At 70.2% G+C, this 222762-nt stretch carries 230 protein-coding genes and 4 tRNA genes (1 of these 234 running past the window's edge); 130 read left to right on the top strand and 104 right to left on the bottom strand.

From position 1 onward, the window contains the following. Positions 1-37 precede the first annotated feature (37 nt). The gene (locus JOF40_RS10840; RefSeq protein WP_129185236.1) at positions 38-343 is read right to left on the bottom strand and encodes an EthD family reductase; all 306 of its coding nucleotides are present in this window, start codon (positions 341-343) and stop codon (positions 38-40) included. 45 nt (positions 344-388) lie between these two features. Then, positions 389-2425 (bottom strand): phenylacetic acid degradation bifunctional protein PaaZ, encoded by a 2037-nt coding sequence (paaZ, locus tag JOF40_RS10845; protein WP_129185235.1) that lies wholly within the window; start codon positions 2423-2425, stop codon positions 389-391. A gap of 97 nt (positions 2426-2522) precedes the next feature. Between paaZ and paaA the strand changes: the two genes are divergently transcribed. From paaA to paaI, 9 genes are read left to right on the top strand one after another with little or no spacing between them, the layout of a single operon-like run. Beyond that, the gene (gene paaA, locus JOF40_RS10850) at positions 2523-3527 is read left to right on the top strand and encodes a 1,2-phenylacetyl-CoA epoxidase subunit PaaA (protein WP_129185234.1); all 1005 of its coding nucleotides are present in this window, start codon (positions 2523-2525) and stop codon (positions 3525-3527) included. Continuing rightward, positions 3521-3820, top strand: coding sequence for a 1,2-phenylacetyl-CoA epoxidase subunit PaaB (gene paaB / locus JOF40_RS10855; protein WP_129185233.1), 300 nt, complete (start codon positions 3521-3523; stop codon positions 3818-3820). Before paaA ends, paaB begins: the two co-directional genes overlap by 7 nt. A 24-nt stretch (positions 3821-3844) precedes the next feature. Then, a complete protein-coding gene (paaC, locus tag JOF40_RS10860) occupies positions 3845-4756 on the top strand; it encodes a 1,2-phenylacetyl-CoA epoxidase subunit PaaC (RefSeq protein ID WP_209674535.1) in 912 nt (303 codons plus the stop codon). Beyond that, positions 4753-5271 (top strand): 1,2-phenylacetyl-CoA epoxidase subunit PaaD, encoded by a 519-nt coding sequence (paaD, locus tag JOF40_RS10865; protein ID WP_246153026.1) that lies wholly within the window; start codon positions 4753-4755, stop codon positions 5269-5271. Before paaC ends, paaD begins: the two co-directional genes overlap by 4 nt. A 1-nt stretch (position 5272) precedes the next feature. Beyond that, the gene (gene paaE, locus JOF40_RS10870; RefSeq protein WP_129185231.1) at positions 5273-6388 is read left to right on the top strand and encodes a 1,2-phenylacetyl-CoA epoxidase subunit PaaE; all 1116 of its coding nucleotides are present in this window, start codon (positions 5273-5275) and stop codon (positions 6386-6388) included. A gap of 28 nt (positions 6389-6416) precedes the next feature. Then, positions 6417-7595, top strand: a complete 1179-nt coding sequence (locus JOF40_RS10875) for a thiolase family protein (protein WP_129185230.1) — start codon at positions 6417-6419, stop codon at positions 7593-7595. Beyond that, positions 7592-8344 carry an enoyl-CoA hydratase/isomerase family protein gene (locus JOF40_RS10880; RefSeq protein ID WP_129185229.1) on the top strand — a complete coding sequence of 251 codons (753 nt, stop codon included), beginning with the start codon at positions 7592-7594 and terminating at the stop codon, positions 8342-8344. The genes JOF40_RS10875 and JOF40_RS10880 overlap by 4 nt, the downstream gene beginning before the upstream one ends. A 2-nt stretch (positions 8345-8346) precedes the next feature. Continuing rightward, positions 8347-9189 carry a 3-hydroxyacyl-CoA dehydrogenase family protein gene (locus JOF40_RS10885; protein ID WP_129185228.1) on the top strand — a complete coding sequence of 281 codons (843 nt, stop codon included), beginning with the start codon at positions 8347-8349 and terminating at the stop codon, positions 9187-9189. An 11-nt stretch (positions 9190-9200) separates the two neighbouring features. Continuing rightward, complete coding sequence (paaI, locus tag JOF40_RS10890; protein ID WP_246153027.1) at positions 9201-9617, top strand: hydroxyphenylacetyl-CoA thioesterase PaaI; 417 nt, start codon at positions 9201-9203, stop codon at positions 9615-9617. A 1-nt stretch (position 9618) separates the two neighbouring features. On the opposite strand, the gene JOF40_RS10895 is transcribed toward paaI, so the two are convergent. The 5 genes from JOF40_RS10895 to hppD are packed head-to-tail and all read right to left on the bottom strand — an operon-like array spanning position 9619 to position 14520. Beyond that, the gene (locus tag JOF40_RS10895) at positions 9619-10242 is read right to left on the bottom strand and encodes a TetR/AcrR family transcriptional regulator (RefSeq protein WP_129185227.1); all 624 of its coding nucleotides are present in this window, start codon (positions 10240-10242) and stop codon (positions 9619-9621) included. 39 nt (positions 10243-10281) lie between these two features. Continuing rightward, positions 10282-11460, bottom strand: a complete 1179-nt coding sequence (fahA, locus tag JOF40_RS10900) for a fumarylacetoacetase (RefSeq protein ID WP_129185226.1) — start codon at positions 11458-11460, stop codon at positions 10282-10284. After that, the gene (locus JOF40_RS10905) at positions 11457-12143 is read right to left on the bottom strand and encodes a hypothetical protein (RefSeq protein ID WP_129185225.1); all 687 of its coding nucleotides are present in this window, start codon (positions 12141-12143) and stop codon (positions 11457-11459) included. The genes fahA and JOF40_RS10905 overlap by 4 nt, the downstream gene beginning before the upstream one ends. Further along, the gene (locus tag JOF40_RS10910; protein WP_129185224.1) at positions 12140-13318 is read right to left on the bottom strand and encodes a homogentisate 1,2-dioxygenase; all 1179 of its coding nucleotides are present in this window, start codon (positions 13316-13318) and stop codon (positions 12140-12142) included. Before JOF40_RS10910 ends, JOF40_RS10905 begins: the two co-directional genes overlap by 4 nt. 2 nt (positions 13319-13320) lie before the next feature. Then, positions 13321-14520, bottom strand: coding sequence for a 4-hydroxyphenylpyruvate dioxygenase (hppD, locus tag JOF40_RS10915; protein ID WP_129185223.1), 1200 nt, complete (start codon positions 14518-14520; stop codon positions 13321-13323). Between the two features lie 158 nt (positions 14521-14678). Between hppD and JOF40_RS10920 the strand changes: the two genes are divergently transcribed. Then, positions 14679-15179 carry an Lrp/AsnC family transcriptional regulator gene (locus JOF40_RS10920; protein ID WP_246153032.1) on the top strand — a complete coding sequence of 167 codons (501 nt, stop codon included), beginning with the start codon at positions 14679-14681 and terminating at the stop codon, positions 15177-15179. Positions 15180-15222: 43 nt separating this feature from the next. Here JOF40_RS10920 and JOF40_RS10925 read toward each other — a convergent pair whose 3' ends face one another. From JOF40_RS10925 to JOF40_RS10935, 3 genes are read right to left on the bottom strand one after another with little or no spacing between them, the layout of a single operon-like run. Continuing rightward, complete coding sequence (locus JOF40_RS10925) at positions 15223-16134, bottom strand: alpha/beta hydrolase (protein WP_129185221.1); 912 nt, start codon at positions 16132-16134, stop codon at positions 15223-15225. A gap of 15 nt (positions 16135-16149) precedes the next feature. Then, entirely contained in the window at positions 16150-17112 is a 963-nt protein-coding gene (locus JOF40_RS19735; RefSeq protein WP_246153034.1) for a PDR/VanB family oxidoreductase, read from the bottom strand. Positions 17113-17120: 8 nt separating this feature from the next. Beyond that, positions 17121-18281, bottom strand: a complete 1161-nt coding sequence (locus tag JOF40_RS10935) for an aromatic ring-hydroxylating oxygenase subunit alpha (RefSeq protein WP_129185219.1) — start codon at positions 18279-18281, stop codon at positions 17121-17123. A 257-nt stretch (positions 18282-18538) separates the two neighbouring features. On the opposite strand from JOF40_RS10935, the gene JOF40_RS10940 reads away from it, so the two are divergent. The 3 genes from JOF40_RS10940 to JOF40_RS10950 all read left to right on the top strand — a co-directional run bounded on the left by JOF40_RS10940 (position 18539) and on the right by JOF40_RS10950 (position 22203). Continuing rightward, on the top strand, positions 18539-19765 hold the full coding sequence (locus JOF40_RS10940) for a PucR family transcriptional regulator (RefSeq protein ID WP_129185218.1): 1227 nt from the start codon (positions 18539-18541) through the stop codon (positions 19763-19765). A gap of 141 nt (positions 19766-19906) precedes the next feature. Further along, positions 19907-20266: an alpha/beta fold hydrolase gene (locus tag JOF40_RS10945; protein ID WP_129185217.1), complete on the top strand. Its 360-nt coding sequence runs from the start codon at positions 19907-19909 to the stop codon at positions 20264-20266. Beyond that, the gene (locus tag JOF40_RS10950; RefSeq protein WP_129185216.1) at positions 20266-22203 is read left to right on the top strand and encodes a S9 family peptidase; all 1938 of its coding nucleotides are present in this window, start codon (positions 20266-20268) and stop codon (positions 22201-22203) included. The genes JOF40_RS10945 and JOF40_RS10950 overlap by 1 nt, the downstream gene beginning before the upstream one ends. 78 nt (positions 22204-22281) lie before the next feature. Here the strand turns inward: JOF40_RS10950 and JOF40_RS10955 are convergent, their stop codons facing one another. Next, positions 22282-23586, bottom strand: coding sequence for an NAD(P)/FAD-dependent oxidoreductase (locus JOF40_RS10955; RefSeq protein ID WP_129185215.1), 1305 nt, complete (start codon positions 23584-23586; stop codon positions 22282-22284). A 256-nt stretch (positions 23587-23842) separates the two neighbouring features. Here JOF40_RS10955 and JOF40_RS10960 point away from each other — a divergent pair, with 256 nt between their 5' ends. The 7 genes from JOF40_RS10960 (at position 23843) to JOF40_RS10990 (ending at position 32465) form a co-directional block, all read left to right on the top strand. Beyond that, positions 23843-24799, top strand: coding sequence for an ABC transporter permease (locus tag JOF40_RS10960; RefSeq protein WP_209674539.1), 957 nt, complete (start codon positions 23843-23845; stop codon positions 24797-24799). 7 nt (positions 24800-24806) lie between these two features. Beyond that, positions 24807-25685, top strand: a complete 879-nt coding sequence (locus tag JOF40_RS10965) for an ABC transporter permease (RefSeq protein ID WP_209674541.1) — start codon at positions 24807-24809, stop codon at positions 25683-25685. Then, on the top strand, positions 25682-27565 hold the full coding sequence (locus JOF40_RS10970) for a dipeptide ABC transporter ATP-binding protein (RefSeq protein WP_129185213.1): 1884 nt from the start codon (positions 25682-25684) through the stop codon (positions 27563-27565). Before JOF40_RS10965 ends, JOF40_RS10970 begins: the two co-directional genes overlap by 4 nt. Positions 27566-27728: 163 nt before the next feature. Continuing rightward, positions 27729-29318, top strand: a complete 1590-nt coding sequence (locus JOF40_RS10975) for an ABC transporter substrate-binding protein (protein WP_129185212.1) — start codon at positions 27729-27731, stop codon at positions 29316-29318. 20 nt (positions 29319-29338) lie between these two features. Further along, positions 29339-30607: an NAD(P)/FAD-dependent oxidoreductase gene (locus JOF40_RS10980; protein WP_129185211.1), complete on the top strand. Its 1269-nt coding sequence runs from the start codon at positions 29339-29341 to the stop codon at positions 30605-30607. A gap of 131 nt (positions 30608-30738) precedes the next feature. After that, entirely contained in the window at positions 30739-31839 is a 1101-nt protein-coding gene (locus tag JOF40_RS10985; protein WP_129185210.1) for an S-(hydroxymethyl)mycothiol dehydrogenase, read from the top strand. After that, the gene (locus JOF40_RS10990; protein ID WP_129185209.1) at positions 31839-32465 is read left to right on the top strand and encodes an MBL fold metallo-hydrolase; all 627 of its coding nucleotides are present in this window, start codon (positions 31839-31841) and stop codon (positions 32463-32465) included. Before JOF40_RS10985 ends, JOF40_RS10990 begins: the two co-directional genes overlap by 1 nt. 430 nt (positions 32466-32895) lie before the next feature. Here the strand turns inward: JOF40_RS10990 and JOF40_RS10995 are convergent, their stop codons facing one another. Both JOF40_RS10995 and JOF40_RS11000 read right to left on the bottom strand, forming a co-directional pair. Next, positions 32896-33258 carry a cupin domain-containing protein gene (locus JOF40_RS10995; protein WP_129185208.1) on the bottom strand — a complete coding sequence of 121 codons (363 nt, stop codon included), beginning with the start codon at positions 33256-33258 and terminating at the stop codon, positions 32896-32898. Between the two features lie 120 nt (positions 33259-33378). After that, the gene (locus tag JOF40_RS11000; protein WP_129185207.1) at positions 33379-33882 is read right to left on the bottom strand and encodes an Lrp/AsnC family transcriptional regulator; all 504 of its coding nucleotides are present in this window, start codon (positions 33880-33882) and stop codon (positions 33379-33381) included. A gap of 157 nt (positions 33883-34039) precedes the next feature. Here JOF40_RS11000 and JOF40_RS11005 point away from each other — a divergent pair, with 157 nt between their 5' ends. From JOF40_RS11005 to JOF40_RS11020, 4 genes are read left to right on the top strand one after another with little or no spacing between them, the layout of a single operon-like run. Then, positions 34040-35128: a Glu/Leu/Phe/Val family dehydrogenase gene (locus JOF40_RS11005; protein WP_129185206.1), complete on the top strand. Its 1089-nt coding sequence runs from the start codon at positions 34040-34042 to the stop codon at positions 35126-35128. Next, positions 35128-36204: a thiamine pyrophosphate-dependent enzyme gene (locus tag JOF40_RS11010; RefSeq protein ID WP_129185205.1), complete on the top strand. Its 1077-nt coding sequence runs from the start codon at positions 35128-35130 to the stop codon at positions 36202-36204. Before JOF40_RS11005 ends, JOF40_RS11010 begins: the two co-directional genes overlap by 1 nt. After that, positions 36201-37172, top strand: coding sequence for an alpha-ketoacid dehydrogenase subunit beta (locus tag JOF40_RS11015; protein WP_129185204.1), 972 nt, complete (start codon positions 36201-36203; stop codon positions 37170-37172). Before JOF40_RS11010 ends, JOF40_RS11015 begins: the two co-directional genes overlap by 4 nt. Positions 37173-37209: 37 nt before the next feature. Continuing rightward, the gene (locus JOF40_RS11020; protein WP_245343591.1) at positions 37210-38529 is read left to right on the top strand and encodes a dihydrolipoamide acetyltransferase family protein; all 1320 of its coding nucleotides are present in this window, start codon (positions 37210-37212) and stop codon (positions 38527-38529) included. Positions 38530-38584: 55 nt separating this feature from the next. Here the strand turns inward: JOF40_RS11020 and JOF40_RS11025 are convergent, their stop codons facing one another. Genes JOF40_RS11025 through JOF40_RS11035 form a run of 3 tightly spaced genes read right to left on the bottom strand, consistent with a single transcriptional unit; the run spans position 38585 to position 41325 of the window. Next, positions 38585-39349, bottom strand: coding sequence for an enoyl-CoA hydratase-related protein (locus JOF40_RS11025; protein WP_129185202.1), 765 nt, complete (start codon positions 39347-39349; stop codon positions 38585-38587). Continuing rightward, positions 39346-40311: a quinone oxidoreductase family protein gene (locus JOF40_RS11030; RefSeq protein WP_129185201.1), complete on the bottom strand. Its 966-nt coding sequence runs from the start codon at positions 40309-40311 to the stop codon at positions 39346-39348. The genes JOF40_RS11025 and JOF40_RS11030 overlap by 4 nt, the downstream gene beginning before the upstream one ends. Positions 40312-40347: 36 nt before the next feature. Beyond that, entirely contained in the window at positions 40348-41325 is a 978-nt protein-coding gene (locus JOF40_RS11035; RefSeq protein ID WP_129185374.1) for an NADPH:quinone oxidoreductase family protein, read from the bottom strand. Between the two features lie 113 nt (positions 41326-41438). Between JOF40_RS11035 and JOF40_RS20255 the strand changes: the two genes are divergently transcribed. Together JOF40_RS20255 and JOF40_RS11045 are read left to right on the top strand one after the other, a co-directional pair. After that, on the top strand, positions 41439-42086 hold the full coding sequence (locus JOF40_RS20255; RefSeq protein ID WP_129185200.1) for a TetR/AcrR family transcriptional regulator: 648 nt from the start codon (positions 41439-41441) through the stop codon (positions 42084-42086). A 254-nt stretch (positions 42087-42340) separates the two neighbouring features. Beyond that, on the top strand, positions 42341-43297 hold the full coding sequence (locus tag JOF40_RS11045) for an aromatic alcohol reductase (protein WP_129185199.1): 957 nt from the start codon (positions 42341-42343) through the stop codon (positions 43295-43297). Positions 43298-43802: 505 nt separating this feature from the next. Here JOF40_RS11045 and JOF40_RS11050 read toward each other — a convergent pair. Beyond that, on the bottom strand, positions 43803-44480 hold the full coding sequence (locus tag JOF40_RS11050; protein WP_129185198.1) for a GntR family transcriptional regulator: 678 nt from the start codon (positions 44478-44480) through the stop codon (positions 43803-43805). 62 nt (positions 44481-44542) lie between these two features. On the opposite strand from JOF40_RS11050, the gene JOF40_RS11055 reads away from it, so the two are divergent. From JOF40_RS11055 to JOF40_RS11075, 5 genes are all read left to right on the top strand, one after another. Beyond that, a complete protein-coding gene (locus tag JOF40_RS11055) occupies positions 44543-45784 on the top strand; it encodes an aminotransferase family protein (RefSeq protein WP_129185197.1) in 1242 nt (413 codons plus the stop codon). A 30-nt stretch (positions 45785-45814) separates the two neighbouring features. Further along, positions 45815-46540, top strand: a complete 726-nt coding sequence (locus JOF40_RS11060; protein ID WP_209674545.1) for a haloacid dehalogenase type II — start codon at positions 45815-45817, stop codon at positions 46538-46540. 88 nt (positions 46541-46628) lie between these two features. After that, the gene (locus JOF40_RS11065; protein WP_223148494.1) at positions 46629-49433 is read left to right on the top strand and encodes an FAD-binding and (Fe-S)-binding domain-containing protein; all 2805 of its coding nucleotides are present in this window, start codon (positions 46629-46631) and stop codon (positions 49431-49433) included. After that, on the top strand, positions 49430-50923 hold the full coding sequence (locus tag JOF40_RS11070) for an NAD-dependent succinate-semialdehyde dehydrogenase (RefSeq protein WP_129185195.1): 1494 nt from the start codon (positions 49430-49432) through the stop codon (positions 50921-50923). Before JOF40_RS11065 ends, JOF40_RS11070 begins: the two co-directional genes overlap by 4 nt. Then, entirely contained in the window at positions 50920-52176 is a 1257-nt protein-coding gene (locus JOF40_RS11075; RefSeq protein ID WP_129185194.1) for an aspartate aminotransferase family protein, read from the top strand. The genes JOF40_RS11070 and JOF40_RS11075 overlap by 4 nt, the downstream gene beginning before the upstream one ends. A gap of 154 nt (positions 52177-52330) precedes the next feature. On the opposite strand, the gene JOF40_RS11080 is transcribed toward JOF40_RS11075, so the two are convergent. Then, the gene (locus JOF40_RS11080; protein WP_188111939.1) at positions 52331-54355 is read right to left on the bottom strand and encodes an oxidoreductase; all 2025 of its coding nucleotides are present in this window, start codon (positions 54353-54355) and stop codon (positions 52331-52333) included. Positions 54356-54665: 310 nt separating this feature from the next. On the opposite strand from JOF40_RS11080, the gene JOF40_RS11085 reads away from it, so the two are divergent. The 6 genes from JOF40_RS11085 to JOF40_RS11110 all read left to right on the top strand — a co-directional run bounded on the left by JOF40_RS11085 (position 54666) and on the right by JOF40_RS11110 (position 60396). After that, the gene (locus tag JOF40_RS11085) at positions 54666-55631 is read left to right on the top strand and encodes a transporter substrate-binding domain-containing protein (RefSeq protein WP_129185192.1); all 966 of its coding nucleotides are present in this window, start codon (positions 54666-54668) and stop codon (positions 55629-55631) included. 2 nt (positions 55632-55633) lie between these two features. Beyond that, positions 55634-56590 (top strand): amino acid ABC transporter permease, encoded by a 957-nt coding sequence (locus JOF40_RS11090; RefSeq protein ID WP_129185191.1) that lies wholly within the window; start codon positions 55634-55636, stop codon positions 56588-56590. A 41-nt stretch (positions 56591-56631) separates the two neighbouring features. Then, the gene (locus tag JOF40_RS11095; protein WP_129185372.1) at positions 56632-57417 is read left to right on the top strand and encodes an amino acid ABC transporter ATP-binding protein; all 786 of its coding nucleotides are present in this window, start codon (positions 56632-56634) and stop codon (positions 57415-57417) included. Positions 57418-57560: 143 nt separating this feature from the next. Further along, on the top strand, positions 57561-58343 hold the full coding sequence (locus JOF40_RS11100; protein WP_129185190.1) for an electron transfer flavoprotein subunit beta/FixA family protein: 783 nt from the start codon (positions 57561-57563) through the stop codon (positions 58341-58343). A gap of 20 nt (positions 58344-58363) precedes the next feature. Next, positions 58364-59326, top strand: a complete 963-nt coding sequence (locus JOF40_RS11105; RefSeq protein WP_129185189.1) for an electron transfer flavoprotein subunit alpha/FixB family protein — start codon at positions 58364-58366, stop codon at positions 59324-59326. Positions 59327-59328: 2 nt separating this feature from the next. After that, entirely contained in the window at positions 59329-60396 is a 1068-nt protein-coding gene (locus JOF40_RS11110) for a zinc-binding dehydrogenase (RefSeq protein WP_129185188.1), read from the top strand. 5 nt (positions 60397-60401) lie between these two features. On the opposite strand, the gene JOF40_RS11115 is transcribed toward JOF40_RS11110, so the two are convergent. Continuing rightward, on the bottom strand, positions 60402-61133 hold the full coding sequence (locus JOF40_RS11115) for a GntR family transcriptional regulator (protein WP_209674547.1): 732 nt from the start codon (positions 61131-61133) through the stop codon (positions 60402-60404). Positions 61134-61274: 141 nt separating this feature from the next. Here JOF40_RS11115 and JOF40_RS11120 point away from each other — a divergent pair, with 141 nt between their 5' ends. The 7 genes from JOF40_RS11120 to JOF40_RS11150 are packed head-to-tail and all read left to right on the top strand — an operon-like array spanning position 61275 to position 66888. After that, positions 61275-62156, top strand: a complete 882-nt coding sequence (locus tag JOF40_RS11120; RefSeq protein ID WP_129185186.1) for a class II fructose-bisphosphate aldolase — start codon at positions 61275-61277, stop codon at positions 62154-62156. Continuing rightward, positions 62153-62959, top strand: coding sequence for an HAD-IA family hydrolase (locus JOF40_RS11125; RefSeq protein ID WP_129185185.1), 807 nt, complete (start codon positions 62153-62155; stop codon positions 62957-62959). Before JOF40_RS11120 ends, JOF40_RS11125 begins: the two co-directional genes overlap by 4 nt. A gap of 2 nt (positions 62960-62961) precedes the next feature. Continuing rightward, the gene (gene dhaL / locus JOF40_RS11130) at positions 62962-63606 is read left to right on the top strand and encodes a dihydroxyacetone kinase subunit DhaL (protein WP_129185371.1); all 645 of its coding nucleotides are present in this window, start codon (positions 62962-62964) and stop codon (positions 63604-63606) included. A 39-nt stretch (positions 63607-63645) separates the two neighbouring features. Then, entirely contained in the window at positions 63646-64641 is a 996-nt protein-coding gene (gene dhaK, locus JOF40_RS11135) for a dihydroxyacetone kinase subunit DhaK (RefSeq protein ID WP_129185184.1), read from the top strand. After that, complete coding sequence (locus JOF40_RS11140) at positions 64641-65078, top strand: RpiB/LacA/LacB family sugar-phosphate isomerase (protein ID WP_129185183.1); 438 nt, start codon at positions 64641-64643, stop codon at positions 65076-65078. Before dhaK ends, JOF40_RS11140 begins: the two co-directional genes overlap by 1 nt. Next, entirely contained in the window at positions 65075-65932 is an 858-nt protein-coding gene (locus tag JOF40_RS11145; protein WP_209674549.1) for a transketolase, read from the top strand. The genes JOF40_RS11140 and JOF40_RS11145 overlap by 4 nt, the downstream gene beginning before the upstream one ends. After that, on the top strand, positions 65929-66888 hold the full coding sequence (locus tag JOF40_RS11150; protein ID WP_129185182.1) for a transketolase family protein: 960 nt from the start codon (positions 65929-65931) through the stop codon (positions 66886-66888). Before JOF40_RS11145 ends, JOF40_RS11150 begins: the two co-directional genes overlap by 4 nt. A 116-nt stretch (positions 66889-67004) precedes the next feature. Here the strand turns inward: JOF40_RS11150 and JOF40_RS11155 are convergent, their stop codons facing one another. Continuing rightward, positions 67005-67934 carry a LysR family transcriptional regulator gene (locus JOF40_RS11155; protein ID WP_129185181.1) on the bottom strand — a complete coding sequence of 310 codons (930 nt, stop codon included), beginning with the start codon at positions 67932-67934 and terminating at the stop codon, positions 67005-67007. Between the two features lie 93 nt (positions 67935-68027). On the opposite strand from JOF40_RS11155, the gene JOF40_RS20445 reads away from it, so the two are divergent. The 5 genes from JOF40_RS20445 (at position 68028) to JOF40_RS11175 (ending at position 71881) form a co-directional block, all read left to right on the top strand. Further along, positions 68028-68333 carry a CBU_0592 family membrane protein gene (locus JOF40_RS20445; RefSeq protein ID WP_425458204.1) on the top strand — a complete coding sequence of 102 codons (306 nt, stop codon included), beginning with the start codon at positions 68028-68030 and terminating at the stop codon, positions 68331-68333. A 299-nt stretch (positions 68334-68632) separates the two neighbouring features. Continuing rightward, on the top strand, positions 68633-69481 hold the full coding sequence (locus JOF40_RS11160) for an ABC transporter ATP-binding protein (RefSeq protein WP_129185180.1): 849 nt from the start codon (positions 68633-68635) through the stop codon (positions 69479-69481). Beyond that, positions 69478-70167 (top strand): ABC transporter permease, encoded by a 690-nt coding sequence (locus JOF40_RS11165; protein WP_129185179.1) that lies wholly within the window; start codon positions 69478-69480, stop codon positions 70165-70167. Before JOF40_RS11160 ends, JOF40_RS11165 begins: the two co-directional genes overlap by 4 nt. Then, positions 70167-70928, top strand: a complete 762-nt coding sequence (locus tag JOF40_RS11170) for an ABC transporter permease (protein WP_129185178.1) — start codon at positions 70167-70169, stop codon at positions 70926-70928. The genes JOF40_RS11165 and JOF40_RS11170 overlap by 1 nt, the downstream gene beginning before the upstream one ends. 17 nt (positions 70929-70945) lie before the next feature. Next, entirely contained in the window at positions 70946-71881 is a 936-nt protein-coding gene (locus tag JOF40_RS11175) for an ABC transporter substrate-binding protein (protein WP_129185177.1), read from the top strand. A 75-nt stretch (positions 71882-71956) separates the two neighbouring features. Here the strand turns inward: JOF40_RS11175 and JOF40_RS11180 are convergent, their stop codons facing one another. Further along, complete coding sequence (locus JOF40_RS11180) at positions 71957-73258, bottom strand: carboxypeptidase regulatory-like domain-containing protein (protein ID WP_188111906.1); 1302 nt, start codon at positions 73256-73258, stop codon at positions 71957-71959. 128 nt (positions 73259-73386) lie between these two features. Here JOF40_RS11180 and JOF40_RS11185 point away from each other — a divergent pair, with 128 nt between their 5' ends. Then, positions 73387-73674 carry a DUF1330 domain-containing protein gene (locus JOF40_RS11185; protein ID WP_129185175.1) on the top strand — a complete coding sequence of 96 codons (288 nt, stop codon included), beginning with the start codon at positions 73387-73389 and terminating at the stop codon, positions 73672-73674. Positions 73675-73683: 9 nt separating this feature from the next. On the opposite strand, the gene bcp is transcribed toward JOF40_RS11185, so the two are convergent. Further along, entirely contained in the window at positions 73684-74148 is a 465-nt protein-coding gene (gene bcp / locus JOF40_RS11190; protein WP_129185174.1) for a thioredoxin-dependent thiol peroxidase, read from the bottom strand. 75 nt (positions 74149-74223) lie between these two features. Between bcp and JOF40_RS11195 the strand changes: the two genes are divergently transcribed. The 3 genes from JOF40_RS11195 (at position 74224) to JOF40_RS11205 (ending at position 76197) form a co-directional block, all read left to right on the top strand. Continuing rightward, positions 74224-74472, top strand: a complete 249-nt coding sequence (locus JOF40_RS11195; protein WP_129185173.1) for a DUF3618 domain-containing protein — start codon at positions 74224-74226, stop codon at positions 74470-74472. Between the two features lie 31 nt (positions 74473-74503). Beyond that, a complete protein-coding gene (locus tag JOF40_RS11200) occupies positions 74504-75622 on the top strand; it encodes an FUSC family protein (RefSeq protein ID WP_129185172.1) in 1119 nt (372 codons plus the stop codon). A gap of 308 nt (positions 75623-75930) precedes the next feature. Beyond that, on the top strand, positions 75931-76197 hold the full coding sequence (locus JOF40_RS11205; protein WP_129185171.1) for a hypothetical protein: 267 nt from the start codon (positions 75931-75933) through the stop codon (positions 76195-76197). Between the two features lie 140 nt (positions 76198-76337). On the opposite strand, the gene JOF40_RS11210 is transcribed toward JOF40_RS11205, so the two are convergent. Next, positions 76338-77213 (bottom strand): HpcH/HpaI aldolase/citrate lyase family protein, encoded by an 876-nt coding sequence (locus tag JOF40_RS11210; RefSeq protein WP_129185170.1) that lies wholly within the window; start codon positions 77211-77213, stop codon positions 76338-76340. A 23-nt stretch (positions 77214-77236) separates the two neighbouring features. Then, entirely contained in the window at positions 77237-78286 is a 1050-nt protein-coding gene (locus JOF40_RS11215) for an HpcH/HpaI aldolase/citrate lyase family protein (protein ID WP_129185169.1), read from the bottom strand. Positions 78287-78455: 169 nt separating this feature from the next. Here JOF40_RS11215 and kdpF point away from each other — a divergent pair, with 169 nt between their 5' ends. From kdpF to JOF40_RS11245, 6 genes are read left to right on the top strand one after another with little or no spacing between them, the layout of a single operon-like run. Continuing rightward, entirely contained in the window at positions 78456-78545 is a 90-nt protein-coding gene (gene kdpF / locus JOF40_RS11220) for a K(+)-transporting ATPase subunit F (protein WP_129185168.1), read from the top strand. Between the two features lie 6 nt (positions 78546-78551). After that, on the top strand, positions 78552-80228 hold the full coding sequence (gene kdpA / locus JOF40_RS11225; RefSeq protein WP_245343126.1) for a potassium-transporting ATPase subunit KdpA: 1677 nt from the start codon (positions 78552-78554) through the stop codon (positions 80226-80228). Beyond that, positions 80225-82231, top strand: coding sequence for a potassium-transporting ATPase subunit KdpB (gene kdpB / locus JOF40_RS11230; RefSeq protein WP_129185167.1), 2007 nt, complete (start codon positions 80225-80227; stop codon positions 82229-82231). The genes kdpA and kdpB overlap by 4 nt, the downstream gene beginning before the upstream one ends. Before the next feature lie 2 nt (positions 82232-82233). Then, positions 82234-82827 carry a potassium-transporting ATPase subunit KdpC gene (gene kdpC, locus JOF40_RS11235; protein WP_129185166.1) on the top strand — a complete coding sequence of 198 codons (594 nt, stop codon included), beginning with the start codon at positions 82234-82236 and terminating at the stop codon, positions 82825-82827. Positions 82828-82838: 11 nt separating this feature from the next. Beyond that, positions 82839-85361: an ATP-binding protein gene (locus JOF40_RS11240; RefSeq protein WP_246152948.1), complete on the top strand. Its 2523-nt coding sequence runs from the start codon at positions 82839-82841 to the stop codon at positions 85359-85361. Beyond that, the gene (locus JOF40_RS11245; protein ID WP_129185165.1) at positions 85358-86041 is read left to right on the top strand and encodes a response regulator; all 684 of its coding nucleotides are present in this window, start codon (positions 85358-85360) and stop codon (positions 86039-86041) included. Before JOF40_RS11240 ends, JOF40_RS11245 begins: the two co-directional genes overlap by 4 nt. Before the next feature lie 45 nt (positions 86042-86086). On the opposite strand, the gene JOF40_RS11250 is transcribed toward JOF40_RS11245, so the two are convergent. The 10 genes from JOF40_RS11250 to JOF40_RS11295 all read right to left on the bottom strand — a co-directional run bounded on the left by JOF40_RS11250 (position 86087) and on the right by JOF40_RS11295 (position 92978). Beyond that, the gene (locus JOF40_RS11250) at positions 86087-86404 is read right to left on the bottom strand and encodes a DUF503 domain-containing protein (RefSeq protein ID WP_245343128.1); all 318 of its coding nucleotides are present in this window, start codon (positions 86402-86404) and stop codon (positions 86087-86089) included. Next, entirely contained in the window at positions 86401-87255 is an 855-nt protein-coding gene (locus JOF40_RS11255; RefSeq protein ID WP_129185164.1) for an NAD-dependent epimerase/dehydratase family protein, read from the bottom strand. Before JOF40_RS11255 ends, JOF40_RS11250 begins: the two co-directional genes overlap by 4 nt. Positions 87256-87312: 57 nt before the next feature. After that, positions 87313-87639, bottom strand: coding sequence for a TFIIB-type zinc ribbon-containing protein (locus JOF40_RS11260; RefSeq protein WP_129185163.1), 327 nt, complete (start codon positions 87637-87639; stop codon positions 87313-87315). Between the two features lie 53 nt (positions 87640-87692). Next, positions 87693-87926, bottom strand: coding sequence for a hypothetical protein (locus JOF40_RS11265; RefSeq protein WP_129185162.1), 234 nt, complete (start codon positions 87924-87926; stop codon positions 87693-87695). Between the two features lie 57 nt (positions 87927-87983). Further along, positions 87984-88325, bottom strand: a complete 342-nt coding sequence (locus JOF40_RS20360) for a TraR/DksA family transcriptional regulator (RefSeq protein WP_129185161.1) — start codon at positions 88323-88325, stop codon at positions 87984-87986. Beyond that, positions 88322-89581, bottom strand: a complete 1260-nt coding sequence (locus tag JOF40_RS11275; protein WP_129185160.1) for a DUF222 domain-containing protein — start codon at positions 89579-89581, stop codon at positions 88322-88324. The genes JOF40_RS20360 and JOF40_RS11275 overlap by 4 nt, the downstream gene beginning before the upstream one ends. Before the next feature lie 60 nt (positions 89582-89641). Then, the gene (locus tag JOF40_RS11280) at positions 89642-90601 is read right to left on the bottom strand and encodes a CU044_5270 family protein (protein WP_129185159.1); all 960 of its coding nucleotides are present in this window, start codon (positions 90599-90601) and stop codon (positions 89642-89644) included. Beyond that, the gene (locus JOF40_RS11285) at positions 90598-91134 is read right to left on the bottom strand and encodes an RNA polymerase sigma factor (RefSeq protein ID WP_129185158.1); all 537 of its coding nucleotides are present in this window, start codon (positions 91132-91134) and stop codon (positions 90598-90600) included. The genes JOF40_RS11280 and JOF40_RS11285 overlap by 4 nt, the downstream gene beginning before the upstream one ends. 182 nt (positions 91135-91316) lie before the next feature. Then, a tRNA-Lys gene (locus tag JOF40_RS11290) sits at positions 91317-91389 on the bottom strand. Positions 91390-91442: 53 nt separating this feature from the next. Next, the gene (locus JOF40_RS11295; RefSeq protein ID WP_129185157.1) at positions 91443-92978 is read right to left on the bottom strand and encodes a phytoene desaturase family protein; all 1536 of its coding nucleotides are present in this window, start codon (positions 92976-92978) and stop codon (positions 91443-91445) included. A gap of 109 nt (positions 92979-93087) precedes the next feature. Between JOF40_RS11295 and JOF40_RS11300 the strand changes: the two genes are divergently transcribed. Then, positions 93088-94074, top strand: coding sequence for a pirin family protein (locus JOF40_RS11300; protein ID WP_129185156.1), 987 nt, complete (start codon positions 93088-93090; stop codon positions 94072-94074). A gap of 30 nt (positions 94075-94104) precedes the next feature. Here JOF40_RS11300 and JOF40_RS11305 read toward each other — a convergent pair whose 3' ends face one another. Together JOF40_RS11305 and JOF40_RS11310 are read right to left on the bottom strand one after the other, a co-directional pair. Continuing rightward, positions 94105-94698 (bottom strand): hypothetical protein, encoded by a 594-nt coding sequence (locus JOF40_RS11305; RefSeq protein WP_129185155.1) that lies wholly within the window; start codon positions 94696-94698, stop codon positions 94105-94107. A gap of 122 nt (positions 94699-94820) precedes the next feature. Next, positions 94821-95486, bottom strand: a complete 666-nt coding sequence (locus JOF40_RS11310; protein ID WP_129185154.1) for a histidine phosphatase family protein — start codon at positions 95484-95486, stop codon at positions 94821-94823. 48 nt (positions 95487-95534) lie between these two features. On the opposite strand from JOF40_RS11310, the gene glpK reads away from it, so the two are divergent. The 3 genes from glpK (at position 95535) to JOF40_RS11325 (ending at position 99663) form a co-directional block, all read left to right on the top strand. Further along, entirely contained in the window at positions 95535-97046 is a 1512-nt protein-coding gene (gene glpK, locus JOF40_RS11315; protein ID WP_129185153.1) for a glycerol kinase GlpK, read from the top strand. An 83-nt stretch (positions 97047-97129) separates the two neighbouring features. Continuing rightward, positions 97130-98875 carry a glycerol-3-phosphate dehydrogenase/oxidase gene (locus tag JOF40_RS11320; protein ID WP_129185152.1) on the top strand — a complete coding sequence of 582 codons (1746 nt, stop codon included), beginning with the start codon at positions 97130-97132 and terminating at the stop codon, positions 98873-98875. Next, complete coding sequence (locus tag JOF40_RS11325; RefSeq protein ID WP_129185151.1) at positions 98872-99663, top strand: DUF4097 family beta strand repeat-containing protein; 792 nt, start codon at positions 98872-98874, stop codon at positions 99661-99663. The genes JOF40_RS11320 and JOF40_RS11325 overlap by 4 nt, the downstream gene beginning before the upstream one ends. Before the next feature lie 60 nt (positions 99664-99723). Here JOF40_RS11325 and JOF40_RS11330 read toward each other — a convergent pair. Both JOF40_RS11330 and orn read right to left on the bottom strand, forming a co-directional pair. Next, positions 99724-99796 (bottom strand) — tRNA-His (locus tag JOF40_RS11330). Positions 99797-99868: 72 nt separating this feature from the next. Then, positions 99869-100480: an oligoribonuclease gene (gene orn / locus JOF40_RS11335; protein WP_129185150.1), complete on the bottom strand. Its 612-nt coding sequence runs from the start codon at positions 100478-100480 to the stop codon at positions 99869-99871. 144 nt (positions 100481-100624) lie between these two features. Here orn and JOF40_RS11340 point away from each other — a divergent pair, with 144 nt between their 5' ends. Further along, positions 100625-101413: a DsbA family protein gene (locus JOF40_RS11340; protein WP_129185149.1), complete on the top strand. Its 789-nt coding sequence runs from the start codon at positions 100625-100627 to the stop codon at positions 101411-101413. Here JOF40_RS11340 and JOF40_RS11345 read toward each other — a convergent pair. The 3 genes from JOF40_RS11345 to JOF40_RS11355 all read right to left on the bottom strand — a co-directional run bounded on the left by JOF40_RS11345 (position 101410) and on the right by JOF40_RS11355 (position 102852). Continuing rightward, complete coding sequence (locus JOF40_RS11345) at positions 101410-101763, bottom strand: fluoride efflux transporter FluC (RefSeq protein ID WP_129185148.1); 354 nt, start codon at positions 101761-101763, stop codon at positions 101410-101412. The two genes, JOF40_RS11340 and JOF40_RS11345, sit on opposite strands and share 4 nt — an antisense overlap. Then, complete coding sequence (locus tag JOF40_RS11350) at positions 101760-102143, bottom strand: fluoride efflux transporter FluC (protein WP_129185147.1); 384 nt, start codon at positions 102141-102143, stop codon at positions 101760-101762. The genes JOF40_RS11345 and JOF40_RS11350 overlap by 4 nt, the downstream gene beginning before the upstream one ends. An 85-nt stretch (positions 102144-102228) precedes the next feature. Further along, on the bottom strand, positions 102229-102852 hold the full coding sequence (locus JOF40_RS11355; protein WP_129185146.1) for a LysE/ArgO family amino acid transporter: 624 nt from the start codon (positions 102850-102852) through the stop codon (positions 102229-102231). Between the two features lie 72 nt (positions 102853-102924). Here JOF40_RS11355 and JOF40_RS11360 point away from each other — a divergent pair, with 72 nt between their 5' ends. Then, on the top strand, positions 102925-103803 hold the full coding sequence (locus JOF40_RS11360; RefSeq protein WP_129185145.1) for a LysR family transcriptional regulator ArgP: 879 nt from the start codon (positions 102925-102927) through the stop codon (positions 103801-103803). A gap of 6 nt (positions 103804-103809) precedes the next feature. Here JOF40_RS11360 and ykgO read toward each other — a convergent pair whose 3' ends face one another. From ykgO to JOF40_RS11380, 4 genes are read right to left on the bottom strand one after another with little or no spacing between them, the layout of a single operon-like run. Further along, on the bottom strand, positions 103810-103932 hold the full coding sequence (gene ykgO, locus JOF40_RS11365; protein WP_129185144.1) for a type B 50S ribosomal protein L36: 123 nt from the start codon (positions 103930-103932) through the stop codon (positions 103810-103812). After that, positions 103929-104117 (bottom strand): 50S ribosomal protein L32, encoded by a 189-nt coding sequence (gene rpmF / locus JOF40_RS11370; RefSeq protein WP_129185143.1) that lies wholly within the window; start codon positions 104115-104117, stop codon positions 103929-103931. Before rpmF ends, ykgO begins: the two co-directional genes overlap by 4 nt. A gap of 36 nt (positions 104118-104153) precedes the next feature. After that, complete coding sequence (locus JOF40_RS11375; protein ID WP_246152954.1) at positions 104154-105230, bottom strand: GTP-binding protein; 1077 nt, start codon at positions 105228-105230, stop codon at positions 104154-104156. Continuing rightward, the gene (locus tag JOF40_RS11380) at positions 105227-105484 is read right to left on the bottom strand and encodes a type B 50S ribosomal protein L31 (protein WP_129185142.1); all 258 of its coding nucleotides are present in this window, start codon (positions 105482-105484) and stop codon (positions 105227-105229) included. The genes JOF40_RS11375 and JOF40_RS11380 overlap by 4 nt, the downstream gene beginning before the upstream one ends. Positions 105485-105558: 74 nt before the next feature. Here JOF40_RS11380 and rpmB point away from each other — a divergent pair, with 74 nt between their 5' ends. Genes rpmB through rpsN form a run of 3 tightly spaced genes read left to right on the top strand, consistent with a single transcriptional unit; the run spans position 105559 to position 106270 of the window. Further along, positions 105559-105795 carry a 50S ribosomal protein L28 gene (rpmB, locus tag JOF40_RS11385; protein WP_129185366.1) on the top strand — a complete coding sequence of 79 codons (237 nt, stop codon included), beginning with the start codon at positions 105559-105561 and terminating at the stop codon, positions 105793-105795. Then, positions 105795-105965: a 50S ribosomal protein L33 gene (gene rpmG / locus JOF40_RS11390; RefSeq protein ID WP_129185141.1), complete on the top strand. Its 171-nt coding sequence runs from the start codon at positions 105795-105797 to the stop codon at positions 105963-105965. Before rpmB ends, rpmG begins: the two co-directional genes overlap by 1 nt. Continuing rightward, positions 105965-106270, top strand: a complete 306-nt coding sequence (gene rpsN / locus JOF40_RS11395; protein WP_129185140.1) for a 30S ribosomal protein S14 — start codon at positions 105965-105967, stop codon at positions 106268-106270. Before rpmG ends, rpsN begins: the two co-directional genes overlap by 1 nt. 79 nt (positions 106271-106349) lie before the next feature. Here rpsN and JOF40_RS11400 read toward each other — a convergent pair. Then, positions 106350-106423: transfer RNA gene (locus tag JOF40_RS11400), tRNA-Arg, on the bottom strand. A 70-nt stretch (positions 106424-106493) separates the two neighbouring features. Here JOF40_RS11400 and JOF40_RS11405 point away from each other — a divergent pair. The 5 genes from JOF40_RS11405 (at position 106494) to ettA (ending at position 113471) form a co-directional block, all read left to right on the top strand. Further along, positions 106494-107675: a PrsW family intramembrane metalloprotease gene (locus JOF40_RS11405; RefSeq protein ID WP_188111907.1), complete on the top strand. Its 1182-nt coding sequence runs from the start codon at positions 106494-106496 to the stop codon at positions 107673-107675. 102 nt (positions 107676-107777) lie between these two features. Then, complete coding sequence (locus tag JOF40_RS11410) at positions 107778-109493, top strand: GTPase family protein (protein WP_188111908.1); 1716 nt, start codon at positions 107778-107780, stop codon at positions 109491-109493. Continuing rightward, positions 109490-111139, top strand: coding sequence for a GTPase (locus tag JOF40_RS11415; protein ID WP_129185137.1), 1650 nt, complete (start codon positions 109490-109492; stop codon positions 111137-111139). The genes JOF40_RS11410 and JOF40_RS11415 overlap by 4 nt, the downstream gene beginning before the upstream one ends. 121 nt (positions 111140-111260) lie before the next feature. Then, positions 111261-111710 (top strand): single-stranded DNA-binding protein, encoded by a 450-nt coding sequence (locus JOF40_RS11420; RefSeq protein ID WP_129185136.1) that lies wholly within the window; start codon positions 111261-111263, stop codon positions 111708-111710. A gap of 78 nt (positions 111711-111788) precedes the next feature. After that, on the top strand, positions 111789-113471 hold the full coding sequence (gene ettA / locus JOF40_RS11425) for an energy-dependent translational throttle protein EttA (RefSeq protein WP_129185135.1): 1683 nt from the start codon (positions 111789-111791) through the stop codon (positions 113469-113471). 22 nt (positions 113472-113493) lie between these two features. Here ettA and JOF40_RS11430 read toward each other — a convergent pair whose 3' ends face one another. Next, a complete protein-coding gene (locus tag JOF40_RS11430) occupies positions 113494-113967 on the bottom strand; it encodes a MarR family winged helix-turn-helix transcriptional regulator (RefSeq protein WP_188111909.1) in 474 nt (157 codons plus the stop codon). Between the two features lie 101 nt (positions 113968-114068). Here JOF40_RS11430 and JOF40_RS11435 point away from each other — a divergent pair, with 101 nt between their 5' ends. Beyond that, entirely contained in the window at positions 114069-114617 is a 549-nt protein-coding gene (locus JOF40_RS11435; RefSeq protein ID WP_129185133.1) for a YceI family protein, read from the top strand. Between the two features lie 115 nt (positions 114618-114732). Here JOF40_RS11435 and JOF40_RS11440 read toward each other — a convergent pair whose 3' ends face one another. Beyond that, the gene (locus JOF40_RS11440) at positions 114733-115311 is read right to left on the bottom strand and encodes a TetR/AcrR family transcriptional regulator (RefSeq protein WP_129185132.1); all 579 of its coding nucleotides are present in this window, start codon (positions 115309-115311) and stop codon (positions 114733-114735) included. Between the two features lie 103 nt (positions 115312-115414). Between JOF40_RS11440 and JOF40_RS11445 the strand changes: the two genes are divergently transcribed. From JOF40_RS11445 to JOF40_RS11455, 3 genes are read left to right on the top strand one after another with little or no spacing between them, the layout of a single operon-like run. Then, the gene (locus JOF40_RS11445) at positions 115415-116560 is read left to right on the top strand and encodes an acyl-CoA dehydrogenase family protein (RefSeq protein ID WP_129185131.1); all 1146 of its coding nucleotides are present in this window, start codon (positions 115415-115417) and stop codon (positions 116558-116560) included. A 45-nt stretch (positions 116561-116605) separates the two neighbouring features. Next, on the top strand, positions 116606-117823 hold the full coding sequence (locus JOF40_RS11450; RefSeq protein ID WP_129185130.1) for an acetyl-CoA C-acetyltransferase: 1218 nt from the start codon (positions 116606-116608) through the stop codon (positions 117821-117823). Continuing rightward, positions 117823-118605, top strand: a complete 783-nt coding sequence (locus JOF40_RS11455; RefSeq protein WP_245343130.1) for an SDR family oxidoreductase — start codon at positions 117823-117825, stop codon at positions 118603-118605. The genes JOF40_RS11450 and JOF40_RS11455 overlap by 1 nt, the downstream gene beginning before the upstream one ends. A gap of 88 nt (positions 118606-118693) precedes the next feature. On the opposite strand, the gene JOF40_RS11460 is transcribed toward JOF40_RS11455, so the two are convergent. Then, the gene (locus JOF40_RS11460; protein ID WP_129185129.1) at positions 118694-120301 is read right to left on the bottom strand and encodes a M4 family metallopeptidase; all 1608 of its coding nucleotides are present in this window, start codon (positions 120299-120301) and stop codon (positions 118694-118696) included. 96 nt (positions 120302-120397) lie between these two features. Next, the gene (locus JOF40_RS11465; protein WP_129185128.1) at positions 120398-121396 is read right to left on the bottom strand and encodes a LysR family transcriptional regulator; all 999 of its coding nucleotides are present in this window, start codon (positions 121394-121396) and stop codon (positions 120398-120400) included. A gap of 194 nt (positions 121397-121590) precedes the next feature. On the opposite strand from JOF40_RS11465, the gene JOF40_RS11470 reads away from it, so the two are divergent. The 3 genes from JOF40_RS11470 to JOF40_RS11480 all read left to right on the top strand — a co-directional run bounded on the left by JOF40_RS11470 (position 121591) and on the right by JOF40_RS11480 (position 131358). Continuing rightward, the gene (locus tag JOF40_RS11470) at positions 121591-130623 is read left to right on the top strand and encodes a type I polyketide synthase (RefSeq protein ID WP_246152956.1); all 9033 of its coding nucleotides are present in this window, start codon (positions 121591-121593) and stop codon (positions 130621-130623) included. After that, positions 130620-131009 carry a holo-ACP synthase AcpS gene (acpS, locus tag JOF40_RS11475; protein WP_129185126.1) on the top strand — a complete coding sequence of 130 codons (390 nt, stop codon included), beginning with the start codon at positions 130620-130622 and terminating at the stop codon, positions 131007-131009. Before JOF40_RS11470 ends, acpS begins: the two co-directional genes overlap by 4 nt. A 61-nt stretch (positions 131010-131070) precedes the next feature. Beyond that, positions 131071-131358, top strand: a complete 288-nt coding sequence (locus JOF40_RS11480) for a 4a-hydroxytetrahydrobiopterin dehydratase (protein ID WP_129185125.1) — start codon at positions 131071-131073, stop codon at positions 131356-131358. Between the two features lie 15 nt (positions 131359-131373). Here JOF40_RS11480 and JOF40_RS11485 read toward each other — a convergent pair whose 3' ends face one another. Continuing rightward, the gene (locus JOF40_RS11485; RefSeq protein ID WP_209674551.1) at positions 131374-131997 is read right to left on the bottom strand and encodes a vitamin K epoxide reductase family protein; all 624 of its coding nucleotides are present in this window, start codon (positions 131995-131997) and stop codon (positions 131374-131376) included. Between the two features lie 120 nt (positions 131998-132117). Between JOF40_RS11485 and JOF40_RS11490 the strand changes: the two genes are divergently transcribed. Beyond that, on the top strand, positions 132118-133587 hold the full coding sequence (locus JOF40_RS11490) for a flavin-containing monooxygenase (protein WP_129185124.1): 1470 nt from the start codon (positions 132118-132120) through the stop codon (positions 133585-133587). Between the two features lie 12 nt (positions 133588-133599). Here the strand turns inward: JOF40_RS11490 and JOF40_RS11495 are convergent, their stop codons facing one another. Next, positions 133600-134379, bottom strand: coding sequence for a DNA-formamidopyrimidine glycosylase family protein (locus JOF40_RS11495; protein WP_129185123.1), 780 nt, complete (start codon positions 134377-134379; stop codon positions 133600-133602). Then, positions 134372-139030 (bottom strand): ATP-dependent helicase, encoded by a 4659-nt coding sequence (locus tag JOF40_RS11500; protein WP_129185122.1) that lies wholly within the window; start codon positions 139028-139030, stop codon positions 134372-134374. The genes JOF40_RS11495 and JOF40_RS11500 overlap by 8 nt, the downstream gene beginning before the upstream one ends. A 115-nt stretch (positions 139031-139145) precedes the next feature. Here JOF40_RS11500 and JOF40_RS11505 point away from each other — a divergent pair, with 115 nt between their 5' ends. The 3 genes from JOF40_RS11505 to JOF40_RS11515 are packed head-to-tail and all read left to right on the top strand — an operon-like array spanning position 139146 to position 141350. Beyond that, entirely contained in the window at positions 139146-139817 is a 672-nt protein-coding gene (locus tag JOF40_RS11505) for a BON domain-containing protein (RefSeq protein ID WP_129185121.1), read from the top strand. Positions 139818-139819: 2 nt separating this feature from the next. Next, the gene (locus JOF40_RS20365) at positions 139820-140284 is read left to right on the top strand and encodes a sunset domain-containing protein (protein WP_188111910.1); all 465 of its coding nucleotides are present in this window, start codon (positions 139820-139822) and stop codon (positions 140282-140284) included. A gap of 55 nt (positions 140285-140339) precedes the next feature. Beyond that, positions 140340-141350 carry a DUF3048 domain-containing protein gene (locus JOF40_RS11515; protein ID WP_188111911.1) on the top strand — a complete coding sequence of 337 codons (1011 nt, stop codon included), beginning with the start codon at positions 140340-140342 and terminating at the stop codon, positions 141348-141350. A gap of 28 nt (positions 141351-141378) precedes the next feature. On the opposite strand, the gene JOF40_RS11520 is transcribed toward JOF40_RS11515, so the two are convergent. Next, positions 141379-142041: a TetR/AcrR family transcriptional regulator gene (locus tag JOF40_RS11520; RefSeq protein WP_129185119.1), complete on the bottom strand. Its 663-nt coding sequence runs from the start codon at positions 142039-142041 to the stop codon at positions 141379-141381. 141 nt (positions 142042-142182) lie between these two features. On the opposite strand from JOF40_RS11520, the gene JOF40_RS11525 reads away from it, so the two are divergent. After that, the gene (locus JOF40_RS11525) at positions 142183-142695 is read left to right on the top strand and encodes a hypothetical protein (protein WP_129185118.1); all 513 of its coding nucleotides are present in this window, start codon (positions 142183-142185) and stop codon (positions 142693-142695) included. 30 nt (positions 142696-142725) lie between these two features. On the opposite strand, the gene JOF40_RS11530 is transcribed toward JOF40_RS11525, so the two are convergent. Beyond that, positions 142726-143508, bottom strand: coding sequence for a MerR family transcriptional regulator (locus JOF40_RS11530; protein ID WP_188111912.1), 783 nt, complete (start codon positions 143506-143508; stop codon positions 142726-142728). A gap of 65 nt (positions 143509-143573) precedes the next feature. On the opposite strand from JOF40_RS11530, the gene JOF40_RS11535 reads away from it, so the two are divergent. From JOF40_RS11535 to JOF40_RS11570, 8 genes are all read left to right on the top strand, one after another. Next, a complete protein-coding gene (locus JOF40_RS11535; RefSeq protein WP_129185116.1) occupies positions 143574-144122 on the top strand; it encodes a YqgE/AlgH family protein in 549 nt (182 codons plus the stop codon). 69 nt (positions 144123-144191) lie between these two features. Further along, complete coding sequence (locus tag JOF40_RS11540; RefSeq protein ID WP_129185115.1) at positions 144192-144473, top strand: DUF3039 domain-containing protein; 282 nt, start codon at positions 144192-144194, stop codon at positions 144471-144473. Further along, positions 144463-146163 carry a DEAD/DEAH box helicase gene (locus JOF40_RS11545; protein WP_129185114.1) on the top strand — a complete coding sequence of 567 codons (1701 nt, stop codon included), beginning with the start codon at positions 144463-144465 and terminating at the stop codon, positions 146161-146163. Before JOF40_RS11540 ends, JOF40_RS11545 begins: the two co-directional genes overlap by 11 nt. 140 nt (positions 146164-146303) lie before the next feature. Next, a complete protein-coding gene (locus tag JOF40_RS11550) occupies positions 146304-147248 on the top strand; it encodes an alpha/beta hydrolase (protein ID WP_246152958.1) in 945 nt (314 codons plus the stop codon). Between the two features lie 53 nt (positions 147249-147301). Next, complete coding sequence (locus JOF40_RS11555; protein WP_129185113.1) at positions 147302-148183, top strand: oxygenase MpaB family protein; 882 nt, start codon at positions 147302-147304, stop codon at positions 148181-148183. 66 nt (positions 148184-148249) lie between these two features. Further along, positions 148250-149209, top strand: a complete 960-nt coding sequence (locus JOF40_RS11560) for a YncE family protein (RefSeq protein WP_129185112.1) — start codon at positions 148250-148252, stop codon at positions 149207-149209. 69 nt (positions 149210-149278) lie between these two features. Further along, the gene (locus JOF40_RS11565) at positions 149279-150307 is read left to right on the top strand and encodes an LLM class flavin-dependent oxidoreductase (protein ID WP_246152960.1); all 1029 of its coding nucleotides are present in this window, start codon (positions 149279-149281) and stop codon (positions 150305-150307) included. 108 nt (positions 150308-150415) lie between these two features. Further along, positions 150416-153364: an esterase-like activity of phytase family protein gene (locus JOF40_RS11570; RefSeq protein WP_129185110.1), complete on the top strand. Its 2949-nt coding sequence runs from the start codon at positions 150416-150418 to the stop codon at positions 153362-153364. Here JOF40_RS11570 and JOF40_RS11575 read toward each other — a convergent pair. The 3 genes from JOF40_RS11575 to JOF40_RS11585 are packed head-to-tail and all read right to left on the bottom strand — an operon-like array spanning position 153361 to position 156540. Then, positions 153361-154662 carry a GNAT family N-acetyltransferase gene (locus JOF40_RS11575; RefSeq protein ID WP_129185109.1) on the bottom strand — a complete coding sequence of 434 codons (1302 nt, stop codon included), beginning with the start codon at positions 154660-154662 and terminating at the stop codon, positions 153361-153363. The two genes, JOF40_RS11570 and JOF40_RS11575, sit on opposite strands and share 4 nt — an antisense overlap. 19 nt (positions 154663-154681) lie before the next feature. Next, positions 154682-155236, bottom strand: coding sequence for an isochorismatase family protein (locus tag JOF40_RS11580; RefSeq protein ID WP_129185108.1), 555 nt, complete (start codon positions 155234-155236; stop codon positions 154682-154684). Further along, positions 155233-156540 carry a nicotinate phosphoribosyltransferase gene (locus tag JOF40_RS11585; RefSeq protein WP_129185107.1) on the bottom strand — a complete coding sequence of 436 codons (1308 nt, stop codon included), beginning with the start codon at positions 156538-156540 and terminating at the stop codon, positions 155233-155235. The genes JOF40_RS11580 and JOF40_RS11585 overlap by 4 nt, the downstream gene beginning before the upstream one ends. 87 nt (positions 156541-156627) lie before the next feature. Here JOF40_RS11585 and clpS point away from each other — a divergent pair, with 87 nt between their 5' ends. The 6 genes from clpS (at position 156628) to JOF40_RS11615 (ending at position 159887) form a co-directional block, all read left to right on the top strand. Next, positions 156628-156924: an ATP-dependent Clp protease adapter ClpS gene (clpS, locus tag JOF40_RS11590; RefSeq protein ID WP_129185106.1), complete on the top strand. Its 297-nt coding sequence runs from the start codon at positions 156628-156630 to the stop codon at positions 156922-156924. Beyond that, positions 156924-157520 (top strand): DUF2017 domain-containing protein, encoded by a 597-nt coding sequence (locus tag JOF40_RS11595; RefSeq protein ID WP_129185105.1) that lies wholly within the window; start codon positions 156924-156926, stop codon positions 157518-157520. Before clpS ends, JOF40_RS11595 begins: the two co-directional genes overlap by 1 nt. Positions 157521-157595: 75 nt before the next feature. Further along, positions 157596-158108 (top strand): M67 family metallopeptidase, encoded by a 513-nt coding sequence (locus JOF40_RS11600; protein WP_188111913.1) that lies wholly within the window; start codon positions 157596-157598, stop codon positions 158106-158108. Then, positions 158108-158392 carry a MoaD family protein gene (locus tag JOF40_RS11605; protein WP_129185104.1) on the top strand — a complete coding sequence of 95 codons (285 nt, stop codon included), beginning with the start codon at positions 158108-158110 and terminating at the stop codon, positions 158390-158392. Before JOF40_RS11600 ends, JOF40_RS11605 begins: the two co-directional genes overlap by 1 nt. 10 nt (positions 158393-158402) lie before the next feature. Beyond that, entirely contained in the window at positions 158403-159350 is a 948-nt protein-coding gene (locus JOF40_RS11610) for a PLP-dependent cysteine synthase family protein (RefSeq protein ID WP_129185103.1), read from the top strand. Positions 159351-159371: 21 nt separating this feature from the next. Next, entirely contained in the window at positions 159372-159887 is a 516-nt protein-coding gene (locus tag JOF40_RS11615) for a GNAT family N-acetyltransferase (protein ID WP_129185102.1), read from the top strand. A 13-nt stretch (positions 159888-159900) separates the two neighbouring features. Here the strand turns inward: JOF40_RS11615 and JOF40_RS11620 are convergent, their stop codons facing one another. Next, on the bottom strand, positions 159901-160344 hold the full coding sequence (locus tag JOF40_RS11620) for a DUF4304 domain-containing protein (RefSeq protein WP_209674553.1): 444 nt from the start codon (positions 160342-160344) through the stop codon (positions 159901-159903). Between the two features lie 39 nt (positions 160345-160383). Between JOF40_RS11620 and JOF40_RS11625 the strand changes: the two genes are divergently transcribed. After that, entirely contained in the window at positions 160384-160551 is a 168-nt protein-coding gene (locus JOF40_RS11625; RefSeq protein WP_188111915.1) for a hypothetical protein, read from the top strand. A gap of 45 nt (positions 160552-160596) precedes the next feature. Here the strand turns inward: JOF40_RS11625 and JOF40_RS11630 are convergent, their stop codons facing one another. Together JOF40_RS11630 and JOF40_RS11635 are read right to left on the bottom strand one after the other, a co-directional pair. Next, positions 160597-161835: an HNH endonuclease signature motif containing protein gene (locus tag JOF40_RS11630; RefSeq protein ID WP_129185100.1), complete on the bottom strand. Its 1239-nt coding sequence runs from the start codon at positions 161833-161835 to the stop codon at positions 160597-160599. A 76-nt stretch (positions 161836-161911) separates the two neighbouring features. Beyond that, a complete protein-coding gene (locus tag JOF40_RS11635; RefSeq protein ID WP_129185099.1) occupies positions 161912-162214 on the bottom strand; it encodes a DUF4287 domain-containing protein in 303 nt (100 codons plus the stop codon). A 74-nt stretch (positions 162215-162288) separates the two neighbouring features. On the opposite strand from JOF40_RS11635, the gene JOF40_RS11640 reads away from it, so the two are divergent. The 5 genes from JOF40_RS11640 to JOF40_RS11660 all read left to right on the top strand — a co-directional run bounded on the left by JOF40_RS11640 (position 162289) and on the right by JOF40_RS11660 (position 166259). Beyond that, entirely contained in the window at positions 162289-163266 is a 978-nt protein-coding gene (locus JOF40_RS11640) for a ribose-phosphate diphosphokinase (RefSeq protein ID WP_129185098.1), read from the top strand. Between the two features lie 70 nt (positions 163267-163336). Then, positions 163337-164143: a glutamate racemase gene (gene murI / locus JOF40_RS11645; RefSeq protein WP_246152968.1), complete on the top strand. Its 807-nt coding sequence runs from the start codon at positions 163337-163339 to the stop codon at positions 164141-164143. Then, positions 164140-164901 (top strand): MBL fold metallo-hydrolase, encoded by a 762-nt coding sequence (locus JOF40_RS11650; protein WP_129185096.1) that lies wholly within the window; start codon positions 164140-164142, stop codon positions 164899-164901. Before murI ends, JOF40_RS11650 begins: the two co-directional genes overlap by 4 nt. A 21-nt stretch (positions 164902-164922) precedes the next feature. Beyond that, positions 164923-165642 carry a ribonuclease PH gene (gene rph, locus JOF40_RS11655; protein WP_129185095.1) on the top strand — a complete coding sequence of 240 codons (720 nt, stop codon included), beginning with the start codon at positions 164923-164925 and terminating at the stop codon, positions 165640-165642. Next, positions 165639-166259, top strand: a complete 621-nt coding sequence (locus tag JOF40_RS11660; RefSeq protein WP_129185094.1) for a non-canonical purine NTP pyrophosphatase — start codon at positions 165639-165641, stop codon at positions 166257-166259. Before rph ends, JOF40_RS11660 begins: the two co-directional genes overlap by 4 nt. Before the next feature lie 12 nt (positions 166260-166271). On the opposite strand, the gene JOF40_RS11665 is transcribed toward JOF40_RS11660, so the two are convergent. The 3 genes from JOF40_RS11665 to JOF40_RS11675 form a co-directional block, all read right to left on the bottom strand. Next, positions 166272-166988 carry an SGNH/GDSL hydrolase family protein gene (locus JOF40_RS11665; protein ID WP_129185093.1) on the bottom strand — a complete coding sequence of 239 codons (717 nt, stop codon included), beginning with the start codon at positions 166986-166988 and terminating at the stop codon, positions 166272-166274. Between the two features lie 138 nt (positions 166989-167126). Beyond that, positions 167127-167591, bottom strand: a complete 465-nt coding sequence (locus tag JOF40_RS11670) for a tRNA (cytidine(34)-2'-O)-methyltransferase (protein ID WP_129185092.1) — start codon at positions 167589-167591, stop codon at positions 167127-167129. Then, positions 167591-168793, bottom strand: a complete 1203-nt coding sequence (locus tag JOF40_RS11675) for a benzoate/H(+) symporter BenE family transporter (protein WP_129185091.1) — start codon at positions 168791-168793, stop codon at positions 167591-167593. Before JOF40_RS11675 ends, JOF40_RS11670 begins: the two co-directional genes overlap by 1 nt. Before the next feature lie 43 nt (positions 168794-168836). Between JOF40_RS11675 and JOF40_RS11680 the strand changes: the two genes are divergently transcribed. After that, the gene (locus JOF40_RS11680; protein WP_129185090.1) at positions 168837-169262 is read left to right on the top strand and encodes an SRPBCC family protein; all 426 of its coding nucleotides are present in this window, start codon (positions 168837-168839) and stop codon (positions 169260-169262) included. A gap of 22 nt (positions 169263-169284) precedes the next feature. On the opposite strand, the gene JOF40_RS11685 is transcribed toward JOF40_RS11680, so the two are convergent. Further along, the gene (locus tag JOF40_RS11685) at positions 169285-169710 is read right to left on the bottom strand and encodes a GAF domain-containing protein (RefSeq protein ID WP_129185089.1); all 426 of its coding nucleotides are present in this window, start codon (positions 169708-169710) and stop codon (positions 169285-169287) included. Then, a complete protein-coding gene (locus JOF40_RS11690) occupies positions 169710-170447 on the bottom strand; it encodes an AIM24 family protein (protein ID WP_129185088.1) in 738 nt (245 codons plus the stop codon). The genes JOF40_RS11685 and JOF40_RS11690 overlap by 1 nt, the downstream gene beginning before the upstream one ends. A gap of 88 nt (positions 170448-170535) precedes the next feature. On the opposite strand from JOF40_RS11690, the gene JOF40_RS11695 reads away from it, so the two are divergent. Next, a tRNA-Leu gene (locus JOF40_RS11695) sits at positions 170536-170617 on the top strand. A 41-nt stretch (positions 170618-170658) separates the two neighbouring features. Here the strand turns inward: JOF40_RS11695 and JOF40_RS11700 are convergent. Further along, positions 170659-170988, bottom strand: a complete 330-nt coding sequence (locus tag JOF40_RS11700) for a putative quinol monooxygenase (protein WP_129185087.1) — start codon at positions 170986-170988, stop codon at positions 170659-170661. 55 nt (positions 170989-171043) lie between these two features. Then, positions 171044-171388 carry an MGMT family protein gene (locus JOF40_RS11705; RefSeq protein WP_129185086.1) on the bottom strand — a complete coding sequence of 115 codons (345 nt, stop codon included), beginning with the start codon at positions 171386-171388 and terminating at the stop codon, positions 171044-171046. An 87-nt stretch (positions 171389-171475) separates the two neighbouring features. Here JOF40_RS11705 and JOF40_RS11710 point away from each other — a divergent pair, with 87 nt between their 5' ends. The 7 genes from JOF40_RS11710 (at position 171476) to JOF40_RS11740 (ending at position 175843) form a co-directional block, all read left to right on the top strand. Further along, the gene (locus JOF40_RS11710) at positions 171476-172375 is read left to right on the top strand and encodes a bestrophin family protein (protein WP_129185085.1); all 900 of its coding nucleotides are present in this window, start codon (positions 171476-171478) and stop codon (positions 172373-172375) included. Positions 172376-172419: 44 nt separating this feature from the next. Further along, entirely contained in the window at positions 172420-172815 is a 396-nt protein-coding gene (locus JOF40_RS11715) for a hypothetical protein (RefSeq protein WP_129185084.1), read from the top strand. Positions 172816-172887: 72 nt separating this feature from the next. Beyond that, complete coding sequence (locus JOF40_RS11720) at positions 172888-173322, top strand: VOC family protein (protein WP_129185083.1); 435 nt, start codon at positions 172888-172890, stop codon at positions 173320-173322. A gap of 5 nt (positions 173323-173327) precedes the next feature. Further along, positions 173328-173969, top strand: a complete 642-nt coding sequence (locus tag JOF40_RS11725) for a winged helix-turn-helix transcriptional regulator (protein WP_129185082.1) — start codon at positions 173328-173330, stop codon at positions 173967-173969. A 138-nt stretch (positions 173970-174107) separates the two neighbouring features. Next, positions 174108-174524 (top strand): Hsp20/alpha crystallin family protein, encoded by a 417-nt coding sequence (locus JOF40_RS11730; protein ID WP_245343133.1) that lies wholly within the window; start codon positions 174108-174110, stop codon positions 174522-174524. Between the two features lie 99 nt (positions 174525-174623). Further along, a complete protein-coding gene (locus tag JOF40_RS11735; protein ID WP_129185080.1) occupies positions 174624-175064 on the top strand; it encodes an SRPBCC family protein in 441 nt (146 codons plus the stop codon). Beyond that, positions 175061-175843: a TspO-related membrane protein gene (locus tag JOF40_RS11740; protein WP_129185079.1), complete on the top strand. Its 783-nt coding sequence runs from the start codon at positions 175061-175063 to the stop codon at positions 175841-175843. The genes JOF40_RS11735 and JOF40_RS11740 overlap by 4 nt, the downstream gene beginning before the upstream one ends. Here JOF40_RS11740 and JOF40_RS11745 read toward each other — a convergent pair. Continuing rightward, positions 175827-176474, bottom strand: a complete 648-nt coding sequence (locus JOF40_RS11745; protein ID WP_129185078.1) for a CoA transferase subunit B — start codon at positions 176472-176474, stop codon at positions 175827-175829. The two genes, JOF40_RS11740 and JOF40_RS11745, sit on opposite strands and share 17 nt — an antisense overlap. Beyond that, the gene (locus JOF40_RS11750; protein ID WP_129185077.1) at positions 176471-177175 is read right to left on the bottom strand and encodes a CoA transferase subunit A; all 705 of its coding nucleotides are present in this window, start codon (positions 177173-177175) and stop codon (positions 176471-176473) included. The genes JOF40_RS11745 and JOF40_RS11750 overlap by 4 nt, the downstream gene beginning before the upstream one ends. A gap of 172 nt (positions 177176-177347) precedes the next feature. On the opposite strand from JOF40_RS11750, the gene JOF40_RS11755 reads away from it, so the two are divergent. Beyond that, positions 177348-178118, top strand: coding sequence for an IclR family transcriptional regulator (locus JOF40_RS11755; protein WP_129185076.1), 771 nt, complete (start codon positions 177348-177350; stop codon positions 178116-178118). Positions 178119-178204: 86 nt separating this feature from the next. After that, on the top strand, positions 178205-179728 hold the full coding sequence (locus JOF40_RS11760) for a catalase (RefSeq protein ID WP_129185075.1): 1524 nt from the start codon (positions 178205-178207) through the stop codon (positions 179726-179728). A 34-nt stretch (positions 179729-179762) separates the two neighbouring features. On the opposite strand, the gene JOF40_RS11765 is transcribed toward JOF40_RS11760, so the two are convergent. Both JOF40_RS11765 and JOF40_RS11770 read right to left on the bottom strand, forming a co-directional pair. After that, positions 179763-181094, bottom strand: a complete 1332-nt coding sequence (locus JOF40_RS11765) for an alpha-hydroxy-acid oxidizing protein (protein ID WP_129185074.1) — start codon at positions 181092-181094, stop codon at positions 179763-179765. A gap of 133 nt (positions 181095-181227) precedes the next feature. Beyond that, complete coding sequence (locus tag JOF40_RS11770; protein ID WP_129185073.1) at positions 181228-181506, bottom strand: HU family DNA-binding protein; 279 nt, start codon at positions 181504-181506, stop codon at positions 181228-181230. A 298-nt stretch (positions 181507-181804) separates the two neighbouring features. On the opposite strand from JOF40_RS11770, the gene JOF40_RS11775 reads away from it, so the two are divergent. Next, the gene (locus JOF40_RS11775; protein WP_129185072.1) at positions 181805-182803 is read left to right on the top strand and encodes an NAD(P)H-dependent flavin oxidoreductase; all 999 of its coding nucleotides are present in this window, start codon (positions 181805-181807) and stop codon (positions 182801-182803) included. Positions 182804-182836: 33 nt separating this feature from the next. Here JOF40_RS11775 and JOF40_RS11780 read toward each other — a convergent pair whose 3' ends face one another. Continuing rightward, positions 182837-183688, bottom strand: a complete 852-nt coding sequence (locus JOF40_RS11780) for an alpha/beta fold hydrolase (RefSeq protein ID WP_129185071.1) — start codon at positions 183686-183688, stop codon at positions 182837-182839. Positions 183689-183788: 100 nt separating this feature from the next. On the opposite strand from JOF40_RS11780, the gene JOF40_RS11785 reads away from it, so the two are divergent. Together JOF40_RS11785 and JOF40_RS11790 are read left to right on the top strand one after the other, a co-directional pair. After that, complete coding sequence (locus JOF40_RS11785) at positions 183789-184313, top strand: CGNR zinc finger domain-containing protein (RefSeq protein ID WP_209674555.1); 525 nt, start codon at positions 183789-183791, stop codon at positions 184311-184313. Positions 184314-184370: 57 nt separating this feature from the next. Continuing rightward, a complete protein-coding gene (locus JOF40_RS11790) occupies positions 184371-185879 on the top strand; it encodes an ABC1 kinase family protein (protein ID WP_129185070.1) in 1509 nt (502 codons plus the stop codon). A 10-nt stretch (positions 185880-185889) separates the two neighbouring features. Here the strand turns inward: JOF40_RS11790 and JOF40_RS20015 are convergent, their stop codons facing one another. The 9 genes from JOF40_RS20015 to JOF40_RS11830 form a co-directional block, all read right to left on the bottom strand. Beyond that, positions 185890-186021 (bottom strand): hypothetical protein, encoded by a 132-nt coding sequence (locus tag JOF40_RS20015; RefSeq protein ID WP_281064704.1) that lies wholly within the window; start codon positions 186019-186021, stop codon positions 185890-185892. Between the two features lie 70 nt (positions 186022-186091). Continuing rightward, a complete protein-coding gene (locus tag JOF40_RS11795; protein WP_129185069.1) occupies positions 186092-187174 on the bottom strand; it encodes an alkene reductase in 1083 nt (360 codons plus the stop codon). 109 nt (positions 187175-187283) lie between these two features. Further along, on the bottom strand, positions 187284-188105 hold the full coding sequence (locus JOF40_RS11800) for an NAD-dependent epimerase/dehydratase family protein (protein WP_129185068.1): 822 nt from the start codon (positions 188103-188105) through the stop codon (positions 187284-187286). Between the two features lie 28 nt (positions 188106-188133). Beyond that, complete coding sequence (locus tag JOF40_RS11805; RefSeq protein WP_129185067.1) at positions 188134-188904, bottom strand: SCO1664 family protein; 771 nt, start codon at positions 188902-188904, stop codon at positions 188134-188136. Further along, positions 188901-189479 (bottom strand): DUF3090 domain-containing protein, encoded by a 579-nt coding sequence (locus JOF40_RS11810; protein ID WP_129185066.1) that lies wholly within the window; start codon positions 189477-189479, stop codon positions 188901-188903. The genes JOF40_RS11805 and JOF40_RS11810 overlap by 4 nt, the downstream gene beginning before the upstream one ends. A gap of 9 nt (positions 189480-189488) precedes the next feature. Further along, positions 189489-190208 carry a histidine phosphatase family protein gene (locus tag JOF40_RS11815; RefSeq protein WP_129185065.1) on the bottom strand — a complete coding sequence of 240 codons (720 nt, stop codon included), beginning with the start codon at positions 190206-190208 and terminating at the stop codon, positions 189489-189491. Between the two features lie 20 nt (positions 190209-190228). Continuing rightward, the gene (locus JOF40_RS11820) at positions 190229-191854 is read right to left on the bottom strand and encodes an FAD-dependent oxidoreductase (protein ID WP_129185064.1); all 1626 of its coding nucleotides are present in this window, start codon (positions 191852-191854) and stop codon (positions 190229-190231) included. A gap of 19 nt (positions 191855-191873) precedes the next feature. Next, positions 191874-192782 (bottom strand): AurF N-oxygenase family protein, encoded by a 909-nt coding sequence (locus tag JOF40_RS11825; protein ID WP_129185063.1) that lies wholly within the window; start codon positions 192780-192782, stop codon positions 191874-191876. Positions 192783-192945: 163 nt separating this feature from the next. Next, positions 192946-193479 carry a hypothetical protein gene (locus tag JOF40_RS11830; protein ID WP_129185062.1) on the bottom strand — a complete coding sequence of 178 codons (534 nt, stop codon included), beginning with the start codon at positions 193477-193479 and terminating at the stop codon, positions 192946-192948. A 268-nt stretch (positions 193480-193747) separates the two neighbouring features. On the opposite strand from JOF40_RS11830, the gene JOF40_RS11835 reads away from it, so the two are divergent. Further along, on the top strand, positions 193748-194431 hold the full coding sequence (locus tag JOF40_RS11835) for a hypothetical protein (protein WP_129185061.1): 684 nt from the start codon (positions 193748-193750) through the stop codon (positions 194429-194431). A 36-nt stretch (positions 194432-194467) separates the two neighbouring features. On the opposite strand, the gene JOF40_RS11840 is transcribed toward JOF40_RS11835, so the two are convergent. From JOF40_RS11840 to JOF40_RS11855, 4 genes are all read right to left on the bottom strand, one after another. Beyond that, on the bottom strand, positions 194468-194632 hold the full coding sequence (locus JOF40_RS11840; RefSeq protein ID WP_188111916.1) for a hypothetical protein: 165 nt from the start codon (positions 194630-194632) through the stop codon (positions 194468-194470). A gap of 106 nt (positions 194633-194738) precedes the next feature. Next, the gene (locus tag JOF40_RS11845; protein ID WP_129185060.1) at positions 194739-194861 is read right to left on the bottom strand and encodes a ribosomal protein bL36; all 123 of its coding nucleotides are present in this window, start codon (positions 194859-194861) and stop codon (positions 194739-194741) included. A gap of 59 nt (positions 194862-194920) precedes the next feature. Continuing rightward, a complete protein-coding gene (gene arfB, locus JOF40_RS11850; RefSeq protein WP_129185059.1) occupies positions 194921-195325 on the bottom strand; it encodes an alternative ribosome rescue aminoacyl-tRNA hydrolase ArfB in 405 nt (134 codons plus the stop codon). A gap of 58 nt (positions 195326-195383) precedes the next feature. Next, positions 195384-195977, bottom strand: a complete 594-nt coding sequence (locus JOF40_RS11855; RefSeq protein ID WP_209674557.1) for a PadR family transcriptional regulator — start codon at positions 195975-195977, stop codon at positions 195384-195386. 272 nt (positions 195978-196249) lie between these two features. Here JOF40_RS11855 and JOF40_RS11860 point away from each other — a divergent pair, with 272 nt between their 5' ends. Next, the gene (locus JOF40_RS11860; RefSeq protein ID WP_129185057.1) at positions 196250-197251 is read left to right on the top strand and encodes a putative endonuclease domain-containing protein; all 1002 of its coding nucleotides are present in this window, start codon (positions 196250-196252) and stop codon (positions 197249-197251) included. A gap of 66 nt (positions 197252-197317) precedes the next feature. On the opposite strand, the gene JOF40_RS11865 is transcribed toward JOF40_RS11860, so the two are convergent. Genes JOF40_RS11865 through JOF40_RS11890 form a run of 6 tightly spaced genes read right to left on the bottom strand, consistent with a single transcriptional unit; the run spans position 197318 to position 203335 of the window. Continuing rightward, complete coding sequence (locus JOF40_RS11865) at positions 197318-197749, bottom strand: CBS domain-containing protein (protein WP_129185056.1); 432 nt, start codon at positions 197747-197749, stop codon at positions 197318-197320. Positions 197750-197809: 60 nt separating this feature from the next. Beyond that, complete coding sequence (locus tag JOF40_RS11870) at positions 197810-198733, bottom strand: inositol monophosphatase family protein (RefSeq protein WP_129185055.1); 924 nt, start codon at positions 198731-198733, stop codon at positions 197810-197812. Between the two features lie 60 nt (positions 198734-198793). Beyond that, on the bottom strand, positions 198794-199783 hold the full coding sequence (gene rsgA, locus JOF40_RS11875; protein WP_129185054.1) for a ribosome small subunit-dependent GTPase A: 990 nt from the start codon (positions 199781-199783) through the stop codon (positions 198794-198796). Positions 199784-199792: 9 nt separating this feature from the next. Further along, the gene (gene aroA, locus JOF40_RS11880) at positions 199793-201076 is read right to left on the bottom strand and encodes a 3-phosphoshikimate 1-carboxyvinyltransferase (protein ID WP_129185053.1); all 1284 of its coding nucleotides are present in this window, start codon (positions 201074-201076) and stop codon (positions 199793-199795) included. A gap of 42 nt (positions 201077-201118) precedes the next feature. Continuing rightward, a complete protein-coding gene (locus JOF40_RS11885; protein ID WP_129185052.1) occupies positions 201119-201604 on the bottom strand; it encodes a DoxX family protein in 486 nt (161 codons plus the stop codon). Positions 201605-201643: 39 nt separating this feature from the next. Further along, positions 201644-203335 carry a sigma-70 family RNA polymerase sigma factor gene (locus tag JOF40_RS11890; RefSeq protein WP_209674559.1) on the bottom strand — a complete coding sequence of 564 codons (1692 nt, stop codon included), beginning with the start codon at positions 203333-203335 and terminating at the stop codon, positions 201644-201646. A gap of 151 nt (positions 203336-203486) precedes the next feature. Here JOF40_RS11890 and JOF40_RS11895 point away from each other — a divergent pair, with 151 nt between their 5' ends. The 5 genes from JOF40_RS11895 (at position 203487) to aqpZ (ending at position 206731) form a co-directional block, all read left to right on the top strand. Next, complete coding sequence (locus JOF40_RS11895; RefSeq protein ID WP_129185050.1) at positions 203487-204074, top strand: hypothetical protein; 588 nt, start codon at positions 203487-203489, stop codon at positions 204072-204074. A 69-nt stretch (positions 204075-204143) separates the two neighbouring features. After that, positions 204144-204869, top strand: a complete 726-nt coding sequence (locus JOF40_RS11900) for an SOS response-associated peptidase (protein ID WP_129185049.1) — start codon at positions 204144-204146, stop codon at positions 204867-204869. Positions 204870-204907: 38 nt separating this feature from the next. Next, positions 204908-205621: a sigma-70 family RNA polymerase sigma factor gene (locus tag JOF40_RS11905; RefSeq protein ID WP_372440736.1), complete on the top strand. Its 714-nt coding sequence runs from the start codon at positions 204908-204910 to the stop codon at positions 205619-205621. After that, a complete protein-coding gene (rsrA, locus tag JOF40_RS11910; protein WP_129185048.1) occupies positions 205618-205893 on the top strand; it encodes a mycothiol system anti-sigma-R factor in 276 nt (91 codons plus the stop codon). The genes JOF40_RS11905 and rsrA overlap by 4 nt, the downstream gene beginning before the upstream one ends. A gap of 127 nt (positions 205894-206020) precedes the next feature. Then, a complete protein-coding gene (gene aqpZ / locus JOF40_RS11915) occupies positions 206021-206731 on the top strand; it encodes an aquaporin Z (protein WP_129185047.1) in 711 nt (236 codons plus the stop codon). Positions 206732-206818: 87 nt separating this feature from the next. Here aqpZ and JOF40_RS20370 read toward each other — a convergent pair whose 3' ends face one another. The 7 genes from JOF40_RS20370 to JOF40_RS11945 form a co-directional block, all read right to left on the bottom strand. Continuing rightward, positions 206819-206893 carry a 50S ribosomal protein bL37 gene (locus JOF40_RS20370; protein WP_369797015.1) on the bottom strand — a complete coding sequence of 25 codons (75 nt, stop codon included), beginning with the start codon at positions 206891-206893 and terminating at the stop codon, positions 206819-206821. Positions 206894-206919: 26 nt separating this feature from the next. Beyond that, positions 206920-207291, bottom strand: a complete 372-nt coding sequence (locus JOF40_RS11920; protein WP_129185046.1) for a thioesterase family protein — start codon at positions 207289-207291, stop codon at positions 206920-206922. A 109-nt stretch (positions 207292-207400) separates the two neighbouring features. Continuing rightward, positions 207401-209143, bottom strand: coding sequence for an ABC transporter ATP-binding protein (locus JOF40_RS11925; RefSeq protein ID WP_129185045.1), 1743 nt, complete (start codon positions 209141-209143; stop codon positions 207401-207403). Continuing rightward, a complete protein-coding gene (locus JOF40_RS11930) occupies positions 209140-210858 on the bottom strand; it encodes an ABC transporter ATP-binding protein (protein WP_129185044.1) in 1719 nt (572 codons plus the stop codon). The genes JOF40_RS11925 and JOF40_RS11930 overlap by 4 nt, the downstream gene beginning before the upstream one ends. A gap of 15 nt (positions 210859-210873) precedes the next feature. Continuing rightward, positions 210874-211416 (bottom strand): GNAT family N-acetyltransferase, encoded by a 543-nt coding sequence (locus JOF40_RS11935; protein ID WP_129185043.1) that lies wholly within the window; start codon positions 211414-211416, stop codon positions 210874-210876. After that, positions 211397-213073 (bottom strand): acetolactate synthase, encoded by a 1677-nt coding sequence (locus JOF40_RS11940; RefSeq protein WP_129185042.1) that lies wholly within the window; start codon positions 213071-213073, stop codon positions 211397-211399. The genes JOF40_RS11935 and JOF40_RS11940 overlap by 20 nt, the downstream gene beginning before the upstream one ends. Before the next feature lie 44 nt (positions 213074-213117). Further along, entirely contained in the window at positions 213118-214035 is a 918-nt protein-coding gene (locus JOF40_RS11945) for a DUF2785 domain-containing protein (RefSeq protein ID WP_129185041.1), read from the bottom strand. A gap of 9 nt (positions 214036-214044) precedes the next feature. Here JOF40_RS11945 and JOF40_RS11950 point away from each other — a divergent pair, with 9 nt between their 5' ends. Then, entirely contained in the window at positions 214045-215550 is a 1506-nt protein-coding gene (locus JOF40_RS11950; protein ID WP_307800768.1) for a sensor histidine kinase, read from the top strand. 69 nt (positions 215551-215619) lie between these two features. On the opposite strand, the gene JOF40_RS11955 is transcribed toward JOF40_RS11950, so the two are convergent. Then, positions 215620-215871 carry a WhiB family transcriptional regulator gene (locus JOF40_RS11955; RefSeq protein WP_082530375.1) on the bottom strand — a complete coding sequence of 84 codons (252 nt, stop codon included), beginning with the start codon at positions 215869-215871 and terminating at the stop codon, positions 215620-215622. A gap of 156 nt (positions 215872-216027) precedes the next feature. Between JOF40_RS11955 and JOF40_RS11960 the strand changes: the two genes are divergently transcribed. The 3 genes from JOF40_RS11960 to JOF40_RS11970 all read left to right on the top strand — a co-directional run bounded on the left by JOF40_RS11960 (position 216028) and on the right by JOF40_RS11970 (position 218785). Beyond that, on the top strand, positions 216028-216423 hold the full coding sequence (locus JOF40_RS11960) for a hypothetical protein (protein WP_129185039.1): 396 nt from the start codon (positions 216028-216030) through the stop codon (positions 216421-216423). A gap of 174 nt (positions 216424-216597) precedes the next feature. Beyond that, positions 216598-217797: an NAD(P)-dependent malic enzyme gene (locus JOF40_RS11965; protein WP_129185038.1), complete on the top strand. Its 1200-nt coding sequence runs from the start codon at positions 216598-216600 to the stop codon at positions 217795-217797. A gap of 19 nt (positions 217798-217816) precedes the next feature. Then, complete coding sequence (locus JOF40_RS11970) at positions 217817-218785, top strand: zinc-binding dehydrogenase (protein ID WP_129185037.1); 969 nt, start codon at positions 217817-217819, stop codon at positions 218783-218785. 12 nt (positions 218786-218797) lie between these two features. On the opposite strand, the gene JOF40_RS11975 is transcribed toward JOF40_RS11970, so the two are convergent. From JOF40_RS11975 to JOF40_RS11990, 4 genes are all read right to left on the bottom strand, one after another. Next, positions 218798-219532 (bottom strand): AAA family ATPase, encoded by a 735-nt coding sequence (locus JOF40_RS11975; protein WP_129185036.1) that lies wholly within the window; start codon positions 219530-219532, stop codon positions 218798-218800. Between the two features lie 91 nt (positions 219533-219623). Further along, positions 219624-219782 carry a DUF1059 domain-containing protein gene (locus JOF40_RS11980; protein WP_188111918.1) on the bottom strand — a complete coding sequence of 53 codons (159 nt, stop codon included), beginning with the start codon at positions 219780-219782 and terminating at the stop codon, positions 219624-219626. Positions 219783-219792: 10 nt separating this feature from the next. Then, positions 219793-219969 (bottom strand): DUF6104 family protein, encoded by a 177-nt coding sequence (locus JOF40_RS11985; RefSeq protein ID WP_188111919.1) that lies wholly within the window; start codon positions 219967-219969, stop codon positions 219793-219795. 19 nt (positions 219970-219988) lie between these two features. After that, a protein-coding gene (locus JOF40_RS11990) for a multifunctional oxoglutarate decarboxylase/oxoglutarate dehydrogenase thiamine pyrophosphate-binding subunit/dihydrolipoyllysine-residue succinyltransferase subunit (protein WP_129185034.1) crosses the window boundary here: on the bottom strand, positions 219989-222762 show its 3' portion. It continues 1045 nt past the right edge of the window; 2774 of the gene's 3819 nt are visible here — the last part of the coding sequence; its start codon lies off the right edge, out of view; the stop codon is at positions 219989-219991.

Consider the following 222762-nt stretch of genomic DNA (forward strand, 5'->3'; position numbering starts at 1 on the left):
GACACCCAGCGGGTGTCGGGCCTTCGTGCGCACTGGTTCAGAGCGAGGTCTCGACGACCTCGCCGCTGAACATGACGGTCGACGCGACGTCGAACGTCTGCGCGTCCGCGGCGGTGGTGGCCATCTCGGGCGACTTCAAGGCCGCCTTGAGCGCGTCGCCGTCGTCGAACCACAGCTCGGCCACGAAGTACGGGGCCTCGGTCCCGAGCCCGCGGGGGTGCGACGTCGTGAAGCGACGCAGTCCGGGGAGCGCGGACGCCAAGGGCACGTGGACGTCGGCGTAGTGCTTCTCGAACTGCTCGGCGTCGGCCGGTGTCCCGTACTCGATCGTGATGCGGTGCATGGGTGTCCTCTCGGTGGTCTCTGGGTGGTCTGTGGGTGGGGTCGTTCAGCTGGCGAGCGTCTTGGCGACGAGCGTCAGCACGTCGTACGTCGCGACGGGCTGGCCCTCGGCGTTGGTGACGACGGCGTCCCAGCGCACCTCGCCGTAGTCGGCGCTGTTGCGGGGGCTGATCTGCTTGACCGTGAGGGTCACGTCGATCGTGTCGCCGGCCTTGACCGGGGTCAGGAACCGCAGGTCGTCGACGCCGAAGTTGGCGAGCACCGGTCCGGGGTTGGGCTCGACGAACAGGCCTGCGGCGATCGAGACCACGAGGTAGCCGTGGGCGACGATGCCACCGAACAGGGGGTTGGCCGCTGCGGCCTCGGGATCGGTGTGGGCGTAGAACGTGTCGCCGGTGAACTCGGCGAAGTGGCCGATGTCGTCCAGCGTGATCGTCCGGGACGCCGAGCGGATCGTGTCGCCGATCGTCAGCTCGGCCAAGCTCTTGCGGAACGGGTGCACGTCGTCGACGAGCTGCGCGGAACCCTTGGTCCACCGCCCCGTGATGGCCGTGAGCATGTCGGGGGACGCCTGGATCGCGCTGCGCTGCATGTGGTGCAGCACGCCACGGATGCCGCCGAGCTCCTCGCCGCCGCCGGCGCGTCCGGGACCGCCGTGCACCAGCACGGGCAGGGGAGAGCCGTGACCGGTCGACTCGGGCGCGTCGTCGCGGTCGAGCACGAGGATGCGTCCGTGCCACGGGGCCAGGCCGATCGTGACGGTGCGAGCGACCTCGGGGTCGTGGGTGACCAGCGAACCGGCGAGGCTGCCCTGGCCCTTCGCCGCCAGGGCGATCGCCTCGTCGAGCGAGTCGTACGTCAGCACCGTGCTGACGGGGCCGAAGGCCTCGACGTCGTGCGGCTCGGTCGCGCCGGCTCGTGCGCGCAGCAGGATGGGAGAGATGAAGGCGCCCGTCGAGGCGTCGCCGCCGACCACGTCGACCGCGTCGGGATCGCCGAACACGATCTCGGCCGAGCCGCGCAGGGCCTGGACGGCCTTGCGCACCTCGTCGCGCTGACCGAGACTCGCCAGGGCACCCATGCGGACGCCCTCGGCGGTCGGGTTGCCGACCGTGATCGTCGCGAGCCTGGCGCTGATGGCCTCGACCACGGCGTCGGCGATGCCGGACGGGACGATGGCGCGGCGGATGGCGGTGCACTTCTGGCCGGCCTTGACCGTCATCTCGGCCACGACGCCCTTGACGAACAGGTCGAACTCGGGATCGTCGGTCGCGACGTCGGGTCCGAGGATCGAGCAGTTGAGCGAGTCGGCCTCGATGCCGAGCTGCACGCCTCCGTGCAGCACAGACGGGTGCTGGCGCAGCGTCGCGCCCGTGGCGGCCGACCCGGTGAACGCCACCGAGTCCTGCGCGCCGAGCTGGTCGAGCAGGCCTTCGGGGCTCCCGCACAGCAGCTGCAGCGAGCCCTCGGGAAGGATCCCGGAGTCGATGATGCGCCGGACGACCGCCTCGGTCAGGTAGGCGCCGTCGCTGGCGGGCTTGACGATCGTCGGAAGCCCGGCCAGGAAGGCGGGGGCCAGCTTCTCGAGCATGCCCCAGACGGGGAAGTTGAAGGCGTTGATCTGCACCGCGACGCCGGGCCGCGAGGTGTACAGGTGCTGGCCCAGGAAGACGCCGGTCTTGCCCAGCTGCTCGGTGCCGCCGTCCAGGACGATCGTGTCGTTCGGCAGCTCGCGCGCGCCCTTGCTGGCGTAGCTGAAGACCGTGCCGATGCCGCCGTCGATGTCGACCTGCGAGTCCCGCAGCGTGGCACCGGTGCGGGCGGACAGCGCGTAGAGCTCGTCCTTGTCGCTGCCGAGGTGCTTGGCCAGCGACTTCAGCAGGCCGGCGCGTTGGTGGAACGTCAGCGCGCGGACGGCGGGGCCGCCGACACCCCTGGCGTGATCGACCATCGCGGCCAGGTCGAGGCCGGTCGACGAGATGCGCGCGACCTCCTCGCCGGTCGACGCGTCGAGCAGCGCCCGCCCTTCGTCGGGGGCGCTGTACCAGGATCCAGCCGCGTAGCTCTCGAGCAGTCTGCTCATGGAAAAACCTTTCGTTGACCGAATCTGATGTCGCGTGCAAGACTATTACAGACCGTTCGGTCAGTAAATGCCTTGCGACGACATTCTTGGAGGGGTCATGACGGTGGCACCGGAGCGGGACGAGCAGGAGCTGCTCGCGCAGTTCGAGTCGACGATCGGCCATCACGACCGCATCGAGCCGCGCGACTGGATGCCCGACGGCTACCGCAGGACCGTGGTGCGGCAGGTGGCCCAGCACGCCCACTCCGAGATCATCGGCATGCAGCCCGAGGGCAACTGGATCACCCGCGCGCCGTCGCTGCGACGCAAGGCCACGCTGCTGGCCAAGGTGCAGGACGAGGCCGGGCACGGGCTGTACCTCTACTCGGCGTGCGAGACGCTCGGTGTCTCCCGCAATGAGCTCACCGAGATGCTGATCAACGGCAAGCAGAAGTACTCGTCGATCTTCAACTATCCGACGCTGTCGTACGCCGATGTCGGCGTCATCGGCTGGCTCGTCGACGGCGCGGCGATCTGCAACCAGGTGCCGCTGTGTCGCACGTCGTACGGTCCGTACGGACGCGCCATGATCCGGGTCTGCAAGGAGGAGTCGTTCCACCAGCGCCAGGGCTACGAGCTGCTCGCCACGATGATGCGCGGTACCGACGAGCAGCGCGCGATGGTGCAGGAGTCGGTCGATCGGTTCTGGTGGCCCGCGCTGATGATGTTCGGCCCTCCCGACGATGACTCGCCCAACACGGCGCAGTCGATGGCCTGGGGCATCAAGCGCAACACCAACGACGACCTGCGTCAGCGGATGGTCGACATGACGGTCCCGCAGGCCAACGCCCTGGGCGTGACGCTGCCGGACCCGGACCTGAGGTGGAACGAGGAGCGTGAGGCGCACGACTTCGGCCAGCCCGACTGGGACGAGTTCAAGGACGTCATCAGCGGCAACGGTCCCTGCAACGCCCAGCGCATCGAACACCGACGGCGCGCGTGGGAGGACGGGGCCTGGGTGCGTGAGGCTGCCACGGCCTTCGCCGCACGGTCCGCCGGCGTGGCAGATCAGGCGACCACCACTGTCGTCGACGACGAGCTCGAGGGGTGCCCCCGATGGTGACCACGAACCCGTCCGCCGAGTGGCCTCTCTACGAGGTCTTCGTCCGCGGCAAGCGTGGACTCAACCACGTTCACGTCGGCTCGCTGCACGCGGCCGACGACGACATGGCCGTCCGGCACGCCCGCGACGTCTACACCCGCCGCAACGAGGGCGTCAGCATCTGGGTCGTGAAGGCCGTCGACGTCACGGCGTCCAGCCCGGATGAGAAGGATCCGATGTTCGCCCCCAGCGGCGACAAGGTCTACCGGCACCCGACGTTCTACGACATCCCCGACGACGTCCCCCACATGTAGGAGTGCGGACCCATGGTTGAACAAGTGGATCACGAGAGTGTCTATGACGGCCTGCTCGGCGGGGACGACTCGCAGTGGGCGTTCGGCACCGACTTCGAGGACCCGTTGGCGGGCGTGGACACGACGTTGCCCGAGGGCGTGGACGGCCACGACCTCGCGACGTACTGCCTGATGCTCGCCGACGACGCGCTCGTCATGTCGCACCGGTTGTCACAGTGGTGCAGCAAGGCCCCCGACCTCGAGGAGGACATCGCCCTGGCGAATGTCGCGCTCGATCTGCTCGGGCAGACCCGCCTGCTGCTGGCCCGTGCCGCAGCCGCCGACCCCTCGGTCGTGCCGGCCCTGCCGGAGGGCTCGCCGGTGCCGCCCGAGGACGCGCTGGCCTTCTTCCGCGGCGACCGCGAGTTCTTGAACGTGCGCCTGGTCGAGGCCGAGAACGGCGACTTCGGTCGCACGATGGCCAGGCTGCTGGTCTTCGCGACGTGGCGACTGGCGCTGTTCGAGCGCCTCGCGTCGAGCCGCGACCGGGTGCTGTCGGCCGTCGCGGTCAAGGGCGTCAAGGAGATGACCTACCACCGCGACTATGCCGCGCGCTGGTTCCTGACGCTGGCCCAGGGCACCGACGAATCGCGTCGCCGCGTGGTCGACGGACTGACCGCGATCTGGTCGTTGCACCACGAGCTGTTCGTGACCACCGACGTCGAGCAGTCCGTGGCCGACGCCGGCGTCGGCGTGGCGCCGCACCAGGTGGCCGACGAGGTCGACGTGCTGCTCGAGCAGGTCTTCTCGCTCAGCGGTGTCGAGCGGCCCACGGTCTCGCCGTTGGCCGGTGTTCGCGGCCGAACGGGACGCCACGGCCTGCACACCGAGGCGCTCAGCAAGCTGCTCGCCGAGATGCAGGTCGTGGCGCGCGCCCACCCGACGGGCACCTGGTGACGGCCGTGCAGACGGCACCGTCGCTGCAGCAGCGCGCCCACGACGTCGCCGCATCGGTGACCGACCCGGAGATGCCGATGCTCACCCTGGAAGACCTCGGGGTGCTGCGCGGTGTCGAGGTGACGGACGAGAAGGTCACCGTCACGATCACCCCGACCTACAGCGGCTGCCCCGCCATGGCGACGATGCGCGACGACCTCGTGCACCGGCTGCAGGACGACGGCTTCGGCGACGTCGAGGTGAGGGTGAGCCTCTCGCCGGCGTGGTCCACCGACTGGATCACCCCCCGGGGCCGTCGGGCGCTGACCGACCACGGCCTCTCCGCGCCGGGCCCGGCGCCGTCCCACGCGGGCCCCGTCCCGCTGTCGCTGCTGCCGAGACGTCGCGCGCTGACGTGCCCGCGCTGCGGCTCCGCCGAGGTCGAGCTCACGTCCGAGTTCGGGCCCACCGCCTGCAAGGCCCTCTACCGCTGTGCCGCGTGCCTCGAGCCGTTCGAGCACGTCAAGGAGATCTGAGATGACCGTCGACGAGACCGACTCGCGCTCCGCCTCACCCGCCCGTGCGGCTTTCCACCGCCTGACCGTCGCAGCCGTCGAGCGGCTGACGGACGACTCCGCTGCGGTCACGTTCGACGTGCCGGACGACCTGCGGGACGCCTTCGACTTCCGCGCCGGGCAGTCGCTGACGATCCGTCGACACGTCGAATCCTCGACAGGCTCGGGGGGCGTGGTGGAGCACCGCCGCTCGTACTCGATCTGCGCGCCGGCCGGCTCGAAGCCGCGCATCGGCGTCCGCGAGATCCCCGGCGGCCTGTTCTCGTCGTGGCTCGTCCACGACGTGCGACCCGGCGACGTGCTCGAGGTGCAGACGCCGACCGGCAGCTTCCGTGCCGATCCGGCGGAGGGGGGCAGGCACCTGTGCATCGCGGCAGGGTCGGGCATCACGCCGATGCTGTCGATCGCCTCGACGGTGCTGGCGAACCCCGATGCCGCTGTCACGCTCCTGTACGGCAACCGGACCAGCGGCTCGGTGATGTTCGCCGAAGAGCTCGCCGACCTCAAGAACCGCTACGGGCCACGACTCGACCTCGTGCACGTGCTGTCGCGTGAGCCCCGCGACGTCGAGCTGTTCTCGGGACGTCTCGAGGCCGAGCGTCTCCGCCGGCTGCTCGCGGTGCTCGTGCCGATCGACGCGGTCGACCACGTGTGGCTGTGCGGCCCGTTCGGCATGATCGCCGACTCCCGCGAGGTGCTCGAGGAGGTCGGGGTCGATCCGGACAAGGTCCACTTCGAGCTGTTCTACGTCGACGAGCCGCCGCCCGAGCTGCACCGCGCCGAGGCGGTCGTCTCGGGCGACACCAGCGACGTCACGATCGTCCTGGACGGGCGCACGACCACGGCGGCCATGCCCCGCGGACAGAGCATCCTCGACGGTGCCGCCGCGACCCGCAACGACCTGCCGTTCGCCTGCAAGGGCGGCGTCTGTGGCACGTGCCGCGCCAAGCTCTGCGACGGCGAGGCGGACATGCGCCGCAACTACGCGCTGGAGAAGGCCGAGGTCGAGCAGGGCTTCGTCCTGACCTGCCAGACCTTCCCCGTCAGCGACCAGCTCACCGTCGACTTCGACGCCTGACCGTCGACCACGCCCCACAGGGAGAACCATGACCGAAGCCTTCATCATCGACGGCGTCCGCACCCCCATCGGACGCTACGGCGGCGCGCTCGCCCACGTCCGCCCCGACGACTTGGCCGCGCTGGTCGTCAAGGAAGCCGTGCAGCGGGCCGGCGTCGACCCCGAGCTCATCGACGAGGTCGTTCTCGGCGCTGCCAACCAGGCCGGCGAGGACAACCGCAACGTGGCCCGCATGGCCGTCCTGCTCGCGGGCCTGCCCCAGTCCGTGCCGGGCTTCACCGTCAACCGTCTGTGCGCGTCGGGCCTGACGGCCATCGCCACCGCCCGGCAGATGATCGTCGCCGGTGACGCCGACCTGGTCGTCGCCGGTGGCGTCGAGTCGATGACGCGCGCCCCCTGGGTGCAGGAGAAGCCCGCGAAGGCGTTCGCCAAGCCGGGGGCCGCCTTCGACACCTCGATCGGCTGGCGGTTCACCAACGCGCGCTTCGACGCCGACACGACGCTGTCGATGCCGCAGACCGCGGAGCGGGTCGCCCAGCAGTGGAACCTCACGCGCGACGAGATGGACGCCTTCGCGCTCCGTTCGCACGAGCGCGCGCTCGACGCCATCACGAACGGGCGCTTCGCCGACGAGATCGTGCCGGTGCCCGTCAAGGACGGTCTCTTCGACACCGACGAGGGTCCCCGCGCCGGCTCGACGCTCGACTCGCTCGGACGACTGCGCCCGGTCAACGGCCCCGACGGCCTGGTCACCGCCGGAAACGCCAGCTCGCTCAACGACGGCGCGGCAGCCGTCGTGATCGCCAGCGACCGGTTCATCGAGCAGCACGGTCTCACGGCCCGGGCGCGCATCGTCGCCGCGGCCAATGCCGGGGTCGCGCCCGAGATCATGGGCATCGGCCCCGTGCCGGCCACCCGCAAGGCGCTCGACCGCGCGGGCTGGACGATCGACGACCTGCAGGCCGTCGAGCTCAACGAGGCCTTCGCCTCGCAGTCGCTGGCCTGCATCCGCGACCTCGGCCTCGACGAGGCCGTCGTCAATGCCGAGGGCGGAGCCATCGCCCTCGGGCATCCGCTCGGGTGCTCCGGCACGCGTCTCGTCGTGACGCTGCTGGGCCGGCTCGAACGTGCCGGTGCGCGTCGGGGCCTGGCCACGATGTGCGTCGGCGTGGGTCAGGGCTCCGCACTGCTCCTGGAGCGTCCGTGACCGCCGGCGACGGTGCCGCGGTCCTCGTCGAGGACAGGGACGACCGCACCGTCCTGCGCCTCAACCGCCCCGACGTGCGCAACGCGATCGACCAGCAGATGGTCGACGAGCTGCACGCCGCGTGCACGCGGCTCGAGCAGCGACCCCGGGTCGCGCTGATCGTGGGTGAGGGGACGACCTTCGCAGCCGGTGCCGACATCGCCCAGCTGCGCGAACGCCGCCGCGACGACGCCCTGCGCGGCATCAACTCGGGCATCTTCGACCGCATCCGCCGACTGCCCATGCCGACCATCGCGCTGATCGACGGGTACGCGCTCGGCGGCGGGGCCGAGCTGGCCTACGCCTGCGACTTTCGGCTGGGCACGCCGTCGACCAGGATCGGCAACCCCGAGCCCGGCCTCGGCATCCTCGCCGCAGCCGGTGCGGGGTGGCGCCTGGCCGAGCTGGTGGGCGAGCCCGTCGCCAAGGAGATCCTGCTCGCCGGACGTGTGCTGGGTGCCGACGAGGCCCTCGCCGTCCACCTCCTCAACGAGGTCGTCGAGCCCGGCGACCTCGAGACGGCGGGCCACCGGTGGGCCGACCGCATCGCGGCGCAGGCTCCCCTCGCGATCAGGCTGACGAAGTCGCTGTTCCACGCCCCGCGTGACGCCCACCCGCTGATCGACGACATCGCCCAGGCCGTGCTGTTCGAGACCGACGACAAGCACGACCGCATGACCGCGTTCCTCGAGCGCAGGAAGAAGGACTGACCATGGCACTTCCCGACCTCGTCGGTGTGTACGGCGGCGGACGCATGGGCGCGGGCATCGCCCACGCCTTCCTCGCAGCCGGCACGAGCGTCGTGATCGTCGAGAGCGACGACACCAGCGCCGCGGCGGCACGCGGACGCGTCGAGACGAGCCTCGGACGCGCAGCCGAGCGCGGTCTGCTGTCCGAGCAGCCCGCTGACGTCCTCGACCGGCTGGTGGTGGCGACCACCGCGGCTGCCTTGGTCGACGCCCAGCTCGTGGTCGAAGCCGTGCCGGAGGACCCGGCCGTCAAGGCCCGGGTGTTCGCCGCGGTGCAGGACGCTGCGCCCGGCGCGTACCTCGCGACCAACACGAGCTCGTTGTCGATCGACGGGCTCGCCGCGACCCTGCGCGACCCGTCCCGGTTCATCGGGCTGCACTTCTTCAACCCGGTGCCCGCCAGCGACCTCGTCGAGCTCGTCGTCGGCTCCGCGACGTCGCCCGATCTGGTCACCGCGGCACAGGGCTGGGTCGCCGACCTCGGCAAGACGGCCATCACGGTCGCCGACTCCCCGGGTTTCGCCAGCAGTCGGCTCGGCGTCGCGATCGCGCTCGAGGCGATGCGCATGATCGACGAGGGCGTCGCCTCTGCCGAGGACATCGACACCGCCATGACCCTCGGCTACCGGCATCCGACGGGGCCGCTGCGCACGACCGACATCGTCGGGCTCGACGTGCGGCTCGCGATCGCCGAGCACCTCGAGCGCGAGCTCGGCCCTCGGTTCGCGCCGCCGCAGGTGCTGCGCGACAAGGTGGCCGCGGGCGATCTCGGGCGCAAGACCGGCCGGGGGTTCTACTCGTGGTGACGGCGTGGGACGTGGCTCGCAGCAGTGCCGAGACGATGTGGGCCGACGACGCGGCGAGTCGTGCGCTGGGCATGGAGATCGTCCACGTGGGACCTGGGTCTGCCACGGTGTCGATGCTCGTGCGACCCGACATGATCAACGGCTGGGACGTCTGCCACGGTGGCCTGATCGCCGCACTGGCCGATTCGGCGTTCGCACTGGCCTGCAACTCGCACGGCGAGGTGACGGTGGCCGCGGGGTTCGACGTGTCGTTCCTCGAGTCGGCCCGCTTGGGCGACTCGCTCGTGGCGACGGCGGGCGAGCGGAGCACGCGCGGTCGCAACGGCATCTACGACGTCACGGTCAGCCGCACGACGGGCGACGGGTCGTCGATGATCGCCGAGTTCCGTGGCCGCAGCCGGTCCCTCGGTCGTCCGATCGCCGACTGACTCAGGACGGGTGGACCGCGAGTCCGTCGAATGCGAGCGTCGCGACCGACGAGGCCAGGACGTCGACGTCGACGGGGCCGCCCGGGCGATACCACTCGACGAGCGAGTTGACCATGCCGAACAGCAGGCGGCTGATCAGCTCGGGCGGGATGTCCGACCGCAGGGCACCCTCGTCGACGGCCGCCCGGACGAGTGAGGTGAGCTTGTCGTCGATCGCGCGCCGCCGCTCGAGTGCGGCCAGCTCGATCTCGCTGTTGCCGCGCACCCGCAGCAGCAGCGTGACGGCCGGCAGGTGCTCGGCGAGGATCACGACCGACTCCTGCACGACGGTGCGCAGGCGTGCGTGCGCGCTGGCGCCGGGAGCGGCGGATGCGGCACTGTCGACCGCCGTCGTGAGGCCGTCGAGTGCCTCGTCGAGGGCAGCCGAGAGGAGGTGCTCCTTGCTCGGCACGTGGTGGTAGATCGCCGACTTCGTCAGGCCGAGCTCCTTGGCGAGATCGCCCATGCTCGTGCCGTCGTAACCCTGCCGGTTGAACAGGTCGATGGCCCTGCGCAGGACGGTCTCCTGGTCGTACCCGGGGCGGCCACGACGAGGAGCCGGATCATTGCTGGCGTGGTCGCTCACGGACCAAGAGTCTCATGGGCGTGGCAGGGCGACCGCGGGTCACTCGGTCGTGAGGGCTGCGGTGATCGTCCCCGTGACCGCTCCGAGGTACTGGTGAGGCTGGGAGTCGGACACCGCGTAGGCGCTGATCGTGACCGTGTCGCCGTCGAGCAGGTACGTCCGGGTCGTCCCGTCGTCCAGGGTCAGCGGTTCGCTTCCGTTCCACGAGAGCTCGAGGAGGGAGCCACGTTCTCCCGGCTCGGCACCGCTCACGGTGCCCGATGCGAAGAGGTCTCCTGTGCGCAGCGATGCCCCGTTGATCGTCATGTGCGCCAGCATCTGGGCACCCGTCCAGTACATGGAGGAGAAGGTCGGCTTCGACACCCGCGTCCCGTTGAGCTCGATCTGGAGCTCGAGGTCGAGGCCCCAGGGCTCGCGATCGCGGAGGTACGGCATCAGGTCGTGGTCACGCTCCGGGGGCGCGATGCGCGACTGCTGCAGGGCGTCCAGCGGGACGATCCACGGCGAGACGGACGTGGCGAACGACTTGCCGAGGAGAGGCCCCAGGGGGACGTATTCCCACGCCTGGATGTCGCGTGCAGACCAGTCGTTGACGACGCAGATGCCGAAGACGTGCTGGTCGAACTGGTCGATCGCCACGGGCTCACCCATGGTCGAGGGCGTTCCCACGACATAGCCGACTTCTGCCTCGATGTCGAGGCGGATACTGGGGCCGAACTCGACAGAGCCGTCGCCGTTGCGTCGTTGTCCTGCAGGGCGGCGAACGGGCGTGTCCGAGGCGACGATGGTGCCGGACCGTCCGTGGTAGCCGATCGGGAGATGCTTCCAGTTGGGCGTGAGTGCGTCTCCGTCGGGGCGGAAGATGCGGCCCACGTTGGTGGCGTGGTGCTCGGAGGCGTAGAAGTCGACGTAGTCGGCGACCGTGAACGGCAGCTGCAGCCGGACCTCTCGTGCATCGATGGTCCCGAGCGACTCCACGGCGGCGGCCACGTGCTCGGCCACGGCGGTGCGGACCTCGTGCCACACGGCGGGTCCGGCCGCGAGGAGCGCGTCCAGCGTTCCGTCGCTGAACAGGGCGGCGTGGGCCGGCACGATGGTCGGCGCGGCGGCGGACAGGTCGAGGATCGCGGTCCCGACTCCCACCCCTACGCGCGGAGAGTCTCCGCCTGCCGGAATGAATGAGCAGTAGGGGAGTGTGGTCGTCCCGAAGTCGGTCATGAGATGAGTCCCAGGTGTCGTAGGTCCGCCAGCGGCTCGTCGATGCTGCAGGTGCCGATCGACAGGAACAGGTCGCGTGAGCGGGAGAGACGGTCGGTGTCGATGCCGATGGCGCTGACGTCACTGGCCGCCAGCACCGGGGCAGGGTCCTTGCCGTCCTGAGCGGCGACCACAGCGGCCATGATGTTGACGAAGCCGTGTCCCTCGTCGGACCGGAGCGCGTGGTGAAGCCCTGCGGTCAGCTTGAAGCGTTGCTGGTGATGGACGCAATGGGTGATGGCATCGGCGAGCTCATCGACGCTCGGCACGTAGGCACCACCGCACCGCAGCTTGAGGATGGTTCCGGGTGGCACGGTGTAGGAGCCACCCCACGGTCGTTCGGTGAACACTGCGACGTGGTCCGGGAGGTCGGGGCGTTCGGTGACGTCGTCCACCTCGACCGCCACGAGCGTGACGTGATCAGGGACGGGACCGGTCGGGAGACCGCGAAGGGACAGCTCGATCTCCTGGCCGTCGAGAGCCGCGATCAGCGCAGTCAGGTCGTCGGCGGGGCAGATGAACGGGCCGGCATACCGACGGTCGGAATGTCCGCGGCGGCGCACGTGCTCGGCGACGGCTCGGTGCATGGGAGCGTTGCCCGGCGGGAAGAGCGCGGCGTCGTCGAAGAAGGCTGCGAACGTCACCGGTTCCACGACCAGGCGTAGACGCCGTCGTCGCAGGCCCGGCCGGCCTCGCCGAGCTCGAGCGGGCGGAAGGTGTCGACCATGACGGCCAGCTCGTCGAACGACTCGGCACCCAGGCTCGCCTCGATGGCCGACGGCTGCGGCCCGTGGGAGTGGCCTCCGGGGTGCAGGCTGACCGAGCCCTTGCCGATGCCGGACCCCTTGCGGGCCTCGTAGTCGCCCGCGACGTAGAACATGACCTCGTCGGAGTCGACGTTGGAGTGGTAGTACGGCACGGGGATCGCGAGCGGGTGGTAGTCGACCTTGCGCGGCACGAAGTTGCAGATGACGAAGTTGCTGCCCTCGAACACCTGGTGCACCGGCGGCGGCTGGTGCACGCGGCCGGTGATGGGCTCGAAGTCGGCGACGTTGAACGCATACGGGTAGAGACACCCGTCCCAGCCGATGACGTCGAAGGGGTGCTGCGGCACGGTGTGCACGGTGCCCGACAGACCACCCGGTCCGGAGCCGCGGTGCTTGATGTACACCTCGACGTCCGTCTCGTCGCGAACCTCGGGCTCGGACGGTCCCCGCAGGTCGCGCTCGCAGTAGGGCGCGTGCTCGAGCAGCTGCCCGTACCTGGACAGGTACCGCTTGGGCGGTGCGATGTGGCTGTTGGCCTCGATGCAGTACGCCCGCACCTCGCCGTCGGGCACCCACCGGTGCGTCGTCCCCCGCGGCACGATCAGGTAGTCGCCGGGGCCGAACGGCAGGTGGCCGAAGACGGTCTCGAGCGTCCCGCTGCCGTCCTCGATGAACACGCACTCGTCGCCTGTGGCGTTGCGGTACAGCGGCGACGTCTCAGCAGCGACGACGTACGAGATGCGCACATCGGCATTGGCGAGCACCAACCGCCGCCCGGTCACGACGTCCACACCGGTGCCAGCGCCGAAGAGATCGTGCAGCTTCAGGTGCCGGGCCAGCAGCGGCTCGTTGGGCGTCGTCGAGAGATCGGGCAGCTCCCACGTCCGGGCGTCGACGATCGCCGACGGCACCCCGCGGTGGTACAGCAGCGACGAGTCCGAGCTGAAGCCCTCCTCGCCCATCAGCTCCTCGCGGTAGAGCGCACCGTCAGGTGCCCAGTGCTGGGTGTGACGCTTCGGCGGGATGCTGCCGGCGTGCCGGTAATGGGGCACGGTCAGAAGTTCCCGCGCAGCGCCTGCTCGCGCTCGATGGCCTCGAACAGCGCTTGGAAGTTGCCCTTGCCGAAGCCCAGGGAGCCGTGCCGTTCGATGATCTCGAAGAACACGGTCGGACGGTCACCGATCGGCTTGGTGAAGATCTGCAGCAGGTAGCCGTCCTCGTCGCGGTCGACCAGGATGCTGCGCTGCTGCAGCTGCTCGATCGGCACCCGCACCTCGCCGATGCGCTCGCGCAGCGCCGGGTCGGTGTAGTACGAGTCGGGGGTGTCGAGGAACTCGATGCCGGCCGCACGGAGCCGGTCGACGGTGTCGAGGATGTCGTTGGTGGCCAGCGCGAGGTGCTGCGCGCCGGGGCCGCGGTAGAACTCGAGGTACTCGTCGATCTGCGACTTCTTCTTGCCCAGCGCGGGCTCGTTGAGCGGGAACTTGACCCGGTGGTTGCCGCTGGCCACGACCTTGCTCATCAGCGCCGAGTACTCGGTCGCGATGTCGTCGCCGACGAACTCGGCCATGTTGGTGAAGCCCATGATGCGGTTGTAGAAGTCGACCCACTCGTCCATGCGGCCCATCTCGACGTTGCCGACGACGTGGTCGAGCGCCTGGAAGATGCGCTTCGGGGCATCGGCGGGACGCACCAGGGACGAGGTCCGCGCGACGTACCCCGGCAGGTAAGGCCCGGTGTAGCCGCTGCGGTCGACCAGGGTGTGGCGGGTGTCGCCGTAGGCCGCGATCGCGGCGATGCGCACGGTGCCGTGCTCGTCGGTGACGTCGTGCGGCTCCTCCAGGATCGTCGCACCCTGCGCCCGGGCGTGGTCGATGCACACGTCGACGTCGGGCACCTCCAGGGCGATGTCGGTGATGCCGTCGCCATGGGCGCGGTGGTGGTCGAGCACGGGGCTGTCGGGATCGACGCCGCCCTTGAGCACGAAGCGCACCGCACCACTGTTCAGCACGTAGGCGTGGTGGTCACGGTTGCCGGTCGACGGACCCGAGTAGGCCACGAGATCCATCCCGAACGCCGACATGTAGAAGTGCGCCGACTGCGTCGCGTTGCCCACCGCCCACACCACGGCGTCCCACCCCGTCACCGGGAACGGATCGGTCGTCGCGTCGTACTCGACCAACCCGACCAGCTGCTTCAGCTGGGCGAGGTCGAGCTCGGCGAGGCGCTCGTCGTTGGTCAGATCGATCGTCATGAAGGCTCCCATGTCGTGGTGAGCGCCCATCGTCGAACGGGGAGCATGGTCTCGGCAACCGGCGTATCCTCGGCTAGCCATCGCTACTAGTCTGTCTATCGAACGGCGGCATAAGGTGAGCAATTTGTCTATCAGGTGAGGGCGGGAATGACGTGGACGTGGATCAGCTGGACGTGGCTCTGATCGAGGCGCTGCACGACAACCCACGCGTGGGCGATCTCGAGCTGTCGCGCATCACCCGGGTCGCGCGAGCCACGGTCCAGTCGCGACTGTCGAAGCTCGTCGAGGCCGGAATCATCACGGACTTCGGTCCGCAGATCGACCTCGCGGCAGCAGGGCACTCCGTGCAAGCCTTCGTGACCCTCGAGATCGCCCAAGGCTCGCTCGATGCCGTGACGGACGAGCTGAGCGCGATGCCGAACGTCCTGGAGGCCTACGTGACGACCGGAACGGCCGACGTCGTGTGCAAGATCGCCGCCACGACGCACGAGGACCTCCAGAGGATCCTGCTCGCCATCCACAGCTCGAGGACCGTCGCCCGGTCCACCAGCGTCGTCGTGCTGTCGGACATCGTGAAGACCCGTAGCCTCCCGATGCTGAGAGCCGGTGCCGTCTCGTCTGCGGTTCGGGCCCCGGCCTACCGGGCCCACCGCGACTAGGTGTCGCCGTCGCCTGTGCGCCGACCCCGAACGTGCCGGCTCGTCACAGCACGAAGTCGGGCGCCTCGAGCGAATCGGCGATGAGCCAGCGGAGCGCCTCCGGCTCGTAGTCGCGCATCCAGTGACCCGCGCCGTCGAGAACGAAGAGGTCGGCATGCGGTATCGCCTGCTGATAGGCCTCACCGTGCGCGGGCGGGACGAGGATGTCCTGCCGCCCGTACAGCAGCACGGTGGGAGCGACGATCGTCGCGAGGTCGAAGCCCCACGGGCGCGCGACGAGAGCGAGGTCGTCGTCGATCCACCCCTCCGGGCTCTGCGTCAGCCAGTCGGGCCCGGCAGCCTGCTCCTCGAAGCGAACCTCGGCGCGGCTCAGCACCTCGACGTCTGGCTCGGCGATCTGAGACAGCCACGGTTCCAGGGGCGCGCCCTGGGCCAGTGCCTCGTCGACATAGCGACGAAGCGCCGGTTCACCCCTTCGCACCAGATCGATCTCCGCGCGCGTCTGCGGCATGACGTGGTCCCGGATGTCGAAGCCCTCGACGTCCGGCGGGCCGACCCCGACCGAGATGCACAAACGACTCACGCGGTCGGGGAGCAGTGCGGCAGCAGCTGCTGCGTACGGTCCGCCGCCCGATGTGCCCATGACGGCGAACCGTCCGAGCGACAGGGCATCGGCGATCGCCTCGGACCAGGCGGCCGCCGATGACACGGATCGCCCCGGACGCGGGGGAGTGCCGCTGAAGCCGGGACGATCGAAGGTGATGACGCGGCACGGCAGCTCGCCGAGCGCCGCCCACCCGCCGGGCACCTTGAGCCCGCCGGCAGGCAGGCCGTGGTGGAAGACGACCGGCGGTTGCCCCGGCTCGCCCCAGTCGCGGACGGTCAGCGTCGACCCGTCCGATGCCTGAATCTCGTGGACGGCATGAGCAGGAGGGCTCGTCAGGTGAGTCTTCATGGGTGCTCCGTCCGATCAGCAGTCAAGGGTCAGTCTGCCGTCTCGTGCGCGTGACACGCACACCATCATGGTGTCGTTCGCGGCCTGCTCCGCCGGCGTGAGGATGCTGTCCCGGTGATCGACGGCTCCTGCCAGGACGCGCGTCTCGCACGTGCCACACACGCCCTCGCCGCAGCTGAAGGGCACGGCGATGCCGGCGTCCGACATCGTGTCGAGGATCGAACGCTCGCCTGTCACCATCAACGTCACCCCGCTGCGGACCAGCTCGACGTCGAATGCGTGGACGTCGGAGGTGTCGACGGGGCGGGGGGTGAAGCGCTCGACGTGCAGGGCACCGTCGGGCCAAGCGCCCACGGCCGACTCCATCGCGGCCAGCAGCGGCTCGGGCCCGCAGCAGTAGATGGCGGTGCCCGCCGATGGGACTTCGAGCAGGCGACGGACGTCGATCGGCCCGCGGCCGTCGTCGGTCCACACGTCGAGAGTCCCTCCGGGCAGCTCGCGCAGCTCGGCCAGGTAGGGCATCAGCGACTCGGAGCGGCCGCCGTATGCCAGCGACCACGCGGCTCCTCGCTGGGATGCCGAACGCACCATGGGCAGGATCGGCGTGATGCCGATGCCGCCGGCCACGAACACGTAGCTGGCTGCCTCGACCAGCTCGAAGTGGTTGCGAGGTTCTGACACCGTCACGTGGTCGCCTGCGGACAGGGTGGCCATCCTCAGCGAGCCGCCCAGACCGTCCTGCAGCACGCGCACGGCAATGGTCCAGGTCGCGGCGTCGGCCGGTCCGCACAACGAGTACTGGCGGACGACGTCGTCGCCGGCGAACACGTCGATGTGCGCCCCGGGCTGCCACGGGGGCAGCGCTCTGCCGTCGGCGCTGCGGAGCGTGAGCTCGACGACGTCGGCGACCGGCTCGTGCCGGCGCTCGACGACGACGTCGAGCGCCGACGACGGCGCGACCGGCGACGCGGGGCTCACGGGCATCGTCACAACCCGGCGGCAGACATCATCCGCGCGTAGGCGTAGTAGAAGCCGGCCACGGACGTCTCGTCGAGGCTCAGGGGCCCGGGCTCGAAGCCGTGGGACTTGACGCCCTCCTGCACCGACCGGCACAGCTCCCAGTCCTGGCGGTTGGTCTGGTCCCAGACGCGGATGAGGTTGTCGACCGCGTAGTCGACGCCCTCGACGGCGTCGCGGTGCACGAGCCATTGCACCTTCACGTGGGTTCGGTCCGGCGACACCGGAGTGTCGACGAAGGTGATGCCGTAGTCGGGCGAGAACACGAAGGCGAAGCCGGGCTTGAGGTGGGCGGCGGCCGTGTAGGGCTCACGACCGTCGGCGAACTCGCCCATCGGCTTGGCGGAGGCAGGCCGGCCGGACATGGTCAGCGACACGGCACCGGGCTTGAGGGGGAACCGGGCAGACTGCGAGCGACGGTCCTCGGAATACCAGAGCGGTGCCTCGCCCGCAGTCGGCTGCGCCATCTCGCGCACGTCGAACGTCCGGATGAACTCCGGGTGGTTGGCGTTGCAGTGGTAGCACTCCTGGGCGTTCTCCCAGACCAGCTTCCAGTTGGCGTCGACCTCGTAGACCTCGGTGTGGGCGATGCGTGCGTCCTCGACCCCGAACGGGTTCATGAGCTCTGCGGCGTCTGCCATGAGCTCGGGCAATGATTCGACCTCCTCCTCGGACGAGAAGTTGACGAACACGAGTCCCTGCCACACCGAGGTGTGCACCTTCTTGAGCGGCCACCGGGACTTGTCGAACGAGTCCGGCATACGGGGCGCGCCGGCCAGCGACCCGTCGTGCGAGTACGCCCACTGGTGATACGGGCAGACGAAGCGCCTGGTGGAGCCTGTGCCGCAGTCGACCAGGCGAGCACCGCGGTGACGGCACACGTTGAGCAGGCCGTGGATCTCGCCGTCGGCGTCCCGGGCGACGATGCAGCTCTCGTCGCCGGACGTCACGGTGAGGTAGTCGCCGGCGTGGGGGATCTCCGAGACGTGGCCGGCGTACAGCCACTGGCGACCGAAGATGGCGGACACCTCCTCGGCAAAGAGTGTGGGAGAGGTGTAGAGGTCGCCGGGGAGGGCCAGGCCCTGCTTTAGCTGCTCCAGGACGAGGTCGCTGGTCGTCTTCTCGGTCATGCCATCTCCGTTCGTCGCTGAATCAGCTCACCTGGAACGCTAGGCCGCAGCGGAGCGATCAGCATCGAACAAACGTAGGGAGCCGCGCTCGATGCGTGCGACAGTCGTGAGCGAGGCCGTCCGACACATGACGGACCTTGGGCTCCCACATCGCGCCGATCGCGTGAACAGATGTGTGGTCCCGTGCGCGATGATGGTGCTCGACGAAGCAGCCGTGGGCCGCGCCAGCGGCGCGCTCAGCGCCAGGAGGGGTGACCATGCGGGACCTGCAGGGCATCATCGACGGTCTCGCTGATCGTCTCCACCGCGCTGTCGCGGTCGATGACCCGCACATCAGGCTCCTGGCGCACACGGCGCACCACGAGCAGGTCGACGCGCACAGGGTGCACTCGATCATGACGCTGTCGACCTCGGCGGAGATCGCGGCCTATGTGCACCGGTTCGGCATCAAGTCGGCGAATGTCCCGGTCCGAATCCCGAAGGACGACGGCCTGGAGATGCTGGCCCGCGTCTGTCTGCCGATCCGCACGCAAGGGGTGCTGCAGGGCTACCTGTGGCTCATCGATGACGACGAGTCGTTGACCGACGAGCAGCTGCAGGACGCGCAGGACACGGCGTCGGAGGCGGGCGAGGTGCTGTTCCGCAATCACCTCCTCGACGACCTGCGCCGAGCCAAGGAGCGTGAGCTGCTGCTCGACATGGTGAGCTCGGAGTCGCACCTGCGGGGCCACATCACCGAGGAGATGCTGAGCGCACACGGCATCCGCCCGCAGATGTCGTGCATCGTGCTCGTCGTGAAGGTGGTCGGCGGAGCCAGCCGCGACGCCACGGCCGCCAGCCTGTTGGTCGAGTCGTCCCTGCGCAAGGCGATCCGCAACCTGCCCCGCGTCCACTCGCTCGTGGCCACCCGCGAGGGCGGGGTGGCCTATGCGCTGTTCGCCTTCGAGCCATTCGAGAACCCGCTCGCCCGCATCAGGACGTTCGGTACTGATGTCAGGTCCGAGGTGGCTGCCGGTCTGCCGCCGGGCACAGATGTCAGGGTGGGCATCGGACCGACCCAGGCGGAGGTGGCGGGAGCGCCGCTCAGCCTACGCCGGGCCATGAGCGTCATGGACGTGGTGCAGGCAGTGCCGGAGTTCGACTCCGTCACCAGCTGGGACGACCTCGGTGTCTATCAGGTGCTCAACCAGTTCCCGCCTGACGAGCTTGCAGAGGTCGCCATACCGCCTGGCCTGCGTGCCCTGTTCGCGGCCAGTGCTGACCAGTGGCTCGTCGATACCTTGGACGCTTACCTCGATGCAGCCGGCAACGTCCAGGAGACGTCGAAACGACTGCAGATCCACCGAGCCACGCTGTACTACCGGCTGTCGAGGATCGAGGAGATCACCGGATCTTCCCTCGGTGACGGCCGCGACCGCCTGGCGCTGCACTTGGGCATCAAGCTCGCGAGGCTGCTCGGCGAGCTGCCGAGCGCTCCGGGGTGACGCGAGGGACGCTGCGACACATGCGCGAGCGTCCGGCACGCGAATCCGACAGATGAGCAGTGCATCGAGACGGCGCGGTTGCGACCCTGACTCATCTGAAGCCACGCGGGCGACCCAGCCCCAGGAGATGACGGAGCATTGATGACCTCCACCGCAACACACGCCGAGAACGTCCTGGCGCGGCCCGGCGCTCTGACCGAGCTCGACATCGGCGCGCAGGAGGCGGTGCGCAACGGCGTCGAGGGGTGGCTGAACGACGACCTCGCCTTCTGCCACCGTCCGTGGGGTTGCGACCTGTCACAGGTCACGGCCGACACCCTGATGGTTTTCGGTGAAGCTGACGTCCTGGTGCCGCACGCGCACGGCGACGCCTATCTGAGAGCCATCGGTCATGGACAGCTCGTGAAGATCCCCGACGCCGGGCACTGGATGGATGATGTCGAGCCAGCGATCCTTGAATGGCTCGTGTCGGACACTGCGGCTCCAGCGGAGCTGTACTGATGGCCGGCATCGACCGCACGATCGTCGACTGGGTCGCATCGGAGCTGCAGAAGCGCAGCGAGGTCGGTGCGGACGGCATCCAGGACATCACTGGCGTCGACGTCGACCCGACCGGCCGTCGAGCGGCCTGTACCCTCACCATCGGCCCCGGGGGAGCCACGCAGGTCGACGTCGTCGAGCTGGCGACGGGTGCCCGCAGCAGGGTCGTGCCCGACCTGTCAGGTGCGTACTCTCCGCGCTGGTCGCCGTCCGGTGACCGGGTCTGCGTCCTCGCCGACGATGCCGCAGGACGTCCGCAGGCCGTCGTGGTGGCAGCTGACGACCTGGCTGTGGCCGTGGCGATCTCGGAGGAGTCCGGATCGGTCGAGATGGTCAGCTGGTCACCCGACGGCAGGCGCCTCGCGCTCGTCGTGGCAGAGCCGGGCGCCGAGATCTCCGACGTGTACGGATCGGGCGTGGTCGGCGGATCGTCCGCGAGCTGGGCACCGCGGGTCTCGCCCGCGGAGTCAGGCCGCCGGCGGCTCGTCGTGTGGGACCTGACCACCGGTGCCAGTCGGGTGCTGGGCGATCTGAATGCGTGGGAGATCTCGTGGGCGTGGGACGACACCGTCCTCGTCCTCGCCAGTGCCGACGCCGGAGAAGGTGCCTGGTACGGCGCCCACCTCGCGTTGGTGTCTGCGGTCGACGGCAGGTCGCTGACCATGCTCAGCCCACGGCACCAGCTGGCCCAGCCCCGCGTCGAACCCTCAGGTCGCCGGTGGTCGGTGCTGTCGGGCGTGGCCAGCGATCGCGGACTGCTGGCCGGAGAGGTGCTGGTCGCCACCGACGACGCCCAGCCGCGGGCCATCGACACGGCCGGGGCCCACGTCACCGACTACGCATGGACCGGGGACGCGGCGATCGTCTTCATCGGCATGGCAGGCCTCGACACCGTCGTCGGTCGGTGGGACGCCGATTCCGGCCAGACGACCGTCCTGTGGAAGGGACCGCAGTCCAGCGGCCGCCACCAGCCGGAGGTCGCCGTGCCGGCCGCAGGCGAACCCGTCCTCGTCATGGAGCACCACGACATGCCGCCGACCCTCGGCGTGGTCCGGGACGGCGCGTTCCAACCGGTCATGGCCGTCGACGGGCCCGGCCCCCGTCACGTCCTGTCCCACACCGGCACGACCACGCAGCTGACCTGGACGTCCGACGACGGTCAGGACGTGCAGGGCCTGCTGACGGTTCCGTCGACGGAGGGTCCGCACCCGCTCGTCGTCAACGTCCACGGCGGCCCGATCGCGGCGTGGCACGACGGCTGGATCGGACGCGACCACCACACGAGCCTGCTCGTCGCCCGCGGCTACGCGGTGCTGCGCCCCAACCCACGCGGCAGCACCGGCCGAGGCGCGGACTGGGCGGAGGCGGTCGTCGGCGACATCGGCGGCCGCGACGTCGAGGACGTCACGAGCGGTGTCCGGCACCTGGTCGCCGAGGGCCTGGTCGATCCGTCGAGGGTCGGTCTGACGGGCAACAGCTACGGCGGCTACATGGCTGCCTGGGTTCCGTGCGTGTCGGACATCTTCGCTGCCACGGTGTCACGATCGCCGGTGACCGACTGGCGATCGCAGCACTTCACCAGCAACCTCGCCGAGTTCGACCAGATGATCCTGACCGGTGACCCCATGGACCCGACCTCGCAGTACGCCACCCGCAGCCCGGTGGACCTGGCCGAGCGCATCTCCACGCCGATCCTCTTGACGGCCGGAGCGCTCGACCTGGCCTGCCCGCCGTCGCAGGCGCAGTACCTGCACACCCGGTTGGTCGAGCTGGGCACCGAGACGCAGCTTGTCATCTACCCGGAGGAGGGCCACGGCGTCCGCCACCCTGACGCCGTCGCCGACCAGGCCGCCCGAGTCATTGCGTGGTTCGAGCGATTCATGCCGTCTGGTCGCTGACCTGGCACCAAACATCTGAAGGGGTCCTGCCACGACCGTGGCAGGACCCCTTCGGTCTTGCGGCTCTCGAGGCGCGAGTCAGCCCATGACCGATCCGGGGGAGTCGGGGTCGACCGTGCGCAGCCGGGAGTACGTGCCCAGTTCGAACGTCGACCCCGTGCGCGAGCAGATGAACTCGAGGGGCTGACTGTCGTGGTCGTGCCCGTCCTGCACCGCGGTGACGAGATGCGCCATCAGCTGGCCCGCGACGGGCGCGTTCTTGAACTGATTGCCGCTCGTGCCCATCGCGACGAAGAACCCCTCGCGGTCCGTGCGGTCGTAGATGGGTGTCCAGTCGTCGGTGACGTCGTACACGCCGCCGATGCCGCTCGGCCGGTTCGGGATCGACAGTCCCGGCATCCGCCGTGCTGCGCGCGTGACCTGGTTCTCGAAGCCGGACACCGTCGCCTGGAGGTTCGCCGTGTCGGGGTCGTCCAACCACTCGAGCGGATCGCACTCGGGCTCGGTGCCACCGACCAGCAGCCCTCGTGCCGACGACGTCCTGATGTAGGTCCCCAGATCGAGGTCGGCGATGGCCATTCCGTTGCCGTCGTCCTCGAAGTCCGCAGGAAGCGGCACCTGGTGCACCTCCTGCCGCATGGGCCGGGACGAGATGCCGAAGTCGGTCCCGACCCCGGCGAGCGCGTTGATCGCGCTCGACCACGGCCCGGCGGCGTTGACGACGACGCGGGCCGAGACGCTCTCGCCGCGCGACGTCGCGACGGACCACCGCTGGTCGTCCTGCTGCTGGATGGACGTCACGGTCCGGTTGAACAGAAAGCGCGCTCCCAGGCTCTGGGCGGCGACCCCGAGGTTCTGGGCGGCGAGCTGCGGGTCGTCGACGTGGCCGGCATCGGGCGTGAAGATGCCGGTGATCTCGCCGTGCGAGTCGGAGAAGAACTCCTCGGACCGGACGGGCTTCGGAGGAAAGTAGGAGCCCGTGTCGACGTACGGCATGTGCTTGCGAACCTCGTCGGGTCCCCACCGCTCCCACGTGATGCCGGCACGGTCGAACATGTCGGTGGTGCGGTTCGAGTCGGTCGGTCCTCCGTCGATGACCAGCATCCCGGTGCGCGTGTAGGACGCCATGCCGGCAGGGTCCTCGTGCCCGAGATGATCCGACCAGTTCTCCCAGCACGCGAGCGACTCCCACGACGACGCCACACCGGCCCACGACGAGTAGTTGAACCGGACGACGGCGCTCGAGGCGCTCGTCGAGCCGTGGCCCATCCCGCCGGCCTTGTCGACGACAACGACGTCGAAGCCGTTGCGCGACAGCTCGAGCGCGATGGACGAGCCGATGACTCCCGCCCCGATCACGATGGCATCTGCTGTGGTCTTCATGAGGTGGTTCCCTTCGTCGAGGAACACGCTGTCCCACCAGCTCGCGCGGCACGATGGACATCGGCCTCAACATGGGGGGCCTGGCGTTCGGCAATCGTTCAACCGGCGCGGATCACTGCAGGGTGAAGCGGCGAGGGTGCGACGTTTGTCGGACACCCATGGGAGCCATCTGAACGATCGTCCGGGCCACCCGGCAAGCCGCGGATCTACGATGACTGGTCAACGGACACCGTCCGACCGACCGGAGGAGCACTGCGTGAAGACGTTGCAGTTCATCGGAAAACGACTCGTGTTCGGGATCTTCCTGCTCTTGGTCGTCAGCTTCTTGGTGTTCAGCCTCCAGGCCGGCTCGAAGGGCTCCTTGGTCTCCACGGTCCTGGGCGGCCGGCCCGCGACGGCTGCCCAGGTCGCGCAGGTGCGCGCCGACTACCATCTCGACGATCCGTTCTGGCAGCGCTACCTCTACTGGCTCGGCGATGCCCTCCACTTCGACTTCGGGCGCTCGATCCGGTCTCAGGAGTCCGTGTTCAGCGCGATCCTGGAGCGGCTCCCGATCACCCTCGAGCTCACGGTGCTCAGCATCGTGCTGGTGGTGCTGCTCGGAGTGCCGCTCGGCATGGTGTCCGGCATCAAGCGGGGGTCCCTCACCGATCGCGTCGTGACGTCGTTGTCGATCGTCGGCCTCAGCGCTCCAGTCTTCGCGACGGGCATCTTCCTTCTCTACGTCTTCGGGGTCTTCCTCGGCTGGTTCCCGTCTTTCGGAGCCGGAGAGGGCTTCGGCCTGGACAGGCTCAAGCACCTGGTCCTCCCGTCGCTGGCCCTGGCCGCGACCATGGTGGCGATCGTCGCGCGACAGACACGAGCGGTGACCCTCGACGTCATGAACCAGGACTACATCACCTTCGCTCGGGCACGCGGTCTCAGCCGCCGCCGGATCATGCTCGCCTACGCGCTGCGCAACATCTCGATGCCGATCGTCACCATCACGGGCTTGCTGCTGATCTACCTGATCGGCGGGACGATCCTCGTCGAGCAGGTCTTCTCGATCGAGGGCCTGGGCAACCTCATGGTGACGTCGGTCCAGAGCAGCGACATCCCGGTGGTGCAGGGCATCTCCCTGGTGTTCGCGGTCTTCGTCGTGATCGTGACGCTGGTGGTCGACCTGATCGGCATGTGGATCGACCCTCGCACGATGTATCCGACAGAAGGGTGAGCACCTCATGACCATGACCGAGTCCATCGCCGAGGTCCTCGATGCCCCGACCAGGGCGCGGCGCCGCCTGTTGGGTCGACCTCCGTCCTTCCTGCTGGTGGCCTCGTTCGCGGTCGTCGGCATCATCCTCGTCTGTGCCGTCGCAGGACCGTTGATCTGGCCCCACGACCCCACCGCGCAGGACCCGCTGCTGAGCGTGCAGCCTCCGGGCGGCGGACATCTGCTGGGCACCGACCAACTGGGCCGCGACATCCTCTCGCGCCTCATCGCCGGCACCCGCACGGCCATGATCGGGCCCCTGTGCGTAGCGGTGCTCGCCGTCCTCGTGGGGTTGACGCTCGGCATGACCGCAGGCTTCCGCGGTGGGCGGGTCGACAGCTTGATCGCTCGCACGACCGACATCCTCTACTGCATGCCGGCCCTCCTGATCGCGATCGTGGTCGTCGGGCTGGTCAGCGGCGCGTACGTCGTCACGATCCTCGTCCTGGCCTTCCTCACGTTCCCCGGTGATGTGCGCATCTTCCGCAGTGTCTCGATGGTCGAGGCGCGTCTTCCCTACATCGACGCGGCCCGCACCCTGGGGCTGAGTCCGACACGCACGATGATTCGGCACGTCCTGCCCAACATCGCTCCGACCGTCGTGTCCACGTTCCTGCTCGAGTTCGCCGGAGCGCTCGTCGGCTTCTCGGCCCTCGCCTTCCTTGGCCTCGGCGTCAACGCAGGTGGCGTCGACTGGGGCACGATGCTCGCCGACGGCCAGGAGCAGCTCTTCGTCAACCCGATGATGTCGCTGGCCCCGGCCATCCTGCTGATCCTGGTGGCTGCCAGCGTGACGATCATCGGCGACTGGATCTACGACCGATACTCCCTGAAGGGCGAACGATGACCGCACACGCCGGTACGCGCGACCAGAACCTCCTCACCGTGGACCACCTGAGCGTCTTCGCTGACCGCGACGGCATCCGCCGCACCATCGTGCGCGATGTCGATCTCTGCGTGGCGCGTGGCGAGACCCTTGGCATCGTTGGCGAGTCGGGCAGTGGCAAGTCGATGCTCATGAAGGCCGTCCTGGGCCTTCTCCCGGCGGGCACCTGCTCGGAGGGAGCAGTGACCTTCGACGGCACCCGCATCGACGGCTGGTCGGACCAGCAGCTGAGGCCCCTGCGCGGCACGCGGACGAGCCTGTTGCTGCAGGACCCGTTCACGATCCTCAACCCGCTGGCGACGATCGGTGAGACGATCTCCGACGGCTTTCCCGCCGACCTTCGGCGCGATCGGTCGGCCGCGCGTGCAGAGGTGGCGCGGCGTCTGGCCGAGGTCGGGATCGATGCGAGCGTCGCCGCGAAGAGGCCGTTCCAGCTGTCGGGCGGCATGCGCCAGCGCGTGGCCATCGCCGCTGCCCTGGCCGGCGATCCCGATCTGCTGGTGGCCGACGAGCCGACGACGGCACTCGACGTCGCGACCCAGCACGAGGTGCTGACGCTGCTGACCTCGTTGCAGCGCGACCGCGACATGGCGCTGATCATGATCACGCACGATCTGCGGGTCGCCTTCGACATCTGCGACCGCGTCACGGTGATGTATGCCGGCAACGTCATCGAGGAGGCGGCTGCCGCCCAGATGGCGGCGACGACCCGTCACCCCTACACGCTGGGTCTGCTTCTGGCGGAGCCCCCGGTGGGCCACTACGCATCGCACCTGAACGCGATGATCGGGTCGGTACCAGCGCCTGACACCGTGGTCGATGTCTGCTCATTCGCGGCACGCTGCTCGTGGAGCCAGGACGTGTGCACCTCAGGACGTCCAGAGCTTCGCCTCATCGACGGCGGTCGAGCGAGTCGCTGCGTCCGCGTCGACGAGATCGACGCCGAGATGTCCGCGGTGCGGACGACCGCCGTCGCGTCCGACACGCGGCCCTCACGAACCCCGGCATCCTCTCTGCTGACCGTGACCGCCCTGCAGAAGACCTACGTGACGCGCAGCCTGGTCGGCCCTTCCACGACCCATCGGGCGCTCGACGGCGTCAGCTTCGACGTCGCTGCCGGGGAGTCGGTGGGACTGGTGGGGGAGTCGGGCTCAGGCAAGACGACGATCGCCCGAGCTGTGCTGGGCCTCTCGACGCCCGATGACGGTCAGATCGTGCTCGACGGTCACGACATCACGGACTTCCGCGCGCTGGGTCGCCGCGAGGCACGCGACGTCCGCCGACTGGTCCAGGTCGTGTTCCAGAACCCGTATGCCTCTCTCGACAAGACCTGGACGATCGGCGCGAGCCTGCGCGAGGTCATCGGGGTCCGGGGCGACTCCAAGGATCCCCACCGCGAGGTCTCCGAGCTCCTCGAGCGCGTGTCGTTGCCGCCGACGTACGCCGAGAAGTATCCGGCAGCGCTGTCCGGCGGCGAGCGGCAGCGGGTCTCGATCGCCCGAGCCGTGGCGATGCGGCCGCAGCTGCTGATCTGTGACGAGCCGGTCGCGGCGCTCGACGTGTCAGTCCAGGCGCAGGTGCTCGAGCTGCTGCGCTCGCTCCACGCAGATCTGGGCATGGCGATGCTCTTCATCACGCACGATCTGGCGGTCGTGCGACAGATGGTCGATCGTGTCGTCGTGCTCCACCGCGGACGCGTGGTGGAGTCCGGGCAGACCGACGACGTCCTCGACCAGCCGCAGGCCGACTACACCCGGCACCTGCTGGCGTCGGTGCCGGGCCACGCGGCAGGCTTGCACGGCGACGGCATCCAAGATCGGCCTGCAACAGCCGCTGGGTGAGCGACGACCGGTCAGAAATCGCTGCGAAACAAGGCTGTCACGCCCCTCGGCAGATGTTCAACCGGCCCATTGCAGTTTGCGACGATTCGCCGGTTCGCAGACGCGTGACCGGCGTCACGATGTATCAACCCGTTCGATAGTCGTAGCTGCCAGGAGGCAACCGATGCGCCCCACCCCCCATGCCCTCAAAGTTCTCGCGGTCGGAGCAGTCGCGTCAGCGTTGCTGGCCGGCTGCTCGTCCAGTGGCGGTGGCACGAGCGACGCGAAGGCCACCGACGCGACGATCCCGAACTTCACCTACGGGATGAAGGCGATCCCGGCGACGCTCGATGTTGCCAACAACTACAACTCCGACGACCTGCCGGTGACGGCCCTGGTGAATCAGCCGCTGGAGGTCGCGAACCTCGACGGCACGTTCACGCCCGTGCTTGCCACGAAGGTTTCGCAGCCTGACGACACGACGCTCGTCTACGACCTTCGCGACGACGTCACCTTCTCCGACGGGACGCCGATGACATCGGCTGATGTCGTGTGGACCATCGGGCACCTGCGCGAGAAGACAACGCAGACCGCCACGGAGCTGGAGAACTTCAAGACCGTCGAGGCCACGGGCGAGCACCAGGTCACGATCACGCTGGCGAAGCCGAACCCTGCCACGCGTGGGTCCTTCGCGATCATCTCCTTCGTCCAGGAGAAGGCCTACGGTGAGAAGAGCGGCAAGGACCTCGGAACCGCTGCCGCCCCGCCGATCGGCACCGGGCCGTACATGATCGACTCGTTCTCCGCGAGCAAGATCACGCTGAAGCGCAACCCGAAGCTGACCGGCCCGAAGCCGGCGGTCGACACGTTCACGATGACGACCATCGCCGACGACAACGCCGGCCAGCTGGCCATGCGATCCGGCGAGCTGAGCGGCGTCAGGGTCAGCGACGGCAAGTCGGTGCCGCGGTGGAACAAGGTCCAAGGCGCGAAGGTGTACTCGTCGCCGACGCTGTACCTCGACTACGTGACGATGAACCAGACGGCCAAGCCGTTCGACGACATCCACGTCCGCAGGGCCGTTGCGTACGCGACTGACCGCGCGGGCCTGCTTGAGGCCAACTATGGCGATCAGGCCAGCGCCGCCGTCGGAATGTCTCCGGCGCAGGTGGACGCGAACGTCGCTCCTTCCAAGGACGCCTTGAAGGACCTGGTCGCGAGCCTGCCTGATGGGCAGTTCAGCCTTGCGGACGCCAAGAAGGAGCTTGCGCAGTCCGCGTACCCCGACGGGTTCACCGCGACGTTCGAGTACTACTCGCCCCAGGGCAAGCTGGTCGGTGTCAGCCTCGCTGACAATCTCAAGAAGATCGGCGTCACGCTCGAGCTGAAGTCGCGCCGCCTCGGCGACTTCATCGGAGACCTGTTCGCCGGCAAGCGGCCCGAGATGGGTGCCTTCAGCATCGCGTCCGTGGTCGCGGACCCAAGCAGCTGGTACCAGTACCTCGTGGGCAAGGACAACCCGTACAACGTGGCGGGCTACTCCACCGATGCCACGTCGGCTGCACTCGAGCAGATCAACAGCAGTGATCCGGCGGAGCGCTGGAAGGGCGTCACGACGATCGAGACCGCACTGGCGAACGACGTGCCCTACATCGCCCTCGCCCGTCCCAAGTACTCGTTCGCGCTCGGCGACGGAATGACGCTCACGTCCGCGCCCGACTTCATGAAGCTGCTGAGCGGTCTCTGGGTCAACGACCTGAAGTCGACCAAGTAGACCACCAGAAGGGACGCACCATGAACCAGCACCAGAGCTCACCCATCGTCGTCATCGGCGCCGGCATCACAGGTCTCTCGATCGCTCACCACCTGCTCGCGGCAAGCGACCGTGAGGTCGTGGTGGTGGACTCGGGCGACGTCGGAAACGGGACGACTCCAGCCGGAGCCGGCTTCGTCGCCGAGTGGTCGACGGTCATCCCGCACCTGGGGCCGCAGGCGTACGCACTGCAGAAGTACTCGCTGGACTTCTACCGCGGCATCCACGAGTCAGGTCGCGACGTGCACTTTCGCGGCAACGGCAACATCGTGTTCTTCAACCACGAGGACACCCTGGCTGCCGGACTCGCCGCCATCGCGGCCGGCCCGTGCGCATCGGACCGCAACACTGTCGTGAGCGCGGCCGAGATCGGGGCGCTGACCGGCGGAGCCGTGGACGCATCGGCGGTTGCCGGTGGAGTGCTGATGCCGTCGGGCATCCAGCTGGAGACGGGCTTGGCGATCCAACACATCGCTGAGGGTGTCGAGCAGCAAGGCGGCACGATCCTGCGCGGTGTCACGATGGAGTCGCTCGAGATCGACGGCGGCCGCGTCGTGGGGGTGAACCTCTCGACCGGCCACATCGCCACCGACTCGGTGGTGCTCGCCGTGGGCGCGTGGCTCAACGCGGCGCTGGCGCAGGTCGACTGGAAGCTCCCGCTCGTGCCGTTCGTCGCGACGCGCTTCGTGACCGAGGACGTGGGCCTGTCGCCCGACATGCCCACCCTGCAGGGCAAGGACTTCCCGCTGTGGATCAGGGAGTCCGAAGGCGGATTCACGTGGGGCTCGACTCACGGTGCCGCGCCTGCGCACCGGCTCGGCGGCACGTGGAACGCGCTCGGCAAGGACGAGCGCTGGCGGCAGGACCTGGTCGACGCCATGGCCGCGGACGTCGACCGGGTGGCACAGGTGTTCCCGAAGCTGGCAGGCGCGCAGACGATCCGCGAGATCCAGGGCATGCCGGTCTACTCGGTCGACGGCGGGATGTTCGTCGGCGAGGTTCCCAACACCGCGGGCCTCTTCGCCGCCGGCGGCGACAACGAGAGCGGCGTGTCCCACGGCCCCGGCGTCGGTCGTCTCCTGGCCGATCTGGTCCTGGGACGCGACCCCATCTGCGACCCGACGCGGTTCAGGCTCGACCGCTTCGACCCGCAGGAGTACCCCGACCCCGAGTCGGTCGGTCAGCACTACGTGCGCGGCGGCGTCGGTTTCATCGCGGACGCGCACCGTGAGCCCATGCCGCTGAGCTGAGCTGAACTGAGCTGATGCGTCGCCGGGCGACCCTGTTCTCGACGAGATCCACATCGTCCTGAGCGGGGTCGCCGTGCGCCGCTCCCGACTCTCTCCACCACACCTTCCCCCATCTCGAGAAAGAAGAACTCATGCCGCAGATCGTTCGAGGAGTTGTCGCCCTGTCGAAGGGTGAGCCTGTTGTCACGACGAACATCGTGATTCCTGATCCGGGTCCGGGTGAGGCGGTGGTCGACATCAGTGCGTGCGGGGTGTGCCACACCGATCTGCACTATCGCGAGGGTGGCATCAACGACGAGTTCCCGTTCCTGCTGGGGCATGAGGCTGCGGGTGTCGTGGAGTCGGTCGGTGAGGGCGTCACCGACGTGGCTCCGGGTGACTTCGTGGTGCTGAACTGGCGGGCGGTGTGCGGGAGCTGTCGGGCGTGTCTGCGGGGGCGTCCGTGGTACTGCTTCAACACGCACAACGCGAAGCAGAAGATGACGCTCGAGGACGGCACCGAGCTGTCGCCCGCGCTGGGCATCGGTGCGTTCGCGGACAAGACGTTGGTGGCTGCGGGTCAGTGCACCAAGGTCGATCCGGCCGCGTCGCCGGCTGCGGTGGGCCTGTTGGGTTGCGGCGTCATGGCGGGTCTGGGCGCGGCAATCAACACCGGCAACGTGCAGCGCGGCGACTCGGTCGCGGTGATCGGCTGCGGTGGCGTGGGCTCGGCGGCGATCGCCGGTGCGCGTCTGGCGAATGCGGCCAAGATCATCGCGATCGATCTGGATGACCGCAAGCTCGAGTGGGCCAAGGGCATGGGCGCCACCCACACCATCAACGCCGGTGATGCTGCCAAGGATGGGGGCAGTGTGGTGGAGGCGATCCAGGCGTTGACCGGCGGCCATGGTGCCGATGTGGTGATCGATGCGGTGGGTCGTCCCGAGACGTGGAAGCAGGCGTTCTACGGTCGTGACCTGGCCGGCACGGTCGTGCTGGTCGGTGTCCCGACGCCCGACATGCAGCTCGAGCTTCCGTTGATCGACGTGTTCGGTCGTGGCGGGTCGCTGAAGTCGTCCTGGTACGGCGACTGCCTGCCGTCCAGGGATTTCCCGATGCTGGTCGACCTGTACCAGCAGGGACGGCTCGATCTCGACGCGTTCGTGACCGAGACGATCGGCATCGACGACGTCGAGGCCGCGTTCGCCAAGATGCACCACGGCGACGTCCTGCGATCGGTCGTGACGCTCTGATGACCGCACGGGTGCAGAAGGTCGTCACGTCGGGGCAGTTCGCCCTGGACGGCGGGTCCTGGGATGTCGACAACAACGTGTGGCTGGTCGGTGACGACGCCGAAGTGATCGTGATCGACGCACCCCACGACGCGCCGGCGATCCTGGATGCGATCGACGGACGAACGGTCGTGGCGATCGTGCTGACCCACGGGCACAACGACCACATCAACGCAGCCGTCGAGCTCAGCCGGGCCACCGGTGCCGACGTGTGGTTCCCGCCCGAGGACCGGATGCTGTGGGATGCCGAGCACGACACCCCGCCGGACCAGGAGCTGCACTCGGGGGCCACGTTCGAGGTCGCCGGCACGACGCTGCGGGCGATCCCGACACCGGGTCACTCACCGGGCAGCACCTGCCTCTACGCACCCGACCTCGGTGTCGTCTTCAGTGGCGACACGCTCTTCAACGGCGGACCCGGTGCCACAGGCCGGTCGTACTCGGACTTCGACACCATCATCGAGTCGATCCGCGAACGCCTGCTCACGCTCCCGGACGAGACGGTCGTCCACACCGGCCACGGCGACGACACCAGCATCGGCGCCGAGAAGCCCCACCTCGACGACTGGATCACCCGCGGATCCTGACCTGAGCGACACCGGCCGCGCGGCCACGACTGCACCCGGGGAGCGGAATCGACACTCGTCCGCCGGGGTGGATGGCTCGACCGCAACGATGACGCCGACCATCACCACAGCGGCTCCCAGCAGCTGGGCCGATGTGGCGGCCGCGAGCCCGACGGGTCCGGCGCCGGCCACGTAGCCGGTGGACCTGGTTGCGGGCTCGGTGCTGACGGCACCGCAGAAGCCGGTCGGGAAGATGGTGGAGAGCATGGCGAGGTCAAGAGAATTCTCCAGCGCTTGGTTGCGATCGGGGAATCTGGGGGCGCTTCAGTCGGCGTACGGCCACCAGGACGTAGGTGGCACATCCGCCGAGCCTGCCACCCGTATTGACGAGAGGCAGGCGGCGGCTGAGGGCGGCGGCGCATGACATGTGCGGCCCTCAGCCACCTGCGGATCACCGGGTGTAGACCACGAAGACCTTGCGAAGCCTCTCGTGCACGGTCCAGATGCCCTTCCACCCGATCGGGAACAGGGCCGCCGTCCCGGCAGTCAGCTCGACAGGTTCGCCCCCATCCTCGTGGACGGTCATGCGGCCTTCGACGACCTGGATGAACTCGCCGCGGTCGATGAACTCCCACCGCGCTTCTCCGGGATCGGACTCCCACGAGCCGCTCGTGATGCTGCCGTCGTCGCTCCTGTAGGCGATGTAGGCGCGAACGGGGATGTCGCCGCTGAGAGGCTGAGCGCTCGGCGGGGCGAGCAGGCTCTCGGTGAACTGCTCGGTGGCGAGCTCTGCGGCGCGGAATGTTGTCGTCACGGTGTCTTCCTTGTGCAATCTGAGGACGGGGCGGTCGTCATCCTCGCGCGATCGGCCGGCGCGGTCCCCAGGCAGACGTCGCGACTACGCAGCACCAAGGTCGACAGGTGTCGGGAACTCTCAGATCGCGGCTGGCGTCGACCTGCCGAAGCCGGCGCTCGCCGTGAGGTGGTCCATGAGGGGTCGGGTGCGGAACGGGAGAGGTGTGGAGACGATCATCGTGGTCACGGTGTGCTGCACCCCGTCCAGCTGGATCATGTGCGTCACGACCTCCTGCAGCTCGCGGTGCGTCGGCGCAGCGACACGGATCAGGAGATCCTCACGTCCCGCCTGAGTGTTGATCTCGAGCACGTGGACGACCTCGCTCAGTGCCGCGACGACCTGCGCCATCTTGCGCTGGTCGAGCTCGAGCGCGACGAACGCCTGGATCGGGACGCCGACGGCCTCGAGATCTATCAGCGGCATGAAGCCGTTGAGCACCCCGGTCTCCTCCAGGCGTCTGATGCGGGACATCACCGTGTTGCGAGCCACGCCGAGCGAGCTGGCCAGGTCGGCGACTGCCGATCGGGCGTTGTCGGTCAGCTTGCCGAGGATCTCGGAGTCGAGCCGGTCGATGCTGAGCATTTGTGACACCTCAGGACGTGTTCGACGGTGCGGACTGATGGTGGAGCTACATTGCGCGCATCACCATTGACCCAAAGTACCTGATCAGTCAACGTTGGCGAACCAAATACATCATCTAACCCATGCTCAGATGATCAGATCGTATTGAGGAGGGCGCATGAGTGCGTCGCAGCTGACCGGAACCCGTCCGAGCATCTTCGAGCTGGGTGGCCAGATCGAGCTGGAATCCCACGAGCTCGTTCGCCTCCACCACGACGAGAAGACCGGCCTGAGGGCGATCATCGCCATCCACGACACGCGCCTCGGACCGGCCCTCGGCGGCACCCGGTTCTACCCGTACGCGAGCGACGGGGATGCGTTGACCGACGTCCTGCGGCTCTCGGAGGGGATGACCTACAAGGCGGCCGCCGCGGGGTTGCCTCTCGGCGGAGGCAAGGCCGTCATCATCGGCGATCCCGCCACTGTGAAGTCGCCGGAGCTGCTCGAGGAGTACGGACGGTTCGTCGAGTCCCTGGGCGGGCGCTACGTCACGGCAGGGGACGTGGGAACGACGTCCGACGACATGGACGTGATCGGTCGGACGACGTCGCACGTCGTCGCGCGGACCATCGCGTCCGGCGGCTCGGGGGACAGCGGTCTCTCGACGGCCCTCGGCGTGTTCAGCAGCATGAAGGCGGCCGTGCGATTGGCGTTCGGCCGAGCGCCACTGGCACCGGTGACGGTGGGCGTCGAGGGTGCTGGCAAGGTCGGCTTCCAGCTCATCGGTCTCCTGGTCGAGGCGGGCGCACATGTGGTGTTCTGCGAGCAGGATCCGGTCGCCCGCGACCGTGTGCACCTGGCCTACCCGGACGTCGACGTGAGCGACTCGGTCATCGACGCTGAGGTGGACGTCTACGCTCCGTGTGCCCTCGGCGCGACGCTGACCCACGAGTCGGTAGCCGACATCAAGGCACGCATCGTCTGCGGTGCTGCCAACAATCAGCTGCTGACCGGCTCCGTCGAGGATGAACTGGCCGCGCGGGGCATCCTCTGGGTGCCCGACTACGTCGCCAATGCGGGCGGCCTGATCCAGGTCGCCGCCGAGCTCCACAGCGGTGACCTCGCCAAGGTGCCTGACCGGATCGGCGGACTGGCGGCCTTCGTGGAGACCATGCTGATCAAGGCGGCGGCCGACTCGGTCACCCCGGGTCACGCAGCACGCGCCATCGTCGACCGCCGGCTCGACCAGGTGACGGGCGCCAAGTGATGACTGACGACCTCTTCAGCCTGCTCAGCCCCGAGGGGGTGCTGTCGGACTCGGCGGATGCGTCGGTCGACCTGCGGGGGATGTTCAGCGACATGGTCATGAGTCGGCGCATCGACACCGAGGCGATCGCCCTCCAGCGCCAGGGCGAGCTGGGCCTGTGGGCCTCGCTGCTCGGGCAGGAGGGGGCCCAGGTGGGGGCCGGCCGCGCGCTGCGCCCCCGCGACGTCGCCTTCCCGACCTATCGCGAGCACGGTGTCGCGTGGTGCCGGGGTGTTGACCCGGTGAGTCTGTTGGGGCTGTTTCGGGGAACCACCTTGGGCGGCTGGGACCCGACGACCAACAACTTCAACCTGTACACGTTGGTCATCGGTGCGCAGACCCTGCATGCGGTCGGCTATGCGATGGGCATCGTCCGCGACGGAGACGTCGGCACGGGTGACCCCGATCGTGACCGCGCAGTGCTGGTCTTCCTCGGTGATGGGGCGCTGAGCGAGGGCGAGACGAACGAGGCATTCGTCTGGGCTGCGGCGCAGAACCTGCCGATCGTGTTCTTCTGCCAGAACAACCAATGGGCCATCTCGGCGCCGTACTCGGTGCAGAGCCGGGTGCCGGTGGCCCAGCGGGCGCAGGGCTTCGGGTTCCGAGGGGTCAGGGTGGACGGCAATGACGTCGTCGCCAGCCACGCGGCGACCGTCGAGGCTCTCGAGCACGCCAGGGCCGGCAACGGGCCCACGTTGATCGAGGCGTTCACGTATCGCCGCAACCCGCACACGACCTCGGACGACGACGGCCGCTACCGCGAGGGTGCGGTCACCGACGACTGGACGACCCTCGACCCGATCGAGCGCCTCCGCACCCACCTCACCGGCATCGGCACGGGCGAGGAGTTCTTCGCCGGCGTCGCCGCCGAGGAGGCCGATCTGAGCGAGCGGCTGCGCGCGGGGTGTCGCGCGCTGCCCGACCCGAGCCCGGAGTCCCCGTTCCTGCACACGTACGTCGACATGCCGGCAGATCTGGAGCAGCAGATGCACGACCACGTCGAGTACGTCGCCGCAGGAGAGGTGGACCCGGCATGAGCACCGCGATGGCCCACGCCCTCAACGAAGGCCTGCGCTCGGTCATGGAGGAGGACCCGAAGGTCCTGCTGATCGGCGAGGACATCGGCCGGCTCGGGGGCGTGTTCCGGGTCACCGACGGCCTGCAGAAGGACTTCGGCGACGCCCGCGTCGTCGACTCGCCGCTGGGCGAGGCCGGCATCGTCGGCAGCGCGATCGGCCTGGCCATGGCCGGCTACCGGCCCGTGTGCGAGATCCAGTTCGACGGCTTCGTGTTCCCCGCGATGAACCAGATCATCACGCAGCTGGCCAAGTACCGGCACCGCTCCGAGGGGACGGTGACGCTGCCCGTCGTCATCCGCATCCCCGTCGGCGGCGGCATCGGCGCCATCGAGCACCACTCGGAGTCGCCCGAGGCGTACTTCGCGCACACGGCCGGCCTGAGGGTCGTCAGCCCGTCGTCGGCGCAGGAGGCGTACGACCTCATCCGGATGGCGGTGCGCAGCGACGACCCCGTGATCTTCCTCGAGCCCAAGCACAACTACTGGCTCAAGGGCGAGATCGACCGTGCCGCGACACCGGCGCCGTTCGGCAGCGCCCAGGTCGTGCGTCCCGGCGACGACCTGACGCTCGTGACGTACGGCGCGCTGGTGCCGACCGCCGTCAAGGTGGCTGCCGCTGCCGCCGAGGACGGCCGGTCCGTCGAGGTCATCGACCTGCGCTCGCTGTCGCCGATCGACGATGCGACGATCTTCGCCTCGGTCGAGAGGACGGGACGGCTGGTCGTCGCGCACGAGGCGTCGCAGACCGCGGGCCTGGGTGCCGAGATCGCCGCCCGTGTGCAGGACGCGATGTTCTACTCGCTCGAGGCACCCGTGATCCGGGTGACGGGCTACGACACGCCGTACCCGGCGAGCCGCCTGGAGGGCGACTGGCTGCCCGGGCTCGACCGCATCCTCGACGCCATCGACCGCAGCTTCACGTACTGAGGGCAGGACCCACATGACGAACGTCCAGCAATTCCACCTGCCCGATGTCGGGGAGGGTCTGACCGAGGCCGAGATCGTCACCTGGCTCGTGACGCCCGGCGACACCGTCGAGGTCAACCAGATCGTCGTCGAGATCGAGACCGCCAAGTCGCTGGTCGAGCTGCCGTCGCCCTTCGCCGGCGAGGTCATCGAGCTGCACGCCGAGCCCGGTGAGACCGTCGACGTCGGCCGGCCGATCATCAGCGTCGCGACGGCTGGCGGCCCCGCGGACGCGCCGACGGCACCGGCCGTCGCCGCTGAGGCCGCCGAGGCCGCCGAGACCGTGGCCACCGAGAACGTCGACGAGCCGAAGCTGCTCGTCGGCTACGGTGCCAAGGAGACCACGGGACGTCGGCGTCGGCGTGGTGCTGCTCCGGCCGCCGCGCCGGCGGCTGTCTCACCCGCGGTCACGCCGGCCGCGCCGTCAGCGCCGTCCGGACCCGTGCGGACCAAGCCGCCGGTCCGCAAGCTGGCCAAGACGCTCGGCGTCGACCTGACCTCCGTCGTGCCGTCCGGCCCGGGCGGTGTCGTGACGCGCGCCGACGTGGTGGCGGCCTCCGAGGCGGCCCCGACCCTCCCTCCGGCTCCGGCCGTGGCCCCTGAGACGGACGCCGGCGAGATCCGCATCCCGATCAAGGGCGTCCGCAAGCACACGGCGGCCGCGATGGTCAGCTCGGCGTTCACCGCGCCACACGTGTCGGAGTTCGTGACGCTCGACGTCACCGCGACGATGGACCTGCGGTCGAGGCTGCAGGCCCGGCGCGAGTTCGCAGACGTCAGGCTCAGCCCGCTGGCACTCGTCGCGAAGGCGTTCCTGCGGGCGGTCGAGCGCACGCCGTCGGCCAACTCGCGGTGGGACGAGGCGGCGCAGGAGATCGTCCAGATGCGCGAGATCAACCTCGGCATCGCCGCTGCCACGCCTCGCGGACTCGTGGTGCCGAACATCCGCAGCGCGCAGCGACTCGGCCTCGCCGAGCTGGCCGCCGCGATCGGTGACCTCGCCAGCACCGCCAGGGCCGGCCGCACGACGCCCGAGCAGATGGCGCACGGCACCGTGACGATCAGCAACTTCGGGGTGTTCGGCGTCGACAGCGGCACTCCGATCCTCAACCCTGGCGAGACCGCGATCCTCGGCGTCGGCACGATCAATCGCCGCCCATGGGTCGTCGGCGAGGGCGACGACGAGCGCATCGAGCCGCGGTGGGTCACGACCCTGGCCCTCTCGTTCGACCACCGGGTCATGGACGGCCAGCAGGGATCCGAGCTGCTGGCCGACACCGCCGCGTTCCTGCGCGACCCCGCGCTCGCCGCTCTCTGAGCATCGGGGTCACGCACGGCCACTCGTCTGGGGTGTCACCCCCCAGCCATCGCCGTCATCGCGCCGCGTACCAGTCAGGAGTGCGCTTGGCGAAGAACGCCGCGATTCCCTCGAGATGGTCGGAGGACTCCTCGATGCGGTGCTGCGCTGTTCGTGTGATCTCCCAGCGCCACGGGTCTTCGACCGCACGGGTCTCGTCGAGCGCACGCATCGATGCATCGAGCGCGGCGGGGCTGTTGAGGGCGATCCGATCGGCGATCCGGATCGCGGCGTCCAGAGCGGTGCCCGGTGCCACGATGGTGTTGACCAACCCGGCTTGGTGGGCGCGCTGAACGGACAACGGCTCGCCGGTCAGCAGCATCTCGGCGGCCAGCGAATGCCCCAGGCGGTCCACCGCTCGAAAAAGACCTCCGGAGTTGGCGACGACGCCGCGCTTCACCTCGGGCAGGCTGAACCTGACCTGCTCGCCAGCCACCACGATGTCGCAGGCGAGGACGAGCTCGAACCCTCCGCCCAGGGCGTCGCCGTCCACCGCCGCGATGACGGGTTTGCTACGACGACGTCTCGCCAGTCCGTACTCGCCTCCGCGTCGAGATGCGGGACTGGCCTGCTGGGTGAGGTCGGTTCCAGCGCTGAAGTATCCGCTGCTCGACGTGAGAACCGCGACCCGCAGGTCGGCGTCGTCCTCCAGCAGCGCGAGGGCGTCGTCGATGAGATCGGTCATCTCCATGTCGATCGCGTTGCGCTTGGCAGGGCGGTTCAGGGTGATGATGAGGGTGCGTGAACGGACCTCGGTCTCGACCACCTGCGCGTTCGTCATGACGTGATCACGAGCTTGCCGCGCACGTCGCCGCCAGCGAGAGCTGTGAAGGCCGCACGCGCCTCGGCCAGGGGATACGTCCGGTGCACGGGCGGCTTGATCCCGGTCGATGTCACGAACTGGAGGAGGTCGGCGAACTCCTGTCGTGTGCCGAGGGTCGAGCCCTGGATGCGTGCGTAGCCAGCGAAGACACGGGCGACGTTCGTCTGCGCCTGGTAGCCGGACGTTCCCCCGGAGACGACCATGACACCGTGCCGACGCAGGCATTTGAGGGAGTGGTCCCACGTGCTCTGCCCGACGGTGTCGAGCACGGCGTCGACCCTCTCGGGCAGGCGCGCGCCGCTCTCGAAGGTCTCGTGGGCGCCGATGTCCCGAGCCCACTGACGCCCCTCGTCGGAGCGACTGGTCGCCCACACGCGCAGGCCGGCCGCGCGGCCCAGCATGATGGCCGCGGTCGAGACCCCGCCAGTGGCCCCCTGGACGAGGATGGTCTGGCCCGCTCGGACCTGCGCCGCGGTGAAGATCATGCGGTAGGCCGTGAGCCACGCCGTGGGCAGCGTGCTGGCCTCGACGAGCGTCAAGCCGTCCGGAACGGGCAGGAGGTTGTGGGTGGGGACGGCGACCTGCTCGGCGAAGGTTCCCGGGTGTCGCTCCGACAGCATGCTCAGGGCCGGATCGTCGAGCTCCGGTCCCGTCCACCCGTCGCTGGCGATCACCGGGTAGACGACGACCTCGCGACCGTTCTCGTCAACACCGGCGAGATCGCACCCGAGGATCATGGGGGTGCGATCGGCGGGGAGTCCGACGCCGGCGAGGGACCAGAGGTCATGGCGGTTGAGGGAGGCCGCGCGCATCGTGATCGTGACCCATCCGGGCGGTGCGGTGGCGCTCTCGACGTCGCCGACCTCGAGTGCGTCGAGAGGGTCGGCGGGGTCGACGGTCCGGGCGTATGCAGCCAGCATGAGATGTCCTTCTGGGAGATGGAGGGGGAGTGGAGGTCAGGCCGGGTCGGAGGAGACGTCGATGACCGCCTTGCCGAAGACGGCTCCCGATGCGAGATCGGTGTAGGCGCGGACGCCATCGCCGAAGGCGTAGCGGTGATTCACGGCCGGGCGGAGTCCAGCCGTGACGAGCTCGTCGAGCCGGGACGCGACCTGGCCGAGCGCCCGGGGGTCGGTTCGCAGGTATTCCCCCCAGCCGGCACCGAGGACCCCGACGTTGCGCAGCAGGAGTCGGTTGACGGTCACGGTCGGGATGCCGCCGGCGGCGAAGCCGACCACCACCAGACGACCGCCCGGGGCCAGGGAGCGGACGGCGTCGTCGAAGGCAGGGCCGCCGACCGGGTCGACCAGCACGTCGGCGCCCCGTCCGTCGGTGAGCTCGCGCACCCGCCCGGACCATCCGTCCGCGAGCGCGACGACGTGGTCGGCGCCGGCCGTGCGCAGGAACTCGTCGGCACCGGGACGCTTCACGACGGCGATGACCTCGACGCCGAGGGCGTGGGCCACCTGCACGGTCGCGGTACCGATCCCGCCTGCAGCGCCCATCACGACCACGGTCTGCCCGGCGGAGACCCGGGCACGGGTCTCCAGTGCGAACACGGCGGTCTGGAAGTTGACCAACATCGTGACGGCCTCGGCGTGATCCAAGCCCGAGGGGGCATGTCGAACGACACCCGGGTGGACCGCGACTCGTTCGGCGAGCCCTCCTTGACCGGCGAGCGCGATGACACGGTCGCCGGCGGAGAACCCGCTGCCGCTCGGGGCCGAGCGGACGACGCCGGCGATCTCCGAGCCCGGAACGAAGGGCGGCTCGGTCTTGAGCTGGTACTCGCCTCGCATGACGAGCAGGTCCGGGAAGTTGACCCCGGCGGCACGGACGTCGATGTGCACGAGGGAATCGCCGTGGGGGTCGTCGACCTCGGTCAGGCGGAGTCCGGCGGGACCGGTCAGGCTCGTCAGGAGAAGCGCTCTCATCATGCTCCAATTTAGAATGCAGATTTGGTTTTGATGTCGAGTCAGTATCTCTGCCGGCGGCGATCCTGGCAAGGCCGAGCGCGTGTGCCTGGCGATCCGGCTAACCTGCTCGTGTGAGCCGTCAGCGGGACCTCTCGACCACGCCGTCCGAGGGCGTCAGTCAGCCGTACGCGAAGTCGGCCCACACGCGGCAGCGCATCATCGACTCGGCGGCGCGTGTCCTGTACGAGAAGGGTTACTCGGGGACGCGGCTCTCGGACGTGGCGGCCGACTCGGGCGTCGGGGTCGCCAACATCTACTACTACTTCCCGTCACGGGACGAGCTCATCGCGCAGGTCATGCTGGCGGGCATGGAGGAGGGGCGCGCTTCCTTGCAGGAGTCTTTGGGGAAGCTCCCTGACTCGGCCCCTCCCATGGAGCGCCTCATGGTGGCGGTCGAGGTCCACCTCCGCGGAGGGATCCGACGATCGCCCCATGCCCAGGCCGTCGTCCGCAACGCGCAGCAGCTGCCCGAGCCGCTGCTGCGGCGTCAGCGCGAGGCAGACAGTGCCTACGGAGCCGTGTGGAGGGACCTCATCGAGGAGCTCGAGTCCCGAGGCGAGCTGCGAGATGGCCTCGACCCGTTCGCGGCGCAGATGCTGGTGATCGGGGCGTTGAACTCGGCGCTGGAGTGGTGGAACCGTCGCCGCGGGACCATCGACAACGTGGTCAGAAGTGCCCAGATCGTGGTGCGGCACGGCCTCAGCGCGAGCGTCGGCTGAGGCTGTCCTTCGTCTGCTCGGGGATCGCGTTCGGCATGGATCCATCGTCCTGAGCTCACAAGAATGTGGCATCGAACCGAGCACGCTTCGATCTCGACTCCGGCGGTGCAGCAGTCCGGGGCGGTTGGCGACCTCAGCTCGCAGGTGATGTCGATCGGCTCACACTGCGAACGGATGCGGAATTCTGTCGCGCAGCGCCGGTTGAACACGACGCACGAGCCAGCGTCCAGAGACAGCACCTGAGGAGATCACCCATGGCAGAGCCGACGTCGAACCCGACTTCTCGATCGATCCTGATCATTGGAGCAGGGGAGCTGGGCATGCCTGTGCTGCGCAACGTCGCGCTCCGTGCCCGCGATGTCGAGGGTTCGACCGTCAGCGTGCTGCTGCGTGCTGGTTCGGTCGGCTCGACTGATCCGGGGAAGCAGCGTGATCTTGCAGAGATCCGCAGCCTGGGCATCGACATCGTCGAGGGCGACCTGGTGAAGAACTCCATCGACGAGCTCGCCTCGTTGTTCGCGGTCCACGACACGGTGATCGGGTGCACTGGAATCGCCGCGGGGATCGAGACGCCCATGAAGGTGGCGAAGGCTGCGCTGCAGGCGAAGGTGCGGCGTTACTTCCCGTGGCAGTTCGGCGTCGACTTCGAGGTCATCGGTCGCGGGAGCCCGCAGGACATCTTCGACTCGCAGCTGGACGTGCGCGAGCTCCTTCGCGCCCAGGACGAGACCGAGTGGGTCATCATCTCCACCGGGATGTTCATGAACTACCTGTTCGACGCAGGCTCCGGCATGGTCGACCCGGCGAACAGCACGGTCAACGCGCTGGGCAGCCTCGACACAGCCGTCACCGTGACGACCCCGGAGGACATCGGCGTACTGACGGCCGAGATCCTGTTCTCCGAACCCCGCATCCGCAACGAGATCGTCTTCCTGGCCGGCGACACGGTGACGTACGGCGAGCTGGCGAACATCCTGGAGGACGTGCTCCAGCGTCCGTTCGAGCGTGTGGAGTGGACCGTGCCGTTCCTGCTCGACCAGCTGGCGAGCAACCCCACCGACATGACGAGCAAGTACCGGGCCGTGTTCGCCCAGGGGCGAGGGGTGGCGTGGGACAAGGACGAGACCTTCAACGCGCGGCGTGGGATCGCGGTCACGGACGTGCGGACGTGGATCGGCGAGAACCTCGCCGACCGACGCAGGGGCGACTAGTCTCCGGCAGCGTCGACAACCGTCGTCAGTGGCCGAGCAGGACCACGGACGATTCACTCGCGCGAGGCACCGGGGTCGATGCGAGTCGCATTGAGGTCGACTGACAAGAAGATGTCGTTCGCGACGGGGTTGCGCAGCGTCGTTCCTCCGCAGTCGGGATGCAGGCATCGCGTCGCAGTTCATGACGTCGCCCCGACCTCGCGAGCCGACATCCTGCCCCCACAGGCGCTCCCATGGCCGCCGACGCTCAGCTCGCCCACCTCGCGGATCACGGGTCGAACCATCTCTCGGTGGTCTGTACTAACCGCATCGCCGAGCTCGGCGCCACACCCTCAGCGGGGACCGGGGGAGACGGCTACGACACATGCCCTGGCGGCGGCCGTCGACGGGCTTGACGAGACAGAGCTGACCGCCAGGAACGAGACCCAGGGCGAATCATCCTCGTGGTCCGAGGCAGAACGCCAGGACTGCTTGCGACCGTGAAGCCGACAAGCCCGACGGCTCGTCAGCTACCGGCTTCTCGGGCCACCAGGATGTCGCACACGCGGTGCGCGTTGTGGTTGACGTGCGTGAAGATCGCCTCGGCTGCTGCCTTCGGGTCCCCACTCTCGATGGCGACCAGGATGCCTGCGTGCTCCGAGACGATCGTGGACGGGTCGTCGTACTCGCGGGTCTCCTTGGAGAGCACGGTCAAGTAGTAGCGCAGCTCGGTCGTCAGGTCGTTGTAGAAGTCGTCGATCCTGGGGTTGCCCAGCAGGGCGACGATGGACGCGTGGAAGGCGAGGTCTGCCGTGACGATGTCCTTCACGCGGTGCGTGTCCGCCGCGCGCGTGAGCGCGTTGAGCGCCTTGCGGAGGCCGCCCAGGTCTTCGGTGCGCCGAGGCTGGTGGACGGCGGCCGTCTCCAGCTGCAGGCGTGCGTCGTAGAGAGCCATGACGCTCTCGGCCGTCGGCGCGATGACGACCGCGCCGCGGTTGACCTCGTAGTTCACGAGGCCGCCGAGCTCCAGGATGCGGACCGCCTCACGCACGGTGTTGCGGGAGATCTTCAGATCCGTCGCGATGGCGCTCTCGCGGAGGCGCGTTCCGGGACTGAAGTGCCCGGACATGATGAGGTCGGACAGCCCCTCCGCGACCTGCTGCGCCGCCGTCGTTCGACGGACCGCGATGTCAAGAGAAGTCATGGTGTCAGGTTACGCCGAAAGTGGTCTTGCGTCGAGCAGTTGAACTGTTCTACAGTTCCCACATGACCGATCGCGCTCTCTGGCATGGACAGGCTCACATGCCGACGTCCCAGGCCCACCGACTCACGATCAAGGGCGGCGAGGGCGCGTGGTTGACGACCAGCGACGGGCAGCGACTGCTCGACGCGACAGCCAGCCTCTGGCACGCCAACGTCGGGCACGGCCGGGAACGCATCGCCCGCGCAGCCTACGAGCAGATGAAGACGCTCGAGACGTACCACGTGTTCGGACGCTTCGCGAACGAGCCGGCACTGGATCTCGCCGACCGTCTCGCCGACATCGGACCGATCGACGGCGGGCGGGTCATGCTGACCAGCGGCGGCTCGGACTCCATCGAGCTGGCCTGCAAGCTGGCGCGACGCCACTGGCAGCTCGAGGGCAGGCCCGAGAAGACGACCATCGTCAGCAGGGAGACGTCCTACCACGGGCTGCACGGCTACGGCACCAGCATCGCCGGTCTCGAGTACAACCGCGAGGGCTACGGCAGCCAGTCCCTGATCCCCGAGACGCTCCGCATCCCCGCCAACGACATCGCTGCCGCCACCGCGATGCTCGCCGCCCACGGCACGGAGAACATCGCCGCCATCGTCTTCGAGCCGGTCATCGGCACCGGCGGAATCGTCGGCCCCGTCGACGGATACCTGGCGGGCCTGCAGGCCTTCGCTCGCGCGAACGACATCCTGCTGATCGCGGACGAAGTCATCACCGGCTTCGGCCGGGTCGGCACCATGTTCGCCTGCGAGCGGTACGACATCAGCCCGGACATGGTCGTGATGGCCAAGGGCCTGACGTCCGGCTACGCCCCCCTCGGCGCGGTGCTGGTGTCACCGCGCATCGCCGACAGGTTCTTCGACGGCGCGGACGCGCCGATGTTCCGTCACGGCCTCACGTACTCCGGGCACGCCACCGCTTGCGTCGTCGCGCAGGAGAACCTCGACATCATCGAGGAAGAAGGCCTGGTGGAGCGGTCCGCCCACCTGGAGGACGTGCTGGCTCGAGCCGTCGCACCGCTCGCGGACCACCCCCTCGTGGAGGAGGTCCGCTCGGGGTCGGCCTTCCTCGCGGGCATCCAGATCGTCGCGGACGTCAAGGGCGACGACGTGGCCTTCGAGTGCGTCCGCCGTGGCGTGCTGACACGGACGATCCACGCCAACACACTGCAGATCTGCCCCCCGTTCGTCGCCACCGAGGCGGAGGTCGAGCTCATCGCCACGACCATCGCCGACGCGCTCGACTCCATCTGACGTCACGACCACACCGCCCAAGGAGCATCCATGACCATCAACCTCGCCGACTACGACGCGCTCAGCTTCGACTGCTACGGCACCCTGATCGACTGGGAGGCCGGCATCGCAGCCGTCCTCTCGCCCTGGGCCGCCGAGCTCGGCCTCGACAAGTCAGACGAGGACCTGCTGCTCGCCTACGCGGACAACGAGGCACAGGTCGAGGCCGAGCACGGGGACTGGCTCTACTCGAAGGTCCTCGCCGAGGCGTTCCGGCGCACTGGCCAGGTGCTCGACGCACCCGTCAGCGACGAGTGGGCCGACAAGCTCGGCGGATCCGTCCCCGACTGGCCGGCCTTCGAGGACTCCACCGAGGCCCTCACGAAGCTCGCCGAGGACTACCAGCTGATCATCCTCTCCAACGTCGACCGAGCCGGCTTCAAGGGCTCCAACGACCGGCTGAAGGTGAGCTTCGACCGCATCATCACGGCAGAGGACGTCAAGGCCTACAAGCCGGCCCCCCAGCACTTCGAGGAGCTCGACGTCGCCCTCGAGGACATGGGCATCCCGCGCGAGCGGCTCCTGCACGTGGCACAGAGCCTGTTCCACGACCACGTCCCGGCCAAGCGGCACGGACTGCCGTCGGTCTGGATCAACCGGCGCCACGACCGTCCCGGATGGGGTGCAACCCCCGAGCCCTCGGCCGAGTTCTCGTACGACGCCGAGTACCGCTCCATGATCGACTTCGCAGAAGCGGCGCACGCCGCCAAGCACTGAGATGACGGGGACTCTTGCAGCGTCCCCGGACACAGATGTCCGGGCTCGCCTCGCAGCGGCCTGCCCGGACATCCTCATCGACACCTCGGTGACCAGCCGAGCGATGTACTCGTACGACGCCTCCAACTACCGGGTGTCGCCGCTCGCAGTGGCCTTCCCGTCGAGCGTCGAGGACGTCCAGACGCTCCTGCGCACATGCCACGACCTGGCGCTGCCGGTGACCGTGCGCGGCGGCGGCACCAGCATGGCCGGCAACGCGATCGGCGAGGGTCTCGTCATCGACGTCTCGCGAGGGTTGCGCGCCATCGTCGACATCGATGTCGACGCCAAGACGGCGGTCGTCGAGTCCGGCGTCGTCCTCGACGACCTCAACCGCGAGCTGGTGGCCCACGGTCTGGCGTTCGCCCCCGACCCGTCCTCGAAGTCGCGCGCGACCATCGGCGGGATGCTCGGCAACGACGCATGCGGCAACCACTCGGTCCGCTGGGGCAGGACGTCACGGCACGTCATCGCCGTCGACGTGCTCCTCGCCGACGGCACCATGCTGCGCATCGGGCCGGACGGCATCACCCCGGTCCACCGACGTGACGCAGCAGCCTCCGAACGTGCTGCCGCCCTGGAGTCCGAGCTGCGAGCCATGACCCAGGACAACCTGGCGATCATGCGCACCGAGCTCGGCCGCATCGGACGCCAGGTCTCCGGCTATCACGTCGACCAGATGCTGCCGGAGAACGGGTTCAACGTCGCGCGAGCCCTCGTCGGGACCGAGGGGACGTGCGCGATCATCGTCCGCGCGACGGTCCAGCTCGTCGAGCCCCCGGCGGCCACGAGCCTGCTGGTCCTCGGATACGCGGACGTGGTCGATGCGGCCACCGACGTGCCGTTGATCCTGCCGTTCGAGCCGACGGCGACCGAGGGCATCGACGACGCGATCGTCGCGACCATGATCGCCAGGCGAGGCGCGGACTCCGTGGCAGCCCTCCCCGAAGGTCGCGCCTGGCTCTACGTCGAGCTGGACGGTGCGACGCAGCACGACGTCCACGTCAAGACCGAGAACCTGCTCCACGAGCTCCGCGAGGCCGGACGTCTGCTGGACGGGTTCGTCGTCGACGACCCCGACCAGCGAAAGTCGCTGTGGCGAGTCCGCGAGGACGGGGCAGGACTGTCCACCCGACCGGACGTCGACACCCAGACGTGGGCGGGGTGGGAGGACGCCGCGGTCGATCCGCACGTCCTGGCCGACTACCTTCGCGACTTCAGGGTGCTGACGGCGGAGTACGGGCTGTCGGGCGTCCTCTACGGCCACTTCGGCGCGGGCTGCGTGCACGTGCGCCTGACCTTCGACATCGCCACGGCCGAGGGGCGCGACCACATGGTCAGCTTCGTCCACGCCGCCGCCGAGCTCGTCGTCCGGCACGGCGGGTCCCTGTCGGGCGAGCATGGTGACGGACGGGCCCGCAGCGAGCTGCTCAGCACGATGTACAGCCCACAGATGCTTCACCTCTTCCGACGCTTCCGCGAAGCGTTCGACCCGGACGGGCTCCTGAACCCGGGGATCATCGTCGACCCGCGCCCGCTCGGAGAGGACCTCCTGCCCCTGTCGACCGAAGGCTTCGTCGAGGCCGGCGGTCGCGACCTCCTGTTCACCTACCCGCACGACGGTGACTTCGGGTCAGCGGTGCAGCGGTGCGTCGGCATCGGCCGCTGTCGCAGCGACCACGGAGGGTTCATGTGCCCCTCCTACCGTGCGACGCACGACGAGAAGGACTCCACCCGTGGTCGGTCTCGCGTGCTCCAGGACATGGTCAGCGGGGCACTGGGCAAGGACGGGTGGTCGTCCGACGCCGTCCACGACGCCCTCGACCTGTGTCTGTCGTGCAAGGCGTGCTCGTCGGACTGTCCCGTCGGTGTCGACATGGCGACCTACAAGTCCGAGGTGCTCCAGCAGAAGTACCGTCGCAGGCTCCGGCCGGTGTCGCACTACTCCCTGGGTTGGCTGCCACGGTGGATCGCCATCACCGGGCGCATCTCGGGCCCGGTCAACGCTCTGCTGGCCGTGCGACCGATCCGCCTCGTGGCGATGCGACTCGGCGGGGTCACGACGGCACGTCGCCTGCCGCGGTTCGCGTCATCACGCAGGGCGCGCCTCGCAGCCAGCGACGCGAACGCCGACGTCCTGCTCTTCGTCGACAGCTTCACCAAGGGGTTCCGCCCAGACCTGGTCCAGCACGCCGAGACCGTCCTTCGCGCGACCGGGACGACGGTCGGCGCCGCTCCGGCAGGTTGCTGCGCCCTCACCTGGACGACCACGGGTCAGCTGACGGCAGCTCGCCGGATCCTCACCGAGACCGCTCGAGTCCTCGACGAGTCCGGCGATGCGCCGATCGTGGTCCTCGAGCCCAGCTGCGCGGCCGCGCTCAAGAAGGACCTCCCCGAGCTGGTTCCGACCGATGCCGCGCGTCGTGTGTCGGCGCGCGTGACGACGTTCGCGGCGGCGATCGACGCACGGCTCGATGCCGGCTGGCAACCGCCCGTCCTGCCCGACTCGGTGCTCACCCAGACGCACTGCCACCAGCACGCCGTCTTCGGGGCCACCAGCAGCACCAAGGTCATGAACAGGCTCGGCATGAAGACCGTCGATGTCGAAGGCTGTTGCGGACTGGCCGGCAACTTCGGCTTCGAGGCACAGCACTACGAGACCTCCATGGCCGTCGCAGCCCATGATCTCCGGCCCAAGGTCGAGGCGCTCGACGGCGGCATCGCGGTCGCCGACGGCTTCAGCTGCCAGACCCAGATCTCACATGTGTCGGACAACGACGTCCGAGCACAGCACCTTGCCGACGTTCTCCACGCGGCACTGACTGACAACAACCCTCAGGAGGGCGCTTCATGACCATCGTCGACCACACGCACACAGGAAGGTCCGCCCTTGCCGCGGTGCCGACCGATCTGCTCATCGACGGGACCTGGCGGGCGGCGTCCGACTCCGCCCGGATGGACGTCATCAACCCGGCCACCGAACAGGTCATCACCCAGGTCGCCGACGCCTCGCTCGTCGACGTCCAGGCAGCCGTTGCCGCTGCCGTGAAGGCGCAGGCATCGTGGGCCGCGACCGCCCCCAGGGCACGCTCGGAGATCCTCTACCGGGCGTACGAGGAGATGATGCGCCGCCAGGACGACCTGGCCCTCATCATGACGTCCGAGATGGGCAAGCCCTTCGCCGAGGCCAAGGGCGAAGTCGCGTACGCGGCCGAGTTCTTCCGCTGGTTCGCCGAAGAAGCGGTCCGCATCGACGGTGGCTTCAGCCAGCGTCCCGACGGCACGGCACGCACGATGGTCCTGCGCCAGCCGGTCGGCCCGTGTCTCCTGCTGACCCCATGGAACTTCCCGGCGGCCATGGGCTCACGCAAGATGGGCCCGGCCATCGCTGCCGGGTGCACGATGGTGCTCAAGCCCGCCCCGCAGACCCCGTTGACGAGCCTGGCCCTGGCGCAGATCCTGCAGGACGTCGGTCTGCCCAAGGGCGTGCTGAACGTGGTCACCACGTCACGAGCAGCCGAGGTCATCGAGCCGGTCCTGACCGGAGGCGACATCCGCAAGCTGTCGTTCACCGGGTCGACGGCGGTCGGCAAGATCTTGCTCGCCCAGGCCGCCCAGCAGGTCGTCCGCTGCTCGATGGAGCTCGGAGGCAACGCACCCTTCATCGTCCTGGCCGATGCCGACATGGACGTCGCGGTCGAAGCGGCCATGCAGGCCAAGATGCGCAACATGGGGGAGGCCTGCACCGCAGCCAACCGGATGTTCGTCCACTCCTCGGTCGTCGACGAGTTCGCATCCCGCCTCGCCGAGCGCATGGGCGCGCTGAAGGTCGGCAACGGGATGGACGACGGCGTCCAGGTGGGACCCATGATCGACGCTGCCAGCCGCGACAAGGTGCTGCGCCTGGCAGAGGACGCCATCCAGCGTGGTGCCCGCGTCGCCGGCGGTGGCAACGCCTCCGGCGGCACGGGCTTCTTCGTCGAGCCGACCGTGCTCACCGACGTGCAGCCCGGCTCCGACCTGCTGTCGGCCGAGATCTTCGGCCCCGTCGCCGCCATCCAGACCTTCGAGACCGTCGACGAGGTCCTCGCGATCGCCAACGACACCGAGTGGGGGCTGGTCGGCTACGTCATCACCCAGGACGTCGACCTCGCCTTCGAGATGAGTGAGCGTCTCGAGGTCGGCATGGTCGGGCTCAACACGGGCCTGGTCTCCACGCCGTCGGCACCCTTCGGCGGCATCAAGCACTCAGGACTTGGCCGCGAGGGCGGCCGCCTGGGCATCGAGGAGTTCCTCGACGTCAAGTACATCGCCATGCCCATCCGAGAGCGAGGTCGCGCATGAGCGCATCCCTGTCCCCCCTTCTGACCCCCGCCACCCCCGTCGTGGTCGACCACGGCGCCGGAAGCTACGTCTACGACGCTGACGGCCGTTCGTGGCTCGACTTCACGACCGGGATCGGCGTCACCAGCACGGGCCACTGCCACCCGGCAGTCGTCGCCGCGGCACGCGAGCAGGTCGGCAAGCTCATCCACGGCCAGTTCACCACCGTGCGCCACAACCCGATCCTGCGCCTCACGGAGATGCTCGGCGACGTGCTCCCGACCGGGCTGGACAGCGTGTTCTACGCCAACAGCGGCAGCGAAGCCGTCGAGGCGAGCCTGAGGCTCGCCAGGATGGCGACCGGCCGCAACAACATCATCGCGTTCCAGGGCGGCTTCCACGGCCGCACGTTCGCCGCGGCCACCCTGACGACAGCCGGCACCAAGTTCCGCACCGGCTTCGGGGCACTCGTGCCCGGTGTCTACTCCGCGCCCTTCCCCTATGCCCTGCGCTACGGGTGGGACGAGGAGACCGCGGTCGACTTCGCGCTGCAGGAGCTCGACTTCCTGCTGAGCACCACGTCGGCAGTGGTCGACACGGCGGCGTTCATCATCGAGCCGGTCCTCGGCGATGGTGGATACCTGCCCACACCGCTGCGCTTCCTGCAGGGACTGCGCGAACGCGCGGACCAGCACGGCATCGTGCTGATCGTCGACGAGGTCCAGACCGGTGTCGGCAGGACGGGCACCTTCTGGGGCCACGAGCCGTCGGGCATCGTCCCGGACATCCTCATCACCGCCAAGGGCATCGCGAGTGGCTTCCCCATCTCGGCCATCGCCGCTTCGACGTCGTTGATGTCCAAGGCGTGGCCCGGTTCGCAGGGAGGCACGTACGGCGGCAACGCAGTCTCGTGCGCGGCTGCCATCGCGACCCTCGGGGTCGTCGAGTCCGAGGGTCTGGTGCAGAACTCCGCGGCTCAGGGGGAGCGACTGATCGCAGGGCTCCGCGAGGCAGCGGCATCGGTCTCGACCATCGCCGACGTCAGAGGTCGCGGCCTCATGATCGGCATCGAGTTCACGGACCCTGACGGCACCCCGAGGCCCGATCTTGCGGCCGGCTCCCAGCAGGCCGCCATCGACGAAGGGTTGCTGCTGCTGACCTGTGGCACGCGGGGGAACGTCGTCCGCTTCATCCCGCCGCTGATCGTCACCTCGGAGCAGGTCGACGAGGGCGTCGCCGCCTGGTCGAAGGCGGTCGCCGCAGCCGGCGCGTGACTCGCTGAGAAGCCGAAGAGGGAGGGAAGCGCGCCAGGGGGCGCATCCCTCCCTCTTCTCGTGTGCGTCGTCGTCTGACAGCGCTCGGACGACGCAGTCAGACGACACAGAAGGGGCCGGGCATCATGCCCGGCCCCTTCTGCGTCTCAGTCGCTCACAAGTTCTGGCAGAGGCGACGCGCGTCGTAGATCGCGGAGTGGATGCCGCGGTGGGAGATCGCGTCCCCGACCCGGTAGAGCCTGAAGCGTCCGTCGCGGTCATCGTGCGTGGGCTGCGCCTGCCCGAACCGGAAGAGGTCCAGGTCGGTCTCGCCGTTGTTGCGCGAGTGCGGCTTCAAGGCCAGATACACGTCGTCCATCGCGATGGTGCCCTGCTCGACGACCACGACGTCGGCCGTGCGCTCGTCCATGGCGTCGGACAGCACGTTGCGGAGCGTGGCCTTCAGCCGTCCGTCGGCGCGCTCGACCGAGAGGACCTCGGTGTCCGGCGTCGCCGTGACGCCGCCGCGGAGGAGTCGGGTCTTGTAGCCGGGGATGATCGTGTGTCCGACGTCGTGACCGATGTGCTCGTCGACCGTCACGATCTCCACGGTGTTGCCCTCGCCTTCGAGGAAGTGCTCAGCGGCGACCAGCGCCTGCTCGGCACCGTGGTCATCGACGATCAGCACCGACGTGTTCGAGGGCGCAGCCTTGCTGAGGACGTCGACGACGCTCAGGGTCAGGTCGCCGCCTCCCTGGGGCAGGTCGGTGTTGGGCATGCCGCCGGTGGCGATGATGAAGACGTCCGCGTCGAGCTTGAGGAGGTCGTCCTCGTCGACGTAGTGGTTGGCCAGGAGGCGTGCCCCGGCGTGCTTCGCCTCGCCCACGAGCCACTCGGTGATGGACCGCTTCTCGGACTGCCGCGCTGATCGCGACAGGGGCAGGACCTGGCCGCCGAACTGGCTGGCCGCCTCGTACAGCGTGACGTCATGGCCTCGCTCGGCCGTGACCCTCGCGGCCTCCAGGCCCGCCGGCCCTCCGCCGACGACGACGACACGAAGCCGCTCGGAGGTGGGGGTGGTCAGGTGGGGGATGAAGGCCTCACGGCTCGTGGCCGGGTTGTGGATGCACAGGGTCTCGACCCCGGTCAGGCAGTGACTCGCACCGACGCAGGGACGGATCCGCTCCTCTTCACCGGCTTCGAGCTTGGTGACGATGTGCGGGTCGGCGATGTGGCTGCGGGTCATGCCGATGAGGTCGACGAAGCCCTCGCGCAGTGCGTATCGGGCAGTGGCCAGGTCGGCAACGCGGCCGGCATGGAACACGGGCACGTCGACTGCCTGGCGAATGGCCAGGGCCAGGGGCAGCTTCTCGCCGAGGGGAGTGCCGGCGGACGGGATCAGGTCGGCGAGCTCGCGGTGCGTGAACCCGCTGCCGTAGAGAACGTTGAGGAAGTCGATCTGCCCGGTGCCCGCCAGCAACCCCGCCATCTCGACGCAGTCCTCGCCCTGCAGGCCGTCGGGGGAGGGTTCTTCGCCGGGGATCCGCGCGCCGACGGCCCAGTCGTCACCGACCTCTGCGCGGATGGCTCCGACGATCTCGATGAGGAACCGCGCGCGGTTCTCCACCGACCCTCCGTACTGGTCGGTGCGGGTGTTGCCGCGCTTGGCGAAGAAGGTGTCAGGCAGGTGTCCCGAGCTCGCCATGATCTCGACGCCGTCGAGGCCGCCGTCCTTCGCGTAACGCGCGGCGCGCGCGTACGCGGCAAGGATGCGGGTGAAGTCGAAGTCCTCCATCACCTTGGGGAAGGTGCGGTGGGCGCGCTCGCGGATGGCCGACGGCGCGACCGTGGGGAGCCAGGTCGCGTGATCGTCCGCGCGTCGGCCGAGGTGACTGATCTGGACCATCGTCTTGGCACCGTGCCTGTGCAGCCGCTCAGACAGGTCGGCGTAGTTCTCGACGATGCGAGGGTTGCCGGCGTTGATGCTCTCGAAGAAGCTGTGCGCGTCCTCGGCGACGAAGCTCGATCCTCCGAACATCACCAGACCGATGCCACCGATGGCCTTCTCCTCCTGGTAGCGGAGGTATCGATCGGTCATCAAGCCGTCACGGGTGTATCCCAGCGGGGCGTGCGCCGTCGTGATCACACGGTTCTTGACCGTCAGGTTGGCGAAGCTGAAGGGTTCGAGCAGAGGGTCCACGGGGGATGCCTTTCGAGCTGGGGTGTGTGCCTCGCGGCGTTGCATGGTGCGAGATGAAGGGTTACTCGCCATTGAAGTGCACAACACTTCAACAGTCGGTACGACGATGGTAACTCGCCGCGGAGCGTTTGTAATCTCATTGGTGAGGCGTGCGTCACTGGGCCGCGCCTAAGGTGTCAGAGACGTTTCGTGCGAGAAACATTCTCGGCAACCTGTTGTCAAGGGGTTGTGATGTGAGGTAGAACTGTCCCACACTTCAACAGTACGACGATCACCTTCTCGGGGTCCCTCCACCAGAAAGAGTCCTGCCATGAACCGCACCTCTGTGCGCAGCACCCGTCTCATCGGCGCAGCTGCTGTCGCCGTACTGCTCTCTTCCGTCGCCGCCTGCGGTGGATCGTCCGACAGCTCCAGCGCCTCCGGAGCGGCCGGTGGCGGCTCGGGATCGGAGAAGGTCGACAAGATCGCGGCCCTGCTGCCCTCGTCCGTGACCAAGGACGGGTCGATCAAGATCGCCGCCGCGGCCTACGCCCCGGCCGTCTCCGCCCCCACGGGCGGCTCGAAGGTGCCGTCGGGCTGGGACGCAGACCTCATGACGGCTGCAGCGGGCGTGCTCGGAGTCAAGGCCGACTACGTGATGATCCCGTTCGACGGCATCATCACCGGCCTGCAGGCAGAGCGCTACAACACGGCCGTCGGCGACATCGGCATCAACGACGATCGCCTCAAGTCGGTCTCGTTCGTCCTCAACCACACGACGCGCGACCTGTTCGTGGTGCCGACCGACAGCAAGGTGCCCGACACCGTCGAGACCGCCACCGACGCGTGCGGCCTGTCCGTCGGCGTCCTGCTCGGGTCGCAGGAAGCTGGCTTCGCGACCTCGGCCAAGGCCGACTGCAAGGCGGCCGGCAAGGACCTGACCATCAAGACCTTCCAGGACCAGGCCACCGTCAACCTCGCCGTGGCGCAGGGTCGTGTCGACGCCAACCTGACCGACGAGGGAACCGCCGGCCTGCTCCTCGAGAAGTCGCCGGGCAAGTTCAAGACCGTCGAGGTCCCCTTCGTCCCCGTGCTCCCGACAGGCTTCGCCTTCCCGAACAACGACGACACCGCGAAGATCACCGAGGCGTTCGCCGCGGCCGTCAACCACCTCATCGAGACCGGTGAGTACGACAAGATCACGGCCAAGTACTTCAAGGACGGCGACAAGGGCAAGGTCGACAAGGCCGAGGTCTACTCGACGACCGTCTCGGGCGCGAAGACGTCGACCAAGTGAGCATGACCTCCCAGGCAGCCGCTCGTGGGACCTCGTCCCACGAGCGGCTGGCCGCCCAGGACAAGCCGCCGACGGACGTCGTCCAGCTGAAGCATCCGCTGCGCATCGCGTCGGCAGCGCTGGTCATCTTCACCGCGGTCGCAGGCGGCTACTCGGTCGTCACGAACGAGAACTTCCAGTGGGACCGAGTCGCCTTCTACGCGTTCAACCCGCAGATCCTCGCCGGACTGCGGTCGACGCTGATCCTGACGGTCGCAGCGGTGACCATGGGCCTCGTCCTCGGCATCATCCTCGCCACCTTCCGCATCTCGCAGAACCGCGTCCTGTCCGGAGTGGCCGGGCTGTACCTGTGGTTCTTCCGAGGAACCCCCCTGCTGATCCAGCTGATCTTCTGGTTCAACTTCGCCGCCCTCTACCCGCGTCTCGGGATCTCCATCCCGTTCGGTGGTCCGGAGCTGGTCGGCGCCAGCACGAACGACGTCCTGACGGTCTGGTTCGTCGCGCTGCTCGGGCTGACGTTGAACGAGGCGGCCTACATGGCGGAGATCATCCGCGGCGGGCTGCTGGCGGTCCCGAAGCAACAGACCGAGGCTGCTCAGGCGCTGGGGATGAGCCAGTTCCTCCTGTTCCGCCGGGTGATCCTCCCGCAGGCGCTGCGCGTCATCATCCCGCCGACCGGCAACCAGGTCATCGGCATGCTGAAGTACAGCTCGCTCGTCAGCATCATCGCTCTGCCCGACCTGCTCTACTCGGCCCAGCTGATCTACTCGCAGAACTTCGAGACGATCCCCCTGCTCATCGTGGTGTCGCTCTGGTACCTGCTCTGCACCAGCATCCTGACGGTCATCCAGCGTCGGGTCGAGAAGTACTACGGCAGGGGCACGGCGAGTGCTCCGACGCCCAAGGCAGCCAAGGCCCTCCGCAAGGACAAGGCCCGTCTGTCAGAGGTGCCGGCATGAGCATCGGGACCGAAGAGATCGACAAGACAGGAGCCGCTCCCATGGAGTCGAGCAACAACAGTCCCAAAGAGCCCATCGTGCGGGTGGTCGACCTGACCAAGAGCTTCGGCGGGCTGGACGTCCTCAAGGGCGTCAACCTCGAGGTCGAACGCGGTGAGGTCGTCTGCATCCTCGGCCGATCGGGATCGGGAAAGAGCACGCTGCTGCGGTGCGTCAACCACCTCGAGCGGCCCGACTCCGGTGCCGTCGTCGTCGACGGCTTCGTCATGGGGTACCGCGCCAAGGGCGGCAAGCTGCACGAGCTGCGGACGGGCGATGCGGCCAAGCAGCGGCAGACGGTGGGCATGGTCTTCCAGTCGTTCAACCTCTTCCCGCACATGACGGTCATGGAGAACCTGATCGAGGCGCCGCGCAAGGTGCAGGGTCGTGGCCGCGACGAGCTGGTCGGTGAGGCGCGGGCGCTGCTCAAGGACGTCGGCCTGCTGGAGAAGGAGAACGCCTACCCGGGAACTCTCTCGGGCGGACAGCAGCAGCGTGTCGCCATCGCTCGTGCGCTCATGATGCAGCCGAAGGTGATGCTGTTCGACGAGCCCACGTCCGCCCTCGACCCAGAGCTGGTGGGGGAGGTGCTCGAAGCGATGAAGCGCCTCGCGGCGACAGGCATGACGATGATGGTCGTCACCCACGAGGTCGGCTTCGCGCGCAATGTGGCCGATCGCGTGATCTTCATGGCCGACGGAGTGGTCGTCGAAGACGGGCCGCCGTCGCAGGTCATCGACAACCCCCAGGCACCCGAGACCAAGACGTTCCTGAGCACGCTGCTCTGAGCGGGTCTCGGCACGACGTGCTGCGCCCGGGTACCCGGGCCAGCCGTTCCTCGCTACCGCCGAGCGCAAGCACCTGACAGTCCGGGGACCACAGGGGTCCGGGCTGCCCATCAACTGGACGGACAGTCCGTAGGAGGGTCCTCGTGACCACAATCGTTGTTGCTGTGAAGTACGTCCCGGACGCCACGGCTGACCGGACGTTCAGTGCCGATAACACCGTCGATCGTGTTGGTGTGGATGGTCTGCTGTCCGAGCTCGACGAGTATGCGGTCGAGCAGGCGTTGCAGACCATCGAGGCCGGTGACGGCGAGGTCGTCGTGCTGACGGTCGGGCCGGAGCAGGCGGCTGACGCGGTGCGCAAGGCGCTGCAGATGGGTGCCGATTCGGGCATCCACGTGACCGATGATGCGATCCATGGGTCTGATGCGTTCGCGACGTCGGAGATCCTGGCCAAGGCGATCGAGAAGGTCGGCGACTTCGACCTGCTGTTCTTCGGCATGGCCTCGACCGACGCGGGCCTGGGTGTCGTCCCGACGCTCGTGGCCGAGCGCCTCGGCCTTCCGGCCGTCACGTTCGCCTCGGAGATCACGGTCGACGGCGACACGGTCAAGATCCGCCGCGACGGCGACGTCGCGACGCAGGAGATCGAGGGCACGGGCAAGCTCGTGGTCTCGGTGACCGACCAGACCGGCGAGGCTCGTTACCCGTCCTTCAAGGGCATCATGGCCGCCAAGAAGAAGCCGGTCGAGGAGTGGTCGCTGGCCGACCTGGGTCTGGATGCGAGCAGCGTGGGTCTGGACAACGCCTGGACCAAGGTCGAGTCGTTCGAGCCCCGTCCGCCGCGCACGGCCGGTGAGATCGTCACCGACGAGGGAGATGGCGGCGTCAAGCTCGTCGAGTTCCTCGCGTCCAAGAAGTTCGTCTGAGAAGGCCGAAGGAATCTGACATGACTGAAGTTCTCGTTCTCATCGACGCTCCTGATGGCAAGGTCACCAAGCCGTCGCTCGAGCTGCTCACGATCGCCCGCCGCATCGGCGAGCCCTCCGCCGTCGTGTTTGCCGATGCCAGTGGGCACAGTGCCGACAATGGTGTGCTGGCCGAGTACGGTGCCGAGAAGATCTACACCTATGACGACGCCGTCTACGACGAGTACCTCGTCGGTCCCAAGGCCGAGGCCCTCAGCCAGCTCGTGGCCGAGGTCAGCCCCGCCGCGGTGCTGACCGGTTCGTCGACGGAGGCCAAGGAGATCAGCGCCCGCGTGGCGCTCAAGACCGAGTCGGGCTGGATCGGCGACGCGGTCGACGTCCAGGCTGATGGTGGCACGGTCACCACGACGCAGTCGGTCTTCGCCGGCAACTTCACGGTGCGGTCGCAGGTCACCAAGGGTGCGCCGGTCATCTCGGTCAAGCCCAACTCGGTGGCTCCCGAGGCCGTCAGTGGTGCCGGTGCGGTGGAGGCCAAGACGGCCGACATCACGGATGCTGCCAAGGGTGCGAAGATCACGGCGTCCAAGGAGAAGGCCGCCTCGGGTCGCCCTGAGCTGACCGAGGCCGCGATCGTGGTCTCCGGTGGGCGTGGCACCGGTGGTGACTTCACCGAGGTCGAGGCGTTCGCCGACAGCCTCGGTGCTGCCGTGGGCGCTTCGCGTGCTGCGGTCGACTCCGGCTGGTACCCGCACAGCTTCCAGGTCGGCCAGACCGGCAAGACGGTCTCGCCGCAGCTGTACGTCGCCAACGGCATCTCTGGTGCGATCCAGCACCGGGCCGGCATGCAGACGTCCAAGACGATCATCGCGGTCAACAAGGACGACGAGGCCCCGATCTTCGAGCTCGTCGACTTCGGCGTCGTGGGCGACCTCAAGGCCGTCCTGCCCGCCGCGACCGACGAGGTCAAGAAGCGCAAGGGCTGACCATGAAGACAGTGCACGTGCGAGGTGACCGCCTGGTCACCGTCGAGGAACGAGATGAGCCGCAGCTCCTGACCGGTCCCGGTGCGAGCGGACTCGACGCCATCGTGAGGGTGACGGCTGCCTGCGTGTGCGGCTCCGACCTGTGGACCTACCGGGGGTTCCGCAAGCCGGCCCACGACCACGGCATGGGGCACGAGTTCGTCGGCGTCGTGGAGGAGGTCGGCACCAACGTCCGCGCCGTCCGTCCGGGCGACTTCGTGATCTCGCCGTTCTACATCGCCGACGGCACGTGCGCCGTGTGTCGAGCAGGGTTCACGGCTCACTGCCTGAACGGGGGCACCTTCGGTGCCGAGATCCCCGGCGAGGGCCACGCCAACGGCACGCAGAGCGAGATGGTTCGCATCCCCTTCGCCGACGGCACACTCACGGTCGTGCCAGACGGCGCTGCGAACGACACCAACCTGGCCGACTTGCTGGCGCTGTCGGACGTCATGGGAACCGGCCACCACGCGGCGATCTCGGCCGGCGTCCGACCCGGCTCGACCGTGGTCGTGGTGGGCGACGGCGCCGTCGGGCTGTGTGCCGTCATCGCGGCCAAGCGGATGGGTGCCGAGCGCATCGTGGCGATGTCGCGCCACGCCGACCGTCAGGCGCTCGCGCGCGACTTCGGCGCCACCGACGTGGTCGCCGAGCGAGGTGATGAAGCCATCGAGATCGTCAAGGACATGTTCGACGGGATCGGGCCGGACATCGCACTCGAGTGCGTCGGTTCGGTGGAGGCCATGACGCAGTCCATGGGGTCGGTGCGGCCAGGAGGCGATGTGGGCTTCGTCGGCGTGCCTGTGACCGGCGGCGACCTCTCGGTGCAGACGATGTTCCGCACGAACATCGGCGTCCGCGGCGGCATGGGCACGGTCCGCGACTACATGGCAGATCTGCTGCCAGCAGTGCTCGGGGGGTCCATCCAGCCGGGACGGGTCTTCGACCAGGAGCTGCCGTTGGCCGATGCCGCCGAGGGCTACGCGCTCATGGACGAGCGGCGTGCCATCAAGGTCATGCTGCGGCCATGAGTGCCCTAGAGCTCGTAGTCGAACTGGAGGCGGACGGTGTCGCCTCGAAAGACGATGGACGAGTACTCGAACGGGCGACCGGTGGGGTCGGAGATGACGTCGGTGAGCATGAGGGCAGGCGCGCCACGTCGCAGCTCGAGCAGCGTGGCGTCGGTGCCCTCGACCGCGACGGCCTCCAGGTTCTCCGCCACCGAAGCCATGGGCAGCGCGTACTGGTCCTTCAGCACCACGCACAGCTGCCGTCCGACGAGGTCGTGGTCGGCGAGGTCGGGAGCAAGGTCCGCCGGGACGTAGGACCGATGGAGGCTGACGGGCGACCCGTTCGCCGAACGAAGCCGGACGACGGCAACCACGTCCTGGCCTTCGAGGCGAAGACCTTCGCGGACGGCGCGCGGAGCAGCAGTGGTCTCGACCGACACCAGCGTCGTCGAGATGGCGTACCCCTGAGCCTCGAGCTGCTCGCGCACGCCCTTGTAGGCGGGCGACCGCGCGGTGATCTTCGGCGGCGCGACGTACGTGCCCTTGCCGGGGACCCTCACGAGCAGCCCCTCAGTCGCCATCTTGCTGAGGACCCCTCGCACCGTCATGCGGCTGAGGCCGTAGATCCGGTTCATCTCGTTCTCGGACGGCACGCGCTGGTTGGGGACCCATTCTCCGCCGGCGATCTTGGCGTACAGGATCTCCTCGAGCTGCTGGTACAGCGGAACCGCTGAGTCGCGGTCGAGGGTCTCGGTCACGGGTTCCTCCATCGGGCAAGAGTAGAACATCTGTACCTCAACATACTTGTACAACCCTGTCTATACAGGTACGGTGAAGTGGTTGGTTGTGAGCCCTGACACAGGGCCTCAGATGATGGACCTACCGAGGAGTCGAAGCAGATGCAGGTGTCAACAGCCGCCCTGACCCGGGTCGCACGAGATCACGGATACGCCGTCCCGGCCGTCAACGTGTTCGACGAGGTCGGCATGCGCGCGGTCGTCGAGGCCGCCGAGCTGCGTTCGGCGCCGCTGATCGTCCAGGTGTCGGTCAAGACGACGCGGTCAGTCGGCACGGGACTCCTCACCGACACGTTCCGAGCCCTCACCCGGGATGCTTCCGTGCCGGTGGCGCTCCACCTCGACCACTGCCCCGACCGGGCCGTCGTCGCGGAGGTCATCGCGGCGGGTTGGTCGTCCATCCTGTTCGACGCCTCCGACCGCGACCTCGCCACCGCGGAGCGAGAGACGACCGAGGTCGTCGCTGCCGCCCACGCCGCCGGCGTCGACATCGAGTCCGAGATCGAGAACATCCTCGGCGTCGAGGATGGCGTCGGGTCCGACGACGCTCAGCACGCCTACAGTGTCGAGCAGCTCGCCGAGGTCGCCGAACGCACAGGCGCGGACCTGCTGGCTCCGCAGCTCGGGACGAGCCACGGCATGTTCACGTCCAAGCCGACCCTGCTGCCCGAGCGAGTCACGGCCTTGGCCGCTCTGACCGACAAGCCCATCGTCCTGCACGGCGGTACGGGCCTGTCCGACGAAGAGTTCCGGTCGTTCATCTCCGCCGGCGTCTCGAAGATCAACATCTCGACCGCCGTGAAGATGTCCTACATGCGGGCCGCCGCCGCCCATCTGGACGAGGCCCGCCGCACGGACCGCTGGGACCCGCCGTCGATGTTCAGGTCCGTCTCGGACGCCGTCCGGTCGGAGATCGTCGCGCACATCGACGCGTTCGGGGCGGCCGGCCGCGCCGAAGCCGCGGTGAAGGCGATGCCGTCATGACTTCGAACTTCCTCATCTTCGACTGCGACGGCGTCCTCGCCGACACGGAGCGAGATGGACACCTTCCGGCCTTCAACGAGACCTTCGAGCACTTCGGAGCTCCCATCCGATGGAGCCAGGACGACTACGCCGAGCTCCTGAGGATCGGCGGCGGCAAGGAACGCCTCGCCTCCGTCCTGACCCCCGAGCTCGTGAAGGAGGCTGGGCTCCCCACCGACCCGCGGCAGCAGCGCGATGTCGTCCTGTCCTGGCACGCGTACAAGACCGCGCGCTACACCGACATGGTCCGAGCCGGCCGTCTCCCCGGACGGCCGGGTGTCGCCCGCATCGTCGCGGAGGCGCACGACGCGGGATGGGGGCTTGCCGTCGCTTCGACCTCGGCTGAAGAGTCGGTGCGGGCTGTGCTCGAGCACGTCGTCGGACCCGAGCTCTCCACGCACTTCTCCGTGTTCGCCGGAGACGACGTCGCGGCGAAGAAGCCCGCACCCGACATCTACCAGCTGGCGCTGGCGCAGCTCGGCGCGTCCTCCACGAGTGCCATCGTCATCGAGGACAGCCATGTCGGCCTGACCGCGGCGCTGGCGGCTGGGCTCGTCACCGTCGTCACCCAGAGCAGCTACACCGCTGACGAGGACTTCTCGGGTGCAGCTCTCGTCGTCAGCTCGCTGGGCGACTACCCGGCAGACCCCACGGTCGTCCTCGACTCGCCCCACGGCACCGCGATCGTCGGCCACGTGGGAATCGACGACCTCATCCGCGTGAGGGCAGCCGCCCTCTCGGCCAACTCAACACCCGGTAGGTGACCATGAACGACAGCGGCAGCACGACCGGGACGACCCGGCTCGAGAACACCGTCAAGACCATCGCCACGACCTGCGTGGCCAACGAGCAGTACTTCTGCGACCTCGACTCCGTCGTCGGCGACGGAGACTTCGGCTACTCCCTCGCCCGGGGGTTCGAGAAGGTCCTCGAGGACTGGGACAGCTACGACCGTTCCGACCTCTCCACCTTCCTGCAGGGCGTCGCGACGACGATGAGCAGTCGCATCGGCGGCACCTCGGGGCCGATCTGGGGCACGGCCTTCCTCCGGGCCGCCATCGCCATCAAGTCCAAGCAATCGCTGGAGGGTGCCGATGTGGTCTCGATGCTTGATGCCGCCATCGCCGGCATCAAGAAGCGAGGCGGAGCTGAGGTCGGCGACAAGACCCTGCTCGACGCCCTGGTGCCTCTCACCGACGAGATCCGCGACGGCGTCGCCGAGAACGCAGAGCCGCGCGCCATGGCCGAACGAGCGGCCAAGGTCGCTCGCGAGTCCGCCGAGGCAACCAGCGCCCTGACGGCGCGACGAGGGCGAGCCTCCTACACCGGGGACCGAAGCATCGGCTCTCCCGACCCGGGAGCGATCGCCATGGCCGTGCTCGCCGAGCACATCGTCGACTCCTGGGCCTGACCGCCCACCCCACCGCCCCGTCAAGACGAAGGAACCAGCATGAAGAAGTTCATCAACGACCCCCAGGCTTTCGTGCCCGAGATGCTGCAGGGACTCGCGCTCGCGAACCCGGACACCCTCACGTACGTGCCCGAGTTCAACCTGATCCTGCGCGCCGACGCTCCCCACCATGACCGCGTGTCCATCATCCAGGGCTCCGGATCCGGCCACGAGCCGGCTCACGTCATGCTCGTCGGCGACGGCATGCTGGACGGCGCCTGCCCCGGCGACGTCTTCGCTGCCCCTCCGACGGAGTACGTGCTCGAAGCGGCTCGGCGCCTCGCCAGCGACAAGGGCGTTCTTCTCCTGGTCAACAACTACACGGGCGACAAGATGGCGTTCGAGATGGCCGAGGAGCTGGCCGACGCCGAGGGCATCAAGGTCCGCACCCTGTTCATCAACGACGACGTGGCCGTCGAGGACTCGCTTTACACGATCGGCCGACGGGGTGTGGCCGGCAACTTCTTCGTGATCAAGGCCGTCGGTGCCGCGGCAGCAGCCGGCGCAGACCTGGACGAGATCGTCCGCATCGGCGAGAAGGTCAACGCCGCCACCCGCACCATGGGTGTCGCGTTGACGGCCTGCACCCCGCCCGCGAAGGGGACGCCGCTGTTCGACATCGGCGACGACGAGATGGAGGTCGGCGTCGGCATCCACGGCGAGCCGGGCCGCCGGCGGACCACGATGACCTCCGCGAACGAGATCGTCGACGAGCTGCTGGAGGCCATCATCCCGGATCTCCCGTTCTCGTCCGGCGACGACGTCGCCCTGATGGTCAACGGCCTCGGCGGCACGCCCATCAGCGAGCTCTACCTCCTGTACGGGATCGCCCACGCCCGCCTCGCCGAGAAGGGCATCTCCATCGGACGCAACTACGTCGGCTCGTACTGCACGGCGCTCGACATGGTCGGGACCTCCGTGACCCTCGTCAAGCTCGACGACGAGATCCGGTCGCTGCTCGAAGCGCCGGCCCACATCCCGGTTCGCATCTTCTGATGCTCATCGGACTCGGCTGCGACCCGAACGCCCACGACCTCAAGCAGACCCTCGCCGACTACGCGGTCGAGCTCGGCCATGAGATCAAGGACTTCGGCTCAGATGATCCGCTCTACTCCAACACGGCCGTCCGCGTCGCGGAGAGCGTCGTGAGGGGCGACGTCGATCGCGCCGTCGTCCTGTGCGGGACGGGCATCGGCGTCTCCATCGCGTCGAACAAGGTCAAGGGCGCCTACTGCGCACTGGTCACCGATGCCTACCAGGCAGAGCGCGCCCAGCTCAGCAACAACGCCAACATGATCGCCCTGGGCTCGCAGGTGACGGGTGTGGAGTCGGCCAAGCGCATCCTGGCGACCTACTTGGGCGCGACGTACGTGGAGTCACCGCGCAGTGCGCCCAAGCTGGCCGAGATGTACAAGTACGAGGTCTCCACGTGAGGAGGCTGGCACCGCAGGATCTCCGGATCGAGGCCGAGGAGGCCCGTCTGCTCATCCTCAGGATGCTGAGGGGCGGACGCTCCGGTCACGTCGGCGGGGCCCTGTCGTGCGTCGACATCCTGACGACGCTCTACTTCGACGAGATGGACATCGACCCGCTCGAGCCCACCCGGCCCGACCGGGACCGGTTCATCCTGTCGGCCGGTCACAAGGCCCTCGCGCAGTACGCAGTGCTGGCCCGAAGGGGCTACTTCCCGGAGCCGTGGGTCGACACCTACTCCGACCTCGGCAGTCGCCTCGCGGGGCACCCGGACATGCACAAGCTGCCCGGTGTCGAGGCGAACACCGGTGCCCTGGGCCACGGGCTCTCGATCGCGTGCGGCATCGCCCTCGGCCTCCGGTTGCAGGAACGCCGCAGCAGGGTGTTCGTCGTGCTGGGCGACGGGGAGCTCCCGGAAGGGTCCAACTGGGAGGGCGCGGCGATGGCCGCGCACCACCAGCTCGGCAACGTGGTGGCGTTCGTCGACGTCAACGACCTGCAGATCAGCGGACGCACCGCGGACGTCATGAACATGGAGCCGATCGCCGACAAGTTCGCAGCCTTCGGGTGGAAGGTCCGCACCATCGACGGCAACGACGTCGAGCAGATCCAGGGCGTTCTCGCCGAGGTGGACCGCGACTCGAGCAGCCCCACGGCGGTCGTCGCCCAGACGACGAAGGCCAAGGGCGTCAGCAGCCTGGAGGACACCGCCGCCTCCCACTACTGGAAACCCGCCGCGGCTGAGATGGCCGAGGCCGAGGCGGAGATCCGCGCGCGCCTTCAGCAGCTCAGCCTTCAGACGGTCGCCCGATGACCGCCGCACCTGAGCTCGTCGACCCTCGCAAGACGTTCGGCCAGGCGGTCACCGAGTTCGCGGCCGACGACTCCCGTGTCGTCGTGCTGTCCGCCGACAGCGGAGTGTCCTCAGGCTTCGGCGCGTTTCGTGACCGGTTCCCGGGGCGCTACCTGGAGTTCGGCATCCAGGAGCACGGGGCCACCGGCGTCGCCTCGGGTCTGGCGACCACCGGACTCGTGCCGGTGTTCGCCGCCATCGCGGCGTTCGTGACGAACCGCAACTACGAAGCCTTCCGCAACGACGTCGCGTACATGGGCCAGAACGTCAAGATCGTCGGGCGCAACGGCGGGATGACGTACTCCGACCTCGGGCCGACGCACTACTCGCTCGAGGACTACGCCATCATCCGGATGCTCCCCGGCGTCGTGGTCCTCTCCCCGCAAGACCCCGGAGAGATCAGGGCAGCCGCCCGGGCCATGCTCACCCATGAGGGCCCGGTCTACATGCGCATCGGTGGGCCGGCGATCGCGAACCTGTTTGCCGAAGGACCCTTCGTCATCGGCAAGGGACGGACTCACCGCTCGGGCGACGTCGCCACGGTGGTGAGCACGGGGCCTGCGACGGCGAACACCATCGCGGCGGTCGACGCGCTGCGAGCAGAAGGGGTGACGCTCGATCTGCTCTGCATGCCTACCGTCGAGCCGGTGGACGCAGAGCTCATCATCGAGTCTGCGACGCGCACCGGCCACGTGATCACGGTCGAGGAGCACTACGACCGGGGCGGTCTGTCCGCAGCGGTGTCAGAGTGCCTCGGGCCGCTCAGGGTGCGGCACGACGCGATCGGTCTGCCGCACCAGCACGTCATCACGGGAACGTACGAGGGGCTCCTCGCCACGTACGGGCTGGATGCCGAGGGTCTCACTCGCCAGCTGCGTGACATCGTCGCGGCCGGACGGCCTGCGTCGGCCAAGTAGCCATGCACCACCATTCTGCGAGAACACCTCGGCGAGCAACGAAGCAACGTCGGTCGGTCCAGCCGTCAGCGGCACCTCACGCGAGCAGGCCAGGATCGCCTGGCCAATGAGCCGGGTCAGTCGGCGTGGCTGCTCCGGCCTTCGAGGTCGACAGCAGCGACCGCCTCGTGGATCAGTTCTCGCGCTGCCCTGACCATTGCGTCGTTCGCTCGCTTCGTGATGCTCCGCATGACGATGCGTCGAGTGCCCAGCCCGTGCAGATCGAGAACATCGACACCGTCCGGTACGGACTCCCCGAGAGCCAAGGCCGGCACGAGAGCCATGCCCTCCCCGGCCGCCACGAGAGCGAGCGCGGTCGTCGTCTCGTAGTACCGGTGCAGGGTGGTGGGCCCGGAGCCACTGCCACGCCGCAGTCTGTTCGCCGCGGCAGAACTTGCCGACGCCTCGTCGACCCCCAGCCAGGGGACAGCCAGGCGGTCGAGGTCGACGCTGTCGTCCCGAAGGACGGTTCCGGCCGGCACCACGAGCCGCCACGGCTCATCCAGCAGGGGTTCCTCGATGACTCCTGGGGGAAGGTCCGGTGGGTCGCCGGAGGCATCCAGCTCGACGACCAGGACGTCGAGCTCTCCACGGCGCAGGAGCCTGCCGAGCTGCGGCAGGTCGCCTTCGACGAGCTCCACCTGGATGCGGGGAAACCTGGCCCTCCAGTCAGCCAGGCTCGGCACCAGGACGGAGCGCAGGAAGCTGCTGAATGCCCCGACGCGCATCGTCCCGTCCGGCCCGGCGGGCCGATCAACAGCGAGCAGAGCGGTCGCCATGACGCGCTCGATGTCCTCCGCGGCCTGCGCCATCGTGAGGCCCGCCGACGTCAAGGTCGTCCCACGCGTGGTTCTGAGAACCAGCGCTTGGCCGACTTCTTGCTCCAGCTTGGTCAGTTGCTGGGAGATGGCTGACGGCGATACCCGGAGCTCGTCGGCAGCCGCGACGACTCCGCCGTTGCGAGCCACTGCGAGCAAGGTGCCGAGCCTTTTGGGGTCCACGTCCATGTGAAGCAATGCTAACCGCGATCTGAATCAGAGTGCAATTGTGCTGAAGTCGTCGCATCGGCAGAATTGGTCGGGACACGAGGGATGAGGGAGATGACTGCTGCACTGCTCGGCTGGCTGGGAACAGCTGGCACACTCGCCGCTTACGGCCTGCTGTGGCGTGGACGTCTGACATCGACCTCGCGGAGGTACGCCCTTCTCAACGTCGTCGGAGGGCTGCTGGCCGGAACTGCGAGCGGGTTGTACGGCGCTTGGCCGAGCGCTGCCTCCAACGTCGTGTGGGCCGCCCTGGGCCTGCACTCGATGTTGGCTCGGGGTGTCGGTGCGAGCGGCGGCGATGAGGTCGAAGCGGACTGTTCCCCAGCCGCTCAGCGGGGGACTCCCAGTCCCGTGGCCTGAGGCGTCGATGCAGATCGAGCTGCTGGACCGACGCGACTGCTGGCAAGGGTGGCCGCGCTGATGCCACGGCTGGGGCTCGGAATCCGGACTGCCGACCCCCGATCCGCGGCCCTCGCATTGCCGATGGGCATCGATGCGGTCAGAATGTTCTCAGCCTGTTGCAGGGCGACCCGAACTGACTGCCTACCTCCAGCCGTTACCCAACTGCAGGACCGCACGATCGAGTACCGCCCCAACGACTTCACGCCGCCGGAGCGCTGTACCTGCCCTTGGTCCTCGCTTCGACGAATCGGACCGACATGATCGAGTTTCGCGGCGTGACCAAGCGCTTCCCCGACGGCACCGAGGCCGTCGCCGACTTCAACCTCGTGCTCCCGTCGCGCAAGACCACGGTGTTCGTCGGCTCCTCCGGCTGCGGCAAGACGACGCTCCTGCGCATGATCAACCGGATGATCGATCCCACCGAGGGGCAGATCCTGATCGACGACGTCGACGTCGCGTCGCGCAACAAGGTCGAGCTGCGCCGGTCGATCGGCTACGTGCTCCAGGCCTCGGGCCTGCTGCCGCACCGCAAGGTCATCGACAACGTCGCCACCGTCCCCGTGCTCCTGGGCACCTCGAAGTCCGAGGCGCGGGCGGCGGCGCTCGAGCTGCTCGACAAGGTCGGGCTCGACCGCAGCCTGGCCCACCGCTACCCGCGCCAGCTGTCCGGCGGCCAGCAGCAGCGCGTCGGCGTGGCCCGCGCCCTGGCCAGCGACCCCAACATCCTGCTGATGGACGAGCCGTTCGGCGCGGTCGATCCGATCGTGCGCGACGACCTGCAGGTCGAGCTGAACCGTCTGCAGCGCGAGCTCGGCAAGACGATCGTCTTCGTCACGCACGACATCGACGAGGCGTTCGTGCTGGCCGACCAGGTCGTCATCCTGAAGAAGGGCGGGGTCATCGCCCAGGTCGGCACGCCGGCCGAGATCCTGGCCGCACCGGCCGACGACTTCGTGGCCAGCTTCATCGGTGCCGAGAAGGGCAAGCGCGCCCTCCACCTCCAGCAGCGCGCGGACGACAAGGGTCTGACGCTGGTCGTCGACGGTGATGGACGCCCCGTGGGCGTGCTCGGCTCAGCCGACGGGACCGGGACGAGTTCGTCATGAGCTGGACGTTCGACAACCTCGATCTCATCCGCGAGCTGACGCTCGACCACATCAGGCTCGCGATCATCCCGATCGTCCTGAGCTTCGTGCTGTCGATCCCGCTCGGCTGGCTGGCCAACCGCAACCGCGTCTCGCGGGGGATCGTCATCACGGGCGGCAGCCTGCTCTACACGATCCCGTCGCTGCCGCTGTTCGTGATCCTCCCGCTGATCCTGCCCACCCGGGTGCTCGACGAGACGAACCTCGTGGTCGCGCTCACGATCTACGGCGTCGCGGTGATGGCGCGCTCGGCCTCCGACGCGCTCGCATCGGTCGACGAGATGACGATCGACGCGGCCAGCGCGATCGGCTATTCCCCGGCCAGCCGCTTCTGGCGCGTCGAGCTGCCGCTGGCCGGCCCGGTGCTGCTGGCCGGCATCCGCATCGTGTCGGTCAGCACCATCGCGCTCGTCTCGGTCGGCGTCATCATCGGGTCGCGCAACCTCGGCCTGCTGTTCCGTGAGGGCAAGCAGCGCGGCATCCTCGAGGAGGTCATCGTCGGCATCGTCATGAGCCTGCTGATCGCGCTGGTCTTCGACGTGATCATCGTGCTGCTGGGTCGCCTGCTGATGCCGTGGTCGCGCCAACAGGTGGTCGCCAAGCCTCATGTGGCGGCCATCTCCGGCCTCGGCGGGCGGGGGTTCTGATGGACAAGCTCCTCAGCGCGATCGGCTGGATCTTCGACGGGTCCCACTGGAAGCCGGGCAGCCAGAACCCGCTCCCGATCCAGGACCGGCTCATCGAGCATCTGCTCTACACCGCGATCTCCGTCGGGATCGCCGCCCTCATCGCCCTGCCGCTGGGCTTCTTCATCGGCCACACCGGTCGCGGTCGCCAGTTCGTCATCGGCTTCACCGGCGCCATGCGCGCCCTGCCCACGCTGGGCGTGCTGTTCTTCCTGCTGATGGTCTTCGGCTACTTCCTGAGCTACGACGACGCGCCGATCGTGGGTGCCACGATCGCCTTCGTGATCCTCGCGATCCCCTCGATGCTGGCCGGTGCCTACGCGGGCCTCGAGGCGGTCGACCGACAGGTGATCGACGCGGCACGCGCCAACGGCATGACCGAGTGGCAGATCCTGACCAAGGTCGAGATCCCGCTCGCGCTGCCGCTCATCATCGGCGGGGTCCGCGCATCGACCCTGCAGGTCATCGCGACCGTGACGATCGCCTCCTACGCCGGCCTCGGCGGGCTGGGACAGATCATCAGCAACGGCATCGGTCTCAACGACTACGACCGCATCCTCGGCGGTGCCCTGCTGGTCACGGCCCTCGCCTTGTCCGTCGACGGGCTCTTCGCGCTGGCCGAGCGACTCACCGCCACCCCCGGACTCACCGACCACCGCCCCGCGACATCTCGTCGCTCCTCAAGCCGGTCCACAAGGCCGCACGCGAACACCACCGCGTGACTCGAAAGGGAATAAACATGTCAACCACTCCACGCCTCATCCGCCTGAGCACGGCGGCCCTCGTGATCGGGCTCTCCGCCGCCACCCTCGCCGCCTGCGGCTCCAGCGACCCGACCGCCGCCGACACCTCGGGCGGGAGCGACAAGGTCGTCGTCGGCTCGTTCGCCTTCCCCGAGAGCGAGATCCTCGGCGAGATCTACGCCCAGGCCCTCGAAGCCAAGGGCATCGATGTCGACCGCAAGTTCAACATCGGCCCGCGTCAGCAGACGATCCCCGCCCTGCAGGACGGCTCGATCAACCTGATCCCCGAGTACAACGGCAACCTCCTGGCGTACTACAACGAGAAGTACACCGAGCGCACGACCGAGGACGTCGACGCGGCCCTGGTCGACGCGGTCGCCAAGGACAAGCTCAAGGTGCTCGACTCGGCCGCGGCCGAGGACAAGGACGCCTACGTCGTCACCCAGAAGACGGCCGACAGCAAGGGCCTCACCTCGATCGGCGACCTGTCCAAGCTGGTGCCGTTCTCGCTGGGCGCCAACCCGCAGTTCGGCGATCTCGGCTACGGCATCCCCGGGCTCGAGAGCGTCTACGGCGTCAAGGCCAGCGACGTGAAGTTCGTCCCGATCGAGGACTTCGGCGGTCCCGACACCGTCAAGGCGCTCGTCGACGACTCGGTGCAGGTGGCAGACATCTACACCACGTCGCCGGCGATCAAGTCGGAGAACCTCGTCGTGCTCGACGACCCCGAGAACATGATCTCGTCGCAGAACATCATCCCGCTGATCTCCGACAAGGTCGACAGCAAGGAGATCGATGACGTCCTGAACGCGATCTCGGCCAAGCTCACGACCGACGACCTGATCGCCCTGCGCGACCGGGTCGAGGGCGACGAGAAGGCCTCGGCGGCCACGGCAGCCAAGGACTGGCTGAAGGACAAGGGCCTCAGCTGATCGGCTGACGCACTGCTACGTCGAAGGCCCTCACCGTCCGATGGTGAGGGCCTTCGACATGCATGTGGCGCTGGGCTACCGCACCTTCTTGGTCGATCGGGACGCGCGCATCGCCGTCTCGTAGGCCGGAGCGGTGTAGCGCACGCGTACCGACAAGCGGTGCCGGCGGTCTGCCGTCGTGACGCGGTAGGTCGAGCCGGTGGCTCCGCGGATCGTCCTGCCGTCGCGCATCCAGCGGTAGGTGCGGCGGCCGTCCGGGTCGGTCGCGGCCGACCGCGCCCTGAGTCGCTGGCCGACCTTCGCCCGTCCCGAGACCTTCGGACGGCTCTTGATCCAGAACGTGCCGCGCACGACGGTGGCGGTCGCGGCCCACGACCTCGTCGCCGCGGCACGGCCGGGTGCCGTGGCCGTGGCGGTGATCGAGATCGTGTGGCCCAGCTCGGCGCGCCGGACGACGTAGCGGGGGCCGGTGGCGAGCAGCCGCGTGCCGTCGAACCAGGCGTAGCTCAGCGTGGGGGAGGCGGGGTCCCACCGTCCCGGACGGGCCGAGAGCGTGTAGCCCACCTTGGGCGTGCCGACGAAGTAGGGGGTCGTGATGTTCCTGACCGGATTGGTCGCGTCGGCGGTGAGCGTGACGTCCTCGGTCAGCACGCTGCCGGCGCTGATCACCTTCGTGCACCCGAACCAGACCCCGTCGCCCTGACGGGTCTGGTGGCGCCGGACCCACGCGTGGCCGTCGTCGGCAGCCGCCGCGACGTCGAGGCAGTACTCGGCCGGGGAGTCGGGCTGCCCGGTCAGGGCGAGGTCGTAGCGGCCGGCGCCGTTCGACACCGTCGAGGCGGTGTCGTCGTTGCCCCGGACGTCGTCGGTGTGGGCGGTCACGCGCACGCCGGCGACCGGTCGCCCGCTCGCGTCGGTCAGCAGGCCGCGGATGCGTGCCGGTGCCGGCACCTGGAAGCTGGTGCCGTTGCGTGTCGTGCCCGCGTCGAGGGTCAGCCGCGTCCCGACGCCCGCCCACGGGGTCGACGGGGGTGTGCGGTCGATGACGTAGCCGCGCTGGTCGTCGAAGCAGACCGGGAGGCGTCCGGACGCCGTCGCGCACACCTGCACCTCCGTGCTGGCGGGCACGGACAGCGAGTACGCGCCACCCGACGTCGACGTACTGGCAGCCGAGGGCTGGGTGACGCCCTGCGGGATGCGCGCCGTCACGCGGACGCCCTCGACGGGACGTCCGGCCGTGTCGGTCACGGTGCCGGTGATGGTTCCCGTGGGCGATGCGGCGGTCGCCGGAGGCATCGCGACGGTCGTGAGCGCAACGCCGATGACCAGCATCGTGGCGAGTTGGCGGATGGCGTGCGGGTGTCTGTGCGCCGTCATGGGAGTCCTCGGGTCGGTGGCACCGGTCGTCGACGCCCACGAGACCCTAGCCTGTCGAGACGTCCTGTCGTCACTGACGAAGGTCATGAGTTGGCGAGAGGCTCCAGCACCTCTGACACGATGGCCGCATGACTGCCTACTGGATCAGCACGTACCTCGAGGTCCTCGACACGACCAAGCTGCAGGCCTACGCCGCGCTGGCTGGCCCCGCCCTCGAGGCGGCGGGCGGCACCTTCCTCGCCCGCGGACTGCCGGAGGCGGTGTACGAGTCGGGGCGCGAGCAGCGGTCGGTGCTGATCGAGTTCCCGTCGGTCGAGGCCGCGGTCGCCGCGCACGACAGCGAGGCCTACCAGGCGGCGCTCGAGGCGCTCGGCGACGGCGCGGTGCGCGACCTGCGCATCGTCCCCGGGGCCTGAGGCCGGCCGTCAGTCGAGGCCGAGGTCCTTGCGCAGCTTCGCGACGTGGCCTGTGGCCTTGACGTTGTACTGGGCGAGCGTGACGGTGCCGTCCTCGACCACGAACGTCGACCGGATGACACCCTGCACGACCTTGCCGTAGAGCTTCTTCTCGCCGAACGCGCCCCACTGCGTCAGGACCTCCTTGTCGGGGTCGGACAGCAGGGTGATCGTCAGGCCGTCCTTCTCGCGGAACTTTGCGAGCTTCTCCGGCTTGTCGGGCGAGATGCCGAGCACGGTGTAGCCCTCGGACTGCAGACGGTCGATCGAGTCGCTGAAGTCGCAGGCCTGCTTGGTGCAGCCCGGCGTCATCGCCGCGGGGTAGAAGTAGACGATGACCTTGCCCTGCTGCTCCGACAGGGTGACCTTCTGGCCAGCGTCGTCGGTGAGGGTGAAATCGGGTGCGGTGTCGCCTGCCTGCAGTCGCGTCGTCATACGTCCTATCCTTGCGTATGTGTGCGTGCCGCCGGCCCGCACGTCCCAGATGTTCCAAGGTGAGCGAGGCACGACGTGGCGAACGACCGACCCAGCGAGCTGGTCGACGAGATCGACGTGATCCGCGACCGACTGGCCGACACCGTCGACGCGCTGATCGACCGCTCCAACCCCAAGAACATCGCCCGCCGCAGCCTCGCCGACGTCAAGGGCAGGTTCGTCGACGAGACCGGTTCGCCGAAGCTCGAGGTCATCCTGCCGCTGGTCGGCGGGGTCGTCGCCGTCATCGCGGGCATCGTCGTGGTGCGCCGGTTCCTGCGCTGACCATGCCCGCCCCGCGCCCCGGCACCGGATCGTGAGCCCCTCTCGTGACGTCCCGCTGCGGCGCATCCGCCTGCGCCGGCCGACCACGAGCCTGGACGACCGGCTGAAGCTGCTGCGCAAGCGGTGGCGGCTGCTGCTGAGGCTCAGCGTCTCGACGTCGCTGGCGTTCTTCATCTCGACCCAGCTGCTGGGGCACTCGCAGGCGTTCTTCGCGCCGATCTCGGCGATCATCGTCATCGTGGCCGGTGCCGGCGTGCGCGCCCGGACGCTGTTCGAGCTGGTCTGCGGCGTCGCCCTCGGCGTGCTCGTCGGTGAGCTGCTGATCCTGACGATCGGGCGGGGCACCTGGCAGATCGCCCTCGTGGTCGTGCTCACGGTCATCGTCAGCACCCTGGTCGGCATCAAGGGGCTGGCGCTCACCCAGGCGGCCAACTCCTCGGTGCTGCTCGCTGCGGTCGTGCCGGTCGCCAACGCCGGCAACCCCGCCGTCACCCGGTTCCTCGACGCCTTCATCGGCGGCTGCTGCGGCCTCGCGCTGATCCTGCTGGTGCCCCGCAACCCCGTGCGCGACATCGACACCGAGACGCAGGCGCTGCTGCGCCGACTGTCCGGCGTGCTGGCCCGCTGCGCCGAGGCGATGCGGCTGGCCGACGCCGACCTGGCCCAGACGGCTCTCGACGAGGCACGGGCGATGCAGCCCGATCTGCAGGCGCTGGAGTCGACCGCGGTCAATGTCACCGAGATCGCCAAGATGTCGCCGATGCGCTGGAAGCAGCGCGGGCACCTCGACCTGTACGTCGGTGCCGTGCGCGACCTCGACAACGCGATCCGCGACGCCCGCGTGCTGGCCCGTCGCACCTCCGCGATGCTGCGCCACGGCGAGGCCGCTCCTGCCGACATGCACCTCGCGCTCGACTCCCTGGCGCGGGCCGTCGAGATCTTCGCCGACGACCTGTCGGAGCACGACGACTTCGCCGAGGCGCGTGAGCAGCTCGTCGCGGCGGCCCGCATCGCGGTCGAGGCGCTGCCCGGCGCGATGACGATGAACACCGCCGCGATCGCGGCGCAGGTGCGGTCGCTGGCCGCCGACCTGCTGTACGCCAGCGGTGCGACCCGCGACGAGATCGACGCGAGCCTCGACTTCGACTGAGCCGGGCGCGCGCTGGCCGATGGTGGGCTGGACAGCCTGTCCGGCGCTGCGCTACGTTGCTGAGACTGTTTCGACCGACCCAGGAGGTGGACCCATGGACATCATCAACCCGATGACATCCGTGACGCGTCGCCACGCCGTCGCGTTCTTCGCCGGTCACACCTCCGGAGCAGTGCACCTGAAGTAGCCCACACCTGTTGGCACTTCTGCCGCTTCGGATCTTCGATCCGGGGCGGTTTTTTCGTTGTCCGCAACCAGATGTCCGCCATCGATCATCCCCACCCAGTCCTCACGAAAGGAGGCGCGCCATGAACACCACGCTCGACACGACCCTCATGCCCGCTCAGCACGTCCACACCCCGTCCATCCACGACGTCAACCCGACCCACGGATCACACGGAGAGGAGGTGAAGGCAGTGGCACTCTTCGAGTCCCGCAGGGGCCGCGTGACGCGCGCCTGGGACGAGCTGTCCGAGATCGATCGAGCTGTGCTCCTGGAGTCGGTGCGCCAGCGCCGCAAGCTCCAGCGTCGCAAGCAGGAGATCTACGCCCAGGTCTACAACCGCGCCCGCTGATTCGTCAGCACGGCATGACGGTGCCGGGTTCCCACGAGACCGTGGGAACCCGGCACTTACCCAGGATTTCTGTCACCTACCGGGGGTTGCAACCCTTGGTACGTGCCGGGACACCACGAGACCGTGGTGTCCCGGCACCGTCAGCGGGAGGCGATGGCGTCGGCGAAGGCCAGGATGCGGCGGGCGTCGCGCACGTGCAGCTCCTCGACCATCCGGCCGTTGAACGTCACGACACCCTGACCGGCGGCCTGCGCCTCCTCGAAGGTTCGGATCATGTCGTGGGCGTGGGCGATGTCGTCGTCGGACGGCGCGAACGCGGTGTTGGCCGGCTCGACCTGGCCCGGGTGGATCAGCGTCTTGCCGTCGAAGCCCATCTCGCGTCCCTGCCGGGCCTCGGCGTCGAAGCCCTCGAGGTTCTTCACGTCGTTGTAGACGCCGTCGATGATGACCTTGCCGGCGGCGCGGGCCGCCAGCAGCGACAGCGACAGCGCCGTCAGCACGAGGGGGTTGCGCCCCGGCACGTGCAGGCCGAACGTCTCGTTGACGACGTCGTTGGTGCCCATCACGATGACCGTGAGGCGCTCGTGGGCCGCGCAGATATCCTCGGCGTGCAGCAGCGCGACGGGGGTCTCGATCATGGCCCAGAGCTGGGTCTTCTCGGGTGCTCCCGCCGCCTCCAGCGCCGCGACGAGCTGCAGCACCTCGGCGGCGGAGTTGACCTTGGGCACCAGGACGGCGTCGGGCCCGGCGGCGGCCGCGGCGGCGATGTCGTCGTCGTGCCACTGCGTGCCGATGCCGTTGACCCGGATCGCGAGCTCGCGGTGGCCGTACTCGCCCGACCTGACGGCCGCGCAGACACGGTCGCGAGCCTCGGGCTTGGCGTCGGGCGAGACGGCGTCCTCGAGGTCGAGGATCAGCGCGTCGGCATCGATGCCCTTGGCCTTCTCGAGTGCACGCTCGTTGGCGCCGGGCATGTAGAGGACGGAACGGCGGGGGCGGAGCTCAGCGGAAGTCATGTGCGTCCTTCGGGGGTCTGGTCTCAGAGGTCGTACGCGGCGGCGAGCTCGGGATCGCGCTCGGCCAGGGCCTTGGCGAGGTCGAGCATCACGATGCACTGCTTGCAGGACGCGTCGTCCTCCATCTTGCCGTTGATCATGACGGCACCGGACCCGTCGCCCATCGCCTCGACGACCTCCTTGGCGTGCGCGACGTCGGCGGGGTCGGGGGAGAAGACCTTCTTCGCGATGTCGATCTGCACGGGGTGCAGGCTCCACGCGCCGACGCAGCCGAGCAGGAACGCGTTGCGGAACTGGTCCTCGCACGCGACGACGTCCTTGATGTCACCGAACGGTCCGTAGAACGGCAGGATGTCGTTGCCGGCGCACGCGTCGACCATGCGGGCGATCGTGTAGTGCCACAGGTCCTGCTGGTACGTCGTGCGCCCCTCGGTGAGGTCGTCGCCCGTGGGGTCCTGGCGCACGAGGTAGCCGGGGTGGCCGCCGCCGACACGGGTCGTCTTCATGCGGCGGGACGCGGCGAGGTCGGCGGGTCCCAGCGAGATGCCCTGCATGCGGGGGCTCGCCGCCGCGATCTCCTCGACGTTGGTCATGCCCTCGGCGGTCTCGAGGATCGCGTGCACCAGGATCGGCCGCGTGATGCCGGCGCGGGCCTCGAGCTGGGCCAGGATGCGGTCGATGTAGTGGATGTCCTGCGCGCCCTCGACCTTGGGCACCATGACGACGTCGAGCTTGTCGCCGATCTCGGTGACCAGCGTGATGAGGTCGTCGAGCGCCCAGGGGGAGTCGAGGCTGTTGATGCGGGTCCACAGCTGTGTGTCACCGAAGTCTGTGGCCTTGCCGATGTCGACGAGTCCCTGACGGGCGGCTTCCTTGTTCTCGGTCTTGATGGCGTCCTCGAGGTTGCCGAGGATGATGTCGACCTTCTTGGCGATGTCCGGCACCTTCGCGGCCATCTTCGGGTTGCTCGGGTCGAAGAAGTGGATCATCCGGCTCGGGCGGAACGGGATGTCGGCGACGGGCGTCGGGGCACCGACGGCGAGGGGACGGAGGAAGGCTCGGGGATTGCGCACGCGGGTCATCTCTCGGTCGGGGCAGGGACGGCAAAACTACCCGCCAGTATGCCGATGTCCTCCGATGGCGCAAGCATGGGGCCGAGCGAAGCGTCAAGATCGCGTCAAGACGTGTCAGCGTCCCGTCAAGGACGGCGAGCGGAGGCGCTGACGGGTGTGGTGTGGAGCCATGACCTTCGAATCCCTCCTCCTGCTCGTGATCGTGGCGGGGCTGCTGACCTATCTGGTCGCGGCGCTCGTCCGTCCCGAGAAGTTCTGAGCCGCCATGTCCACAGTGCACATCTCGGGGGAGACCTCCGGCCTGCTCACCCTCGCCACCCTCGTCGTGCTGCTCGCCGTCGTGTACGTCCCGTTCGGCGACCACATGGCGCGCACGTTCACGTCGACCTCGCACACGCGGGTCGAGAAGCGCATCTACCGGCTGATCGGCGTCGATCCGGACGCCGCACAGACCTCGCGGTCGTACACGCTGAGCGTGCTGGGCTTCTCGCTGGTCAGCATCGTCCTACTGTTCGCGATCCTGGTGGGACAGCGGGCGCTGCCGTTCGACCGCGGCCTGCCCGGCATGCCGTGGGACATGGGCCTCAACACCGCCGTGTCGTTCGTGACCAACACCAACTGGCAGTCGTACGGCGGTGAGTCGACGTTGGGCTTCGCGGCCCAGGCTGGCGGCCTCGCGGTGCAGAACTTCTTGTCTGCCGCCGTCGGCATCGCGGTCGCGGTGGCCCTGCTGCGCGGTTTCATGCGCACCCGGTCGGACGATCTCGGCAACTTCTGGGTCGACCTGGTGCGCGGCACGCTGCGCATCCTGCTGCCGGTCGCCTTCGTGGCGGCGATCCTGCTGGTCTCGCAGGGCGTCATCCAGAACCTCGCCGACCACACCGTCAACGCGGTGGCCGGCGGCACGCAGGTCATCCCCGGGGGCCCGGTCGCGAGCCAGGAGGCGATCAAGGAGCTCGGCACCAACGGCGGCGGCTTCTTCAACGCCAACTCGGCGCACCCCTTCGAGAACCCGAACCCGTTCAGCAACCTGGTCGAGATGTTCCTGATCCTGGTCATCCCGATCAGCCTGACCCGGACGGCCGGCACGATGCTCGGCCACCGCCGTCAGGGTCTCGCGATCCTGGGGGCGATGACGGTGATGATCGGTGCCGCCCTGACCGTCGCGACGTGGGCCGAGGTCGGCGGTCACTCCCAGGCCGCCCGCCTCGCCGGTGGCGCGATGGAGGGCAAGGAGACCCAGTTCGGCACCTGGGCGTCGGCGATGTTCGGCGTGTTCACGACCGGGACGTCGACGGGTGCGGTCAACGCCTCGCACGACTCGTTCACGCCCGCCGGCGGCGGCACGGTGCTGGTCAACATGATGCTCGGCGAGGTGTCGCCCGGCGGCGTCGGCGCCGGCATCTACGGGATCCTCGTCATGGCGATCCTGACGGTCTTCATCGCCGGTCTGATGGTCGGCCGGACGCCGGAGATCCTCGGCAAGAAGATCGGCACCAAGGAGATGACCTACGTCGCGCTCTACACGCTGAGCGTCCCCGCGATCGTCCTGGTCGGCATCGGCTCGGCGATCGCCCTCGGCGGCACGCCCGACGCGATGGGCAACCCGGGCGGCCACGGCTTCAGCGAGGTCGTCTACGCGTTCACCTCGGCGGCCAACAACAACGGCAGCGCCTTCGGCGGCCTCACCGTGACCTCGCACTTCTTCCAGCTGTCGCTGGCGGCGGCGATGTTGCTCGGCCGGTTCGTGCCGATCGTGCTGGTGCTGGCCCTGGCCGGCTCGCTCGCCCGGCAGGGCAAGGTGCCGACGACCGCCGGCACGCTGCCCACCCACACACCCCTGTTCACCGGTCTGCTCGTCGGCGTGATCCTCCTGATCACGGGCCTGACGTTCTTCCCGGCGCTGGCTCTCGGACCCCTCGCGGAGGCACTTTCCTCATGAATACCGGTATGACCATCACGTCCATGCTCTCCCAGCTGCCTTCGGCGCTGCGCAAGCTCGACCCGCGTCACCTGTGGCGCAGCCCCGTCATGTTCATCGTGTGGATCGGCTCGGTCATGACGACCGTCATCGCGATCGCCGACCCGACGACGTTCGCATGGACCATCGCGGTGTGGCTGTGGCTCACGGTCGTCTTCGGCAACCTCGCGGAGGCCGTCGCGGAGGGTCGCGGCAAGGCGCAGGCCGCCTCGCTGCGGGCCGCCCGCACCGACGTCGCAGCCCTGCGGCTGCTGCCCGACGGTACCGAGGAGACCGTCGCCGGCACCGAGCTGCGCGTCGGCGACCTGGTGATCGTCCAGGCCGGCGAGGTCGTGCCGGGCGACGGCGACGTCGTCGAGGGCGTCGCCTCGGTCGACGAGTCGGCCATCACGGGCGAGTCCGCCCCCGTCATCCGCGAGGCCGGCGGCGACCGCTCGGCGGTCACGGGCGGCACCAAGGTGCTGTCCGACCAGATCACGGTCAAGATCACCTCGGCACCCGGAGAGACGTTCATCGACCGGATGATCGCGCTCGTCGAGGGTGCGTCCCGCCGCAAGACGCCCAACGAGATCGCGCTGTCGATCCTGCTGGTCAGCCTGACGATCGTGTTCGTCCTGGCCGTCGCGACGCTCAAGCCCATGGCCGACTACGCGGGCGCCCCGCAGAGCACGCTGGTGCTCGTGGCCCTGTTGGTGTGCCTCATCCCCACCACGATCGGCGCTCTGCTCAGCGCGATCGGCATCGCCGGCATGGACCGCCTCGTGCAGGTCAACGTGCTGGCGATGTCGGGCCGCGCGGTGGAGGCAGCCGGCGACGTCAGCACTCTGCTGCTCGACAAGACCGGCACCATCACCTACGGCAACCGACGCGCATCGCGCTTCGTGCCGGCCGCAGGAGTGTCCGACGACGAGATCCGCGACGCCGCCCGGCTGTCGAGCCTGGCCGACCAGACCCCGGAGGGACGCTCGATCGTCGAGCTGGCCGTCGAGCAGGGTGCACCCGCCACGGTCGCCGCGGACGGTGCGACGTTCGTCGAGTTCACCGCCCAGACCCGCATGTCGGGCGTCGACCTGGCCGACGGACGCATCGTCCGCAAGGGTGCCGGCGGCTCGGTCGCGGCGTGGGGCGGTGGCATCCCCGAGGACGTCCGCATCGCGATCGACGAGATCAGCGGCTCGGGTGGCACACCGCTCGTCGTGGCCGAGCAGGTCGCAGGCGTCACGCGTGTGCTGGGCGTCGTCCACCTCAAGGACGTCGTCAAGGAGGGGATGGTCGAGCGCTTCGACGAGCTGCGCCGCATGGGCATCCGCACCGTCATGATCACCGGCGACAACCCGCTCACCGCGGCGGCGATCGCGCAGGAGGCCGGCGTCGACGACTTCCTGGCCGAGGCCACCCCCGAGGACAAGATGCGCCTGATCCATCGGGAGCAGGAGGGCGGTCGCCTCGTCGCGATGACCGGCGACGGCACCAACGACGCCCCCGCGCTGGCAGCTGCCGACGTCGGCGTCGCGATGAACTCGGGCACGTCCGCGGCCAAGGAGGCCGGCAACATGGTCGACCTCGACTCCGACCCGACCAAGCTCATCGACATCGTCGGCATCGGCAAGCAGCTGCTCATCACCCGCGGTGCCCTGACGACGTTCTCGATCGCCAACGATGTGGCCAAGTACTTCGCGATCATCCCCGCGATGTTCCTCGTGGCGTACCCGTCGCTCGACGAGCTCAACGTCATGCACCTCGCGACGCCGCAGTCGGCGATCGTGTCGGCGGTCATCTTCAACGCCTTGGTCATCGTGGCGCTGATCCCGCTGGCGCTCAAGGGCGTCGCCTACCGGGCCGTCTCTGCGGCCGCGATCCTGCGCCGCAACATCCTCGTCTACGGGCTGGGCGGCGTCATCGCCCCGTTCGTCGGCATCAAGCTCATCGACCTCGTCGTCTCCACCATCCCAGGAATCGGGTAGCCATGAACCGCCTCAACCTCTCCGGCGGTCTCGTCCGCCAGTCACTCGTCGGCCTCAAGGTGCTGATCGTCATGACGGTCCTGCTGGGGGTCGCCTACCCGGCAGCCGTCTGGGGCGTCTCGCAGGTCGCCTTCCACGACCGGGCCAACGGCCAGATCGTCACGGTCGACGGCAAGGACGTGGGCTCGCGCCTCATCGGCCAGGACTTCGCCGTCCGCGACGACGCCCTGTTCCACGGTCGTCCGTCGGCTGCCGACTACGACGGGCTCGCCTCGGCACCGTCCAACCTCGGACCGTCGAATCCCGCTCTGCTGAAGGCGATCGCCGAGCGTCAGGCGACGATCGCGAAGGTCGAGGGCGTCGACGTCGCTAGCATCCCCGCCGATGCCGTGACCGCCTCGGGCTCGGGGCTCGACCCCTACATCTCGCCGGAGTACGCGGCGCTGCAGGTGCCCCGCGTCGCGAAGGCCACGGGGATGGACATCGCCGCGGTGCGGGCGCTCGTCGCCGACCACACCGACGGACGCCAGCTGGGCTTCCTGGGCGAGCCCAAGGTCAACGTGCTCGAGCTCAATCTCGCTCTCGCGGACCGGTAGGACTGGCCACGGTGCAGACTGAGGACGTGCAGGGCGACGAGGACCGCAATCGGCAGAGGGGCGTGCTGCGCGTCTACCTCGGTGCCTCGCCCGGCGTCGGCAAGACCTACCGGATGCTCGACGAGGGACGCCGGCGGGCCGAGCGCGGCACCGACGTCGTCGTCGGCTTCGTCGAGACGCACGGCCGCGTCAACACCGCCGCGCAGGTCGAGGGCCTCGAGGTCGTCCCTCGGCTCGTCGTCGACCACCGCGGCACGCGGCAGGAGGAGCTCGACGTGCAGGCTGTCCTGGCCCGGATGCCCGAGGTCGTGCTGGTCGACGAGCTGGCCCACACCAACGTGCCGGGCGTCGGACACGAGAAGCGCTGGCAAGACGTCGAGGAGCTGCTCGCCGCCGGCATCTGCGTCATCACGACCGTCAACATCCAGCACCTGGAGTCGCTCAACGACGTCGTCGAGTCGATCACGGGCATCCGCCAGCGTGAGACCGTCCCCGACAAGGTCGTGCGGGGTGCCGACGCGATCGAGCTGGTCGACATGAGCCCCCAGTCGTTGCGCCGTCGCATGGCGCACGGCAACGTCTACGCCCCCGACAAGGTCGACGCCGCGCTGTCGCAGTTCTTCCGCGAGGGCAACCTGACGGCGCTGCGCGAGCTCGCCCTGCTGTGGCTGGCCGACCGGGTCGAGGAGGGGCTCGACCGCTACCGCGACCAGCACGAGATCGACTCCACGTGGGCGACCCGCGAACGCATCGTCGTCGCCGTCACCGGTGGACCGGAGTCGGAGGTGCTGATGCGGCGGGCGGCCCGCATCGCGTCCCGCACCGGAGGCGGCGAGTGGCTCGGCCTGTACGTCACGCGCGGCGATGGGCTCGTGCAGATGGACCCCGAGCGTCTGCACCGGCTGCACGTCATGACCGAGGACATGGGCGGCACGTTCCACTCCGTCGTCGGTGACGACACCGCGACGGCGATCCTCGACTTCGCCAAGGCCGAGAACGCCACCCAGGTGCTGATCGGTGCCAGCCGGCGGGGACGCCTGTCGACCCTCGCCAATCCCGGGATCGGCGAGATCGTCATCGCCGAGTCGGGCGACATCGACGTCCACATCGTCACGCACGACGAGGCGCGGCGGACCCGGGCCAACGTCCGGTCGACGCCCGAGCTGAGCCGCCGCCGGCGCCTGTACGGATTCCTCCTCGGCGTGCTCGGCCCGTTCGTCCTGTCGGGCCTGCTGCTCGCGACCCCAGACTTCCACGGCCTGCCGACCGAGGCGATGTTCTTCATGGCCCTCGTGGTCGCGACGGCCATCGCAGGGGGACGCTGGCCGGCCGTCGCGTGCTCCCTCATCAGCGGGTTCGCGCTCAACTTCTTCTTCACGCCGCCGTTGCGCACGTTCACGATCGCCAGCGGCGACAACGCCTTCGCCGTCGTGCTGTTCGTCATGGTGGGCGTGGCCGTGTCGTCCGTGGTCGGGCTGGCGGCCCGTCGCACGGCCCAGGCCGAGAAGGCCAGCGCCGAGGCCGACGCCCTGACGGTGCTGTCGCACAGCCTGCTGCACGCCGGCGACTTCAGGACCCTGCTGTCGAACGCCTGCGAGCTGTTCGGCATGGCCGGTGCCGCCGTGATCACCACCGAGGGCGAGGTCGTGCACTCCTTCGGCACGCCGATCGACTCCTCGGAGAAGGCCGACGTCGTGATGCCCATCGACGCCGACTCGAGCCTGGCGCTCGTCGGACGGGCGCTCCCGGCCGCCGACCAGCGGCTGCTCAAGGCGTATGCCGCTCACGCCTCGGTGCTGGGGGAGCGGCGTCGCGCGGCGCAGGAGCGCAGCGAGCGTCGGGTGCTGGCCGAGACCGACCGCACTCGCACGGCGCTGCTCGCCGCCGTCTCGCACGACCTGAGGTCGCCGCTGTCGGCGGTCAAGGCCGCCGTCAGCAGCCTGCGCAACACCCAGATCCAGTGGTCGCCCGAGGACGAGCAGGCGCTGCTCGAGACGGTCGAGGAGGGGGCCGACCGCCTCGACGACCTGGTGGCCAACCTGCTCGACATGAGTCGCATCCAGATGGGCGCGGTCACCGCCCACGTCGACGAGGTGGAGCTGGAGGCCGTCGTGCTGATCTCGCTCTCCTCGTTGGCCGGCACCGATCGCGTCGACGTCGTGGTCGACGACGCTGCGGCGCTCGTCGTCGCCGACGCCGGCCTGCTGGAACGCGTCGTGGCCAATCTCGTCGGCAACGCCCTGGCGTATGCGCCCGCGGACACGAGGGTCCGCGTCGACGCGACGGCATCGGGCGACCGAGTGGTCGTGCGGGTCGTCGACACCGGACCCGGGGTCCCTGCCGAGCAGCAGGGGCGGTTGTTCGAGGCGTTCCAACGGCTCGGCGACGTCCCGCACGGCGAGGGCATCGGGCTGGGACTCGCGGTCGCCCGGGGGCTCACCGAGGCGATGGGCGGTACGTTGACGGCCGAGGACACGCCCGGTGGCGGGCTGACGTTCGTCCTCGACCTGCCGGGGACGGGAGCGCCGCGATGACGTTCGTGCTGGCCGTCGACGACGACTCCGCGATCCTGCGGACCCTGACGATCAACCTGCGGGCCCGAGGCTACGACGTCGAGACCGCAGCCGACGGGCGGTCGGCGCTGCAGATCGTCGACGAGCGGATGCCCGATGCCGTGATCCTCGACCTCGGCCTGCCCGACATCGACGGGCTCACGGTGTTGAAGCGTCTGCGGGGGTTCACGCAGGTGCCGGTCGTGGTGCTGTCGGCGCGGCACGAGTCGGACGACAAGGTCGAGGCGCTCGACGAGGGTGCCGATGACTACGTCACCAAGCCCTTCGACATGGAGGAGCTGCTGGCCCGCGTGCGCGCCGCGGTACGTCGCAGCAGCGCGGGAGCGACGTCGATCGTGGTCGAGGCCGGTGACGTGTGGCTCGACGTGACGGAGCGGCGCGCGACCCGCGCCGGCGAGGACGTCCGGCTCACCCCGACGGAGTGGCACATCATCGAGGTGCTCGCGCGCCGCGAGGGACGCCTCGTGCGTCAGGCTGACCTGCTGCACGAGGTGTGGGGACCCGGCTACGACCGCGAGACCAACTACCTGCGGGTGTACCTCGCTCAGATCCGCCGCAAGCTCGAGGCCGATCCGGCCCGGCCGGCGATGTTCCTGACCGATCCCGGCATCGGCTACCGGCTCGTCGCCCCGCCGGGCTGAGTCTCCCCGCAGACGCGGGGTCACCGCCCTGCGGCGGAACGGGCGTCAGAGGTCGTCGCTGCGGATGACGCGGCGCTGGGCCGACAGCAGCTCGACCTCGGGTCGCCTCGCCACGAGGTCCTCGACCCGGTCGAGCACGTCGGCGACGTGCTGGCTGTCGGCCGCGACGAGCGAGACGCCCACGCCCGCTCGGCGATGCACGTCGAGATGGGTGGTCTCCGCCGCCGAGACGGCGAAGAGGCGTCTCAGGTCGGAGACAAGCGGGCGGACGATCGATCGCTTCTGCTTGAGCGAGTGCACGTCGCCGAGCAGGAGGTCGAACGAGATCCATCCGACCCACATACCGTCGCGGTCGCTGCTCATCCGGCGGTGGAGTAGCCCTTCGCGAGCAGCTCGACGAGCGTCGGTCGGGACGGCTGCCAGCCGAGCTCGGACTTGGCGCGCTGGCCGGTCGCCTGCTGGTCGAGCAGCAGCGCCTCGCCGAACGGGCCCAGGCGAGCCACGGTCTCCTCGTCGGACTCGGGCACCACGGTGTCGGCGACTGCCTCGCCCAGCTCGCGGACCGTCGGGTTGTCGCCCGAAGCGGCGATGTAGGCCTTGCCGCCGGGCGCGTTCGTCAGCGCGCGCACGTAGAGATCGGCGAGGTCGTCGACGTGCACCGCCGCCCAGTGCTGGTCGCCGCTGCCGACGAGCGTCAGGGTGCCGTCGTCGACCCCGCCGACCAGCATCGCCGGGATGCCCGCGCCGTGTCCGTAGACGATGCCGGGCTGCACCACGGAAGCCCTGAGGCCCGACTCCAGGACACGCTGCTCGCCGGCGGGACGCCACGCGGTCAGGCTCGGCGGGGCGGGGTCGGCGGTCTCGACGAGGTCGGTGCCGGAACCGTACGACCAGATGCCGCCCGTGTGGACGAAGGGCTTGTCGGTGCCCGCGAAGGCGTCGAGGGCCGCGGTGATCACCGCGTCGTTGAGCTGCGGGTCACGATCGTCGCCGCCAGCAGCCGTGTGGATGAAGCCGTCGTGGCCGCGCAGCTCCGAGGCCAGCCACGGGGCGTCGAAGAGGTCGCCGATGACGCCGGTCGCACCTTGGTCGCTGACCTTGAGCGACGACGCCTGGCTGCGGACGACCGCTGTGACCCGGTGGCCGTCGGCGACCAGCGCAGACAGCACGGCCGATCCGATGAGTCCGGTGGCTCCCGTGAGCAAGATCTTCATGTCAGTGACAACCAGGTGGCACGGGACGGTATTCCGGTCCGTGCCACACGTCCGGGCTCAGTCGAACAGCTCGGAGAGCCAGTGCTCCTTCTTCTTCTTGCGGTACGGCTGCTGGCCGTAGCCGCCGGAGCGGCTGTCGTAACGCGGCTCATCGCGGCGCGGGGCGTCGTAGCGGGGCTCGCTGTAGCGCGGCTCCGCGTACTGCTGCGGCGGAGGTGAGGGAGCGGGTGCGGCGGTCGGCGGGATCTCGGCGGTAGCGCGGTCGAGGATCTTGTCGAGCTCGCCGCGGTCGAGCCAGACGCCTCGGCACTCAGGGCAGTAGTCGATCTCGATGCCGGACCGCTCGCTCATCACGAGGGTGGCGCTGTCAGTCGGACATTTCATACCTGCCCAACTCGCGCCGCCGGGTCAGAGTTCCCGGGCATCGGCGCGATGGATCAGTGCGTCGGGCGGCGGCGGGCGATCTCGACGAGCTTCTCGGCGGCCGACGCCAGCAGCAGCGTGCCGGTGGAGATGATGAGCATCCACGCCGCGCCGTCGATCACGACATGGGTCCATCGCGGCGCGCCCGGCCGGTAGAGCACCGCGGCGGCCACGGTGAGCACCGCGAGGCCGACTGCGAGCACGACGGCGGCGTCTCGAGCACGTGTCTCGGGTGGGCGGCGTGACATGTGATCCACGTTACGTCGGCGTGCATCGGCCTGCCACTGCGGCGACCGGCCTCGTGATCAGGAGCAGGCCACGCAGCGCCGCGCCACCGGTCGCGCCTCCAGGCGTCCGGGTGGGATGGGCTCGCCGCAGACCTCGCACACGCCGTAGGTGCCGGCGTCGAGCCGCTGTAGGGCTGCTGCGACCTCGGACATCCGCGTGCGGGCCTGCCCGATCATGGTGCTGACCTGCGACCGCTCGAACGCGATCGTCGAGCCCTCGGGATCGTGCTCGTCGTCGGCGTTGGAGTCGGCCGAGGCCTCGACGATGCCCTCGAAGTCGCGGGTCAGGGAGGCGAGCAGCGTGGACGCCGCCACGTGCTCGGCCTCGAGCGCCGCCCGTGTCGGATCTGTCGCGTTCATGCGCTGGCCCCCGCGGCGGTGAGCGCTTCGAGCATCTGGTTGAACTCGACGGCCCACGGGTCGGCGGGTAGGTCCGCCGTGGCGTGTTCCCAGTCTGCGATGGGGAGGGGTTCTGGGGTGCGTGTGTAGGTGTGCCCGGTGCTGGTGGTCCATGCGAAGACCCCGGGCGCGGGTTGTCGAAGACGTAGGTGTCCTTCGGTCTTGAGGTTGTGGGCCCTGCGGTTCAACGGGCCGGTGTTCGCGGCGGACGTCTCGGCGGGCCATGGATCACTGTGGTCGGTGTCGCAGGCCCGGGCTGGGACGGTGCTCGTCGGGAACACTGATGTGCCGTCCCTGAACTCCAGCACCTGCGCCAACCGGGTGGGCGCGAACCTTCCGAGCCAGGTGACGGTCATGAGGTTGCCGACGTCATCTGTGACCAACCGGTACAGCAGGCTGTGTTCGTCGGCCATGGCGGCGCGGACGATGTGCGCGGGGATCGTCGCGGACCGGTCGGTCAGCTCACCGGGCACATCACTGAATCCCATCAGGGACGACAGCGGGACGGTGATGCCGATGACCGCCCGGAACCCGAGCCCGCCTGGCTCACGGCCCAGCAGGGTATCGACGAGCAGGTCAGCTCTGGCTTGGTCGATCGTGCGGCCGTCATCAGCCGGAAGACCGTGAGCGGCACCGGTCAGGCTCTGCATGACCGCGGCCGCGTCGGTGGCGGCGACGTCGGCGGTCAGGCGGGTCATGGCGTCACCCAACGGCCGCGACGACACTTTCCGGTCGGCGTGCGCGCGTTCGTGGCGGCGGGCCGATTCGGTGGCTTCGGTGCGTTCGACCCACCGGTCCAGCCACCGGGTCGCCTGACCCGGCGTCAACCGGCTGATCCGCTCGACAGCGATGTCATCGAGCGCGGCCACCGACTCGCCGTGGACCAGACGGGTCGCGGCACGGTCGACCGCGGCCACGTGGGTGGTGCTGATGCGTCCGTCGAGCCACGCCTGCCACACGTCGGGCATCGTCGACCGCAACCGCCGGGCACGGGCCACACGGCGTTCGATCGTCGGGACCGGTAGCCGCATCGCGAGCGACAGCTCGTGCACCGCCGCATCGACCCGACGCCGCCCCTGCGCCTCACTGACCGCCTCACCGGCGGCACGGGCACGGTCGACGACGTCGAGCATGTCGACCGCCTCGGCGGCCTCGAGCGCGGCGAGCGCCTCGCGACGCACGACCACCTGCTCGATGACCTGCCGATCGTCCAACACCCCAAAACCCCCGCCGTCTCAACCTTTCTCCCACTCTAGAGACAGGGTCCGACAACACCCTCAGGAGCAGGTGTCCTCGGGGCTCTCGGTGTCGCGGGCCTCGCTGCCGTCGGTGCAGATCCTGGACCCGTTGCCGTAGCGATCGAGGTCCGCCAGCACCTCGGGCGGCACCTCGTCGACGACCTCGACGCTCCTCGTCCGCGACGTGTAGTCGCTGGACGGGCTCGTCTCCGACATACGGAGCAGCTGCGCGGTCTCCGTGTCGACCGTGAACGAGCTGCGCGAGACGAACCCCAGACCGAAGAATCGGTCGTACTGCACCTCGACGGCCGGGCGTCCATCGACCTCCACGTCGTCGGTCGAGACGCCACGGACGTCGGCGAGCACCCGCAGCGCCGTCGCGAAGGTGTGCGGGTCGAGCATGCGGGAGTACGCCAGATCGCTGATCGCGACGAACAGCGCCTCCTCGTGGGAGTTGGACCCCGAGACGGTCCTGTCGAGGTACCGGCGCAGCGCGTCCGGCGTGTCGGGCAGCGATGCGACGAACTCCGGGGACGGGGAGCCGAACCCGATGTCGTCCGGGTCGTGGGTGAACCGGTGGTGCTCGGTCCACCCGGCGGACGGGCGGGTGTCGATGGCGACCATGTCGCCGTCCCACCGGGTCCACGACTCCCGGTTGGTGTCGAGGCGCTTCCCGTCGCCGAGGACGCTGCTGTTGACCTGCAGCGACTCAGTCCTGACGTGCAGGTAGGTGCCCGGCGTGATGACCGGACCGTCGGCACGAGCTGCCACGACGGCCAGGGACAACAGCTCGGCGCGGGCCGAGGCGCTGCCGCCGCTCAACATCACCGGCACGGTGACGACGCCGACGAGTGTCGCGGCGACCGCGAGCCGGCGACGCCGGCGCTTCGGGCGCACGGGCTGGGCCATGATCGCCGTGAGGGTGTCGGCCGACCACTCGGCGTCGAGGGGCTCGTGTGCGGGGCGCAGGTCGTCGATGACGCGTTCGAGGGTGCTCATGAGATTCCTTCGATCGACAGGGCCGCGGTCGGGATCGGGGTGGGCGAGGGCGGCGACGGATCGTCGTTGAGGCTCGCGCGAGCGCGGCTGACCCTGCGCCGGAACGCCGCCGGACGGATGCCCAACGCCTCCGCCGCCTCCTCGGAGGTCAGGCCGTCCCAGCTCGTCATGAGCAGCGCCTCGCGGTGCTGCTCGCTGAGCTCTGCGAGGCGGCGCAGCGCGTCCTGCCGGACGAGCGCCGACTCGGTCGCGTCGGGAGACGCCACCTGGTCGAGTAGCGCGACCCTGGCCTCCAGGGCGTGCTGTCGTCGCAGCGACCTGTGCCGGTTGCGGATGACCCCGCGGGCTGTGGCGATGAGCCAGCCGATCGCCGGATCCGGGACGCTGTCCCACTTGCGCCACGCGACCAAGAAGGTGTCCGACACGACTTCCTGCGCCAGGTCATCGCCAATGTGGCGGCGTGCATACGCCAGGACCCGGGGGCCCTCGGCGTGCCAGCACTCGGTGAAGCGTTCGGCGGAAGAGGTCGTCATACCCCGTAACGTCCGCTCGACCCGTCGGTGTGACCGGGCAGCCTCGACGGATCTCGTGAGAAAGCATCCGCTGCGGTCATCGGCACACTGTGCCGTATCCGCAGACGCTGGGGCGGGAGTGAGTCCGCGTCGCTCCAGGCAAAAGCAAAGGCCCCATTCGGCGAGGAATGGGGCCTTCACAGTGCGGCATCAGGGACTCGAACCCCGAACCCGCTGATTAAGAGTCAGCTGCTCTGCCAATTGAGCTAATGCCGCCTTGTGGCCGAGCCACGAAGCGGGTGCAACGTTAGCAGGGGGTCGGCGCGACCTCATAACCGAGGGGCGTCCAAGAGCGCGTGGGCCGCGTTGTGGCCTGCAATCCCGCTGACCGCGCCGCCTCGACGGGCGCCGCTGCCACACAGCAGGACGCGCGGGTGCGTCGTCGCGACGCCCCATCGCTCGGCGGACGTGCGGGGCCGCTCGTCCTCCTCGAGCCACGGCCACTGGAGGTCGCCGTGGAAGATGTGACCGCCCGGCATGGCCAGCGACTCCTCGATCTGGGCGGGTGTGCGGTGCTCGACGCCGAGGATCAACGGCTCGATCGGCTCGGCGAGGTGCTCGTCGAGCGCCGCGACGACCTGGGCGTAGGCCCGTTCGGCTGCGGCGGCGTCGGACAGCACCTCGTAGGGGGTGTGCAGGCCGAAGTAGGTCAGGGTCTGTGCGTCGGAGCCGGCCAGCTCCGGTCCGAGGATCGACCGATCGGTGAGGGTGTGGCAGTAGAGCTCGCCCGCGGCGCGATCGGGCAGCCGTCCGTCGGACGCCTGCTGCCACGCCTGCTCCAGCTCGCTCATCGACTCGCCCAGGTGGAACGTGCCGGCGAAGGCGACGGCGGGGTCGACGCCCGACCGCAGTCGGGGCAGACGCGACACCAGCAGGTTGATCTTGAACTGCGAGCCGGACGGCTTGACCGGCAGCGGGTCGCCCATCAGCCCTGCCAGCACGTAGGGGGCGACGCCGCTCAGCAGCCAGTCGGCCTCGACGGAGAAGCCTTCGCCGCTGACGACGACGCCGTCGTCGGAGGCCACGGCGCGCGAGACGGTCGCCGAGGTGAGGATCGTCGCACCGGCCTCGCGGGCGACGCGCTCGAGCTCGCCGGTGACCGCGCCCATCCCGCCGACCGGCACCCGCCACTCGCCCGTGCCGTTGCCGATCAGGTGGTAGAGGAAGCAGCGGTTCTGCACCAGCGACGGGTCGTGCAGGGAGGCGAACGTCCCGATGAGGGCGTCGGTCGCCACGACTCCTCGCACGAGGTCGTGGGCGAATCGTCGCTCGATCGCCGTGCCCAGCGGTTCGTCGACGACGTCGGTCCAGGTGCTCATCTCGCTGAGGTCGCGCAGGTTGCCGATGTGGGGAAGTGGCGACAGCAGGGTCGGGGCGATGACCTCGGCGAGGTCGGCGACCTCGGCGTAGAACTGCCGCCAGGCGTCGAGCTCGTCGTCCGACCCGGTGAGAGCCCGGAACGACTCGCGCGTCGCCTCGCCCTCCACGGTCTCGACCAGCAGGCCGCCGCCCTCGTGCGGCGTGTACGACGCCGTGTCGCGCGACCGTAGGTCGAGGCGGAGGCCCAGCTCGTCGACGATCTGCTGCGGCATGAGGCTCACGAGGTAGGAGTAGCGCGACAGGCGGGCGTCCAGGCCGTCGAAGACCTGTGCGCTGATGGCTGCGCCGCCGACGTGGGGGAGCCGCTCCAGGACGATGACGTCCTTGCCGGCCCGGGCCAGGTACGTCGCCGCGACGAGGGCGTTGTGCCCGCCGCCGACGATCGCGACGTCGAAGCGGCCGGTCGTGGGGGAGGTCTGCGTCATGGCCCCAGCCTAGGGTCGGCCGGCGTCTGAGCGCTTCACGGAAGCCGGAGGAATGCTTGACGGTAGTTGAATGTTGAACTAGATTGAGACACCTACCGAGGAGATTCCGATGCCTGCTGTGACCGTCAACGACTGGACCGTCCTTCCCCGCGTGATCGCGGCTCCGACCCAGACCGAGGACCGCGCGCCGATCAGCGTGACGACCGCGCCCACGGGCTACGAGGGAGAGGGCTTCCCGGTGCACCGGGCCTTCGCCGGCGTCGACGCCCGCCAGCTCGACCCGTTCATCCACATGGACCAGATGGGCGAGGTCGAGTACCAGCCCGGCGAGCCCAAGGGCACCCCGTGGCACCCGCACCGCGGCTTCGAGACCGTGACCTACATGATCGACGGCGTCATGGACCACCAGGACACCCACGGCGGCGGCGGGTCGATCACCGACGGCGACACGCAGTGGATGACCGCCGGCTCGGGCCTCCTGCACATCGAGACGCCGCCCGAGTGGCTCGTCGTCAAGGGCGGCATCTTCCACGGCCTCCAGCTGTGGGTCAACCTGCCCAAGGCCAGCAAGTGGCTGCCGCCGCACTACCAAGACATCCGCGGCACCGACGTCGGACTGGCCTCGACCCCCGACGCCGGCGCCCTGCTGCGCGTCATCGCCGGCGAGGTCGACGGCGTCAAGGGCCCCGGCTCGACCCACACGCCGATGGCCATGGTGCACGCGACGGTGCTGCCCGGCGCGGAGATGACCGTCCCGTGGCGCACCGACTTCAACGCCCTCGTCTACGTCATGGGCGGGACGGGCTACGTCGGACGTGATCGCCGTCCGCTGCGCGCGGGCCAGCTCGCGGTGCTGGGCCACGGCGAGACCATCACGGTCGGCGCGGACCAGCAGCAGGCAGCCAAGGACCCCGCGCTCGAGGTCGTCCTGCTCGGCGGTCTGCCCATCCGTGAGCCCATCGCCTGGGCCGGACCGTTCGTCATGAACACCAAGGCCGAGGTCGCCCAGGCCTTCGCCGACTTCCAGAAGGGTCGCCTGGGCACGATCCCGACCGTCCCGCATGCCGACGTCCACGGCGAGATGCTGCCCGACTGACGGTCGTGGCTCGGACGACGGCCCCTGCGATCAGCCCTGGCAGAACAGCTGGTCGTAGGGGCCCGTCGTCGTCCGCTTCTCGGTGACACGACCGTCGACCGTGATGGTGCAGGTGATCGGCACGCCGGTCGGGCCCGCGAGCGAGAACATCTGCGCGTAGTCGGGCGGTCCGTAGCCGATCGTCGTCATCGACCACGAGGTGCCGAGGTCCTTGACCGTGCCCGTGCTGTTGTCGAGGCTGGTCGGGACGATGTAGCCGACGTACGCGATCGGGCCGGGCGACGTCAGGCTCAGCGTGATGCGGTGCTTCGGTATGCCCACGATGCCGCCCTTGCCGTCGAGCCCCTTGAGCGTGTTCGCCCCGGCACCGGCGAACGTGGGCGCGCCGCCGGGTGCCGCGGGAATGCCGGTGGGCTGGTCGATCGCCGTGGGCTCGGCGGTGGGCGCGACGTACTCGGGCACGTCGACCGACGGGGTGTCGACGGGCGCGTCGGCGCGTGCCGTGGCCTCGGACCCGCCGAACATCAAGGTGGCCAGCGCGAAGGCCATGACGAGCGCGCCCGTCACCACGGCGGTCGCGGCCGCCGCCTTGATCTTGTTGCGCCGCATCCATCGCATGCCCATGTCAACGATCGGATGCGCACTTGGTTAGACGGTCGAGTGTTAGACGGTCGAGTGTTAGACGGTCGAGTGTTGGACGGTCGAGTGTTGGACGGTCGAGTGTTAGACGGTCGAGTGTTGGTCGGTCAGTCGTCGAGGTGCTCCGACGCCGGGCTGTGATCGGCGGCGACGCCGCGGGCGGCGGCCTCGCCGACGCTCTGGCCCAGCCACGACGTGAGCTCCCAGCCGTCGGCGGACGAGCCGTCGACCACGACGATGCCGGTGTTGGTCACGTAGTGGTCGGTCACGAAGTCGAGGTCGATGTTGGCGGCGCGCACGGCGCACCAGGCACGGATGATCGCGCCGTGGCTCACCACGGCGACCGTGTCGAGCCCGAGCGACTCGATCTCCGACACGACCTCGTCGAAGCGGCCGATGACCTCGTGGCCGTCCTGCGCTCCCGGCATGCGCACGTCGAGGTCGCCGCCACACCACGAGAACAGCGTCGAGACGTACTGGTGGACCGATGCCTCGTCGTTGAGCCCCTCGACGTCGCCCGCGGCGATCTCCCGCAGACCGGGACGCTCGACGGGATCGAGCCCCCGTGCCGCGACCAGCGGTGCCGCGGTCAGGTGCGTGCGCACCATCGTCGAGACGTAGAGGGAGTCGATCGGCTGGCCGTCGAGGGCGCCGACGAGCTGGCGGGCCTGCTCGGTGCCCAGGGCTGTGAGGCCCGGCCCGGGGACGGTCGACTCGAGGATCCCCTCGACGTTGGCGGGGGTCTGCCCGTGGCGGATGAGGATGAGACGCATGCGCAGAGCCTACGGATCGGGTCCGGACATGCGGATAGGGTCTGCCGCATGGCGAAGTATGTCGGAGCGATCGACCAGGGCACGACCAGCACGCGGTTCATGATCTTCGACCACGACGGCCACGAGGTCGCCCGTCACCAGCTCGAGCACGAGCAGATCATGCCGGAGGCGGGCTGGGTCGAGCACGACCCGCATGAGATCTGGGAGGCCACGCAGGACGTCGTCCAGACCGCAATGGGCCGGGCCGGCATCACCGCGGACGACCTCGCCGCGATCGGCATCACCAACCAGCGCGAGACGACCGTGGTGTGGGACCGCCGCACCGGCGAGCCCTACTACAACGCGATCGTGTGGCAGGACACCCGCACCGACCGCATCGCGTCCGCGCTCGAGCGCGACGGTCACGCCGACCTGATCTGCCGGCGCTCGGGTCTGCCGCCCGCGCCCTACTTCGCGGGCGGCAAGCTGCAGTGGATCCTCGAGAACGTCGACGGCGTCAGGGCCGACGCCGACGCGGGTCACGCGATCTTCGGCACGATCGACACGTGGCTGATCTGGTGGCTCACGGGCGGGCCCGACGACGGCCTGCACATGACCGACGTCACCAACGCCAGCCGCACGATGCTGATGGATCTCGAGACCCTCGCGTGGGACGACGAGCTGCTCGCGATCTTCGACGTCCCGCGGTCGATGCTGCCCGAGATCAGGTCGTCGTCCGAGGTCTACGGCAGCACCGAGGCCGAGGGTCCGTTCTCGGGCGAGGTGCGCATCGCCGGCGACCTCGGCGACCAGCACGCGGCCCTCGTCGGGCAGGTCTGCTTCGAGCCCGGCCAGCTCAAGAACACCTACGGCACGGGCAACTTCCTGGTGCTCAACACGGGCACCGAGATCGTCCGGTCGACCCACGGGCTGCTCACGACCGTCGCGTACCAGCTGGGCGACGCGCCCGCGGTCTACGCGCTCGAGGGCTCGATCGCGGTGACGGGCTCGGCGATCCAGTGGCTGCGCGACCAGCTCGGCATCATCCGGGCCGCCGGCGACTCCGAGGCCCTGGCGGCCAGCGTCGACGACAACGGGGGAGTCAGCTTCGTGCCGGCCTTCTCGGGCCTGTTCGCGCCCTACTGGCGATCGGACGCCCGCGGCGTCATCGCCGGCCTGTCGCGCTACAACACCGGTGCCCACGTGGCGCGGGCCGCGCTCGAGGCGATCTGCTACCAGAGCCGTGACGTCGTCGACGCGATGGTCGCCGACGCCGATCTCGACCTGCAGATCCTGCGCGTCGACGGTGGTGTGACGGCCAACGAGCTGTGCATGCAGATCCAGGCCGACGTGCTGGGCGTCCCCGTCAGCCGGCCCGTCGTCGCCGAGACCACGGCCCTCGGCTCGGCCTACGCGGCGGGTCTCGCGGTCGGCTTCTGGGCTTCGACCGACGAGCTCGTCGCCAACTGGAACGAGTCGAGACGCTGGGAGTCGACGTCGACGCAGGAGCAGCGCGACGCCGGGCACGCCCAGTGGAAGAAGGCCGTCGAGCGCACGATGGGCTGGGTCGAGGTCGACTGACCGTCGCCCGGCGACGGGGTCTCGTGGGTCACATCGGGTCGCGGCCATTAGCCGCGCCGTGGCAGGACTGATTGACTGGGATCATGCGTCCCGTCGCCCTGTCGCCCGACAACCGCCAAGCAGCGCTCGACGCCATGGCGTCCACACCGCTCGACATCCTGGTCATCGGCGGCGGGGTCGTCGGCGGTGGTGCCGCCCTCGACGCCGCGACGCGCGGCCTGACCGTCGGACTGGTCGAGGCCCGCGACTTCGCCTCCGGCACGTCGAGCCGCTCCAGCAAGCTGATGCACGGCGGTCTGCGGTACCTCGAGATGCTCGACTTCCGACTCGTCGCCGAGGCATTGAAGGAGCGTGGGCTGAGCCTGCAGAAGCTCGCGCCGCACCTCGTCCGCGAGGTCGGGTTCATCTACCCCCTGACCCACCGCGTGTGGGAGCGCTTCTACGCGGGGTCCGGCGTCGCCCTGTACGACGCGATGAGCAAGGCGTCCGGCTACGGGCAGGACGTCCCGCTGCACCGCCACCTCACGCGCCGGGGCGCACGCAAGATCATGCCCGCGCTCAAGAAGGACGCCCTGATCGGCGCGTTGCACTACTACGACGGCCAGGTCGACGACGCCCGGCACACGATGTTCCTGTCGCGCACCGCCGCCGCCTACGGTGCCCACGTCGCGAGCCGCACGCGGGTCGTCGACCTGCTGCGCGACGGTGACCGCGTCGTCGGCGCACGGGTCAAGGACCTCGAGTCCGGCGTCGAGTTCGACATCCGCGCCAAGCAGGTCGTCAACGCCAGCGGTGTCTGGACCGACGAGACGCAGTCGTTCGCGGGGGAGCGCGGCCAGTTCCACGTCCGTGCCAGCAAGGGCGTGCACCTCGTCGTCCCGCGCGACCGCATCCGCGGCACCTCGGGGCTGATCCTGCGCACGGAGAAGTCGGTGCTGTTCGTCATCCCCTGGGGACGGCACTGGATCATCGGCACGACCGACACCGACTGGTCGTTGTCGAAGGACCACCCGGCGGCGAGCCGCAGCGACATCGACTACCTGCTCGACCACGTCAACGCCGTGCTGGTCGAGCCCCTGACCCATGCGGACGTCGAGGGCGTCTACGCAGGTCTGCGCCCACTCCTCGCGGGCGAGGACGAGGCCACCAGCAAGCTGTCGCGCGAGCACGCGGTCGGCACCAGCGTCAAGGGCCTGGTCGTCATCGCGGGCGGCAAGTACACGACCTACCGCATCATGGCCAAGGACGCCGTCGACGCCGCGGTGCACGGCATGTCCGCCGTGTCGGACCGGGTCGTGCCGCCCTCGGTCACCGAGAATGTCCCGTTGCTGGGCGCCGACGGCTACGACGCGCTGTGGAACCAGCGCCACCTCATCGCCCGCACGAGCGGTCTCGGGGTCGGCCGCGTCGAGCACCTGCTGCACCGCTACGGCTCGCTGATCTCGGAGGTCCTCGACCTCGTCGAGGAGCGGCCCGACCTGGCGGCACCGCTCACGGGTGCCGACGACTACCTGCGCGCCGAGATCGTCTACGCCGCCTCGCACGAGGGTGCCCGGCACCTCGACGACGCGATCGCGCGGCGCACCCGCATCTCGATCGAGACGTTCGACCGCGGCGTCGACGTCGCGGCCGAGGTCGCCGACCTGATGGGCGGCGTGCTGGGCTGGACCTCCGAGCAGCGCGACAACGAGGTCGACCACTACCTGAAGCGGGTCGAGGCCGAGCTCGAGAGCCAGACGATGCCCGACGACGAGACCGCCGACGCAGCACGCATGGGTGCTGAGGACGTCGTGCCGGTGTCGACCCGCACGGAGGGAGGCCTCGCATGAGCGCCGACGACGAGACCATGACCAACGGCCAGGCGTTGACCGACGAGGAGATCGTCGCCGACTACGACGTGCGCTCGCCGGCGTCCCGCACGCTGCTGACGGTCGTCGGGACGATCCTCGTGGTGGCGGTCGTGGCCGGCGTCGTGCTGGGCATCTCGATCCTGATGCGCAGCACCACGACGACGACCAGCGACATCGACCTGAGCGGCTCGGCACAGGTCGTCATCGACGCGGGCGAGTCCGACCTGCGCATCGTCCAGGGCGACTCCGACGTCGTCCGGATCAAGGCCAGCATCACGAGCGGCCTGCGCAAGACCGACTTCCGGATCGGTCGCCGAGACGACCGCATCAAGATCGTCGCGGGATGCCAGAGCTGGCTCAACCCCGGCTGCGGCGTCGACACGACCCTCGAGATCCCCAAGGGCTTCCCGGTCGTGGTCCGCACGACGTCTGGTGACGTCTCGGTGAGCGACGTCACCGAGGGCGTGCTGACCATCCAGAGCGGCAGCGGCGACGTCCGTGCGTCGGGTCTCGCGCTCGACGAGCTCTCGGTGCAGACCGGCACGGGCAACATCCGCGCCTCCTTCGCCTCGCAGCCGTTCGCCGTCAAGGCCACGTCGCGCGAGGGCGACATCAGCGCGACCCTGGCGGCCGGCAAGCGCACGTACGACGTCACCGCCACCTCCGAGTCGGGCGACGTGTCGTCGTCGATCGACTCCGACGAGGACGGTGACGGCTTCATCCGCGCCACGACCGACAGCGGCGACATCTCCCTGTCGCGTCGCTGACCGTCGACGCCTGGCACGACAAGACCCCCGGACCGAGACGGTCCGGGGGTCTTGCACCAGGGTGAGTGACGGGACTCGAACCCGCGACCACCGCCACCACAAGGCGGTGCTCTACCAGCTGAGCTACACCCACCACGCGTGCCGGGCATGCGCCCGACACGGCGAGAAGAAGTCTAACGCAAGCCCTGGCGGGGCCAGGACGGGGTCATGACCTTCCCGTCACCGAGCCCGACACCTCGGCGGCGATGGCCTTGGCGGTGTCGGAGTCGATGCCCGGATCGGGCGTGAAGACGGCCCGCCGGTAGTAGCGCAGCTCCTCGATCGACTCCTGGATGTCGACCAGCGCGCGGTGCTCGCCACCCTTGGCGGGCGCGGCGAAGTAGGCGCGCGGGAACCACTGGCGCGACAGCTCCTTGATCGACGAGACGTCGATGACGCGGTAGTGCAGCCAGCCCTCGAGCTCGGTCATGTCGCGGGCGAGGAACGTGCGGTCGGTGCCGATCGTGTTGCCGGCCATGGGGGCCTTGCGGGGCTCCTTGACGAACTCGCGGACGTACTCGAGCACCCGCTCCTCGGCCTCGCGCAGGCTCAGGCCGGCCTCGAGCTCCGTGATGAGCCCGGACGTCGTGTGCATCTGCGTGACGAAGTCGTTCATCTGGTCGAGGGCGGCCTGCGGCGGCTTGATCACGAGGTCGATGCCGTCGCCCAGGACGTTGAGGTCGTAGTCGGTGACGAGGGCTGCCACCTCGACGAGGGCATCCGCCTCGAGGGAGAGTCCGGTCATCTCGCAGTCGATCCACACCAGCTTGTCATTCACGTCTCGACCCTAGTCCAGCCCCGACGGCGCACGCAGGACGGCCGTGGGACGGCCGGTAGGCTCGGCTGGAACCTTCGCCGCTGATGCAGCGTTGGTCAGGTGCAGCGTTGGTCAGGTGGTGACCACCCGAAACAGGAGAGATCAGTGAGCAACGACCGACAGAACCGAGCAGCCCGCGCAGAGCAGATGCGCAAGGAGCGCGAGAAGGCCGATCGCAAGCAGCGCAACCTGATCTCGATCGCGATCGTCGCCGTGGTGGTGGCGCTCGTCGCCGTCGGCGGCTACGGCATCAAGAAGGCCAGTGACGACAATGCGATCGACACTGCCCTCAACACCCCGTCGAACGTCAACAAGGACTACGGCATCCTCTACGACCAGCAGGCTGCGACCGGCACGGCGCCCGCGGCCGGTGCGGCCGAGCCCGTCAAGGTCGTCCTGTACGAGGACTTCCTGTGCCCCGGTTGCGGTGCCCTCGAGCAGACGGCCGGCTCGTTCCTGAGCAGTGCCGTCGAGAGCGGCGAGATCGCGATCGAGTACCGCCCGTACTCCTTCCTCCTGCAGCAGAGCACCAACGAGTACTCGCAGCGCGCGTGGAACGCCGCGGCGTGCGTCAACGACAAGGGCGGCCCGAAGGCGTTCAAGGCCTTCCACGACATCCTGTTCGCCAACCAGCCTGAGGAGGGCACGGCGGGTCCCGAGGACGACGAGCTGATCGACTTCGCGAAGCAGGCGGGCGTCACGGGCATCGACGCGTGCATCAACAAGCGCACGTACGGCAAGTGGATCGAGGATGCCAGGGGCAAGGGCCAGGACGACGGCGTGTCCGGCACCCCGACCATCCGCATCGACGGCAAGGACGTGAGCGGCGCGAACAACACGATCGCCACGGTGGCCGACATCCAGGCCGCGATCGACGCAGCCAAGAAGGGCTAAAAAGCCCCCAACGCGTAGCCGGCAGCAGCCGCCGCGACTCCCACGGTCAGCATGACCAGGGCGTTGACGGCGGCTGTTGCGTATGTACGGTCGAGCACGAGGTGGGCGGTCTCGACGCTGGCGGTGCTGAACGTCGTGTATCCGCCGAGGAAGCCCGTGCCGAGGATCGCGTGCCAGGTGTCGTCGGCACCCGCGCCGACCAGCAGTCCGAGCGCGAACGAGCCCGTGACGTTGATCAGCAGGGTCGACCACGGCAGCCGCGACGACACACGCGGCCGCACCCACGCGTCGAGCTGGTAGCGGGCGCCGGCACCGAGACCACCGGCCAGCGCGAGCCACAGCGGGGTCATCGGGCCACCGCCCGGCCGGAGACGACGCCCGCCAGGGCCGCCAGCAGGCCCAGGGCCACCGTGCCGATCGCGTAGGCGGCACCCAGCGCGATGCGCCCGTCGCGCAGCAGGGTGTCGGTCTCGACAGCCAGCGCGCTGTACGTCGTGTAGCCGCCGAGGAATCCGGTGCCCAGCAGCAGGCGGGCCTCGCGCAGGCGACCTGCATCGTCGCCTCGTCCGAGGAGCAGCGCCAGCAGTGCCCCCAGCGCGAACGAACCCGTCACGTTGACGAGGAGCGTCCCGATCGGCAGGTCGTGCCCGGTGTTGAGCCACTCGCCGATGCCGTACCGGGCCAGCGACCCCGCCGCCCCGCCCGCGACGACCAGCCAGAACAGCTTCATGAGCCCATCAGACCACGCCCCACGGGACGTCATCACGTCTGTACCCGGGATGCCGCGTCGGTGATGACGTCCGCGCGAGGGTGCGTCAGCCGCCGAGCCCGTGCAGCAGCGTGACCGCGATGACGACCATGACGGCGGCGATGACCGCGTCGAGCACGCGCCACGCCGACGGCTTGACGAACACCGGCTGCAGCAGGCGTGCGCCGAAGCCAAGCGCCGTGAACCAGATGACGCTGCCGGCGACGGCACCCGCCCCGAACCACCACCGGTCGTCGCCGTGGGTGTCGGCGACCGAACCGAGCAGCACGACGGTGTCGAGGTAGACGTGCGGGTTGAGCCACGTCAGGGCCACCGCGGTGGTGACGACGGGCCACAGGCGCGTCCCGGTGCGGTCCGCTCGGGCGTCGACGGCACCCGGCCGCCACGCGCGGCGGGCCGCGAGAACGGCGTAGGTCAGCAGGAACGCGGCACCCGCGACGCGCATGACGTCGACGAGCCACGGTGCCAGGTCGAGCAGGGAGCCCAGCCCGGCGATGCCCGCGACGATCAGGACGGCGTCCGACGCGGCGCAGACCACGACGACCGGCAGCACGTGCTCGCGCAGCAGCCCCTGGCGGAGCACGAAGGCGTTCTGCGCCCCGATGGCGACGATCAGGGACAGGCCGAAGCCGAGGCCGGTGAGCATCGCCAGTGCGGCGTCGGGGGTCATGCCTCGACGGTAGGGCGGCGCCTCGGGTGAAGTCCAACGAATGTTCCTGCAGGTGCATTAGGGTTGCTTCACATGGATCTCGCGCAGCTGGCAGCCTTGGCGGCGGTCGTCGACGAGGGCTCGTTCGACGGCGCGGCCAGACTGCTCCACGTCACGCCGTCGGCAGTGAGCCAGCGCATCAAGGGGCTCGAGCAGTCGGCGGGACAGGTGCTGGTGCGGCGCACCAAGCCGGTCGGCGTCACGCCACCGGGGGAGGCCTACCTGCGGTTGGCCAGGCAGGTCGAGGCGCTGGTGCACGACACGGTCGTCAACACGCGACTCGGCGGAGCTCACGGCGACCCCGTGACCGTCCCCATCGCGGTGAACGCCGACTCGATGGCGACCTGGGTGCTGCCGGCCCTCGCGACGCTGCCGCCGGGCATCTGCTTCGACCTGCACCGCGACGACCAGTCGCGCACGGCCGACCTGCTGCGGTCGGGCACCGTGATGGCCGCGATCACCTCGGTCGTCGAGCCCGTGCAGGGCTGCCGGTCGACCCGTCTGGGCGTCATGCGCTACCAGCCCGTCGCCGCGCCGGGATTCGTGGAGCGCTGGTTCGCCGAGGGGGTCACGGTCGACGCCCTCGAAGACGCCCCGATGGTCGTGTTCGACCGCAACGACGACCTGCAGGAGCGATACCTGCGTCGTCGCAGCCGCCGCCGGATCGTCCCGCCGCGTCACCACGTGCCGGCCTCGGCGGACTTCGCGGAGGCCGTCCGCCTCGGCCTCGGCTGGGCGGTGCTGCCGACTGCGCAGTCGCTCGGCATGGTGCGCGAGGGTCGCCTCGTCGAGCTCGACCCCGGACAGCACGTCGACGTCCTGCTGCACTGGCAGCAGTGGACCCTCGTGACGCCGGCGCTTGAGGCCGTGGCCGCCGCGATCCGCGCCGCGGCGGCCGATCACCTGCTCTGACGAGGGCTACCCCTGACGTCCCTTCATGCGGGGATTCTGCTTGTTGATGACGAACGTGCGGCCTCGCCGGCGCACGACCTGGGCACCGGGCTGCCGTTTGAGCGACCTCAGCGAGTTGCGGACCTTCATGACGTTCCTCCTCTCCGTGGGGTGGGATCGACCAGCCCGCGCTGGACGGCTCGGACGAGCCGGCGAGGCACCTGGTGGGTGACGCCGTCGACCGTGACGGGCACGAGGGCGACGGGTGTCGCCTTCCAGCTCGACCGGCGATGACGGGTGTTGCTGCGCGACATCTTGCGCTTGGGGACTGCCATGGATGCTCCTCGGTCGATCTGCAGGGTGGGTGGTGCTCAGGCCGGCTGGCGGGTGGGGCCGAGCCACGGCTCGAAGCCGTCCTCGCGGCTCTCCCAGATCGTGCCGCGCTCGGCGAGCTCGTGGTCGGTGAGTAGGCAGGAGTGGAAGAGGGCGACGAGCTCGTCACGGTCGTCGTCGATGCCGGTCACGAGGATGCGGGTGTGCGGCTCGGTCGAGCCGTGCTGGCACGGTCCGACGCTGAGCTGGCCACCCGCGCCGTCCCACTCACAGACCTGGTCGTGCCGGGTGGGGAGCCAGAAGCACCCGCGGGAACGACGAGCGCCACCGCCGAGGGCCTCGAGGTGGGCCATGAGCCGCTCCGGATGGAACGGGCGGTCCGACCGCAGCTCGACGGTCCAGGCTGCGCCGGCCTCGAGCAGGCCGATCGGCGCGCTGTGGGCAGGATCGACCCACGCCTCGGCATCACCCTGGGGGCGTCGGCCGCCGACGATCGCGGCGGTGTCGAGGCAGAGGTGGTCGACGACGGGGCTCGCGCCGGGACGCAGCAGCATCGTCAGCAGGTCGCGGTCGGTCTCGTCGACGTCCCCGACGACCACGACGGAGTCGGCGTACTCGACCAGCGCGGCGTGCGCCTCGGCGACGCCGCGTCTGTCCTCGGCCGAGGTGTGCAGGTGCCGCTCGCGGAGCAGGTCGTCGCCCAGGAGGTCGTCGCGGGTCGTGGGTCCGTTGACGACCGCCAGCACCGAGGCGATCCGCAGCTTGGCTGACAGCACCTGGTCGTGGGCGACGATCGCGCAGACCTGTTCGGCGCCCGACGCGATCGGGAGATGGGCGATGATGGTGCCCCACCTGCCGTCGTCGGCCAGGCGCTCGAGCGTCGGCATGACGTCCTCGCGCAGGGCGCAGCCCACGCAGGCGTGGTCGAGGTCGACGTGCACGTGCTCGACGACACCGTCGACGTCGCTCACGAGGCGGGTCAGTCGCTGGGCGTCGACGTCGATCGTGTGCCGGACCGTCACGGCGCGCGGGGCATCCCACTGCAGGGCGATCATGGCGTGCGCCATCGCATCGGCGTCGATGCCGGTCAGCAGCACCAGGGGAGTCGCGGTCACGAGGTCGTCCCGTAGCGCCGGTTGAACTTCTCGACGCGTCCCTCGGTGTCGAGCACGCGGCCCTTGCCGGTCCAGAACGGGTGGCTCGCGGTCGAGACGTCGACGTCGATCACGGGGTAGGTCGTGCCGTCGACGTCAACGGTCTCACCGCTGCCTGAGCCGGCGGCGAGCGTCGACGACGAGACGAACACGAGGTCGCCGGAACGGTCCCTGAACGCCACGGGACCGTAGGCGGGGTGGATGCCTTTCTTCACGAGCTGCTCCTGGGTTAGAGTTAATGAGAATGATTCCCATTCTACACAAGAGTGTCGACGACGAGGAGCAGCAGATGTCACGGGTGTGCCAGGTCACGGGAGCGGAGGTGGGGTTCGGGCGCAACGTCTCGCACTCCCACCGCCGCACCAACAGGCGGTTCGACATCAACATCCAGAGCAAGAGGTACTGGGTGCCTAGCCTGGGGCGGCACGTCACGCTGCGCCTCAGCGCGCGCGGCATCAAGACGATCGACGTCCGCGGCATCGACGCCGTCGTCGCCGAGATCCGGGCCAGGGGAGGGCAGCTCTGATGGCGGGCAGGAGCAGCGACATCCGTCCCATCGTCAAGCTGCGGTCGACCGCAGGGACGGGGTTCACCTACGTCACGCGCAAGAACCGCCGCAACGACCCCGACCGCATCGTGCTGCGCAAGTTCGACCCCGTGGTGCGCCGCCACGTCGAGTTCAAGGAGGAGCGCTGATGGCCAAGCGCAGCAAGATCGTCGCGAACGACCGCCGCCGAGTCGTCGTGGCGCGGCTCAAGGAGCGGCGCGACGCGCTGCGGGCGGCCTCGAAGGACGAGAGACTGCCGATGGCCGAGCGGATGGCTGCGGGTCAGGCCCTCGCGAGGCTGCCCCGCGACTCCTCGCCCGTCCGGGTGCGCAACCGCGACCAGGTCGACGGACGCCCCCGTGGCCACATCGGCCTGGCCGGTCTGTCGCGCATCCGCTTCCGGCAGGCCGCCCATCGCGGCGAGCTGCCCGGCATCACCAAGTCCAGCTGGTGACCCGGAGGGGCGGTGCGGCAGCGTCCAGCCGCAGGGGCCGGGTGGACGCTGGCGCACCGCCCCCGATCGGGTCCGTGAGCGCGCCCGGCAGGACTCGAACCTGCGACCTAGAGATTAGAAGGCTCTTGCTCTATCCAGCTGAGCTACGGGCGCCCGTGGCACCAGCGTATCGGCGTGGCTCGTCGCGCTGGCGGGGCCGCTCACATCCCCTACGATGTGGCGGGTGACAGAAGCGACCGCCGCACCCTACCGGCCACCGGCGTCCGCGCCCCGAGAGCTGCCCCGCCAACGCGGGCGCACAGCGCTGATCGTGCTGTTCGCGCTCATCGCGGTCGCGGGTGTCGTCGGTGGCGTCGTGATCTCGCTGAGCGCGGGCGACGCCGAGGGTGCCGGGCTGTCGATCTTCTACGCCATGATCCCGCTGCCGTTCCTGTGGTTCTGCTTCTGGTGGCTCGACCGCTACGAGCCCGAGCCGCGCCGCTACAAGCTCGCGGCCTTCGTGTGGGGCGGGGTCGTGGCGGTCGCGATCGCCCTCGCGCTCGAGGTGTGGGCGCAGTCGGCGTTCGACCTCAGCGACAAGGCGACCGCGTCGTTCGTCGCACCGCTGGCCGAGGAGCCGGCCAAGGGCCTGTTCCTCCTCCTCACGTTCCTGCGGGCGCGACGGGTCATCGACGGCGTGCTCGACGGACTCATCTACGCCGGCATCGTCGGCATCGGCTTCGCCTTCGTCGAGAACATCGGCTACTACGCCAGCAGCTACCTCGGCTCGCCCGACATCGCGCTGGCCGGTGCCGAGGGCGTCACGACGACGTTCGTGGTGCGCGGCGTCTTCAGCCCCTTCGCGCACCCGCTGTTCACGGCCGCGTTCGGCATCGCGATCGGGCTGGCCGTGGGGCGACGCTCGAAGATCCTCCGGGTGCTGATCTGCACGGTCGGGCTCGCGCTGAGCATGGGCCTGCACGGCCTCTGGAACGGATCGCTCAGCTACGGCGAGGGCGTCGGCTTCTTGCTCGCCTACGTCGTGCTGGCCGCCGTGCTGGTGGCGCTGGCCGCCTACGCGATCGTCGTCCGGGCCAGCCAGGTGCGGGTGCTGGAGCGCTCGCTGTCGTACGTCGCCGACCGCGGATGGATCCATCCCGCTGAGATCCCGTACCTCTCGCGCTTCGGCCACCGCAAGGCCGCGCGCCGGTTCGCCCGCTCGAACCACGGACGTGAGGCGGGTCGCGTGGTGACGCGATACCAGCGACTGGCCACCGAGATGGCGTTCCTGCACGACTCCCTCATGAGCGGCCGGTCCAAGCCGCAGGGCGTCGATCGGACGTACGCCCTGCTCGACGCTATGTACGCCCTGCGACCCGAGCTGAGATTCCCGCCGGCACTGCCCGGCACCGTTCGTCACTCCTGACCCGCCCGTCTCAGGTCCGGTGGACACCAGATGGCCTGGTGTCGACTAATCTGTGCCCTACCACCGCCCGCTGCAGGACAACGACGACGAGAGGGGCTCACCGTGCCCGGCGACCACGCTCCGGCCGAGCTCCTCGCGGCCATGAGCTCGCTGCTGCTGAGCGTCCGGGACGTCCCCCTCGATCTCGAGATCGACGGGGTCGACGAGGCCCGCACGATCAAGTCCGACGTCGTCGACCAGCTCTCCGACTACATCCTGCCGCGGCTCGTGCAGCTCGACGCCCCGCTGCTCGCCGTCGTCGGCGGGTCGACGGGTGCCGGCAAGTCGACGCTCGTCAACTCCATCGTGGGGGAGCGGGTCACCGAGTCGGGCGTCCTGCGGCCCACGACGAGGTCGCCCGTGCTGGTCCACCACCCCGACGACGCCGAGTGGTTCCAGCCCGATCGCATCCTGCCCGACCTCGAGCGCAGCACCGAGGCCGGTGCCAATCCCTATGCCCTGCGGCTCGCGTCGTCGACGGGCATCCCCAAGGGTCTGGCGATCCTCGACGCGCCCGACGTCGACTCGATCGACAAGGGCAACCGCGACCTCGCGACGCAGCTGCTCGCCGCCGCCGACCTGTGGCTGTTCGTCACGTCCGCGGCCCGCTACGCCGACCAGGTGCCGTGGGACTACCTGCGCCACGCGGCCGAGCGCAGCACCTCGGTGGCCGTCGTGCTCGACCGCACCAGCGACGAGGCCCTCGTCGAGGTCCGCGGCCACCTGGCACGCATGATGACGTCCCGCGGGCTCTCCGACTCGCCCCTCTTCACGGTGCCCGAGTCGGGCCTCGACGCCGACGGGCTGCTGCCGCGCTCCGCCGTCGCCCCGATGGTCGGATGGCTCAGCGAGCTGGCCGCCGATCCCAAGGCCCGGCACATGGTCGTCCACCGCACGCTCGACGGTGCCGTCCGGCACCTCGTGATGCGCACCCACGATCTCGCGGACGCCATGGAGACGCAGGTCGACGTGGCCGCACTGCTGCACGGCGAGGCCGACGACTCCTATCGGGCAGCCCTCGACGAGTTCTCGCGGCAGAGCGCCGATGGCACCCTGCTGCGCGGAGAGGTGCTGGCCAGCTGGCAGGAGTTCGTCGGCACCGGCGAGCTGCTCAGCTCGGTCGAGGAGAAGGTCACCCGCATCCGCGACCGCTTCGTCGGCGGCATGACGGGCAAGCGCACCCGGTCGACCGAGGTCGTCGACGCGATCGAGACTGCCGCCCGCATGCTGCTGACCGAGCACGCCGAGGCCACGGCCCAGAAGGTCTCGCGCGTGTGGGGCAGCTCGGTGCCGGGGCGTCGCCTGCTCGACGCCGGCACGGGCCTCGACCGCGCGTCCGGCGACGTTCGGGTCAAGGCCGAGCGGATCGTGCACGAGTGGCGGCAGGCCGTCGTCGAGCTCGTGCGCGTCGAGGGTGCCGACAAGCGCATGACCGCCAGGTTCCTGGCCTTCGGGGTCAACGGCATCGCGGTCGCGCTGATGATCTCGATGTTCGCGCGCGACGCCGAGGCGACCGTGGCGGGCGGCACCGCGACGCTGGGCCGCAGGCTGCTCGACGCGATCTTCGGCGAGGCGGTCGTCGACCAGCTCATCGGCCGGGCCCACGACGACCTCGTGGCGCGCGCCGGCTCGCTGCTCGAGACCGAGCTCGCGCGGTTCCACGACCTCGTCGACTCGCCCGATAGTCTCAGGGCGCACCAGGCCGCTCTGCGTGCATCGGCGCGACGGGCCGAATACTCTCGACACGCCGACTTCCTGAACGGAGAGACGACGCCATGACCACCTCCTCGCCGGCCACGCCTGATGTGTTCGGCGGCGGTCGCAGCGACGTGGCACGACGTCTCGACGGTCTGACCCAGGCCGTGGCGGCGAGCCGCGGTCGCATCGACGAGGAGATCCTGGCACCCGCCGAGATGCTCACCGAGCGTGCGGCCGAGCGCCTGGTGCTGTCGGGCGAGCACACCATCGTGGCCCTGGCCGGTGCCACGGGCTCCGGCAAGTCGTCGCTGTTCAACTCCCTGACCGATCTCGAGCTCGCGGGCGTCGGCGTGCGCCGGCCCACGACGTCGTGGGCGCTGGCCTGCGCGTGGGGCCCCGACGGTGCCCAGGGCCTGCTCGAGTGGATGGGCATCCCGGCACGGCACCAGGTGTCGCGCATGAGCATGCTCGACCACTCCGCCGAGGACACCAAGCTCGACGGGCTCGTGCTGCTCGACCTGCCCGACCACGACTCGACCGAGGTGTCGCACCACCTCGAGATGGACCGGCTCGTCACCTACGCCGATCTGCTGGTCTGGGTGCTCGACCCGCAGAAGTACGCCGACGCCGCGATCCACGACCGCTACATCCGGCCCATGGCGTCCTACAGCGACGTCACGCTGGTCGTGCTCAACCAGATCGACCGCATCCCGTTCGAGCAGCGCGACCGTGCCCTTGCCGACGTCCGCCGCATCCTGGCCGACGAGGGTCTGCCCGACGTTCCCGTCATCGGCGTCTCCGCCACGCGGGGCGACGGGGTCGACGACCTCAAGCGCGAGCTCGCGTCCCGCATCCGGGCCAAGTCGTCGGCCAAGGCTCGTCTGTCGTCCGACATCGCCGCGGCTGCCGCCGTCATCGAGCAGGTCGGCGGCACGTCCCCGGTGCCGACGGTCTCCGAGACGACCCGTCGCACGCTCGACGACGCGCTGCTCGACTGCGCCGGCGTCCCGCAGCTGGTCGAGGCGATCGAGTCGTCGACCCGTCGCCGCGCCGCCCTGCACACCGGATGGCCGGTCGCCCGATGGCTCGGACGTCTCGGCGGCGACCCGCTCGAGGAGCTGCAGCTCGACCCCGGCCTGTCGCTGTCGTCGCTCGCTCGGTCTGCCCTGCCCGAGGCCGGCAACGTCCAGAGGGCGAGCGCCGAGCTCGCGATCCGCGATGTCGCCGATCAGGCCTCCACGGGCCTGGCCAGGTCGTGGCGCGATGCCGTCCGGGAGGCGGCGAACCCCGAGGGCGAGGACATCGTCGGCGAGCTCGACACCGCGATCCACGCCACGAGCGTCGACGTGTCGCGTCCCGCGGCCTGGTGGCGTGTCGTGCACGCGGTGCAGCTGCTGGCGGTCGTCGCAGCGGTCGTGGGCCTGCTCTGGCTGGTCGCGCAGGGTGTCACGAGCTTCTCGTCGGTCGAGCTGCCCGATATCGGCTCGGTGGCAGGCGTCCCGACGGCCGCCGTCGTGGTCGCGGGCGCGCTGGTCGGCGGCATCGTGCTGGCCGCGGTGTCGAGCGTGGCCGCCCGTGCGGGCGGACGGCGCAAGGCCCGTAGGGCCGACGAGGCGCTCCGGGCGGCGATCGACCGGGTGGCCGCGGAGCGGGTCGTCGCGCCGATCCAGCGCGAGCTCGACCAGTACGCGAGCTATCGCGCCGGCATCGTCGACGCGCTGAGCTGAACCGGGTCCACAGGCCCCGGTCGTCTGCCGGTCTGTCCACAGGCGAGATCCGGGGACTGTCGGACGTCCGGGTGCGCGGCCCAGGCTGGTGGTCCGTCCACCGGCACCAGAGGAGCCTCCCATGTCCAATGACAACGTCCTGACCTTCCACGGCCACGTCGGCACGCCCGTCGAGCTGCGCGAGGGGGCCAGCGTCCCCTGGGTGCTGTTCCGCGTCGCCTCGACCCCCAGCGTGTGGGACCAGGCCACCCGGTCGTGGCGCGACCTGCCGACGACGTGGATGTCGGTCAAGGCGTTCCGGCACCTGGCCCAGAACGCGGCCGACTCGCTCGCGGTCGGCGACCCCGTCGTCGTGATCGGGCGGCTGCGCACCGAGACGTGGGCGACCAAGGAGGGCGAGGCGCGCGAGAGCACGGTGCTCGAGGCGACACTCGTGGCCCACGACCTGGGCCGTGGCATCACCCGCTTCCGCAAGGTCGACCGCCAGCAGGCTGCGTCGCCCGCGTCCGACGGCACCGCCGAGGCGCTGGCCGAGCTCGAGAGCCGGCAGCCCCAGGCACCGGCTGCCTGAGGCGCGGCCACGAGCCGGGCGGTGGGACGGCCGTGACCGCCGTGGGGCCGGGCCCGTCCGCTCGTTAGTCTTGACCGCATGGCCGAATACGTCTTCACCCTCCGCAACGTCCGCATGAAGCTGGGCGAGAAGCTCGTCCTCGACGACGTGACGCTCTCGTTCCTCCACGGTGCCAAGATCGGCGTCGTCGGCCCCAACGGCACCGGCAAGTCGACGCTGTTCAAGATCATGGCGGGCATGGTGCAGCCCAACAACGGCGACGCCACGAAGGACCCCGACGCCACGGTCGGCATCCTGCTGCAGGAGCCGCCGCTGACGGAGGGCAAGACGGTCCTCGAGAACGTCGAGGAGGCCGTGGCCGACGTCAAGGGCAAGCTCGACCGGTTCAACCAGATCAGCGTCGAGCTCGCCGATCCCGATGCCGACTACGACACCCTGCTGCCCGAGATGGGCGATCTGCAGACCGATCTCGACCACGCCAATGCGTGGGACCTCGACTCCCGGCTCGCCCAGGCCATGGACGCGCTGCGCTGCCCCCCGCCCGACGAGCTCGTCGACCACCTCTCCGGTGGTGAGCGTCGCCGCGTCGCGCTGTGCAAGCTGCTGCTCGAGCAGCCTGATTTGCTGCTGCTCGACGAGCCCACCAACCACCTGGACGCCGAGAGCGTCCTGTGGCTCGAGCAGCACCTCGCTTCGTACCCCGGTGCCGTGCTGGCGATCACCCACGACCGCTACTTCCTCGACAACGTCGCCGAGTGGATTCTCGAGCTCGACCGCGGCAAGACCCACCCCTACGAGGGCAACTACTCGACCTACCTCGAGACCAAGCAGCAGCGCCTCGTGGTCGAGGGCAAGAAGGACGCCAAGCGCGCCAAGATCCTGGCCAAGGAGCTGGAGTGGGTGCGGTCCAACGCCAAGGCCCGCCAGGTCAAGAACCAGGCCCGCCTCAGCCGCTACGAGGAGATGGCCGCCGAGGCCGAGCGTCACCGCAAGCTCGACTTCGAGGAGATCAACATCCCGGCCGGTCCGCGACTCGGCGACGTCGTGCTCAACGCCAAGGACCTGCACAAGAGCTTCGGCGAGCGCGAGCTGTTCGACGGCCTGACCTTCGACCTGCCGCGCGCCGGCATCGTCGGCGTGGTGGGTCCGAACGGTGTCGGCAAGTCGACGCTGTTCCGGATGATCATGGGGGAGGAGCAGCCCGACAGCGGCTCGATCGACGTCGGCCAGACGGTCAAGATCTCGTACGTCGACCAGGGGCGTGGCGGCGTCGACGACTCGCTCAACATCTGGCAGCTGGTCTCCGGCGAGCTCGACTTCATCAAGGTCGCCAACTTCGAGGTGCCCAGCCGCGCGTACGTCGCGTCGTTCGGCTTCAAGGGCCCCGACCAGCAGAAGCAGGTCAAGGTGCTGTCAGGTGGTGAGCGCAACCGCCTCAACCTGGCCCTGACGCTCAAGATGGGCGGCAACCTGCTGCTGCTCGACGAGCCGACCAACGACCTCGACGTCGAGACCCTGCAGTCGCTCGAGGACGCCCTGCTCGACTTCCCGGGCTGCGCCGTCGTGGTGTCGCACGACCGGTGGTTCCTCGACCGCGTCGCGACCCACATCCTGGCGTGGGAGGGCAACGCCGACCACCCGGCGAACTGGTTCTGGTTCGAGGGCAACTTCGCCGACTACGAGACCAACAAGGTCGAGCGTCTCGGCGAGGAGGCTGCGCGTCCGCACAGCGTCACCTACCGCAAGCTGACGCGCGACTGAGCGCTGCGCGAGGCGCTGCAGGTCAGAACTTTCGGCCCTGCAGCGTCTGCAGGACGCTCTCCATGATGGTGCCCATCGCCGTCAGGTCGCCCGGGGACGACGCCGCGATGAGGTAGTCGTGGACGCCGCGGACGTGGGTGTGGGCGGCCGCCTCGAGCACCGCGAAGCCCTGGTCGGTCAGGGTGGCCGAGACGCCGCGGCCGTCGTCGGAGCTCTGGCCGCGCAGCACGATGCCCTCACGCTCGAGTCGGGCGATGGTGTGCGTGACGCGACTGCGCGAGTGGGAGACGGCGTCGGCGAGCTCGGCCATGCGGATCGAGCGACTGGGTGCCTCCGACAGGCGCACCAGGATCTCGTACTCGGGCATCGACAGGCCGTGCTGCGTGCGCAGGTCGCGGTCGAGCCGGTCCATCAGCACCGTGGTGCCGCCGAGAAAGGCGCGCCACACGCGCTGCTGGTCGGCGTCAAGCCACGGGGTGTCGGTCGCGGTCTCCATGTGACGCATCCTATGTCGGAAAGGTACTGGTTGAAAGTTAAACGGCGTGCTAGAGTCTCATCTTGTTGAAACATCAACTACAAACTTTTCGAGGAGCACCCATGAGCACCGCCACCGCAGTCACCGCCGGCACCTGGACGATCGACCCGAGCCACACCGAGATCGGCTTCACCGTCCGCCACCTCGTCAGCAAGGTCCGTGGCAAGTTCGAGACGTTCGAGGGCACCATCGTCAGCGCCCCCGACATCACGGCCTCCACGGTCTCGGTCTCGATCGACCTGGCCTCGGTCAACACCGGCACCGCCGACCGTGACGCGCACCTGCGCTCGGGTGACTTCTTCAACGCCGAGCAGAACCCCAAGATGACCTTCGTCTCGACCGGCATCGTCGAGAAGGCCGCCGGCGAGTTCGTCGTCACGGGCGATCTGACGATCAAGGACGTCACCAAGTCGGTCGAGCTCGCCACCGAGTTCCTCGGCGAGGGCGGCGACCCGTGGGGCGGCACGCGCGTCGGCCTCGAGGCCTCGACGTCGATCAGCCGCAAGGAGTTCGGCATCGACTTCAACATCCCGGTCGAGGGTGCCGACAAGCTCATGATCGGCGACAAGATCACGATCAACATCGTCGCCGAGGCCGTCCTGCAGGCCTGATCGACCAGCTCGACCAGCACAGTCACCTGCACCACGACGGCGCGGGCGGCGCAGCGGCATCCGGTTCATCCCCCCCGAGGACCGGATGCCACTGGGTCGCCCGCGCCGTCGTGCGTCAGGCGGTGCGCCGCGTCATGCGCACCGCGAGCTCGGCGTGCAACGTGGCCAGCTCGCGCCCCGAGCGGGAGCCGCCGGGCTCGAACCACCGCACGAGGTCGACGCCGAGCGACAGCAGCGAGAACGCCGTGCCGGGCACGTCCTCGGCGTCGAGGACGCCCTGCTGGACGCCGTCGGCGAGCGCGTCCTGCATCGTCCGCTCGATGCTGCGCCGGATGGCCCCCACCTCGGCGCGGTGCTCGGGCGTCAGGGCGTGGTACTCCCACTGCACGATGCGCCCGACGCGGCTGTGGTCGGCGTGCCACAGGCTGAAGTCGAAGACCATCGTGCGGATGCGATCGACCGGGTCGGTGCTCGCGGCGGCCGCGCGCTGGATGATCTCGAGCGCGGAACGGTGGCCGTCGAGGCTGACGGTGTAGAGCAGGCTCTCCTTGGAGTCGTGGTGGACGTAGACGGCCGCCGGGCTCATGCCGGCCCTCGACGCGATGTCGCGGGTCGTCGTCGCGGCGAAGCCCTTCTCGGAGAATGCCTCGACCGCGGCGTTGATCAGCCGCTCGCGTGCCGTGATCGTCGTCATGTCGCTCCTTCGTCGGTTGACAGCATGACGGACTGCTTGCATGCTAAGCAAGCGCTTAGTGCGTGAGACGGCTGTCGGATGTTCGAGCACGAGGTGGCATGACATGAAGCGGATGATCTTCGACGAGGACCACGACGCGTTCCGCGACTCGTGCGCCGCGTTCCTGGCCAAGCACGTGACGCCGAACCTCGAGACGTACCTCGAGCAGAAGGCGCTGCCGCGCGAGTTCTGGCTTGCCGCAGGTGCCGAGGGCTATCTCGGCCTGGAGATCCCCGAGGAGTTCGGCGGGTCCGAGGCCGGCGACTTCCGGTTCAACGCGGTGTGGGCCGAGGAGCTCAGCAAGCTCAACGCGGCGCTCGCGTCGTGCGCCGCGATCCACTCCGACATCGCGGTGCCCTACATCATCGACCTCGGCACGCAGGAGCAGAAGGAGCGCTGGCTGCCGGGCTGCGCGACGGGCGAGATCGTCACCGCGATCGGCATGACCGAGCCCGGCGGCGGCTCCGACCTCGCGGCGCTCAAGACCACCGCGGTGCGCGACGGCGATGCCTGGGTCATCAACGGCTCCAAGACGTTCATCACCAACGGCTTCTCGGCCGATCTCGTGCTGACCGCGGTGCGCACGTCGCCCGAGAAGGGTGCCAAGGGCATCACGCTGTTCGGGCTCGAGGCGACCGACCCGGGCTTCAGCCGCGGACGCAAGCTCGACAAGGTGGGTCAGGCCGAGGCCGACACCGCCGAGCTGTTCTTCGAGGACGTCCGCGTCGGCGACGACCGCATCATCGGCGAGGTCGACCGCGGCTTCATCTACATGATGGAGCGGCTGCCGCAGGAGCGCCTGAGCTGCGCGGTGTCCAACGTCGCGCACGCCAAGCAGATCCTCGCCGAGACGATCCAGTACGCCCACGACCGTCAGGCGTTCAAGCAGTCGATCGGCAGCCTGCAGCACAACAAGTTCCTGCTCGCCGAGCTCGTGACCAAGATCGAGGTCGCCGAGGCGTACGTCGACCAGGCCGTGCTGGCGCACACGTCGGGCGAGGCCACCGCCACGGATGCCGCCAAGGCCAAGTGGTGGTCGTCGGAGATCCAGAACGACGTGCTCGACCACTGCGTCCAGCTGCACGGCGGCTACGGCTTCATGAACGAGTACCGGGTCGCCCGCGCGTGGCGCGACGCCCGCGTCAGCAAGATCTGGGCCGGCTCCAACGAGATCATGAAAGAGCTCATCGGCCGCGACCTCGGCTTCTGAGCCGCCCCCACGACATCGTCACGACCCCATCCGAAAGGCACGACCATGCCCGAAGCAGTCATCGTCTCAACCGCCCGCTCGCCGATCGGCCGCGCCGTCAAGGGATCGCTCAAGGACATGCGTCCTGACGACCTGACGGTGCAGATGCTCCAGGCCGCGCTGGCCAAGGTGCCGGGACTCGATCCCCGCGACATCACCGACCTGCACCTCGGCGTCGGGCAGCCCGCGGGCGAGTCGGGCCACAACCTGGCCCGCGTCGTGGCCGTGCTCAACGGGATGGACCACCTGCCGGGCGTGACGGTCAACCGCTACTGCTCGTCGTCGCTGCAGACGACGCGCATGGCCTTCCACGCGATCAAGGCCGGCGAGGGCGACGTGTACATCTCCGCCGGTGTCGAGACCGTCAGCCGCTTCGCCAACGGCTTCGCCGACGTGCCCGGATCGGAGAACCCGCTGTTCGCCGACGCCGTCGCCCGCACCGCCAAGCGCGCCGAGGGCGGTGCCGACACGTGGACCGATCCGCGCGAGTCCGGCAGCCTGCCCGACCAGTACATCGCGATGGGCCAGACCGCCGAGAACGTCGCCCAGCACCTCGGCATGAGCCGTCAGGAGCAGGACGAGTTCGCGGTCCGCAGCCAGAACCTCACCGAGCAGGGCATTGCCGACGGCTTCTGGGCCAAGGACATCACCCCGGTGACCCTGCCCGACGGCACGGTCGTCAGCGCCGACGACGGACCGCGCGCCGGCACGACGATCGAGGCGCTCAGCGGCCTCAAGCCGGTGTTCCGTCCCGACGGCACCGTCACGGCCGGCAACGCCTGCCCGCTCAACGACGGCGCCGCAGCGGTCGTCGTCATGAGCGACACCAAGGCCAAGGAGCTGGGCCTGACTCCGTTGGCGCGCATCGTGTCGACCGCCGTGACCGGCCTGTCGCCCGAGATCATGGGCCTCGGCCCGGTCGAGGCCATCCCCGCGGCCCTGCGCAACGCCGGCATGGGCCTGGACGACATCGACCTGTTCGAGATCAACGAGGCCTTCGCGGTCCAGGCGTGGGGCTCGGCCAAGGTGCTCGGCATCCCGCTCGACAAGCTCAACGTCAACGGCGGCGCGATCGCGGTCGGCCACCCGTTCGGCATGACGGGTGCCCGCATCACCAGCACCCTGATCAACTCCCTGCAGCACCACGACAGGCAGTTCGGCGTCGAGTCGATGTGCGTCGGCGGCGGCATGGGCATGGCCATGGTGCTGGAGCGTCTGTCCTGATGTCGGCCGGCATGCTGCCTGCTGAGGACACCGGACGGTTCGCCGGCAAGGTCGCGATCGTCACGGGTGCGAGTCGCGGCATCGGTCTGGCGGTCGCCGAGCGCATCGTGGCCGACGGCGGACGGGTCTGCGTCACGGCCCGTAAGCCCGACGCCCTCGCCGAGGCGGTGGCATCGCTCGGCGGGCCCGAGCACGCGATGTTCGTCGCGGGTGCCGCCGACGACGCCGCCCACCAGGACGAGGTGATCGCGGCGACGACCGACGCCTTCGGGCCGATCGACTTCCTGGTCAACAACACCGGCATCAACCCCGCCTACGGCCGGATGATCGACATCGACCTCGAGGCCGCCAACAAGATCTTCCAGGTCAACGTGGTCGCCGCGATCGCGTGGGCGCAGAAGGTCTACCGGTCGTCGATGGCCGAGCGCGGGGGATCGATCGTCAACATCGCGTCCGTCGCAGGTCAGCGGCCGGCACCCGGCATCGGCGTCTACGGCGCGTCGAAGGCCGCGCTGATCCACGTGACCGAGGAGCTCGCGGTCGAGCTCGGCCCCGACATTCGCGTCAACGCGGTGGCCCCGGCCGTGGTCAAGACGAACTTCGCCAAGGCCCTCTACGAGGGGCGTGAGGACGAGGTCGCGGCTCCGTACCCGCTCAAGCGGCTCGGCGTCCCGTCCGACATTGGCTCGGTCGTCGCCTTCCTGCTGTCGGACGACGCTGCCTGGATGACCGGTCAGACGTTGACGGTCGACGGCGGCGTGCTGCTCACCGGCGGCGTCTGACCCAGATCACAGGACGCTGGGCCTGACGTTTCGCCCGACACGCCGACGGCGTGTCTGCAGAAACGTCAGGCCCAGCGGGGTGGTGGGGTCAGCTGACGTTGACGGCGGACCACGTGGCCTTGACGGCGGCGACCTCGGCGCTGCTCGCGCCGTAGAGGTCCGTCGCGGCCTGGACGGTGTCGAGACGCGCCTTGGCGTACGTCTCGGTGCTCGTCATGTAGTGGTCGAGAGCGTTGAACCAGATCTTCGCGGCCTTGTCACGGCCGATGCCCGTCACGGTCGATCCGTTGCACGTCGGGCTGTTGCCGTAGGTGGTCTGGCCGCTGCCGTTGGCGAGCAGGAAGAAGAGGTGGTTGCCGACGCCCGAGGAGTAGTGCGGGTCGGACCCCGGAACGGCCGAGCTCCAGCACCGGTAGGACGCGCCGTCCTTGCTGGGATCGTCCATGTAGCGCAGCGGCGTGCCGTCGCCGTTGATGTCGATCTTCTCGCCGATCAAGAAGTCGGGGGTGTCGGCCGAGCTGTTGGCGTAGAACTCGACCATCGTCCCGAAGATGTCGCTGGTCGCCTCGTTGAGGCCGCCCGCATCGCCGCTGTAGCCCAGGCCGGCGGTGTTCTCGGTGACGCCGTGCGTCATCTCGTGGCCCGCGACGTCGATCGCGACGAGCGGGGCGCGGTTGCCCGAGCCGTCGCCGTACGTCATCTGCGCACCGTCCCAGAACGCGTTGATGTAGCTGTTGCCGTAGTGGACGCGGGACGGGACGCCGGTGCCGTTGCCGAAGATGCCGTTGCGGCCCTGCACGTTCTTGAAGTAGTCGAACGTCGTGGAGGCGCCGTAGTGCGCGTCGACCGCGGCCGAGGCGCGATCGGTGTACGAGCCGTTGCCCCAGGCGTTGTCGGCGTCGGTGAACGTCGTGCACGTGCCCGAGGTGCGGTTCTTGAGGTCGCACGTACGGCCGTTGCCGCGGACGGCGTCGACCAGCGAGTAGCCCGACGAGCCGGTGCTGGTGCTGAGTGGCACGGTGCCGATGAAGATGCCCCGGCCGGTCCCGGTCGCCGTGGCGGTCGGTGAGGCCGATGCGGGCGACGCGGCCCCCGAGACCGTGCCGACCTTGATGGGCGTGAGGATCGTCTCCTCGCTCGAGCGGACGCTGCCGGACGACGCATCGGTGAGCACGATGCGGCGGCTCGGCGTCTGGCCATCGGCCTGGACGCCGGTGACGACCGTGCGGTAGGCCAGCGCCGGGGTGCCGGAGCGTGCGTCGACCACGAGGCGGGACGCGGCGGCGTCGGGCGACGCGGCCTTGGACGCGCCGAGCGCCTTCTGCTGGGCGACCCCCTTGGTGACCTTCGGCGCCGTGGACACCGCGATCTTCTCGGCCTGGGCGACCGACGTGCCGGTCACCTTCTCGGCCGTGCTCAGGTGGACCACGAAGTCGCCGCCGACGACGGGCAGCCCCTTGTACGTGCGGCTGAAGCGGACGTGCGAGCTGCCGTCGGGGGAGGTCGCCGTGCGGGTCGCGGTGAACGCGTCGTCGGTGCCGGCGCGGACGCGGCCGGGGTTCTCCTGGATGTAGTCCTTCGCCACGGCGGCGGGGTCGGACGTCGGGTTCGTCGCCGCGGTGCCGGGTGACGGCACGGCGACGCACAGACCCGTGGCCAGCAGGGTCCCGCCTGCGGCAGCAATGACCTTCTTCATGGGGTGGTCCTCTCGGTGGTCGGTAGGCAGGACGGTAATGACTTCCGGCCGTCCCGTTCATGCCAACCGGCCATGCCACGGGCACGTCGAGGACGGCTACAGGTCGGTCAGGACCGCACCGGGGCGAGGCCGCGGGCCCAGGGGCAGCGCGCCGTGAACGTCCTTCCAGGCCTTGTAGACCGGCTGCTTCTCGAGCGTCTCGGCGAGCGTGTCGGCCGTGAACCGGGCGAGCTTGTCGAGGTGCTCGGCGAAGGGGTTGTCGCGATCGACGAGCAGCAGCCGCCGGGTCTGCATGGGCGTGCCGACCAAGGGCTTGAGCACCATGCCGGAGTCGCGGTTGGTGGGCGTGCTGAGCGCGATGGCCTCGCCTGCGCGGATCAGCTCGACCGCGTGGCCGTCGCTGAGGTAGTGGCTGATGACGGGGGAGAACCCCGCGTCGAAGCAGATGCGGGTCATGCAGTCGGCCTCGCGGTCGACGTCGAGCGGCGACATGAGCCACTTCTCGTCGCGCAGCCGGGACAGCTCGAGCTCGTCGTGACCGGCCAGCGGATGGTCGACGGCCATGAGCACGAAGGCAGGCTCGCAGCCGACGGGGCGCACGCGCAGCCGGGAGTCGAGGTCGAGCTCGTGCCCGACGAACTCGTGGACGACGGCGAAGTCGAGGCGGTGCGAGCTGAGCAGGTCGAGCAGCCCGTCGATGCGGGTCTCGCTCTCGGTGACGATCTCGGTGCTGGGCACGACCGACCGCAGGCCCCGGATGAGCCCGACGAGGGCGTTGCCGAACTTGACGCCGATGCGCACCTGGGCGGGCATGGGCCGGGTGACCCCACCGGCCCCGCCGGTCGCATCGGCCTGGAGCGTGTCGATGACCGACAGCACGGCGTGGGCGCGGCCGACGACGAGCCGCCCGAGCGGGGTCAGCTCGGCACCCGCACGGGAGCGCTCGAACAGTGGCCCGCCGAGATGCTCCTCGACCCGCCGCAGCTGCCGGGTCAGGGCCGGTTGCGTGGTGCCGAGGGCGGTGGCGGCCCGCGTGATGCTGCCCTCGTCCGCCACGGCCTTGACCATCCGCAGGTGCCTGGTGTCGATCTCCATGTGTAACCCCCGTTTTCATCGTACGACCGGGACGTTTCGGCGTCGTGTCGAAGCCTCGGGCACCGGGCGTGATCCACTTCTCACGAAAACATGAGGAAACCCTCGCATTAAAGTTGAGGAAGTCCTCATGTTTTGCGAAGATGGACGGACCGCCCGTCGATCCAGCGACGGCAGTGACGCCAAAGGGACACCACGTGACCACGTTCGACACCCCGCTCGCCGCGACCCCCACCTCCGAGCGCCGCGGAGCGCTCGTCGACCGGCTGCTCGCCGGCACCCCCTACGCGATCGCCTTCGGCGGTCAGGGCGCTGCCTGGCTCGAGCCGCTGGCCGGTCTCGTCCGCGACTTCGCCCTCGAGGCCGAGCTCGAGACGCTCGTGGCCCAGGCCGAGTCGATGCTCGTCCCCGTCGGCCCCGAGCTGGCCCGCGTCGGCGTGACGTTCACGCCGTTGGCGTGGGCCGACGTCCTCGCCTCGGCGGAGTCCGCCGACGACGAGGACGCCCCCGTGCTGCCGACCTCCGAGGTGCTGGATACACCCGGAGCGTCGGTGCCCGGCATCCTGCTGGCGCAGCTGGCCGGCATCCGCGCGCTGCACCGTCAGGGCATCGACCCCACGGCGCTCGCCCCGGCCGCGGTCGTCGGCCACTCGCAGGGCTACCTCGCGACCCAGTCGCTGGCCGGTGTCCCCGACGCCGAGCTGCTCGCCGTGGCCCGCCTGATCGGTGCCGCCGCGCAGCTCGTCGGGCGCCGCCGCGGTCTGCTCGGCCAGACCATGCTGAGCGTCTCGAACGTCGTCCCCGCCCGCATCGACGAGATCCTCGCCGAGCTGCCCGCGTCGCTGCGCGTCGTGTCGCGCCTGCGCAACGGCCGTCGCAGCGTCGTCCTGTCGGGCCCCGCCGAGAGCCTGCGCGTCGTCGAGACCCGCTTCGACGAGATCGCCGCCGCCGAGAAGGCCGATCGCGACCGCAAGGTCTCGGGCGGCTCGCCGTTCGCCCCCGTGCTGGAGCCGCTCCCGGCTCAGCTCGCGTTCCACCACCCCGATCTCGCCGAGGCCGCCGACCTCGTCGCCACGTGGGCCGCGGCCTGCGGCATCGACAGTGAGACCGCGCGGACGCTGACGATGCGCTCGATCGTCGACCCCGTCGACTGGGTCGCCTCGCTCGAGCAGGCCATGGACGCCGGTGCGTCGTGGGTGCTCGACCTCGGCCCCGGCGACCTCGCCGCCCGGCTGTCGGCCCGCGACCTGCAGGTGCGCGGTGCGTCGGTCATCGCCACCACGACACGCCGCGGTCACCGTGAGCTGACCGCCGCCGGTGCGGCCCCCCGCCCGTCGACGCCGTGGTCGGCCTACGAGCCCACCGTCGTGACGCTGCCGGACGGCTCGCTGCACGTCGAGACGCGCTTCACCCGGCTGACCGGCAAGTCGCCCGCGCTGCTGGCCGGCATGACGCCCACGACGGTCGACCCCGCGATCGTCGCGGCCGCCGCCAACGCCGGCTTCTGGGCCGAGCTCGCCGGCGGTGGACAGGTCACCGAGGAGATCTTCGCCGCCAACGTCGCGCGACTCGACGAGCTGCTGACCGAGGGCAGCACGTACCAGTTCAACTCGCTGTTCCTCGACCCCTACCTCTGGAAGCTGCAGCTCGGGCAGAAGCGGCTCGTGCAGCGTGCCCGCGCGGCAGGCTCGCCCATCGACGGCGTCGTCGTCACGGCCGGCATCCCCGAGCTCGACGAGGCCGTCGCCCTGGTCGAGGAGCTGAACGAGGCCGGCATCACCCAGGTCGTGTTCAAGCCCGGCACGGTCAAGCAGATCCGCCAGGTCGTCGCGATCGCGAAGGCCGTCGCGCCGACCGCGGTCCACATCCAGATCGAGGGTGGCAAGGCCGGCGGTCACCACTCGTGGGAGGACCTCGACGAGCTGCTGATCGCGACGTACGGCGAGCTGCGCGCGCTCGACAACGTCGTCGTCTGCGTCGGCGGGGGCATCGGCACGCCCGAGGTCGCCGCGGCGTACCTGACGGGTGACTGGGCCACGCGCCACGGATTTCCCCGCATGCCGCTCGACGGCATCCTGGTCGGCACCGCCGCGATGGCGACCCTCGAGGCCACGACGTCGCCCGCCGTCAAGCAGCTGCTGGTCGAGACCGGCGGCACGGGTGCCTGGGTCGGTGCGGGCACGGCCCAGGGCGGCATGGCGTCGGGCCGCAGCCAGCTCGGTGCCGACATCCACGAGATCGACAACGCGGCGTCCCGCACGGGACGGCTGCTCGACGAGGTCGCGGGCGACGCCGAGGCGGTCGCCGAGCGTCGCGACGAGATCGTCGAGGCGCTCAACCGCACGGCCAAGCCGTACTTCGGCGACGTCGAGACCATGACGTACGACCAGTGGCTCACGCGCTTCCTCGAGCTGTCGGGCACGCCCACGTGGCTCGACGTCACGCTGCGCAACCGTTTCGTCGCGATGCTGCAGCGCGCCGAGGCTCGTCTGCATGCCGCCGACCGGGGTCCGATCGACACGCTGTTCGCCGATGCGTCGTCGGTCGACGACGGTGCCGCGGCGCTCCAGGAACTGTTGCGTTGTTATCCCCACGGCGAAGCCGTCACCATGCACCCGGCCGACGTGCTGTTCTTCGTCGACCAGTGCCGCACGCCCGGCAAGCCGGTCAACTTCGTGCCGGTGCTCGACCAGGACGTGCGCCGCTGGTGGCGCTCGGACTCGCTGTGGCAGGCCCACGACGCCCGCTACACCGCCGACGAGGTCTGCATCATCCCCGGCACGCTCTCCGTCGCGGGCATCGACCGCGTCGACGAGCCCGTCGCCGAGCTGCTGCGCCGCTTCGAGGACGCCACGATCGACGGCCTGCTGGCCTCGGGACGCTCGCCGCTCCGGGTCGCCGGACGCCGCCGCGTCGATGACGACGCCGGTGAGGCGCTGTCGCTCGTCCTCGCCGCACCCGACCTGGTGTGGGCCGGTCGCACGGTCCGCAACCCCGTCCACCGCCTCGGAGCCGGCTGGGTCGTCGTCGACCCCGAGCACGCCGAGCACCCCGAGACCGGTGCGACCCTCGTGCAGGTCGCGGCCGACGTGGCCGAGCTGACCGTGCCGATGGCGCGTCCGCTCACGCTGCGCATCACGGTCGACCGCTCCGTGCTGGTCGGTGCCGCCCCCGTCGTCTCGACGGACGCTGCCGCGGACGCGATGCGTGCGCTCGTCGTCGGTGCCGCCGGCGGTGACGTCCCGTCCGTCACGGCAGGCCGCGCCAGCGTGACCGTCGAGTGGGATCCTGACCTCGTCGCCGACCACGCAGGTGTCACCGGCGCGTCCGTGCCCGTCCACCCCGTGCCCGACGTGCTCGTCGGTCTCGCCTGGCCCTCGGTCTTCGCCGTGCTCGGCGATGCCACGACGTCCGACGGTGTGCCCGTCATCGAGGGCATGCTCGACCTGGTGCACCTCGATCACGCGATCCGCCTGACCGGCACGCCGCCGCTCACGCCGACGCGCCTGGTCATCTCGTCGGTGCTCGACACGATCGAGGACACCGACTTCGGCCGGGTCGTGGCGGTCGACGTCACGATCTCGACCGCCGACGGCGACCTCGCGACGCTGCGCGAGCGCTTCGCGATCCGAGGACGCGCGGGTGCCGGCCAGCTGGTCGATCCCGAGCGCGCCGGCGGATCGCTGGGTGACGACGTCCACGACACGCCTCGCAAGGGACGCGCCTCGGCCTCGCTGGTCGCCCCGAGCGACCTGCGCGCGTTCGCCGCCGTCACGGGCGACCACAACCCCATCCACACCAACGTCGCCGCAGCGCGCCTCGCCGGCCTGGGCGACCCGATCGTCCACGGCATGTGGATCTCGGCCGCCGCGCAGCAGGTGCTCGCCGAGGGCGGCGGCTCGAGCCGCCGCATCACGGGTTGGACGACGCGCTTCATGTCGCCCCTGGCACCCGGTGCCCCCGTCTCGGTGCAGGCCGACCGGGTCGGCCTCGACGCCGGTGCGGAGATCGTCGACGTGACGGTGCGCTCGGGCGGTGACGTCGTCATGTCGGCGACGGCACGCATCGCTGCGCCCCGCACCGCCTACGCCTTCCCGGGACAGGGCATCCAGCACCCCGGCATGGGCATGGCCGCCTACCAGCGCTCGAAGGCCGCCCGGGAGATCTGGGACCGCGCCGACGCCCACACCCGCGACGCCCTCGGCTTCTCGATCCTGACGGTCGTGCGCGACAACCCGACGACGCTGGTGACCCGCGGCACGACGCACAAGCACCCCGACGGCGTGCTGTTCCTGACGCAGTTCACGCAGGTCGCGATGGCGGTGCTCGGCGCCGCCCAGATGGCCGAGCTGCGCGAGTCGGGCTCGTTCGTCGAGGGCTCGATCCTGGCCGGCCACTCGGTCGGCGAGTACAACGCGCTGGCCGCGGTGTCGGGCGTCATCCCGCTCGAGGCCGTCGTCGAGGTCGTCTTCCAGCGCGGCTCCGTCATGCACGCTCTCGTGCCGCGTGACGCAGCCGGCCGCAGCGACTACCGGCTCGCCGCGATCCGCCCCTCGCAGATCGGCCTGACCGACGACGACGTCACGGCGTTCGTCGACGGCATCGCCGACCGCACCGGCGAGTTCCTGCAGATCGTCAACTACAACCTGCGCGACTCGCAGTACGCGATCGCCGGCACCGTCGCCGGCCTCGAGGTGCTCGAGACCGAGGTCAACCGCCGCCGCGCCGAGTTCGGTGGCAAGGCCGCGTTCATCCTGGTGCCCGGCATCGACGTGCCGTTCCACTCCACGGTGCTGCACGGCGGCGTCCCGGACTTCCGCCTGCGGCTGCAGGAGCTGCTGCCCGCGACGATCGACCCCACGATCCTTGAGGGTCGCTACGTGCCCAACCTGGTGCCGCGGCCGTTCACGCTCGACCGCGCCTTCCTGCAGGAGATCGCCGACCTGGTGCCGTCGCAGCCGCTCGACGACGTCCTGGCCGACTACGAGTCGTGGGCGACGCGGCCCGGCGAGCTGTGCCGGGTCGTGCTGATCGAGCTGCTCGCGTGGCAGTTCGCGAGCCCCGTGCGCTGGATCGAGACGCAGGACCTGTTCTTCACCCCGGTCGCCGAGGGCGGCCTCGGCGTCGAGCGATTCGTCGAGATCGGTGTCGGCCAGTCGCCGACCGTCGCGAACCTGGCGGCTTCGACGCTCAAGCTGCCGGGACGCCTCGGACCTGCCGTGCAGGTGCTCAACTTCGAGCGCGACAACGGCGCGGTCTTCTCGACCGACGAGGAGCAGGCGCCCATCGAGGACGACGCGCCCGCAGCGCCGGCCGAGTCGGCCGAGACGTCGGCGGCACCCGCGGCAGCGGCTGCGGCTCCCGCGGCGGCGACCTCGGCGGGCCCCCGTCCGGCCGACCTGACGTACGACGCGGCCGACGCCACGCAGCTGCTCATCGCGTGGTGGACCAAGATGCGCCTCGACCAGATCGGCGCGGCCGACTCGATCGAGTCGCTGTGCGACGGCGCGTCGTCGCGACGCAACCAGCTGCTCGTCGACCTCGGCGGCGAGCTGGGCCTCGGTGCCATCGACGGTGCCGCCGACGCCGACATCCCCTCGCTGTCGGCCCAGGTCAAGGGCCTGGCCCGCGGCTACAAGCCGTTCGGCCCGGTGCTCACCGAGGCCATCGGCGACCACCTCAAGAAGGTGCTCGGCCCCACGGGCAAGCGCCAGGCCGCGATCGCCGAGCGCGTCACGGACGTGTGGCAGCTCGGCGCGGGCTGGGCGAGCCACGTGCTCGCCGAGCTCGCGATGTCGAGCCGTGACGGCGCCAGCGTCCGCGGTGGTGAGTTCGGGTCCTTGACCTCGATCTCGTCGGCCGCCGACGTCGACGCCGCGGTCGACGCGAGCGTCCAGGCCGTGGCCGCGCGCCACGGCGTCAGCGTCGCGCTGCCGGCCACCGGCGGGGGAGAGGCCACGATCGATGCGGCCGCGCTCAGCGAGTTCACGGCGCAGATCACGGGCCCCGACGGCGTCCTCGCCTCGTCGGCACGCCTGGTGCTCGACCAGCTCGGACTCACGCCGGTCGCGACCGTCGTCGAGCCCGACGCGGCCGACGCCGAGGTGCTCGCCCGGGTCGAGTCCGAGCTCGGCAGCGAATGGGCCAAGCTCACCGCCCCGGCGTTCGACCCGCTCCAGGCCGTCCTGTTCGACGACCGCTGGGCCTCGGCGCGCGAGGACCTCGCGCGCCTGGCCGTCGGTCAGACCGTCGATGCCTCCTTCGTGGGTGCCGGCGCGGTCGTCTCGGCGCAGGCCACCTGGTGGTCCGAGCACGTGGACGACGTGAACCTGGCGGACCGCTTCCGTCAGATCGCGTCCGACGCGCTCGCCACGACCGCCGGCCAGTGGTCCGACGACCTCGCGGTCGTCACGGGTGCCAGCAAGGGCTCGATCGCCGCGGGCGTCACGGCCCAGCTGCTCGCCGGTGGTGCGACGGTCGTCGCGACGACGTCGGGCATGGGCCCGGCGAAGCTCGCCTTCTTCAAGGATCTCTACCGCAGGCACGCCGTGCACGGGGCTGCCCTGTGGGTCGTGCCGGCCAACATGGCGTCGTTCGCCGACGTCGACGCGCTCGCGACCTGGATCAACGGCGAGCAGACGCAGACGCGGGCGGGTGCCACGACGGTGCTCAAGCCGGCCATGACGCCGACCCTGCTGTTCCCGTTCGCGGCCGGACGGGTCGCCGGCGACCTCACCGACGCGGGCAGCCGCACCGAGGTCGACATGCGCATCCTGCTGTGGTCGGTCGAGCGCCTCATCGGCGCGATGTCCGCGCACGGCCAGGACCACGACATCGACGCCACGCTGCACGTCGTCCTGCCGGGCTCGCCCAACCGCGGCATGTTCGGCGGCGACGGCGGCTACGGCGAGGCCAAGGCGTCGCTCGACGCCTTGGTGTCGCGCTGGTCGGCCGAGCGCACGTGGGGCGAGCGCGTGACGCTGGCCCACGCCATCATCGGCTGGGTGCGCGGCACGGGCCTGATGGGCGCGAACGACCCGCTGGTCGACGCGGTCGAGGCCGCGGGCGTCCGCACCTGGACGCCGTCCGACATGGCGGCGGCGCTGCTCGCGACCTGCGAGCCGGCGGCGCGCGTCGCCGCGCTGAGCGAGCCGCTCACGGTCGACCTCACGGGCGGCCTCGGCGGCACGAAGATCGACATGAAGGCGCTGGCCGAGGGCCTCGAGCGTCCGGAGGTCGTCACGCCCGACGTTTCCGGCACCATCACGGCCCTCGCCCCGTCGCCGGCACAGCTCGACCGCGTCGAGACGCTCGACTGGGCCCCCATCGACACACGTCCCGAGGACCTCGTGGTCATCGTCGGCGCAGGTGAGCTCGGCCCCTACGGCTCGGCCCGCACGCGCTTCGAGGTCGAGGTGTCCGACGAGCTGTCGGCCGCCGGCGTCCTCGAGCTGGCCTGGTCGACCGGACTGGTCAGCTGGGACGAGCAGGGTGGCGGCTGGTTCGACACCGCGACGCAGGAGAAGGTCGACGAGGCCGATCTGGTCGAGCGGTACGAGGAGACCGTCCGCGAGGCCGTCGGCATCCGCCGCTACGTCGACGAGGGCTCGATGGTCGACAACACGGCCCCGCTGCTGACGTCGGTCTACCTCGACGACGACCTGTCGTTCACGGTCGGCAACGAGGCGGAGGCCCGGGCGCTGCGCGACGCCGACCCGGAGCGGACCGTCATCACGGCGTCCGCCGACGGCGACTGGACCGTGACCCGCAAGGCCGGCACCGAGATCCGCGTGCCGCGCCGCATGAAGCTGACCCGCACGGTCGGCGGCCAGATCCCGACGGGCTTCGACCCGACGGTGTGGGGCGTCCCGGCCGAGATGGTCGAGTCGATCGACCGCGTCGCGCTCTGGAACCTGATCTGCACCGTCGACGCGTTCCTCTCGAGCGGCTTCACGCCGTCCGAGCTCATGAAGTGGGTCCACCCCGCGCTCGTGGCCAACACGCAGGGCACCGGCATGGGCGGCATGCAGTCGATGCAGTCGCTCTACATCGACACGCTGCTGGGCGAGAGCAAGGCCAACGACATCCTGCAGGAGGCGCTGCCGAACGTCATCGCGGCGCACGTCGTGCAGTCGTACGTCGGCTCGTACGGTGCGATGGTGCACCCCGTCGCGGCCTGCGCCACGACGGCCGTCTCGGTCGAGGAGGGCGTCGACAAGATCCGGCTCGGCAAGGCGGAGTTCGTCGTGTCGGGTGGGTTCGACGACCTGAGCATCGAGGGCATCGTGGGCTTCGCGGACATGTCGGCCACCGCCGACTCGGCCGCGATGAGCGCCAAGGGCCTCGAGGACCGCTACTTCAGCCGCGGCAACGACCGTCGCTACGGCGGGTTCGTGGAGTCGCAGGGCGGCGGCACGATCCTGCTGGCCCGCGGCGACGTCGCGGCCCGCATGGGTCTGCCGGTGCTGGGTGTCGTGGCCTACGCCGGCTCGTTCGCCGACGGCGTCCACACGTCGATCCCGGCCCCGGGCATCGGTGCGCTGGCCGCGGGTCTCGGTGGACGCCGTTCGGCGCTCGCCCGTGGCCTCGCCTCGGTGGGCCTGACGGCCGACGACGTCGCGGTGCTGTCGAAGCACGACACGTCGACGGGCGTCAACGAGCGCAACGAGTCCGAGCTGCACGAGCGGCTCGCCGCGGCGATCGGTCGCAGCGACGGCAACCCGCTGTTCGTGATGTCGCAGAAGTCGCTGACGGGTCACGCCAAGGGAGGCGCTGCGGCATTCCAGATCATCGGGCTGTGCCAGGTGCTGACCGGCGGCGTCGTGCCGCCCAACCGCAGCCTCGACTGCGTCATGGACGACCTCGCCGAGCACGAGCACCTCGTGTGGCTGCGGGAGCCGCTCGCGACGGGTCAGCTCAAGGCCGGCCTGGTCACGAGCCTCGGCTTCGGTCACGTCGCGGGCCTGCTCGCGATCGTCCACCCGCAGGGCTTCGTCGCGACGTTGAGCGACGACGAGAAGGACGCCTACCTGGCACGTGCCGAGGAGCGTCTGATCGAGGGTCGCATGCGGCTCGTCCGGGCGATGTACGGCGGCGAGCCGCTGTACGCCCGTCCGGGTGACCGCCGGCTCGGCTCGGCCGGCGTGCGCACCCGTGAGGCGGGCATGCTGCTCGACGCCGAGGCGCGCCTGGGCGATGACGGCGCCTACTTCGGGGCTGCCTGCGAGTGACGGTCGTCGGGGTCGGTGTCGACCTGGTCCACGTGCCGTCGTTCGTGGACCAGCTCGACCTGCCCGGCACGCGTTTCGAGGGGGCTTTCCTGCCCGGTGAGCTGCGGGACGCCCGGGGTCGCACGACCGACCCCGGGCGACACCTCGCGGCGCGCTGGGCGGCCAAGGAAGCGGTCATCAAGGCGTGGTCGGCCTCGATGCACGGAGAGGCCCCCGTCATGTCGGAGCACGTGCACCACCTGATCGAGCTGGTCGCCGACGCGTGGGGGCGTCCGCGCATCCGGCTGCACGGTGAGGTGGCGCGTCACCTCGCGGGCCACGCGCTGGAGGTGTCGCTGAGCCACGACGGCGACTACGCGACCGCGTACGTCGTCCTCAGCCGTTAGCGCGTCTCCTTCGACGCCCGCACCCGCTTGCGCGTGTGGACCACGGCGTTAGCGTGAGGGGATGACCCCGTTCACGGATGCCCAGATCGAAGACGCGCTCGAGGCCCTGCCGGGGTGGTCGCAGGAGGGCGAGGCGCTCGTGAAGTCGTTCGAGTTCGCCGACTTCGGTGCCGCCATCGCCTTCATCGGCCGTGCCGCCGGCCCCATCGACGAGATGGACCACCACCCCGAGTGGACCAATGTCTACAACCGCGTCGACATCCGGCTCAGCAGCCACGACGTCGGGGGAGTCACGGATCGCGACGTGCAGCTCGCGCGGGTGCTCGAGAGGCTTGCCGCAGCGAGCTGAGCCGCGCAGGCGGTCTCAGGCCCAGAGGTTCGAGCCGAACTTGAACCAGATCGCCGAGATGACCGCGACGTACCAGAGCACGTTGATCAGCAGCGTCCAGTCGCCGACGACGCGCGACACGGCGTTGCCGGGCGCGAAGACCGTCAGGTTGCGCGCCGTGAGCCAGACGAAGATCGGGATCATGACGGTCCACACGACCATGCACCACGGGCAGAGCTTGCCGATCTCGTAGATGCTCTGCGACTGCAGCCACGTCACGAAGCCGATGCCGAACAGCGCGCCGGCCTGCAGGCCCAGCCACATGAACCGGGGCAGCTGCACCCGAGCGAGCATCAGGACGCCGAGCGTCACCACGACAGCGAAGCCGGCGACGCCGATGATCGGGTTGGGGAAGCCGAAGGCCGATGCCTGGTCGGTGTTGATGACTCCGCCGCAGCTGACGAACGCGTTGATGTCGCAGGCCAGCTGAGCCGTCTTGCCGTCGGCCTCGTCCTGGAGGAACTTGACCTTGTCGATGATCAGCACCGCCGCCGCGAGCAGGCCGATCGCTCCGCCGACCGTCAGCAGCAAGCCAAGGCCGCGATCGGAGCGTTCGGGCGTCTCGCGGTCGATGTGGTCGAGCACCATCTCGTCAGTCATGACAGTGATCCTAGGGCGACGGGTCAACCTGTCGTCCTGTGATGCCGCTGGTCGGAGAGGACGAGGTCGGCTACAGTTCACATATTCTCGTTATCTGAACCGCGCCCTGAAGAGGTCATCATGGACGAACAGCACGTCGACGTCATCATCGTCGGAGCCGGCCTCTCGGGCATCGGTGCCGCGTACCGGCTGCAGGAGCAGTGCCCCGGCAAGACCTACGCACTGCTGGAGTCGCGCGAGGCCGTGGGCGGCACGTGGGACCTGTTCCGCTACCCGGGCATCCGGTCCGACTCCGACATGTACACGCTGAGCTTCCCGTTCAAGCCGTGGACCAACACCAAGGCCATCGCCGACGGCAGCGACATCCGCGACTACATCGACGAGGCCGCCGACGAGTTCGGCATCCGCGACCACATCCGGTTCGGGCACCGGGTCGTCCGCGCCGCGTGGTCGTCCGAGGAGGCGCGCTGGACCGTGACGTCGACGGTGGGTGACCAGACCGTCGTGCAGACCGCGTCGTTCCTGTACCTCTGCAGCGGCTACTACAGCTACGACACGGGCTTCACCCCCGACTTCCCGGGGCTCGACACCTTCGAGGGCCAGGTCGTCCACCCGCAGTTCTGGCCGGCAGACCTGCAGTACGAGGGCAAGGAGGTCGTCGTGATCGGCAGCGGCGCGACCGCCGTGACGCTCATCCCGTCGATGGCTGACGACGTCTCGCACATCACGATGCTGCAGCGCTCGCCGACGTACATCACGACGCTGCCGTCGAAGGACACCCTCGCGCCGCTGATCCGCAGGCTGCTGCCGGCCGGTCTCGCGCACCGGGTCACCCGCCGCAAGAACGCCAGCGTCGCGATCGGCTTCTACCTGTTCTGCCGCCGATTCCCCCAGCTGGCGCGCAGGATCCTGCTGGCCCGCGCCAAGCGCCAGCTGCCGCAGGGCACCGACATGCGGCACTTCACGCCGCGCTACGACCCGTGGGACCAGCGGCTCTGCGTCGTGCCCGACGGCGACCTCTTCCGGTCGATCCGGCGCGGCAAGGCCTCGATCGTCACCGACACCATCGCGCGATTCACGCCCACGGGCATCGACCTCGACTCCGGCGAGCACCTCGACGCCGACATCGTCGTCACCGCGACGGGCCTGCAGGTCGTGGCGCTGGGCCAGATCGACTTCGAGGTGGACGGCCGGGCGATCGACGCCCACGAGCTGTACGTCTACAAGGGGCTGATGTTCAGTGGCATGCCCAACTTCGCGTGGTGCGTCGGGTACACCAATGCCTCGTGGACGCTGCGCGCCGACCTGTCGTCGCAGTACGTGTGCCGCCTGATCAACCACCTCGACGCCACGGGTCATGACTTCGGCATGCCCGATCCGCGGGGCGCTGCGGGCCAGGCTGCCCCGATCCTCGACCTGTCGTCGGGCTACGTCACCCGCGTGGCCGATCTGCTGCCGCAGCAGGGATCGACGTCGCCGTGGACGATCCGGCAGAACTGGTTCCTCGACTCCCGCGACATGAAGCACACCGACCTCGATCAGGAGATGGTGTTCGGCAGGGCGACGGTGCCGGCGGCCGTCCCGGCCTGAGCCCGCGGCGACTCAGGTCTGGCAGTGCGGGCACCAGAAGGTGTCGCGCTCGGTCGTGGGCCGGTCGCCGAGCTTGCCGCTGCTCAGCCGGGTGCCGCAGCGCCGGCAGCGCCCGCGCTCGCGGCTGTAGACCCAGCGGTCCTCGCCCGTGCGGGTGCTGCCGGTGAACGACCGCTCGACGCGCGCCTTGTTGACGTCGAGCATGCGCTGGCCGCGGGAGATGACGCGGCGCAGGTCGGGCACCTCGCCGACGGGGCGGGTGGGCAGCAGGCCCATGATGAACAACAGCTCGTTGACGTACTCGTTGCCGAAGCCCGCGAGGTTGCGCTGGTCGAGCAGGGCCAGGAACACCGGTCGGGACGGATCGGAGCCGGTGCGCGCGACGGCCTTGTCGAGACTCCAGTCGGGGCCGAGCAGATCGGGTCCGAGGTGACCGACGACCGACTCCTCGTCGCCGATCTCGACGACCTCGAGGATGCCGAGGGAGTAGCCGATCGCCTGCCACTCGTCGTTCTCGAGCACCGCGCGCGCCGAGTGGCCGGGACGACGCCACGGCGAGTCGAGCCGCTGCACGTGCCACGCACCCTCCATCTTGAGGTGCGAGTGGATGCTGTGGCCGGGCGTGCGGATCAGCAGGTGCTTGCCCCGGCTGACGACCTCGTCGACGACCTGCCCCGAGAGGTCGAGCGTCGCGAAGGCCGGGACCCTGAAGTCGGTGCGGGTCAGCTCGCGACCCGCCAGGGCCTCGTGCAGGTGGTGGGCCGTGCGCCAGACGGTGTCGCCCTCAGGCATCGAGCCGCAACCCCTTGACGGTCTGCTCGAAGCCCGCCTCGATCAGCGCCTCGCCCAGGGCCGACGACGCGACCGGCCGCGCGTCGACCGTCTCGATCGTGAGCCGGCTCATGCGACGGGCACGCACCAGCGACACGAGGGAGCGGGCAGCCGCGGTGAGCCGGGCCGGGTCATCGTCGAAGACCAGCGCCTTCTTGCCGCCGCGCTCGAGGTAGAGCACGAGGTGGCCGTCGTGCATCACGACGAGCGACCCCGCCTTGCGGGCAGGACGGTGGCGGGTGCCGGCGTCGTCGACGGGACGCTCGGGCCACGCCAGGGCGGCGCCGTAGGGATTGGCCGGATCGGTCGCGGCGAGTGTCACGGCCGTGGCATCGGTCGGCCGCTCGTCGTCGAGGACGAAGGCCCGCATGCGGTCGACCGTGGCGGGTGCGCCGAACTGCGCGGCTCCCAATGTCTCGATGTAGTAGCCGCGCAGCACCGAGCCGCTCTGCTCGAGCTCGCGCAGCACCCGGTAGATCGCGGCGAAGCCGCCGGGCGTCTGCTCGGCCATGACCGATCCGCGGGTCACGACGCCGTAGCGCCCGACGAGCGACTCGGTGCGGGCGAGCTGCTGGCTCGTGGGGTCGTCGGCGGTCTCGGCGAGCGAGAACCACCGTCCGCCCACGGTCGGCGGGCCCTGCAGGGCCACGCGCGGCGATCGGACGCGGCGGCCGTGCAGGCGCGCGCGTGGTGCGGGGCGGGTCGTGCGGTGGGCACCGCCGCGTCCGACCAGCGTGCGCACGGGCGCGAAGGTGTCGTTGCTGATGTGGCCTGACCACACGAGGCTCCACAGCGCGGCCGCCACCTCGGCCTGGTCGACGCCGGTGCCGACGCCCACGCCTTCGGGCTGCTGCGCGGTCAACGTGTCGATCAGCTGGCGGAACAGGTAGGCCCCGCCGCCGTCGAGCGCGGCTGCGATCGTGGCGGGCAGCGCATCGGGGTCGAGCGGCTCGGCGGCCTGCGCTCCGGCGGCCCGCAGCACGAAGTCGGCGGGATGCAGCTGCACCCAGCCGTCGTTGCCGGGCAGCGAGCCGGCACCCGACCAGACGACCTCGCCGGCCGACGTCAGCTCGTCGAGCATCGCGGGGGAGTAGTCGCGCACCCTGGCCGGCAGGACGAGCGACTCCCACGCGGACGCGGGCAGCGCGAGACCCGCGAGCTGGTCGATCGTGGCGAGCACGCCCTCGGCGCCGCGAACGGTGCCGCCGACGCCCTGCCACGCGGGCAGGAAGCGCGCGAACGTCAGCGGGTCGACGGGCTCGACCTGCTGGCGGGCCGCGGCCAGCGACCGCGAGCGGAGGCGTCGCAGCACGCCCGGCTCGACCCACTCGCTGCCCGTGGCCTGCGGGCGGAACTCGCCCTCGGTCAGCCGTCCGTCGCGGGACAGCCGGCGCAGCACCTGGTCGGCGATCGCGACGCCGATGCCGAACCGGGACGCGACGTCGGAGCTCGTGAACGGTCCGTGCGTGCGGGTGTGGCGTGACACCAGGTCGAGCAGGGGATCGGCGACGACCTCGAGGTGCGCCTCGGAGATGCCCATCGGCACCACGACGCCCAGGGCGTCGCGCAGACGCCCGGCGTCCTCGACGACGGCCCAGCGGACGTCGCCGGCCACCGCGACCTCGATGACGCGTCGCGCGGTCTGGAGTTCGGCCAACCAGGCGGGCGCGGCCTCGGCCAGGTCGGGCTGGACGCGGGCCTGCACCTCGGCGGTGCTCAGCGGCCCGAGCAGCCGCAGGAGGTCGGCGACTCCCTCGACGTCCTTGGCCCGGCGGTCGTCGGTGAGGCGTTGCAGCTCGAGCTCGAGGTGCTCGAGCACCTCGGGGTCGAGCAGTTCGCGCAGCTCGGCGCGACCCAGCAGCTCGGCCAGCAGGGTGGGATCGAGCGTCAGGGCGGACGCACGCCGTTCGGCCAACGGCGTGTCGCCCTCGTAGAGGAACGCCGCGACGTAGCCGAACAGCAGGTTCTGGGCGAACGGCGACGCCCGCTCGGTCGTGACCTCGGCGATCTGCACCTCGCGGGAGGCCAGGCGCCGCGATAGCGTGGTGAGGGCGGGGAGGTCGTAGACGTCCTGCAGGCACTCGCGCGCGGTCTCGAGCAGGATCGGGAACGACGGGTACTTGCGAGCGACGTCGAGCAGCTGCGCCGACCTCTGGCGCTGCTGCCACAGGGGAGCGCGGGAGCCGGGATTGCGCCGCGGCAGCAGCAGCGCCCGTGAGGCGCACTCACGGAACCGGGACGCGAACAGCGCCGATCCGCCGACCTCGGCGGTGACGATCGTGTCGAGCTCGTCGGTGTCGAACACGAACAGCTCGGCACCGGGCGGCTCGACCTCGGTGTCGGGGATGCGGGCGACGATGCCGTCGTCGCTGGCCACGACCGAGCCGTCCATGCCGTAGCGCTCAATGATGCGCGCCGCGACCGCCAGGGCCCACGGTGCGTGCACGCGTCGCCCGAACGGCGAGTGCAGCACGACGCGCCAGTCGCCGAGCTCGTCGCGGAACCGCTCGACCAGGAGCGTGCGGTCGGACGGCACCTGACCCGTGGCCTCCTTCTGGTCGCGCAGGTAGGCACCGAGGTTGTCGGCCGCGCGACGGTCGAGCCCCAGCGCCGCTGTGCGCTCGGCGAGCGCGTCGGGAGCCAGCGTGGACGCCTCGCGGACGAACGCGCCGATGGCCTCGCCGAGCTCGTAGGGGCGTCCGATCGCGTCGCCCTTCCAGAACGGGAGCCGTGCGGGCTGCCCGAAGGCGGGCGTGACGTTGACCCGGTCGTGGGTGATCTCCTGGATGCGCCAGCTCGTGGCACCGAGGGCGAAGACGTCGTTGATGCGCGACTCGTAGACCATCTCCTCGTCGAGCTCGCCGACCTTGCGGGAACCGGTCTCCTCCGTGCCGGCAGCCAGGAACACGCCGAACATGCCGCGGTCGGGGATCGTGCCGCCGCTCGTGACGGCGAGCCGCTGCGCGCCGGGGCGGCCCGTGATGGTGCCGGCGTCGCGGTCCCACACGATGCGCGGCCGCAGCTCGGCGAACTCGTCGGACGGGTAGCGGCCCGACAACAGGTCGAGCGTCGCGTCGAACGCCGATCGTGGCAGCGTCGCGAACGGCGCGCTGCGCCGGACGGTGTCGAACCACTCCTCGACGTCGATGCCCTCGAGCGCCGTGGCGGCGACGGTGTGCTGGGCCAGGATGTCGAGCGGGTTGGCGGGGACGTCGAGCCGCTCGATGAGTCCGGACTGCATGCGGGACGTCACGACGGCGGAGCCCAGCAGATCGGGCCTCGATGTCGGGTAGGTGACGCCCTGGGAGATCTCGCCGACCTGGTGGCCCGCGCGCCCCACCCGTTGCAGGCCGCTGGCCACCGAGGGCGGCGACGAGACCTGGATGACGAGGTCGACCGCTCCCATGTCGATGCCCAGCTCGAGGCTCGACGTCGCCACGACGCAGCGCAGCCGCCCCGACTTGAGGTCGTCCTCGATGAGCGCGCGCTGCTCCTTGCTGACCGAGCCGTGGTGGGCGCGGGCCAGCACGAGCTCGGGGTCGTCGGACGACGCCGCGGTCGTCTGGGTGCTGCTGCCCTTCTGCGCGGGCGCGCGGGCCGACGTGCCGCCATCGCCGTCGGGGGAGTCGACATGGCCCAGGTGCGCCGCGTAGGCCTCGTTGAGGCGGGCCGTCAGGCGCTCGGCGACCCCGCGGGAGTTGACGAAGATGATGGTGGACCGGTGCTTCAGCACGCGGTGCATGACGGCCTCTTCGACGTGCGGCCAGATGCTGCCGCGGGGCTGCTCGTCGTCGCCCGGTGCGAGCGACCGGGCTCCGCTGCCCTCGTCGCGGGGCGGTGCGGGGATCTTGGTCATGTCGTCGACGGGCACCTCGACCTCGAGCGCGAGCCGGGTGGCGGCCGCGGGCGCCACGACCTGCACCCGCGCGGAGCCGGCGAGGAACCGGGCGACCTCGTCGTGGGGGCGCACCGTCGCGCTGAGCCCGATGCGCCGCGCGGGTGAGTCCAGCAGGCCGTCGAGCCGCTCGAGCGACACCGCGAGATGAGCGCCGCGCTTGGTGCCGGCGACGGCGTGGATCTCGTCGATGATGACGGTGTCGACGGTGCGCAGGGTCTCGCGGGCGGCCGAGGTGAGCATCAGGAACAGCGACTCGGGCGTCGTGATGAGGATGTCGGGCGGGCGGGTGATGAGCGCCCGACGGTCGCGCTGCGAGGTGTCGCCCGACCGGACGCCCACCGTGACGTCGCGGAAGGAGTCGCCGCGCCTGGCCGCGGCCTGCGTGATGCCCACGAGGGGGGAGCGGAGGTTGCGCTCGACGTCGACCGCCAAGGCCTTGAGTGGCGAGATGTAGAGCACGCGCGTGCCGGGCGCCGCCTCGTCGGCACCGGAGCCGTCGTCCGCCGTCGTCGGAGCCTCGGCGTGCATCAGGCGGTCGATCGCCGACAGGAACGCCGCGAGCGTCTTGCCCGATCCCGTGGGGGCGACGACCAGGACGTGCTCGTCGCCGGCGACGCCCTGCCAGGCACCCTCCTGCGCGGGGGTCGGGCCGTCGAAGGACTCGCTGAACCACGCCCGCGTGGCGGGAGCGAACCGATCGAGCGCCGAGGTCATGCGTCCATCGTCCCAGCCACCACCGACATGTGCTGGAGACCACGGACGGGCACCGGCGGGCGACGGGTACGGTGGACTCTTCGTCGTGCCGATCTAGCCCGGGAGATCCCGCTCCGTGACCGACCGCTCGCTCAAGCGCCTGATGATCGTGGTGGCCGCGTGTCTCGTCGCCGTCGTGGCCGCCGGCTCCGTGCTGGGGTCGGCATCGGTCGCCGCCGATCTCGCGGATCGTTCGCGCACGGCTCTGGCGGCGGCCGACCTGGCCGACGTGCAGGTCGACTTCAGGGGTCGCGAGGCGACGCTCGAGGGCGGCAACGACGTGGAGGCGCGCTTGGCGAGCGAGGTGGTCCGCGCGATGCCCGGCGTCCGGCGCGTCGACACCGTGCGCGACGACCGGCCCGCGGTGCCAGGGGAGGCCCGCTTCGAGCTCGACCGGGCGGGGGACGACGTGCAGATCAGCGGCACCGTGAGGTCGCCCGACGATGCGGCCGCGCTCAAGGTGGCCGTCGCCACGGTGCTGCGCACGACCGTCACGGGCGACGTGCGGGTCGACGCTGCGGTCGCCGGTGCGCCGTGGGCCGCGCAGGTGCCGGCAGCGCTCGAGGCGGCGGCGGGCGTCGAGGGGCTCGCGCTGGAGATCCGCGGCGACGGCACCGTGACGCTGGGCGGGCAGGTCGCCGACGTCGCGACGCGCCGGATCGTCGCGCGGGACGTCGCCGGGGCGCTGCCCGATCTCGAGCTGGTCGACGTGCTGCGGGTCGTCAGCCCGGCCCGGAAGGGGTCGTGATGATGTCGGGCTACACGATCGGCGAGATCGCCGTCTGGCTCGCCGTCGCAGCAGCTCTGGGCTTCGCCCTCGGCTGGATGGCTCGCGAGCTCGTGCTGCGCTCGCGTCCGCGGGATGTCGCCCCCCTGCCGAAGCCGGCTCCCGCACCGACCCCGCTGTCGGAGCCCGCTGCGCCGGAGCGGGCGTCCGAGCCCGTCGCTCCGACGCCGGAGCCCACCCCCGACCCGGCACCTGACGATGCCCTCGCGATCGTCCCCGGCCCCCACCCCGGCCCCCACCCCGGGTCGGCGCTGCCGCTGGCCGACGGCTCGGCCCCCTCGGCCGACCACGTCGTCAAGGTCAGCCGCAGCTCGAAGATCTACCACGCACCGTCGAGCCCCGCCTACGCCCGCACGACCGCGGCGTTCTGGTTCACGAGCGCCGAGGCGGCCGAGGCAGCCGGCTTCCGCCGGCCCAAGAACGGCTGACACCTACGCAGAGTGGCACCGTCGCCGGCGGTGCGCGGTGCGGCATGCTGTCCGCATGAAGCTGCGCTCGATCGTGGTGGTGTCCGTCACCGCCCTGGCCCTGTCCTCCTGCTCGTCCTCGTCGTCCGACGACCAGAAGAAGCCGGACGCGCCCGATGCGTCGCCGACGTCGGCGGCCCCCGCGGTCGAGCTGTCGCCGCTGACGGGCAAGCCGATGACCAAGGGGCGGCCGGCCAACCCGGTGTTCGTCGTCAAGATCGAGAACACGTCCGCGGGTGCCCCGCAGTACGGCCTCGACAAGGCCGATCTCGTGATGGAGGAGCTCGTAGAGGGCGGACTCACCCGCCTCGCGGCGTTCTTCTACTCGAGCATCCCGTCGAAGGTGGGGCACGTCCGGTCGCTGCGCACCAGCGACATCGGCATCGCGGGCCCGGTCAAGGGCCAGATCGTGGCGTCGGGCGGTGCCAACGGTGCCTACAACAAGGTCGAGAACGCCGGCATCAAGGTCTTCTCCGAGGACGCCGGCTCACCCGGGTTCAGCAGCGACCCGGCCAAGTACCGCCCCTACAACCGTCTGATCAACCTCAAGACGATCGCGAAGGAGGCCAAGCGCAAGACCATCAAGAACACCTACCTGCCCTGGACTCCTGCTGGCGCGGCAGCCCGCACCGCGACGGGCAAGCCCGCGACCACCGCGACCGTCCGCTTCTCCAACGCGACGTCGACGAGCTGGAAGCTCGACGGCGCGAAGTGGCAGCGCACCAACGGGCACGCGGCACCCGGCAAGGACTTCAAGGCCGACAGCATGATCGTCGTCTTCGCGCGGGTGGGCGACGCCGGCTACACCGATCCGGCCGGCAACCCCGTGCCCGAGACGGTGTTCGAGGGCAAGGGTGAGGCAATGGTCTTCCACGGCGGACAGGTCGACACCGTGACCTGGAAGAAGCCGAGCCTCGACGAGCCGCTGACGTTCACGGCCGACGACGGCTCCGCCTACACGATCGACCCGGGCAAGGTCTTCATCGAGCTGGTGCCCAAGGGCGCCGGCTCGGTCACGCTGGGCTGATGCCGGGGGGCCTCAGGCACCGACGTGATCAAGCACCGTGCGCGGGCATCATCCGCAGCCCGGCGAGCAGCGCGCCGATCGAGGCCTGGACGTCCTCGCTCGCGGCATCGGGGTCCTCGGCGTCGGCCACGTACTCCGACGCCGAGCGGATCGCACCGTAGAACACCGCGGTGAACGCCTCGCCGAGCTGCTCGACGTCGCCGAGATCGGCCAGCAGGTCGTCGACGGCCCCGCGCACGATGCCGTACGACGCGGCCTTCTCGGCCTCCTGCCAGCGCTCGTGGCCGAGGGCGACGGGGCCCTCCTGCATGCAGATGCGTCGGAACTGCGGCTCACGGCAGACCTCGAGGAACTTGTCGAGCCCGATCTGCGCGCGCTCCCACGGGTCCTTGGTCGCCTTGATGGCCTTCTCGATGTCGGCCGTCGTGCGCTCCTGCACGCGCAGGAAGACGTTCTCGAACAGCGCGAGCTTGCTCGGGAAGTGGTGGTAGAGCGCACCCTTGGTGACCCGGGCGGCCGCGACGACCTCGTCGAGCGAGGTGCCGGCATAGCCGTGATCGGTGAACAGGGCCGTCGCGCTGTCGAGCAGGGCGCGCTTCGTGCTGGACGAGTAGTCCTGCCTGCGTGAGGTCTTGGTGGTCTTGCGGGCGGTGCGCAGGACGCTTTTGGTCACGCGTGCTGGGTGGGACATGCGCCCAAGTCTACGGTGACGCCCATCTCGTGCGCCGAATCACAACCCGGAGGTTTGCCAAGACCCATGGTCGACAACATACTGAGAGTACGTACCGAGAGTATGGAACTTCGGTCCGACGGATCAGAAAGGAGCACCACCATGACCTGGGATGCTTACAACCGTCGCAAGGAAACCCTCCGCGAGATGCTCGCCATCGCCGACCGGCGCCGCGACGTCACGATCACCGACCTCTTCGAGACCGTCGAGAACGCCCGCGAGGCCTTCCCGACCGACACCGACCTGCTGTTCGAGCTGCAGATGACGTGGTTCCAGCGCCTCAGCGGCCAGATGGACCGTCTGCTGTCCGACAGCCACGACTCGCCCGAGATGGTGCCCGTCACGGCGTGGGTCAACGCCGCCGCCGACCTCCCGGGCGCTCGCGCGCTGCTCGACGCGCACCGCGACGAGCCCGCCCTGCGCAAGGCCTTCGCCAAGGAGCTGTCGTACCTGGCGCTCTCAGCCGGTGCTCCCGCGCACGGTGCCGCGCTGGCCGCCCACGGTCAGCGCATCCAGGACGCCGCGCGCGACGAGGTGGCTGCCGCACCCGTCGTCGTGCCGGACGACTCGCGTCCCAGCCTGATGACGCGCCTGCGCAACGCCATCGCGGCCTGATAAGCGTCAGCCCACCAGGCCGCGCTCAGGTCAGGCGACCCCGCCCTCGGGTCGTCGCGCGGCCAGGCCGGTGATCTGCTCGCCGATCTCGGCGTCGATCGACTGACGGAACTCACTGCGGAACACGCCCAGCGTCACCTGGCTCGCGATGGGCAGCAGGCCGTCCACCAGGGCGATGATGTGCTCCCACTGGTCCTCGGGGAACCCCGCGTCGACGAACGGCTGGATGAGCTCGGCGGCGACGTCGCGCACGAAGGTGTCGGTGATGGCCCTCAGGTGGTGCTGCAGCGTCGGGAACAACCCGATGACGGTCTCGGGCCGAAGTCCCATGGTGACCGCGGCTGCCCCGGCCCGCACCACGGCAGGCTCGACGAGCCGCACGCGATCGCCCTCGAGCGTCTCGACGAGGCCCACCTCGACGAGCGAGTCGACCAGGGTGGAGTCGCGGGCCACACCGGCCAGCGCCGCGAGATCGTCGCGCGGCATGATCTCGGCCTCGTCGGCCTCGGGCAGGTCGAGGATCGCCATGAGGTCGAGCGTGTGGGCCGCTGCTCCCTGCGGAGTGCTCTGGATGGCCTTCTCGATGGCCGCGAGGGTGAACCCGCGCTCGAGCAGCTGGCGGATGAGCTGCAGCCGCTGCAGGTGCTCGCGGTTGTAGTAGCCCGTGCGGCCCGCGAGGCGTGGTGCCTCGATGAGCCCCCGGCCGGCGTACGCCCGCACGTTGCGCACCGTCATCTGCGCGCGCGCCGCCAGCTCGTCGACGGTGTACTCCTGAGGAGCGGTCTCCTCGGCGGAGGTCGGTTCGGCGGGCATGGTCGAATCATAGGCCGCGCCCGTCATCCCACCACGCCAAGCACGGCGGGGGCATGATGGACGACATGGCGGAGCTGATCGGCAGGCTGCTGGTGGCGACCCCGGCGATCGAGTCGGGGCCCTTCTGTCGCAGCGTCGTCTTCGTGCTCGACCACGACGCAGACGGCACCCTGGGCGTCATCGTCAACCGACCCCTGCTCGCCGACGTCGAGGACGTCCTGCCCGACTGGGCCGATCTCGTCGACGCGCCGGTGTGCCTGTTCGACGGCGGACCCGTCGGCAGCGACTCAGCCCTCGCCGTCGGTCTGGTCTCGGGCACGGTGCCGCCTGTGGGATGGCGACCCATGGCGGGACGGGTGGGGCTGGTCGACCTCGACGGACCGGTGCCGCCGTGCGGCTCGCTGGCGGGGTTGCGCGTCTTCGCGGGGTACGCCGGCTGGGCACCGGGCCAGCTCGACGACGAGCTCGCGGAGGGTGCCTGGCTCGTGGTCGACGCCGACGATCGCGACCTCGTGTCGCCGCGGCCGGAGTCGCTGTGGCGCGACGTCCTGCGACGCCAGGAGGGCGACGTCCGGTTCTGGACGACGTTCCCCGACGACCCGTCGACCAACTAGCCGACGACCCGTCCGCCGACTAGCCTCCGCCGACTAGGAAGGGTCGGCCCGGGTCGTTAGACTCAGGCCGTGGCTTTCTTCCAACGTGGTTCGCAGACGGCTCTCGACGAGCGCACCGACGAGCGTGTCGACCAGCGCACCGAGGAGGGCGATCACGAGAAGTTCTCGCACTACGTCCCCAAGGACGAGCTGACCGAGGCGATGGTCATGGGCACGCCCGTCATCGCCCTGTGCGGCAAGGTCTGGACGCCGAGTCGAGATCCGGAGCGCTTCCCGGTGTGCCCCGAGTGCAAGGACATCTGGGAGAGCATGGACAAGGGCGACGAGGGGGACGGCTCGGGTGACGCGTAGCCAGCACCTCCGGGTCTGGCAGCGAGAGGCGTTCGACCTCTACCAGCGCAAGCAACCGAGCGACTTCCTGACCGTCGCCACGCCCGGTGCCGGCAAGACGACGTTCGCGCTGACCATCGCCGCCGACCTGCTCGCCCGCGGCATCGTCGAACGGGTCGTGATCGTCACGCCGACCGACCACCTCAAGACGCAGTGGGCGCTCGCTGCCGCCGGCATCGGCATCATGATCGACCCCGCGCTGCCCAGCCGCGGCGTTCTCGGAGCCGGGTTCCAGGGCTTCGCGGTCACCTACGCCGGCATCGCGGTCAACCCCAATGCGTACCGCAACCGCATCGAGCACCGCTCGACGATGGTCATCATGGACGAGGTGCACCACGCGGGCGACGCCCTCACGTGGGGCGACGGCGTGCAGGAGGCCTGCGAGCCCGCCGTGCGGCGCCTGCAGCTGACGGGCACGCCGTTCCGGTCCGACGACAACCCCATCCCGTTCGTCACCTACGCCCCGCAGGTCGACGGCTCGAAGGTCAGCGTCGCCGACTACTCCTACGGCTACGGGCACGCGCTCAAGGACGGCGTCGTGCGTCCCGTGCTGTTCATGGCCTACTCGGGGCAGATGCACTGGCGCACGCGGGCCGGCGACGAGGTCGCGGCGCGCCTGGGCGAGCCGCTCGACCGCGCCGCCACGGCGCAGGCGCTGCGCACCGCGCTCGACCCCAACGGATCGTGGATCCCCGAGGTGCTGACCGCCGCCCACACGCGGCTCGTCGAGGTGCGGCGGCACGTTCCCGACGCCGGCGGGCTGGTCATCGCCAGCGATCAGGACAGCGCCCGGGCCTACGCCGCCGTGCTGGCCGAGATCACGGGTTCGGCGCCCACCGTCGTCTTGTCCGACGAGCCGGGCAGCAGCGCCAAGATCGCCGAGTTCTCGGCCGGGATGGACCCGTGGATGGTCGCGGTGCGCATGGTCAGCGAGGGCGTCGACATCCCGCGGCTCTCGGTCGGCGTCTACGCCACGACGACCTCCACGCCGCTGTACTTCGCACAGGCCGTCGGACGATTCGTCCGCGCCCGCCGCAAGGGCGAGACGGCGTCGATCTTCGTGCCGAGCGTGCCCCGGCTGCTGGCCCTGGCCTCCGACCTCGAGACGCAGCGCGACCACGTCGTTGGACGGCCCGTCAAGGACGAGGACGACCTGTTCGCCGCCGAGGCCGAGCTGATCGCCAAGGCGCAGGAGGACCAGGGGGCGTCCGAGAACCTGCTGGGGGAGTACCGCGCCCTGGCCAGCGACGCCTCGTTCGACCGGCTCGTCTACGACGGCGGCGAGTTCGGCTACGACTCGCTGTCCGACGACGAGGGCGAGCTCGACTTCCTCGGCATCCCCGGGCTGCTCGACCCGTCCCAGGTCGCCGAGCTGCTGCGCACGTCGCGGGCCAAGCGTGCCGAGGCCAAGAAAGCGGCCGAGCCCGCGGCCCCCGCCGCCGACGTCGCCTTCGAGAAGCGCGGCGAGCTGCGGCGTGAGCTGCAGGCGCTGGTCGGGGCATGGCACCACCGCACGGGTGCTCCGCACGGGGTCACCCACAGCCGGCTGCGCGCCCAGTGCGGTGGGCCGCCGGCAGCGCAGGCCTCGTCGGCCGAGCTGCAGCAGCGCATCGACGCGCTGCGGACCTGGGCCCTCAAGGCGTCCGGCTAGGCTTCGCGTCCGTTCCGTCCCCGCGCGGCGGTGCTTTCTCCACCGTCTGAGGCGAACTGGCCGGTCTTACGGTGGAGAAGTCACCGCTCTGCGGCATTCCTTGGAGGATCCACCGCCCGGACGGGGGCTAGGCTCGCGCGGTGACCTCATCCATGGCGCTGCGCACGCGCGTCTTCAGCCGTCTGCTCAAGCTGTCCGAGAAGGGGATCGAGGAGGTTGTCGACCTCCCGGCCCACCGGGCCAAGCGCGCGAAGCTGCAACGGTCGGCCGTCGGCGGTGTGATCTTCGGGCGTGTCGACGCGGGGGCCGTGCAGGACGAGATCGTCGTCGGCAATGGTTCGCGCGCGCTGGTGCACCGTCCGAAGGACGCGATCGGGCCTCTGCCGGTCGTCGTCAACTTCCACGGTGGGGGCTGGGTGCAGGGCAATCCTGAGCAGTCGGCCTGGCTGTCGAGCCGCATCGCGGTGCGCAACCGGGTCGTGGTCGTGACGCCGAGCTACCGGCTGGCACCCGAGCACCCCTTCCCGGCAGGCGTCGACGACGCCCGCGACGCCGTGGCGTGGGTCGTCGAGCACGCCGACGAGCTCGGCATCGCCCCCGAGCGCCTCGCCGTGATGGGCGACAGCGCGGGCGGCAATCTCGCCGCGGTCGTGTCGCTGCTGGCCCGTGACGCCGGCGGTCCGGCGATCCGTGCCCAGGTGCTGATCTACCCGGGCGTCGAGATGTACGACCGGTGGCCGTCCGAGGACCTCTACGCTGATGCGCCCGTGCTGACCTCGGCCAACATGCGCGCCTTCGTGCGGCTGTACCTCGGCGACCAGCACGGCACCGAGGACGTCCGGGCGTCGCCGATCCGGGCCGCGTCGCACGCCGACCTGCCGAAGGCCTTCATCCTGACCGCCGAGCTCGACCCGCTGCGCGACAACGGCACGCACTACCGCGACGCGCTGGTCGAGGCCGGCGTGCCGGTGCGCTACGTCGAGTACGACGGCGCGATCCACGGCTTCATGAGCCTGCCGGGCGTCGTGCCGGTGGCGGGCCGGGCGCTCGACGACATCGTCGACTTCTTGCGCGAGGTGCTCTGACCAGCACCGCCCGAACCATTGTGACAGCGACACTGTCACGGTAGTGTCCGGCCATGAGGCGACATCACTGGCAGCAGCAGATCGCTCGGCTCGACCCCGAGACCGACCACGAGCAGATCGTGCGCATCACGTCGATGCACGAGTTCCCGTGGGACTCCCAGCAGGCCCTGAGCTTCGCGCTGTTCCGCACGTACGCCGTCCCGACGGTCGGCCGGCTGCTGTTCGACACGGGTGAGTTCACCGGCTCGGTGCAGAAGCGGCACGACGACACCGTGCTGGTGCTGGAGACGATCGCCGAGAAGGGCCTGGAGTCACCCGACGGCCGGGCCGGGGTGCGCCGCATGAACCAGATGCACGGCAGCTACGACATCAGCAACGACGACATGCGCTACGTGCTCGCGACGTTCGTCGTCACTCCCGTGCGGTGGATCGAGCGCTACGGCTGGCGGTCGCTCCTCGAGGCCGAGAGGACCGCCGTCGTCCGCTACTACCAGCGACTCGGACGCCTCATGGGCATCCAGGACGTGCCGGACGACTTCGAGGGGTTCTCCGACCTGATGGACGCCTACGAGCGCGAGACCTACGTGTTCGACGCGAAGGCCAGGGCCGTCGCCGACTCGACGCTCGACCTGTTCGTGACGTTCTACCCGCGTCCCCTGCACCGCGTCATGCGCCGGTTCGCGATCGCGCTGCTCGACGACCACCTGCGCGCGACGTTCGAGTACCCGCGTCCGTCGCGCCTCATGTCGCGGCTCGCCCACGGCTCCCTCGCGGCACGCGGCCGGGTCATCCGCTTCTTCCCGCCCCGCCGCAACGCCTCGCTGCTGAGCGACACGCACCGCGTCAGGTCGTACCCCGGCGGGTTCATGGTCGAGCGGCTCGGCACGTTCCCGGCGACGATGCCGGTCGACGACGCCGAGCCGGGACGCGTCTAGCGGAACCGGGTTGCGGTCCTCGCGAGGCACCGCACGATGGAGGGGTCCCCATCTCCAGGAGCCCCCGTGAAGCGCACCACTCCCGTCCTCGCCCTCGGCCTCGCCGCCGCCCTCGCCCTGTCCGTGGGCGGTGCGCCGGCCCAGGCCGCACCGTCCGACCGCTCGTCGTCGACGCCCGACCGCATCGAGCTGCCCGACGGCTGGCTGCCCGAGGGCATCACGACCGACGGCACGAGCCTGTTCTCGGGCTCCCGGGCCGACGGAGCCATCCAGAAGATCACCCTCCGCACCGGCAAGCGACGGACGTTCGCGGGATCGCCGGGCCGCATCGCCGTCGGCCTCGACCACGACACCCGGCGCGACGTCCTGTGGGTCGCCGGGGGAGCGGGCAAGGAGCTGCGCGCCCAGGACGCCGACACGGGCAAGCTGCTGCGCACCTACAGGTTCCCGAGCGAGGGCGACCGCTTCGTCAACGACGTCGTGGTGACCCCGACCGCGGTGTACGCGACCGACTCCCTGAGCCGTGAGCTGCTGGTCGTCCCGCTCTCGACCCGCACCACGAGGCTGCCCGCCGCGTGGCGCGCCACGACGCGGTCGCTGAAGGGCGACCTGCGACTCGCCGAGGGCAACAACCTCAACGGCATCGCCAGCGTCCGGGGCACCCTCGTGGCGGTGCAGAGCAACACCGGCCGCCTGTTCACGATCGACCCGCGGTCGGGACGGACGACCAGGGTCCGCACCGGCGGCACGACGTTCGTCAACGGCGACGGCCTCGAGCCCGGGCCCGGCAACACGCTGTACGTCGTCCAGAACCGCGACAACCGCATCCGGGTCCTGTCGGTCGGTGCGAAGGCGCGCTCGGCCCGGGTCGTCGACACGATCGGTCGCCGCGACTTCGCGTCGGACGTCGACGTGCCCTCGACCGTCGCGCTCGTGAAGGGCTCGCTGTTCGCGGTCAACGCCCGCTTCGGCACCCCCGCGCCCCAGACGGCGACCTACTGGATCACCCGCGCACCAGCGCGCTGAGGCATCCGAACGGTGCGGGCGGGGAAGGTTCCGGGCCGCGAGGGCGTTGAACCCCGTGTGAGGCTCTCCGTGCTCGATCTCGTCCCCGTCCGCACCGACCAGACCACGAGCGACGCCGTGGCGTCGACGATCTCGCTCGCGCAGGTCGCCGACCGGTCCGGTTTCACCCGTTTCTGGGTGGCCGAGCACCACAACATGCCGGCCGTCGCCGCCACCTCTCCGCCGGTGCTGATCGGCATCCTCGGCGCGCACACCGACCGCATCCGGCTCGGCTCCGGTGGCGTCATGCTGCCCAACCACGCGCCGCTCGCCGTCGCCGAGCAGTTCGCGCTGCTGGAGGCTGCCACGCCCGGCCGCATCGATCTCGGCATCGGCCGCGCACCGGGCTCCGACCCCGTCACGTCGATGGCCCTGCGCGGTGCCGCGGGCCGCGACGACACCGACATCGAGCAGTTCCCGCAGTACCTCGACGACGTCGTGGCGCTGATGGGCACCAAGGGCGTGCGCGTCGCCGTGCCGCGACAGGACTACGTCCTCAAGGCGACGCCCGCCGCGGCCTCGGAGCCGCGCATGTGGCTGCTCGGCTCGTCGATGTACTCCGCCCACCTGGCCGCGGCCAAGGGGCTGCCCTACGTCTTCGCGCACCACTTCTCGGGGCACGGGACGGCCGAGGCGCTCGCGGTCTACCGCCGCGAGTTCCAGCCGAGCGACCTCGCGCCCGAGCCCGTCACGTTCCTGACGGTCAACGCGGCGGTGGCCGACACCGACGAGGAGGCGCGGGCGCTCGCCCTGCCCAACATGCACATGATGTCGCGGCTGCGCACCGGCCAGCCGCTGACCGCTCTCGAGCTCGTCGAGGACGCCCAGGGCGTCCCGGCGCAGCACCCGCAGGTGCAGGCGATCATCGACGACGCGTACGGCCGCGCCGTCGTCGGCACACCGGCCGGTGCCGCCGCGCAGCTGCGCGACCTGGCCGAGCAGTTCGGCGTCGACGAGGTCATGGTCAACCCCATCGCGTCGGCGCACCGCGGCACCGACCCGCGCACGGCCCCGGGCCGCGAGCGGACGCTCGAGCTGCTGGCCAAGGAGCTGCTGTGACGGTGCCGCGGGGCTGATCGCCCGCACACCGGCGAGTTCTCCGGCACGTCGACGCCCGTTCACCCGACGGTGGACGGGCGTTGTCGTGCGCCCGACAGGGTCTGACCCATGTCACGAACCCCCCTGCCCGCGCGCCCGTCGCGCCTCGCACTCGTCGTGCGGTCCATCGGCCGTCCCGCCCTCGTCGGCGTGGCCGCCGGGGCACTCGCCGCAGCCGTCCTGCCGGCCACCGGTGCCACCGCCGCCCCGTCGGACGCCGCGGCGGGCCAGTCGTTCCACCGCACGGCCACCTACCCGGTCTACAAGAACCTGCCCAAGGACGTCGCCGCCTCGTCCGCGACGGTCGCCGAGATCTCCGACGTGTCGAAGGACGGCCGCACGCTGGTCTACACCGACGCGCTCGGCAAGCGCATCGGCTTCCTCGACATCACCGACCCGAAGGCACCCGTGGGAGCGGGCAGCCTCTCGCTGGCCAAGCTCGGCGACACCGATGACCAGCCCACGTCGGTCGCCGTGGTCGGCACGTACGTCCTCGTGGTGGTCGACACGAGCGAGAGCTTCGCGAAGCCGTCCGGACGCCTCGACGTCGTCCGCCTCTCGGACTCCAAGCGCATCCGCAGCATCGAGCTGGACGGCCAGCCCGACTCGATCGACATCAGCGCCGACGAGTCGTACGCCGCGATCGCGATCGAGAACCAGCGCGACGAGGAGCTCGCGCCCTCGGGCAAGGCCAAGGGCGACCTTCCGCAGCTGCCCGCCGGTTTCGTGCAGGTCGTCGACCTCGCCGGTGCGTCTCCCGCCGACTGGGTCGCGCACAGGATCGACTTGGTCAACGACGACGGCTCGGCGTTGCCGTCGTTCGTCGACGCCAAGATCGTCGAGCCGACCGACCCCGAGCCTGAGTACGTCTCGATCAACAGCAAGAACAAGCTGGCGCTGACGCTGCAGGAGAACAACGGCATCGTCGTGATCGACCTGGCGACCCGCGCGATCGAGAAGGTGTTCTCGGCCGGCGCGGTCACGGCCAGCGGATTCGATACCAAGAAGGACGGCAAGATCTCGCTGACCGACTCGCTGACGAACGTCGTCCGGGAGCCCGACGCGATCGGCTGGGTCGACGACACGCACGTCGCCACGGCGAACGAGGGCGACTGGAAGGGTGGCTCGCGTGGCTGGTCGGTGTTCGACGCGACCGACGGCTCGGTCGTCTGGGACGCCGGCAGCAGCTTCGAGAAGATCGCCGTCAAGCACGGCCTCTACAACGACGACCGGGCCGGCAAGAAGGGTCCGGAGCCCGAGGGACTGTCGATCGCGACCGTCGGGGGCACGAAGTACGCGTTCGTGGGCTCCGAGCGCAGCAACTTCGTCGCGGTCTACGACATCTCCGATGCGTCCGCGCCGGTGTTCCGGCAGATCCTGCCCGCCACGAACGGGCCCGAGGGCATCCTGCCGATCCCCGGCCGCGACCTGCTGGCGGTCTCGAGCGAGACCGACACGGCGGCCACCAACGTGCGCGCCAGCGTCAGCCTCTACCAGCTGGGCGACGGACCCGACACGTTCCCGTCGATCGTCTCGGACGACGTCGCCGGCAACCCGATCGGCTGGAGCGCGCTGGGTGCCCTGAGTGCCAAGCCCGGCGACGCGAGCACGATCTACGCGGCGTCCGACTCGGTGCTCAAGCCGGGCCAGATCTTCACGGTCGACGTCGCCGCGACGCCCGCACGCATCACCCGGGCGCTGCCCGTCACGAAGGACGGTGTGGGCGTCGACCTCGACATCGAGGGGATCTTCGCCCGCCCCCAGGGCGGCTTCTGGCTCGCCAACGAGGGCGCGACCGGTGCCGGCAACGTGCTGCACCGCACCGACGCCGACGGGGCCGTGCAGGAGACCGTCACGCTGCCGACGAGCATCACGTCGCACATCAAGAACTGGGGCCTCGAGGGCATCACGGCCACCAACGACGCGAAGGGCGAGCACGTGTTCGTCGCCCTGCAGCGTCAGCTGTGGACCGACGTCAACGACCAGACCGAGACGGTCGACGGCGACAACGTCGTCCGCATCGGACGCTACGACGTGAGCGACAAGAGCTGGCACTGGTTCGGGTACCAGCTCGAGAACCCGCAGCGCGACGGCAGCGACTGGGTCGGCCTGTCGGAGATCACGGCGGTCGACGACGACACCCTCGCGGTCATCGAGCGCGACAAGCTCAACGGGCCGAACGCCCGCAACAAGCGCATCTACACCGTCGACCTCCCGTCGACGGACCCGAAGAACGGCGAGCTGCCGGTCCTGGACAAGAAGCTCGCGATCGACGTGCTCCCGGCGCTGCGGGCGACCAACGGCTGGACGCAGGAGAAGCTCGAGGGCTTCACGATCGCTGCGGACGGTGCCCTCTACGCCGTCACCGACAACGACGGCCTGAAGGACGCGACGGGCGAGACGGACTTCCTGCGACTCGGACGGGCCGTCGACGCCTTCGGCGACCAGCTGCGCGGCACCACGACGCTGTCGCTGTCGTCGCCGTCCACGGCATACGGCCAGAAGCCGACCGTGACGGTGGCGGTCTCGGGCGCGAAGGGCATCGTGCCCTCGGGGCCCGTGACGATCAAGGACGGCAGCACCGTGGTCGGACGTGGCACGGTGCAGGACGGCACCGCCCAGGTGACGCTGTCGGGCCTGCGGGTCGGGTCGCTGACCCTCGTCGCGGAGTACGCGGGCGGCCCGCGGACGCCGGCCAGCGCCAGTGCGCCGGTGAGCCTCACGGTCGCCAAGGGGGCCACGTCGACCCGGCTGTCGGTCGCCAAGCGCTCGGCTCGCAAGGGCTCGAAGGTGACGGCGAAGGTCACAGTCACCGGCACGGGGTTCACCCCGACCGGTCGCGTGCAGATCAAGGACGGCAACAAGGTCGTCAAGACGCTGACGGTCAGCGGGGCGACCCGCACCGTGTCGGTCAAGCTCACGTCGACGGGTCGCCGTGCCCTGCGCGCGGTCTACGTCGGATCGGCGACCGCGGCCCCGTCCACGTCCGCGATCGACCGGGTGCGCGTGCGCCGCTAGAACCAGGTGCTGAGGAACGGCTCGACCGGCGAGTGGAACAGCCGGTCGAGCCGTTCTGCGTCGCCCGTGACCGCCCCGGTCGCGACGAGGGTGCGCGCCGGCACCCCGCCGAGCAGCAGCGAACCGAGGGCGTTGACCGTCATCGTGGCGTCAGGCACGTCGCCGTTCGGCGCGACGGTGCATCCGCCGGATTCGTCGGTCGTCACCCCGAACGTGCCGTCGGCGTGCCCGAGCGGGTCGTCGACGCGCAGGACGATGTGGTCGGCGACCGAGTACGAGCGCGCCGTCAGCGCCGCGGGCACGTCGAGGATGCGCAGCCACAGGTGGTCTCGCTCGTCGACGTGGACGGCGCGGAAGTCGTCGATCATCCAGCGCAGCGGTTCGTCGACGGGGCGAAGATGGGCCTTGACCGTCGAGACGAGGTCCGTCTCGAGCACGAACCGCCACAGGGCGGCGTAGGCCTCGGGCGTCGCGGCGACCATGGTGTCGACCACGAGAGTGTGGTCGGTGACGTCGGCGGCATCCTCCTCGAGGTGGAAGGCCGCGAAGCCCTGAGGCGCGCCGTGCTGGTCGTCGAAGCGCACGAGCCGCAGCTTCTTGGCCGACTCGTCGTCGCCGACGCCCAGCCCGATGCGTCGCAGCCACAGGTGGCTCGCGTCGGGGGTCGCGACGTCGCCCGGCGTGGCCCGGAACGTCCGATCCGCGATCGCGTGACCGACGTGCCGCAGCTGCTCGGGCGTCACGTGGTGCACCCGGCCGGATGTCTCGGCGCCGGTCCAGCGCACCCGGCGGGTCGAGATCGTGAGGTCACGGGCGAAGGCCGCGGGGGAGAAGCCGAATCGGGGGTAGATCGTCGACTCCGAGACCGTCAGCATCGCCACCGGCAGGCCGAGGGCCACCGCGGTGCGCAGCTCGGCCTCGATCATGGCCCGGGCGATGCCGCGACGCCGGTGGGTCTGCGAGACCGTCACGCCGCTGATGGCCCACGCGGTGCGCGTCCGACCTCCGGGGAGGCTCAGGTCGGCGGGCCAGCAGTGCGTCGTGGCGACGGGCTGCTCGGGCTGCGCGGCCGTCGTGTCGTAGACGCCGACGAGACGGTCGTCCTGCACACGGGCCCGGCGCTGCTCGGTCTGCTCGGCCGGTGAGCTGGACCCGAGAAACCCCCGGTCGACCGCGTCCGACCACGTGCGGAAGTCGTCCGGACTCGACGTGTCGACGATGCGCAGCGTGAGACCGTCGGTCGCCAGGCGCGCGCGTGAGGTCTCGTCGATCGGCAGGTCGAGGTGCGGGGTGGTCACCGATCCAACGTACGACGACTCAGCGGACGACGGCCACGCCGGCGTCCGACCACTCCCGGCGGACGAGGGCGAGCTGGTCGGGCGAGACCGCGGCCGTCAGGCCCTCGAGCACCCGCACCGTGAAGCCCTCGCGGGCGGCGTCGAGGGCCGTGGCCCGGACGCAGTGGTCGGTCGCGATGCCGCAGACGTCGACGGCGTCCACCCCTGCCGCGCGCAGCCAGTCGGCCAGCCGCGCGCCCGACGCCGAAGCCCCCTCGAAGCCCGAGTAGGCCGCCTCGTACTCGCCCTTGAAGAAGGTCTCGGCGAACATGCCGGGCTCCAGGGGAGCGTGCAGCTGCTCGCCGTCGGTGCCGACGACGCAGTGCCGCGGCCACGAGTCGACGAAGTCGGGCGTCTCGGAGAAGTGGCTGCCGGGGTCGATGTGGTGGTCGCGGGTCGCGACGACCGTCTCGTAGGTGCCCGAGGCGATGAGCTCGGCGACGTCGGCGGCGACCTGCGCGCCGCCCGTGACGGCCAGCGAGCCGCCCTCGCAGAAGTCGTTCTGCACGTCGACGACGATGAGTGCGGTGGTCATGGGGTCTCCTGCTCGTAGACCGTGTCGAGGACGGGATCGCCCTTCGACAGCTGGCGCGCGGCGGCCGGCAGCTCGGCGAGGGCCGACTGCAGCCGGGCGCGGGCGGCCTCGAGCGTGTCGTGGTGGACGCGCTCGCCGTCGCGCACCAGCTCGACCAGCAACGGGCGGTCGTCCGAGTCGGAGTGGGGGGCCGATCCGATGCCGATGACCTCAGCCTGGGCGCGTCCGTGGACGTCGAGCCGGCGCACCGCGTGCTTGCGGCCGCCCACCGACACCTTGTCGGCGCTCTTCTTGGCGACCGACACCATCGTGCCGTCGTCATCGGCCCGCGACACGAGCTTGTAGACGAAGCCGCTGGTGGGCACGCCCGATCCCGTGACCAGCGACGTGCCGACGCCGTAGCCGTCGACGGGCGCCACCGCGAGCGCCGCGATCGCGTGCTCGTCGAGATCGCTCGTGACGGTGATGCGCGTCGACGTGGCACCGAGGTCGTCGAGCTGCTGGCGGACCGACCGCGCCAGCGACACGAGATCGCCGGAGTCGAGTCGCACGCCGCCCAGCTCGGGGCCGGCGAGGTCGACCGCGGTGCGGATCGCCTCGGGGATGTCGTACGTGTCGACCAGCAGCGTCGTGCCGGGTCCGAGCGACGCGATCTGCGCCTCGAACGCAGCGCGCTCGGTGTCGTGCAGCAGCGTGAACGAGTGGGCGCTCGTGCCGGTCGTCGGGATGCCGTGCGTGCGCCCGGCCTCCAGGTTGGAGGTGGCCGAGAATCCCGCGACGTAGGCGGCGCGGGCTGCGGCCACGGCGGACGCCTCGTGGGTGCGGCGCGAGCCCATCTCGATGCACGGCCGGTCTCCCGCGGCGGTGACCATGCGCGAGGCGGCGGTGGCGATCGCCGAGTCGTGGTTGAGGATCGAGAGCAGCACCGTCTCGAGCACGACGCACTCCGCGAACGTCCCCTCGACGACCACGACGGGCGACTGCGGGAAGTAGATCTCGCCGTCGGGGTAGCCCCAGATGCTGCCGGAGAACCGGAAGTCGGCCAGCCAGGCGAGGGTCTCGGCGTCGACGACGTCGGCGTCGCGGAGCCAGGCCAGCTCGTCCTCGCCGAATCGGAAGTCGGCCACCGCGTCGAGGGCCCGCCCGATGCCGGCGACGACACCGTAGCGGCGTCCGCCCGACAGTCGGCGCGCGAACAGCTCGAACACCGAGTGACGATCGGCGGTGCCGGCGCGCAACGTCGCCTGCAGCATCGTGAGCTCGTAGCGGTCGGTCAGCAGCGCGGTGCTCCGGGTGGCAGTCACCCGTCCAGCCTAGGTGTTCATGTCGGCCTCGGCCGGGGACGGGGCGCGGCCGTTGGCGACGTCAGGCACCTGCGTCACAATGGAGTCGTGAGCACCCCGACCCCCGTCGAGATCGCCGAGCCCGACGTCTCCAGCGTCGTCGAGCTCGAGGACCCGTGGGTCACGATCGTCTGGAACGACCCCGTCAACCTGATGTCGTACGTCGCCTACGTGTTCCGCAACTACTTCGGCTACACCGACGAGAAGGCGCACGAGCTGATGCTGCAGGTGCACGAGGACGGCAAGGCCGTCGTCTCCAGCGGACGGCGCGAGCAGATGGAACGTCACGTGCAGGCGATGCACGAGTACGGCCTCTGGGCGACCCTCGAACGGCAGGACGCCTAGTGAAGCCCTTCAAGAAGCGGCGGCGTGGGGGCATCTCGGCGACGTTCGAGGTGGGGGAGGCGCACCTGCTGGCCAATCTCGCCGGTCAGGTCGTCGAGCTGCTGCGCGACCGCAACGGCGCCGAGGAGTCCGACGCCGATCCGCTCGCCGCACAGCTCGGCATGGGCGGTCCGTCGCTGCCCCCCGAGGACCCGGTGCTCCAGCGGCTGCTCCCCGATGCGTACCGCGACGATCCCGAGGACGCGGGTGAGTTCCGCCGGTTCACGGAGCGCTCGCTGACGTCCGCCAAGGTGCTCAACGCCGAGACGCTGATCGGGTCGCTCGTCGACGGCGGCCTGACCTTCGGCGACCTGCCGGACGACCTGATGGGCGGCGACGGCGACCCCGTCGAGGTCGAGCTCGACGCCGACGAGGTGCAGGCGTGGCTGCGGGCGCTCACCGATGTGCGGCTGTCGCTGGCGGTGCGGCTCGGCATCGAGACCGACGAGGACACGTTCCTCGTCAGCCAGTCCGAGGACGACGCGATCGCGGCGATGTCCGACATCTTCGACTGGCTCGGCTACGTGCAGGAGACCCTGGTCGCCGCTCTCGACTGAGGTCGTCGGGACGCCCGTGTCTCACGGGACGGGGCGCGCAGGGGCGAGGCCGCATCAGGCCGATAAACTCGGGGCGTGTTGACCATCGACCGGGCCACGCATGACGCGATCATCGCCCATGCCCGCCGTGACCATCCCGACGAGGCCTGCGGCGTCGTCGCGGGACCCATCGGCTCCGACGCCCCGGCGCGCCTCGTCCCGATGCTCAACGCGGCGATGTCGCCGACGTTCTACGAGTTCGACTCCGGCGACCTCCTGAAGCTCTACCGCGACATGGACGACCGCGACGAGGAGCCCGTCGTGATCTACCACTCACACACCTCCACCGAGGCGTATCCGTCGCGCACCGACATCAACCTGGCGGGCGAGCCGGGTGCTCACTACGTGCTCGTCTCGACTCGCGACGGGGCGCACGAGAGCGGCCCCGTCGACTTCCGGTCGTACCGGATCGTCGACGGCGAGGTCACCGAGGAAGAAGTTCGGGTCGTCGAGAGTTATGCAGACGGCACCGGCACCCCCACCGTCGACCCAGTCACCGTCGACCCAGTCACCGTCGACCCAGTCACCCAAGAGAAGGCAGAACACTGATGGCCATCGAGGTCCGCATCCCCACCATCCTGCGCACGTACACGGGCGGTGAGCGCGTCGTCGAGGGCACCGGGTCGACGGTCACCGAGGTGATCGACCAGCTCGAGGCCGATCACGCCGGCATCAAGGAGCGCCTGATCGAGAACGGCGAGGCCCGCCGCTTCGTCAACATCTACGTCAACGACGAGGACATCCGGTTCACCGGCAACCTCCAGACGCCGGTCGCCGACGGCGACACCGTCGTCATCCTGCCGGCCGTCGCCGGCGGCTCCGCAGCGGTCTGATCGGACGCCCGTGCGCTTCGACTCCCTGATCGACTCGGTCGGCCGGACGCCCCTCGTGGGCCTGCCGACCCTGTCGCCGTCCCCGGACGTCCGGCTGTGGGCCAAGCTCGAGGACCAGAACCCGACGGGCTCGATCAAGGACCGCGCGGCGCTGAGCATGATCCTGCGCGCCGAGAAGGAGGGCCGCTTGCAGCCGGGTGCGACGATCCTCGAGCCCACGAGCGGCAACACCGGCATCTCGCTGGCGATGGTGGCTCGCCAGCGCGGCTACCGCATCATCTGCGTCATGCCCGAGAACACGTCGATCGAGCGCACGCAGCTGCTGACGATGTGGGGCGCGGAGATCATCCCGTCGCCGGCGGCGGGCGGTTCCAACGAGGCCGTGCGCGTCGCCAAGGGGCTCGCGGCCGAGCACCCCGACTGGGTCATGCTCTACCAGTACGGCAACCCCGCCAACGCCGATGCGCACTACGAGGGCACGGGCCCCGAGATCCTCGCCGACCTGCCCGAGGTGACGCACTTCGTCGCCGGGCTCGGCACGACCGGCACGCTCATGGGGGCCGGACGCTTCTTCCGCGAGCACAAGCCCGAGGTGCGCATCGTGGCCGCCGAGCCACGATACGGCGAGCTGGTCTATGGCCTGCGCAACCTTGACGAGGGCTTCATCCCCGAGCTGTACGACGCGTCGATGATCGACTCGAGGTTCTCGGTCGGTCCGCGTGACGCGGTGCGCCGGGTGCGCGAGCTGGTCGAGCAGGAGGGCATCTTCGCCGGCATCTCGACGGGTGCGATCCTGCACGCCGCGCTCGCCCAGGCCGCCAAGTGCGTCAAGGACGGCGAGAAGGCCGACATCGTCTTCATCGTCTGCGACGGCGGCTGGAAGTACCTCTCCACGGGTGCGTACGAGGGCACGCTCGACGAGGCCGAGGACAAGCTCGACGGCCAGCTCTGGGCGTAGCGGTCCGCGTAGGGTCGACACATGTCCATCCGTCTGGCCTCGCTCGACGACGCCCCCGCGATCGCCTCGCTGCTGACGGCCAACCGTGACTTCCTCGCGCCATGGGAGCCGTTGCGCGACGAGAGCTGGTTCACGGCGGATGGCCAGCGCGCAGCGATCGCCGCGGTACTGGCCCATCACGAGGCCGGGACGTCCGCGCCGTACGTCGTCCTCGACGATGACGATGCCGTCGTCGGCCGGATGACGTTGAGCGGCATCGTGCGGGGAGCGCTGCAGTCGGCGTCGCTCGGCTACTGGGTCGCCGAGCACGCCAACGGCCGTGGACTGGCGACGGCCGCGGTGCGCGACATCGTGCGCAGCGCCTTCGACGACCTCGGGCTGCACCGCGTCCAGGCCGACACCCTGCTGCACAACGTCGCGTCGCAGCGGGTGTTGGGGCGGGTCGGGTTCATCCAGTACGGCGTCGCGCCGTCGTACCTGCGCATCGCGGGTCGCTGGCAGGACTGCGCGATGTGGCAGCTGCTGGCCGACGAGTGAAGCGTCTTCGCGCTCAACCCGCCCGGTCCATGACGCCCGCGCGGTGCTTCATCCACGGCATCCCGTGACGATCGAGAGCGGTGAGGAAAGACGCGGCGACGGTCGCGACGTCCGTCGCCGGATCGACGGTCCACCAGTCGTCGACGTCGTGCACAGATGCCAGCATCCCCAGCCGAACTTGTGCGGAGGCCCGTTCATCCTCGGCTCCCGGCTGAGGGCACAGCGACGCGATCGTCGGCGCGGTGCCCGAATGGTGCCAGGTCGAGCGCGAGACCACGAGAAGGTTCGCAGTGAACCGGACGTGGTACCGGTCGCTGAAGGCCGATTTCTGCAGCTCCAGCAGCGACCAGGTGGTCGCTGACGGCAGGACGTACCGTCCGGCAGATCCCTTGAAGCCTCGCTGGCGCAGCGCAGGACTCAGGTGCCCGTTGACGAGCTCCCTGTAATGATCCTGCATCGACGCCCCTGCCATCGGCCTCCTCGTCCATACTGAACCATGGCATGGCTCAAGCGGTGGCATCCGAGAAACATCAGTAACACCACGCTCGTGATCGTCATCGTCCTGATCATGGTCGTCGTCGCTGCTGTTCTCTTCGCGCTCTCGCCGGACGCCAGCGATTCATGCGACCAAGTCGGTCGACTTGCCTGCATCGATGGTGACTGAGCACCGTTCCACGATGCGACTTTCTGAGCTCCTGAGCCGATCGACCTATTGCCGCAGGTGTCCGAGGTCTCGTCCCGGCAGGACGGGTGGGGGAGTGGAGCGGTACTCGTGGCCGGTGGGGGTGCGCCAGGTGGTGATCTTGCCGTCGCCGGTGACCTGCCAGCCGGGCTGGTGCTTCAGGGTGTGGGAGCGCTTGCAGAGGCCTTGGCCGTTGTCGGCGGTGGTCTGGCCGCCGTGCTGGTAGTCGACGATGTGGTCGTCGTCGCGGATGCTGAGGTCGCATCCTGGTTGGCGGCAGCGGCGGTCGCGGGTGCGGATGTGGGCGCTGGTGGTGCGGTCGAAGCGGCGGCGGCGTGACTCCCGGACGAGCAGGCTGCCGTCGACGGGGTCGATGAGGAGTCGCCGCACGGACGCGGTGCGGGCTCGGGCGATGATCTCGTCGGCGACGTCGGGGCTGATGGGTCCGAAGCCGACGAGGTCGACGGGGGTGTCGCCGCCGGCGAGGAGCGTCTCGGCGTCGAGGACGAGCTGGATCTCGACGTCGGCTTCGTCGGCGTAGGCCAGTCCGGTGACCCTCTCGACCAGCGTCTGGCCCATGATGCGGCCGCGGGTGCGGGGGTCGCCGGTCGATCGTAGGCCGGTGGCCCAGTCGTCGAGGGTCTTGTAGGCGGCGAGGATCTCCTCGGCCGGGCCTCGCACGTGCAGTGTCGCGACGCCGTCGGATTCGGGGGTCATGGTGACGCGGGCGTCGGCGCGGTTGCGGCGGGCTCGTTCGTGCGCGGCTTCGGCGTCGAGGCCGATCACGATCCGGGCTGCGCACTGGCGGGCCTGGACGGTGGTCATCCCGGCGATCTTGGCGGCGATCTCTGCGTCGGCGACGATGCCGTCGTCGACGTGCAGGGACCGGGTCTCGATGGCCACGGCGCGGGCGGTGGCCTCGCTGATGATGCCGTCGCGGAACAGGGTGAACACCTGTGGCATCCGGGCCATGCCCATGGCGAGCTCGATCTGGTTGCCCGCGGCGGTGGGCCCGATCGTGCGGGCCATCGAGATCTCACCGATGACCGAGAGCACGGGGTCGCCTGATCCGGCCATCATGGCGAATCGTTCGTCGATCAGCGCGGCGATCTGCGTGGCCTGCTCGGCCTGTGCTGCGCGGATGATGCGGTCGAGCTCGCGGACCGCGTCGACGCGCGCCGCGCCGCACTCGTGGGCCGGCTCGCCGGAGAAGTCGAAACCACGCACGTGTGCCAGGACGGCGTCGGTGGGAGCGGTCTCGAACATGACTCCAACCTACGGGTCGCCACCGACACTTTTCTCCCGCGACCGGAGTGAATTCCACACCCCAACACGGAGCAGGTCAGGCACCCCAGTCAGCCGGTTTCGTGGCCTTGCCGTCGAGCCACAGCTCGTCCTTCTCGTCACCGTGCGGCCCCGGCCTGCCCACATGCTTCGGGTCGATCTTCGGGCCCTTCTTGATGACGTGCACGAGGGCCATGCCATGGCCGCGGCCCAGGCCGTAGTCGTCCTTGAGCCACTCGAGGATGACCCCGGCCTTGGTAGCGGGATCGTCGAAGCCCTTCGCATGAGCCTCCTCGACGAGCTGGCGGGGAGTGAGGCCGGTCTTGTCCTCGATCGTGTCGAGGTAGGCCTGGAACGACATGCGGACTCCTGTGTGCAGACGGGTCGGTCCATCAGTTGTATCGCGTGGCGGGGGAGTCCACTACCCTCATGGGCGTGAGCCAGATCGTGGTCTTCTCCGGAAGCGCGCACCGCCCCCTCGCCGAGAAGATCTGCTCCGAGCTCGGGCAGCCCCTCTCCGCGTCCGACACCATGCGGTTCAGCAACGACTGCCTGCAGGTGCAGCTGCTGGCCAACTGCCGCAAGAAGGACGTCTTCATCATCCAGCCGCTGGTCCCGCCGACGCAGGACCACCTGATGGAGCTGCTGCTGATGATCGACGCGGCGCGCGGTGCCAGTGCCGACTCGGTCACCGCGGTCATCCCGCACTACGCGTATGCCCGGTCCGACAAGAAGGACGCCTCGCGCATCTCGATCGGCGGACGTCTCGTGGCCGACATGCTGACGACCGCGGGGGCCGACCGCGTCGTCACGATGACGCTGCACGCCCCGCAGGTGCACGGCTTCTTCAGCGTCCCGGTCGATCACCTGACCGCGATCGGCGAGATCGCCGACCACTACCGCAGCCGCGACCTGTCGAACACCGTCGTGGTGTCGCCAGACCTCGGCAACGCCAAGACCGCCTCGCTGTTCGCCCGACTGCTCGGCGTTCCCGTCGCAGCCGGCAGCAAGCAGCGCCAGGCCGACGACAAGGTCGTCATCGACGCGATCGTCGGCGACGTCGCCGGCAAGAAGGCCATCGTGCTCGACGACGAGATCGCGACTGGCGGATCGATCATCGAGCTCATGAACAAGCTGCAGGAGGAGGGGTGCGCCGAGGCCTCGGTCGCGTGCACCCACGGCCTGTTCACGGGCAACGCCGTCGAGCGCCTGCGCACCCACCCCGCCATCACCGAGGTCGTCACGACCGACACCGTCCCGCCGCCAGCCGACTGGCCCGAGCTGCAGGTCCGCTCGGTGGCCGGACTGTTCGCCGAGGCGATCGCCCGCATCCACGCGGGGGAGTCGGTGTCGTCGCTGTTCGACGGCGTCGACCCCGCGCACGCGCCCCCGCAGCCCAAGCTCCCGCTCTGACCCCGACACCCGTGTGATCTGCGCGGGTTCACCACCACGTGCTCCGTCCCGCCACGTAGGGTCGTGCCTTGTGGACGCACCCATCGGCATCTTCGACTCAGGCTTCGGCGGCCTCACGGTGGCGCGTGCCGTCCTCGACCAGCTGCCGCACGAGCCGGTGCTCTACCTCGGCGACACCGCCCGGCAGCCGTATGGTCCCAAGCCGATCTCCGAGGTGCGCGAGTACGCCCTCGAGTGCCTCGACCACCTCGTGGCCCAGGGCGTCAAGGCCCTGGTCATCGCGTGCAACTCCGCGAGCGCCGCGGTGCTGCGCGACGCCCGCGAGCGGTACGACGTCCCGGTCGTCGAGGTCATCGTGCCGGCCACCCGTCGAGCCGTCAGCGCGACCCGCAACGGCGTCGTCGGCGTCATCTGCACCCAGGCGACGGCGACGTCCCGCGCGTACGACGACGCCTTCGCCGCGAACCCCGGCATCACGCTCCACACCCGGGCCTGTCCCGCCTTCGTCGACCTCGTCGAGCAGGGCGTCACGAGCGGCCCCGAGCTGCTGGCGGCCGCCGAGGAGTACCTCCGACCGCTGATCGACCTGCAGGTCGACACGCTGGTGCTCGGGTGCACGCACTACCCGCTGCTGACCGGCGTACTCTCCTACGTCATGGGTGACGGCGTCACGCTCGTGTCGAGCGCGGAGGAGACCGCGAAGGACGTCTACGGGCTCCTCGTGCGCGACGGCCTCGAGCGCGACCGCTCGCTGCCGGCACCGCGTCATCGCTTCCTGACGACGGGACGTCCCGACGAGTTCGCCCAGCTCGGACGCCGCTTCCTGGGGCCCGAGATCGTCTCGGCGGAGCAGTTCTCGTGGGTGGGGGCACTGTGAAGCTCACGGTCGTCGGCTGCGCCGGGTCGTTCGCCGGCCCCGACTCGTCCGCCAGCTGCTACCTCGTGGAGGCACCCTTCGAGGGTCGCACCTACCGACTGCTGATCGATCTCGGCAGCGGCGCGTTCGGCCCGCTGCAGCGGCACAGCACGATCCGCGACATCGACGCGATCGCGCTGTCGCACCTGCACGCCGATCACTGCTTCGACATGTCGGGCTTCTACGTCGTCAGCCGCTACCACCCCGAAGGCGCGTTCGACCAGATCCCCGTGCACGCTCCGGAGGGTGCCGGTGACTTCCTCGTCGCCGCCTACGGCGAGGAGGAGCGTGCCGGCATGGTCCAGCAGTTCGCGTTCGCGCCGTGGCAGGACGGCGGCACGGTGCAGCTCGGCCCGTTCACCGTGACGTCCGTGCTGGTCAACCACCCCGTGCCGGCCTATGCGATGCGCATCGCGACCGACACCCACGTGCTGGCCTACTCCGGCGACACGGGTCCGACCGATGCGCTCGACGATCTCGTCGACGGCGTCGACCTGTTCCTGTGCGAGGCGTCGTTCGTCGAGTCGGGCGACAACCCGCCCAACCTGCACCTGACGGGGGCCGAAGCCGGCCACTACGCGACGGTCGGGGCGGTCGGACGCCTGCTGGTCACGCACATCCCCACCTGGACCGACCGCGACGAGGTCGCGTCGGACGTCCGGACGACGTGGGACGGGCCGTTCGACATCGTCACGGCCGGGGCGACGTACGAGCTCTGAGCCGGCCGATAGGCTCGCGGCATGACCCGTGAAGACGGCCGCGCCGCCGACGAGCTCCGCCCCGTGACCATCACCCGCAACTGGCTCGACCACGCCCAGGGCTCCTGCCTGATCGAGTTCGGCAAGACCAAGGTGCTGTGCGCCGCGAGCGCCAGCGAGGGCGTGCCGCGCTGGCGCAAGGGATCGGGACTCGGCTGGGTCACAGCCGAGTACGCGATGCTGCCGCAGGCGACGCACGACCGCTCGGCCCGTGAGTCCGTCAAGGGACGCATCGGTGGCCGCACGCACGAGATCTCGCGTCTGGTGGGCCGTTCGCTGCGCATGGCGATCGACTACAAGGCGCTCGGCGAGAACACCATCACGATCGACTGCGACGTGCTGCAGGCCGATGGCGGCACCCGCACCGCCGCGATCACGGGCGCCTACGTGGCCCTGCACGACGCGGTCGAGCACCTGCGCGCCAAGGGCGCCCTGGTGGGTGAGCCGCTCGTCGAGTCGGTCGCCGCGATCAGCGTCGGCATCATCGACGGCGTGCCGCTGCTCGACCTGCCCTACGTCGAGGACGTCCGCGCCGAGACCGACATGAACGTCGTCATGACCGGCTCGGGCAAGTTCGTCGAGGTGCAGGGCACCGCCGAGGGCGCGCCCTTCGACAAGGCCGAGCTCGACGCCCTGCTCGAGCTCGCCGCCAAGGGTTGCGTCGACCTGACCCGCCTGCAGACCGAGGCGCTGGGGCTGTGACGGCAGGCCCCCGCGTCGTCCTGGCGTCCAACAACGCCAAGAAGCTCGCCGAGCTGCGCCGCATCCTCGAGCCGCTCGTGCCGGGCGTCGAGGTGCTGGGGCTCGCCGACTTCCCGACGTACGACGAGCCGGCCGAGACCGAGCCGACGTTCGAGGGCAATGCCCTGATCAAGGCGCGCGCGTGTCTCGCGGTGACGGGGCTGCCGTCGCTCGCCGACGACTCCGGGCTGTGCGTCGACGCCCTCAACGGCATGCCTGGCGTGCTGTCGGCCCGGTGGTCTGGCGTGCCCAAGAGCGAGGGCGGCGACGCGGCCAACAATCGGCTGCTGCTGAACCAGCTGTCCGAGGTGCCCGCCGAGCGGCGCACCGCGCAGTTCCGGTGCGTCATGGCGCTCTGCACCCCCGACGGCGGCGAGATCGTGCAGGCCGGCGAGATGCCCGGTCGGGTCCTGGCCGCCGAGCACGGCGGCGGAGGGTTCGGCTACGACCCGCTGTTCGCCGCCGACGGGTACGACGTGTCGACGGCCGAGCTGCCGCCGGCCGAGAAGGACTGCATCAGCCACCGCGGCAAGGCGCTCGTCGCGATGGCACCCGCGATCGTCGTTGCTCTGACCTGACGGACCGGGAGGCTAGCGCGGCAGCGCGGGCTGCTCGAGGGCCCTGATGACGCGTCGTGCGATCGCGAGGCTGCCGTCACGGTTGGGGTGCACCCCGTCGACGACGCGATCGGCGGTCAGGGCCCCGCGCATGCTGACGAACTGCAGGCCGTGCGTGCGGGCCTCGTCGCGGATGATGCCCGTGACCCGCACGCCCTCGGCGCGGTCGAGCGGCCCCCACGGGGGCGCCAGCACCACGATGCGGGTCGAGGTGGGCAGGTAGGTCGTGAGCACGCCCAGGTAGGTGCTGACGGCGTGCCGCAGCTCGGCGTCAGTCGACGGGACGAAGGTGCCGTCGACGCAGCGCGCCCAGTCGTTGCGCCCGCCCTCGACGATCAGGATCGACGGGGCGCGGCCCGTGAAGGCGTCCGGACGGTCGATGAAGCGGTTGCCGGTGCAGACGTGCCCGGGACGCAGGTAGCCCGAGCCCGACTGCGCGTAGGTGCGGACGTCGGCGTCGAAACGACGTCCGGTGACGCTCCACCAGCCCTGGTCGGGACTGCCGGGCTCGTCGTCGTAGCGGGCGGTGATCGAGTCGCCGACCACGACGATGCCGTGCGGCGCGAGCGTCGAGACGGGCCGCGAGCCGTTGCCCTGTGCGCCCTGCCAGGCCACGAAGGGGCCGATCGTCAAGGCGATCACGAGCGCGACGAGGAGCGATCTGCGAGCAGACCTGCGAGGTGTCGTCATGGTGCTTCTTTCCGTCCCGAGAGCAGCACCATACGTCCGCGGCCGGTCGGTTCCGCAGCGAACTCGCGATCGTGACCCAGATGTCGCACGAAATGGTCCGAACGGACTACGCGTACACCGCCGAGGCCGACCGGCAGGTCAGCCGGGCAGCGCGAAGCCCTGCTGCCGCCACGCCTCGAAGACCGCGACGGAGGCGGTGTTGGCGAGGTTCATGGAGCGCAGCCCCGGCAGCATCGGCAGACGGACGCGGGCCGTGACCCGGGAGTCGTCGAGCACCTCGGCGGGCAGGCCCGTCGGCTCGGCCCCGAACATCAGGACGTCGCCGGGTTCGTAGGCGATGTCGGTGTAGAGCTCGTCGCCCTTCGCGGTGAACGCGAAGACCCGGCACGGCGCGAGCGCTGCAAGAGCCGTGTCGAGATCGGGGTGCACCGTCATGACGGCGAGGTCGTGGTAGTCGAGCCCCGCACGTTTGAGCTTGGCCTCGCTCAGGTCGAAGCCCAGCGGCTCGACGAGGTGCAGCTCGGTGCCGGTGACGGCGGCCAGGCGGATCGCGGCACCGGTGTTGCCGGCGATGCGTGGCTCGTGGAACAGGATGCGGAACATCAGCGGTGCCTCCCGGTCGAGGGTGACAGGACGACGTGGACGACGAGCCCGGCGATCAGGGCCCAGAAGGCCGATCCGATGCCGAGCACCGTGATGCCCGACGCGGCGACGAGGAACGTGATGACCGCGGCCTCGCGTCCCGTCCGCTCCGACACCGCCCCCTCGAGGGCGGCGGCCAGGGTGCCGAGGAGTGCCAGACCGGCAACCGTCGCGATGACGCCGACGGGCGCGACGGCGACGAGCGCGGCCAGGGCGGCCGAGGCGATCGCGAGCACGACGTACGTCCAGCCGCCCGACTGCGCGGCGATCCAGCGCTTCTTCGGATCGGGACCCGCAGGCGGCCCGCCGGCGAGCGCCGCGCTGATCGCCGCCAGGTTGACGGTGTGCCCACCGGCACCGGCGCCCAGCATCGTCGCGACGCCCGAGGTGACGAGCGAGCTGCGCCACGGCACGTCGTAGCCGAGCGACTTCATGATCGCGAAGCCCGGCACGTTCTGCGACGCCATCGTCACGACGTACAGGGGCAGCGCGATGCCGATCAGCGCAGCCCAGCTCCACTCCGGCACCGTCAGCGACAGCCGCGGGACCAGGTCGCCGAGGGCGATCGTGGTGCCCATGCGGACCATGTCGACGCCGATCACGACGCCCGCGGCCACGAATGCCGCGGGGGCGGCCCAGCGCGGGAAGAACCGCACCCCCGCGAGCCACACGACGACGACCGGCAGGATGCCCCACGGATCGTCGGTCAGGGTCGTGATGGGTGCCAGGCACAGCTCGAGCAGGACGCCGGCCAGCATCGCCTGCGCGATGGGTGCCGGGATCAGACCGATGAGCCGTCCGAGTGCGGGCCACAGACCGGTCAGGACGTAGGCGGCACCCGCCGCGACGAAGGCACCCACCGCGACGGGCCAGCCTCCGTCGAGGGGAGCCGTCCCGGCGAGCAGCGCCGCGCCGGGCGTCGACCACGCCAGCACCAGTGGGATGCGGTGGCGGCGGCTGAGCCACACCATGCCGACCGCCTGCGTCAGGCACAGCGCCAGCAGGCCGGACGCCGCCTGGGCGGGGGTCGCGCCCACCGAGCGCAGCCCGGTCAGGACGACCGCGAAGGTGCTGGTGTAGCCGACCAGGACCGCGATGATGCCCGCGCTGATCGGCTGCTGCAAGCCGCCGGGTTCGTGGCCGCCGGCCGCCTGCTGCTCCATGACCTCACACCCTATGGCACCCCTGGCCCTAGACTCACCGACCATGGCCACTCCCCAGCGCGTCCACGTCGTCCACACGTTCACGTCCGATCCCGCGACGGTGGTCGCCAAGCTGTCCGAGCACGAGAACCTCGGCCCGGTCTTCGGTGCCAAGATCAGGCGCGTCCGCGACGGCGACACGTCGCGCAACGGCGTCGGCTCGACCCGCAGCCTCAAGATCGGCCCCCTGCCGGCGTTCCACGAGACCACGACGGTCGCCGAGGCACCGACTCTCATCGAGTACAAGATCACCAAGGGCAGCCCGCTGAAGGGTCACTGGGGACGTCAGATCCTGACCCCGACGGCCGACGGCGGCACGCAGCTCGACTACACGATCGGTTTCGACGTGGCGATCCCCGGTGCTGCCCCGGTCGTCGGCAAGGTGCTGCAGGTGGCCATCTCCAAGGGTCTGCCCAAGCTCACGCCGTAGCACCGGCTGTGCCGGGGGGCCGTCAGCCGCCGAGCAGCTCCCAGACCTCGGCGGTGCGTGCCTCGACGTCGCCGGGATGGATCTGCTGGAGGTTGCGTCCGCCGCGGGCGAACGTCTGGACGACCGCCGACGGGACGAGCGACGGGTCGACGGGCTCGACGGCCCAGTCGCACGCCCGGACGTCGACCAGGTCGACCGCGGCACCGTCGTCGTCGCGGTGCCACGGGCCGACGATGCGTCCGAGGTGCACCGCCCCGCCGGGGTGCCTGGTCCAGACAAAGGCACCGTCGGGGATCGCCGCGAACCGCTCGAGCCGGCGCTCCGCCCGCTCGTCGATCGCCTCGCCCACGCCGACGACGCCCGACCGCAGGGCCCACTCGACGGCTGTCGCGTGGTCGACGTCGTCGCGGCGCGACCGCAGGGGCGCGCGGTAGACGGCGTCGGCCATCAGCTCAGGATGCCGCCGAGGATGCCGCCGCCGACCGCCGCGGCCGCGACGTTGCCGCCGTTGCCCCCACCACCGCCCTGGTTGTAGGCCGGGCCCTCCGACGGCTGGACGACCACGAAGCCGGGGCCCTGGAACGCGTACTGGAAGGCCTCGCCCGAGCCGCCGCGCAGCGACGACCGCATCGTCATGCTGTTGTGGATCTGCGGCTGCAGGTTGGCCGACCAGCACACCGCCGCGTTGATGTCGACGTACGTGGGCTGCTGCGAGCAGTCGAGGATCATGGGGTCTCCGTCGGCCACCAGGGCGACCTGGCCAGTGCCGTTGACGACAGTGTTGAACAGGCCGCCCGCGGCCACGCCGACGCCCTTGACGCGCCGGATGTCGTGCTCGAGCGAGGCGTCGAACGCCAGCAGGTTGCGCCCGTTGATCGAGATGCCGTCGCCCTCGAGGTTGAGGATGAAGACGTTCTTGGCGGTGTCGGCGAAGAACACCTCACCCTGCCCGGCGACCGTCATCAGCGGGTTGTCCTCGCTCGTGACGACCTTCTTCATGAGCTTGCCGAGGCTGCCGGCCGCCTTGTGCTCGAACGTGACCTGCCCCTGGTAGGCGACCATGACGCCCTTGGTGGCGAGCACGGGAGCACCCAGCGTCACCTTGAGCATGCGGGGGTTCTGCAGCGTGAACCGCTCGGCGGTCTGCACCTCGAGGTTGGCCTGGGCGAAGAGATCGGACTTCATGGGCGTGCCTTTCTGGGCGTCGTGACCGGACAACGAACGGCGGCTCCACGAAGTGCCGCGCGCCGGCACCCCTATTGTTGGGCATCGAGCCGATGTGGTGGAACTGGTAGACACGCAGGATTTAGGTTCCTGTGTCCTCGGACGTGCAGGTTCAAGTCCTGTCATCGGCACTCAGGTCATCAGCGGTCGGCACACGAGCCGCTGGCGGGCCTCAGGCGGGTCCGTCGACCTGCATCTCGCCCATCAGGCCCCAGCCGTCGTCGGGCACCACGGTGTTGATGATCTGTGGGGTCGACGACAGCCACTGCGGCATCTCGGCCGTGGCCTTCTTGAAGTGATCGGACGACACGTGCGCCTCGGCGGCGTCGTCGTCGAACGCCTCCAGCACGACGTACTCGTTGGGGTCCTCGACGCTGCGCGACCACAGGAACCACCGGTTGCCGGGCTCGGCCCGGGTGGCCTCGGTGAACTCGCGGGTCAGCTCGGGGAACTGGTCGGCGTGCTCGGGCAGCACGTGGAAGCGCACGTTGATGATGATCATGACGTCATCGTCGCACCGGTCCCAGTGATGCGCTCGGCGCGATCGGGTGCGGCCATCAGCCGGTGCCGGATCCGGGATGGACGCGCCCCGACTCGTCGATCGTGTGGCCCTCCGCGAGCAGCAGCGGCGTCGCGACGTCCCGGTGCTGGCGGTAGAGGTGTCCGCTGGCGGGCAGCACCCGCCACCACGGCAGACCGGGCACGCGGCGCAGGACGTTCGCGACCGCCTGGCCGGCGCCGGGGTGGCCGGCCTCCAGGGCCACCTCGCCGTACGTCACGAGCTCGCCGGGCTCCAGCGCCGCGACGACGTCGACGACGTGCTGCTGGAACGGGCTGAGGTGCTCGGGTGGATCGGCGTGACCGCCGCCGGGGAGCGGGAGTACGGACTCGTCGCTGGTCATGCGACCAGTGAACCCGACGCTCGGTCGACGTGCCGGTGTGAGCCTTCTCGCGCGGACAACCGGGCGTCCGCCACCCACACTGGACGCATGATCACGTCGCGGCTGCCCAGGACGACCACGGTCTGGCGGCCGTTGCTCGTGCCGCTCGCGGTGCTGCTGACGTGGGACGTGGGCGTCACGATCGCCTTCAAGACCGGCGTCGTGGAGTTCCGCGGCATCGAGATCCAGTACACGCTCTACGGCACGGCGATCGCGCTGTTCCTCGGGTTCATGGTCAACGCCTCGTACGCACGCTGGTGGGAGGCGCGGACGCTGTGGGGCAGCATCGTCAACCACTCGCGCAACCTGGCGCGGCAGACCACGACGCTGCTCGACACCACGGTGCCCAGCGCGCGACCCGAGATCGTCGACCAGATGGTGCGCGCGCAGATCGCGTACGTCCAGGCGCTGCGCACCTCGCTGCGCGAGCAGCCCCTGCCGCCGGAGGTCGACGTCTACCTCGACGAGTCGGCCGTCGCCACGGTGCGCGCCGCGACCAACGCCCCGACCGCGGTGCTCTCGCACGCCGGACGGCTGCTGACCGAGGCGTACCGACGCGGCATGGTCAGCGACATCGCGCGCGTGCAGGTCGAGAGCACGTTGAGCGTCCTGACGGACTCGCAGGGCGGGCTCGAGCGCATCAAGAAGACCCCGCTGCCGGTGCAGTACCGGTTCCTGCCGTCGTTCTTCGCCCGGGCGTTCTGTGTCGTCCTGCCGTTCGCGGTCTACCAGGACCTGCAGTGGTGGACGCCGATCGGCTCGGGCCTCGTGGGCATGATGTTCCTGCTCGCGGTGCAGGTCGGGCGCGACCTGGCCGATCCGTTCCTCGACCGCGTGCACGACGTGCCGATGACCGCGATCTGCCGATCGATCGAGATCGACCTGCTCGAGATGATCGGCGCGGAGACGCCCGAGGCCGTGGCACCCGTCAACGAGGTGCTCTGGTGACGATGTGGCAGGTTGCATCCCGGTAGGCCGGGTACGCGCCGGCCATGACCGACACCCACCGCTTCGAGTTCGACTGGCAGCCGAGCTATCGGCACGCCGCACGGCTGTTCGGCGTGACGCCGCGGCGGGCGTGGGTGAAGGTGGGCGACGGACGGCTGATCGTCCGCTTCGGCGGGTGGACGCTCACCTCGGCCCTCGACAATGTCGCGGGCACCGACGTCACGGGGCCGTACGCCTTCGTCAAGACGGCCGGTCCGCCGCACCTGTCATTGGCCGATCGAGGGATCACGTTCGCGACCAACGGGGAGCGGGGCCTGTGCGTTTCGTTCCGCGAGCCCGTGCCGGGCATCGACCCGACGCGGCGCATCCGTCACCCCGGAGCGACGATCACGGTGGCGGACGTCGACGGGCTCGCCCGCGCCCTCGGACACCCGTCCTGACGGCCCATTGACGCGACACTTGTTTTTTGCAAGTGTGAGGCGAACCACGTCACCCACTAGATGGAGCCCGTCATGACCCAGATGTTCGTCAACCTGCCCGTGACCGACCTGGAGCGGGCGAAGGCGTTCTACACCGCGCTCGGATTCACGATCAACCCCAAGTTCACCGACCACAACGCGGCCTGCGTCGTCGTCGAGGACGGGCACCACTACCTCATGATCCTGGTGCGGGAGTTCTTCCAGACGTTCACCGACGTGCCGATCGGCGACCCTCGCACCGGCCCCACCGTCGCGGTCGCCTTCTTCCTCGACAGCCGCGAGGAGGTCGACGGCGTGGCCGAGCGTGGCCTTGCGGCCGGTGGCTCGGAGCCCAAGGAGGCCGCCGACTACGGCTTCATGTACCAGCGCCAGCTGCTCGACCCCGACGGCAACTTCCTCGAGCTGGGCTGGATGGACCCGGTCGCTGCTGAGCAGGGCCCCGACGCCCACGTCGGCCAGCAGGACTGAGGTCGGTGGCCGCACGTGAGTACGGCCAGTACTGCGGTGTCACACGCGCTCTCGAGCTGGTGGGGGAGCGGTGGGCGCTGCTGATCGTCCGCGACCTGCTGGTCGGTCCGCGACGCTACGGCGAGCTGGCCGAGGGGCTGCCCCGCATCCCGAGCAACATCCTCGCGGCGCGGCTCAAGGACCTCCAGGCCGCCGGCATCCTGCGCCGTGCGCCTCGCTCCCGGGTCGTGGTCTACGAGCTGACGCCGTACGGTCGTGAGCTCGAGCCGGTCGTGCTGGCGCTCGGGGCGTGGGGCTTCAAGGCCATGGGTGATCCCCGCGAGGGGCAGGTCATCACGTCCGACTCCATGACGATGGCGCTGCGGACGGCGTTCCGTCCGCACGTCGCGGCCGATCTGCCCCCGACCTCGTACCTCGCGCACCTCGGCCCGGCCGAGCTGCTCGTGCGGGTTGACGGTTCCCGGCTCGCCGTCTCGAGCGGCGACGCACCGGCCGACCTGACGTTCGCGGCGGGTCCGGGCATCCGTCGGCTCATCTCGGGCGAGCTCTCGGCCGGCCGCGCGATCGAGACCGGTGAGGTCGAGGTGCTGCACGGCCATCGCGACCTGCTGGCGCGCTTCGCGAGCACCTTCCACCTGGCCGCGTGAGCTGCTGAACGAAGGCCCGCGACTCTCAGGAGATTTTCAGCTGTCCGGGCTTGAGGGCGCCGGAGTTGCGGTCTATAAATATCCGTAGTTGAGCCGAAGGGACTCAACTCTTGAGAAAGGAGATCTGACATGAATGCGATGACCTTTGATCCTTTCGGCGAGCTCGACCGCCTCGCCACCGGGCTGTCCCAGCTGCGCACCGGACCACGTGCCGTGCCGGTCGACCTGGTGAAGGACGGCGACTGCTACGTGCTGAACGCCGACCTGCCCGGCGTCGATCCCGGCTCGATCGACATCGACCTGGACGGCAACCTGCTGACGATCCGGGCCGAGCGGACGGCGACCGCCCACGAGGGTGCCCAGTGGATCGTGCAGGAACGGCGGTCCGGCAGCTACCTGCGTCAGTTCACGCTGGGTGACGGGCTCGACACCGAGCGCATCTCGGCGACGTACGACAACGGCGTGCTGTCGCTCATGATCCCGGTGAGCGAGCGCGCCAAGCCGCGCAAGATCCAGCTGACCGGCGCGGACGAGCAGGCGTCGATCGTGGCGTAGCCGCTGACCGCGGAGAGGGGCCCGACCGGAGCGCGGCTGGGCCCCTCGCCGCCTCGCAGGCAGCGGGTTGCCGCACCGCCGTCGGGGTACGGGTGCTGCATGAGTGTCAACACGACGACAGTCCGCGCGACTCCCGACGAGGTGTGGTCCGTCCTGGCGGACGGTTGGTCCTACGCCCTGTGGGTCGTCGGGGCCTCCCGCATCCGCAGCGTCGACGAAGCGTGGCCGGCTGAGGACAGCTCGATCCACCACTCCGTCGGTGTCTGGCCGCTGCTCATCGACGACCGCACCACGGTGCTGGCATCCGTCCCGGGCCGCCGCATCCGGCTGCGGGCCAAGGGTTGGCCGCTCGGTGAGGCCGAGGTCGACATCGGCCTGACGGCGTCCGGGAGCGGCACCGAGATCACCATCGCGGAGGAGCCGACCGCAGGACCCGGCGTCCTCGTGCCCGACCCCGTGAACGATGTCGCGCTGCGCTGGCGCAACGCCGAGACGCTGCGGCGGCTCGGCTACCTCGTCGAGAACCGGCGCGCCTCGTGACGGCACGACTCGATCGACGGCGGCTGGCGTGGGTGGTGCTGGCCGCGGCGGTGCTCGAGGTCATCGCGCCGATCGTGACGATCAACGGCCCCGGCAGCTCGCCCGGTGCCGGATCGGGGCCGGACCTGTTGATCACCCCGGTCGGCTGGGCGTTCTCGATCTGGGGGGTCATCTACGCCCTGGCCATCGCCCAGGCGATAGCTGTGCTGGTCGTGGGTCGCGACGGTGGCCCCACGGTGTCGCGGCGGCTGCAGGTCGACCTTGTGGTGCTCTACCTCGGCGGGGCGCTGTGGATCGTGCTGGCCGGCTTCGACAGCAGCGCGGCCACCGCGGCGGCCCTGCTGCTGATGCTCGTCGCCGGCGTCGACGCGGTGCTCACGGTCTCGCGCGAGCACGCCGCACCGCGCTGGCTCGCGCGGCTGACGAGGGCGTCGGTCGGCCTGTACGCAGGATGGGTGACCGCGGCGTTCTTCCTCAACGTCTCGACCGCGCTGGTCGACGCAGGAGCGGTCGAGGCCGACGACCTCGGGTGGCAGCTCGTGGCGCTCGTCATCGCCGCGGCCACGCTCGTCCTGCTGACCGTCATGACGAGGGGAGTCGTGACGTACGCGGTGGCGGGCACGTGGGCGCTGTTCGGCATCGCGGTCACCGGCGGCGCCGACGGCACCGCGGAGGTCGTCGTCACGGCAGCGGTCGCTGCCGCCGTGCTCGTGGCCTCGCTCGTCGCCGTCCGGGTGGCGGGTCGCCGCCGGGCCCCGGAGCTCAGCCCGCGTCGCTGAGCTCGACCGTGAACGGTGCACCCGTCGCGGCACGCACCGAGTCCACGTCGTGACCCGGCGCGAGCCGCACCAGCACCAGCGCGCCGTCGCGGACGTCGAGCACCGCGCGGTCGGTGATGACGCGGTCGACGACCCCGGCACCCGTCAGCGGCAGGGTGCACTCCTGCACGATCTTGGATGAGCCGTCCTTCGCGACGTGATCGGTCAGCACGACGATGCGACGCGTGCCCGCCACGAGATCCATCGCGCCGCCCATCCCCTTGACCAGGGCACCGGGCACGGCCCAGTTGGCGAGGTCTCCGTTGGCGGCGACCTGCATGGCACCCAGCACCGCGATGTCGACCTTGCCGCCGCGGATCATCGCGAACGACTCGGTCGAGTCGAAGAACGAGCCGCCGGTCACGACCGTGACGGTCTGCTTGCCGGCGTTGATCAGGTCGGGGTCCTCGGTGCCCTCGACCGGGAACGGGCCCATCCCGAGGATGCCGTTCTCCGACTGCAGCGTCACCGACACCCCGTCGGGGATGTGGTTGGCCACGAGCGTCGGGATGCCGATGCCGAGGTTGACGTAATCACCGTCGCGCAGCTCGTGCGCGGCCAGCGCCGCCATCTCGTCGCGGGTCCAGCTCATGCGGAGGCCTCCGTCGGGGGTCGGGTCGTGCGTTTCTCGATGTGCTTGGTGCGGCCGACGGTGTGCACGACCGACGTCACGTACACGCCCGGGGTCTGCACGAGCTCGGGGTCGACGGCGTCGACGAGGTGCTCGACCTCGGCGACCGTCACGCGTCCGCAGGTCGCGACGGCGGGGTTGAAGTTGCGGGCGGCGAGGCGGTAGCGCAGGTTGCCGTACGGGTCGCCGGTGTGGGCGTGGACGAGCGACAGATCGGCGACGATCGCCCGCTCCTGCACGTATGTCACGCCGTCGAACTCCGCGAGGGGCTTGCCGTCGGCGACGCTCGTGCCGACGCCCGTGCGGGTGTAGAAGGCCGGGATGCCCGCCCCGCCGGCCCGCATCCGCTCGGCGAGGGTGCCCTGCGGGTTGAACTCGACCTCGAGCGTCCCGTCGAGATACTGCTGCGCGAAGAGCTTGTTCTCGCCCACGTACGAGGAGATGACCTTGGTGACCTGCTGGTTCTCGAGCAGCAGACCGAGCCCGAGGCCGTCGACGCCCATGTTGTTGGAGACGATCGTCAGGTCTCGCACGCCCGCGTCGCGCACCGTCTCGATGAGCTCGGTGGGGATGCCGCTGAGGCCGAATCCGCCGACCGCGATCGTCATGCGGTCGCGCAGGTGCGGGGTCAGGGCGTCCGTGGCGGTGCTGGTCTTGGTCATGCCATCCCCTCGTCGGGCTGCTGGTCGCTGGCGTCCGGTGGGCGGACGCAGTACCACTGAACCGCGTCGTGGACGGACCGTCAACGACTGGCCAGTCGACCGCACGGAAGTGCTCGGGTGACGATCGGCCAAGGCACTCAGCGTCCACTGGATGGACGCTATGCTGCCGGTCATGACCCAGCCACGTGATCCCGTCGCCGTCCGTCTGGGTGCCGTGCTCCGCGCGCTCGCGGCCGAGGAACCGGACGGTGGCACGACCGCGGGCCTCGCCCGACGGGCCGGCCTCGCCCGTCCGACCGCTCATCGGCTGCTCACGACACTGGCCGAGCAGGGGCTGGTCGACCGCACGGCGGCGTCCGGTCGTTGGCACCTGGGGCCCGAGCTCTACCTGCTCGGCCAGGCCGCCGCGCCGCGGTACGACGTCACCGACGCTGCCCGCGAGATCGTCTCGGAACTTGCGTCCGAGACGGGGGAGAGCGCCTTCTTCTCGATCCGGCGAGGCGACGAGACGGTGTGCCTGGTGCGCGAGGACGGCAGCTTTCCGCTGCGTTCGCACGTCCTGCACGAGGGCGTCCGCTTTCCGCTCGGCGTCGCGTCGGCGGGGCTCGTGATCCTCGCGCACCTGCCGGACCGCGACGTCGACGACTACCTGTCGCGGGTCGATCTCGGTGCGGCGTGGGGTGCGGGGCACGAGCGCTCCCCATTGGAGGCCCGCGTCGCCGAGACCCGGCGCGACGGCTATGCGACCAATCCCGGTCTCGTCGTCGAGGGCAGCTGGGGGATGGGCGCCGCGGTGTTCGACGCGCTCGGATCGCCGCGGTGGGCGCTGAGCCTGACCGGTGTCGAGTCGCGGTTCCGGTCGGAGCGGCGTGCAGAGCTGGGGACGCTCCTGCTCGACCAGGCGCACCGGCTGGGACGCCGGCTGGCCCGACGCGACACCTGAGGTTTGTGCCGAGTCGGGGTCGGGTACGTGCAGAGGACGCCCGTGATCGACGGGCGACCGCGCACCGCCGACGACAAGGACACGCGATGACCGAACCCGACCAGCGCCCCACGACCACCGATGCCGGCATCCCGGTCGCGAGCGACGAGTACTCGTTGTCGGTCGGCCCCGACGGGCCGCTCCTGCTGCAGGACCACTACCTGATCGAGCAGATGGCCAACTTCAACCGCGAGCGCATCCCGGAGCGCCAGCCGCACGCGAAGGGCGGCGGAGCCTTTGGCACCTTCGAGGTGACCCACGACGTCAGCGAGTTCACTCGCGCGGCCGTCTTCCAGCCCGGCACCACGACCGAGGTGCTGTCGCGGTTCTCGACCGTCGCCGGCGAGCGCGGCAGCCCGGACACGTGGCGCGATCCCCGTGGCTTCTCGCTGAAGTTCTACACGTCCGAGGGCAACTTCGACATGGTCGGCAACAACACGCCGGTCTTCTTCATCCGCGACCCCATGAAGTTCCAGCACTTCATCCGTTCGCAGAAGCGGCGGTCCGACAACAACCTGCGCGACCACGACATGCAATGGGACTTCTGGACGGCTGTGCCCGAGTCGGCGCACCAGGTGGCGTGGCTGATGGGCGACCGTGGCATCCCGCGCACGTGGCGCCACATGAACGGGTACTCGAGCCACACCTACTCGTGGATCAACGCCGCAGGCGAGCAGTCGTGGGTCAAGTACCACTTCAAGACCGATCAGGGCATCGAGTGCTTCACGCAGGACGAGGCCGACCAGATGGCGTCCGCCGACACCGATTACCACCAGCGCGACCTGTTCGAGCACATCCGCGACGGCGACCACCCCAGCTGGACGCTGCACATGCAGATCATGCCGTTCGAGGACGCCAAGACGTACCGCATCAACCCGTTCGACCTCACCAAGGTGTGGCCGCACGCCGACTACCCGCTGCACGAGGTGGGTCGCCTGACGCTGAACCGCAACGTCACCGACTACCACACCGAGATCGAGCAGGCCTCGTTCGAGCCCAACAACTCGGTGGCCGGCACGGGCCTGTCTCCCGACAAGATGCTGCTGGCCCGCGGCTTCAGCTACTCCGACGCGCACCGCGCCCGGCTCGGCGTCAACTACCGCCAGATCCCGGTCAACCGGCCCAAGTCGCCGGTCAACAGCTACTCCAAGGACGGGCTGATGCGGATGGACAACGTGACCGACCCGGTCTACGCGCCCAACTCGTACGGCGGTCCGGCGGCCGATCCGTCGCTGACCGACGACGGCGGTCGCTGGCGCTCGGACGGTGAGATGGTGCGCGCCGCCTACACGTTGCGGCCCGAGGACGACGACTGGACGCAGGCCGGCACGCTCGTCCGTGAGGTCATGGACGAAGCGGCGCGCGGGCGCCTGGTCGACAACGTCGTCGGCCACCTGCTCAACGGCGTGAGCGAGCCGGTGCTGGCCCGTGCTTTCGACTACTGGACGCAGATCGACGCCGATCTCGGCGCGAAGATCCAGCAGGGCGTGCGCGACAAGGCCGACGAGAAGGACCCGAAGGCCGACGAGCAGGGCAACGACGCCCGCTCGAGCATGCAGGACAAGGCCTGACCGCGAGGTGGGACGACGGCGGTGCCCGACCCGGTCAGCGTGACGGGTTGGGCACCACCATGTCGCGCGGGACGTCCTTGACATCGGTCGCACCCGTCAGCGCCATCGTGAGGTCGAGCTCGGCGACGATGTTGGCGACGACCTCCTCGACGCCGCGCTGGCCGCCCACCGCGAGCCCGTACATGTAGGGGCGGCCCAGCAGGCAGGCGTCCGCCCCGTGCGCGAGGGCCATGAACACGTCGGCACCCGTGCGGATGCCGCTGTCGAGCAGCACGGTGGGGTCGGGGCCGATAGCGTCGCGGATCGCGATGAGCGCGTCGAGCGAGGCGATCGAGCTGTCGACCTGACGACCGCCGTGGTTGGACACGACGATCGCGTCCACCCCGAGCTCGAGGGCCGTGCGCGCGTCGTCGGGGTGAAGGATGCCCTTCAGCACGACGGGCAGCGAGGTGCGGTCGCGCAGCGTCGCGATGTGGTCCCAGCTGAGGCCGGGGTTGGAGTAGATGTCGAGGAACGTCTCGACCGACGCCCGCGGCACGGGGTGGCGCAGGTTCTTCCAGAACGAGCCCGGGTGGTTGCGGGTCATCGCCAGCAGCGCCCGTACGGCACCCGGTGTGATCTTGACGTCGGAGGTCGCACCGGACGCCTTCGCGGCGCGGATGCGGTCGGCGACGATCTCGCGGAACCGGGGGTCTGACGTGTACTGGCCGATGCCGAGGCCCTTCGCGAACGGCAGCGACCCGAGCGTGAGGTCCTGCGGCCGCCAGCCGAGGGTCGTCGTGTCGAGCGTGACGACGAGCGCCGCGGCCCCGCTGGCCTCGGCGCGCTGGATGAGGCTGTCGACGAGGCCCTCGTCGGTGCTCCAGTAGAGCTGCATCCAGTGGGGTGTCGAGCCCATCTCGGCGGCGCACTCCTCCATGGGGGTGCCGCCCTGGTTGGTGAACACGTAGGGGACGCCGGTGGCCGCGGCCGCGCGCGCGACGTGCAGATCGCAGTCGGCGTCGATCAGCTGCCCGGCCCCGACGGGCGCGAGCAGCAGCGGCGACGACAGCCGGGTGCCAGCGACGTCGACCGACAGGTCGCGTGTGGCTCCGCCGTGCGCCATGCGCGGCACGATCGCCCAGCGGTCGAAGGCGGCCCGGTTGTTGCGCATCGTCCGGCCCTCGCCGGCACCGCCCGCGACATAGGCCCAGCCCTTCGTCGAGCTGGCGCGTCGCGCCCGGCGCTCGAGCTCCTCGAAGCTCGTCGGGACGACCGGGAGGCGTCCGACCGTGCCCGCCTGGTAGATCTCGCCTTGGCGACGGCGTCCCGGCCCCACCTCGGTGGGCTGCGCTGCGGGGGTGGCGGTGCGATCGGTCGGGGTCATCGGTTCTCCACGGGTCGGTGCGGTGCTCGGCACCGCGAGGTTAGCCGGGACGTCGCGGTCGCTGAACGGCTCGACCCGGACGCACGAGAGGCGGCACCCCGGGTGGGGTGCCGCCTCTCGTGGTGTGGCTGGATCAGTTGCCGGCGACCTTGCGCTTGAGCGCAGCGGCGGGCTTGAACGCGGCCGACGTCGAGGCGGCGATGTCGATCGACTCGCCGGTCTGCGGGTTGCGGCCCGTGCGAGCGGCGCGGTCACGCGTCTCGAAGGTGCCGAAGCCGGCGAGGACGACCTGGTTGCCCTCGGCGAGCTGGTCGGCGATTCCGTCGAGCACGGCGTCGAGGGCAGCGCCCGCGTCGGCCTTCGACGAGCCGGTCTTGTCGGCGACGTGTGCGATGAGCTCGTTCTTGTTCACAGGTTCTCCTGAAGGTTGATCGTGGTCGTGCCTGACGGCACCGGTCCGACACTAGCGGCTCCGGGGGACAAACTCGCGTCCTGCCGGGTGTTTTGCCCTGTATGTCGTGGAGATTGGGGCCTTTGGGCCCTCTGTGAGCACCGAACCTGATGCCTGGTGACCGCCCGCGGGTCACGATGCATCACCATCCGTGCCGTCCGTCACGCGCCGTATGCAACTGGTTGCATAAGCGATCGAGGTCTTCTAGGCTCAGGACGCGGCGTCGCGCCGCACCCGCCTCACGTCTCCAGGAGCCCCCATGGCACTCGTCCCCGCACTCGCCGGCCGGCTGGCCCTGCCCGTCGTCGGCTCGCCGCTGTTCATCTGCTCGGGGCCCGAGCTCGTGACCGCGCAGTGCCAGGCCGGGGTCATCGGCTCGTTCCCGGCGCTCAACGCCCGTCCGGCGAGCCTGCTGGGCGACTGGATCGACCAGATCGTCGAGCAGAACGCGACGTTCGCCGGCGCCAACCCGGGACGACCGGTCGCTCCGTTCGCGGTCAACCAGATCGTGCACCGCTCCAACGACCGGCTCGAGCAGGACATGGCCGTCATCGTCGAGCACCGCGTGCCGATCGTCATCACGTCGCTGGGCGCTCGGCCGGAGATCAACGACGCCGTCCACTCCTACGGCGGCATCGTGCTGCACGACGTCATCAGCAACGAGTACGCGCACAAGGCGATCGAGAAGGGTGCCGACGGCATCATCGCGGTCGCCGCCGGCGCGGGCGGGCACGCCGGAGCGCAGTCGCCTTTCGCCCTGCTCCGTGAGATCCGCGAGTGGTTCGACGGTCCGCTCCTGCTCTCGGGGGCCATCGCCCACGGCAGCTCCGTGCTGGCCGCGCAGGCCGCCGGTGCCGACCTCGCGTACGTCGGATCGGCCTTCCTGTCGACGCACGAGGCCAACACGGCCGACGGCTACAAGCAGATGATCGTCGACTCCGCGGCCAAGGACATCGTCTACAGCAACCTGTTCACGGGCATCCACGGCAACTACCTGCGCGGCAGCATCGAGGCCGCGGGGCTCGACCCCGACGACCTCGCGGTCTCCGACCCGTCCGCCATGAACTTCGGCTCCGGCTCCGGCGCCGGTGCCAAGGCGTGGAAGGACATCTGGGGCTCCGGGCAGGGCATCGGTGCCATCCGTCAGCGCATGTCGGTCGCCGAGCTCGTGGCCCAGCTCGCCGCGGAGTACGACGAGGCGCTCGAGCGCGTGCGGCACCTCGCCGACGCGCGACCGGTGCCCGCGACGTCGGCTTGACCCGCCCGGATCAGGCCGAGATCGCCGCGTCGATCAGCTGGCCAGGAAGTCGAGGAGGATCGTGTTGATCTCCTGCGCGTGTGTCCACAGCAGGCCGTGCGGAGCGCCCTCGATCTCGACGTAGGTGGCCGACGGCAGCAGCTTGGTGAACTCCCGGCCCGTCGAGTCGATCGGCAGGATGTTGTCGGCGGTGCCGTGCACGATCAGCGACGGGACGTCGATCGTCGGGATGTCGGCACGGAAGTCGGTCAGCCAGGTCGGGACGACGGCCGACGCGGCGAACCAAGAGGCACCCACGGCGGTGTTCCAGCTGCCACGGACGACGGCCTCGCTGATGCGGGTGCCGAGGTTCTCGTCGAGGTTGTAGAAGTCGCGGTAGAAGTCGTCGTACCAGGCGAAGCGGTCGTCGGTCGCGGCCTTCTTGATGCCGTCGAACACCTCGGCCGGGACGCCCGCGGGGTTGTCGTCGGTCTGCAGCAGGAACGGCTCGAGCGAGGCGAGGAAGGCGGCCTTGGCGATGCGCGCGCTGCCGTAGGTGCTGATGTAACGAGCGACCTCGCCCGTGCCCATCGAGAAGCCGACCAGCACGACATCGGTCAGGTCGAGCGCTTCCAGCACGTGGTTGAGGTCGGACGCGAACGTGTCGTAGTCGTAGCCCACGGTCGGCTGGCTCGACTGGCCGAATCCGCGGCGGTCGTACGTCACGACGCGGTAGCCCGCCTCGAGCAGCGCGCGGGTCTGCTTCTCCCACGAGCGGCCGTCGAGCGGGTAGCCGTGGATCAGCACGACGGTCTGCCCCGAGCCGCTGTCGCTCAGCGGCGCGTGGTCCTCGACGAACAGCTGGATGTCCTGGCCCTGCTCCTGGCCGACGGTGACGAACGACATGGTGCCCCTCCTTCATGTAACCACATGACGTGTTTCATCTGGTTAGAACTATCTGACCACATGCGTCCTAACTGGTCAACCAACGGGATATGGTTAGAACATGAACGCTGCCGAGACGCCGTCGCTGCTGCTCGACCTCGTCAACTCCCGCATCGTCTGGCCCGATGGGGTGCGCGACGAGATCGGCGACGACACGGAGGCTGCCGCGTGGCTGCGTCGCCGCGGCGGATCGGGCTCGGCCGACGAGATCGCCGGGGCTCGCGAGGTGCGACCCGTGCTGGTCGAGCTGCTGCGCGGCCTGTCGGGTGTCGAGACGCTCGACCCGTGGGTCACGGCGATGCGCCGGCGCGCTGAGCTGCGGTCCGGTCGCCTGGAGTGGACGCTCGACGTCCCCGACCGTCTCGTCGTGGGCGCACGGGCCGTCGAGGAGTGGGACGCGCTGCAGTCACCCAGTGGGTCGCGCATCCGTCCGTGCGCCGACCCGGATTGCCAGCACTTCCTGATCGACCGCAGCGCGGCCAACCGCCGCCGCTGGCACGCGATGGACCAGTGCGGCAACCGCACGAAGGCCCGCCGGCACTACGCACGCACCCGAGCGGGAGACGACGCGACCCCGGTCGGGTGACGGGACGCACGCCGCGCACCCCTCGTGCATACTCCAAGTATGTGAGATTCTCGCGGTATGAGTGTCCACGCTGACCGCACGATCCCGCAGCTCCCGCGCGTCGACCACCTGATCCGTGACTCTGCCCGTCTCGCCGCGATCCCAGGCCTCACCGAGCAGGCGCTGCGCTGGCACCACGACGCGGTCGACCAGCGAGTTGTCGTGGCGCGTGAGGCCAGCCGGCTCGCCACGCCCCGCATCTGGCCCGACACGATCGCGTCGCTGGCGACGACGGGGTGGCGCATGGTGAGCGCCGCCGCGCCTGCCGCGCCGTTCCAGCTGCTGGCGCTCGCCTCGGCTGCCGTCGGTCTGCGGGTCGAGCCGCCGCGGGCCAGCACGAGCACGCTCGCCCGCGTGCAGCGGCTGGTGCGCACGAGTGGCCCCGCCTACGTCAAGCTCGGCCAGTTCATCGCGACCGGCGACGGACTCGTGCCCGATGAGTGGGTCAAGGCCTTCGCGTGGTGCCGCGACGAGGCACCGAAGCTGCCCGTCGGTGTTGCGCTCGAGGTCATCGCCCGCGAGCTGGGCCCCGAGCGCGACCGGCTCGAGTGGATCGACGACGAGCCGCTCGCCGCAGGATCGATCGGCCAGGTGCATCGCGGGCGGCTGACCGACGGCACCGACGTCGTCATCAAGGTGCTGCGTCCGGGGCTGCGGCGCAGGTTCCGCACCGACATCGAGACCCTGGCCCTCGCCGCGGCGGCCGCCGAACGCGTCAACGAGAATGCCCGGTCGGCCAACCTCACGGGGTTCGTCGAGCTGTTCGCCCAGCTGGCGCTCGAGGAGCTCGACTTCCGGCTGGAGGCGGCCAACCTGGTCGACTCCAGCGCGGTGCTCGAGGCCATGGGGGCCGATCACATGATCGCGCCGCGCCCCATCCCCGGCATGGTCACCGAGAAGGTCCTGGTCATGGAGCTGCTGCCGGGTGTCTCGTACTCGCGCCTTGACCCCACGCGCCACCTCGACGGTGAGCGGCTGCTCACGACGGGCATCCGCGGCGTCGTCGAGGCCACGCTCAGGCACGGTGTCTTCCACGGCGACCTGCACGCCGGCAACGTCCTGATCGACGAGGACCACGGCACGTTCTCGCTGGTCGACTTCGGCATCGCCGGACGTCTGACGGCTGTCCAGCGAGCGGGCCTCGTGCAGTACCTCGCAGCCTGGGCCGGCAACGACGCCCGCGGTCAGGTCGAGGCGATGCAATCTTTCGGGGCCATCGAGCACGGCGCCCCGCTCGACACGATCGTCGCCGAGCTGCAGGTCGAGCTCGACCTGCTGCAGGAGCGGGCCCACGGACAGGTGACGTTCGACCAGCTCGGCGTCACCCTGGGACGCCTCCTGCAGGTGCTGGCCCGCAACGGCTTCCGGATGCCGAAGGACCTCGTGCTGTTCTTCAAGAACCTGCTCTACCTGTCGGGCTTCGCGGCGAGCGTCGCCCCGGACACCGACGTCCTGGAGGTCGTGCAGGGCATCCTGCTCGACCTGCTGTCAGACCCCGAGACGGGCCTCGCCGCAGCGGTGGCGTAGGTGGTGCCGGTCAGCGGGTTCGCTTGCGCGACCGCGCCTTGTCGACCGCGGACTTGATGCGGGCCTGGTTCTGGGGCTTGCGAGCCTCGTCGTAGACCCTCTTGGCGATGCCGATGGCGGTCAGTCCGCGTGCGATCCTCATGCGACGGCACGTACCCCGACGGCGGGGATCCAAGCGGATCCCCGCCGTTGGGGTCGTACGTCCGCGCCGACTACTGCGCGGCTTCGGCCAGCGTCGGGTAGTCGGTGTAGCCCTCGGCGTCGCCGCCGTAGAACGTCTCGGGGTTCGGCTCGTTGAGCTCGGCCCCCGTGCGCCAGCGCTCGGCCAGGTCGGGGTTGGCGATGAACTCGCGACCGACCGCGACCAGATCGGCCTGTCCGCCGTCGACGATCTGCTTGACCTCGTCGAGCTGTGTCACGCTGGCGAAGCCGGTGTTCGCGATCACGATGCCGCCGAAGCGGGTGCGCAGGTCGGCGAACAGCTCGGTCGACGGATCGGCCAGCACGCTGAGGTAGGCCAGGCCCAGCGGTGCGAGGCCGTCGACCAGGGACCCGTAGGTCGCGGCCACGTCGGCGGCGTCCTCCTCGACGACGCCCTGCACGTTGTGGGCGGGGGAGATGCGGATGCCGACCTTGTCGGCACCGATCGCCTCGACCACGGCCTGCGCGACCTCGATCACCAGGCGAGCACGGTTCTCGGGCGAGCCGCCGTACTGGTCGGTGCGGACGTTCGACTTGGGGCCGAGGAACTGGTGCAGCAGGTAGCCGTTGGCGGCGTGCAGCTCGACGCCGTCCAGACCGGCCTCGATCGCGCTGCGCGAGGCGTGCACGAACTCCTCGACGATGCCGGCGATCTCGTCGGTCTCGAGCGCGCGCGGGACCGCGTGGTCGAGCTGGCCCCCGGCGGTGATGATCTGGCCCTCGAGCTGGATCGAGCTGGGTGCGACGGTCTCGAGGCCGTGCTTGTTGTCGGGGTGCGCGATGCGTCCGACGTGCATGAGCTGGACGACGATGCGCCCGCCCTTGGCGTGCACCTCGTCAGCTACGGCGCGCCAGCCCTCGATCTGCTCGGGGGAGTGGATGCCGGGGGTGTTCAGGTAGCCCTGGCCCACAGCGCTGGGCTGAGTGCCTTCGGTGATGATGAGGCCGGCCCCGGCGCGCTGGCCGTAGTAGGTCACGGCGATGTCGCGGGGGACCTGCTTCTCACCGGCGCGGTTACGGGTCAGCGGCGCCATCACGAAGCGCTGCGGAAGATCCCAGGCACCGACCTTGATCGGCTCGAACACATCTGACATGACTGCTCCTGAACGTTGCGGAGGCACCGTCGGTGGACGCGTGCCTCCGAGGTCAACGCCCGCCCGCGCCGGTCATTCCCGGTCGGGCGTGTGGCGAACCGGACACGGTTCAGAGTTGCGAGCCGTAGCCCTCGCGGTACGTCGGGTACTCGGGCACCCATCCGCTGGCACGGAGCAGCGCGTTCGACAGCCGCTTGCCGTGCCCCTGCGCCGCATCGGCCGCGGGCGGCTGCGGAGCGTCGATTCGTCCGGCCACGAAGGCTGCGACGTCGCCCAGCAGGGACGGCTCGTCGTCGGTGCCGAGGTAGAGGGGCAGGGGCGGGTCGGCGCGGGTGAGCAGGTGCACGGCGGCAGCAGCGGCGTCGTCGCGGTGGATGCGGTTGGTCCACCGGTGCGGGTCGGTGACGTCGCCGCGGCGCACCTGGTCGACCAGCCGTGGCTCGCCGTGCCCGTACAGGCCCGACAGCCGCAGCACCGTGCCGCCCGGTACCCGGTCGGCGAACAGTCGCTCGGCCTCCAGGAGCATCCGCCCAGGCCCGTCGGTCGGGTGGCACGGCGTCGTCTCGTCGAGCAGCTGGCCCGGCCCGGCGTCGCCCAGCACGGCCGTCGACGAGATGAGCACGGCGCGACGGGGCGAGTGGCCTGCCGCCTCCAGTGCATCGAGCGCCCGGCCCATCCCGTCGACGTACGTCGCGCGGTACGACTCCTCGCTGCGGGGCCGGGCCGTCAGGGCGATGACCAGGTGCTCGAGCCCGAGCGGGGGAAGGTCCGGCGGCGCGGCGGTGAGGTCGGCGCTGACGCCCCGCAGCGGAGCGGGCACCAGCTCGGCCCGTCGCCGGATCGCGACGACGTCGTGCCCGAGGGCTGCCAGCCGCAGCCCGATGTCGGCCCCGAGGTCGCCGCAGCCCACCAGCAGCGCGTCACCGGCCATCAGACGGTGCCCATCAGAACGCTGCCCATCAGAACGGCGGCCAGGGGATCGCGGGCATCTCGCCGCGGGGACGGGGGAACGTGCCGGCCGCGATCAGGCGGTCGCAGCGGGCGGCGAAGGCCCCGAGCTCGAGATCGGTCACCAGCTCGTCGAGCGCCGTGCCCAGATCGCCAGCCAGCGCATCGCGGACGCGCCGCACGCCGTCGAGCTCGTCGGCGTCGAGCGGCTCGCCGACCCAGCCCCACAGGACTGTCCGCAGCTTGTGCTCGGCGTGGAACGTGAGGCCGTGGTCGATGCCGTGGCGGTGGCCGCCGGCCAGCTCGAGCACGTGCCCGCCCTTGCGGTCGGCGTTGTTGGTCACGACGTCGAACACCGCCATGCGCCGCAGTGCGGCGGAGTCCTCGTGGATCAGCGAGATCGGCCGGTCCTGCGCGTCGTAGCCGTCGAAGACGTGCCGCCACCCGTGCTCCGGGACGGCCGAGGCGGCGACGAGGTCGACGGCGTCCTGCGCCGGGTCGACCTCCTGCCACAGCTGCACCATGCCGACGCCCATCGGCCCGTCGCGCAGCCAGGTGCGGGGCACGACGTCCCAGCCGAACGACTCAGACACGAGGTACGCGGCGACCTCACGGCATGCCAGGTTGCCGTCGGGGAAGTCCCACAGCGGCTGCTCGCCCGCGACGGGCTTGTAGACGACGCGGGTGCCGCCGATCGTCCCGACGAAGGTCGCGTTGGACGCCGGCATGACGCGTCCCTCGAGCTCGATGTCGCCGCCGGCGAGATCGGCGTCGATCGTCACCGGAACCCTTCGGGAAGCTCGCAGACGTGGTCGTCGCCGTCCATCGGGACGCTGCACAGCGGGCAGATCGGGCGTCCGGCCCCCGCGACCTCACGGGTGCGCTTGGCGAACGCCCGGGCGGTGCCCACGGGGATGCGGATCCGCACGACCTCCTCCGGCTCGATCTCGACCTCGATCTCGACCTCCTGCTCCGCCGCGAGCTCGTCGACGTCGAGGTCGACGACCAGGATCGGGTAGACGTCGATCACGATCTGCAGCGTCGCGGGGTCCCAGCCGAGGCTCATCGCGCCGGCACGGAACTGCTCCTCGACGGGCTGGGCGAGCGGTTCGTTGTCGACCAGCCCCTCGGGCGTCAGCGCCGGGACGCTGTAGGGGTTGCCCTCCTCGGCCATGAGCTCGTCGAGGACCTCCTCGATGCGCTCGGACAGGGCGACGGTCTGCTCCTTCTCGAGCGCGACGCTGACGAGCTGCGATCCCTGCTGTGCCTGGAGGTAGAACGTGCGCGCCCCGGGCTGGCCCACGGTGCCGACGACCACGCGGTCGGGCCAGTCGAATCCGTGCACTGTGGGTGGCATGTGTCCATCCTAGGAGCGGGTCGTGACGGGCGCTTCGTGGCCCGCCCCGCCGCCCACCTGGGCGTCGGCCGGCGCGGGAGCGGCCTTGAGCCACGACAGGTCGCCGGCGTCGGTGTTGGTCGAGACGACGTCGGGCCGGCTGGCCCCGTAGCGGACGATCGAGACAGAGGCGGGGTTGACACCGATGCGCTGGAACAGGTCGAGGTGCATGCCGAGGGCGTCGGCGAGGATCGACTTGATGACGTCGCCGTGGCTCACCGCGACCCACACCGCGCCGGGTCCGTGCTCGGCCTCGAACGCCGCGTCGTGCCGGCGGATCGCGGCGACCGCGCGGGCCTGCATCGCGTGCATCGCCTCGCCGCCGGGAAAGGCTGCCGCCGAGGGCTGCGTCTGCACGACCTTCCAGAGGTCCTCGCTCGCGAGCTCGCTGAGCTTGCGACCCTGCCAGTCGCCGTAGTCGCACTCCGTGATCGCCTTGTCGATGACCGGCGTGATCGGGCCGGTCGGTGCCTCGGCCTGGCGCGCGAGGATCGCCTTCGACGTCTGTCGGCACCGCTCCAAGGGGCTCGACACGAGGCCGACGAGCGGGACGACCGCCAGGCGTTCGCCGGTGCGGTCGGCCTGCGCGCGTCCGACGTCGTCGAGTCGGACGCCGGCGGTGCGGCCGGCGAGCACGCCGGTCGCGTTGGCGGTGGTGCGGCCGTGCCGCACCAGGATGACTGTGGCCATGCCGCCGAGCCTACGGGGGCTCAGCGCGGCCGGCCGCCGAGCATCTCCTCGACCGTCGCGAACTTGACCCGTGGACGACCGGTGCTGGCCCCGCGCCTGCGCTCGCCCGCGTCGATCCTGCGCATGCGTCGCCGGTCGACGACGTCGACGCCGCGCGAGCGCAGCAGGCGGGCGAACGTCCGGGTACCCGTCTTGGCCGGAGCAGGCAGCCGGCCCTCGCGCGCATCGCCCAGCAGCGTCGCCACGGTCTCCTGCGCGTCCGTGCGGTTGGCACCGATGCCGCCGACGGCGCCGCGCTTGATCCAGCCGACGACGTAGGCGCCGGGCAGGGGCTCGCCCGTCGCCGGGTCGACGACGCGTCCGGCGTCGTGCGGGATCGTCGCCGTGGCGGGGTCGAACGGCAGGTCGGCGACGGGTGATCCGCGGTGGCCCGTCGACCGGACGACCAGACCCGTGGGGACGACGGTGGCGCGGTCGGTGCCGACGCGGCCGAGCCGGACACCCTCGACGCGGTCGGTGCCGGTGATCTCGTCGACCGTGCGGTGGAAGGCCAGGACGAGGCGGCGACCGTCGGCCTGCGGCGGGCGCGTCCAGTCGACGTCGACCAGCGGCAGGTCACGCAGCATCGCGGCCTTCGAGCCGGGTGCCGCGGCCGCGAGCTCGTCGGCGACCTGGCCGTCGGCCTCGATCACGACGTCGATGCCGCGGGGCATCATGAGCAGCTCGGGGCGCGTGAATGCCGCCTGGCCGGGGCCGCGTCGTCCGACGACGACCACCTCGCGCACCGGCGCGGACCGCAGCGCCGCCAGGGCGTGGTCGGCGATGTCGGTGCGCTCGAGCGCCGTCACGTCGCCCAGCAGGATGCGTGCGACGTCGAGGGCGACGTTGCCGTTGCCGACGATGACGACTCGGTCGGTCGCGACGTCGACCGCGGAGGCGGGCACGTCGGTGTGGCTGTTGTACCAGCCGACGACCTCGGGGGAGCCGTGCACGCCGGGCAGCTGCTCGCCGGGGACGCCGAGCGGCCGGTCGAGACGTGCGCCGACCGCGTAGACCACGGCGTCGTGGTGCGTGAGCAGGTCGTCGTGGGTGACGTCGGTGCCGACGTCGACGTTGAGGAACATCCGCGTGCGGGGGTGGTCGTACGTCCAGGTGAACATCTCGGCGAGCCGCTTGGTGTCGGGGTGGTCGGGAGCGACGCCCGCCCGCACCAGCCCACCCGCGACGGGCAGGCGGTCGATCATCGACACGTGCGCCGATGACGTCGTCAACAGCTCACGGGCCGCGTAGGACGCGGCCGGTCCGGTGCCGACGACCGCGACCCGCAGCGGACGATCACGGGGTGCCTCGACGACCGGGAACGTCGGTGCCGACCACGTCAGCTCAACCGACCGGTCGTCGTAGAACGCGGCGTTGATGTCGCCGAAGACCTGCTCGTCGCCCGTCAGCAGCTCGAGCGGCTTGATCGCCGACACGGGGCACGCATCGGCGCACGCGCCGCAGTCGATGCAGCTGTTGGGGTCGACGTAGACCATCTCGGTGTGCCCGAAGTCGGGCTCACCCGGAGCCGGGTGGATGCAGTTGACCGGGCACACCGACATGCACGAGGCATCGGCGCAGCAGGCCTGGGTGACGACGTAGGTCATGGCTGGCTTCGTCCCTCGCTCAGAGCATGTGCGCGGCGCGGTAGCGACGCATCGCGGCGGGGGTCAGCAGGCCGGCCTCGGACAAGAAGTCCATGAGGTGCACGCAGCTGAGCCGCATCAGGTTGTGGTGGTGCTCGTTGGCCTTGGCCGCGGCGACGGCGCGCTTGCGGTCGAGTCCCACGGCCTCGTAGACGGCGGGGTTGACCATGCTCTTGACGATGACGTAGGCGGCGGTCGCGATGACCCAGGCGCTCTGGCGGCGACGCAGGGCGCTGACGCCCTCGAGGTGCTGGCGGATCTCGTGGCGGGCGAACTTCATGTGCCGCGCCTCCTCGACCACGTGGATCTTGCTCGTGGTGCGGACGATCGGCAGCACGTTCTCGCCGCGCATCCAGTCGCGCTGCATGACGTCGAGGATCTCCTCGGCGACCAGGATCGACCCGTAGGCGACCTCGTTGGCGGCGACGGTCTTGAGCGCCCGGGCGGCCTCGACGACGGGGCGGGCCGGCGTGTAGTGCGGGACGCCCATGGCCTGGCACGCCCTGGCGAACATCAGGGAGTGGCGGCACTCGTCGGCGATCTCGGTGAGCGCGAACTGGAACTCCGACGACGTGACGTCGGTGGTGTACTGCTCGCGCAGCAGCATCTGCTGCAGGATCATCTCGAACCAGATGCCGGTGCTCATGATCGAGCCGACCTCGTGGCGGGTCAGCTGCACGCGCTGGTCCTCGGTCATCTCGTCCCACAGCGGCGTGCCGTAGAGCGTCGACCACTCGGGGTTGAGGCCGTAGTGGGACGGGTCGAGGGGGGTGTCCCAGTCGACCTCGGTCTGCGGGTCGTACGAGAGCTTCTGCGACGACACCAGCAGGCGGGCCAGCTCGTCATCGGGATCGATCGAGGTGCGGAACTCATCGGCGGTGATGGTCATCGAGGCCTCCGGAAGAATATGACATCACGTATGTGACATCAGGAATGGTCAATAGCATACCCCGGGTATGGTCCCTGTCCAGCGCACGAGAGAAGCACCACCACGGCGTGCCGCGATGGTGCTTCTCTCGTGCGCCGGGAGGCGCTCTGTCAGGAGCGTCGGATCACTGCCCGAGCAGGAGCTCCAGCAGGTTCTTGCGCGTCGGGGTGGGCGACGGCGTCGGGCTCGGCTTCGCCGGCGTGGGGGAGGCCTTGGACGGCTCGGGATCGGGATCCTTCGTCGCCTCGGGTGCAGGTGTCGGCCGCGACGTCGGGGACGTGGTGGGCCGCGTGGTCGGCCGGGGCGTCGGACGTGTGCCGGTCACGGGGGTCGTCCGGGACCCGCCCGACGGGGCTCGCGTCACGGCCGGCTTGGCGGGTGCCGCGGGAGTCGTGGGTGCGGTCGTCGGATCGGCAGCGTCGGGCGTCTCGGGCGTCTCGGCACCGGGGGTCTCCGCGGGTGCCGGCGTCTCCTCGACCTCCGACACCACGGGATCGGCCAGCGTCGGGGTGGACTGCTCGGTGGTGGACTGCGGCATCGCCGTCACGTTGGCGGGGTCGAACGAGTCGTCCTCGCCGGTGAAGGCCAGGACGGCAGAGACCGCGACGGTGGTCACGACGGCCGCGATGACGGCTCGGTGGATGCGGCTGATGTGCATGGGGGAGTTCTCCGTCGGGCTCTGGCGGGCACCGGCCGAGGGGAGTGTGCCGGCTCCAGGCTCAACGACCGAGGCGCGTCCACGTCACGTCGGGGCGCGCGGCTACCGTGGTGTCCCGGGGCGATGCCGGTGCCCCAGTGCCCCGGTGCGCCGGATCGTCGAAGGGATTGCCGTGGACGACTGCGCCCGCCAGCGTCTGGAGCGGCTGCGATCGTCCTGGTCGGCCGCCTGGCCGTCAGGGTGGAGCGACACGAGCAGGCAGTCGTCCATGGTCGACCTGTACGCCTGGACGCACGCCCTGGGCTCGGCGCTCGCACCTCGTGGACCCGCCTCGGACGACCCGGCGCCCGCCCGTCCCGTCGACGACGTCAGCGGGACGGTGATCGTCATGGCCGGTCGCCGGCACCTCACCGTGCGCGCTGAGCGGTCGTTGCCGGGGTGGCACCTGCGCGGCTCGGCCGGCCGCGTCGCGTGGTCGCCCGACGTGCGGGAGATCGTCGTGCTGGGGGTCGACGAGGGCGACAACGAGGTCGTTGCCCGGGTCGACGTCGACGCTCCGGGCGTCCGCGTCCGGCCACTCGACGGCACGATGGTCGAGGTGGGGCTCGACGGCGTCGCTGTCGCCGACGGCCATCTGCGTCACTGTCCGGACGTCCGGGCCGCCCACGCCGACCGACTGACCGTGGTCGAGCTCGTCCGGGCGCTCGGCAGGTGCGAGGCGTCGGTCACCCCGCTGCCGGACGACGCCCGCATCCGGCTGGCGCTGTGCCGCTTCGCCGTGCGCGCTGCCGCGCTGTCGGTGCAGTCGGCCGTCGTGCTCACGCGTCAGCACGACGTCTCGGCCGCGGCCGTCGTGACGATCGCGACGTGCCGGCGACTGGGCGTCGAGGTCGAGCTCGACGATCCCGAAGCGCTCGACTGGCACCGGGAGCGGCTCGTCCCCCTGATCTGACCTCGACGAGCCGTTCCCGGCCTGGCGGGCGGTGGCTCAGGGACCGGCGGGATCGGGCTCGGTGGCAGGTTCGCGGTCGGGCTCCGTGCCGGGATCGGCGTCGGGCAGAACCTCGGGGAAGGCTGGGTCGGGCAGATCGGGAGCCGCCGGATCGGGCGACTCCTCGTCGGGGCTCGTGGGCTCGGGCGGGGCGATGGTCATGGGTCCTCCGTCGTCGATGTGGGGGCCGCGTACCCTGCCGCTCCCCGCGCAATCGTCGACGCCCCAGTCCGCGCTTGGTGCGCGGACCGGGGCGTCGGGTGACCGGTCAGCCCTGGCGGGCCTTGAGTCGGGGGTTCTGCCGGTTGAGGACGAAGGTGCGACCGCGACGACGGACGACCTGCGAGCCGGGCTGGTTCTTGAGCGAGCGGATGGAGCTGCGGACCTTCATGACTGTCCTTCCTGAGCCGGGAGATACCGGCACAGATGACAACCGTTGTCAGGTCGCGGCTATTCCCACGACGGGTTGCCGCGCCCCTGCTTGATCGAGCTGCGCCGTTTCTTGGCGTCCAGCCGGCGCTCCTTGGAGCCGCGGGTGGGCCGCGTCGCCCGCCGCGGACGCGGCGGGACGATGGCGTCGGCCACGAGCTCCTCGAGCCGGACGCGAGCGGCCTCGCGGTTGCGGTGCTGCGAGCGGTACTGCGACGAGACGATCGTGATCGTCCCGCCGACCAGGCGGTGGGCCAGCCGGGTCGCGGCCAGTTCCTTCTGGGCAGGGGAGAGGGCGGCTGTGTCGGCGAGCGACCAGATCAGCTCGACGCGGGTGTCGGTCGTGTTGACGTGCTGGCCGCCTGCGCCGGACGATCGGGAGGACCGCCAGGCCAGCTCGCTGCCGGGTACGACATGGCGTCCCATCGGTGGTCCTCCTCGGTGCTCGTCCTTCGTGCTGGGCGGCGCTCGGCGGCCGCGTCGGTCACGCGTCGTCGTCGGCCAGTATGCGGTACATCGCCTTCCGGGCGTCGTCGACGACCGTGTTCGCGCGCTGGCGCTGCTCGGGGGTGCCTGCCTGGGCGACCTGCTTCCAGGCCGTGATGAAGCCCTTGAGGGACGAGGCGAGCTCGCGCATCTCGTGCGGCTCGTCTCCTCGGCCCCCCTCCCACGGGGTTCCGAGCTCGTCGCGGTGCTGCTCGACGTGGGCGGTGCCCTCGTCGGTCAGGGTCGCGGTCTTGCGTCCGTCGACGCGCTCGAAGGAGATGAGTCCCTCATCCTCGAGCTGTTGGAGCACGGGGTAGATCGAGCCGGGGCTCGGGGTCCAGGACCCCTCGCTGCGCTCCCCGATCTCCTGGATCAGCTGGTAGCCGTGCTTGGGTGCCTCGGCCAGCAGCAGCAGTGCGGCCGCGCGGACGTCGCCGCCCCGCCCGCCGCGACGCCTGCCGCGGGGGCGACCGCCGCCGGGACCGAACGGGAAGTCGCGACCGAAGTCGCCGCCGAACCCACGGTCCGGGTAGTGCCTGCCGCGCTGACGATCGTCGGGGCGGCGTGTCTGTGAGAAGTCATTGCTTCGCATGGGTGTGACCCACTTTCTATCAATCATCGACGTGTTGTCGATACCTAAACGATATATCGCTAACCCACCCCAGTCAACCTCGGGTCCCGCGACTGGCGCGGTTCTGCGTTTTCGAGACGGCGAGTCCCGCGAAACTGCGCCACTCGCGCACCGGTTTGCGCCACTCGCGCGGAGGCGTGGGTCGGCCCTCGCGTACCTGTGGACGGCTCCGTGAGTCCACAGACGACCGGACGACGCTGGATCGTCCCGCTCCGGGTGCCGACGGTGGATCGATGCACCCCATCCGTCACCGTGACGCCGAGAGCCACGGTTTCAGCCCCCACCTGCTGCGCACGTCGTGGTTCGTCCATCCCGCGGCCGGGGTCGCGCAGCTCGCCTCGACCGCCGACGACCTCGCGTCGACCTGCCGAGCCGTGGCGCTCGTGCTGGGCGACGACGTCGTCTTCACCCACGTCACGAGTGCGCGTCTGCGCGGCTGGTGGATGCCGATGCTCGACGACCTGCCGATCGTGGCGTGCAGCTCGGGCGAGGCACCGCACGCCGACCGCCGCGGCGTCTACGTGCGGCGGTGCGACATCCCTCCCGGGCACCGGGAGCGCCTGGGAGACATCGCCGTCGCCTCGCCGGAGTGGACGATCGTCGAGCTGGCCGAGCACCTCGCGCTGCTCGACCTCGTCGCGGTGATCGACTCCGCGCTGCACCTCGGTCACACGACCGTCGACCGCCTGCGGGCCACGATGGTGCCGGGACGGCGAGGCGTCCGCGTGCTGCGGCGGGCGCTCGACCTGGCCGACGGACGCAGCGAGTCGTGGTGGGAGACGATGCTGCGACTGGTGCACGTCCTGTCGGGCTTCGAGGTGGAGCCCCAGCACGTCGTGCGCAACGCGGCGGGCGTCGAGATCGCACGCGGCGACCTGCGCATCGTCGGCACCAGCCGGCTCGCCGAGTACGACGGGGCCGACCACCGCGAGCGGCAGCAGCACCAGCGCGATCTGCGGCGGGAGAAGATGCTGGCGCGCGAGGGCGTCGAGCGATTCGGCTACACCGCCACCGAGATCATCCACGCACCCGACAGCATCGTGCGCGACGCCGAGGACGCCCGCGGGCTCGCGCACGTGCCCGGACGTGTCGGGCTGTGGCGGGCTGAAGCGCGCTTGGCGACGGTGTCAGCTTCCGGGCAGGGCGCGCTGCGCCGACGTCTGCAGCGTCTCGTGCGCACCACGTCCCCGCGCCCGAGTGGCGCAAAGCCGCGCCCGAGTGGCGCAAATCCGTGAGAATCGCCGTCCCGAAAACGCGAGACTGCGCCACTCGCGGGATCGCGGGGCCGGGGGAGGCGTGGGTCAGCCGCCGGCGACGTAGCTGGACAGCTGGTCGCGCTCGAACTCGAGCTGCTCCATGCGGTGCTTGACGGCGTCGCCGATGCTCAGCACCCCGACGAGCCGCCCGTCGTCGAGCACCGGCACGTGTCGCACACGGTGCTCGGTCATGACCGCCATGAGCGCGCCGAACGAGTCGTCAGGGGAGCACACCCGCACGTCGGTCGTCATGATGTCCGAGACGGGTCTCGACCGGGCGTCGTCGACGTCGCGCAGCTTGCGGACAATGTCGCGCTCCGACACGATGCCGAGCATCGACGTGCCGTCGTCACTCACGACGAGGGCACCGACGTTGAGATCGGCCATCACTTCGAGCAGCTGACGCACCGTGGCGTCGGGGGCGATGGTGTGGACCTCGGTGCTTCCCTTGGAGGTCAGGACGTCGTGCACGCGCATGCGGGGGCTCCTTCGTCGGCTCCCCGCACTGTAACCCCGGTCACACCGCCGAGGCGAGGGTCAGGGTGCCTCGTCGGCCGGCTCGCGGGTGAACTCGAAGGCGCGGACGTTGTCGGGCTCGGCCTCCCACGCGTCGTCGTCCTCGGGCTCGTCGGTCCATGACCGGTCGGGCGGGCCCTGGTCGGGGAAGTGCCCCACGTACGCCATCGCGGCGTCGTGCAGCCGGGTGTTGGTCGCGAGGGCGTTGTCGCCCCAGGGGCCGGGTGCGCCCGCGAGGCTCGTGAAGGTGCCGCCGGCCTCGCGCACCACGATGTCGAGCGCGGCCATGTCCCACAGGTTGAGCTCGGGCTCGGCGGCGATGTCGACGGCCCCTTCGGCCAGCAGCATGTACGACCAGAAGTCGCCGTAGGCCCGTGTGCGCCAGCAGCGGCGCATCAGCGCGGCGAAGGCCTCGGCCCGGCCGATCGCGTCCCATCCGCCCAGCGAGGCGTACGACAGCGACGACGCCTCGAGGTCGGAGACCTGCGACACCCGGATCTGGCGCGACGACAGCAGCGACTTGCCGGTGTGCGCGCCGGTGCCCTTGCTGGCCCACCAGCGACGTCCGAGCGCGGGGGCCGACACGCAGCCGGCGACGATCTCGCCGTCCTCCTCGAGCGCGATCAACGTGGCCCACACGGGCACGCCGCGCACGAAGTTGGACGTGCCGTCGATGGGGTCGATGATCCAACGGCGACCCCCGGGACCGTTCGCGCCCTCGTCCTGGCCCTGCTCCTCGCCGAGCACGACGTCGCGTGTGCGGGCCGACTTGAGCGTGCGCCGGATCGCGGCCTCGACGGCCTGGTCGGACTCGGTCACGTACGTCATGTCGGGCTTGGTGTCGACCTGCAGGTCGAGCGCCAGGAACCGGTCCATCGACAAGCTGTCGGCGTTGTCGGCGAGCACGTGGGCGAGGCGCAGGTCGTCGCTGTACGAGTGAGCCATGGCCCACAGGCTACGGCCTCGCAGGACCGGAGCACCCACGGCACACGGTGCCCGGACGGTCTAGTGGTCGTCGCGCTGGTTCATGCTGGCCAGGATGCGGCGGAACGACTCGACCCGTTCGGCGGCCAGCGTGCCGTCGGCGACTGCGACGTCGAGCGCGCACTCGGGCTCGGTGGCGGCGTGCAGGCATCCACGCGGGCAGTCGCGGGCGGCGTCCTGCAGGTCGGGGAACGCCCGGATCAGGTCGTCGATCTCGACGTGCGCCAGCCCGAACGAGCGGATGCCGGGGGTGTCGATGATCCAGCCGCCGAACGGCAGGGCGAGGCTGATCGCCGAGGTCGAGGTGTGCCGACCGCGGCCCGTGACGGCGTTGACGTAGCTGACGGAGCGGTTGGCGTCGGGCACCAGGGCGTTGACCAGCGTCGACTTGCCGACACCGCTGTGCCCCACGAGGACGCTGGTGCGGTCGCGCAGCACGTCACGCACCTCGTCGAGGTCTCCGCCCCGGCGTGTGACGACCACGCGGACGCCGAGGGGCTCGAGCATCGCGACGAGCTCGTCGTGAGGCCCGAGGTCGGACTTCGTCAGGCACACGAGGGGCTCCATGCCGGCGTCGAACGCGGCGACGAGGCAGCGGTCGATCAGGCCGGGGCGGGGCGGGGGATCGGCGAGGGCCGCCACGATCACGAGCTGGTCGGCGTTGGCGACGATGATGCGCTCGACCGGGTCGTCGTCGTCGGCGGTGCGTCGTAGCACGGTGCGCCGTGGCGTCACCTCGACGATGCGGGCGAGCGACCCCTCGTCGCCCGTGACGTCGCCGACGACCCGCACGTGATCGCCGACCACGACGCCCTTGCGTCCCAGGTTGCGCGACTTCATGGCGGTGACGGTGCGGTCGCCTTCGTCGAGGGTCACGGTGTAGCGCCCGCGGTCGATCGTCACGACCCGGGCCGTGTCGGCCTCGTCGTAGTTGGGACGCACCTTCGTGCGCGGCTTGGTGTGCCGGCGCGGGCGCTCGTACTGGTCGTGCTCGTCGCGTTCCCTGCCCATCGTGACGGCTCAGTCGCTCGTCATGAGTCGTTCCCAGACAGGAGCGAAGTTGGGGTAGGTCTTGACCGTCGTGACGACGTTCTCGACGAGCAGATCGGGCACGCGCAGGCCCAGGACGACAGCCGCGTGGGCCATGCGGTGGTCGTCGTACGTGCGGAACGTGTCGCCATGGAGGGTGCGCGGGCGCACGACGAGCCCGTCCTCGGTCTCCTCGGCGTCGCCGCCGAGCCGGTTGATCTCGGTGACCAGCGCGGCCAGCCGATCGGTCTCGTGACCTCGCAGGTGGGCGACGCCGCTGAGCCGTGAGGGGGTGTCGGCGAGGGCCGCGATCGCGGCGATCACGGGCGTCAGCTCGCCCACGTCGTGCAGGTCGAGCTCGACTCCCCGCAGACGGTCGCCCGCCGCGAACACGAGGTCGTCGCCGTCGCGGCGGACCGTGCCGCCGAATGCCGGGACGATCGTGCGCCACGCGTCGCCGGCCTGGTCGGTGTCGTGCGGCCAACTGCGGATGCGCACGCTGCCGCCGGTGACGAGGGCGCCGGCGATGAAGACGCCCGCATTGGACAGATCGGGCTCGATCTCGACGTCGAGCGCATCGATCGTGCCCGGGTGGACTATCCACCGTCCGGGCTCGGGGACGTCGATGCGCACGCCGCGGCGGCGCAGCTCGGCCACCGTCATCTCGATGTGCGGCATCGATGGCAGCGTCGAGCCGGTGTGGCGCAGGTCGAGGCCGCGTTCGAGGCGCGCGCCGACGAGCAGCAGCGCCGAGACGAACTGGCTCGACGCCGACGCGTCGATCGACACCTCGCCGCCCGCCACGTGGCCCGTGCCGTGCACCGTGAACGGCAGCGACCCGCGTCCCTCGTCGTCGACCCGCAGACCCAGGGCGCGCAGCGTGGCGATCGTCGTCGCCATGGGGCGGATGCGGGCGTGCTCGTCGCCGTCGAACGTCACGGGGGCGCTGCCGAGCGCGGCGAGCAGCGGCACGAACCGCATGACGGTGCCGGCGAGGCCGCAGTCGATCGTCACGGGCTCGGTGCTCGCCGATCCGATCGGGGTGACGGTCCACGTCATGGCGTCGCGCTGCACCGTGGCACCGAGGGCCGTCAGGGCGGCGGTCATGAGCTGGGTGTCGCGCGACCCGAGAGGACGGGTGACGGTCGACGGTCCGTCGCCGAGCGCGGCCAGGATCAAGACGCGGTTGGTCAACGACTTCGACCCGGGCACCAGCACCTCGCCGACGAAGGGGGAGGTGCGGTGGGGAGCCAGCCAGGGCAGGGGAGCAGTCATCACCGCCACCCTATCGGCGTCCGGTCGTTCGGTCGTCCGGCCTCAGCCGCGGAGCTGGCCCAGCTGGCCGCCGACGGACGAGGCCGCGCCCGCGACCCGGTCCTTGGCGCGACGACCGACCGACTTCTTGTGCGGGTCGGGATCGAGCGTCGCCATCAGCAGCCCGCCGGTCATCGACACGTTCTTCAGGAAGTGGATGCGCTGGTTGGCCCGAGCGCCGGGATCGGTCTCGTTCCAGTAGGGATGACCGGCGGCGGTCGTCGGGGGAAGCGTCACCGCGAGGGCGAGGGCCGCGGTGCGGGGGACGTGCCCCGTCGCCAGGGCGAGGCCAGCCACGAGCTGCACCGCCCCGTTGAAGCGCGTCAGGCTCGCGCCGTCGACCGGCAGGCCCGGGACGATCTTCTTGACCAGGTCGGCCGTCGGCTGGGCCTTGGCGGCGCGCGGGCCGGGCGATTTCAGGGCCGCGGCACCTCCGACCACGAACATCGACGCGAGCATCGGGCGGGCGACGGCACGAAGAAGGGTCATGTCCCATTCATACCCGACGTGGCAGCGCGGCGGCGAGGGTCAGAGCAGCAGCAGGTAGGCACCGGCCGTGAAGGGGGCCGAGTCGTTGGCCGGCGCGGGGTCGCCGGGCGAGCTGACCGTGACCGTGCCGTCGGGCCGGATGCCGCGGGCCTTGACGACGAACGTCGTGCCCTCGCCGGCGGGCAGGGTCGTCGAGCAGGTCAGGACGCTGAGGCTGCGGTCGACCGTCGCGTCTCCGCAGGCCCAGCCCGGGCTGACGACGCCGCGGAACTGGACGGGCCGCGTGAAGCGCATCGTGACGGTGACGACCTGGTCGGCCGAACGCCCCGTGTTCACCGCCGTCACGGGGACCGTGAAACGGCGCTGCAGCAGGTTGTCGTCGTTGGTGATCGTGAGGGCTCCGATGCCGTAGTCGGTCGGCACGATCGGCTCCTCGACCGCCACGGGAGGGCTCGGCTCCGGGTCGGTCAACGGCTCGGTGGTCTCGCTGGTCGGGGACGGCTCGGGCTCGGGCTCGGTCGACGCGCTCGGTGACGGCGACGGCTCGGGCTCGAGGGTCGGGGCGACGGTGGGCGTCGGCGCGGCGGCTTCGGGCTCCGCCTCCTGCGTCGCCGGGGTCGCCTGGTCGCTGGTCGAGGCAGGCGCGGCGAGCGACGGCGCCCCCGTGAACGAGGGCGCGACGGCAGCCGGCCGGTCGGCTGGCGCCCGACCGATGTCGGTCGTGACGGCGACGGTGCCCGCGGTGGCGACGCCCGTCACGACGGCTGCGGCGACGACGCCCTGCGTGCCGGCCCCGGCGACCGCCCCGCCGATGACCTTGGCGGGCACCACGACGAGCTTGACCGCACCGCCCGTGACGAGCTTGACGCCGATGACTGTCGCGGCGCCCGCTCCCAGGGCTGCCACGCCTGCCCCGGCTGCGACGTAGCCCGCGAACGCGGGACCGAGCAGCGACGGACCGAGCACGCCCGACAGGTTGGAGTTGATCTCGCGCAGCTCGAGGTAGAGCCCCGTGCAGCGCGTGCAGTCGTCGAGGTGGGCCTCGACCTTGGCCGCGTCGCGGGCCGACAGGCCCTTGCGGACGTGCGCGCCGAGCATGCCGGTCGTGCGACGGCAGCTCGCGTGCAGCGTCGGGGCCAGGTGCCCCTGCAGATAGGCCTGACGCAGACCCTCGCGCGCCCGGTACGCCAGGGCCGACACGCTGTTGGCGCTCATGCCGAGCAGGGGAGCGACCTCGGCGGGCTTCTGCCCCTCGACGTCGAGGTGCCACAGCACGAGCCGCCAGCGCTCGGGAAGCGATGCGAACGCGACTGCGGCCGCACCGTGCTCGAACTTCATCTCCGCGGGATCGATGAACTCGACGGCACGGTCGAGATCGGCCTCGTGGGCGGTCGACCAGACCTTGTTGGATGCCCGGACGCGATCGATGTGCAACCGGCGGATCGACGTCAGCAGATAGGCCCTGAACGCCTCGTCAGGTCCGCGTCCGTCCTGCAGCAGCACCATCACGCGGGAGAACGACTCGGCGACGAGGTCGTCGACGTCCGACCCGCGGGCGATCTGGCGGGCCATGCGCTCGGCGGCGAAGCGATGCCGCTCGAACAGCTGCCCGTAGGCATGCGTGTCACCGGCCCGGACGGCCGATATCAGCTCGGCGTCACTGAGCTCTGCGGTGCTGGCGAGCGTCTGCTCCACGATGTCCTCCCACCCCTCCAACGACGCGATCGGCATCCGGTCACGAATTTGTCGTCGAAACCGCGTCACGTCCTGTGAGCTCGCTCGTCTCACTGCTGTCCGACCACGAGAGGAGCCGACGATGGACGACCAGGGAACGCACATCGAGCTCCTCCGTACCGCCGTTCGCGGCGGAGCGTCGGAAGCGGTGAGCGTTGCACACGAGGTGGGAGCGAGTGCAGCGCAGACGGGCGTCCCGCTCCACGAGGTCCTCGACCACGTGGAGCGGGCCTACGCGCCCGATCCGCCCGACCATCCTGTGACGCGCGCGGCCGCGCTGGCCTGGGCCGACGTGTCGCTTGTCCACCGGGCCGATGTCTCGTGCGAGGACCCGCTGACGTCGATGGCGACGGCTCCGTACCTGCGGTTGAGGCTGGCCGAGATCTACCGCGGTGCCGAGGCCGACGACCGCAGGGTGTGCGACTCGCACGTGCTCATCGTGGTCGAGCTGCCGCGTCCCGGCCGGGTCAACGAGATCGAGCTCGCGCTGCGAGCACTCGAGGTCGCCGAGGTGATGCGCTCGGTGTTCACCGGCGACGAGACGATCGCGCAGCTGTCGACGCGCCGGTTCGCGGCGCTCACGACGCGCGACCGCGGCGACGACCTCGCGCTCAACCTGCTCGGGCTCCTGCTCGACCGCGCCCTCGACGGCCGGGTGCAGGCACGGCTGTGGGTCGAGCGCCTGCCGTCCGGCGCCGACGGGGTCGCGTCGGTTCTCGCGTCCCTCTGCGAGTAGCCCCGACCGGTTCGCGCCGGCTCGCTCGTCCCGGCCCGCGGTGTCCGGGGCCTGTGGCAGGCTGGTCGCATGTGCGGGCGCTACGCGACGACCCAGACCTCGGCCTCCCTCCACCAGGCCTTCGAGATCGACCTGGCCAACTCGTTCGTCGAGCTCGAGGCCGACTTCAACATGGCCCCCACCAAGCTCGCCCCGCTGGTCATCGGCCGCCGCGAGGACGAGTCGGCGTCCGCCCCGCAGCGCGAGCTCCTGACGGCCCGGTGGGGGCTCATTCCCAGCTGGGCCAAGGACCCGTCGATCGGCAGCCGGATGATCAACGCCCGCTCCGAGACCGTCGCCGAGAAGCCGTCGTTCAAGAAGGCCTTCGCGCGGCGTCGCGCGCTCGTGCCCGCCGACGGCTACTTCGAGTGGTACGCCTCGCCGCCCCGCGAGGGGGAGAAGAAGCCTGCCAAGCAGCCGTTCTACATCACGCCCAAGGACGGGTCGGTGCTGGCGATGGCCGGCCTCTACGAGTTCTGGAAGGACCGTGACGCCGACGAGTGGGTCGTCAGCTACACGATCCTCACCACGACGGCCGAGGACGATCTCGGCCACGTCCACGAGCGCATGCCGCTGTTCCTCGAGCCCGAGGCGTACGACGAGTGGCTCGACCCTGCCCCGCGTGCCACCGACGAGCTGTTGGGGCTCCTCGTGCCGGCCGCCCCCGGACGTCTCGACGCCTTCGCGGTGTCGACCGCGGTCAACAACGTCCGCAACAACGGCCCCGAGCTGATCGTCCCGCTCGCCCCGGAATAGCGCGCCCCTCCGCAGGGTTGAACCCCGCAGGAGGACACATGCTGACCGAGACCCACCGAGTGGCCGATCGCACGATCGCACCACTGCGCAAGCGTCCGAAGCCGGGAGTAGGCTGGGACGCGATGACCGTCACCCCTGAGACCCCAGAGGTCCCCGACAACCGAGAGACCGAGACCCCGGAGCAGAGGCAGGCCCGCTTCGAGGCCGACGCCCTGCCCTTCCTCGACCAGCTCTACTCGGCGGCGCTGCGCATGACGCGCAACCCGCACGACGCCGAAGACCTGGTGCAGGAGACGTTCTCCAAGGCGTTCAGCGCCTTCCACCAGTTCAAGCCGGGCACCAACCTCAAGGCCTGGCTGTACCGCATCCTGACCAACACCTACATCAACTCGTACCGCAAGAAGCAGCGTCAGCCGCAGCAGGTCACCGACGAGATCGAGGACTGGCAGATCGCGCGCGCCGAGTCGCACGGATCGTCCGGGCTCAAGTCGGCTGAGATGGAGGCGCTCGAGCACCTCCCCGACAGCGACGTCAAGGACGCGCTGCAGGCACTGCCCGAAGACTTCCGCTACGCGGTCTACCTCGCCGACGTCGAGGGTTTCCCGTACAAGGAGATCGCCGAGATCATGGACACGCCGATCGGCACCGTGATGTCGCGTCTGCACCGCGGACGACGCATGCTCCGCGAGATGCTGGCCGACTACGCCCGCGACCGCGGCATGGCCGTCACGGGAGCGGGTGAGACGAAGTGAGCGCCAACCCGTGCGAAGGACCCGACTGCGAGCAGGCCCTCGACAAGCTCTACCTCTTCATCGATCAGGAGATCGACACCGCGAGCTGTGCGGAGATCCAGACCCACATCGACGAGTGCACGAGCTGCCTGAGCGAGTACGACCTCGAGCGTGTCGTCAAGAGCCTGGTGTCCCGCTCGTGCTCGGAGGTCGCGCCCGACCCCCTGCGCGAGAAGGTGCTGCTGTCGATCCGCACCGTGCAGGTGCAGATCACCGAGCAACGCACGGTCTGAACCGACTCGAACGCCTCCACACCGGGGTGTGAGTCAGGTAACGTCCGTCCGATCGTGACGATCTCGGCCGTCGTGACGACCAACGGGTGTCTCCCACTGGGGGAGCACCGACGAGGACGGAACGATCATGAACGACCTGACCACCCACCCCACCACGGCGCAGAAGCTCGGTGCCGAGCTGCTGGGCACTTTCTGGCTCGTGCTGGGCGGCTGCGGCACCGCCGTCCTCGCCGGTGACGTCGTGGGCCCCGGCGGCATCGCCGCGGCCTTCGGCCTGACGGTCCTGACCGGGGCGTATGCCTTCGGCCCCGTGTCGGGCGGGCACTTCAACCCCGCCGTGACGGTCGGGCTGGCTGCCGCCAAGCGGTTCGGGTGGCGCGACGCTCCCGGCTACGTCGTCGCGCAGGTCGTCGGTGCCACGGTGGCGGCGGCGCTGCTGCTCGGCATCGCCAACGGCAAGGACGGCTTCAGCGCGACGGCTTCGGGCTTCGCCTCCAACGGCTTCGGCGACCGCTCGCCCGACGGCTACGGCTTCTGGGCCGTCGTGATCACCGAGATCGTGCTGACCGCGTTCTTCGTGCTGGTCATCCTGGGTGCGTCGTCCAAGCGCGCGGCGGCCGGCTTCTCCGGCGTCGCGATCGGCCTGGCGCTGACGCTCATCCACCTCATCAGCATCCCGGTCAGCAACACCTCGGTGAACCCCGCGCGTTCGCTGGGCGTGGCGTGGTTCGCGGGCGGGGACGCGCTGGCGCAGGTGTGGGTGTTCATCGCGGCACCCGTCATCGGTGCGGCCGTCGCGGGCCTCACGCACGCGTTCCTGCTGGGCGACGAGGAGTAGCCGCCCATCCGGCGACCACCGGAGCCACCGCACGACGAAGCCCCCGTCCAGCAGGACGGGGGCTTCGGTGCACGAGGTGCGCTCAGGTCAAGCGTTGGGACGCTTGCCGTGGTTGGCGCCCTTCTTGCGGCGTGCACGACGCTTGCGGCCGGTCTTGCCCATGGTGTTCCTCCTCGAAAGACGTTGACTCAGTCTCCCACAGGGGTGATCCGCGCGACGAAGCGCTCCCGGTCGACCACGACCCGCCGCACCTCGCCGGACGCCAGCAGGGTTCCGCCTGCGTCCTGCGCGACGACCTGGAACCGCACGAGTCGCCCGTCGGTGTGGATCACGGTGGCGGTCGCGGTGACCTCGGCGCCGACCGGGCTGGCCGCCAGGTGCTCGAGCTCGACGCGGGTGCCGACGCTGGTCTGCTCCGGAGGCAGGTCGAGGGCTGCGCACGTCGCCTCCTCCAGCCAGGCCAGCACCCGCGGCGTCGCCAGCACCTCGAGATCGCCCGACCCGAGCGCCAGCGCGGTGTCGCCGGGCATGACGAGGTGGGTGACGCTCGCAGTCTCCATCCCCCCAACCTAGACCACCGCTGACGCGTGGGTTTCGCACCGCCGAGGCGCGGCTTCCGCACCGCCGAGGCGCGGGTTCCGCCCGTCGTAACCCGCGCGTCAGCGTGGGTCAGGTGGACCAGGCGGACCAGAGATCGGCGTAGCGACCGCCGGCCTCGACGAGCTCGTCGTGGGTGCCCTCCTCGACGATGCGTCCCTCGTGCATCACGACGACCCGGTCGGCCGACTGCGCCTGGGTGAGACGGTGCGCCACGACGAGCGAGGTGCGTCCCCGGGTGACGGCGACAGCTGCCTCTTCCAGCTCTCGTGCGCCGCTCGAGCCGGCCTCGGCGGTCGCCTCGTCGAACACCGCGACGACCGGGTCGTGCAGCAGCACCCGCGCCAGCGCGAGCTGCTGGGCCTGCGACGGCGTGAGCGGATGGCCGTGGTCGCCGACGACCGTCGACCATCCGTCGGACAAAGCGTCGACCCACGACAGGGCGCGCACCGTCGCGAGCGCCGAGCGGATCTCTTCGTCGGACGCATCGGGCCGGGCGAGGTCGACGTTGTCGCGCACGGTGCCCGAGAAGACGTGGACGTCCTGCGTGATGAGCGCGATGCTCGACCGCACGTGGGAGGGGTCGAGGGCGTCGAGCGGGAAGCCCCCCACCGTCACCCGCCCGCGAGTGGGCACCAGGAGACCTGCTGCGACGGCGCCCAGCGTGCTCTTGCCGGCACCAGTCGCACCCACCAGCGCCACGCGCTCGCCGTCGAGGATGCGCAGCGTCACGTCGGACAGCACCGGACGGCCGGCCACGTACTCGTGGCTGATGCCGGTCAGCTCGAACGTGCCGTGGCGGACGGGCGACGGTCCGTCGGGCACCGGGGGCGGTTCCAGCAGGGCGATGCCGGCGAGGCGGGCGAGCGAGGCACCCGCCGACTGCACGTCGTCGAAGATCATCAGCAGTGCGCCGATGGGGTTGAACAGTCGGTGGAAGTAGAGGGCCGCCGCGGTCACGGCACCGACCGTGGTCAGGTCGTCGCGCACCAGGAAGAAGCCCGTGCCCAGCACCAGCAGCAGGCCGATCAGCTCAGACCTGTTGGTGCGCGCACCGAACCGGGTCAGCAGCCTGAACACGTCGAGCGTGATGCCCATGGTGTGCCGCGAGTGGTGCGTGATGAGGTCGATCTGGGCCTGCTCGCGCGACAGCGCCCGCAACGTCGCGGCACCCTGCACGCCGTTGACCAGCGCCTCGGCGCGCTCGCCCTCGGCGATGCGCTCGCGCCGGTAGTAGGGCCCCGACCGGGGCAGGTACCACCGCAGCCCCATCGCGTAGAACGGGGCGCTGGCCAGCCCGGCCAGGCCCAGTCGCCAGTCGAGCGCGAACAGCCCGCCCGCGGTGAACACGACCGCGACGAGCGAGCCGATCAGCAGGGGGATGATCTCGGTCAGCGACGTGGCCACCGAGCGCACGTCGTCGCCCATGCGTGACAGCAGGTCGCCCGCACCGGCCTCCTCGAGGCGGATGCTGTCGAGGTGCAGGGCGCGGTCGAGCGCCTGCTCGCGCAGATCGGCCAGCGCCGGCTCGCCGGCCCGGGCGAGGTAGGTGACCGACAGCGACGTGCCGATGCCCGCGACGATGCTGGCCGCGACGATCAGCAGGGTCCCGCGCAGGATGTCCGACGACTCGCCACCGGTCGAGACGGTGTCGACGATCTGCCCGAGGACCCACGGGGCGACGAGACCCGCGAGCCCCACCACCACGAACGCCACGGCGGAGACGATCAGCGGACGCCGGTGCGCCCGCAGCAGTGTCGCGGCCAGGCGGGTCGTCTCGCCGCGGGACGCGATGGGCAGCAGGTTCCGGCTCATCGCAGCACCGCCTCGCGGTAGTCGTCGCGCTGCGCGAGGTCGTGGTGCGTCCCCGTCGCGACGACCCGCCCGTCGCTGATCATGACGACGCGGTCGGCCGACGCCAGGAGCGCGGGGCTCGAGGTGATGACGAGGGTGCTGAGCGAGGACCCCTCGGGGTGCCGGAGCGACCGGATGCCGTCGGCGATGCGCTGCTCGGTCATGGCGTCGACCGCGCTGGTCGGCTCGGCCAGCACGAGGATCGGGGCGCGGGTGGCCATGGCCCGGGCCAGTGCGATGCGCTGGCGCTGCCCGCCGGAGAACGTCGCACCGCCCGCGCTGATCGGCTGCCGGAGGCCCTCGGGGTGGAGGTCGACGACGTCGCTGGCCGCCGAGGCCTCGAGGATCGCGGCCAGCTGGTCGTCGTCGAGGACGTCATCGGGGTCGATCGTCGTGCGCAGCGTCCCCTCGAACAGGTCGACGTGGTGCTGGCTCACGACGACGCGCGAGCGGAGCGAGTCGATCGTCAGCTCGTCGACCGGGTGGCCGCCGAGCGTCAGGCTGCCCGACCGCTCGTCGGGCCGCACCTCGCCCCGCACGAGGCGCACGACGGCGTCCGCGCCGGCCGGGTCGTCGACGACGACGCCCACGAGCTCGCCGAGGCGGGGTGACAGGTCGACGTCGCAGAGGGGGCCGGAGGTCATGGACGCGAGCGAGAGCTCGGCCCGTGGGTCGTCGAGCACGGTCGAGCCGTGGGTCGCGAGAGGCGGGGTGTGCAGGAACTCCACCAGTCGCTTGGCTGATGCGAACGAGCGCGCGACCTGGGCGCTCGTCTCGCCGAGTCCCGCGATGGGCTCGGCCAGGAACTGGGTCAGGCCGACGATCGCGATGAGCTCGCCGATGCTGATGTCGCCGTCGAGCGCGCGGGTGCCGGCCAGGTAGGCCACCAGTGCGAGGAACAGGCCGCTGAGGCCCGCGGTGAGCCCGTACATGTAGCCGGACGACCGGGCCACCCGGATGCTCGCGTCGCGGGCGGTCGCGCTGTGCACGCGGTAGCGCGACGTCGCGACGTCCTCGGCCCCGACGCCCTTCAGGGGCCGCAGCCCCTTGAGCAGATCGGTCGCGACGCCCGTCGCGGTGGCGATGCCGGCCTGCTGGTCGGTCGTGTCTCGGGCGATCAGCGGCGTGACGACCTGGATCACGACCAGCACGAGCGGCACGCCGATCAGCACCACGAGCCCCAGCAGCAGGTCGATCTCGAACAGCACGACAGCGCTCACGACGACGCCCACGAGCCCTGCGAGCGTGTAGCCGATGTTCCACAGCAGCTCGCCGATCGTCTCGGCGTCCGAGGTGGCCAGCGAGAGGGTCTCGCCGGGCAGCAGACCGGTGCGGGCGCCGCCGGCACCCAGGACGTGCTCGCTGACCTCCACCCGCAGGAGGTGCACCTCGAGCTGCAGCGCGGCGACGCCGAAGCGGGCACCGAGCCGGTACGAGTAGCTGAGCACCACGAACAGCGTGACCAGCACGCCTCCCCAGACCGCGAGCTGGTCGAGGTCGCCGGTGGTCACGGCCCGGTCGATCATGACGCCGATCACGACCGGCACGAGGGCCTCGCACAGCAGCCAGGAGGTGATCAGGGCGTAGCAGCCCAGGAGCCTGGCGCGGTGCCGACGCACGCCTCGCCACATGAGCGCCGCTGCCGACATCGGTGGAGCGGAGACGTCGGGAGGCACCTGGTGAGGGTACCCTCACCGGCTCCCGTCGTCGGGCGGCAGGGCCAGCGCGAAGCCCCACAGGTGCGCCCCGGGCACCGGCGTCCAGTCGAGCTCAGGACGTCGTGCGAAGCCCATGGACCGGTAGAGCCGGTGAGCCGTCGTCATCTCGGTCAGCGAGCACAGCAGCACCTCGGTCAGACCCGCTCGCCGTGCTCGGTCGACGCAGGCCTCGACCAGTGCGCGCCCGACGCCGCGTCCTCGTGCACGTGGATCGACCGACAACGTCCTGAACTCGGCCTGGAAAGGCTGTCGGGCGAGCTGCGCGAACGCCGATCCGTGAGGGCACCACGTGACGGTGCCGACCAGATGCTTGCCGTCGACGGCCACCAGCACCTCGCTGTCGTCGGCGCGACCCGCGACGTCGCCGATCCACGCGGCGTACTCGTGGTCGTACGTGCCGTCGGCGCGGGTCAGGTGTCCGTCGGCCTCGTAGCCGGCGACCGTCAATCGTCCGACCTCGTCGTGCTCGTCGGCGCGGACGGGACGGACGACGAGGTCAGATGCCGGTGGTGGCACGGGGGTAGGCGGCGTCGACGTCTGTCATGACGTTGACGAGGTAGGGCACGCCCGAGGCGAGGGCGCGGTCGATCGCCGGCCCGATCTGGCGCGGGTCGGTGACCATCTCGCCACCGCCGCCGAGGGCCGTGACGACCTGGTCGTAGCGCGTCTGCGGGGCGAGGTCGGCGGCGACGTCGTAGCCGTAGATCCACTGCATGGGCCCCTTCTCGAGGCCCCACGCGGAGTTGTTGCCGACGATCATCACGACCGGCAGGTCGTGGCGCACCAGCGTGTCGACGTCCATCAGCGACATGCCCGCGGCACCGTCGCCGTACAGCAGCACGACTTGGCTCGACGGCCTGGCGATGCGCGCCGCCATCGCCGCACCCATGCCGGCACCGAGGCAGCCGTACGGCCCGGGATCGAGCCAGCCGCCGGGGCGCTTGGGCTCGACGAACTTGCCTGCGAACGACACGAAGTCGCCGCCGTCGCCGATCACGACGGCGTCGTCGGCCAGCCGGGGGAGCAGCTCGCCGTAGATGCGGGCGGGGTGGATCGGGTCGGCCTCGGCGGTCAGCAGCTCGCTGTCGCGGGCGGTCGCCGCGGCGACCTCGTCCTGCAGGGTCGACAGCCATGGCGTCCAGTCGGGACGTGAGCCGTGGGCGGCCGATCCCGTCAAGGCGTCGAACAGGCCTGTGAAGAACAGGCTCAGGTCGCCGTGGGCCGTCGCCGCGGTGTCGGCGTGCGACGAGACCTGACCGGCGGAGTCGGCGACGTGCACCGTGCGGGCCGGCGTGGCACCATCCTTGCCGCCGAAGACGCCGTAGCCGAGCCGGAAGTCGAGCGGCGTGCCGACGACGATCACGAGGTCGGCACGGTTGAACGACGTCGAGCGGGCCTTGGTGACGAGCTGCGGGTGCCCGCCGGGCACGATGCCGCGGCCCATGCCGTTCGAGATCACCGGGATGCCGGTCTCCTGGACGAACTGCAGCGCGGCGACCTCGGCCCGGTCGGCCCACACATCGGTGCCGAGCACCAGCACGGGGCGCTCGGACGTGCGGAGCAGCTCGGCGATTGCCCGCAGGGCGTCGGGATCGGGCTGCACGGGTGCCGTGGTGTTGCCCTGCGACGGGCTGCCGGTGGCCGCGCTGTTGAAGAACTCGTCCATCGGGACGTCGACGAACGTGGGCCCGCGGTGCGACGAGCCGGCCAGCGTGAACGCCTCGTCGATCGTCGGGGCGATGTCGGCGACGGTGTGCGCCGTGGTCGACGACTTCGAGATCGACGAGAAGATCGGCGGGTGGTCGAGCTCCTGCAGGCTGCCGGTGCCCCAGCGGTTGTTGGGCGCGCGGCCCCCGACCACGACGAGCGGCGACCCCGAGAAGCTCGCCTGCGCCACGGCGCTGACGCCGTTGGTGACGCCCGGCCCCGCCGTTAGCACGGCGAGGCCCGGGGTGCGGGTCAGCTTGCCGATCGCCTCGGCGGCGAAGACCGCGGTCGGCTCGTGACGCACGTCGATGATCGGCATCGCGGGCTCGGTCTTGACCGCGGCGTCGTACATCGGAAACACGTGTGCGCCCGAGAGCGTGAACAGCGTCGAGACGCCGTGGGCTCGTGCCACGTCGAGGGCGAGGATGCCGCCGTGCTGCGGCTCGGTGGTCTGGTCGGTCGTCATGTGACGCACGTTACTGGACGGTAGAGACTCCCGCCGGAGAGGTCTCAGCCCAGCGGACGCGCGCGCGTCGTCGGCCGGTACAGCCACGGCTGCTCGGCCCGGATCTGGTCGAGCACCGCCAGGATCAGGTCGGCGCGGTGGGCGGGCTGCTCGGCGAACAGCTCGGCGTCGGCGCGCAGGTCGTCGCGACCCTGCACGCCGAGCGCGAGCTGCAGGTGCAGCGCCCTCAGGAACGACGAGGTGTTGCGGACGCCGGGGGAGGGCCACTCGGCCTCGAGGTGCCCGCGGGTCTGCGGCGGCTTGATGCCCTGTCCGAGTCGCACGAGCCACGGCTCGACGATGACGGGGTCGAGCTCGTTGCGGTGCAGCAGCGTCATGACGGCGTAGGCCAGGCGATCGTCCTCGCCGTGCCGCCAGATGTAGGCCGTGGGAGTCAGCACCCGGTCGGCGATGACGTCGAGCAGCACCGTCAGCTCGAGGCGACCGAAGTGCCGCGACCGGGCCAGGGCGGCCAGCAGATCGGCGCCGTGGGCGATCGCATTGGCCCAGCCCTGCTCGGGTATCCAGCCGCGGTGGTCCTGCTCGCGGACGTACCAGGCCGTCGCCCGGTCGCCCCAGTCGAGCACCGACTCCGACGACATCAGGTGCTCGTTGTTGTCGCGGCCGATGATCTCGGCCAGCATCAGCGCGCTGTACGACCGGCGCATGACCGACACGTCGCCGTCGTGGCCGAGCCCGTACCGCAGGCCCGGGGCAATGCCGTCGCCCAGACCGGCCAGCAGCTGGTCGTACACACCGCGCGTGATCCACGTCGTCAACAGGGGATACGCGAGGTCCTCGCGGGTGCGCGGGTTGGGGTGTCCCAGCATCTCGACCAGCTCGACGGTGCTCTCGTCGAGACCTCGGTCGCCGGGCACGTCCATGCCGCTCTGCATGACCGCCTGCCAGTACGCCTCCGACATCTGTTCATCGTGTCACGGACACCCGGCCCGTTCGGCCCCGACTACGCTGCACGGGTGCCCTCGCTCGACGACATCGCGCAGTTCCAGACGTCCCTGACGTCCGACGACGTCGCGTGGCTGCACGCCCTGGTCACCGACTGGCAGATCATCGCCGACCTGTCGTTCTCCGACCTCGTGCTGTGGGTGCCCGACGCCGAGGCCAAGGGCATGTGGGCCGGTGCGCAGATCCGACCGACGACCGGTCCGACGACGCTGCTCGAGGACGTCGCGGGCACGTTCCTGCCCAGCAAGGCCGCGGGCGAGCACCCGGTGGAGAAGGCGCTGACGACGGGCCGGGTCGTGCCCGAGCACCTGGAGGAGCAGGCCGACGGCACCCGCGTCCTGGTCGAGGCCATCCCGGTGCGTCGCGCGGGCACGACGATCGGCGTCATCGCCCGGCGCAGCAGCGAGACGGGCCTGCGCACCGCGAGCACGCTCGAGCGGGCCTACTTCGAGGCCGCCGGCGAGCTGGGTGCCATGATCCGCCGCGGCGAGTTCCCGGTGCCCGGTGCCCGCTCGGACCTGGCCGACTCGCTGCGGGTCGGCGACGGGTTCATCCGCACCGACGTGCGGGGGGTCGTGCGCTACACCAGCCCCAACGCGCTGTCCGCGTACCGCCGGCTGGGGCTGACCGGCGACCTCGTCGGCACCCACCTGGGCGACGTCACGACGGGCCTGGTGGGCCGCCGTCCGACCGACCGCGGTGCCCGTGGCGTGCTCAGCGGCCGCGAGGCGTCCGAGGCCGAGATCGAGAACGCCAACGCCTCGCTCCTGGTGCGCACGATCCCGCTGCGGTCGTCCGGCCAGCGCAGCGGATCGCTGATCCTCCTGCGGGACGTCACCGAGCTGCGCCTGCGCGAGCGCGAGCTGGTGTCGAAGGACGCGACGATCCGCGAGATCCACCACCGGGTCAAGAACAACCTGCAGACCGTCGCGGCGCTGCTGCGGCTGCAGGGACGTCGCACCGAGAATCCCGAGGCGCGGGCGGCGCTCGAGGAGGCGGTGCGACGCGTCGGCTCGATCGCGCTGGTGCACGAGACGCTCAGCCAGTCGTTCAGCGACTTCGTGGCGTTCGACGAGATCGCCGACCGCCTGCTCCACACGGTGCTCGACGTGTCGAACGGCCCGGCCGGGGCCAACCTGGTGCGGCCCGAGCGGTTCGGCTCGTTCGGGCTGCTGCCGGGCGAGATCGCCACGCCCCTGTCGATGGTGCTGACCGAGCTGATCCAGAACGCGTCGGCGCACGCCTACGACGAGTCGGGCGGCACGCTGACGCTCGCGGTCAACCGCATCCGCGACAAGGTGCGGCTGCGGGTCAGCGACGACGGCATGGGCCTGCCCGACGACTTCGACGCGTCCCGCAGCCTGGGGCTGTCGATCGTGACGACGCTCGTCGAGGGCGAGCTGGGCGGGTCGCTACGGTTCGAGCCCCGGGTCGGTGGCGGCACCACGGTCGCCATCTCGCTGACCGTCTGACGGCCCGCACGGGCATACAAAGAACCCCGCGGCCGTCAGGCCACGGGGTTCACCGATACGTGCGTGTGCTCAGGCGGTACGGATACGTGCCCGAGCATTGCGACGCTTCAGCGTTCGACGTTCGTCTTCGCTCAAGCCTCCCCACACACCGTGATCCTGTCCGGACTCCAGTGCCCACTGAAGGCACTGCTCGCGGACATCACAGCGGCGGCATACGACCTTGGCCTCTTCGATCTGCAAGATGGCGGGACCCGTGTTGCCGATGGGGAAGAAGAGCTCAGGATCCTCATCGAGGCATGCCGACTTGTGGCGCCAGTCCATGGGGACACTCCTTCCCGTTCGGTGTTGCGCCCGTGGCAGGCCTGTTTGGCCTGATCAGGGGCATTGACTCCATGGTTTCAATATTTCAGGTGCTTTACAAGGGCAACGACATGCGGCGAATTGTCGGATGAGTCACATGGTGCCTACGCTGTCGCCGTGACGTCTCCCGGACGGCCGTCGGGAACGGCCAGAACCCTGCTCCTGATCGTGGCCGTGATCGTGTCGGCGGAGGCGTCGACCTTCGGCGTCCTGGCGGTCCTCGAGCTGCTCGACGTGTCGTCGGACCGTGTCGGTCTGGGCATCGGCGCGACCCTGTTCCTGCTCGTCGTGGCGGGCGGCCTGCTGTGGGCCGCCTCGCGCGTCGCGGTGGGGGAGGCGTGGGCCAGGAGCCCCCTGGTGTTCGCCCAGCTCATCCAGCTGGGGCTCGCGTGGAACTTCCGCGGCGACCCCGCGTGGCTCGCGCCGGCCATCGCGGTACCCGCCGTGGTCGTGCTGGCGTGCCTGCTGGCTCCGCCGGTGACGCGCGCCCTCACCGACGACCAGCCCGTGTGACGACCGTCCCATGTCGCGCCTCGGTTGCTGTGCCAGACTGAAGAGCGGGCACAACCCGCCTCTCTTTCCGCCCAGGCGGTTCGCTCCAGCTGTGGCCAGACACCGCACCGGCGACCTGATCGGTCCCATCGAGCCCCGCCAGGACTCCGTCCCCTCGTGAGGAACACGCCCTTCATGGTTGCCACCGACATCGACGTGCACGCCGCCGTCCCCGATCCCGACGACGCCGTCTTCGCCCTGCACCAGGGCGGCAAGATGAGCATCGCCGCCTCTGTCCCGATCCGGGACGCACACGATCTCTCGCTCGCGTACACGCCGGGCGTCGCCCGGGTGTGCGAGGCGATAGCGGCCGATCCCGACGTCGCCCACGACTACACGTGGGTCTCCAACACCGTCGCGGTCGTCACCGACGGCACCGCGGTGCTCGGCCTCGGTGACATCGGCCCTGCCGCGTCGATGCCGGTCATGGAGGGCAAGGCCATCTTGTTCAAGCAGTTCGGCGGCGTCGACGCGATCCCGATCGCGCTCGACACGACCGACGTCGACGAGATCGTCGAGACCGTCGTGCGACTCGCGCCGTCGTTCGGGGGCATCAACCTGGAGGACATCTCCAGCCCGCGGTGCTTCGAGATCGAGCGTCGTCTCGTCGAGCGCCTCGACATCCCGGTCTTCCACGACGACCAGCACGGCACCGCGGTCGTGACGCTCGCTGCGCTCATCAACTCCGCCCGGCTCACCGACCGCGACCTCGAGGACTTCAAGGTCGTGATCTCCGGTGCCGGCGCGGCCGGTGTCGCGATCATGAAGATCCTGCAGTCCGCCGGCGTCCGCAAGATCGCCGTGGTCGACCGGGCGGGTGTCATCCACCCGGGTCGTGACGACCTCAACGAGGTCAAGCAGTGGCTCGCCGACCAGACCGCGGGCTGGGCACGCCCCGGCTCGATCTCCGACGCCCTCGACCAGGCCGACGTCTTCATCGGTGTCTCCGGCGGCACCGTGCCGGAGGAGGCCGTCGCCCGCATGGCACCCGAGGCGATCGTCTTCGCGATGGCCAACCCGCACCCCGAGGTGCACCCCGACGTCGCGCACCGGTACGCGCGGGTCGTGGCCACGGGCCGCTCCGACTTCCCCAACCAGATCAACAACGTGCTGGTCTTCCCGGGCATCTTCCGCGGCGCGCTCGACGTCCGGGCCACGCGCATCTCCGAGGGCATGAAGCTCGCGGCCGCCACGGCGATCGCCGACCTGGTGGGCGACGACCTGTCCGAGACCTACGTCATCCCGTCGCCGTTCGACCCCCGCGTCGCCACGGCGGTGGCCCGCGCCGTCACCGACACGGCACGGCGCGAGGGTCTGGCCCGCCGCCCGTACTGACACCGAGGAGCAGCTCGACATGTTCGCCGTCTACGCAGGTCAGATCAACCCCAGGGACCCTCTCTCCGGGCTGGTGGTGGGCGAGCGTCCCGATCCCGAGGTGCCCGAGGGCTGGACGACCGTCACGGTCAAGGCCGCATCGATCAACCACCACGACGTGTGGAGCCTGCGCGGCGTGGGCCTGGGCGAGGCGTCGCTGCCGATGATCCTCGGCTGCGACGCCGCCGGCTACGACGAGGACGGCAACGAGGTGCTGGTGCACGCCGTCATCAGCGATCCGTCGTGGCGCGGCGACGAGACCCTCGATCCGAAGCGGTCGCTGCTGTCGGAGCGTCACCAGGGCACGTTCGCCGAGAAGGTCGCCGTGCCGACCCGCAACGTCGTGCCCAAGCCGGCGGGCCTGTCGTTCGCCGAGGCGGCGTGCCTGCCGACCGCGTGGCTGACGGCCTATCGCATGCTGTTCACCCAGTCGGGCCTCAAGCAGGGCGACACCGTGCTGGTGCAGGGTGCCGGCGGCGGCGTCGCGACGGCCGCCATCACCCTGGCCCGGGCGGCAGGCTTCCGGGTGTGGGCCACGAGCCGCGATGAGGACAAGCGGGCGCGCGCGGTCGAGATCGGGGCCCACGAGGCCTTCGAGTCCGGTGCCAGGCTCCCGGCGAAGGTCGACGCGGTCATGGAGACCGTCGGCGCGGCCACGTGGTCGCACTCGGTCCGGTCGATGCGCCCCGGCGGCACGATCGTCATCTCGGGTGCCACCTCGGGCGACGCCCCCTCGCACGCCGAGCTGACCCGCATCTTCTTCCAGCAGATGCGCGTGCACGGCTCCACGATGGGCACGCGCGACGAGCTGCACGCCCTCGCGCAGTTCATGGACGTCACGGGCACGCGTCCGCTGATCGACCGCGAGATCCCGATGGAGCAGGCTGCCGACGGGCTGCAGAGCGTCATCGACGGCAGCGTCTTCGGCAAGATCGTCCTGACGCGCTGACCCGCTGACGCCTCAGTCCTCAGCAAGGGTGTGGCGCAGATAGCGCATCGGGGTGTCGAGGTAGGCGCGGTAGTGGCGCACGAGCTCGAGCTCGTGCCACGTCGTCTCACGCAGGCCCCAGTCGCCGACCTCGAGGACGCGTGCCCCGGGCAGCGAGGCCAGCACGGGGGAGTGCGTGGCGCAGAGCACCTGCGCGCCGGACGCTGCGAGGTCGTGCAGGACGCGGATCAGCGTCAGGCTCGACCTGAACGACAAGGCTGCCTCGGGCTCGTCGAGGCAGTAGAAGCCCGGCGAGTCGAACTTGCGCGTCAGCACCTCGAGGAACGACTCACCGTGACTCATCGCGTGGTAGTCGGTGTCGTTGGGGCCGCCGTGTGCGTCCATGTAGGTGTACCAGCCGTGCATCGTCTCGGCACGCAGGAAGAACCCCCACCGTCCGGCACCGATGCCGCGCTGCACCTGCAGGTGGTGGTGCAGCGGCGACTCGGACCCCCGGGTCTCGTGGCGCCCGAAGGCCGTGCCGCCTTCGGGCGACAGTCCGTACGCGGTCGCGACGGCCTCGACGAGCGTCGACTTGCCGGAACCGTTCTCGCCGACCAGGAACGTCACGCCGGGCCGCAGGTCGAGGCCGTCGGCCATGACCTGCTGGACGGCCGGGATCGTCAGCGGCCATGCGCGCGGGTCGTGCGGGATGTCCGGGTGCGGGGACCACGAGACCCGGACGACGGGCGGCTGGTCGAATCTCATGGACCCACCCTGTCAGCCGGGGCGGACGAAACCTGATGCACCGTGACCACATACGGGTCACGGTGCATCAGGGTCGGTCAGTCGGGACCAGTCAGTCGGGGATGGTCTGAGCCATCTGCAGGATCATGCTCGCGGGGTAGGTGCGCCCCTCGTGCGCGGCCTGCAGGTGGGCGTCGACGGTCGTGACGAACTCGTCGTCGGTGCGTCCGACGAGCTGCTCACCGCAGGGACATGTCAGCGTCTTGGCCATGTCGATGAGCCTACTCGTCCTCGTCGTCGAGGCGGGCGAGCCAGGTGGCCAGGCGCTCGACCGGGATCTCGAAGTCGGGGTTGAGATCGACGAACGTGCTGAGCTGCTCGGCCAGCCAGGCGAAGGTGACCTCTTCGTCACCCCGCCTGGCCTGGAGCTCCTCGATCCCGCGATCGGTGAAGTACATCAGCGCTCCTGCAGCGACCTCAGGCGAATGCCTGCTGCATCAGGGTCGCCTGCTCCTCGACGTGCCGGCTGTGCGAGCCGACCGAGGGGGCGGACGACTCCGGACGCGACACGCGCAGCAACGGCAGACCGTCGAACTCGCCGCTGAGGTGCAGTGCGACGTGCGGCCACGGACCCTGGTTGGCGGGCTCGTCCTGCACCCAGCGCACCTCACGGGCGTTGGGGTACTTGGCCACCTCGGCGTTGAGCTCGGCGACCGGACGCGGGTAGATCTGCTCGAGACGGACGATCGCGGTGCGCGACTGGCCCGACTCCCGCTTCTCGCGTTCGGCCACGAGGTCCCACGTGACACGACCCGAGCAGATCAGCACGCGCTCGACGGCCGACGGGTCGGCGATCGTGTCATCGCCGATGACGGGACGGAACGAGCCGGTCGTGAAGTCGTCGGGTTGCGAGGCCGCGGCCTTGCTGCGCAGCATCGACTTCGGGGTGAACACGATCAGCGGACGGTGCTCGCTCTCGAGGTTCTGGCGACGCAGCAGGTGGAAGTACGACGCGGGCGTCGAGGGCTGCGCGACCGTCATGGCGTCGTCGGCGCACAGCGTCAGGAAGCGCTCGATGCGAGCCGACGAGTGGTCGGGTCCCTGTCCCTCGTAGCCGTGGGGCAGCAGCAGGACGACGCCCGACTTCTGGCCCCACTTGGTCTCTCCGGCCGAGATGTACTCGTCGATGACCGACTGGGCGCCGTTGACGAAGTCGCCGAACTGCGCCTCCCACACCGTCAGCGCCTCGGGACGGGCGACCGAGTAGCCGTACTCGAAGCCGAGCGCGGCGTACTCGCTCAGCAGCGAGTCGTACACGTGGAACGTCGCCTGCTCGTCGCCGACGTGCGACAGCGGGGTCCACTCGTCGGCGTTGGTGCGGTCGATGATCGTCGCGAACCGCGACGAGAACGTGCCGCGGCGGGTGTCCTGGCCGGAGATGCGCACCGGACGTCCGTCGAGCAGCAGCGAGCCCATCGCGAGGATCTCGCCCGTGCCCCAGTCGATCGGCCCGGCCGAGATGGACTGCGCGCGGCGCTGGAGCTGCGGCAGGACCTTCGGGTGGACCGTGAAGCCCTCGGGCACGTTGGTGTACGAGTCGGCGATCGCCTTCATGGTCTCGGGCGTGATCGCCGTGACCAGCTCGCCGGCGTGCTCGGGCTTCTCGGGGTAGTCGGGCGTCCGCGTGTAGTCGAGGTCGGCCGCAGCCTCCTTGACCTCCGCGAAGTTGCGCTCGAGCTGCGCCTGGTAGTCGGTGAGCGCGACCTCGGCCTCCTCCAGCGTGATGTCGCCACGACCGACCAGGGCCTCGGTGTAGAGCTTGCGCACCGACTTCTTGGCGTTGATCGTGTCGTACATCAGCGGCTGGGTGAACGAGGGGTCGTCGCCCTCGTTGTGACCGCGGCGGCGGTAGCAGACCAGGTCGATCACGACGTCCTTGTGGAAGGTGCGCCGGTACTCGTAGGCCAGCTGGGCCACGCGGATGCACGCCTCGGGGTCGTCGCCGTTGACGTGGAACACAGGTGCCTGGATCATGCGGGCGACATCGGTGCAGTATGTCGACGAGCGCGACGACGACGGGGACGTCGTGAAGCCGACCTGGTTGTTGACGATGAGGTGGATCGTGCCGCCCGTGCGGTAGCCGCGCAGCTGCGACAGGTTGAGCGTCTCGGCGACGACTCCCTGGCCGGCGAACGCGGCGTCGCCGTGCACGAGGACTGGCAGGACGGGGTAGGCCGCGCCTTGGTTGAGTCGGTCCTGCTTGGCGCGGGCGATGCCCTCGAGCACGGGGTCGACGACCTCGAGGTGCGAGGGGTTGGCCGCGATCGAGACCTTGACCTTGTCGCCGTTGCCGGACGTGAACTCACCCTCGACGCCCAGGTGGTACTTGACGTCACCGGAGCCCTGCACCGTGCGAGGGTCGATGTTGCCCTCGAACTCGCGGAAGACCTGGCTCGGACGCTTGCCGGCGATGTTGACCAGCGCGTTGAGCCGGCCGCGGTGCGCCATGCCGATGCAGACCTCGTCGAGCTTGTCGGCCGCGGCGGCCTCGCAGATCTCGTCGAGGAACGGGATCGTGGTCTCGCCGCCCTCGAGGCTGAACCGCTTCTGGCCGACGAACTTGGTCTGCAGGAAGGTCTCGAAGGCCTCGGCCTGGTTGAGCTTCTGCAGGATGCGCAGCTGCTCCTCGCGCGGCGGCTTGGTGTGCGGACGCTCGATGCGCTCCTGGAACCACTCGCGCTCGGACGGCTCCTGGATGTGCATGTACTCCAGGCCGATCGTGCGGGCGTAGGAGTCGCGCAGGATGCCCAGGATCTCGCGCAGCTTCATGAAGCGCTTCTCGCTCTTGAACGAGCCGGTCGCGAACTCACGATCGAGATCCCACAGCGTCAGGCCGTGCGATGCGGTGTCGAGATCGGGGTGGCTGCGGGGCGAGTTGTCGAGCGGGTTGGTGTCGGCCATCAGGTGGCCGCGCACGCGGAACGCGTGGATCAGCTCGAGGACGCGCGACTGCTTGTGCACCTCGTCGTCGTGGCTGACCGCGATGTCCTGCGCCCAGCGGATCGGCTCGTACGGGATCTTCAGCGCGCGGAAGATGTCGTCGTAGAAGCCGTCCTCGCCCAGCAGCAGCGCGTGGACGCGCTTGAGGAACTCGCCGGACTGGGCACCCTGGATGACGCGGTGGTCGTAGGTCGACGTCAGGGTCATCATCTTGCTGATCGCCATCTGCGCCAGCGTGTGCTCGGAGGCGC

The sequence above is a fragment of the Aeromicrobium fastidiosum genome (assembly GCF_017876595.1).
GTDB lineage: Bacteria > Actinomycetota > Actinomycetes > Propionibacteriales > Nocardioidaceae > Aeromicrobium > Aeromicrobium fastidiosum.

Coding starts and splice junctions, on each gene's coding strand:
- JOF40_RS11300 (WP_129185156.1), top strand. CDS start 93,088: ATGCCTGCTGTGACCGTCAACGACTGGACCGTCCTTCCCCGCGTGATC.
- JOF40_RS11320 (WP_129185152.1), top strand. CDS start 97,130: ATGCGTCCCGTCGCCCTGTCGCCCGACAACCGCCAAGCAGCGCTCGAC.
- kdpA (WP_245343126.1), top strand. CDS start 78,552: ATGTCCACAGTGCACATCTCGGGGGAGACCTCCGGCCTGCTCACCCTC.
- JOF40_RS11350 (WP_129185147.1), bottom strand. CDS start 102,143: ATGAAGCTGTTCTGGCTGGTCGTCGCGGGCGGGGCGGCGGGGTCGCTG.
- JOF40_RS10965 (WP_209674541.1), top strand. CDS start 24,807: ATGACCATGACCGAGTCCATCGCCGAGGTCCTCGATGCCCCGACCAGG.
- JOF40_RS11825 (WP_129185063.1), bottom strand. CDS start 192,782: ATGACCATCACCGCCGATGAGTTCCGCACCTCGATCGATCCCGATGAC.
- JOF40_RS11140 (WP_129185183.1), top strand. CDS start 64,641: ATGCTCATCGGACTCGGCTGCGACCCGAACGCCCACGACCTCAAGCAG.
- JOF40_RS11685 (WP_129185089.1), bottom strand. CDS start 169,710: ATGGCCGACGCCGTCTACCGCGCGCCCCTGCGGTCGCGCCGCGACGAC.
- JOF40_RS11445 (WP_129185131.1), top strand. CDS start 115,415: ATGAAGCGGATGATCTTCGACGAGGACCACGACGCGTTCCGCGACTCG.
- dhaL (WP_129185371.1), top strand. CDS start 62,962: ATGAACGACAGCGGCAGCACGACCGGGACGACCCGGCTCGAGAACACC.
- JOF40_RS11775 (WP_129185072.1), top strand. CDS start 181,805: ATGGCACTCGTCCCCGCACTCGCCGGCCGGCTGGCCCTGCCCGTCGTC.
- JOF40_RS11795 (WP_129185069.1), bottom strand. CDS start 187,174: ATGTCAGATGTGTTCGAGCCGATCAAGGTCGGTGCCTGGGATCTTCCG.
- ettA (WP_129185135.1), top strand. CDS start 111,789: ATGGCCGAATACGTCTTCACCCTCCGCAACGTCCGCATGAAGCTGGGC.
- JOF40_RS11500 (WP_129185122.1), bottom strand. CDS start 139,030: ATGACCTCGGCGCTCGATCGGTTCGCTCCCGCCACGCGGGCGTGGTTC.
- JOF40_RS11045 (WP_129185199.1), top strand. CDS start 42,341: ATGGCAGAGCCGACGTCGAACCCGACTTCTCGATCGATCCTGATCATT.
- JOF40_RS11750 (WP_129185077.1), bottom strand. CDS start 177,175: ATGACCAAGACCAGCACCGCCACGGACGCCCTGACCCCGCACCTGCGC.
- JOF40_RS11580 (WP_129185108.1), bottom strand. CDS start 155,236: ATGACCACCGCACTCATCGTCGTCGACGTGCAGAACGACTTCTGCGAG.
- JOF40_RS11765 (WP_129185074.1), bottom strand. CDS start 181,094: ATGACCCCGACCGATCGCACCGCCACCCCCGCAGCGCAGCCCACCGAG.
- JOF40_RS11900 (WP_129185049.1), top strand. CDS start 204,144: ATGTGCGGGCGCTACGCGACGACCCAGACCTCGGCCTCCCTCCACCAG.
- kdpB (WP_129185167.1), top strand. CDS start 80,225: ATGAATACCGGTATGACCATCACGTCCATGCTCTCCCAGCTGCCTTCG.
- JOF40_RS11830 (WP_129185062.1), bottom strand. CDS start 193,479: ATGCACATCAGCCGCATCCACCGAGCCGTCATCGCGGCCGTCGTGACC.
- JOF40_RS11005 (WP_129185206.1), top strand. CDS start 34,040: ATGAGTGCGTCGCAGCTGACCGGAACCCGTCCGAGCATCTTCGAGCTG.
- JOF40_RS11050 (WP_129185198.1), bottom strand. CDS start 44,480: ATGACTTCTCTTGACATCGCGGTCCGTCGAACGACGGCGGCGCAGCAG.
- JOF40_RS11515 (WP_188111911.1), top strand. CDS start 140,340: ATGAAGCTGCGCTCGATCGTGGTGGTGTCCGTCACCGCCCTGGCCCTG.
- JOF40_RS11480 (WP_129185125.1), top strand. CDS start 131,071: ATGACCCCGTTCACGGATGCCCAGATCGAAGACGCGCTCGAGGCCCTG.
- JOF40_RS20015 (WP_281064704.1), bottom strand. CDS start 186,021: ATGAGGATCGCACGCGGACTGACCGCCATCGGCATCGCCAAGAGGGTC.
- JOF40_RS11465 (WP_129185128.1), bottom strand. CDS start 121,396: ATGGAGATCGACACCAGGCACCTGCGGATGGTCAAGGCCGTGGCGGAC.
- aroA (WP_129185053.1), bottom strand. CDS start 201,076: ATGACTGCTCCCCTGCCCTGGCTGGCTCCCCACCGCACCTCCCCCTTC.
- JOF40_RS11280 (WP_129185159.1), bottom strand. CDS start 90,601: ATGAGCACCCTCGAACGCGTCATCGACGACCTGCGCCCCGCACACGAG.
- JOF40_RS11735 (WP_129185080.1), top strand. CDS start 174,624: ATGAGTGTCAACACGACGACAGTCCGCGCGACTCCCGACGAGGTGTGG.
- JOF40_RS11855 (WP_209674557.1), bottom strand. CDS start 195,977: ATGCGAAGCAATGACTTCTCACAGACACGCCGCCCCGACGATCGTCAG.
- aqpZ (WP_129185047.1), top strand. CDS start 206,021: ATGAACGACCTGACCACCCACCCCACCACGGCGCAGAAGCTCGGTGCC.
- JOF40_RS11000 (WP_129185207.1), bottom strand. CDS start 33,882: ATGCTCAGCATCGACCGGCTCGACTCCGAGATCCTCGGCAAGCTGACC.
- JOF40_RS11460 (WP_129185129.1), bottom strand. CDS start 120,301: ATGAAGAAGGTCATTGCTGCCGCAGGCGGGACCCTGCTGGCCACGGGT.
- JOF40_RS11125 (WP_129185185.1), top strand. CDS start 62,153: ATGACTTCGAACTTCCTCATCTTCGACTGCGACGGCGTCCTCGCCGAC.
- JOF40_RS10875 (WP_129185230.1), top strand. CDS start 6,417: ATGACCGAAGCCTTCATCATCGACGGCGTCCGCACCCCCATCGGACGC.
- JOF40_RS11205 (WP_129185171.1), top strand. CDS start 75,931: ATGAACACCACGCTCGACACGACCCTCATGCCCGCTCAGCACGTCCAC.
- JOF40_RS11620 (WP_209674553.1), bottom strand. CDS start 160,344: ATGCAGGATCATTACAGGGAGCTCGTCAACGGGCACCTGAGTCCTGCG.
- JOF40_RS11680 (WP_129185090.1), top strand. CDS start 168,837: ATGGCCACTCCCCAGCGCGTCCACGTCGTCCACACGTTCACGTCCGAT.
- JOF40_RS11250 (WP_245343128.1), bottom strand. CDS start 86,404: ATGAGCAGCGACCGCGACGGTATGTGGGTCGGATGGATCTCGTTCGAC.
- JOF40_RS11690 (WP_129185088.1), bottom strand. CDS start 170,447: ATGAAGTCCGATCTCTTCGCCCAGGCCAACCTCGAGGTGCAGACCGCC.
- JOF40_RS10955 (WP_129185215.1), bottom strand. CDS start 23,586: ATGAAGACCACAGCAGATGCCATCGTGATCGGGGCGGGAGTCATCGGC.
- hppD (WP_129185223.1), bottom strand. CDS start 14,520: ATGACGATCGATCTGACCAACGACGAGCGCCTCGCCGAGCTCGACCTC.
- JOF40_RS11415 (WP_129185137.1), top strand. CDS start 109,490: ATGACCACCTCCTCGCCGGCCACGCCTGATGTGTTCGGCGGCGGTCGC.
- dhaK (WP_129185184.1), top strand. CDS start 63,646: ATGAAGAAGTTCATCAACGACCCCCAGGCTTTCGTGCCCGAGATGCTG.
- JOF40_RS11675 (WP_129185091.1), bottom strand. CDS start 168,793: ATGGAGCAGCAGGCGGCCGGCGGCCACGAACCCGGCGGCTTGCAGCAG.
- fahA (WP_129185226.1), bottom strand. CDS start 11,460: ATGACCGACTTCGGGACGACCACACTCCCCTACTGCTCATTCATTCCG.
- JOF40_RS10950 (WP_129185216.1), top strand. CDS start 20,266: ATGGCCGGCATCGACCGCACGATCGTCGACTGGGTCGCATCGGAGCTG.
- JOF40_RS11780 (WP_129185071.1), bottom strand. CDS start 183,688: ATGTCGTTCGTCACCGTCGGCCAGGAGCAGGGCCAGGACATCCAGCTG.
- bcp (WP_129185174.1), bottom strand. CDS start 74,148: ATGACGACGCGACTGCAGGCAGGCGACACCGCACCCGATTTCACCCTC.
- JOF40_RS11670 (WP_129185092.1), bottom strand. CDS start 167,591: ATGTTCCGCATCCTGTTCCACGAGCCACGCATCGCCGGCAACACCGGT.
- JOF40_RS11555 (WP_129185113.1), top strand. CDS start 147,302: ATGAGGCGACATCACTGGCAGCAGCAGATCGCTCGGCTCGACCCCGAG.
- JOF40_RS10990 (WP_129185209.1), top strand. CDS start 31,839: ATGACCGCACGGGTGCAGAAGGTCGTCACGTCGGGGCAGTTCGCCCTG.
- paaE (WP_129185231.1), top strand. CDS start 5,273: ATGACCGTCGACGAGACCGACTCGCGCTCCGCCTCACCCGCCCGTGCG.
- kdpC (WP_129185166.1), top strand. CDS start 82,234: ATGAACCGCCTCAACCTCTCCGGCGGTCTCGTCCGCCAGTCACTCGTC.
- JOF40_RS11430 (WP_188111909.1), bottom strand. CDS start 113,967: ATGGAGACCGCGACCGACACCCCGTGGCTTGACGCCGACCAGCAGCGC.
- JOF40_RS11260 (WP_129185163.1), bottom strand. CDS start 87,639: ATGAAATGTCCGACTGACAGCGCCACCCTCGTGATGAGCGAGCGGTCC.
- rpsN (WP_129185140.1), top strand. CDS start 105,965: ATGGCCAAGCGCAGCAAGATCGTCGCGAACGACCGCCGCCGAGTCGTC.
- JOF40_RS11025 (WP_129185202.1), bottom strand. CDS start 39,349: ATGACGAACGCGCAGGTGGTCGAGACCGAGGTCCGTTCACGCACCCTC.
- JOF40_RS11440 (WP_129185132.1), bottom strand. CDS start 115,311: ATGACGACGATCACGGCACGCGAGCGGCTGATCAACGCCGCGGTCGAG.
- paaB (WP_129185233.1), top strand. CDS start 3,521: ATGGTGACCACGAACCCGTCCGCCGAGTGGCCTCTCTACGAGGTCTTC.
- JOF40_RS20360 (WP_129185161.1), bottom strand. CDS start 88,325: ATGAACGCGACAGATCCGACACGGGCGGCGCTCGAGGCCGAGCACGTG.
- JOF40_RS11095 (WP_129185372.1), top strand. CDS start 56,632: ATGGAGTCGAGCAACAACAGTCCCAAAGAGCCCATCGTGCGGGTGGTC.
- JOF40_RS11520 (WP_129185119.1), bottom strand. CDS start 142,041: ATGTCCCACCCAGCACGCGTGACCAAAAGCGTCCTGCGCACCGCCCGC.
- JOF40_RS11890 (WP_209674559.1), bottom strand. CDS start 203,335: ATGCCGATCGCGTCGTTGGAGGGGTGGGAGGACATCGTGGAGCAGACG.
- JOF40_RS11605 (WP_129185104.1), top strand. CDS start 158,108: ATGGCCATCGAGGTCCGCATCCCCACCATCCTGCGCACGTACACGGGC.
- JOF40_RS11710 (WP_129185085.1), top strand. CDS start 171,476: ATGATCACGTCGCGGCTGCCCAGGACGACCACGGTCTGGCGGCCGTTG.
- JOF40_RS11940 (WP_129185042.1), bottom strand. CDS start 213,073: ATGACGACCGACCAGACCACCGAGCCGCAGCACGGCGGCATCCTCGCC.
- JOF40_RS11355 (WP_129185146.1), bottom strand. CDS start 102,852: ATGACCCCCGACGCCGCACTGGCGATGCTCACCGGCCTCGGCTTCGGC.
- JOF40_RS11980 (WP_188111918.1), bottom strand. CDS start 219,782: ATGGCCAAGACGCTGACATGTCCCTGCGGTGAGCAGCTCGTCGGACGC.
- JOF40_RS11955 (WP_082530375.1), bottom strand. CDS start 215,871: ATGGACTGGCGCCACAAGTCGGCATGCCTCGATGAGGATCCTGAGCTC.
- JOF40_RS11035 (WP_129185374.1), bottom strand. CDS start 41,325: ATGAGAGCGCTTCTCCTGACGAGCCTGACCGGTCCCGCCGGACTCCGC.
- JOF40_RS11755 (WP_129185076.1), top strand. CDS start 177,348: ATGACCCAGCCACGTGATCCCGTCGCCGTCCGTCTGGGTGCCGTGCTC.
- JOF40_RS11420 (WP_129185136.1), top strand. CDS start 111,261: ATGTCCAATGACAACGTCCTGACCTTCCACGGCCACGTCGGCACGCCC.
- JOF40_RS11165 (WP_129185179.1), top strand. CDS start 69,478: ATGAGCTGGACGTTCGACAACCTCGATCTCATCCGCGAGCTGACGCTC.
- JOF40_RS11800 (WP_129185068.1), bottom strand. CDS start 188,105: ATGGCCGGTGACGCGCTGCTGGTGGGCTGCGGCGACCTCGGGGCCGAC.
- rpmB (WP_129185366.1), top strand. CDS start 105,559: ATGTCACGGGTGTGCCAGGTCACGGGAGCGGAGGTGGGGTTCGGGCGC.
- JOF40_RS11945 (WP_129185041.1), bottom strand. CDS start 214,035: ATGTCGGAGGCGTACTGGCAGGCGGTCATGCAGAGCGGCATGGACGTG.
- JOF40_RS10925 (WP_129185221.1), bottom strand. CDS start 16,134: ATGAAGACTCACCTGACGAGCCCTCCTGCTCATGCCGTCCACGAGATT.
- JOF40_RS11535 (WP_129185116.1), top strand. CDS start 143,574: ATGGCGGAGCTGATCGGCAGGCTGCTGGTGGCGACCCCGGCGATCGAG.
- JOF40_RS11435 (WP_129185133.1), top strand. CDS start 114,069: ATGAGCACCGCCACCGCAGTCACCGCCGGCACCTGGACGATCGACCCG.
- JOF40_RS11285 (WP_129185158.1), bottom strand. CDS start 91,134: ATGACGACCTCTTCCGCCGAACGCTTCACCGAGTGCTGGCACGCCGAG.
- JOF40_RS11325 (WP_129185151.1), top strand. CDS start 98,872: ATGAGCGCCGACGACGAGACCATGACCAACGGCCAGGCGTTGACCGAC.
- rsgA (WP_129185054.1), bottom strand. CDS start 199,783: ATGGGCAGGGAACGCGACGAGCACGACCAGTACGAGCGCCCGCGCCGG.
- rpmF (WP_129185143.1), bottom strand. CDS start 104,117: ATGGCAGTCCCCAAGCGCAAGATGTCGCGCAGCAACACCCGTCATCGC.
- JOF40_RS11865 (WP_129185056.1), bottom strand. CDS start 197,749: ATGCGCGTGCACGACGTCCTGACCTCCAAGGGAAGCACCGAGGTCCAC.
- JOF40_RS11845 (WP_129185060.1), bottom strand. CDS start 194,861: ATGAAGGTCCGCAGCTCCATCCGCTCGCTCAAGAACCAGCCCGGCTCG.
- JOF40_RS11810 (WP_129185066.1), bottom strand. CDS start 189,479: ATGCCACCCACAGTGCACGGATTCGACTGGCCCGACCGCGTGGTCGTC.
- JOF40_RS11840 (WP_188111916.1), bottom strand. CDS start 194,632: ATGACCATCGCCCCGCCCGAGCCCACGAGCCCCGACGAGGAGTCGCCC.
- JOF40_RS11525 (WP_129185118.1), top strand. CDS start 142,183: ATGACCTGGGATGCTTACAACCGTCGCAAGGAAACCCTCCGCGAGATG.
- JOF40_RS11295 (WP_129185157.1), bottom strand. CDS start 92,978: ATGACGCAGACCTCCCCCACGACCGGCCGCTTCGACGTCGCGATCGTC.
- JOF40_RS11635 (WP_129185099.1), bottom strand. CDS start 162,214: ATGTCGTTCCAGGCCTACCTCGACACGATCGAGGACAAGACCGGCCTC.
- JOF40_RS11185 (WP_129185175.1), top strand. CDS start 73,387: ATGACTGCCTACTGGATCAGCACGTACCTCGAGGTCCTCGACACGACC.
- JOF40_RS11885 (WP_129185052.1), bottom strand. CDS start 201,604: ATGACCCTTCTTCGTGCCGTCGCCCGCCCGATGCTCGCGTCGATGTTC.
- JOF40_RS11075 (WP_129185194.1), top strand. CDS start 50,920: ATGAGCGCATCCCTGTCCCCCCTTCTGACCCCCGCCACCCCCGTCGTG.
- JOF40_RS11360 (WP_129185145.1), top strand. CDS start 102,925: ATGGATCTCGCGCAGCTGGCAGCCTTGGCGGCGGTCGTCGACGAGGGC.
- JOF40_RS11055 (WP_129185197.1), top strand. CDS start 44,543: ATGACCGATCGCGCTCTCTGGCATGGACAGGCTCACATGCCGACGTCC.
- JOF40_RS11180 (WP_188111906.1), bottom strand. CDS start 73,258: ATGACGGCGCACAGACACCCGCACGCCATCCGCCAACTCGCCACGATG.
- JOF40_RS20445 (WP_425458204.1), top strand. CDS start 68,028: ATGACTGCTGCACTGCTCGGCTGGCTGGGAACAGCTGGCACACTCGCC.
- JOF40_RS11120 (WP_129185186.1), top strand. CDS start 61,275: ATGCAGGTGTCAACAGCCGCCCTGACCCGGGTCGCACGAGATCACGGA.
- JOF40_RS11245 (WP_129185165.1), top strand. CDS start 85,358: ATGACGTTCGTGCTGGCCGTCGACGACGACTCCGCGATCCTGCGGACC.
- JOF40_RS11920 (WP_129185046.1), bottom strand. CDS start 207,291: ATGGAGACTGCGAGCGTCACCCACCTCGTCATGCCCGGCGACACCGCG.
- JOF40_RS11715 (WP_129185084.1), top strand. CDS start 172,420: ATGACCGACACCCACCGCTTCGAGTTCGACTGGCAGCCGAGCTATCGG.
- JOF40_RS11155 (WP_129185181.1), bottom strand. CDS start 67,934: ATGGACGTGGACCCCAAAAGGCTCGGCACCTTGCTCGCAGTGGCTCGC.
- JOF40_RS11070 (WP_129185195.1), top strand. CDS start 49,430: ATGACCATCGTCGACCACACGCACACAGGAAGGTCCGCCCTTGCCGCG.
- JOF40_RS11150 (WP_129185182.1), top strand. CDS start 65,929: ATGACCGCCGCACCTGAGCTCGTCGACCCTCGCAAGACGTTCGGCCAG.
- JOF40_RS11490 (WP_129185124.1), top strand. CDS start 132,118: ATGGACGAACAGCACGTCGACGTCATCATCGTCGGAGCCGGCCTCTCG.
- JOF40_RS11175 (WP_129185177.1), top strand. CDS start 70,946: ATGTCAACCACTCCACGCCTCATCCGCCTGAGCACGGCGGCCCTCGTG.
- JOF40_RS11210 (WP_129185170.1), bottom strand. CDS start 77,213: ATGACTTCCGCTGAGCTCCGCCCCCGCCGTTCCGTCCTCTACATGCCC.
- paaA (WP_129185234.1), top strand. CDS start 2,523: ATGACGGTGGCACCGGAGCGGGACGAGCAGGAGCTGCTCGCGCAGTTC.
- JOF40_RS11265 (WP_129185162.1), bottom strand. CDS start 87,926: ATGTCACGCCGCCCACCCGAGACACGTGCTCGAGACGCCGCCGTCGTG.
- JOF40_RS11870 (WP_129185055.1), bottom strand. CDS start 198,733: ATGGCTCACTCGTACAGCGACGACCTGCGCCTCGCCCACGTGCTCGCC.
- JOF40_RS11105 (WP_129185189.1), top strand. CDS start 58,364: ATGACTGAAGTTCTCGTTCTCATCGACGCTCCTGATGGCAAGGTCACC.
- arfB (WP_129185059.1), bottom strand. CDS start 195,325: ATGGGACGCCATGTCGTACCCGGCAGCGAGCTGGCCTGGCGGTCCTCC.
- JOF40_RS11485 (WP_209674551.1), bottom strand. CDS start 131,997: ATGACTGACGAGATGGTGCTCGACCACATCGACCGCGAGACGCCCGAA.
- JOF40_RS11905 (WP_372440736.1), top strand. CDS start 204,908: ATGCTGACCGAGACCCACCGAGTGGCCGATCGCACGATCGCACCACTG.
- glpK (WP_129185153.1), top strand. CDS start 95,535: ATGGCGAAGTATGTCGGAGCGATCGACCAGGGCACGACCAGCACGCGG.
- JOF40_RS11625 (WP_188111915.1), top strand. CDS start 160,384: ATGGCATGGCTCAAGCGGTGGCATCCGAGAAACATCAGTAACACCACG.
- JOF40_RS10980 (WP_129185211.1), top strand. CDS start 29,339: ATGAACCAGCACCAGAGCTCACCCATCGTCGTCATCGGCGCCGGCATC.
- JOF40_RS11785 (WP_209674555.1), top strand. CDS start 183,789: ATGAACGCTGCCGAGACGCCGTCGCTGCTGCTCGACCTCGTCAACTCC.
- JOF40_RS11455 (WP_245343130.1), top strand. CDS start 117,823: ATGTCGGCCGGCATGCTGCCTGCTGAGGACACCGGACGGTTCGCCGGC.
- JOF40_RS11085 (WP_129185192.1), top strand. CDS start 54,666: ATGAACCGCACCTCTGTGCGCAGCACCCGTCTCATCGGCGCAGCTGCT.
- JOF40_RS11815 (WP_129185065.1), bottom strand. CDS start 190,208: ATGGCCACAGTCATCCTGGTGCGGCACGGCCGCACCACCGCCAACGCG.
- JOF40_RS11965 (WP_129185038.1), top strand. CDS start 216,598: ATGGTTGCCACCGACATCGACGTGCACGCCGCCGTCCCCGATCCCGAC.
- JOF40_RS11615 (WP_129185102.1), top strand. CDS start 159,372: ATGTCCATCCGTCTGGCCTCGCTCGACGACGCCCCCGCGATCGCCTCG.
- JOF40_RS10970 (WP_129185213.1), top strand. CDS start 25,682: ATGACCGCACACGCCGGTACGCGCGACCAGAACCTCCTCACCGTGGAC.
- JOF40_RS11835 (WP_129185061.1), top strand. CDS start 193,748: ATGGTCGACCTGTACGCCTGGACGCACGCCCTGGGCTCGGCGCTCGCA.
- JOF40_RS11090 (WP_129185191.1), top strand. CDS start 55,634: ATGACCTCCCAGGCAGCCGCTCGTGGGACCTCGTCCCACGAGCGGCTG.
- JOF40_RS11925 (WP_129185045.1), bottom strand. CDS start 209,143: ATGAGCCGGAACCTGCTGCCCATCGCGTCCCGCGGCGAGACGACCCGC.
- JOF40_RS11970 (WP_129185037.1), top strand. CDS start 217,817: ATGTTCGCCGTCTACGCAGGTCAGATCAACCCCAGGGACCCTCTCTCC.
- JOF40_RS10945 (WP_129185217.1), top strand. CDS start 19,907: ATGACCTCCACCGCAACACACGCCGAGAACGTCCTGGCGCGGCCCGGC.
- JOF40_RS11160 (WP_129185180.1), top strand. CDS start 68,633: ATGATCGAGTTTCGCGGCGTGACCAAGCGCTTCCCCGACGGCACCGAG.
- JOF40_RS11665 (WP_129185093.1), bottom strand. CDS start 166,988: ATGACGACACCTCGCAGGTCTGCTCGCAGATCGCTCCTCGTCGCGCTC.
- JOF40_RS10940 (WP_129185218.1), top strand. CDS start 18,539: ATGCGGGACCTGCAGGGCATCATCGACGGTCTCGCTGATCGTCTCCAC.
- JOF40_RS11530 (WP_188111912.1), bottom strand. CDS start 143,508: ATGCCCGCCGAACCGACCTCCGCCGAGGAGACCGCTCCTCAGGAGTAC.
- JOF40_RS10985 (WP_129185210.1), top strand. CDS start 30,739: ATGCCGCAGATCGTTCGAGGAGTTGTCGCCCTGTCGAAGGGTGAGCCT.
- JOF40_RS11570 (WP_129185110.1), top strand. CDS start 150,416: ATGTCACGAACCCCCCTGCCCGCGCGCCCGTCGCGCCTCGCACTCGTC.
- paaZ (WP_129185235.1), bottom strand. CDS start 2,425: ATGAGCAGACTGCTCGAGAGCTACGCGGCTGGATCCTGGTACAGCGCC.
- JOF40_RS10885 (WP_129185228.1), top strand. CDS start 8,347: ATGGCACTTCCCGACCTCGTCGGTGTGTACGGCGGCGGACGCATGGGC.
- JOF40_RS11010 (WP_129185205.1), top strand. CDS start 35,128: ATGACTGACGACCTCTTCAGCCTGCTCAGCCCCGAGGGGGTGCTGTCG.
- JOF40_RS11170 (WP_129185178.1), top strand. CDS start 70,167: ATGGACAAGCTCCTCAGCGCGATCGGCTGGATCTTCGACGGGTCCCAC.
- JOF40_RS10935 (WP_129185219.1), bottom strand. CDS start 18,281: ATGACCGAGAAGACGACCAGCGACCTCGTCCTGGAGCAGCTAAAGCAG.
- JOF40_RS11820 (WP_129185064.1), bottom strand. CDS start 191,854: ATGACCTACGTCGTCACCCAGGCCTGCTGCGCCGATGCCTCGTGCATG.
- JOF40_RS11760 (WP_129185075.1), top strand. CDS start 178,205: ATGACCGAACCCGACCAGCGCCCCACGACCACCGATGCCGGCATCCCG.
- JOF40_RS11305 (WP_129185155.1), bottom strand. CDS start 94,698: ATGGGCATGCGATGGATGCGGCGCAACAAGATCAAGGCGGCGGCCGCG.
- JOF40_RS20365 (WP_188111910.1), top strand. CDS start 139,820: ATGTCGGGCTACACGATCGGCGAGATCGCCGTCTGGCTCGCCGTCGCA.
- JOF40_RS10840 (WP_129185236.1), bottom strand. CDS start 343: ATGCACCGCATCACGATCGAGTACGGGACACCGGCCGACGCCGAGCAG.
- JOF40_RS11745 (WP_129185078.1), bottom strand. CDS start 176,474: ATGAGCTGGACCCGCGACGAGATGGCGGCGCTGGCCGCGCACGAGCTG.
- JOF40_RS11730 (WP_245343133.1), top strand. CDS start 174,108: ATGACCTTTGATCCTTTCGGCGAGCTCGACCGCCTCGCCACCGGGCTG.
- JOF40_RS10975 (WP_129185212.1), top strand. CDS start 27,729: ATGCGCCCCACCCCCCATGCCCTCAAAGTTCTCGCGGTCGGAGCAGTC.
- JOF40_RS11700 (WP_129185087.1), bottom strand. CDS start 170,988: ATGATCATCATCAACGTGCGCTTCCACGTGCTGCCCGAGCACGCCGAC.
- JOF40_RS11705 (WP_129185086.1), bottom strand. CDS start 171,388: ATGACCAGCGACGAGTCCGTACTCCCGCTCCCCGGCGGCGGTCACGCC.
- rpmG (WP_129185141.1), top strand. CDS start 105,795: ATGGCGGGCAGGAGCAGCGACATCCGTCCCATCGTCAAGCTGCGGTCG.
- JOF40_RS11030 (WP_129185201.1), bottom strand. CDS start 40,311: ATGCTGGCTGCATACGCCCGGACCGTCGACCCCGCCGACCCTCTCGAC.
- JOF40_RS11310 (WP_129185154.1), bottom strand. CDS start 95,486: ATGCGTCTCATCCTCATCCGCCACGGGCAGACCCCCGCCAACGTCGAG.
- ykgO (WP_129185144.1), bottom strand. CDS start 103,932: ATGAAGGTCCGCAACTCGCTGAGGTCGCTCAAACGGCAGCCCGGTGCC.
- JOF40_RS11975 (WP_129185036.1), bottom strand. CDS start 219,532: ATGAGATTCGACCAGCCGCCCGTCGTCCGGGTCTCGTGGTCCCCGCAC.
- JOF40_RS11255 (WP_129185164.1), bottom strand. CDS start 87,255: ATGAAGATCTTGCTCACGGGAGCCACCGGACTCATCGGATCGGCCGTG.
- JOF40_RS11985 (WP_188111919.1), bottom strand. CDS start 219,969: ATGTACTTCACCGATCGCGGGATCGAGGAGCTCCAGGCCAGGCGGGGT.
- JOF40_RS11720 (WP_129185083.1), top strand. CDS start 172,888: ATGACCCAGATGTTCGTCAACCTGCCCGTGACCGACCTGGAGCGGGCG.
- JOF40_RS11110 (WP_129185188.1), top strand. CDS start 59,329: ATGAAGACAGTGCACGTGCGAGGTGACCGCCTGGTCACCGTCGAGGAA.
- JOF40_RS11790 (WP_129185070.1), top strand. CDS start 184,371: ATGAGTGTCCACGCTGACCGCACGATCCCGCAGCTCCCGCGCGTCGAC.
- JOF40_RS11450 (WP_129185130.1), top strand. CDS start 116,606: ATGCCCGAAGCAGTCATCGTCTCAACCGCCCGCTCGCCGATCGGCCGC.
- JOF40_RS11495 (WP_129185123.1), bottom strand. CDS start 134,379: ATGCCTGAGGGCGACACCGTCTGGCGCACGGCCCACCACCTGCACGAG.
- rph (WP_129185095.1), top strand. CDS start 164,923: ATGACCCGTGAAGACGGCCGCGCCGCCGACGAGCTCCGCCCCGTGACC.
- JOF40_RS11630 (WP_129185100.1), bottom strand. CDS start 161,835: ATGTTCGAGACCGCTCCCACCGACGCCGTCCTGGCACACGTGCGTGGT.
- JOF40_RS11860 (WP_129185057.1), top strand. CDS start 196,250: ATGCACCCCATCCGTCACCGTGACGCCGAGAGCCACGGTTTCAGCCCC.
- JOF40_RS11015 (WP_129185204.1), top strand. CDS start 36,201: ATGAGCACCGCGATGGCCCACGCCCTCAACGAAGGCCTGCGCTCGGTC.
- kdpF (WP_129185168.1), top strand. CDS start 78,456: ATGACCTTCGAATCCCTCCTCCTGCTCGTGATCGTGGCGGGGCTGCTG.
- JOF40_RS11060 (WP_209674545.1), top strand. CDS start 45,815: ATGACCATCAACCTCGCCGACTACGACGCGCTCAGCTTCGACTGCTAC.
- JOF40_RS11345 (WP_129185148.1), bottom strand. CDS start 101,763: ATGACCCCGCTGTGGCTCGCGCTGGCCGGTGGTCTCGGTGCCGGCGCC.